Consider the following 166,043-nt stretch of genomic DNA (forward strand, 5'->3'; position numbering starts at 1 on the left):
CGGTGGTCGTCCGGTGAGTCCGGCTGCGCGGCTGGAGAGGGCGCCTGGCCCGCTTGTCCGTTTGACAGAGATGTCACAGCGGGCGGTGCGAGGGAGATCCAGGCATTCGGTGAACCACTGGTAAACGGGCTTTCCTGATCGAATTCAGTTGATCTTTTCGCCTCGCGCACATGAGGCGTCGTGAATGCCAGGAAAAGGCCGAGCCCGGCGATGGCCAGCACCCCGGTCACGCCCGCCACTGCCGTCAGGCGACCCCGGCGAGCTGGCCGAATAGATCTATGGGGGGACAAGTCGTGATTCCTTTGTGATGGGTGTGCGAGCATTCCACTGTTGCGGCTAGTGTGGTCCATCACCCGCGGAAGCCGGCGAGCTTTCCCGATACGACCGCAGGGAGCCGTACCACCATGCAGGATTCGACCGAGCCCGATCGTCAGGAGATTCTCACCGGGCCTGGCGACAGCCCGAGTCACCGCAGTGACTCCGCGGCCCGGAGGAACAACAAGAAGATCATCGCCATCGCGTCGGCGGCGCTCGTGGCGGTGCTCGCCGCGGGTGGCGTCGGGTTCGTCCTCGCCGGAGGCGACGGGGCCCAGGTCTCGCAGCCCGCCGGGCGGCCCGGCCCCACCGAGAGCGGCGCCCGGGCCACGCAGGGCGACGCGCTGGGCGACGACGAGGAGGCGTCCATGGGCGACGCCGTCACCGACGCGCCCGACGCGGGCACCCCGTCCGACGCCGTCACCGAAGGCGGCGACACCAGGGCCGACAGCGGCTCCGACACCGGCTCGGTCAGGACCGGCACGCGCGACACGGCCCAGACCGGGGCCGGCAAGAAGTCGACGTCCTCGCCCTCCAAGCCCCCGCAGGACCCCGCGGCCGACAACCTGGCCGACGGAGTGGGGGGCATGCTCGACGGCCAGTGCGCGAAGAGCGGCTGCTGAAAGCGGGCTCCCGGGACGCCGGCCGGCTCGCTTCAGCCGCCGACCGGCTGGGTTCACTCGGCCGCCGCAGGTGACGCCCCCGCTGGGTGGCACGCCTCGGGACCGCGTCCCAGGTGGTTCGCCTCGGCGGACCGAAGTGGCTTGGCGGTTCCGGGCGGTAATGGACCTGTGGCGGGTGCCACCTCGGCCCTAGGGTCGTTGCCATGACGACTGACAGAGCGGCCGTGCTGCGCGCGTTGCACGTGCCCGGCGCGCCGCTGGTGCTGCCCAACGTCTGGGACGCCGCCTCCGCGCGGGCCGTGCGGGAGGCCGGGTTCCCGGTGGTCGCCACCGGGAGCGCCGCCGTGGCCAGGGTGCTCGGGTACGACGACGGGGAGGCGACGCCCGTCGGCGAGATGATGGCCGCCGTGGCCCGCATCGCCAGGGCCGTGGACGTGCCCGTCACCGCCGACGTCGAGCGCGGGTACGGGCTCGCCCCTGCCGAGCTGGCCGAGCGGCTGGCGGCCACCGGCGCCGTCGGCTGCAACCTGGAGGACTCCGACCCGCGCACGGACGAGCTCGTCGAGCCGGAGGAGCAGGCCGCCTTCCTGGCCGAGGTGCGGGCCGCCGCCGGACCTGGGCTGGTGATCAACGCCAGGGTCGACACGTACATCCACGGCGACGGGACCCGCAAGGCCGCGCTCGAGCGGGCCCGGCTCTACCTCGACGCCGGGGCCGACTGCGTGTATCCGATCGGGCTCGGCGACGAGGACGAGATCGGGGCGCTGGTGGAGGAGGTGGGCGGGCCGGTGAACATCCTGTTCCGCCCCGGGGCGCCGTTGCCGGGCCGGCTCGCCGAGCTGGGGGTGGCCAGAGTCAGCTACGGCCACGGGTTGCACCGGGCCTCCGACGTCTACGCCAGGAGCCTGTTCCAGGCGGTCGCCGAAGGCCGCGACCCGTACGCCGTTCGGTAGCGCGCGTGGGGGCGCCTCGCGCCCCGGCGATCGTGGGCGGCATCCGTCCCGTTCGTGCTGCGGCGGTCGCAGGCGGCATCCGTCCCGTTCGTGCTGCGGTGATCGTAGAGGGCATCCGTCACGTTCGTGCCGCTGGCGGAGGGTCGTACAGTGGCCGCCATGGAGGGTCTGCCGCCGAGCCTGCTCGCGCTCAGCACGTACCTGCTGTCCCGGACCGGGAAGGCCGCCAGGGGGCGGATGGCGGCCGGGCTGGCGGCCCGCGGGTCGCGCATGCCGCACATGGCGGTGCTGGCGGCGCTCGCCGACTTCGGGCCGGACTCCCAGCGGGGCCTCTCCGCCAGGCTCGGCATCGACCCGAGCGACCTGGTCAAGGTCCTGGACGAGCTGGCGGCGCCCGGGTACGTCCAGCGTGCCCGCGATCCGTCCGACCGTCGCAGGACCAGCGTCGAACTCACCGACGCGGGCAGGACGGAGCTGGACCACCAGCTCTCCGAGGCGACGGCGGTCCAGGACGAGCTGCTCGCCCCGCTGGCCCCGCAGGAGCGGGAGCAACTGCACGCCCTGCTCCAACGCGTCCACGAAGGCCTGCAGTAGCCGCGCGCCCTGCTCCTACGCGTCCGAGGTCCGCGTCGGCCTGCGGACCCTGCTCCGGCTCGCCGCGCACACCTGCACTAGCCTGCGCGTGTGCTTGTCGCCGCTGCTGTCTGCCCGCATCCCCCGTTGCTCGTGCGCGCTCCCGAACTGGCCCCCCTCCGCGCGGCCTGCCGGGACGCCATCTCCGCGCTTCGCGCCGCTGAACCGGACGTCCTGGTCGTCGTGGGCGGCGCCGACACCACCGCCGCCTACGACGGGACGGCGGCGGGCACGCTCCAGCCGTGGGGCTTCGACCTCGGGGCCGGCGACGGCGACCCGGTGCTGCCCCTCTCTCTCACCATCGGACGGCTGCTGCTCGGCCACGCCCCCGGCGGCCTCCAGTCCGTCGCCTTCGACGCCGCGCCCGCCGACTGCCTGGCCCTCGGGCAGAGCCTCGCCGAGCGGGGCAGGCTCGCGCTGCTCGTCATGGCCGACGGCTCCGCCTGCCTGACGTCCAGCTCGCCCGGCCGCCACGAACCGGCCGCGCGGCCGTACCAGGACCTGATCGCGTCCGCGCTGGCGGAGGCCGACCCGGGAGCGCTGGCCGCGCTGGACCCCGCCGAGGCCGACCGCCTCTGGCTCTCCGGCCGTGCCGCGCTCCAGGTGCTCGCGGGCGCGGCGGGGACGTCCCGGCTCCGGGGCCGCCTGCTGGAGGACGTCGCTCCGTTCGGGGTCGGCTACTTCGCGGCGGTGTGGCGCTGACGGTTCGTCCAGGACTTCCGGCACGAGAAGCGCGTGTGACGGGCGGTGCCCCGCCCCGACGCCGCCCTGCCGGTGTCGCTCGGCGCGGCTCCGTCCGCGCGGCATGGGGGTGTGGGCCGCGAGGAACGCCGCGGGGCGTCCGCGGACGGAGCCGGCTGCCTGGCCGGGACACGCGATCGGGCAGTGGCCGGGGACGGGGGCACCGCGGGCCGGGGGATGAACCGGCCCACTCGGAAAGGAGTACGGCGGGGCGGGGTCCCAGGGTTCAACCGTCGCTCACGCGGCAGCCACAGGGGGCTGCTCCACCTCCTGACCGAGGCGTAGGTCACGGCAGCAGGTGCCGGCGGCGGGGGACGGGGACGGTCATCAGGTCGCGGGCGAGCACGATCTCGCCGTCGTAGGCGCGGCGGGCGTCGTCCAGGAAGGACTGCTCCGCGGGCAGGCCGTACCTCTCGGAGAAGTGGGTGAGGACCAGCCGCCGCACGCCCGCCTCCGCGGCCACCTGGCCCGCCTCGTACGCGGTCAGGTGCCCGTACTCCTTGGCCAGGGACGCCTCGGCCGACAGGAAGGTCGACTCGATCACCAGGAGGTCCACGCCGGAGGCCAGGTCGAAGACGGCCTCGCAGAGGCGGGTGTCCATGACGAAGGCGACGCTCTGGCCCGGCTTGGGGACGCTGACCTGGTCGAGGGTGACGCCGCGGACGGACTCGCCGCGTTGCAGCCGGCCGACCTCCGGGCCGCGGATGCCGTGCGCCGCCAGCCTGTCGGGCAGCATGCGGCGTCCGGACGGTTCCTGCAGACGGTAGCCGTAGGACTCCACGGGGTGTGACAGGCGACGCGCCAGCAGCGGGCCCACCTCGTCCCGTTCGCCGGAGACGGGGTGCTCGGTGATGACCTGGGTGTCGGCGAAGGCGGCGGCGTGGCGGAGCCTGCGCCAGTAGGTCTCGCCGGAGGCGGGGTAGAGCGCCCGCACCGGGTGCCTGACCTTGTCGCGGGCGATGCGCTGGACGACGCCGGGCACGCCCAGGCAGTGGTCGCCGTGGAAGTGGGTGAGGCAGAGCCAGTGCACGTCGTTGGCGCTCACTCCGGCGTGCACCATCTGCCGCTGAGTGCCCTCGCCCGGGTCGAAAAGGTAGCCTTGGCCATCCCAGCGCAGAAGGTACCCGTTGTGATTACGGTGTCGGGTAGGCACCGCACTGGAGGTGCCGAGCACCACGAGCTCACGTGAGGACATGATGGCCACGGTCGCGTTCGCCGAACTGCCGACGCCTGTCGGCCCGTTCGTCCTGGCCGTCACCGAGGACGGCCTGGCCGCGTCGGGCTGGGGGGCCCGGGCGCGCCTGGGCGAACGCCTCGGCCTGGCTGAGGTTCATGACCCGGATCGTACGGCTTTCGCCGTGGCCGAGTTGAACGATTATTTCGCCGGAGAGCTACGCGCCTTCGAGACGCCGGTCGACTGGCGGCTGACGTCGGGCGTGCGCCGGCGCGTCCTTCAGGCGTTGCACGCGGTTCCGTACGGCACCGCCGTCACCTACGGCGAGCTGGCCGAGCGCAGCGGCTCCGGCGTGCCCGCGCGAGGCATCGGGTCGATCATGGGGTCGAACCCGATCCCGATCGTGGTGCCCTGCCACCGCGTGGTCGCGGGCAACGGGCTGGGCGGGTTCAGCGGCGGCGAGGGCGTCGAGACCAAGCGCTGGCTGCTGACCCACGAGGGGTACCTGCAGCCAACGCTGCTCGACCTTTAGCGGTCCTCCTCCTTGCGGTCGAGGTCGTCCAGCTTCTCTCTGGCCATGTCCGCGCCCTTGTCGATCTGCTCGTCGTACTTGCCGCCTGTCGCGTTCTTGGCGGCCTGCGCCGCGCGGTCGATGCCTTCGCGGGCGGCCTCTCCGGCCTTGCCGCCGAACATCTCCTTGACCTTGTCCAGAATCGACATCGTGCTCTCCCCCGAAAGCCGTGGGTCTGGTCCCTATGCGCGTTCATACCCAGACTGTTGACACACTTATCGGTGTGCGTCAGCAGCCCGTCATCGCCGTCGTGGGTCCCACCGCGGCAGGAAAGTCCGATCTCGCCGTGGATATCGCGCTCCGGTTGGGGGGTGAGTGCGTAAACGCCGACTCCATGCAGCTTTACCGAGGAATGGACATCGGGACGGCGAAACTTTCCCCGGCCGAGCAGCGGGGGGTGCCGCACCACCTGCTCGACGTCTGGGACGTCAGGGTCACCGCCAGCGTGGCCGAGTACCAGAAGCTGGCCAGGCAGCTCATCGAGTCGCTGGACGTGCCCGTCCTCGTCGGCGGCAGCGGGCTCTACGTCCGCGCGGCCATCGACGACCTGGAGTTCCCCGGCACCGATCCCGAGATCAGGGCCAGGCTGGAGGACGAACTGGCCGAGCACGGGCCGGCGCCGCTGTACGCCAGGCTCCGCGAGCTCGACCCGGCCGCGGCGGCGGCGATCCTGCCGAGCAACGGCCGCCGCATCGTCCGTGCCCTGGAGGTGATCGAGCACTCGGGCCGGCCGTTCTCGGCCACGATGCCGTCCTACGACGCGGTCTACCCGAGCGTGCAGATCGGGCTGGAGGTGCCCAGGCCCGAGCTCGACGAGCGCATCGCGCGCAGGGTCGCGCGGATGTGGGAGGCGGGCCTGGTCGGCGAGGTGCGGCGGCTGCTCGGGCAGGGTCTGGCAGAGGGACGCACGGCCGGTCGCGCCCTCGGCTACGCCCAGGTGATCAGGTTCCTCGACGGCGAGTGGACCGAGGAGCAGGCGTACGAGGAGACCATCAGGGCGACCCGGCGCTTCGCCCGGCGGCAGGAGTCGTGGTTCCGCCGCGATCCCAGGGTGCGCTGGCTCCCGTACGACGCCCCTGACCTGCTCGAACGATCCCTGGCGCAGATCGTCGGCCCTGAATCGGCCTAAAATCGAAGAATGCGCTTCCTCAAGGGTCACGGCACACAGAACGATTTCGTCATCCTCCCCGACCTCGAAGGGGAGCTCGATGTCACCGCCGCGCTCGTGGCCGAGATCTGCGACAGGAGGTCGGGCATCGGCGCCGACGGCGTCCTCCGTGTGGTGCGCGCCAAGCTCAGCCCGGAGGTCGCCGAGCAGGCCGGGCAGGCCGAGTGGTTCATGGACTACCGCAACGCCGACGGCAGCATGGCCGAGATGTGCGGCAACGGCGCGCGGGTCTTCGCCCGTTACCTCGTCGAGGCGGGCCTGGTCACCGCGTCGGAGTTCGGGATCGCCACCAGGGGCGGCGTCAGGCGGATCCACATGGAGCACGGCGGCGACGTCACCGTGGACATGGGCAGGCCGGTCGTCCACGGGGAGAGCGTCGCCAACCTCGGCGGCCGGGAGTACGTCGGGCTCAACGTCGACATGGGCAACCCCCACCTGGCCTGTCCGATCGGCGACCCGGTCGCGCAGCTCGACCTCACCCACCAGCCCGGCTTCGACCCCGGCGTCTACCCCAACGGCGTCAACATCGAGCTGTTCAACGCGGTCGGGCCGCGCCGCGCGGTCATGCGCGTCTTCGAGCGCGGCTCGGGCGAGACCCGCTCCTGCGGCACCGGCACGGTCGCCACGGCGGTCGCGGCGGCCAACCTGGAGGGCGAGACCACCGGCGTCTGGAGCATCGAGGTGCCCGGCGGCACGCTCACCGTCACGCTGGACGACGAGACCAGCTACCTTTCCGGCCCCGCCGTCCTCGTGGCCGAGGGCGTCCTGAGGCTTGCAGAATGATGTTCTCCTGAGCGATGCTGGGTCCACTTCCCGAACCGAGAGGGGTGGGCATGGCGGACCCACGTGCCACCGCGGTGGCTGTCAAGGCGCCCATCGGTCAGTACGGCGGCGGCTTCATGGTCTCCCGGGAGGCCAAGGCGCTCTGCGAGCGGTACGGGCTGGGCCCGCGCGAGCTGTACTTCCGCGGCCGGTGCGGCGTCCTCGGCGAGTGTCACGCCGACGTCGTCACCTCCGTCGCGGTCTTCTTCCCGCCCGCGCACGTCGAGGAGAGCTGGAACGGCGGGCGCAAGCTGGCCGTCGACGAGGCGGTCACCGCCTACGCCGAGGCCTGCCGCGACTGGGGGCGCCGCAAGATCGGCGACTACGACGGCTGCGCGAGGCTCGCCGACCTGCTCGAACGCGTCGTGACGGCCGCGCCGTCTGCCGGAGCGCCGCTGTTCGCCGGGTGGCGTGCCGTCCCACTGCCCGGCGACGCGCCCGGGAGGGCCATCCAGCTCCTGCACGTGGTCCGGGAGCTGCGCGGCGGCCTGCACGCCAACGCGGTGCTCGCGGCGGGCCTCGGCCCGCTGGAGGCGACGCTCGCGACCGATCACGACGGCACCCCGTTCGGCCACGCCACGGGCGAGCTGATCGCCAAGTTCTTCACCTGGCCCGAACCGTACCCTGTGCCGGAGCCCGAGGTGATCGCGCGCAGAGCCGCAGCCGAGGACGCCACCGACGACCTGATGGCATCCGTGTTTTCCGTACTCGACCACCACGAATCGGACGAGCTGATCGAGCTTCTGCGTTTTGGGCACGGTCATTGACCTGGCAGACTGACTCCCCATGGACGTGGACATCTGGGCCTGGGTCGGCGAAACCCAGCAGCAGCTTTCTGAGGCGGGAAACGTGGGCCTCGCCATGGCGCTGGGAGACCTCCCCGCACAGGCCTACGAGGGGCGATATCCCCAGCTCGACGTGATGGCCCCGGCCATCGCCCAGCAGGCGCAGGCCCTGGAGCTGCCCTGGCTCGAGTTCTACGCCCGCTACTGGCACCTGCTCGGCCGTATCGGCGACCGGGCCCAGGGGGCCGTCGCCATCGACGACGCCGAGCAGCTGCTCTCGTTCGCCCAGCGCGAAGACGTACGCGAGTGCCCGGCCACCCCGGCGGCCGTCGAGGCCCTCGCCCTCGCCTGGGCCAACGCCGACGGCCCCGGCTACGCCCCCGAGCGGCTCGAGACTCTCGCCGCGGTCATCGAGGAGCTCGCGCCCGCCAACCCCGCCTACACCGGGCTCGTGACCCAGTACGTCGCGGCGCTCACCGACGCGGGCAGGCCGGGCGAGGCCGTCGGCTACGCCGAGTCCGCCGTCGAGCGGCTGCGCGCGGCCGAGCGCGAGGCGAGCTGGGAGCTGGGCGCCGAGAGCGCCCGCGCGCTGCTGGCGGCGGGCCGCGCCGACGACGCGCTGAACGCGCTGCAGGCCGCCACCGACTTCCAGGCCGACGACCCGGTGGCCAAGCCGTACCGCGACGGGGTGCGCAGGGCCCTGATCCTCGCCGCGCTCGGCCGCACCGCCGAGGCCGTCGACGCGCTGCCCGACCTCGACGTGATCGGCGAGCACCCGCGGGTGTTCGTCGAGTGGGCCGAGGCCGTCAGCAAGCTGGCCGGGTCCAGCCAGATCACCAACACCTGGCAGCTCGGCCGGGTGCTGCGCCAGTGGATCGACTACTTCGGCATGATGGGCGGCTACCGCGCCCGCGTCGAGCTGGCGCTGATCGCCGGCGACCTGGCCGTCGCCCGGCAGGGCGTCTGGCAGGCCGGGCTGCTCGCCGACCTGGCCGAGTCGTCCGCCGCCGAGCTGCGCGTCAGCGAGGGCGTGGCCGAGCGCGTCGCCGCGCTGCGGGCCGCCACCGACGCCACCACCGAGCCCGCCGCGCCCGGCCCCGTCGAGGAGCGCGTCGCCTACTTCGACGCCGCCGACGGCTACAACGCCGACCCTGAGCGCTGGGTCGGCTGGCTGGCCCCGCTGTCGGGTCGCGACCTTGAGGCCACCCGCCGCCACACCACCACGCTCGGCTTCCTCGGCTACCCCTCGACGGGCGCCGACATCTACTGGCAGCTGCTCGTCGACTCCGGCGATATCGCCGCCGCCGAGCCCGACGACGTGGCCTACCTGACCACGCTGCTCGTCGAGGCCCGCCAGGACGAGCGGCTGGAGCAGATGGCGGCCCTGCTGCCGCGCGACGCCCAGCACCTCGCGCTGGCCCGCCTGCACAGCGCCCGCGAGCGCTGGCAGGAAGCCCTCGAAGCCGCCGAGCACGCCGTCGCGGCGGGCGCGGGCGTGGAGGCGCGCCGCCTGCTCGCCGGTGCCGCGCAGCAGCTCGACGACCCCGCCAAGGGCGCCCAGACCCTCCTCGAGGTGCTCGACGAGCTCGCCGACGAGGACGTGTGGCGGATGGTCGTCATGGCCACCGCCGCCGAAGACTGGGCGACCGTCCGCAAGGGCGCGGCCAAGATCGGCATGCCGATCAAGTCCACCGAGGGGCCCATCGACGAGGAGATGGGCCTGATCCGGATCATCCTCCCCGGTCCCGACGGCGGTCAGCGGCAGGTGCTGTCCATCCGCACCGGCCCCGCCACCGCCAGGCTCGCGCTGCCGCAGCCGCGCGGCATGGAGTACAACGCCGGCGACCTGGTCGTGTTCGACCCGCAGCTGCTGGAGCCGGTCCCCGAAGACCCTCAGGAGCAGCAGAACTTCGTGCCGCCCTTCGCCGCGGTGCAGATCCTCCGCTCCGGCGGGTACACCAGCTTCTTCTTCGACGGCGCCGCGCCGAGCGAGGAGGACTGGGCGGAGTTCACCGAGGTCATGGCCGAGCGCGGCTGGCCGATGTGGGTCTACAGCGACGAGAACTACACCGTCACCCACCCCACTAGCGGTGAGCCGCTGCCGGGCGTGTTCGGCTGGGTCGCGGTGCCGCCGGACGTCTCGGCGGTCGAGGTCGACGCCCTGCTCGACGACGCCACCGAGCGCTGGTCGCACCCGCTGGCCTGGCTCGACCTGGCCAAGGAGGTCGACGTCGAGGTGGAGCGGCACGAGCGGATCGTCAAGGAGTACGGGCTGTAGCGATGCTCGAACGCTTCAGCCTTGTGGGGAAGGTCGCCATCGTCACCGGCGCGTCCTCGGGGCTCGGAGTGGCCTTCGCCCGCGGGCTGGCGTCCGCGGGGGCCGACATCGTGATCGGGGCGCGCCGTCGCGAGCGGCTGGAGGAGACGCGGCGGCTGGTCGAGGAGACCGGCCGCCGGTGCCTGGCCGTGCAGGCGGACGTCACCCGGGTCGAGGACTGCGACGCGCTCGTGTCCTCGGCCGTGTCCGCCTTCGGGGCCGTCGACGTACTGATCAACAACGCCGGGGTGGGCACGGCGGTGCCCGCGCTGCGGGAGCCGCCCGAGGAGTTCCGCCAGGTGGTGGAGGTCAACCTGCACGGCACGTACTGGATGGCGCAGGCGTGCGCGCGGGTGATGCGGCCGGGGTCGTCGATCGTCAACATCGGCAGCGTCCTCGGCGAGACCACGGCGGGGCTGCCGCAGGCGGCCTACAGCGCGTCGAAGGCCGCCGTGATCGGGCTGACCAGAGACCTGGCGCAGCAGTGGACCGGGAGACGCGGGATTCGCGTCAACTGTCTCGAACCCGGCTTCTTCGCCTCGGAGATGACCGAGCAGTACAAGCCGGGCTACCTGGAGCGGATGCTGGAGCAGCGGGTCCCGATGGGGCGGGCGGGTGACCCGTCGGAGCTGGTGGCGGCGGCGATCTTCCTGGCCAGCGACGCGTCGTCGTACGTCACCGGGGTCACGCTCCCCGTCGACGGCGGGATTTTGATCACTTGATAGCTTGCCTCACGGAATTTCGTGATCTGGAGGGGACATGCAGGACATCGACCGGCTTGCGGCAGTGGTGCGCGACGAGCGTCCGTGGGGGAACTTCGAGCGTTTCACGCTGAACGAGTCGTCCACCGTGAAGATCATCGAGGTGGCGGCCGGGCAGCGGCTCAGCCTCCAGCGCCACGAGCACCGCGACGAACTCTGGGTGGCGCTCGACCCGGGCTGCGTCTTCGAGGTCAACGGCGAACGGATCGAGCCCGCGGTGGGCGAGCGCGTCCTCATCCGCGCCGGCCAGACCCACCGGCTGAGCTCGTCCGGCCCGACGGCCCGCATCCTCGAGGTCGCCTTCGGCCACTTCGACGAGGACGACATCGAGCGCCTCGAAGACGCGTACGGCCGCTCGTAGCGATCACGTTCTGCTTCGCGTTCGAGGCGCGCGCCGTTTTCGCGGCTGCCCGCGCGTCCCGCCGCGTGGCGTTCTTCTCGTGCGTTCGGGGCGCGCGCTGTTTCGCGCGCGTCCCGCCGTGCGGTTCGAAACGCCTTCTGGTACGGCACGCGGTGGTTACCCGCCACCCGCCGCACGTGGCTGAGGGCCTCCAGGAATACGGCCGCTGACCGGTACGTGGTTGGCCGCCGTGACAACGCGTCCGCAGACGGAACGCCCGGCACGCCGGTCATGGGGCGTCGGCTGCTCCGAGGGTGACCCGTGATCTTGGCCTGTTCGGCGGCGAAATGGCCACTTGTCTGTGAATGATCGGCGCCTTATGTTCGTTGCGTAGTCCGGTGCTTGTTGCGTATGAGGGAACAACCGGAGGGCGCATGGTGGGCCGGCCCCGTTTGGTGATCGTTGGAGCCGGCATCGTGGGCTGTGCCCTGGCCGACGAGCTCACCGGGCGGGGGTGGACCGATGTCACCGTCGTCGACCAGGGGCCGCTCTTCGTCACCGGAGGGTCGAGCTCGCACGCTCCCGGATTGGTCTTCCAGACGAACCCGTCCAAGACGATGACCGAGTTCGCGTCCTACACCGTGCGCAAGTACACCGAGCTGGGGTGCTTTCGGCAGGTCGGCGGGTTGGAGGTGGCGACCACGCCGGAGCGCTGGGCCGACCTGGGGCGCAAGCAGGGGTGGGCCGAGTCCTGGGGCGTCGAGGGGGCTTTGGTCGACGCCGATCGGTGTGCGGAGCTCTGGCCGCTGCTCGACCCCGGCAAGGTGCTCGGCGGCTTCCACGTCCCGACGGACGGGCTGGCCGCCGCGGTGTCCTGCGGCGAGAGGCAGGCCGCTCGGGCGATCGAGCGGGGTGCCCGGTTTCTGGCGCATCACACCGTTCTGGGCGTCGAGCAGAGCGGCGGCAGGGTCACCGGCGTCGCGGTGGAGGTGCGCGGGGAGGACGTCGAGTACCGGGTCGTCCCCGCCGACGTGGTGGTGTGCGCGGCCGGGTTCTGGGGGCCGACGGTCGGCGCGATGGCGGGGCTGACCGTGCCGCTGCTCCCGCTGGCCCACCAGTACGCCAAGACGGGCCCGCTGCCAGGCCAAGGAGAGGCCGCGGCGCCGGACGGATGGCCGATCCTACGGCACCAGGACCGGGACCTGTACTTCCGCACCCACGGTGACCGTATCGGGATCGGCTCCTACGCCCACCGGCCGATGCCGGTCGCCCAGCACGAGATCGGGCCGAAGGGCACGGTCATGCCGTCGGTGCAGGCGTTCACCGAGGAGGACTTCGCCCCGTCCTGGCGGGACGCCGTCGAGCTGCTGCCCGCCCTGAAGCAGACCCACCACGAGGACGGGATCAACGGCGTCTTCTCCTTCACTCCCGACGGTTTCCCGCTGATCGGCGAGGCGCCGCAGCTCGACGGGTTCTGGGTGGCCGAGGCCGTCTGGGTGACGCACTCGGCGGGCGTGGCCAGGGCGCTGGCCGAGCTGCTCGTGGACGGCCGCTCCGGCTTCGACCTGCACGAGTGCGACCTCAACCGGTTCGAGAAGGCGCAGCTGTCGCCCGCGTTCATCGAGGAGCGCGGCATGCAGAACTTCGTCGAGGTCTATGACGTCATCCATCCGCTCCAGCCGATGGAGTCGCCGCGTCCGATGCGGACGAGCCCGTTCTACCAACGGCAGCGGGAGCTGGGCGGGTACTTCCTGGAGGCGGCGGGATGGGAGCGTCCGCAGTGGTTCGAGGCGAACGTGCCGTTGCTGGAGGACCTGGTGCGGCGGCGCCGCACCGACCTGGGCGACCTGCCGGAGGAGGCGCGGGCCATGGCCGTCGAGCCGTTCCTGGGCGCGGCCCAGCGCGACGCGTGGGCCTCCCGTCACTGGTCGCCGGTGGCCGCCGCCGAGTCGCACGCCACCCGGGAGGGCGTGGCGCTGTACGACATGACACCCCTCAAGCGGATCGAGGTCGCCGGGCCGGGCGCGGCGGCGTTCCTGCAGCACCTGACCACGAACAACGTGGACAAGAAGCCCGGTTCGGTCACCTACACGCTCCTGCTGGACGCCGGGGGCGGCGTCCGGTCGGACCTGACGGTGGCGCGGCTGGCGGAGGACAGGTTCCAGGTGGGCGCCAACGGCAACCTGGACCTCGACTGGCTGACCAGGCACGCGCCCGGCGGCGTCCAGGTGCGCGACCTCACGCCGGGCACCTGCTGTCTCGGGGTGTGGGGGCCGCGGGCCAGGGAGCTGGTCCAGCCGCTGACGGACATGGACCTGTCCCACGAAGGTTTCCGCTATTTCACCTGTAAATCGGGGTATGTCGCGCAGGTGCCCGTGCTCGCGATGCGCGTCTCGTACGTCGGCGAACTGGGCTGGGAGCTGTACACCACGGCCGACATGGGGCTCAAGCTGTGGGACACGCTCTGGGCCACCGGCCTGCCCGTCGCCGGAGGCAGGGCCGCGTTCAACAGCCTCCGGCTGGAGAAGGGCTACCGGCTCTGGGGCGTCGACATGACCCCCGAGCACAACCCGTACGAGGCCGGGCTGGGCTTCGCCGTCAGGCGCGACAAGGACTTCCTCGGCAGCGACGCCCTGTCCGCGGACATCACCCGCAAGCTGGTGCCGCTGCTCAGCACCGAGGTGGTGATGGGCAAGGAGCCGGTGCGGCATGCGGGCCGCACCGTCGGGTACGTGACCAGCGCCGCGTACGGCCATACCATCCAGCGTCCCATCGCCTACGCCTGGCTGCCGATCGAGCTGTCAGCACCCGGGACGCATGTTGACATTTCCTACTTCGGGCGTCGCGTCCCTGCCGAGGTCGCCGCCGAGCCGCTGTTCGACCCCGGGATGGAGAAGATCAAACGGTGACCCACCCCGACTTCCTCTGGCGCAACCCCGACCCCAGACCGTCCTACGACGTGATCGTCGTCGGCGGCGGCGGGCACGGCCTGGCCACCGCCTACTACCTCGCCAGGAACCACGGGATCAAGAACGTCGCCGTGCTGGAGAAGGGCTGGCTCGCCGGCGGCAACATGGCCCGCAACACCACGATCATCCGCTCCAACTACCTGTGGGACGAGAGCGCCGCCATCTACGAGCACTCCCTGAAACTGTGGGAGGGGCTGAGCGACGAGCTCGACTACGACCTGCAGTTCAGCCAGCGCGGCGTGCTCAACCTGGCGCACAGCCTCGGGGACGTCCGCGAGGGCAAGCGCAGGGTCAACGCCAACCGGCTCAACGGCGTCGACGCGGAGTGGCTCGACCCCGGCGAGGTGAGGAAGTTCTGCCCGATCATCAACGTGTCGGACCAGGCCAGGTACCCGGTCCTGGGCGCGACGTTGCAACGACGCGGCGGCATCGCCAAGCACGACCACGTCGCCTGGGCGCTGGCCCGCAAGGCCGACGCGTACGGCGTCGACCTCGTCCAGGGCTGCGAGGTCACCGGGTTCGAGCTCGCGGGGAACCGGGTGGTGGCCGTCCAGACCTCGCGGGGGAGGATCGCGGCGGGGAAGGTCGCGCTGGCGTCCGCCGGGCACACGTCGGTGCTGGCGGAGCGGGTCGGGATCCGGCTGCCGCTGCAGTCGCACCCGTTGCAGGCGCTCGTGTCGGAGCTGCTCGAACCGGTGCTCGACTGCGTGGTCATGTCGAACGCCGTGCACGTGTACGTCAGCCAGGCGCACAAGGGCGAGCTGGTCATGGGAGCGGGCATCGACGCGTACAACTCCTACGGCCAGCGCGGCGGTTTCCACGTCATCGAGGCGCAGATGGCGGCGGCGCTGGAGCTGTTCCCGATCTTCAGCAGGGTGCGGGTGCTGCGTACCTGGGCGGGCATCGTGGACGTCTCACCCGACGCCTCGCCCATCATCGGCCGGACCCCGGTGGACGGCCTGTACGTCAACGCGGGCTGGGGCACCGGCGGCTTCAAGGCCACTCCGGGCTCCGGCTGGGTGTACGCGCACACGATCGCGCACGGCGAGCCGCATCCGCTGGCCGAGCCGTTCGCGCTCGACCGGTTCAGCACGGGGGCGCTCATCGACGAGCACGGCGCGGCGGCGGTCGCACACTGAGCGGCACCCGGGGCCGCACCCCGAGTCACTGAGCACCCTGAGTCACTGAAAGGCGCACTGATGCTGCTCATCGACTGCCCGCACTGCGGGCCACGCGACGAGACCGAGTTCCGGTACGGCGGCCAGGCCGGGATCGCCTACCCCGACCGTCCAGCGGAGCTGTCCGACGAGGAGTGGGCCGGGTACGTGTTCATCCGCGACAACCCCAAGGGCTGGTTCCACGAGCGCTGGTTCCACGTGCACGGCTGCCGGACGTGGTTCGCCCTGGAACGGCACACGGTCACGCACGAGATCCGGACCGAGGTCAGGGAGGCGCGGTGACCCGTCTGCCCGAGGGCGGCCTGGTGGACCGCTCGGTCACGCTGTCGTTCCGCTTCGACGGGCGCACGCTGCACGGGCACCCCGGCGACACGCTGGCGTCCGCGCTGCTGGCCAACGGCGTGCGCGTGGTCGGGCGCGGTGTCGAGCTCGGACGGCCGCGCGGCGTCTTCTCGGCCGGACCGGAGGAGCCGAACGCGCTGGTCAGGGTCGGCGCCGACCCGATGGTGGCGGCGACCACGGTGGAACTGCGCGACGGGCTGGAGGCGTGGAGCCTGCGCGGCAAGGGGCGGGTGAGCCTGCACGCCGATGCCGACGGCGACGACCGCCGCTGCGACAAGGGCTACCTGCACTGCGACGTGCTGGTGGTCGGCGGCGGCCCGGCGGGCCTGGCCGCCGCGCTGGCGGCGGGGGAGTCGGGCGCGCGGGTGATCCTCGTGGACGACCAGCCGCGTCTCGGCGGCGACCTGCTGAACAGCCGCGTCCGGCTGGACGGGGCTTCGGCGCTCGGCTGGGTGGACGCGGTGCGGGGCCGCCTGCGGGCCCGGGTCTTCACCAGGACGACGGCGATCGGGTACTACGACCACAACTACGTGGTCGCGGTGGAGCGTCGCGAGCGCGGTGAGCGGCTGTGGCACTTCCGGGCCCGCCGGGTGGTGCTCGCGACGGGTGCGCACGAGCGCTCGCTCGCCTTCCCCGGCAACGACCGTCCGGGGGTGATGCTCGCGTCCGCCGCCCGCGCCTACGCCAACCGCTACGGGGTCCGCCCGGGACGCCGCGCGGTGGTGTTCGCCTGCGCGGACTCCGGTTACGAGGCCGCCCGCGACCTGCTGGCGGCCGGGGTGGAGATCGCCGCGATCGTCGACCCGCGCCCGGCGGGGCTGCCCGCGCAGGCCGACGTCCTCGCCGGGCGGACCGTCACCGGCACCACCGCCGACCCCGACGGCCTGCTCACCGGCGTCCAGGTGGGCGAGCGGTACGTCGAGGCGGACCTGCTGGCCGTGGCGGGCGGCTGGAACCCGGCCGTGCACCTGTTCAGCCAGTCGCAGGGCCGCGTCAGGTTCGACGAGGCCGCGCAGGCGTTCGTCCCGGACCTGTCGGCGCAGGCCGAGCGGTCGGCGGGCGCGTGCAGGGGCCTGTACGACACGACGGCCGCGATCGAGGACGGCCACGCGGCCGGAGCCGAGGCGGCCGAGCTCGCGGGCTTTTCAGCAGGCGGCGAGCCCGCCAAGCGGGAGCGCCGCGCGCCCTGCTCCGCGCCTGCCGAGCCCGGCTTCCGCGCTCCGGTCAGCAACGAGTCGGCGCTCAGGCCGCCCGCCGCGCTCTGGAAGGCGGGGCCCGGCGACCCGGAATCCGACGCGGAATCCGACGCTGTGTCCTTCGTGGACCTGCACCGGGACGTCACCGTGGCCGACCTGGCGAGGGCGGCGGGCACCGGGATGCGCTCGGTCGAGCACGTCAAGCGCTACACCACCGCGGGCACCGGCGCCGACCAGGGCAAGACCTCGGGAGCCGTCGTGGTGGGCGTGATGGCGGCGCTGCTCGGGGCCGCGCCGGGCCAGGTGGGGACGACCACGTTCCGCCCGCCGTACGCGCCGGTGTCCTTCGCCACGCTGGCGGGACGCGACCGCGGCGTCCTGTCCGACCCGGTCAGGACCACCGCCCTGCACGGCTCGCACGTCGCCAGGGGCGCGGTGTTCGAGGACGTCGGCCAGTGGAAGCGTCCGCGGTACTTCCCGCTGGACGGCGAGACGATGGAGCAGGCGGTGCGGCGCGAGTCCCGCGCGGCCCGCACCGCGGTCGCCGCCATGGACGCCTCCACCCTCGGCAAGATCGACATCAGGGGTGCGGACGCCGGAGAGTTCCTCGACCGCGTCTACACGAACCTGTACTCCACGCTGAGCGTCGGTTCGTGCAGGTACGGGGTGATGTGCACCGCCGACGGCATGGTCTTCGACGACGGCACCACCACCCGCCTCGCCGATGACCACTTCCTGACGACCACCACCACGGGCAACGCGGCGGCCGTGCTCGACTGGCTGGAGGAGTGGCGGCAGACCGAGTGGCCCGGCCTGGACGTCCAGTTCACGTCCGTGACGGACCATTGGGCCACGGTCGCCGTGGCGGGCCCGAAGGCGCGCGAGATCATCGCCGCGATCGCGCCGGGGGCGTCGGAGCTGGCGTTCATGACGTACGCCGCCACCGAGGTGCTCGGCGTCGAGGGCCGGGTGTTCAGGATCAGCTTCTCGGGCGAGCTGGCGTACGAGGTCAACGTGCCCTGGTGGTACGGCAGGTCGCTCTGGGAGACGGTGCTCGACCTGGGGGCGGTTCCGTACGGGACGGAGACCATGCACGTGCTGCGGGCCGAGAAGGGGTTCGCCATCGTCGGCCAGGAGACCGACGGAACCGTCACCCCGCAGGACCTCGGCATGTCCTGGCTGGTCTCCAAGCGCAAGCCGGACTTCGTGGGCAAGCGCTCGCACGCCCGCCCCGACACCTCGCGCGCCGGCCGCAAACACCTGGTGGGGCTGCTGCCGGACGCCCATGTGGAGGAGGGCGCGCAGCTGGTGGCGCCGGGCACCACGGGTCCGATGCTGGGCCACGTGACGTCCAGCTACCCGGGCGGGGCGCTGGGACGGCCGTTCGGCCTGGCCATGGCGCGCGACGTGGCGCCGGGAGACCGGCTGACGGCGGTGTCCGGGGCGGGGGCCGTCCAGGTGACAGTGGTGGAGCCGGTCTTCCACGACCCGGAGAACGCCCGGCGCGACGGCGACCCCGTCCGGGTCGCGTTCGCGGGGACGGTGACGGAGTGCCGTGCGGAGAGCCCGGCCGCCGCGTTCGCCGCCCGCTTCGCGGCGGCCTCCACGGAGTCGGTGAGGCTGCGTGAGGTGCCGTTCCTGCGCATGTGGGAGGTCCGCGGGACGGACCCGGGCCGCGGCCTCAGGCTGGGCCCCGAGTGGTGGCTGGTGGCAGGGGAGGGCCGCCCGGACTGGGTGGACGTCTCCGGCCAGCGAACCGTGCTGGAGCTGTCGGGCCCCGGAGCGCTCGACGTCCTGATCACCGGCTGCCCGCTCGACCTGGACCCGTCGGTGTTCACCACGCACGCCCAGACCCTGCTCGGCAAGGCCCCGGTGATCCTGGAGCGGACGGAGGCGGGGTACCGCGTGCACGTCCGGTCGTCGTTCACGTCGTACCTGGCCGAGTGGCTGCTTGACGCTCTCGCGGGATAGTTGGGCCGCTCCGGGTAGTCACTATACGTAGAATTTACGAAAAAGTGACTTGGGGGTTCTGTGGTGCAGTTACGGGCGATAGCGGCAGGTTTGACTGCTGTGACGTTGGTCGCAGGCTGTGGCGGGCTGGACGCGCGGACGTCGTCGCCCACCTCCGGCAAGGGCTCGTCCGTGGACGTCGCCGACGCCCGCAAGAAGCTCGCCAAGCTCGCCGTCAAGGGCCGCGCGCCCCGCACCGGCTTCGACCGCGACAACTTCGGCCCCGCCTGGTCCGACGTCGACCACAACGGCTGCGACACCCGCAACGACATCCTCAAGCGCGACCTGCGCGACGAGAAGTTCAAGCCGGGCACCCACGACTGCATCGTGGTCAGCGGCGTCCTCGACGACCCCTACAGCGGCAAGACGATCGACTTCAAACGCGGCCAGGACACCAGCACCGCCGTCCAGATCGACCACCTGGTGCCGCTCTCGGACGCCTGGCAGAAGGGCGCCCAGCAGTGGGCGGCGAGCAAGCGCAAGGAGTTCGCCAACGACCCCCTGAACCTGCTCGCCGTGGACGGCCCGCTCAACAACCAGAAGAGCGACAGCGACGCCGCCACCTGGCTGCCCCCGCGCAAGGACTACCGCTGCCCCTACATCGCCCGGCAGGTCGAGGTGAAGACCAAGTACGAGGTGTGGGTGACGGCAGCGGAGAAGACCGCCATGGAGGGCATCCTGTCCAGCTGCTGACCCTCACCCACGGCAGGCAGCGTCAGTCGTCGTGGTGCCCACCGTGGTCGTCTCCCCGCTCCCTTCCGTGGCCGCCGTGGTCGTCCGCGCCCACGCGGTGGGTCTGGTGGCGGAGGAGGCGGCCGGTGCCGGCGTCGATGTCCAGCTCGTGCTCCACGGCGCCCTTGACCAGCTCGACCTCCCAGACGTCCGGGCGGGCGCCGCGGTCGTCGTGGCCGACCTCCTTGACCCAGGCGCCCGGCACCTGCCGGTGCGCGATCTCGATGGCCCGCTCGGCCGTGACCTTGGGGGCGGCGGCCGTGGACGCGGCGAAGGCGGCGCCTCCACCCGCGACCAGCACGACGGCCCCTGCTCCTGCTGCGATGAGCTTCTTGGTGATTCGCATGCCCTCACTGAACCGCGATCACCGGTAACCACGCGCTAAGCGCGGGTTAAGACCACCTCGACGCTCGCGCCCCCCGACGGGGACGACCTGACCGACAGGTGGCCGCCCGAGGATTCGGCGGTCCGACGGGCGATGTCGAGCCCGAGCCCGGTCGAGCCGCCGCCGCTGCTGCCCCGCTCCAGCAGCGACGGGTCGAAGCCGGGCCCCGAGTCGCTGACGGTCAGGACGGCCCCTGAGGAATGCGGCGCGAGCCGTACAGACAGGGACGCCCCCTCGGGAGTGTGCGCGAACACGTTGCCCAGCAGCGCGTCGACGCAGGCGGCCAGTTCCTCGCCCCCCACCGCCACCGGCAGCTCGCCGGGCGGCAGCGACACCGAGACGTCCCGCCCCTGGTCCTCGGCCAGCACTGACCAGAAGCGCACCCGCTCCCGCACCACGCCGGCCGCGTCGCAGGTCTCCCGCCCGGCGGAGCGGCGGCGGGCGTCGGTGATGACGGCGCTGACCGCGCGCTCCAGGGCGTCCACCCTGGCCCCGACGCGGGCCGCCTCCTCAGGGTCGCGCAGCGCCTCCACGTCCAGCCTGAGGCCCGTCAGAGGCGTGCGGAGGCGGTGGGACAGGTCGGCCACCGACTCGCGCTCGGCCGTCAGGAGGTCGCCGATGCGGCCCGCGAGGTGGTTGAGCGCGAGCGCCACCGAACGGACCTCCGGCGGCCCGCCCGGTTCCGCGCGGGCCGCGAGGTCGCCGCCCGCCAGCCGGTGCGAGACGCCCGCCAGCCCCACGACCGGCCTGGTCACGGCGAGCGCCAGCCGATCGGCCAGGACGATGCCCAGCACCGCCAGCGCCAGCCCGAGCCCCGCCAGCGCCAGCCACGCCTCCCGCACGCCGTGCAACAGCTCGTCGTCGGGCACGAACACCCTGATCACGGCCGCGCCCTGCGGCGACTGCGCCGAGACCAGCACCTCCCTGCCTCCGGACGCGGCAGCGGTGACGCTGCGGCCCGTCGCGGCCAGCCGCACCGCGTCGCTGAGAGGGGCGGGCGCGCCGAGCGTGCGCCCGTCAGGGAGGAACACCGTCACCGGGCGCGCCACCTGCTCGACGGCGACCGGCAGCTCGGGGGTCCCGACCGCGACGGACACCGACTCGGCCGAGGCAGTCGCCCTGGCCATCGCGCCGTTCTCCGCCACGGCCCGGATCAGCAGCGCCATCGGCACCAGCAGCGCGATCAGCACGACCGACGTGGTGGCCGCCACCAGCAGCGCCAGCCACCGCCTCACGACGGCTCGACCAGCTTGACCCCGACCCCGCGCACCGTGTGCAGGTAGCGGGGCTCGGACGCGGTCTCGCCCAGCTTCCTGCGCAGCCACGACAGGTGGACGTCCACGGTCTTGTCGGCGCCGCCGTAGGGGAGCTGCCAGACCTCCGTGAGGAGCTGCCGTTTGGTGACGACCTCGCCGGGGCGGGCGGCGAGGTGGTGCAGCACGTCGAACTCGCGCGGCGTCAGGTCCAGCGCCACGCCGTCGAGCGTCGCCGTCCGGGCGCGCGGGTCCACCCGCAGCGCGCCCACCACCAGCGGCTCGGGCGCGGGCGCCCCTGCGCGCCGCAGCACCGCCCTGATCCGCGCGTCGAGTTGCGCCGCGCTGTACGGCTTGACGACGTAGTCGTCGGCGCCCGCGTCGAGCACCGGCACCATCTCGGCGTCGCCGTCGCGGGCGGTCGCCACGATCACCGGCACCCGGCTGACGGCGCGCAGCATCCGCAGCAGCTCGCCGCCGTCGAGGTCGGGCAGCCCGAGGTCGAGGACGATCAGATCCGGACGGTCCTGGACGGCCATCCGCAGGCCGTCGAGCGCCGTGGGGGAGGAGGAGACGGCATGGCCGAGCTCCCGCAGGCCACGGCCGAGCGCCGTGCGGATCGTCACGTCGTCCTCGATGAGCAGAATGTCGGCCATATACGGAAACCTAGAGGCTTCCGGGTGATGAGCCGAGCGCCCTTATCGTGGCGTTAACCTGCCTTTAGCGGTACGTGGGGGAGGCTGACCGGGTGAAGCGACTCGTGCTCGCCTGGGCCGTGACCGCCGTCGCCGCGACGGCGGCGGCCGTGGCGGTGCTCGGCCTGCTCGGCGGCGGGCTCACCGGCACGTCCAGCCGCGTCCTGAGCCAGGCGGAGATTCGCGCCGCGCTCGCCACCGCCACCACCCGGCCGCCCGCGGCCCGCCCGACGGGGACGCCCACCGCGCCGGCGACGCCCGGTGACGGCGGGCTCGTCCGCACGGAGGGCGGCACCGTGATCGCCGCCTGCGACGGCGACCAGGTGACGCTGCGCTCGTGGACCCCCGCCCAGGGCTACTCCGTCGACGCGGTCGAGCCCGGCCCCGGACGCGAGGCCAGGGTCGAGTTCGACCCCGACGAGGGCGACGACGTCAAACTCAGGATCCACTGCTCGGCGGGGCGGCCCGTCACGCTTCGGCACTGAGCGCGGCCTTCGTCAGGTCGGCCTGCCTCCTGATCTGCCCCATCACGATGGGATTGATGCCCTTCGCCGCGAACGTCGCAACCATCCGGTCCATCACCGCGTTCGCCCTGTCGAGGTCGCCCTGCCGGGCCTCGGCTCTGGCCAGACGGCGCATCACCATGTTCAGCGTGATGTTGTCGATGCTCGCGTCCCTGGACACCTCGGTGAGCTGCTCGATGCCCTGCTTCGGGTCCGGCGGCCGGATGCGCAGCCGCTTGTCCGCCGTCAGCGACTTGAACTCCCGCTCGGCGTTGAGCCCCTTCACCATCCGGGCGTAGACGGTCAGCGGGTGCCCGGCGTACCGGTCGATCAGCTCGTCGAGGGCGGCGTTCCCGGCCCGCAGGGCGGGCGAGTCGGAGCCGAGCAGCGAGAACAACCGGCCCTGCTCCTCGCCCAGCATCAGCTCGGCCACCCGGTGGTCGTCGCCGCCGACCGGGTAGCGGACTCTGACCAGGCACGCGGGGGAGACGATACGGGAGCCGTCGGCGGCCACGTACTGCGCTCGCACCTGGTACTCGCCGGGCTGCCGGAAGTAGTGCCCGTCGCGGCCGTGCCCGATGTAGGCGCTGCGGTACATGGCCGGATTGCCCGAGTCCAGCCGGATGCTGGGAGAGGTGTCGACGCAGTGCCGCATCATCGGCCGGTACAGCACGGTCCTGCCGGACGGCTGGGTGATGCAGACCTGAGTGAACTCGGTGTCGGGGTGCAGGTGGCCGTGCGTGGCGCGGGGCTCGCCAGTGGTGGACAGCTTGAGCTCGACCACCACCGGCTCACCGAAGCCGAACCCGTCCTTGGCGCGCAGTTCCAGCCTGAGCCCCGAGTGGTCCTCGACGGGCTGCTCGAAGGGGGCGACCTCGGCCGCGCCCGTGCCGAACGCGCTCGCGCCCATGGCCACGTCCCGGTAGAAGCCGTGCCGCAGGTGGATCAGCTCGGCGTCGGTGAACTGGAACGGGAAGGCCGCCCAGTACGCCGGCTCGCCGCCGGGCTGGTAGTTCTGCACGTAGTTCATCCACGACAGGTCGCCGAAGCCGCCGCTGGGGCCCAGCGGCTGCGGCGGCGTGCCGAGGTTCTTCTGCCACGAGTGCAGCAGGTTGAAGGCGTGCCCGAGCTCGTGGACGTAGGTGCGCAGCTGCGCGCGCTGCGCCTGCGGGGTGTCGCCCCTGATCGCGTCGTAGAACACGGCCGAGCCCTGCCGCTGGTGGGCGTCGTTGTAGTCGAACATGATGCCCCGGTAGCCGGCCACGTGCTTGCTGGCCACCAGCAGCCACACCCGCCACGCCGGAGCGTCGGAGAGCAGCGAGAACTGCTGCGTCATGGCGTGGTGCAGCTCGGCGTCGTCCCACGCCAGGTCGGCTCCCGACCCCTCGACGGGGATCACGCCCGGCGGGGCCGCCGTCAGGTCGACGCCCGCCTCCCTGAAGGCCCCGATCACGCTGAGCTCCCTGGCCGTCAGGCCGGTGGGGCCGGGCAGCGTGCCCGTGTCGTAGGCGACGAACGGCACCGCCCCCGCCACGGTGTCCTGCTCCAGCAGCACGCTGCGGAAGTACGGCGAGGCGAACGCCAGCCGGTACGTGCGGCCCGCGACCGTGGCCGTGCCCGTCGTGCCGGTGAGGGTGACGCTCACGTCCTTCGCAGGGGTGTCGAAGGTGAACGTGCCGCGCCCGTCGACGCGCGTCTCGTCACTCTCCGCGCGGACGGCGGGCGAGGTGACGACGAACGAGCCGGAGTAGGACGTGGTCGCCCCCGCCACCGAGAACAGGTCGCCGCTCACCCGGCCGGTGGGCCTGGCCCCGTCGACGTCGATCCGGAGCTCCAGCCGGGCGTCGCCGTCCTGGCCCTGGTACAGCCCGCTGATCATGGGAGCTCCCTGTCCGGATCGTGGTGGAGGTCACACCCGGGAGACTTTCCCCACCGACGGGGGCTGTCAACGTCCGCCGCGAACCTGCAACGCCCCCAGCAGCTCTTCAGACGCCTTGGTGATCGCCTCCACCGCGCGGTCGAACGCCTCGGCGTTGTGCGCGGCGGGCGCCCGGAATCCGGAGATCTTCCGCACGAACTGCAGGGCGGCCGCGCGCACGTCCTCTTCCGTGACGTCCTCGGTGTACGGGGGACGCAGGGTCTTGATGCTTCTGCACATGGCTCAACGGTAATAGCCGATCCGCTGGCTGATTTCCCGCGCGCCCGCGGCCAGCAGCCTGCCCACCTCGGGCAGCCGCTCAGGAGTGAGGCGGTAGGAGGGGCCCGAGGCGCTCACGGCCGCCACCACGGCCCCGTCGCCGCCCCTGATGGGCGCGGCGACCGCGTTCAGCCCCACCTCCAGCTCCTCCAGCGTGCAGGCCCAGCCGCGCTCCCTGATCTGCGCCAGGCCCAGCCCGGCGGGGTCCGTGATCGTCGCGGGCGTGTAGCGCTCCAGCTGGGCGGGCAGCGGCAGCGCGCCGAACGCCAGCAGCACCTTCCCGCTGGACGTGGCGTGCGCCGGGGTGCGCTGGCCGACCCAGTTGTGCCCGCTGATCGCGGCAGGGCCGCGCACCTGGCTGATGTTGACCGCGTGACCGTCCTGCGGCACGGCCACGTTGACGGTCTCGCCCACCTCCTCGGCCAGGCGCAGGCACACCTTGCGGCTCTCCTTCGACAGGTCGAGCTGCGCCGTGGCCGCGCCCGCCAGCCGGACCACCCCGAAACCGAGCCGGTAGCGCCCACGGTCGCCGGTCTGCTCCACCAGACCGCCCTGTTCGAGCGCCGCGAGCAGCCGGAACGCCGTGGACTTGTGCACGGACAGCTCGACGGCGAGGTCGGTCACGCGGGTGGCTCCTCTGCGCGCCAGGATCTCCAGGATCGCGATCGCCCGGTCGACGGACTGTACGGAGCTGTTGCTCATAGCGCAACAGGATAATCTGTCAAGGGCCGGGCGCCCTGTTCGGGCTCGGTCGGCGGGGCTGGGCGCCGTGTTCAGGCGCCCAGTTCGGGCTCGGTCGGAGCGGCTGGGCGCCGTGTTCAGGCTCCGCTTCGGGCTCGGTCGGAGCGGGCTGGGCGCCGTGTTCAGGCTCCGCCGGCCGCGGGGCTGAGCTCGGCGCCGAAGGCGTGCGCGATCTTCCGCATGCCCTCGGCCAGCTCGTCGCGGTCCAGCGCGTCGATCCGCTCGGCGGGCCCCGACACCGACATCGCGGCCACCACCCGGTCGCCGTCGTGCACCGGCACGGCCAGGCAGTGCACGCCGAGCTCCTCCTCACCCAGATCCATCGCGTACCCGCGCTCCCTGACCAGGGCCAGCTCGGCGAGCATGGCGCCGGTGTCGGCGATCGTGTTGGGCGTGCGGCGCGGCATGCCGGTGCGCCCGAACACGGTGGCCGCCTCCTCGGCCGTGCGGCCCGCCAGCAGCACCTTGCCCACGGCCGTGCTGTGCGGCAGCACCCGCCTGCCGACCTCGGCGAACATCCGCAGTCTGCGCGGCGAGGCCGCCTGCGCCACGTAGACGACGAAGTCGCCCTCGAGCACGGCCAGGTTCGCCGTCTCGCCCGACAGCTCCACCATCTTCGACAGGTACGGCTGCGCCCACACGCCCACCATGCTCTCGGCGACCTCGCCCAGCCGCACCAGCCCGCCGCCCAGTGCGTAGCGCCGGTCCGACTCCTGCCGGACGTAGCCGCGCGCCAGCAGCGTCTGCAGCAGCCGGTGGATCGTCCCGTACGGCAGCCCGGTCCTGGCGGCGATCTCCGACAGGCCCGCCTCGCCCCCGTGCTCGGCCAGCGCCTCCAGCACGTCCAGCGCCCGCTCGACCGACTGCACGCTCACGCGCACACCCCCGCTTCGCTCAAAGCCGCACCCCGCGCAGCGAGGCGTCGAGCACCTCGGCCGTGTGCGCCACCCTGATGTCGGCGCCGCCGCGGCGCATGGCCGAGACGATCTGCATGGTGCAGCCGGGGTTGGCCGACACCAGCAGCTCGGCGCCCGTCGAGGCGACCGCCTTGGCCTTCTGGTCGCCCAGGTCGCGGGCCGCCTCCGGCTGGAACAGGTTGTAGGTGCCCGCGGAGCCGCAGCAGATGGCCGCGTCGGGCACCTCGCGCAGCGTCAGCCCGGGGATGGCGCGCAGCAGCTCGCGCGGCTGCGCCCGGACGCCCTGGGCGTGGGCCAGGTGGCAGGCGTCGTGGTACGCGACGGTGAGCGGCAGCGGGTGCCGCTCGGCGACCGGGCCCAGCTCGACCAGGTACTCCGACAGGTCCAGCACCCGGAAGCCCGGCTCCTCGCCGAGCAGCTCGCCGTACTCCTTCATCGACGAGCCGCAGCCCGCCGCGTTCACCACGACCGTGTCGACCCCGGCCTTCCTGAACGTCCTGACCGTCCGGCGGGCCAGCCGTCTGGCCTGCTCGTCGCGTCCGGAGTGGACACTGAGCGCGCCGCAGCAGCCCTGCCCCGGCGGGATCAGCACGTCGCAGCCCTCCAGCGCGAGCACCCGCGCGGTGGCCGCGTTGACCTGGGGGAAGAACTCGCCCTGCACGCACCCGGTGAGCATGGCGACCACGGCCCTGCGCGCACCTCTGGCCCTGACCAGCCTCGGCATCCGCTGGCGGAGCCCCACACGCGGCGCCAGCGCGGCCATCGCGCCCAGGCTCGGGTTCGCCCGCCCGAGGAACGGCGCCATCCGCTCGGCCAGCCCCATCACCGGACGCAGCAGCCTGAGCCGGCGCGGGTAGGGGAACAGGCTGAACACCATGCCCCGCACCGCCCGGTCCTGCGGCTCGCGCGGGCGGGCCCGCTCCACCTCGGCCCTGGTCTGCTCGATCAGCCGGTCGTACTGGACGCCCGACGGGCAGGCGGTGACGCACGCCATGCAGCCGAGGCAGGCGTCGAAGTGCCCGGCCATCTCGGCCGTGATCGGAGTGCCCTCGACATGCTGCTTCATCAGGTGGATCCGGCCGCGCGGCGAGTCCATCTCCTCTCCCCACAGCACGTACGTGGGGCAGGTCGGCAGGCAGAAGCCGCAGTGCACGCAGTCGTTGATCAGTTCGGGGTCCATGGTCAGATGCCTCCCAGGAAACGTCCGGGGGACAGGGTGCGCCCGGGGTCGAACCGTTCCTTGACCCGCCTCATCAGCGGCAGGGCGCCGACCTCCCCCCAGCGGTCCACGTCCTCCCGCTGCGTGGCGAGCACGGTCATGCGGCCGGTCCGTTCCCTCAGCCGGGCCAGCGTCCCCGCGCCGGCGTCGCCCGCGGGCGTCAGGTGCAGGCGGCCGGACACCGGCGAGCCGCGCAGCCGGAACCCGGCCTCCCGCGCGGCGTCGAGCACCCCGTCGAGGGCGCTGGGCAGGAACCGGACCTCGACCAGCACCTCGTCCTGAGGGATCACCCCCCACCAGGACGGCGGCTCGCCCATCACCTCGCCCCCGCCGGTGATCTCGCGGAGCGCGAGCGCCCGCGGCTCTGCCGCGGTGCCCTCGACCAGGACGGCCAGCGTCACCGGCCCCTCGGGGCCGGGCCGGTCGATCTCCACCGCGCTCGGCTCCGTCTGCGAGGCCGCCAGCGCCGCCGCCACCTCGCGCAGGCGGGACGGCTCCACCTCGGCCACCACCCAGCGGCTCTCGGCCGGCAGCGGGTGGAGACGGAAGGTGGCCTCGGCGATCACGCCCAGCGTGCCGTACGAGCCGGTGAAGAGCTTGCCCAGGTCGTAGCCCGCCACGTTCTTGACGACCTTGCCCCCGGACCTGGCCACCGTCCCGTCGGCCAGCACGACCGTGATGCCGATCAGCAGGTCGCGGGCCGTGCCGTGGCGGAAGGCGCGCGGCCCGGCCGTCGCGGTGGCCAGCGTGCCGCCCACCGTGGCCTCGGGGGCGGCGTCCAGCGCCAGCTCCTGGCCCTTCTCCGCCAGGGCGGCGGCGAGGGCGCCCATCGTCACCCCGGCCTGCGTCCGGACCACCAGGTCGCCCGCCGCGTGCTCCAGGACCTCGTTCAGGCAGCACAGGTCGAGCAGCACGTCGCAGCGCTCGGGCGGGCGACCCCAGTGCAGCTTGGTGCCGCCGCCCACCGGCACCACGGCCAGGTCGTGCTCGGTGCAGGCCCGCAGCACCGACGAGACCTCCTCGACCGTCTCGGGAAGCACCACCCAGCTCGGACGCACCCCCGACACGGCGTCGCCGGGGCCGGCGTCCCGGACGGTCACGCCGGTCTTCTCCAGCTGCTCGCGCGGCATCAGAACTGCTCCGCCTGACCCGACTCGACCAGCGGATGCACACCCTTGCGCACCCCCGGCACCTCCCCGCACAGCCGCGGCGTCGGGAACACCTTGCCGGGGTTCGACAACCCCTTCGGGTCGAAGGCGCACCGCAGGAGCTGCATGGTGTCGAGGTCGTCGTCGGAGAACATCTTCGGCATGTACCTGGCCTTGTCGACACCCACCCCGTGCTCGCCGGTGATCGACCCGCCGTGCTCGATGCACAGATCCAGGATCGCCCCCGACACCACCTCGGCCCGCTCGCCCGCCCCCGGCTCGGCGTCGTCGAAGAGCACCAGCGGATGCAGGTTCCCGTCGCCCGCGTGGAACACGTTCGCCACCCTGATCCCGTGCTGCCTCGACAGCCTGTCGATCGCCGCCAGCACGCGTGGCAGCGAGGTGCGCGGCACCACGCCGTCCTGGACGATGTAGGCGGGGCTGATGCGCCCGACGGCGGCGAACGCCGACTTGCGGCCCTTCCAGATCGCCGCCCGCTCGGCCGGGTCGTCGGCCACCCGCAGCTCGAACGCCTTCGAGCAGATCTCCTGAAGCTGGGCGAACTGCCGCGCCACCTCGCCGCCGGGCCCGTCGAGCTCCACGATCAGCACCGCCCCCGCGCCCTCGGGGTAGCAGCACGCCACCGCGGCCTCGGCCGCCTCGATGGACAGCGCGTCCATCATCTCGATCGCGGCGGGCACGATGCCCGCCCCGATGATCGCCGAGACGGCCTCCCCGCCCTCCTCCAGGCTCTCGAACGCCGCCAGTACGGTGGTGACGGTCTCGGGGACGCGGCTCAGCCGCACCGTGATCCTGGTGGCGATGCCCAGCGTGCCCTCGGAGCCGATGAACGCGCCCAGCAGGTCGTAGCCGGGGTCCAGGCCGTCGAGCGTGACCAGGTCGCCGTCGGGGGTGACGATCTCGCACGCCTCGACGTGGTTGACGGTGAATCCGTGCTTGAGGCAGTGCGCGCCTCCGGAGTTCTCCGCGACGTTCCCGCCGATCGAGCAGATCTGCTGACTGGACGGGTCGGGCGCGTAGTAGTAGCCCTCGTGGCGGACGGCCTCGGTGATCGCCAGGTTGGTGACGCCCGGCTCGACCACCGCCCTGCGGTTGGGCAGGTCGATCTCCAGGATCCGCCGCATCTTGGACGTGACGATGAGCACGCCGTCCTCGCGGGGCAGCGCGCCCCCGGACAGCCCGGTGCCCGACCCGCGGGCCACGAACGGCACCCCGAAGTCATTGCAGATCCGGACGATCCGCGCTATCTGCTCAGCCGTCTCCGGCAGCACCACCACGCCGGGAGTCGCCCGATGGTAGGTGAGGCCGTCGCACTCGTAGGTGCGCAGCCGTACCGGATCGGTGATCACCTCGTCGGCGGGCAGGACGGAACGCAACGCCGCCGTCAGCGTGTCCAGCATGGTGGCCCTCCCGATCGGCTGTTCGGTTGTCCCCTCTACCAGCCTGCCTCTTTTACGGCATGCGGGCATAGGCGGGCAAGGTGAGGAACTCCGCGAAGTCGTCGTCCAGCGCCACCTCCTTGAACAGCGCGGTCGCCTGGCCGTACAGCGCCTCGTCGTAGCCCGGCTCGGCGGCGATCTTCGCCAGTTCCTCCGCGATGATCCGCTCGACCAGCTCCTTGGTCACCACCTCGCCGCTGTCGGACAGCGTGATGCCGTTGTGTATCCACTGCCAGATCTGCGAGCGCGAGATCTCGGCCGTCGCCGCGTCCTCCATCAGGTTGTGGATCGCCACCGCGCCGAGCCCGCCCATCCACGCGGCCAGGTAGCGCAGCGCCACGTCCACGTTGTTGCGCAGCCCCGCCTCGGTGATCTCGCCCGGCGTCTCGGAGACGGTCAGCAGGTCGGCGGCCGAGACGGCGACGTCCTCGCGCAGCCGGTCGAGCTGGTTGGGCCTGGACCCGAGCACGCCGTCGAACACCTCACGGCAGATCGGCACCAGGTCGGGATGGGCCACCCACGAGCCGTCGAACCCGTCGCCGGACTCGCGCGTCTTGTCGGCGCGCACCTTCTCCAGCGCCGTCGCGTTCACCTCGGGGTCGCGACGCGAGGGGACGAACGCCGCCATCCCTCCGATGGCGTGCGCGCCGCGCTTGTGGCAGCTGCGCACCAGCAGCTCGGTGTAGGCCCGCATGAAGGGCGCGGTCATCGTGACGGCGTTCCGCTCGGGCAGCAGGAACTCGCGGCCCCGGGTGCGGAACTTCTTGATCACGCTGAACAGGTAGTCCCAGCGTCCGGCGTTCAGCCCGGCCGAGTGCTCGCGCAGCTCGTACAGGATCTCCTCCATCTCGAACGCCGCCGGGTACGTCTCGATGAGGACGGTCGCCCGGATCGTCCCGGCGGGCAGGCCCAGCAGCGCCTGCGCGCGCAGGAACACCTCGTTCCACAGCCGCGCCTCCAGGTGCGACTCCATCTTCGGCAGGTAGAAGTACGGCCCGAGCCCCTTGGCGAGCTGCCGCTGGGCGCAGTGGAAGAAGTACAGGCCGAAGTCGAACAGCGAGGCGGCGACCGGACGGCCGTCGACCAGGGCGTGCTTCTCGTCCAGGTGCCAGCCGCGCGGCCGGACCACGATCGTGGCCAGCTCGCTGTCGGGGCGCAGCGCGTAGGACTTGCCGCCGGTCTCGAAGTCGATCGCGCGGTCGAGCGCGTCGCGCAGGTTGAGCTGGCCGTTGACGCAGTTCTCCCAGAGCGGCGAGTTGGCGTCCTCGAAGTCGGCCAGCCAGACCTTGGCGCCGGAGTTCAGCGCGTTGATGGTCATCTTGCGGTCGACGGGGCCGGTGATCTCGACGCGGCGGTCCTCCAGACCGGGGGCGGGCGGCGCGACGCTCCACTCGGCCTCCCTGACCTGCTTGGTCTCGGGGAGGAAGTCGAGCATGCCGCCCGCTGACAGCTCCGCCTGCCGTGTCTGGCGGGCTTCGAGCAGTTCCAGCCGCCTGGCGCCGAACTCCCGCTGGAGAGCCGCCACGAAGCCGCGTGCCTCCGGAGTGAGGATCTCGTCGAACCGGTCGAGCATCGGGCCGGTGATCTCCATATGCTCCCTCTTTCCGCTATGTGGAAAATGAGTTCTGGATTATGGAAGTGACGCTACGTCATGGCCTCACCTGGGTCAAAGGTGGGGTACCCCCGGGGAACCATCGGGGGCATCCCCGATGTGCCCCTCCGGCGCGGCCGGAATGATCGGGGGCATGAAGACGATCGTGATCGCGGGCGGGCTCCTCGCCTCGGCGGCCCTGCTGACGGGCTGCGGCCTCAAGAGCATCGGCGGCCCGACCAACCAGGACACCGTCACGTACCAGGTCACGGAGAAGGTCGCCGCGCTGCACCTCAGGAGCGGTGCGGGCGACGCCGCTGTCACGGAGTACGACGGGACGTCCGTCCGCGTCGTGGAGACCCTCCAGTGGCGCAACGACAAGCCCAAGACGTGGCACAAGGTCGACGGCGACACCCTGTCCATGTCCTACGACTGCGAAGCCTCCTGGGGCAGCTGCGGCGTCGACTACAAGATCGAGGTCCCCAAGGGGGTCCAGATCAAGGTGGACGCGGGCTCGGGCGACATCACGCTCAGGTCGCTGACGGGGCCGGTCGAGGTCGAGACCGGCTCCGGCGAGGTCGACGGGTCGGGGCTCGGCGGCACGAAGATCCTCGCCAAGAGCGGGTCGGGCAGGGTCGAGCTGAAGTGCGTGGCCGTCCCCGACAGCGCCGAGCTGAAGAGCGGCTCCGGGGACGTCGTCCTGCACGTGCCGCAGGGCACGTACGACGTGGACGCCAAGACGGGCGCCGGCGACGAGACCGTGTCCGTGAAGAGGGATTCCGCCTCCCCGCACAAGCTCACGCTCGACGCCGGTTCCGGCGACGTGAGCGTGCTCCCGGGATAACCAGGTGATGGCGCGAGGGATGTCATGTCACCATCGGGGAAGACACCGGGATGTCCGGACGTTGCCTATTAGAGATGACACGTATGCACGAATACTCCGCTCTCGACGAGTTCGAGACCGGCGAGATGGACCTCGAGGAGCGCCAGGCGCTGCGCCGCGTGGCGGGCCTCTCCACGGAACTCCAGGATGTCTCCGAGGTCGAGTACCGGCAGCTGCGGCTTGAGCGGGTCGTCCTCGTCGGCGTCTGGACCTCGGGAACGGCGATCGACGCCGAGAACTCCCTGCTGGAGTTGAAGCTGCTGGCCGAGACGGCCGGGTCGGAAGTGCTCGAAGGCCTGATCCAGCGCCGCCAGAAGCCCGACCCCGCCACCTACATCGGCTCGGGCAAGGCCCTGGAGCTGCGTGACGTGGTGGAGTCGTCCGGCGCCGACACGGTGATCTGCGACGGTGAGCTGACCCCTGGCCAGCTCCGCCAGCTGGAGGACACCGTCAAGGTCAAGGTGATCGACCGCACGGCGCTGATCCTCGACATCTTCGCCCAGCACGCCAAGAGCCGCGAGGGCAAGGCCCAGGTCGAGCTGGCGCAGCTGCAGTACCTGCTGCCGCGCCTGCGAGGCTGGGGTGGCAACCTGTCCCGGCAGGTCGGCGGTCGCGCCGCGGGCGGCGTGGGCATCGGCGGACGCGGTCCAGGTGAGACGAAGATCGAGCTGGACCGGCGCCGCATCCGCGAGCGGATGGCCAAGCTGCGCCGCCAGATCGGCGACATGTCCACCTCGCGCGACACCATGCGCCACCGGCGCAGCAAGCGCGAGGTTCCCGCCGTCGCCATCGCGGGTTACACCAACGCCGGCAAGTCGTCCCTGCTGAACCGCGTCACCGGCGCGGGCGTGCTGGTCGAGGACGCGCTGTTCGCCACCCTCGACCCGACCGTGCGCAGAGCGCGCACGGCGGAGGGCAGGCTGTTCACGATCGCCGACACCGTCGGGTTCGTCCGGCATCTGCCGCACCAGCTCGTCGAGGCGTTCCGGTCCACGCTGGAGGAGGTCGCCGACGCCGATCTGATCCTGCACGTGGTCGACGGCTCGCACCCCGACCCCGAGGGCCAGCTCACCGCCGTGCGCGAGGTCCTCGCCGACATCGACGGCGCCTCCGAGGTGCCCGAGATCGTGGTGATCAACAAGGCCGACGCGGCCGACCAGGAGGTGCTCGACCGCATCGCCAGGCGCGAGCGCGACAGCATCGTGGTCTCGGCCCGTACCGGCGCCGGGATCCCCGAGCTGATGCGGCTCATCGAGGAGCGGCTGCCCAGGCTGGACCACGAGGTGCACCTGCTGGTGCCGTACGACAGGGGCGACCTGATCTCGCGGGCGCACAAGGAGGGCGAAGTCCTCTCCGTGAACCACGTCGAGGACGGTACGATCCTGCACGCCCGCGTCCTGCCCAGTCTGTGGCAGGAATTGGAGCGGGTGGGCAAGCCGGTCGAACGCGTCTCATAACGGGACAAATGGGCAGCTCTGGTTAAAAGAAACGCAGGGCTGCCCAAAAGCGACAGTGGTCGTTCATCCTTGGGATTGCTACGATAAGCCGAGCCTTACGACACTTACGGCGCGGGTTCAGATGATGGCTGCTGCGAATCGCATCGCATGCGGGGGCCTAGGGGGAGGACCGAGGCTGGGTGGCGCATGGGATCAGTGGGCTTTCTTCCGAATAACCCTGTACAGCAAGCCGACCTGTGAAATAACGTAACTGAACTGAAATCGCCGGATCATGAGTCTGGCGATACGGTCACCGCTAAGCCTTACGCGGATGAGAGCAGGAGACCCCCCATGTCGTCCCTACCCGGAGCCGACTCAGTGGGCGCGGCGCGTGCCGTGCGCTGGGTGCTGCTCGTCCGCGGGGCGGTGATGCGGTGACCGTTCGGCTCCTGACCAACATCGGCCGCCTCTGGACCGGCAACGAGGTCCTCAGCAACGCGGCCATTCTTGTGCACAACGACCGCATCGCCTGGGTCGGCCGTGCCCCCGACCTGCCGCAGAGCGTTCCCGGCGTCGTCGACGACATCGTCGACGTCGACCACGTCGAGAACCTGGGCGGCGCGCTCGTCACGCCCGGCCTCATCGACGCGCACACCCACCCGGTCTACGCGGGCAACCGCTACGCCGAGCTGGCCATCCGCACGGGCGGGTCCAGCGCGGCGTCCATCGCCGCGGCGGGCGGCGGCGTGGGCTCGACCGTCACCGTGACCCGCGGCACCGACCCGTGGACCCTCTGCAACGGCGTGCGCGAGCGCCTTCGCGCCTGGCTGCTCAGCGGCACCACGACCGTCGAGGCCAAGACCGGCTACCACCTCACCCGCGACGGCGAGCTCGCTGACGTGCGGCTCCTGCGCGAGCTGGAGAAGGAGCCGATGATGCCGCGGGTGCACGTCACGTTCCTCGCGGCGCACGTGGTGCCGCCCGAGTACTTCGGGCGTCAGCGCGAGTACGTCGAGGCCGTGGGCGCCTGGTGCGCCGACGCCGCGGCGGCCGGTGCCGACAGCGTCGACGTGTACTGCGACGAGGGGCACTTCACCACCGAGGAGTCGCGCTGGGTGCTGGCCTCCGGCCGCAACGTCGGCCTGCTGCCGCGCATCCACTCCGGCCTGTTCAGCCGCCGCGGAGCCGTCCAGCTCGCCGCCGAGCTCGGCTGCGCCTCGGCCGACGGCCTGCACCACACGTCCGACGAGGACATCGCGATCATGTCGAGGTACGGGGTGCCCGCCGTGGTCTGCCCCGCCACCGCGCTCCAGCGCGGCAAGCTGCCGCCGGTCCGCCAGATGATCAAGCACGGCGTCCAGATCGCGCTCGGCAGCGACCACAACCCCGGTCACTGCGGCATCACCTCGATGTCCCTGGTGATCGCGATGGCCGTGTCGGCGTTCGGGATGAGCGTCAACGACGCGCTCCGGGCCGCCACGCTCGGCGGCGCCACCGTCCTCGGCGCGCCCGACCGCGGCGTCCTCGCTCCCGGCCGACTGGCCGACATCGTCCAGTGGGACGCCGACCACGAAGGCGCGTTCGCCTGGAGCTACGGGCTCAAGCCGCGCCGCGTCTGGCGAGGCGGAACCCCGGTCCAGTAGCCGGTCAGTAGTTAATCTCGGTGTATGCCGCCATCGGTCGCCGTTGTCACGGATTCCACCGCTTACCTCTCTGACCTCTCTGGGATCACGATGGTCCCCATGCAGGTGATTTCGGGGGGTGTGACGTGCGACGAGGGCGACTTCACCGGCGACCTCTCCACCGCGACCACGTCCCGTCCCGCGCCCTCACGGTTCGCCGCGTGCTACGCGGCACTCGCCACCGGCGGCGCGGCGGGCGTGGTCTCGATCCACCTGTCGGGAGAGCTCTCAGGCACGGCGGACGCGGCGACGCTGGCCGCCATGGACGCGCCCGTGCCGGTGAAGGTGATCGACAGCCGGTCCATCGCGATGGGGCTCGGCTACCCCGTGCTGGCGGCGGCCAGAGCCGCGTCCGCAGGAGCGGCGTTACCGGAGGTGGCGGCGGCGGCCCGGCGATGCGCCACCGCCACGCGGACGTTCTTCTACGTCGACACCCTGGAGTACCTGCGCAGAGGCGGACGCATCGGCGCCGCCGCGACGCTGGTGGGCTCCGCCCTGATGATCAAACCCCTGCTGCACATCGTCGACGGCCGGATCTCCCTCCTGGAGAAGGTGCGCACGTCCGGCCGGGCCATCGCCCGCCTGGAGGACCTCGCCGTGCAGGCCGCGGGCAAGGGGGCGGTAGAGGTGGCCGTGCAGCACCTGGGGGCCAGGGGACGGGCCGAGGACCTGGCGGAACGGCTCGCCGAACGGCTGCCGGGGGTGGTGCGGACGGCCGTGGTGGAGATGGGGGCGGTGATCGGCGTCCACGTGGGGCCGGGAATGCTGGGGCTCACGGTGACCTCCGCCGGCTGACCGGGCGGGGCGTCCCTCCTGTCTCCCGGAGCACGGGACGCCGTGCGGCGACTGCCCGTGCCCACCTGAGCCTCGTCTGTGGGGACGCTGTGCGGCGACTGCCCGTGCCCATCTGAACGTTGTCCGCCGCCCCAGTGCCCTGCTCGAGGGCGGCTCTCCTGGGAGTCTTGTCAAGATCCGCCGGGCGGCGCGCCCGCGGCCATGGCTTTCACGTCTGCGGTCGTCACTGGCTGACCGCCGACAGCCCAGTCACCGCTCTTGACCTCCTCGACGATGACCAAGGTCATGGAGCGCAGGTTCTTGCCTTCGATGCCGACCATCGCCTCGGTCAGTTTCTGGACGATCTCGGCCTTCTGGGACGCGGTGAACACTCCTTCGATGACCTTCACGTTGATAAGCGGCATGAATCCCCCATCCGTCCGATGCGCGGGCCATACCCGTGAGGGCTGGAACCATGCGGCACCGGTGTGCGGGTCCGTCCCTGGCGGTCATCGTGCGTGGACCACTTTCCCGTCGATCGCCCGCCCTCGCACGATGGGGCCGCCAGCCCGCACGAAGCCGCCACCCCGCGCGAACCCGCCAGCCCGTGCGAAGGAGTGCGAGACGTCGGTGTAGCCGAGCTCTGGTGGCCACCGGGGCTCTACCGCAGGCGGGCAATTCCGCGGACTGTGGAAAGCCCGATGTTGTCCACAGAACTCAGTTCGGTGGAGGGGGCGAGGGCGGGTCGCTTCTAGCTTTCTGCCGTGCGAACTCACGACGCCGTCGCGGAACGGGACATAGCCGAGTCCCGGCTGCGCTCCATCACCGCCTCGGGCCGCCGCACCCCCGCCCCGCAGCCCCCCGCCCCGCGCATCCCTGCCCCGCGCATCGCCTTCCCGCTGCCCCCAAGGGCCCTTCCAGGCCCCCATGATGCCGAGGCGAACCATCCTGGGTCCCAGTCGGCGGGCTATCTCTCAGAGGCTTCCACAGCCCGCCGAGGGCCCAGCGAGCCCCTGCTGCCCGCCACCCCTGCCCCGACAGCGGGAACGCGGCGGTCCGAGGCTCTGACAACCTCCCCAGAGGTCAACAATCCTCGACCGCAGACCGCCCAGCCTTTCCCCGTCCCCTCCGCGCCTGTCCCCTCCACGCCTGTCCTGCAGGCCGCCCAGCCTTTCCCCGTTCCCTCCGCACCCAGTTCCGAGACCGCCCAGTCCTTTCCCGTCCTTCCCGCGCCTGCGTCTGGTGTTGCGCAGCCTTCCTACGACCTCCACGAGTCTGTTCTTGGGGTTGTCCTGCCGCCCTACGACGTCCACGCGCCCGTGCCTGGGGATGCCCTGCCTTCCAGTGACGTCCACGCGCCTGTGCCTGCCGCCATGCAGCCGTCCCACGACCTCCACGAGTTTGCGCCTGGGGCCGCGCAGCCTCTTCCAGGCGGCCTCCTTGGGGCCCAATCGGAGGGCGCTCCGCCCTTCGCCGACACGTCTCAACCTCTATGGGAGACGGCGCAGCCTTCCCGGGAGCCGCGTGAGCCTGGGCCTACGGATTCTGCGCCCTTCCAGGATCCTGATTCACACTCCCGCACTTCCCTTCAGCAGGCTCGCGGACCACACGCCAGCGCCCCGTTTCGGGCGGGCCGTGAGCCCTACGCCAGCGCCTCGACCGCTGCCTCTTCAACGGGGCGACGCACTGCGCCGGCTCCCATCCCACCCTCCTTCCAAGCCTTCCGCGCGGCCCTGGACGCCAAAGTGCCCACCCTCGACCCCGGGCGGCCCGGCCTGCGCGCGCTGATCGTCGTGGGTGTGGCGGCGGCCATTGTCGCGGCCTTCATCGCCTGGCGCTCCCAGCCGTCCCCCGAACCGCTTCCGGCTCCCACCCCACTCACGACGACGACCCCAGGCCCGCCCCCGAGCCCGTCCGCCACGGCAAAGGTAACCGTCCATGTGGCCGGCAAAGTTCGCAAACCAGGCGTCTACTCCCTACCCACCGGCTCCAGAGTCATGGACGCACTGACAGCGGCCGGAGGCGCCAGCCACGGCGCGTCCACCAACTCGATCAACCTGGCCAGACGCCTGGTGGACGGCGAGCAGGTCGTCATCGGCACCCCCGCCTCCGCCTCCACCCTCACCGGCCTTCCCACCCCGGACTCCGCGGTCCTCGACCTCAACGCAGCCACCCCCGATCAACTGGAGCAACTACCGGGTGTAGGCGAAGTCCTGGCCGCCAGAATCGTCGACTTCCGAACGACTCACGGCGGCTTCACCAGCATCGAACAACTACGCGAAATTTCCGGCATAGGTCCAAGAAAGTACGACGAGATCAAGACAAAGGTCCGCGTCTGACATGCGCCAGCACGACGCCAGCCAACACACCCCACAAGCCAAGGCCGACCAGCACCCATGCGTCACGACGCGGCGTGTCAGCATCCCGTGCGCGACGACGCGGGGTGCCAGCACCACCCAAACCTCCGAGAGGCGCGCCCTCAGGACTGGTGCTGGGGTGACGTGCGTTCTGGTGATGGGCGTCTCCACAGCGGGTGGCCTCGCGATGTGCGACTTTACGGTGCGCGTCTTCACGGCGTTCCGCGACGGGGCCTCGGCCAGTACGACGTGCGTGGAGGCGCCTGACATGGACGGCATCGACCCACCTCGCAGCCATTCCTGGGCGTTGACACTTCCAGCCCTCGCCGCTTGGGCGACGGCTCTCCCTCTGATGGGCTGCTCCGCGACCACAGGCATGGCGGTCGCGTCCATCGCTGTCGTCGCCGCCTTGACGGTGGCACTGGCCACCCGCAACCGTCCGACACCCGGAGCCGGACACTGGCGCAACGTGACGATTGCCGTGCTCGGCTGTGTGGCGGCGGTGGCGGCCACGATCGCGCTGCGAGTCCACGCCGTCAGCACCGGTCCCGTCGCCGACCTGGCAGCCAACGGCGCCTCGATCACCGCCCAGATATCCCTCACCGACGACCCGAAGGTCAGACCGAACAAGAGCGGACACTTCAAGCAGGAAAGGGTCGTGGTTCCCGCCACCCTGGAGATCATCCAAGTTGGTGGCACCCGGCTCGCCCTACAGACCCCGATCGTCGTCTTCGCCGGCGGCCCTCAGTGGACCACTTTCCTGCCCAGCCAACGCCTGGAGGTCACCGGCCGCCTGGCAAGGCCCACCCCGGGCGAGCTGGCAGCCGCCGTCCTTCTGGTCCGGAGCCCGCCGAAGGTGCTGGCGCCGCCGTCCTGGCCCCAGACCGTCGCGGGCAGCCTCCGCGCCGGACTGAGGCGTGCAGCCGACGCCCTCCCTCCTGACCAGCGCGGTCTGCTCCCCGGCCTGGTCGTGGGCGACACCTCCCGCATGGATCCTCAAGTCGCCGCCGACCTCAAGGAAGCAGGGCTGAGCCACCTGAACGCCGTAAGCGGCGCAAATCTGGCGATAGTCGCAGGAGCCACTCTGGCGCTCGCCCGTCTCGCGGGCCTTCCCCTGGCCCCGAGAGCGCTCGTCGCCGCCGCCTCCATGATCGCTTTCACCGTGGTCGCCCGGCCCTCACCGAGCGTCCTGAGAGCGCTCCTGATGGGGCTGGTGGCGGCGATAGCCCTCGGCACGGGCCGGGCGAAGGACGGTGTCACGGCACTCTCGGCCTCGGTCCTCCTCCTGCTCATGTTCGACCCCGAGTTGGCCCGCTCGTACGGCTTCGCCCTTTCGGTAGCCGCAACCGCCGGCATCCTCCTCCTGGCTCCCAACTGGCGAGACCGCCTCGCCTCCACCCCGGAGGGCCAGAACACGACCCCACCCGGCAAGACAACAGCACACCGCCGTTCGAATGCTGTCCCTGTCCGCCGTGCCACCCCCGGTCGCCCCAGCACCGCCCTGGAGCACTTCTCTGCCGCCCCTCATGGTGAGCCCGGTGTGTCAGCCGCACCCCAGGGCTTGGGCTGCGCGGTTTGCGCTTCCGGTGCGTCCGCTGATGGTCCGGTGGGTGGGCCAACCCGGCCGCCTTGCCTGGTCTGCCTCTCCGGCGCCACCTCCCTTGGTCGGCGAGGCGCGCCGACTGCGTCCCAACACCCGGTCGGCTCGGATTGCTTTTCGGCCGCCGCAAACCCTGAGCACCAGTCCACCGCCTCACCCGGCGTCGGGAGGTTCTCGGCGGTACCTTCCGGTGAGACGTCCGCGGGTTCCGCACGCCTGAGCGCGTTGGGACGGCGGCGACGGGTGAGGTTGCCTCGATGGGTCGCCGAGGCCGTGGCCGTACCCGCAGCGGCTCAGGCGGCGGTAACGCCCGTGCTGCTGTTGATGTCGGGACAACTGACCCTCGTCGCGGTGCCCGCCAACCTGCTCGCCGGCCCGGCGGTGGCGCCCGCGACGCTCCTCGGTTTCCTCGCCGCCCTGGTCGCGCCCGTCTCGCCCGAGGCGGCGCAGCTGCTGGTCATACCCGCTGGATACGCCGTGGGCTGGATCATCATGGTCGCCCACTGGGCGGTGAACGTCCCGCTCGCGACCGTGCCGTGGCCGGGCGGCCTGGCCGGGGTCGGTCTGCTCGCCGTCGCGGTGGGCGTGGCGGTCCCCGTGCTGCGGCGCCGGGCCTGGAGGGCGGTGGCGCTGACGATGGCCGGTGCCGCCCTGCTGGCGGTCCTCATCGTTCGTCCGATCGCGTCGCCGTGGCCGCCCAGGGGCTGGCTGATGGTGGTCTGCGACGTCGGTCAGGGCGACGGGCTCGTGCTCGCGGCAGGCCCCGGACGAGCCGTGGTGGTGGACACCGGCCCCGATCCCGTCGCCATGGACCGCTGCCTGCGCAGACTCGCCATCCGGGACGTCCCGCTGCTGGTGCTGTCACACCCGCACGCCGACCACGTGAACGGCCTCCCCGGCGTCTTCAGGGACAGGCGTGTGGGAGCGGCCGTCGTCAGCCCCGATCACGTCGCACCCCAGGAGGCCGCCCGCGTCTCCGCCGACCTGTCGCGACGGCGCACGCCCGAATGGCAGGCGACACCTGGCACCCGCTGGCGGTTCGGCCCTTCGGAGATCACCGTGCTGGCCCCAGACCCGGCGCTCGGCGAGATCGGCGGACAAGGCGAAGGAAGCGTCGTCAACAATTCGAGCGTCGTCCTGCTCGTCCGCTGGCAGGCCGGCTCTGCCCTGCTGAGCGGCGATATCGAGACGGAGGCCCAGGACGAACTCCTGCGCAGATTCTCACCTCGCGCGGACATCTTGAAGGTTCCGCATCACGGATCGCCCCGCCAGGACCCGGCCTTCCTCGCGGCCGTGGGCGCACGTGCCGCACTGATCAGCGTCGGCGCCGGCAACGGCTATGGTCACCCCGCCCCATCCACGCTCGCGAACCTCCACCAACTCGGCGCCCGTGTCTACCGCACGGACCGGTCGGGGGACCTCGCCGTCGTCGCAAGGAACGGTGGCCTGGCCGTGCTTCCCCGAGGCCCGTAGCCGCCACTGCGTGCGGGGGAGGGTCCGGCTGTTGGACAGCCGGTCTGCCGGACAGGGCGTCAGCGGAAGCGGCCCGACTGCCTGCGGCGGCTTCCGCTGGGGTGCCCATGGGACCGCCCACCACGTCCGTGTGGCCGCCCCGGCCGCCTCGGCGGCGTGGCGTCGGTCGAGGTGGGCGTGTGAGATGTGCGCTTCGGTACGGCTCTGCGGGCGGGGGCGTCCCGCCAAGCCCCCGCTGCTGTGTCAGCGGGGGGCGAAGAGCGGCTTCCAGGAGCCCGGCTTCTGGCTGTTCTCCATGAACCCGGTGAGCGGCACCGCCTGCCTGCCGTCCGCGCCGACCAGGAGCAGGCGGCTGCGGAACTCGCTGATCTCGCAGTTGTCCACGCCCTTGAGCGCGCAGGCCCAGGTGATCACGTTGTCCTCGCCCGACCAGGCGACGGACTGCTCGATCCAGTGTCCGGCGACGGGCTTGAGCGGGGTGGTCCTGCCCGAGGCCACGTCCTTGACCGCCACGATCGCGCTCTTGTCGGGGTTGTCGATCATCAGCGACCGGCCGCTCGGCGACAGGCCTGCCTCCTGGTACGTACCGGCCACGTTCGGTGGGGCCTCCTGCGGACTTCCCTCGAGGTCGTAGAAGCGCTTGGTCAGCGGCGGTGTGCTGACGTGCTCCCACATCAGCGTCCCGTCGTCGCTCCAGCGCAGGTCGTTCCGTTCGGGGACGTCGTCGCCGGAGGGCAGCGGACGGAAGTACGCCTGGCCGCTCGCCACGTCCACGACCGAGAATCCGGTGCGGGTGACAGGCACGACATCCGACCCTCCGTGCTCGTCGACGACGCCCTGCTCGTCAGGGTTCGAGGCGTAGCTGGTCAGCAGCAGCTTCTTGCGGTCGGGAGACCATTCGACCGAGGAGGCGGGTTGCTCGAGGTCGACCCACTTCACCTGGCCATGCGGCCCCAGAATGCCGACCCTGCGGGACTGGTGATCCTCCAGCACCGCGACGTACCCCCCGGCTGCCACGGCCACGTTCGCCCACGGGGACTTCTCGTAGGTCTCCGTGTCGGGGTTGTAGAGGTACCAGGTCCTGGTGACGATCTGCCGCTTGTCGGAGATCTTCTCGGCGTTCCAGACGTAGTAGGCGTACATCGCCACCTCCGGCGTCGCCACCAGCTTGGCGGGTACGGCGGCGTCCGGGTCGGTCGACAGCTCCGGCGGTCCGGTGAGCGCGATGGCCGGACCGTCGGCGATCAAACCGTCGGCGAGGACACGGCTGGTCTCCCCGCCCCTCCCCTGAATCGCGATCGGGACGGTCAGCGCGGCTGCCACGACGGCCGCGGTGGCCCCTGCCAGCACCGCGAACGCCTTGATCCGGTTCCGCCTGCGCCTGCCGAGCGCCCGATCGGCGAGCCTGTCCGGCACGCGCGCCTCGTCCGCCCAGTTGGTGAGCGTTTCCTTGACGACATCGTCGATGGTCATGCCATCGCCTCCCCGATGATGTTGTAGGGCTCGGTCAGCTCGGGTGCCAGGGTTCGGAGCTTGGCCAGCGAACGATGGGCGGTGCTGCGCACGGTCCCCACGGAGCAGCCCAGCATCGCCGCCACCTCGGCCTCCGGGAGGTCCTCGAAGTAGCGCAGGACCAGCACGGCCCGTTGCCGGCGGGTGAGCCTGGCCAGGGCCCGCCGCACGACGATCTGCACGTCGACGGCGTGCGTGGAGTCCTGGACGGCCCGCTCCGGTGGCTGTGCGACTGCGGTCTCCCGCCGGCCCGTGGCCCGCCGCCACAGGGAGACCTGCTGGCGGTACATCACCTGCCGGACGTAGGCCTCGGGTTCCTCCACCGTGCGCCACTTGGCGACCGTCCTGGCCAGGGCGGTCTGGAGCAGGTCCTCCGCGGCGTGCTGGTCGCCCCCTGTCAGCAGGAAGGCCAGGCGCATCAGCGAGGGGGAGCGCGCCGCCACGAAGTCGCGGAAACGTCGCTGTGCTGCGGCGTCCACGATCACCTCCATAGTTCGGTTGTCGTCCTAGAGACGCGTCCGGGCGGCGGTGCTATGCCTGGCTTCAGGTCGGAGTTTCCTCTGCGTCTTCCGGCGAGTGTCCGCTGAAGGGCGTCTGTCGAGGTGCGTCTTTTGAAGGGGACGTCTGTCGAGGGGCGTCCTCGGCGGTCCGGGGAGCACGTGCGGGCCGCTGACGCGACCGGCCGGCACCCGGCGCGCGGGTACACAGGTACCAGGCCGGGGACGTTCCCGATGGCCGTCGGGGCCGGCGATCCGCCGAGTTCTCGGTTGTCGGTCGGGCATGGCATGCTGCCTGACATGGCGGGAACCGATCCAGCACCTGTGACCTTGGTCGTCGGCGACGAGGAGCTGCTGGCCGAGCGGGCGGTCGGTGCGGTCGTCGCGGCCGCGCGGGCCGGTGACGCCGGTGCCGAGGTGCACGATCTCGTCGGAGGGAAGGTGGGGGTCGGGGAGCTGACCCAGCTGACCTCGCCGTCGCTGTTCGGAGACCGGTCCGTGGTGGTGATCCGGTCCGCTCAGGATCTCGCCAAAGAGGCCATCGCGGAGGTCGTGGCGTACGCGGGTCGCCCGTCGGACGACACCGTGCTGATCCTGGCGCATCCGGGCGGGGTGAAGGGCAAGGCCCTGGTCGACGGGGTCAAGAAGGCCGGGGCGCAGGTCGTCACGGTCAGCAAGATCACCAAGCCCGGAGAGCGGCTCGACTTCATCAAGGGGGAGATCAAGCGGGCCGGGCGGAGCATCGCCGCCGACGCCGCCCAGGCGCTGCTCGACGCGGTGGGCAACGATCTGCGTGAGCTGGCGGCGGCGTGCAGCCAGCTGGCGTTCGACACGCAGGAGAAGACGATCAACGCGGCCGCCGTGGCGCGGTATCACAAGGGCCGGGCGGAGGTCACGGGGTTCAACGTCGCCGACTCCGCCATCGAGGGGCGCCTCGCCGAGGCGCTGGAGCAGCTGCGGTGGGCGCTCGGCACGGGCGTCGCACCTGTGCTGCTGGTGAGCGCGCTGGCCGGGGGGCTGCGGTCGCTGGCGAAGGTGGGGGGCGCGCCGCGGAATCTGCGCGGCGGGCAGCTGGCCAGTCACCTGGGGATGCCGCCGTGGAAGATCGACCGGGTGAAGCGGCAGCTGAACGGGTGGGGCCCGGAAGGGTTGTCGCGCGCCATCCAGGCGGTGGCCGAGGCCGACGAGCAGGTCAAGGGCGGGGGAGCCGATCCGGCGTACGCGCTGGAGCACGCGGTCCAGGTCATCGTGGCCAGCCGGACAGGCCGCTAGCCGACACTCGCGTGCCGCGCTCCAGCGCGTGCCGCCGCGTCGATCGGCACGGACGTGATGTGACGCGCCGTTCTGAGGCGTGGCGTGATCTGACGTGACGTGATGCGTCGCACGGTCGTGGGGCAGACCACGCAGCGCGTGACGCCGCGTCGATCGGCGCGGCGTGGTGTGATGCGGCCTCGTGGGGCCTGGGCGTTTGCGGTCGCCGGGGAAGGTCAGCGGGAGGATTCCACGTTGATCAGCAGGCGTTTGAGGAGCGCGTCGAGGACTTCCTGATCCTCCGGCCCCAGGACGGCGACCATGTCGGCCTCCACCACGCCCCGGATCTTCATGGCGTCCATCCAGAGGTCGTGGCCCTGAGGGGTGATCTCCACGTCCACGCGACGGCGGTCGTCGGTGGCCCGTACCCGTCTCACCAGGCCGGACCTCTCCAGGGTGTCGAGCCGCCCGGTCATCCCGGCGGGCGAGAGGAGCAGGTCGGCCGCGAGTTCGGAGGGGGTCGCCGTGCCGCTGCGGGAAACCAGGCGGTGCAGGGTCTCGAACTCGAAGTCCTGCATCCCCACCTGCGCGAGCGCCGCCTCCTTGGTGTGGCGGAGGTGCTTCACGAGGACCTGCATGCGGGTGACGATGGCCTCCACCCGCTCGTCGAACGGCGCCTTGCCGCGCCAGCGTTCCAGATGCCGGTCGACCGAGTCTGCTGCGTCCACGGCACAAATCATACGCCAGCAAGTAATTTGTTGACGAAACATTAGCTAGCGAATTAATGTCGGCCATCATGACGAACCGGCTGATGATCGGGCGTGCTCTCTCCGCCCTTGCCACGGCACTGATCCCCACCACGCTCACCCTGGCCGTCCTGCGCGCCACCGGGTCCGGCGAGGACCTCGGCCTGGTGCTGGCCGCCGAGCTGGTGCCGCTGCTGCTGTTCCTGCCGGTCGGCGGCGTGCTGGCCGATCGGATGCGGCCCGAGCGGCTGGCGTTGCTCGCCGATCTCACGCGCGGCCTGTCCCAGGCGGCCATCGGGGTGGAACTGCTCCTGGGTGCCGGACAGGTGCTGGACCTGGCCGTCCTGTCGGCCGTGGCCGGGGTGGCGATCGCGTTCGGGATGCCCGCCGTGCCCCGGTTGGTGGCCACCGTGGTCCCGGACGAGCACAGGCTGCGGGTGAACGCCCGGATCGGGGTGGCCACCAGCCTGTCGGGCGTGGCCGCTCCGGCGCTGGCTGGCGGCGTGGTGCTGGTCGCCGGGCCGGGATGGGCGGCGCTGCTCACCGCGGCGGTGTTCGCCTGCTCGGCGCTCACGCTGGGCGGGGTCCGCACGCCCAGGCCGGTGCGTCTCGCGCGGGCCGGCACGTTCGGGAGCGACCTCGCCCAGGGCTGGCGGGAGATCAGGACCCGGCCGTGGTTCCTGGCGAGCGTCCTGGGCCACGGCGTCTGGCACTTCATGGCCGGGCTGTTCCTCACCCTCGGCCCGCTGACCGCCGTCAGGGAGCTCGGCGGGGAGGCGAGCTGGGTGCTGATCGTGCAGTGCGGCACGGTGGGCCTGGTCGCGGGCGTGTTCGCGGCCCCGCGGCTGCCGATCCGCAGGCCGCTGGTCGCCGTCCAGGTGGGCGCCGCGCTCTACGTGCTGCCGATGGCGGCGCTCGCCGTCCCCGCGCCCGCCGCGGTGATCGCCGGCGCGTACCTCGTGGCCATGTTCGGGCTGGGGCTGCTCAGCCCGCTGTGGGAGACCGTGGTGGCGCGCGAGATCCCGGAGCAGGCACTGGGACGGGTACGCGCCTTCGACCAGCTCATCTCGTTCGCGTCGCGTCCCCTGGGCCTGGCCGTGGCGGTGCCGCTGGCAGGCGCGACCGGCGCCACCGGGCTGCTGCTGGCGGGCGCGGTGGCGGTGGGCCTGGCCAACCTCGCGGCGATCGTCAGGACTCCTGCGGCACGGACTCCCGAAGCACCCCGTCGCTGATCTCCAGCACCCGGTCGGCCAGCGTGATGAGGCTCGGGTCGTGCGTGGCGACCAGCGCGGTGACGCCCTCGCTGCGCACCAGGGCACGCAGCAGTTCCATGATCTGGCGTCCGGTCTGCGAGTCGAGCTGGCCGGTCGGCTCGTCGGCCAGCAGCAGCCGCGGCCGGTTCGCGAGCGAGCGGGCGATGGCGACGCGCTGCCGCTGGCCGCCCGACAGCTCGTACGGACGCTGGTTGACGTGCTGGTCCAGCCCGACGAGGGAAAGCAGCATGCGCACCCGCTTGTCCCGCTCCTCGACCGGGGTGCGGGCCAGCCGCATCGGCACGCCGACGTTCTCGGCCGCCGACAGCACCGGGATCAGGCCGAACGACTGGAACACGAACCCGATCACGTCGCGGCGCAGCGCGAGCAGGTCGTCCTCGGCCAGCGCGGTGACCTCCTGCCCGGCCACGACGACGCGTCCCGAGTCGGGCCTGTCCAGGCCGCCGACCTGGTTGAGCAGGGTGGTCTTGCCGGACCCCGACCGTCCGCGTAGCGCGATCAGCTCGCCGGGGAACGCCTCGAAGGTCACCTCGCGGAGCGCGACGACCTCCTTCGGCCCGGTGCGGTAGACCTTGCGCACCCCCTCGACCGTGACCAGGGGCGGCTCACTGCTCACTGGAGGGCTCCTCTCGCGCCGGCCAGACGCCGATGTGGTCGGACTCGAGTTCGAGGCGCACCCGGCGCTCCATCTCGAGGGCGTTCATGAAGTCGCGGGGCAGTTGCAGGCGTCCCACGCGGTCGAGCACCGCGTACTCCTCGGCGACGATCTGGCCCTCGGCGTCCTCGCGGCGCAGCGTCTCGCTGCTCGTGCGCCCGTCGCGGATGCCGATCGTGCGGTCCACCTGCTCGGACACCAAGGGGTCGTGCGTCACGATGACCACGGTCACGCCCAGCTCCCGGTTGGCCTTGCGCAGCGCGTCGAACACCTCCTCCGAGGTGTCGCTGTCGAGTTCGCCGGTCGGCTCGTCGGCCAGGATGAGCTGCGGCCCGTTGGCCAGCGCGACGGCGATGGCGACCCGCTGCTGCTCGCCGCCGGACATCTCGGGCGGCCTGCGGTCTGCGCAGTACCCGACGCCCAGCAGCTCCAGCAGCTCGGTGGCGCGCCCGCGCCGCGCGCTGCCCGCCAGCTTCATGGGCAGCTCGACGTTCTCCCGCGCCGTCAGGTAGGGCAGCAGGTTGCGCGCGGTCTGCTGCCAGATGAAGCCGACGACCTCGCGCCGGTAGCGCAGCCGGTCCTTGGCCGTCATCGACAGCAGGTCCGTGCCCGCCACCTTGGCGACGCCCGCGGTCGGCACGTCCAGCCCTGACAGCACGTTCAGCAGCGTCGACTTGCCCGAGCCGGACGCGCCCACGATCGCGACCAGCTCGCCGCGCTGGATGAGCAGGTCGAGCCCCTGCAGGGCGACCACCTCGACGCCCTCGGTCTTGTAGATGCGCACCAGGTTGTCGCACACGATGTGCGCGTCGCCGCCGAAGGCGGCCTTCTCCTGCGTCGCCTTGGCCTCGAGCTCGGAAAGGGTCGGGTTCAAGAGAGATCACCCACTCGGAGTACGGCGCCGAGGTTGCGGCGACGGCTGATGGCGGTGTGCGCGTACGCGCCGAGCAGCGCGACGGCGGCGAGCCCCGCTGCCAGCGCTGTCGGCGTGATCAGGTCGAGGTCGTAGTCGCCGACGGCCAGGTCGCCGGCGTAGGACGACAGGTCCACGCCGGGCCCGAGCGCGGCGGGCAGGCCGAGGCCGAGCGCGAGCCCGACCAGCGCGGTGACGAGGACCAAGGGGAGGATCTCCAGGATCGTCAGCCCCTGCGCCTGCCGGTCCGACAGGCCCAGCGTGCGCAGGAAGGTCAGCGCCCTGGCCCGGTCGGCCGCGCCGATCACCAGCATGACGACGACCGCGACCAGCGCGTACGCGGCCAGCGCCACCGTGGTGATGAGCAGCACGTCCCGGACGGTCCCGGTGAGCGGATCGCCGGTGATCGCGGCCAGTGCCCCGGCCTGGGTGGTCACCGTGCCCGTCCCGGCGGCCTTCACCAGGGCGGCCGGGTCCGCGTCCCCCTTGATCAGCAGCGTGTTCACCATCGGACGCTGGTTCACCCCGAACGGGACGATCAGGAACTTGCCCCGGGTGAAGAACCCCGGCAGCGCGGGCACCACGCCCCGCTCGACGACCTTGGTCCGCTGCTGCCAGCCCACGTCCAGCACCCGGCGTCCGCGCAGCTCGGGGGAGACCAGGGCGGGGACACCCGAGGACGTGTCGGGCGCGGCGGGCACGCTGATCGGCGCGCCGTCGAGCAGCCGCTGCCAGCCGGCCAGGTCCACGGCGAGGATCTCCGCGTTCTCGCCGAGATAGCCGAGCTGCACCCTGCCGGTCTGCGCGGGCACCAGCAGCTCCACGCCGGGCACCCGGCGCACCCGCTCGACGGCGTCGGCGGGCAGATCCAGGCGGGACGTCAGCTTGATCGGCGCCCCGACGCTCTGCCACGAGGCGAGCCGCTGCGTGCTGGAGATCCCGCTGGAGACCACCGCGGCGAACACGGAGACGGCCAGCGCGGGCAGCAGGATCAGCACCGGCAGCACGCTGGCGGAGCGCGCGCGGGCGGCGGTGGTCAGCCCCAGGAACGGGACGGCGGGTCGCCTGCGTGCCGCCAGCCGCGCCAGCAGCCTCAGCGGGTACGGGTAGCAGCGCATGGTGACCAGCGCGGCGGCGAGCGTCAGCGCGACCGGCACGAACAGCAGGAACGGGTCCTGCCCTTCCTCGGCCACCCGCGTCGTCAGCCCGCGGGTGCGCAGCAGGTAGGCGCCGGCCAGGGCGAGGCCGATGACCAGCACCTCCAGCGTGATCCGCCTGGCCGAGGGGCGCGCGCCCGCCACGTCGTCGCGCCGCTCGTGCAGCGGCGTGCGGTGCGTGACGGCCAGCCGCGCGGCGGCGAACCCGACCGCGGTGACCAGCACCAGCAGCGGGCCCGCGTGTACGACCGGCAGCATCGGCCCCGGTACCAGGTACGACAGCGCGTACCCGGCCAGCGCGGCGGGCCCGACCGCGAGCGCCACCAGCCGCGCCCCGCCGCCCGCCACCTGCCGCAGCGAACCGCCGCGCGCCCGGACCAGCGCCAGCGCGCCGTCCATCCGGTCCACCAGCAACTGCACGCCCAGGACGATCACGCCGAGCGCGACCACCAGCAGTCCGCCGAGCACCAGGAACATCACGGTCTGCGCGGTGGCCAGCGCGGTCAGGAAGTCCGACAGCAGCTTGGGCAGGCCGGTGTCCAGCCGGTACTGGCTGCGGGAGAACGCCGACCCCGCGCCGTTGTCGGCCGCGTGCAGCGTGACCGTCTTGGCCATGGACGCGACGGCCGCGCCCAGTTCGGGGACGTCGAACGAGCCGCCGGTGGCCGGGGCGATCGGCAGGACCCAGCTGTACGTCAGGTTCCGGTCGGCGCCGCTGAGCACGGCCAGGGCGGAGTCGGGGATGAGCGCGGTCGTGTACTTCTCACTCTCCACCTTGCCCGGCGGCACGACCGTGGTGGCGTGCAGGATCTCGCTGTGGTGGGTCCAGTAGGGGTCGGCGGGGTCCTTGGCCTGGAACACGCCGACGATCTTGACGGCCGCCGGATGGGTCTCACCGATGATCTTGGTCTGGCCCAGCTGGAGGCCCACCACGGAGCGCGCCTCGTCCACGATGCCCACCTCGTACAGCGGGATGCTCGCCCCGTTCCACCGCGTGCTCCCGGTCGTACCCGGCGCCCTGCCCGCGACCCAGGAGACCCGCCTGTCGGCGTCGGACAGCCAGCCGAGGTTGAGGTAGGTGGACCCGCCCGCCCCGTTGACGGGCGTGTCGAACGTCTCGGCGCTCATGTGGCCGGTGCCCGTCCCCGGCGGCGACACGAGCGGCTTCAGCGCGGCGGGGACGAGCCCGCGGAACTCCTTGTCCCTGGAGTCGAACTGGCCGCGCTCGCGCAGATCCTCCTCCGCGCCGTGCGACTCGAACCGCACGGTCAGATCGACCTGCTGGGCCAGCGCCGACCGCAGCGTCCGGCGCAGCGCGTCGTCGAACGAGCCCTGCATCGCCCGCGGCAGGCCCGCGACGAGCAGGCAGGCGCTCAGCGTGAGCACCGACAGCACGGCCACCACGCCCAGGTGCACCCGGGCAAGCAGCAGGGTCTTCACTGATCCTCCAGGACGCGGCCGAGCCCCTGCCTGCGCAGGTTGCGCGCGAGCACGGCGACGATGGCGAACAGGACGGCGGCCACCAGCACCAGCATCACCGCGGTCGCCGCCCACGGGATGTCGAGCACCACGTCGGGGGTGACGGCCGAGGCCTGCCCGGTGAGCACGATGTGCGGCACCACCAGCACGCCGACGACGACCGCGAGCGCGGTGCCCGCCGCCAGCGACAGCCCGATGACGAACGTCTGCTCGATCGCCAGCAGGCCGAACACCTGCCTGAAGCTCACGCCGAGGGCCCGCAGGATGGCGAACTCGCCCATCCGCTCCCTGGCCGCGACCGTGGCGTTGACCAGGAACCCGAGCGCCGCGAACACCAGCGCCGCCAGGAAGCCGAGGATCAGCGCCCCCTGCAGGCCGCTGGCCAGCGGGTCGTCCTGGAGGGTCGCGACCAGTTCGCGCTGGTCGACGGTGGTGACGTCCCATTCGGGCTTGGCCTTGAGCGCCTGGCTCGCGGCGGTGCCGGTGGTGGCGAGCCACCACTCGGTGGCGGGCCTGGGCGGCTGGCCGGCCGCCAGCCCGTGCTCCTGCAGGGCCGCCCAGTCGGCCAGGACGGCGGACTGGTCGGGCGTGGTGGTGGGCATGCGCTCGACCACGCCCGCCACCTTCACCTCGATGATCCTGCGGTCCAGGGTGACCCGGCCGACCTGGCCCGCGTCCAGCTTGAGGGTCTTCGCGAGGTCCGCGGTGAGCACCACGGGCAGCGGCGCGACCCGGGCCGGCGGGAAGGCGGCCACGACGGGGTGCGATCCGGTCGCGCGCAGCGTGGCAGGGGGCGGGGTGAACGGCCGGCCGTCGGCGCTCAGGCCGGTCAGGGAGACGTCCACGCCGCCTTCCTGCGGCGGGTTGGCGATGAGGCCGCGGACCGACAGCGGGTAGGTGATCTTCCCGCTCTGCCCGGCCAGGGCCTTCAGGTCCACGTCCAGCCGGTTGTCGCCCGCCTTCAGCATGCCCAGGGGGAGCTCGCGCCAGACGCCCAGGGCGTCCGCGAGCACCAGCCTGAGCGGGACCCGCCCGCTCGCGCGGACCTCGACCGTCAGCCGCGCGGGACTGCCCGGCACCGTAACCCCGCCGTTCTGGCCGCGCGCCGAGACCAGCGCCCGGCCCAGCTCCGGGACGGGCTGCGCCGACAGGTCGGGACGGAGCTGGAACAGCTCGCCCAGCTTGGCGGCGTCGAGGCCGAGCAGCACGGCGTCCTCGCCGCTCAGCTCGACCTGCCCGCGGAAGGCGGGGGAGGAGGCCGTCACGCCCGGCAGCGCGGCGAACGCGGTGCCGCGCCCGAACGTGCCCAGCTCGGGACCGTCGGGCGGGCCCGACAGCCGCAGGTCCGTGCCCGCCTGGTGTCGGGCCTGGTCGAGCTGCGAGGAACGCCAGGTGGACGCGGTCGCCATCGACACGATCCCGATCGCCACGGCCATGGTCAGCAGCAGCGCCGGCCCCGCGTACTTGAGCGGACGCCTGCTCACCTGCCAGGCCCCCAGCGCCGGCGCCAGCGTCGGGCGCCTGGACGTGATCCGCTCCGCCACCTTGGAGATGCGCGGCACCAGGCGCAGGCCCAGCATGCCGCCGGTCAGCAGCGCCAGCGCGGGCCCCGAGATGATGAGCGGGTCGATCCCGAGGGCGCCGCTCGCGGTGGCGGTGACCGGCGCGCCGTAGTGCTGGAGCTGCCAGATGGCCAGCCCGGCGACGACCAGCAGCGCCAGGTCCGCGCCCGCCCGCTCGACCAGACCGCGCCCGCCGCTGCGCCCGCGCGCCGCCTGCTCCTCGACGTAGGTGCGGCGGGCGCCGGCCAGCGCGGGCAGCACCAGGAGCGCGGCCGAGGCGAGGGCGACGCCGATCGAGACCAGGAACGTCCCGAGATCGGCGTCCGGCGCCAGCCGCACCCCGGACGCCCTGATCCAGGGCAGCGCGTTGACCAGGGCGAGCAGCGGCGGCCCGAGGAACGGCGCGACGACCGCGCACGGGATCGCCACCAGCAGCGCTTCGCCACCCGCCAGGACGGCCAGGCGCACCGTGCCCGCGCCCCGCGAGCGCAGCAGCGCGACCTCCATGCGCCGGTGGTCGGCGAGCAGTCGCGCGGTGAGCATGAGCGCGTACGCGGCGAGCAGCAGCAGCTGCAGCACCGGGATCAGCATCGTGGACCTGGCGACCAGCGCGGCCGTGTCGAGCTGCGACAGGATGTCCGGCAGGCGGCTCTCGGCGGTGCAGGACGGGCAGCCGTTCCGCTTCAGCTCCTCGCGCAGCTGCGCGACCCTGGCCGCGAACGGCCTGAGCTGCTCCGGCGTCAGCGCGCGCAGGTCGGGCACCGAGGTCCAGGTCGCGGTGACGTTCGTGGCGAACCGGGCGAGGAACGTCTCACGCGGCACCATCAGCGGGCCGTAGGTGGTGTAGTCACTCACCGTGACGCCCCTGCTGAGGAGCTGCTCACCGGTCCAGCGGTCGCCGAACGGGTCGTTGAGCTGGAACACGCCCGAGATGCGGACCTTGACCGCCTTGTGATCGAGACGGCCCTCGGTGCTGATCTCCTGGCCCGCCTTGAAGCCGGTGGCGGAGGCCGCCGACAGCGAGATCGCCGCCTCCACGGTGTCGCCGGACGCCTTCGGCCAAGCCCCGGAGACCAGCTTCGCGTGCTGGTCGAGGCCGTCGTAGCTGCCGAACCTGAGCAGTTCGGGGGTCTTCCGGCCCTCCTGGCCGGGCAGCGTGTAGGAGTCGGAGGCGAAGCTCGTCGTGATCGCGGCGGGGGCTCCGGCGTACGCCTTGCCCACCTGGGCGCCCACGGCCTGGTCGAGCCTGGGGAACGTCTCGGACGTGACGGGCGCGGCGATGGTCGCGGCCACCTGCCGCAGCGACGCGGTCTCCATCGTCCGGCGGACGCCGACGTCGGCGATGGACGTGGCGTACATGGTCAGCGCGACCAGCGTGGTCGTGGCCAGCAGGATGGAGCCGAACGCGGCCAGCAACAGCAAAGGCTCGCTGAACGCCCGTTTGACGACCAACGGCCCCCGCATATGACCCCCTTCACCCGTTTAGTGAACTTTTGGGGACGGAGGCGGCCCGGGGCAAGGGATCTTGGTAAGGGGTGACACACCCGAAACGGCGTGGCGATCCGGACGTGATATCGAAACTGTTACACAAACCAGACAAAAACAAGAACGCCGCACCCCGATCAACGGGAGTGCGGCGCCTGGGTGTAGCTGCTACTTGGCGGCCAGCGCGGCGACCTGCTTGGCGATCGCCGACTTGCGGTTGGCGGCCTGGTTCTTGTGGATGACGCCCTTGCTGGCAGCCTTGTCGAGCTGGCGGGCGGCGGCGCGCTGGAACGCCGTGGCCTGCTCGACGTCGCCCTGCTCGGCGGCCTCACGGAACTTGCGGACGGCCGTCTTCAGGGACGACTTGACCGCCTTGTTGCGCTGGCGGGCCTTCTCGTTCTGCTTGTTGCGCTTGATCTGGGACTTGATGTTCGCCACGAAGAAGCCTCGGTGAAAGTCTGGTGATGGATGGGGCGCGCGGGCTCGAGAGAGGGCGCGCCACACGCAGTTGAACAGGATACCAATAACCCAGGTGGCTGCTCAAATCAACGGCCTGGGTCAGGGTTTTGGATAAGCCATTGCGAAGTGTACTCCCGCCAGTCCTCCTCCGTGGCCGCGAAGTCCACGTACAGGGCCAGGCCGAAGCGCTCGCGCGGGCCGTGGTCCGACAGGGCCAGCCTGGCGCCCTGGGCCGCCACGGCGACGCTCTCGGCGTCGTCGGACCAGCTCAGGCCGTGGTCGTGGTAGGCGGGGGCGCCGACGAACAGCGACCTGTCCTGCGGGACGAGGTCCAGCGCCAGGGCGGCCTGCCGTGCGACGTAGCCGCCGTAGAGCGACTGGGAGAGGGTGCCCGAGTCGTACGTCATGATCGCCACCTGGTCGACGCGGTCCACCACCTGCCTGAAGAACCCCTGAGACCAGTACTTGTCGTGGCTGAGCAGCGCCCTGGCGACCGGGCGCATCAGGGGATAGGGCTCGATCTGCGGGGTGGACGTGGAGAGCAGCCCGGTCAGGCGCCTGGTCTGGTCGAGGAGGACGAGGAAGTCCGTGTCGCCGTCGCCGATCGGCTCGAAGTTGTAGTGGACGCCGTCGAAACCGGTGCGCATGATGTCGGCGACGCCGTCCAGGACGTTCTGGCGGGCCTTGGGGTCGTCGAGGTCGAGGCCGTTCTTGACGGCCTGGCCGAGCCAGGCGGAGAGACGGACGCCGGGCAGGTATTTCTTACCCCATTGGACGAAATTTCGGGCGTTGGGGTATTTGGCGGGATCTAGGCGGCCGTCCCACTCGAACGGGCCGGAGTGGACGTACAAGTCCCTGATGCCGGTGGTCCTGAGCCTGGCCGCCAGGCCCTGGAAGTCCTGCTCCGTGCGGCGGCCGTCCACCCACGCGTGGCCGAGCCAGAGCGCGTCGTTGCCCGTGCTCTTCGCCCAGGCCGCCGGGTCACCGGTAAACTGAAGCCGGAGCGCGCCGGCCAGGAGGCCGAGCAGCGCGACTACGACGACCAAGGCAAGCGCGAGCAGGCGCAGGCCGCGGCGGATGACGGTTCGGGCAATCACCCGGGCATGTCACCATGAAAGACGCTTGACCTCAACCCTGTCGAAACGGACTTCGGTGCGCACTCAGCCTGGCCAGACCGACCCCGCGTTGATCCGGAACTTCTGCATCATCGCGCACATCGACCACGGCAAGTCGACCCTTGCCGACCGGATGCTGCAGATCACCGGCGTCGTCGACGACCGCTCCATGCGCGCGCAGTACCTCGACCGGATGGACATCGAGCGCGAACGCGGCATCACGATCAAGTCGCAGGCCGTCCGCCTGCCGTGGGACGGTCACGTCCTCAACATGATCGACACGCCCGGCCACGTCGACTTCACCTACGAGGTGTCGCGGTCGCTGCAGGCGTGTGAGGGCGCGATCCTGCTGGTCGACGCCGCCCAGGGCATCGAGGCGCAGACCCTGGCCAACCTCTACCTGGCCATGAACGCCGACCTGCACATCATCCCGGTGCTCAACAAGATCGACCTGCCGGCCGCGCAGCCGGAGAAGTTCGCCGAGGAGCTCGCGGGGCTGATCGGCTGCGACCCGTCCGACGTCCTGCGCGTGTCGGGCAAGACCGGCGTGGGCGTGCGCGAGCTGCTCGACCACGTCGTCCAGACCGTTCCCGCGCCGGTCGGCGACGCCGACGCGGCCGCCCGCGCGCTGATCTTCGACTCGGTGTACGACACCTACCGCGGCGTCGTGACGTATGTCCGGGTGGTCGACGGCCACCTCGGCAAGCGCGAGCGCATCCTGATGATGTCCACCAACGCCACCCACGAGACCCTCGAGATCGGCGTCATCTCGCCCGAGCCCAAGCCGTCCGAGCTGGGGCTGGGGGTCGGCGAGGTGGGCTACCTGATCACCGGCGTGAAGGACGTCCGCCAGTCGCGCGTCGGCGACACCGTCACCTCGGTCGCCAAGTCCGCGACCCAGATGCTGGCGGGCTACGAGCACCCCAAGCCCATGGTGTTCTCCGGCCTGTACCCGATCGACGGCGACGAGTACCCCGAGCTCCGCGAGGCGCTCGACAAGCTCCAGCTCAACGACGCCGCCCTGGTCTACGAGCCCGAGACCTCGGCCGCGCTCGGCTTCGGCTTCCGCGTCGGCTTCCTCGGGCTGCTGCACATGGAGATCGTCCGCGAGCGGCTGGAGCGCGAGTTCGGCCTGTCGCTGATCTCCACCGCGCCCAACGTCGTCTACCGCGTCGTCATGGAGGACGGTTCCGAGCTGACCGTCACCAACCCGTCGGAATTCCCGTCCGGCGGCAAGATCGCGCAGGTCTTCGAGCCGGTCACCAAGTCCACCATCCTGGCGCCCGCCGAGTTCATCGGCGCCATCATGGAGATCTGCCAGGGGCGCCGCGGCAGCCTCCTCGGCATGGACTACCTCTCCGAAGACCGCGTCGAGATCCGCTACACGCTGCCGCTCGGCGAGATCATCTTCGACTTCTTCGACCAGCTCAAGTCCCGCACCCGCGGCTACGCCTCGCTCGACTACGAGCCCGCGGGCGAGCAGGAGGCCGACCTGGTCAAGGTCGACATCCTGCTTCAGGGCGAGGCGGTCGACGCGTTCAGCGCCATCGTGCACAAGGACAAGGCGTACGCGTACGGCGTCGAGATGGCCAAGAAGCTGCGCGAGCTGATCCCGAGGCAGCAGTTCGAGGTGCCGATCCAGGCGGCGATCGGGGCCCGGGTCATCGCCCGTGAGAACATCCGCGCCATCCGCAAGGACGTCCTGGCCAAGTGCTACGGCGGCGACATCTCGCGTAAGCGGAAGCTGCTGGAGAAGCAGAAGGAAGGCAAGAAGCGGATGAAGATGGTCGGCCGGGTGGAGGTCCCGCAGGAGGCCTTCGTCGCCGCGCTGTCCACGGAGTCGAGCACCGACAAGGCCAAGAAGTAGCTGTTCCGGACGCCCGCGGGGGCGTTCGTCGCCACCGGCCGGACGATTTCCTTTCGTCCGGCCCTTTCTCGTTCCAGCCCTCTCTCGCTCCGAGGCTTTCTGGTGAGAACCCCGATGGCGTCGGGGATTCTGTCGGTGCGGCCCTCTATCTTCGGAACCGAACGCGTGTGCGACTGGAGGGTCTCGTGATTGCTTCTGAGCGATTCGAACGTGCCGCAGTACTGGGGGTCGCGATGGCCGAGGAGACCCGGCGGCTGCTGAGGCTCCACCTGCCCCCGGCCGAGGCGTCCGACGACGGCACCGTGCTGGTCGACGTGCCGTACCCGGATGCTGCCGTCGTCAAGGCGGTGCTCGACGTCGCAGCGGAGTGTTTCGGCGAGCGGGGTGCGTCGGCGGAGGAGTCCCGCCAGGCGGCGCTCGAAGCGCTGTTGCAGCTCGCGGACTTTGACGCGGAATCACAACTGAACACCCCTGCCGCCGCGCACTCACCGCCCACAGGGCTTCGCGGAGACGGCTGAGGCGAGCTCAGGTCGCTGCCAGGCCGTGCCGGTAGGCGTAGCTGACGGCCTGGGCCCGGTCCCTCAGCCGCGCTTTGGCGAAGAGGTTGTTGATGTGTGTCTTGACGGTGGCCTCGGTGACGTAGAGCCGGGCGGCGATCTCCGCGTTCGACAGGCCTTCGGCGATGAGCCGCAGCACCTCGACCTCACGAGGCGTCAACCCGTCGGGAAACGGGCCATCGCCGCCATGGTGCCGGGCGGTCCTGGCAGAGGGGGGCGTCCCGGGGCGGGGTTCGGCGTCCAGAGGCGGGGTGCTCGGGTGGGTGATGGAGTCGAGGAGGCGTCGTTGGACGGCCGGGGCAAGCTGGGCGTCGCCGCGCATGACGGTGGCGACCGCCTTGGCGATCTCGTCGGAGTCGGCGCTCTTGGTGAGGAAGCCGCGCGCTCCCGCACTGAGCGCCGCGAACACCGACTCGTCGTCCGCGTACGTGGTGAGCACCACCACCTGGGTTCCGGGGTACTCGGCCCGGATCCGCCTGGTGGCCTCCACGCCGTCCATGCGCGGCATCCGCAGATCCATCAGCACGACGTCCGGACGCTGCTCGGACACCATCCGGAGCGCGCCTTCACCGTCGCCCGCCGACCCGACGACCTCGATCCCGGGCAGCAGCCCGAGCACCAGCACCAGCCCCTCACGGACCACCGTCTGGTCATCGACCACCACGACCCTGACGTTCGTCACGAGCACCACCGTCGGAGCGGGCGAGCGGATGAACGGGCCGTGCCCGCCTTCTGGCGGTGGGCGGGGGTCACGCCGGAACCTTGAGGTGCACGCGGAAGCCGTTCGGCGTCTCACCGGCCGTCAAGGTGCCTCCCAGGAGTTCGGCGCGTTCGCGCATGCCCATGAGGCCATATCCTCCCCCAGGGGTGCCCGGCGCCGACGCGGCCGGGTTGGTGACCTCCAGGTCGCAGGAGCGGTTGGCGAAGGCGAGGCGGACGTCGGCGGGCTGGCCGGGGGCGTGGCGGCGGACGTTGGTGAGGGCCTCCTGGGCGGTCCGGAGGAGGGTGAGTTCCGTTTCCGGCTGGAGGCGGCGGCGCGTCCCCGTGATGCGCAGCGTGCACGACTGGCCGGTGGCGGTTTCGAAGTCGTCGGCCAGGGTCCGGAGGGCCGACGGGAGCGCGGGCGGGTCCTCGCGAAGGGCCGACACCGCCCTGCGCGCCTCCTCCAGGCCGGACTTCGCCAGGTCGCGCGCCTGGACGACCCTCTCCAGGGCCTCTTCGTTCCGCTCCGCCCGCAGCAGGAGCTTGGCGCCCTCCAGGTGGACGATCTGCGCCGAGAGGGAGTGGGCGAGGATGTCGTGGATCTCCCTGGCGATCCTGGCGCGCTCCGCGAGGACGGCCTCCCGAGCCTGGACCGCCCTGGCCGCGCGGCGCTCCTTGATGGAGTACATCACCAGGAACACCACGCCGATGCTGAAGATCAGGCTGAGGTCGCGGTTCAGTTGGCCGGAGCCTGCGCCCGACGCCAGCAGGCCCGTCGCGGCGAGCACGACGATCGGCAGCGCCTGCGCCAGCCTGTACCGGGCGCCTGCCGCGGCGACGCAGAAGTACAGCACCGCGATGGCGGGGCTCCCCTCCGCCACCGAGTCCAGGACGATCGACAGGACGACGCCGAGGCCGAGGGCGATCAGCTTGACCGGCACGCCGAGCAGCGTGGCCGATGAGAACCTGTTCAGCGACGCCGCCACCCCGTCGACCCACGAGCGCCCAGGCTCCCCTGGCCTCCGTCGCGCAGATGGCCCCGGCTCCACACCACCGTCGAGCGATGGAGCGAAGTTCCCCGGGGTTCCATGAGTTGGTGGGGCGGGGGCCTGGGCGTCCTCTGCCGGGCGGGTGGTTCCGTGTGGGGTGGTGTCCGGAGGTGAGAGACCCGGGACGGGTTGGGGGGACGGGAGTACGGCGACGAGCAGCGTCAGCACCACGGACGCCGTCAGCAGGGTGACCCCGAGGCCCTCGCCCTTGAGGCTCAGCCCTGGGTGGGACCCGCTCTGCGCCACCACGAACACCACGATCGCCCCCAGCCGGAGTACGGTGGTGGCGATCTTGCTCGGTTCGGGGGTCACCTCACGAAGCTATCCTCTGGTCTGGTCTCGCGGGCCAGGGCCCGGCCCCGCCAGGCGACGAGAAGGGCCTGGACCCCCACCGTCAGCCCGATGAAGAACAGGATGCTGCTGGTCGAGGAGGCAAGGCCGAACAGTGTCCCGGCGTAGTAGAGGCCGACGCGGGCGACCACCGAGCCGGCCCACGCCAGCATGGTCCAGCCGGTGGCCTTCGACCAGGTGGCCCCCGCCGCGTCCATCCAGACGCGGACGGTCGCGGCGCGGACCGCTCCCAGGGCGACGGCGGCGACGATCTCGACGACCAGCAGCACGATGCTGATGGTCAGGTGACGGGTGTCGATGAGGGCCCCGTTCACCAGCCCGAGCACGATCATGGCTCCGGCGACGTAGACCAGGCCGTTCCTGGCCGTGGGACGGGTCATCATCTGCCGGTACACGACGAAGGCGGCGGCGAGGAGGATGAGGACGGGGGTCAGAATCGGCTCCATGCCTGAGAAGGTAGGAGCCAGGGGGGTGCCTCCGGATCGGCCCGGGGGTTGAGACGAGGATCTCCACCCTGGGGTGGAGAGCGTGGCGAATATCGGATCGCCGTCCGACGATCTCGCGGTTACCGTCGGGAGCATGCGCATCATCTCGGTCAATGTCGGAACAGCGGTCGACGCGGAGTGGGCGGGCAAACTCGGGCGTACCGCCATCAACAAGACCCCGGTCACCCACCGGGTCGAGGTGCGGGCGAACGGGCTGGCCGGTGACGAGCGCGCGGACCTGGCCAACCACGGCGCCCCCGGCCACGCCGTCTACGCCTACGCCAGGGAGGACTACGACTGGTGGGAGCGGGAACTCGGGCGTGAGGTGCTCGACGGTAGGTTCGGCGAGAACCTGACCGCCTCGGGGCTCGACGTCAACGGCGCGCTGCTCGGCGAACGATGGCGGATCGGCACCGCGCTGCTGGAGGTGAGCGGGCCACGGGTGCCGTGCGTGGTGTTCAGGAACTGGATGGACGAGCCGGGCTGGGTCAACCGGTTCACCCGTGCCGGACGTCCCGGGGCGTATCTGAAGGTCGTCGAGACCGGCGAGCTGGGAGTGGGCGACGAGGTGGAGATCGTGTCGCGTCCCGAGGGGAGCGTGACGGTGGCCCAGTCGTTCCTGGCCTTCCACGGCGACAAGGAGCTGATGCGCCGCGTCGTCGCCCTTCCCGGGCGCGAGAGCTTCTGGGACGAGGCGGCCAGGCGGGTCCTGGGCGCCGGCTCCGATCTGACGCCGACCTGACCGGCCCTGGCAGAGCGCCGGGGGGCGCCCGGGAGCGCACCGAGGGCGGTTGGTGCGAGGCGGTGGGGGGAGGGGGTGGATCGGGTAGTGGGTGGTAGCGGGCAGACTGGAAGGCGTGCCATCCACCCTGCCCGACGGCGAGGCCGCCCCTCAGTCCGGCGAGTTGCCCGAGAGCGCGTTGCGCGGTCTCGGTGAGCGCCCGTTCGGCTTCTACGTGCACGTCCCGTTCTGCGTGACGCGCTGCGGCTACTGCGACTTCAACACCTACACCGCCGCCGAGCTGGGCCCCGGCGCGTCGCAACGCGACTACGCCGACACCGCGATCGAGGAGGTGCGGCTGGCCCGCCGCGTCCTGGGCGACGTGGACCTCCCCGTGGAGACGGTCTTCTTCGGCGGCGGCACCCCGACGCTCCTGCCCGCCGCCGACCTCGGCCGCATCCTGCGCGCCATCGACACCGAGTTCGGGCTGCGCCCCGGGGCGGAGGTGACCACGGAGGCCAATCCCGAGTCGGTCGATCCCGCCTACCTCGACGGTCTGCTGGAAGCGGGGTTCAACCGGGTCAGCTTCGGCATGCAGAGCGCCCGCGAGCACGTCCTCAAGGTCCTCGACCGCCGGCACACCCCCGGACGGGCGGCGCAGGCCGTTCAGGAGGCGAAGAAGGTCGGGTTCGGGCACGTCAACCTCGACCTGATCTACAGCACGCCGGGCGAGTCCGACGACGACTGGCGGGCCACGCTGGACGCCGCGATCGCCGCCGAGCCCGACCACGTCTCCGCGTACTCGCTGATCGTGGAGGAAGGCACCCGGCTCGCCGCCAGGATCAGGCGCGGCGAGCTGCCCATGCCCGACGACGACGTGGCCGCCGACCGCTACCAGATCGCCGACTCCATGCTGGGGGCGGCCGGTTTCCGCTGGTACGAGGTGTCGAACTGGGCGACGTCCGACGAGGCCAGATGCCGGCACAACCTGCTCTACTGGACCGGCGGCGACTGGTGGGCAGCCGGGCCGGGCGCGCACAGCCACGTCGGCGGCACCCGCTGGTGGAACGTCAAGCATCCGGCCGCGTACGCGCAGCGCCTGGCCGCGGGCACCTCGCCCGCGCACGCGCGCGAGGTGCTCGCCGGCGAGGACCGCGACGTCGAGCGGTTGATGCTGGAGCTGCGGCTGGCGTCCGGCTATCCGCTCGCCGGCGTCGCCCCGGGCGCCCGGGCGGCCGTCGCCGCCGCTCTCGGCAACGGGCTGCTGGAGACGGAGCCGTTCAAGGCGGGACGGATGGTGCTCACCCTGAAGGGGCGGCTGCTCGCCGACGCGCTGGTGCGCGACCTCGTCACGTGATCAGGCGGATGGCGATCGGGTAGCGGTAGTTCTCGCCGCGGTTGGCGGCGAGCGCGGCCTGGATGTGGAAGATCAGCGACACGATCCAGACGATCGGCAGCAGGATGAGGCCGATCAGGACGATCGTCAGGACTCCGGCGATCAGGTAGCCGATGAACATCGTGATCTGGAAGTTCAGGGCCTCCGCCGCCTGGTCCCGGACGTAGGGGGACTCGTCCTTCTTCATCAGGTAGATGATCAGCGGGCCGACCCAGGAGACGACCAGGCCGAGCAGGTGGGCCAGCATCGCCATCATGGTGTCGTCGCTGCCGGGGCGCGGGCCGTACCTGCCGGGCACGTGCGGCTCCTGCCGCGGTGCCCCGTAACCGTAGCCGGGCGGCGGAGTGGGCTGCCCGTAGGCGTGATCAGCCGGGGCCCCGTAACCGGCCCCCGGACCGTAATCGGGCTGCTGGCCATAGCCGGGCTGCCCGCCGTAACCGGGCTGCCGGCCGTACTGAGGGCCGGAGGGGGGCGGATACTGCGGCCCGGACGGGGGCCCGTACTGGGGACCGGACGGGGGCCCGTACTGAGGGCCCGAGGGCGAGGCGGGCGGGATGTCCGAGGGCTTGACGCGCCGCGTGGCGTCGTCGTCGGGCGGCGGGTGCGGCTGGTCCTGGCTCATGTTGCCTCCGTGACGAAGTCGATCAGTTCCTCGACCCGCCCGAGCAGGTCGGGCTCGAGGTCGGTGTACGTCGAGACGGAGCCGAGGATGCGCCTCCACGCGTCGGCCGGCTCCACGCCCCAGCCCAGGGCGGCGATCACGCCCTCCTTCCAGGGCAGGCCGCGCGGCACGTCCGGCCAGGCCGGGATGCCCAGCACCGACGGCTTGACCGCCTGCCACACGTCCACGTACGGATGGCCGACCACGAGCACGTGCGGCGAGGTGACCTGGGCGGCGATCCGGCTCTCCTTGGACCCGGGCACCAGGTGGTCGACCAGCACGCCGAGCCGTCGCCCCGGCTCGGGTCCGAACTCGGCGACGATCGCGGGTAGGTCGTCGACGCCCTCCAGGTACTCGACCACGACCCCCTCCACCCGCAGGTCGTGGCCCCAGATCCGTTCCACCAGCGCGGCGTCGTGCACGCCTTCCACGTAGATCCGGCTCTCCCTGGCGACGCGTGCGCGCAGCCCTTCGACCGCGATCGAGCCCGACGCGCTCCGCCGTGGCGCCCTGGCCGCGGCGGCGGGCCGGACCAGCGTCACGACCTGGCCTTCGAGCAGGAAGGCGGCGGGCGCGAGCGGGAACAGGCGGCGCTTGCCGAACCGGTCCTCCAGCGTGACGGCCTCCTTGTCGCACGACACCACGGCCCCGCAGAAGCCGCTGTCGGCGTCTTCGACGACCAGGTCCAGTTCGGCGGGCACCTGCGGGATCTTCCCCTTGCCCGGTCGCCGCCAGTTCCCCGCGAGAACGTCTCCCTCGTACACACGGGGACCGTAGCAAATCACCCGCTGACCGCAAGGCGCTTGCGGTGGCTGCCGCGCCGCATGAGCACGACGACCGTCACGATGATCGCGGCCAGCACTCCCAGCCCCGGGATGAGCAGCAGCGCGGCGACCCCGCCCACCATGCCGCCCGCGGCGGAGGTCAGCTCGCGGCCCACGCCGAACTTCACGTCCGCCTGCTCCTGGGTGACGCAGAGGAGCTTGTAGTCGCCCTTGGCGGGCGCGTTGACGACCAGGATGAGCTCCCAGACGTCGCCGTCGTTCGTCACCGTCTGGTTGATCGGCGTGTTGGCCAGCTTGGCCTGCCCGGGGCCGCCGGAGATGCGGCACTCGTAGTGCACCTGGGAGGCGCTGGCGAGGTAGATCGCGGGCTTGTCGGCGGGGTCGACGGTGACGGTGACGTCCTGGCCGGCCGCGAACGTCTTGGACGGTGCGGCGCTCGTCACGGAGCCCAGGACGCCGGCGGCGAACAGGACCACGCCGACCACGCCGCAGATGACCGCGACACCCCAGCCCAGTGCGATCCACCACAGGCGCGGCCTGATCTGCTTGGGGTCCACGGGGGGCGGGAACTGATAGGGCTGGCCGTACGGGGGCGGCGGCGGGTACTGCGGCTGGCCGTAAGGAGGGCCGTATGGAGGCTGCCCGAACTGGGGAGGTTGCCCGAACTGAGGAGGTTGACCGGGGTAGGAGGGACCCTGGCCGGGCGGCGGCCCGAAGGTCGGGGGCTGGGAATTGTCGGTCATGTCCGCAAGTGTGATGCCTGTCGCTTGGAACTGACTAGCAGGACGTTGGACGCCTGTGTCATCGCGCCTGGTGACCAGGAGCCGTACACTTGGCACTCGGGAACACAGAGTGCTAGATCTGTCGTTCCCGAAGGAAGAGGCAGGGAGGTGAGCACGTGCTCGATGATCGGAAGCTGGCGGTGCTCCGCGCCATTGTCGAGGATTACGTGTCCACCAACGAACCGGTGGGCTCCAAGGCGCTGGCCGAGCGCCACAACCTCAAGGTCTCCCCGGCGACGGTCAGGAACGACATGGCCGCGCTGGAGGAGGAGGGGTACATCACCCAGCCGCACACCAGTGCGGGCCGCGTCCCGACGGACAAGGGCTACCGCCTGTTCGTCGACCGGCTGTCACAGGTGAAGCCGCTGTCCGGGGCGGAGCGCAGGGCGATCGAGACGTTCCTGGCGGGCGCGGTCGACCTCGACGACGTGGTGACCCGCACGGTGCGGCTGCTCGCGCAGCTCACCAGGCAGGTCGCGGTCGTGCAGTACCCCACCCTGACCCGTTCCACGGTACGGCACGTCGAGCTGGTCCCCCTGAACGAGCGGCGGGTCATGCTCGTTCTGATCACCAACACCGGCCGCGTCGAGCAGCGGGTGATCGAGCTGCCCGAGGTGGTGGAGGACACCCGCGTCGCGCACCTGCGCGCGGTCCTCAACGCCTGCCTCGACGGCTGCGGCCTGAGCAACGTGCCCGAGCAGATCGCCGACCTGCCCGAGCGGCTGCCCGTCGAGGACCGTCCTGTGGTGGCGACGATCCTGTCGGTGCTGCTGGAGACGCTGGTCGAACGCCACGACGAGAAGATCGTGTTCGCGGGCGCGGCGAACCTGGCCGGGGCCGACTTCACCGTCGGCCTGCGCGACGTGCTCGAAGCGCTGGAGGAGCAGGTCGTGCTCATGCGGCTGCTCGGCGAGACTTCCACAGACACACCGTCCGCGCTCACCGTGCGCATCGGGTCGGAGAACCCGTATCTACGGGGCACGTCCATCGTCGCGACCGGATACGGTTCCGGTGACAATCAACTGGCCCGGCTCGGCGTGCTGGGTCCCACGAGGATGGACTACCCCGTGACGATGGGCGCCGTGCGCGCGGTGGCACGCTACGTCAGCCAGATCCTGGCTGCATCTTAAGAGGTCGATAAGTGGCAAACAGCGACTACTACGCCACCCTCGGGGTGCGCCGTGACGCCAGTCAGGACGAGATCAAGAAGGCCTACCGCAGGCTGGCCCGCGAACTGCACCCCGACGTGAACCCCGATCCCGAGACCCAGGAACGGTTCAAGGAGATCACGCAGGCCTACGAGGTGCTGTCCGACCCGAACAAGCGCCAGATGTACGACCTGGGCGGCGACCCCTTCGGCGGCGCCGGGGCGGGCGCGGGGGCAGGCGGCTTCGGCGCCGGCTTCCCGTTCAGCGACATCATGGACGCCTTCTTCGGCACGGCCGGAGCCACCCGCGGCCCCCGCACGAGAGCCCGCAGGGGCAGGAACGCGACCATCCGCGTCGAGCTCGACCTGCGCGAGACCGCCTTCGGCACCACCCGCGAGCTGGTCGTCGACACGGCCGTGCGCTGTGAGGTCTGCCAGGGCGCGGGCGCCGCGCCCGGCACCCACCCCGACACCTGCGACATGTGCTCGGGGCGCGGCGAGATCTCCCAGGTCACCCGGTCGTTCCTGGGCCAGGTGATGACGTCGCGGCCGTGCCCCCAGTGCGGCGGTTTCGGCACCATCATCCGCCACCCCTGCCAGGAGTGCTCGGGCGACGGGCGCGTCCGCACCCGGCGTACGATCAAGGTCCGCATCCCCGCGGGCGTCGAGGACGGCACGCACATCCAGCTCGCCGGGGAGGGTGAGGTCGGCCCCGGTGGCGGCCCGCCCGGAGACCTGTTCCTCGAGATCGTCGAGCGCGCGCACGAGATCTTCGAGCGGCGCGGCGACGACCTGCACTGCACGGTGCAGATCCCGATGACGGCCGCCGCGCTCGGCACCATCCTCGCGGTCGAGACCCTCGACGGCTCGGAGGAGATCGACGTCCGGCCGGGAACCCAGGCGGGTCAGGTCATCACCATGTACGGGCGTGGCGTGCAGCGGCTCAACGAGTCGGGCCGTGGCGACCTGCTGATCCACGTCAACGTCGAGACCCCGATGCGCCTCGACCAGGCGCAGGAGGAGCTGCTGCGCGAGCTGGCCAAGCAGCGCGGCGAGGAGCGCCCGCCCGGCAAGTTCGCCCCCGGCCAGCAGGGCTTCTTCTCGCGGTTGCGCGACGCCTTCAACGGGAGGTGACCCCGTCGAGGAGCGCCGCGATGGCCTCCTTGACCGACTCCCCGTCGCGGGCGTCGCAGTCGACGAACGGCACGTCGGAGGCGACGCCCAGGGCCTCGCGCACCTCGTCCAGGTCGAACCGCGCGGCCCCGTCGAAGTTGTTGACGGCCACCGCGAACGCCATCCCGCGCTCCTCGAAGAAGTCGACGGCCGGGAAGCACTGCTCGATCCGGCGCGTGTCGACCAGCACGACCGCGCCGAGCGCGCCGTGCACCAGGTCGTCCCAGAGGAAGGCGAAGCGGGCCTGACCGGGGGTGCCGAACAGGTAGAGCACGACGCCGTTGCGGAGGGTGAGCCGGCCGAAGTCGAAGGCGACGGTCGTCGCGGCCTTCCGGTCCACGCCGAACAGGCACTCGGCGGCGGCGGTGGTGATGGCCGCCTCGGCGGTGACCGGTTCGACCTCGGAGACCGCGCCCACGAACGTGGTCTTGCCGACGCCGAAGCCGCCCGCGACCACGATCTTCGCCGACCGCGCGGCCGGCGGGTCAGCCCGCGACACCACGGACCGCCCTCTTCGCCGGTGGCCGGCTCACCATGGCAGCGTGTTCTTCAGCGACGCGACGAGCTGCGGCGTCAGCACCCCGCCGACCCGTTCGCACAGCACGGCCATCTCGTGGCCGATGCGCCCAAGGTCGCAGTTCGCGTCGGCGAGCACGCCCAGGCAGCTGCCGTCGGAGATCACCGAGACCAGCAGGAACCCCTTGTTCATCTCGACCATGACCAGCTTCAGCCCGGCCATGCTGTACCTGCGGGAAGCGCTCCTCGACAGGCTCGACAGGCCCGACACGATGGCCGCGAGCTGCTCGCCGCCCTCCCTGCCCAGCCCCTCTGACACCGCCATGAGCAGCCCGTCGGAAGAGACCGCGACAGCGTCGGTGACGCCGTCGGTGCCCTTCACGAAGTTCGCGAGCAGCCAGTTGAAGTTCTGCGCCTCCGTGCTCACGGGCATGCGGAGTCCTCCTCTTCCCTCTCGCGGGCGGCCTGCCGCTCTCCCTCGCGCACACCTGCCCTGAACGTGTTGAGCATGGTCCTGACGCGCTCGGGCGAGCGTCCCGCCGCCTGCTCCGCCGGCCCGCAGTGGGCGAACTCCTCCGCACGGCGGCGCCCGCGCCTCCTGGGTTTCCGGCGGACCAGGCCGTTCGCGGTGGTCGCCGGCGCCGCGTCCTGCTCGGCCGCCAGCAGCCCCTCGGGCAGCACGACCCGCGCGGTGACGCCGCTCAGCGGCGACTCGTGCAGCCACACCCGGACGCCGAGCCGCTCGGCCAGCCTGCCGACCACGTAGTGGCCGAGGTAACGGGTCGGAGCCACCAGGAAGCTCCGCTCGCCGCGCAGCCTGGCGTTGGCCTTGGCCAGCTCGTCCGCCGACATGCCGACGCCCTGGTCGATGATGGCGACGTGGTACTCGCCCGCGTCGGCGCGTCCCTGGATCTCCACCTGCGCGCCGGGCGGCGAGAACGCCAGCGCGTTCTCCACCAGCTCGGCCACCAGGTGCGCGACCTCCGCCACCACGGCGCCCCTGACCAGCGCGTCGTCGATCCGGCACAGCATGACCCGGCGGTAGTCCTCGACCTCCGCCACGGCCGAGCGCAGCACGTCGCCCACCGCGACGGGCTCCGACGAGCGGCGCGGCCCGTGCTCTCCCACCAGCACCAGCAGACTCTCGGCGTTCCTGCGCATCCGGGTGGCCAGGTGGTCGAGCTCGAACAGGCAGGCCAGCGCGTCGGGGTCGGACTCCTCGCGCTCCAGCGCGCTGATGAAGCCGAGCTGGCGGCGCAGCAGGGTCTGGTTGCGGTGCCCCAGGTTGGCCAGCGACTCGGCGGTGTTGCGGCGCAGCTGCGTCTGCTCGGCGGCGAGCCGCACCGCGGTCGCGTGCACGTTCCGCAGCGCGCCCGCCACCTCGGCGAACTCGTCGTCGCGGCTGTCGAGGGGGGAGTCGAAGGTGAGCTGCGCGGGCTCGGCGCCGTCGTCGGCCTGGACGCGGGCGACGGCCTCGGGCAGGCGCCGCTCGGCCACCTCGTGGGCGTCGCCGATGAGCTGGCGCAGCGGGCGCAGGATCGACCGGGACGTCGCCACGCCGAGCACCACCGCGCCCGCGAGCAGCGCCGTGACCAGCACGCCGAACGCCGCCAGGCGGTGGGTGGCGCGGTCCGTCAGGCTCGCCGCCAGGGCGCGCACGTCGTCGCCGACGGCCCGCTGCACGCCGCGCAGGCCGTCGATGTAGGCGGTGATCGCGGCATACCAGGAGCGGGAGCTCAGGTGGAGCTGCTGGCCGCGCGAGCCCGCGATGGCCTTCAGCTCCATGGTCGCCGTGGTGGTGGCGGGCACGTCCTGCTGCACGCGGCTCAGCGCGGCGATCTCCTTCTGGGTGGCCAGGCGCCGGAACCGGTCGAACGCGGCCACCTTGGCGGCGCGGGTCTCCAGGAAGCGCACGTACTCCTCGGTGCTGAACGACCCGGCGGCGAACGCGCCGGTGACGGTGGCGCGCTCCTGGCCGGTCGCCTCCTTGGCCCGGCTGAGGGCTTCCAGCGCCTGGAGGCCGCGCAGCAGAGCCGGGTCGCTGCGGCCGACGTCCACCGAGAAGGACGCGTCGATGATCGCGCCGATCGCGGCCGTGAAGTAGGCGAAGCACTCCTGGCCGGTCGCGTTCCCGGTGTCGGCGGCGGCCCGGGTGGCGGTCAGCGCCGCCAGCCGTCCGAGCGCGGCGCGCAGATCGGCCGCGCCGGGCGCGCCGCGTGCGGCGGGGGTGGACAGCAGGGCGTCGAGCGCCGTCCACGCCTTGTCGGTGACGCGCCGCTGCACCGCCAGGTCCGGTTGGAAGCGCTTCTCGCCGCCGACCAGGCCCGCCGTCAGCCCGCGCTCGCGCTGGAGGGAGTGCACCAGGTCCTGGGCGGAGAGCAGCAGGTCGACGTGGCGGGCGGCCGCGTACACGTCGGCCCTGGCCCTCAGCTGGGCCGCCGCCCCTGCCCCTGCCAGGCAGATCATCAGGACCGTGGGGACGGCGAGCAGCACCGTGAGCCGGGCCCTGATGGTGCGGGGCCAGCGCGGCCGGCGGCCGGTGCCGGCCGGGGGGCTGGCAGGGGGAACGGTCATCGGTCCGACCCCTCGTAAAGTGACGTGAGAGACGTGCGATTGCGAACGCCACCGTATGCGCTACGTGTTCGCCCTGCTACCCGTTGTGAGAATCTGAGAGGGTGATCGCCGGTGACCGTGCCGGTTTTCCTGGCCGACGACCTGGCCGACCTGGCAGCGGCCGAGCTGGTCCTCGGCGGCCCCGAGGGGCGGCACGCCGCCGCCGTGCGGCGCCTGCGGGCGGGCGAGCGGGTCGACCTGACCGACGGCGCGGGCACGGTCGCCGAGTGCGTGGTGCGCGAGGTGCTGAAGGACTCGCTCAGGCTGGACGTGCTCGCCCGCCACGAGGTGCCCGCGCCCACGCCGCGGCTGGTCGTCGTCCAGGGGCTGCCGAAGGGCGACAGAGGCGAGCTGGCGGTGGAGATGATGACCGAGGCGGGCGTGGACGTGATCGTCCCCTGGTCGGCCGCGCGCAGCATCACCCAGTGGAAGGGCGACAGGGCGGCCAAGGCGCTGGGCAGGTGGCGGTCCACGGCACGGGAGGCGGGCAAGCAGGCCCGCAGGTTCCACCTGCCCGAGGTGGCCGAGCTCGCGTCCACCGCCCGGGTGGAGGCGCTGCTGGCGGAGGCGGCGCTCGGGCTGGTGCTGCACGAGGAGGCGGAGCGGTCGCTGTCGGGGGCGGAGCTGCCGGTCAGCGGCGACATCGTGATGGTGGTGGGGCCCGAGGGCGGGGTCTCCGAGGAGGAGCTGGCCAGGTTCACGGCGGCGAAGGCGCTGCCGGTCCTGCTGGGGCCCACGGTGCTGCGGACCTCGACGGCCGGGGTGGTGGCGGCGGCCGTGCTGCTCACCAGGAGCGGGCGGTGGTGACGCCTCAGGCGGTCACGGCGTGGCCTGCGGGACGGCCTGCCGGGTGACGATCAGCGGGTTGACGACGTCGCTCGGCGTGGGCGCCGGATCGGTGGGCGGGCACTCCTCGACCGGGCAGGGGCCGGTGGGCGCGCCGGTCTCCGAGACCGACGTCGAGGGAGTCGGCGTCGCGGTGGGCGTGGGGGTGGGGGTCTGCTCCGCGGGGCAGTCGTCGGGCGGCTGCTCCTGCGTGGACGTCGGGCAGTGGGTGGGGGTCGGCTTGGGCGACGGCTTGCTGGTCGACCTGGCCGTCTCCGACGCCTCGGGCGGCGCGCTGGTGTGCGGGTCGGGCACGACCACGATCGGAGGGTCCTGGCTGGGCGGCTCCGTGGGGCGCGGCGAGCGCGGGTTGCTGGTCGAGGAGTTGGCGGGCGGCTTGGAGGTGCTGTTGACGTCCTGGATGGTGGACTGGAGGTTGGTGCGCAGTTCGGGGACGACCATCACGATCGTCCCCGCGACCAGCACCGCGCTGGCGGCGGCCGCGCCGGCCCGCCACCAGAACAGGTTGCGCGCCCCGCGCCGCTCGATGCGGGCGCGGATGATCTCCAGCCCCTCCGGCGACGGCACGACCGTGTCCGCCTCCGCGCGGAGGGCACGGCGCAGCAGATCGCCGTGCTCGTCGGGGGACTGGGTCATGACATCTTCTCCAGGACGGACCGCAGAGCGGCCATGCCGCGCGCCGTGTGGCTCTTGACCGCGCCTTTGCTGATGCCCATGGCGTGGGCGATCTCAGCCTCTGACAGATCACCGTAGTAACGAAGGACGAGTGCCTCTCTCTGGCGTGCGGGCAGGGCGCGTAACGCCTCGATGACGGCGGAGCGTTCGAGCTCGCCGATGGCGCCGTTCTCGGCGCTCGGCGCGTCGGGCAGGCCCTTGGGGGCGTACTTCTCGACGACCGCGCGGTGACGCAGCACGGAACGGGACCGGTTGACGACGGATTGACGCAGGTAGGCGAGTGCTTTGTCGGGATCACGCAGTCTACGCCACGCGCCATGGATGGCGACGAACGCGTCCTGCACGACTTCCTCCGCGGTTGCTATGTCGCGTACCAGCAACACAGCGAGACGCACCAGTGACCGAAAGTGCGCGCTGTACAGCGCGGTAACGGCCATGTCGGCGTCCCACCCGACCGGCACCGCCCCCATCGACCTGTCGGCCAGAAGGGTTTCGGTGGTCACATCTGTGGGACGCTCGGCCTTCCCAGAGGGTTTACGCTCTTCCGGTTCCTTAGGGGGCATTACCCAGTCGTGTCCTCGCCAGGTGACGACCTCTGACCGTGAATCGTCCTGTTTTGCTGAAGTCTCACTCACACCCTAACCTCGGGGATCTTCCCACGCACGACACGGCGGATTACCGATTCGCAACGGACACAGGCGATCCGGGAGCGGTCCAAGATCGGTCAGGGGGTCGGCGGGTAGGGTGCTGTCGTGACCGACTGCCTCTTCTGCAAGATCGTGGCCAAGGAGATCCCGGCCGAGATCGTCCTGGAGACCGACAGGGCACTGGCGTTCCGCGACGTCAACCCGCAGGCTCCCACGCACGTGCTGGTCGTCCCGAAGGAGCATCACGCCGACGCGGCCGCCCTGGCCGCGGCCGACGACGGGCTCGCCGACGACGTGCTCAAGGCCGCGCACGCGGTGGCCGTCCAGGAGGGCACGGCCGAGCCCGGCTACCGGGTGGTCTTCAACACCGGCCCCGCCGCCGGGCAGACGGTCTTCCACGTGCACGCGCACGTTCTGGGCGGGCGGGCCCTGGAGTGGCCGCCGGGGTGATATTGACGCGAGCGAGCAGCCTGGTGGCGGCTACGATGAGGGCGAGAAGTACACCCGAATCGAGACCGGGAGGCATCAGGCCGCTGGCCTGCCCATGTCCGAACTACATGAATCACGACGGATGGCGCCGCCTTCGCGTACCCAAGCCAAGGTGCTCATTCCGGACGAATACCCGATGGTCAGCCTCCTGGGCTCCCGTGACGAGCTGCTGCGCGTCATCGAGAGCGCCTTCAAGGCCGACATCCACGTGCGCGGCAACGAGATCACCGTCACCGGCAGCCCCGACGAGAGCGGCACCGTGGTGCGCCTGTTCGAGGAGCTGGTGGAGGTGCTGCGCAGCGGAGGCGACCTGACCCCCGACGCGGTCGAGCGGAGCATCGCCATGCTGCGCATGACCTCCGACCGCCCGGCCGAAGTGCTCTCGCTCGACATCCTCTCCTCGCGCGGACGCACGATCAGGCCCAAGACGGTCAACCAGAAGCGCTACGTCGACGCCATCGACAAGCACACGGTCGTGTTCGGCATCGGCCCCGCGGGCACCGGCAAGACCTACCTCGCGATGGCCAAGGCGGTGCGCGCGCTGCAGGAGAAGCGGGTCAACCGGATCATCCTGACCCGTCCCGCGGTCGAGGCCGGAGAGCGGCTCGGCTTCCTGCCCGGCACCCTCTACGAGAAGATCGACCCCTACCTCCGCCCCCTGTACGACGCGCTGCACGACATGGTCGACCCCGACTCGATCCCGAAGCTGATGGCGGCGGGCACGATCGAGGTCGCGCCGCTGGCGTACATGCGCGGGCGCACGCTGAACGACGCCTTCATCATCCTCGACGAGGCGCAGAACTCCTCCGCCGAGCAGATGAAGATGTTCCTCACCCGGCTCGGCTTCAACTCCAAGATCGTCGTGACGGGCGACGTCACGCAGGTCGACCTGCCGAACGGCACGGTCAGCGGCCTGCGGGTGGTGCAGGAGATCCTCGACGGCATCCCCGACATCCACTTCTCCCTGCTGTCGAGCGCCGACGTGGTCCGGCACAAGCTGGTCAGCGCGATCGTCGACGCCTACGGCCGTTACGACGCCCTACAGGAACCCAAGCAGATCCAGCACCGGGGTAAGCGGCGATGAGCATCGAGATCAACAACGAGTCGGGCGTCGAGGTCGACGAGGAGAACCTCGCTCATCTCGCCGCCCACGTGCTCGGCGAGATGGGCATCAACCCGCTCGCCGAGCTGTCCATCGTGGTCGTCGACGAGGCCGCCATGGCCGAGCTGCACGAGAAGTGGATGGGCGAGCCCGGCCCTACCGACGTGCTCGCCTTCCCGATGGACGAGCTGCGTCCAGGCGGCGGCGCGCGCGGCGACGCCGAGGCCCCCGCCGACCCGGCGCTCCTCGGCGACGTGGTGCTCTGCCCGCAGGTCGCCACCAGGCAGGCGGCGGAGGCCGGGCACAGCGCCCAGGACGAACTCGAGCTGCTCTGCACGCACGGCATCCTGCACCTGCTCGGCTACGACCACGCCGAGCCGGAGGAGCACAAGGAGATGTTCGGCCTGCAGGGCCAGCTGCTCGAGTCGTGGCAGGAGGTGCGCAACTCGCGGTGAACGCCTGGTTGCCCCTGGCCATCGTCCTCGTGGTGATAGGTGGCCTGATCGCCAGTGCGGAAACGGCGCTGACGCGAATCTCCAGGGTGCGTGCCGAGGAGTTCGTCAGGGAGGGCAGGCGGGGCGCGCAGCGCCTGCAGGCCATCGTGACCGACCCGCCGCGCTACCTCAACCTGCTCCTCCTGCTCAGGCTGAGCTGCGAGCTGGTCGCCACGGTGATCACCACGCTGCTCCTCATCGACCAGATGGGCGACCAGGGCTGGGCCTACGTGACGGCCGCCGCCGTGATGATCGTCGTCAGCTATGTGATCGTCGGCGTGTCACCGCGTACGCTCGGCCGCCAGCACGCCGAGCCCATCGCCCTGGCCGGCGCCCCCATCGTGTCCGGGCTGACCCGCATCTTCGGGCCGCTGCCCAAGCTGCTCATCCTGCTCGGCAACGCCCTCACCCCCGGCAAGGGCTTCCGTGAGGGCCCGTTCACCTCCGAGGCCGAGCTGCGCGACCTGGTGGACCTGGCGGAGGAGCGCCGGGTGATCGAGCCCGACGAGCGCGAGATGATCCACTCGGTCTTCGAGCTGGGCGACACGCTGGTGCGCGAGGTCATGGTGCCGCGCACCGACATGGTCTTCATCGAGCGGGGCAAGACCCTCAGCCAGGCGCTCTCGCTGGCGCTGCGCAGCGGCTTCTCCCGCATCCCCGTCGTGGGCGAGAACGAGGACGACGTCATCGGCATCGCCTACCTGAAGGACATCACCCGCCGGGTGCACGAGTCCGGCGAGGACGGAGGCAGGGAGAAGATCGAGTCGACCATGCGTCCGGCCGCGTACGTGCCGGAGAGCAAGCCGATCGACCAGCTCCTGCGCGAGATGCAGGCCCGGCAGATCCACATGGCGATCGTCATCGACGAGTACGGCGGCACGGCCGGGCTGGTGACGATCGAGGACGTCCTGGAGGAGATCGTCGGCGAGATCACCGACGAGTACGACCAGGAGGCGCCCCGCGTCGAGGCGATGTCCGACGGCGCGCTGCGCGTGACGGCCCGGATGCCGGTCGACGAGCTGGCCGAGCTGTTCGACACCGAGATCGAGGTCGACGACGTCGAGACGGTCGGCGGGCTGCTGGCGCACGCCCTCGGCCGGGTCCCGATCGCGGGCTCCGAGGCCGAGGTGGCCGGGCTGAAGCTGACCGCCGAGAGCCTCGCGGGGCGTCGCAACCGCATCAGCACCGTGGTGGTCCGCCACGTCAAGCAGGACGAGGACGACCAGGCCGCGTTCCCCGCCGAGCAGGAATGACGCGGTTTGTGGTGATACGCCGCAAGTGTTCTACAAGTCGGTTGCAAGCGCGGTCGGGCAGTCTCTTCCTCGACGCCCCAGTGCGGTGGGCGTCACGAGGAGGCACCCGACGCCGGGTGGGGTTCGCGGCGGAACGGTGCCCCTGGGGGGACGGCAACGTCTCGGTCAGCTAGCCGGCCGTGACGTTGTTCGGCGTAAAGGGTGCTCTCGTCCGGAAAGCCGGACGAGAGCACCCTTTAGGGTTATTGGGCTCTTCAGAGGATTGCCGTATTCGGCGCATGGGGAGGCTGCGGTCCAGGGGGAATCATGAAACGCGGACTGCGGATCATCACCATCGCCTGCGTACTCCTGGCCGGAGGGGTGGCCGGGTGCGGCGGCGGGAAGGTACGAAGCGGCACCGACGCGCAGGCGACGGCGCGGCTGCGACAGCTCCTGGCCAAGGAGCCACGGCTGCCCGACGGCTTCTCGACCCGGCCCGACCAGGCGTGGCGGATGCCGTTCAAGCCGCACGACCGCAACTGCCGGACCGTCCTGCAGGCGGCAGGAGGGGGTGCGCCCAAGCGGGCGCTGACCGCCCAGGCCGCGGCCAGCTACCAGGGCGACGGGCTCGGCGAGCAGGCCGCGGTGGGGCTGGCCCAGTACGCCGGATCGGAGGCGTCGGACCACATCGACGACCTCAGCAGGGCCCTGGACGCCTGCAGGACGGTCCGCGCGGGCGACGGCACCGACCTGACCCTGCGCGAGCTGCCGATGAAGGACGTGGGCGACGAGACGGTCGCCGCCGAGCTGCGCGGACGCCTCAACGGCTACCCGTACGCGCTGGACGTGGTGCTCGCCCGCTCGGGCGACACGCTGGTGTCGATCGTCCACACCGGCCTGTCGACGGTCGATTCGCACCGGACGCGGCAGTTGCTCAACGCGGTCGTCGGAATGGCCAGCGCCTAACCTTGGTGTCGTGAACCCTGAAGACAGCAAGCTCATCACCCTGGCCCGCTCCGCTCGGGCACGCAACGCCACCGCGGAGGGCGCGGCCGTCCGCGACGAGACCGGGCGCACCTACGCGGCGACCGACGTCGCCCTCGCCTCGCTCATGCTCTCGGCCGTCCAGGTCGCGGTGGCCATGGCGGTCTCCAGCGGCGCGCAGTCGCTGGAGGCGGCGGCGCTCGTGACGGCCGGCGAGGGGCCGTCGGCCGCGGACGAGGCGGTCGCGGCCGAGCTGGGCGTCAAGGCGCTGCTCGTGGCCGGCCCCGACGGCACGCCGCGGAACTGACGGGGCTCGCATGGCGATGTCGCCGTTCCTGGCCGAACTGCGGGCCAAGGTCGGAACCGACCTGCTGATGCTGCCGTCCGTGTGCGGCTGCGTGTTCGACGCGTCCGGGAGGCTGCTGGTGGCCCGGCACGGCGACGCCGGGGTGTGGGCGGCGCCGGGAGGCGGCGTCGACCCCGACGAGCGCCCCCAGGACGCCGTGGTCAGAGAGCTGCGGGAGGAGCTCGCCATCGACGTCGCCGTCCGCGGCCTGGTCGGCGTGTACGGCGGGCCGGACTTCCGCACCGTCTACCCCAACGGCCACCAGGTGGCCTACGTGATCGCGGTCTACGCCTGCGTGGTCGTCGCCGGCACGCCCACCCCCGACGGAGAGGAGATCAACGACTTCCGCTGGGTGACCGAGCAGGACCTCGACGGGCTGACGATGACCCCGTGGACCCCGCACGTCCTGCCCGACGTGTTCGCCTGGTGGCGTGACCAGGGCCGCTGATGGGCGAGAATGCATGGGTGACCTCGCCAGACAGCCATCGTGCCGGATTCGCCTGCTTCGTGGGGAGGCCGAACGTCGGCAAGTCCACGCTGATGAACGCCCTGGTCGGCCAGAAGGTGGCGATCACCTCGTCCAAACCGCAGACCACCAGGCGGGCCATCAGAGGCATCGTGCACCGCCCTGACGCCCAGATCGTCATCGTCGACACCCCCGGCCTGCACCGCCCCCGCACGCTGCTCGGTGAGCGGCTCGACAGCCTCGTCCTGTCGACCCTCACCGAGGTGGACGTGATCGGCTTCTGCGTCCCGGCCAACGAGCCGATCGGCAAGGGCGACCGGTTCATCGCCGACAAGCTCTCGGCCGTGAAGAAGACGCCCGTCGTGGCCGTGGTCACCAAGTGCGACCTGGCCACCAGGGAGCGGATCGCCGAGCAGCTCCTCGCCCTGTCGCAGATCGCCGAGTTCGCGGCGATCGTCCCGGTCTCCGCGCAGTCGGGGGAGCAGCTCGACGTGCTCGGCGACGTGCTGATCGAGCACCTGCCGGAGTCGCCGCCGCTGTACGAGGGCGGCCAGCTCACCGACGAGCCCGAGCAGGTGCTGGTGGGCGAGCTGATCAGGGAGGCGGCGCTGGAAGGGGTCCGCGACGAGCTGCCGCACTCGATCGCGGTGGTGGTCGACGAGATGCTGCCGCGCGAGGGCCGCGACGACCTGCTGGACATCTACGCGCACATGTTCGTGGAGCGCCCCTCGCAGAAGGCGATCGTGATCGGCCACAAGGGGGAGCGGCTGCGGGACGTGGGCACCAGGGCCCGCAAGCAGATCGAGGCCTTGCTGGGCAGCCGCGTCTACCTGGACCTGCGCATCAGCGTCGCCAAGGACTGGCAGCGCGACCCGAAGCAACTCCGCAGGCTCGGCTTCTACGACTGATCGAGGCCGTCCGCGACGAGCCGGCGTCGGGGCGTCCCTCTGCCTCGGTCGGTGTCATCCGCGGCGGACCAGTGCCAGCACCGCCAGGACGACGACCGCCAGCGAGCTGGCCAGCGCGGCCCACCAGCCGTACTGGATGACCGGTTCGATCGACAGCAGGCCGCCCAGCTCGACGGAGATCCGGTCGCCCACGCCCTTCGGGGCGCTGATGAACATCACCAGCACCACCGCGGCCAGCGCTCCCGGGACCACCGCCAGAGCGGCCAGCCGGGGCCGCGACAGTGTCCCCGCGAGGCCGAGCGCCGCCGCCGCCAGGCCCGCGAGCAGGGTGTAGATGCCGAACCTGTCGTCGGTGCCGCGCAGGGTCCGCGTCACGCCGCCGCCGATGAGGTCGCTGCTCGCCCGGATGCCCGCCCAGGGGAGGACGGCGCAGATCGCGAGCACCGTCCCGGCGACCAGGACGGCCAGCGCGTAGCCGCGACGCGTCGCGCGCCGCCGCGGCGCGGGCTGAAGGTCCACACGATCACCATAGGACGGCTTCGGCCCGCCTTCCAGGCGCAACAACGGACTCTCCCCACTCCAGCCGCCGCCGGAGCTCCACAGCGTCCCCGGCCAGGGCGGACACCAGCACAGCGGGCCCGGCCAGCGGCAGCACGGCAACCCCGTCACCCAGAATGCTCCCGTCGTTTCGGGGGTGGGCGTTGGGGCTCGGTGTGTCGTCGGGCGGGACGGTGAGGAAGGTGGTGCCGATGCAGCGGGCGTCGCCGTAGATGGCCGGGGAGCGGTCCAGGAGTGGGTCGCCGACCGTGTACTCCTGCCTGAGCAGGGGACGTCCGGCGAGGGCGGCGTCGAAGCGGGCGTGGCAGCGGCCCGGAGCTTCGCCGTACCTGCCGAAGACGAGTTCCTCGCGCCACAGGACCCGCGCGTTCTCCGCCAACGTCAGCCGGACGTGCGTGCGGTGGGCGCATCCGGCGGCGAGGACGGCCGGTTCGGGGGTGAAGCGGAGGACGGCGGACTCGCCGACGGTGGCCGTGATCCGCATGCTGGACTCGCCGTCGCCCGGCAGCACCAGCGTGGCGGCGACCGAGCCGACGTCCAGCGTGGTGCCGGGGGCCAGGTCCAGGTGCAGTTCCAGGTCGTCGCCGCCGAGGGGGCCCGCCGCCGTGGAGACCAGGCGGACCGCGTGCGGCCCTGTCTGGCGCAGCGTCAGCGGCGGCGCGGACACCAGCCGGGACAGGACGGTCCGCCCGTCCGTCGCCAGGCTGGCGGCGATCACAGCGCGAGCACGCATCACGCGCCGGGCCCGCCGGCCACCTGCCCGGCGACCCCCGAGGGGCGTTGAGCGTGCTGCCAGGACGTCACCTCGCCCGCCACCCAGGCGGCGACCGGGGCGGCGGAGCGGTCCTGCCTCAGGGAGGTGAACAGCACCGGTCTGTCGCCGCGTACCGCCGCCGCGTCGCGGGCCATCACGCCCAGGTCGGCGTCCACGAGCGGGGCCAGGTCGGTCTTGTTGACGACCAGTAGGTCGGCGGTGGTGACGCCGGGGCCGCCCTTGCGCGGCACCTTGTCGCCGCCCGACACGTCCAGGACGAAGATCTGCCTGTCGGCGAGGCCGCGGCTGAACGTGGCGGTCAGGTTGTCGCCGCCGCTCTCGACGATCACCAGGTCCAGTGGGCCGAACCGCGCTTCGAGGGTCTCCACCGCGTCGAGGTTGGCCGCGATGTCGTCCCTGATCGCGGTGTGGGGGCAGCAGCCGGTCTCGACGGCGAGGATGCGTTCCTCGGCGAGCACTCCCGCTCGGCGCAGGAAGTCGGCGTCCTCGGTGGTGTAGATGTCGTTGGTCACCACGCCGAGGTTGAGCGACGTCCCGAGGGTGCGGCAGAGCGCCGCCACGAGTGCCGTCTTGCCGCTGCCGACCGGCCCGCCGATGCCGAGCCGCAGCGCTCGGTCGCGGCCGTCCGGGGCGTGGTGGTGGTCGTGGTGATCGGCGCCCATACGGGGTCCCTCCTCAGGAGACGAACAGCCTGGTTCTGGCCCGCGCGTGCTGCTCTGCCAGCAGGTCGAGGGCGGGGGCGGAGTGCGCGGGCAACCGCCCGGGCCGGGTCGGGTCGGCGGCGAGGCCGGCCTGCGCGGCGGTGTCGGTCAGGTCGGGGCCGAGGCCGGCCAGCAGCCGGTGGACGGCCACCGGGTCGAGCCCCAGCAGCCGCACCGCCGCGGTGGCCGGGCCGGTGATCGCGTGATAGGCCGCCGCGAGGGCGGCGTCCTCGGGGGAGGCGCCGGCCGCGTGCGCCGCCGCTCCCAGGGCTATCGGGTGATGGGCGTTCGGGACGTCCCGCGCCAGGTCGTCGAGCACCGCCGACGGCCACACCCGTCGGGCCACCCGCAGCAGCAGCCTGCCCTGGGTCCTGGACGCGTCCCGCTGCGCGGGGGAGGCCGTCCTCGCGTCGGCCTCGCCGTCGAGGGCGGCCCACGGGGACGGCTCGGCGGCGGTGGTCGCTGCGCAGGCGGTGGCCGCGAGGGCTGCGGCGACCAGCCCCGAGGTGGCCAGCCGCCCCCTGAGGAAGCTCCCCAGCGACGGCACGTCGTGGACGGCCCCCGACCTGACCGCCTGCTCCATGCCGCCCGAGTGGGCGTGACCCCCGGCCGGGAGCCGGGAGTCCGTCAGGAGCAGCAGCGCGGGGTTCACGGCGGACCTCAGAACAGGAAGTAGCGCTGGGCCATCGGCAGGACGGCGGCGGGAGCCGGTTCGACCAGGTCGCCGTCGATGCGCACCTCGAAGGTGTCGGGGGCGACCTGGATGTCGGGCAGGGCGTCGTTCATGGGCATCGAGGACTTGCCCCTCGCGCGGACGTCCGACACGGCCACGAGACGGCGGCGGACCGCGAGCCGGTCGGCCAGGCCCGCGTCCAGGGACAGGGGGGAGACGAAGTGCAGTGAGGTGGCCGACGCCGTGGCCGGGGACGCGCCGAACATCGGCCGCGACAGGACCGGTTGCGGCGTCGGTATGGACGCGTTCGCGTCGCCCATCTGCGCCCAGGCGACCACGCCGCCCTTGACCACGAGGGTGGGTTTGACGCCGAAGAACGCCGGGTCCCACAGGACGAGGTCGGCGAGCTTGCCCACCTCGACGGAGCCCAGCTCGGCGTCGAGGCCGTGCGCGACCGCCGGGCAGATCGTGTACTTGGCGACGTAGCGGCGGGCGCGCAGGTTGTCGGCGGGCCCGCCCAAGGGGCCGCGGCGCTGCTTCATGACGTGGGCGGTCTGCCACGTCCGGATGATCGTCTCGCCGACGCGGCCCATCGCCTGCGAGTCGGAGCCGATCATGGAGATCGCCCCCAGGTCGTGCAGGACGTCCTCGGCCGCCATGGTGGCGGGCCTGATCCTGGACTCGGCGAAGGCCAGGTCCTCGGGGATCGACGGGTTCAGGTGGTGGCAGACCATCAGCATGTCGAGGTGCTCGTCGAGCGTGTTGACGGTGTGCGGCCTGGTCGGGTTCGTCGAGGAGGGCAGCACGTTCGGGAAGGAGGCCACCCGGATGATGTCGGGGGCGTGCCCGCCGCCGGCGCCTTCGGTGTGGTACGCGTGGATGGTGCGGTCGCCGATGGCCCGCAGGGTCGACTCGACGAACCCGGCCTCGTTGAGGGTGTCGGTGTGGATCGTCACCTGTACACCGTTCGCGTCGGCGACGCTCAGGCAGGCGTCGATCGCGGCGGGCGTGGACCCCCAGTCCTCGTGCAGCTTGAACCCCGACGCGCCCGCGGCGAGCTGCTCGCGCAGCGCCTCGGCGCTGACCGTGTTCCCCTTGCCGAGCAGCGCGAAGTTCAGCGGGTACGCGTCGAGCGCCTCCAGCATCCTGGCGACGTACCAGGCGCCGGTGACGGTCGTCGCCTTGGTGCCCTCGACGGGCCCGGTGCCGCCGCCGACGATCGTGGTGACTCCCGACCCGATGGCCTCGCCGAGCAGTTGCGGGCAGATGAGGTGGACGTGCGAGTCGACCGCCCCCGCGGTGAGGATCTTCCCGTTGCCCGCGAGCACCTCGGTGGACGGCCCGATGACCAGGTCCACGCCGTCCATCGTGTCGGGATTGCCGGCTTTGCCGATGGCGGAGATCCGGCCGTCGCGGACGCCCACGTCCGCCTTGACGACGCCCCAGTGGTCGAGGATGACCACCCCGGTGATGACGAGGTCGGCCGCCCCCTCGGCCCGGGTGGCGCGCGCCTGCCCCATGGACTCGCGGATGACCTTGCCGCCGCCGAACACCGCCTCGTCGCCCGCTCCGGCGGGACCCATCGACAGGTCGTCGGTGACCTCGACGAACAGGTCCGTGTCGGCGAGCCTGACGCGGTCGCCGGTGGTGGGGCCGTACAGGGCGGCGTAGCGGGCCCGGGAGATCTCACGCATCGAGCGGCCCCGCCCACTCCTGCCGCAGCCCCGGCACCACGCGGTTCCCCGCGATGGGGACGAGGGCGACGTCCCGCTCGACGCCGGGCTCGAACCTGACGGCGGTTCCGGCGGGGACGTCCAGCCGCATCCCCCAGGCGGCGGTCCGGTCGAACTCCAGGGCGGGGTTGGCGGCCGCGAAGTGGTAGTGGGACCCCACCTGCACCGGCCGGTCGGCCGTGTTGACCACGCGCACGGTCACCCGCTCCCGGCCCGGGTTCAGCGGGATGCCGCCGTCGGGGTGGGCGTACTCGCCGGGGATCACGGGATGGGCCTGTGGACGGTGACCAGCTTGGTGCCGTCGGGAAAGGTCGCCTCGATCTGGACGGAGTCCAGCATCTCGGGCACCCCCTCCATGACGTCGGCCCGTCCGAGCACGGACCGCCCCGCCTCCATCAGCTCGGCCACCGACCGCCCGTCACGCGCCCCCTCCATCAGGAAGGACGCGATGACCGCGGTGGCCTCCGGGTGGTTCAGCCGCAGGCCTCTGGCCCGCCGGTCGCGCGCGACCCCGGCCGCGACGTGGATGAGCAGCCGCTCCTGCTCGTGTGGGGTTAGCCGCATGGCCGGACGATAGGAACCGGCCGTTTCCACAAGATTGCAGGCCGATGTCGTGTCGGTTTCCGCCTCACCCGATCACCGGCCGAGCCTGCGCGGGACGTCGTCACCCGATCAGCGAGCGGGCCTGCGCGCCGCCGGTCTCGTCGGCCAGTTCCTCGAAGGCGGTGAGAGCCGCGGCCGCCAGGTCGCGGGCTCGCTCCTGAGCGCCTTCGGCCCGGTTCACCTGGGCCAGGGCCAGCAGGGCGTGGGCGTCGAGGAGCCGGTCGCCCAGGCGGACGGCGATGCCCCTGGCCTGCTCCGCGGCGTCTCGCGCCTCGGGGATCGCGTCCTGCGCCAGCCGCACCGAGGACAGATCGAGCAGCGTGTCGGCCTGCCTGTGCCGGTCGCCCAACTCGGCCAGGTGCTTGATGGCGGTGGAGAGGCGGTCGGCGGCCTCGTCGAGGCGTCCCGCGCGGTGCAGGACCGCGCCGAGCACGCGCAGCGCGTCGGCGGCGTCGCGCTGGTTGTCGGCCGCGTCGAGGCAGGTCAGCAGGGCGCGCTCGGCCTCGGCGAGGCGGCCGCGTTCCAGGTGGACGCGGCCGAGCCTGCGCCTGGTGTGGTCGACGTCCCTGGTGCGGCCCTCGCGCAGGAACATGCCGAGCGCGAGCCTGAGCCGGTCGTGCGCCGCGTCCCAGTCGCGCTCCGCCAGGTGCAGGTCGCCCTGGTCGCGCAGGACGAGCGCCTCCGCGCGCACGTTCCCCGCACGGCGTGCCGACTCGAGGGCCGGCCCGGTGACGCGCCGCCAGTCGTCGAGGAAGCGGTGCCGTTCGAGGTACGGCGCCAGCAGGTGCGCCAGCCGCCAGCAGCCGTCGTCGAGGCCCGCCGCGTGCAGGTCGCCGACCAGGCTGACCAGGAAGGCCCGCTCGGCCGCCAGCCACTCGACCGACTCCCTGATGTCCCTGGTCGCGACGGCCGTGGCCGGGTCGCCCGAGATCAGGGAGAAGCGGGACGCCTGGACCCTGGCCAGGACGACCCTCACCAGGTCGGGCAGGGCGCGGGGAGCGGGCTGCTCCCTGGCGAACAGCCGGGTCAGGTCGTGCAGGCGGTAGCGGAGCTGGCCCGCCACGTCCACCACGTGGGCCTCCAGGAGCCCGGCGTCGACCAGCGCCTCCGCCTGTCCGCCGCACAACTCCGCCACCCAGTCGGCGAAGTCGGGAGACGACAGCGCGCCGAGCCCGCACAGTGTCTGCTTGGCCCGCTCGGGCAGGTCGTCGTAGCCGATGGCGAACACGCTGCGCACGGCCTGGTCGCCCGCGTGCAGCCGGTCGAGCCGCTCGTGCTCGTCCTCCAGCAGCTCCACCAGGTAGTCGACGGTCCAGCCCGGCCTGGCCGCCAGCCGGGCTCCGGCGATGCGCAGCGCGATCGGCAGGCCGCCGCAGAAGCGCGCCAGCCTGCGCATGGACGCGTCGGCGTCGCGGCCCGAACTCCGCACCAGCAGGTCGAGGGCGTCGTCGGGGGAGAGCACGCCCACCGGCAGGCGGGTGGCCTCGGTCAGGCCGCCCAGCGAGGAGCGGCTGGTGATCACGGTCGGGCACGCGGTCAGCAGCGGGCGCACCTGCGCCTCGTCAGCGGCGTTGTCGAGCAGCACCAGCAGCCGCCGGTTGGCCGCGTACGCGCGCAGCAGCCGCTCCCGCTGGTCGAGCGCGGCCGGGATGGCCTGGGCGGGGCAGCCGAGCCAGCGCAGGAAGTCCTCAAGGACCGCCGAGGGCGCGGTCGTCTCGCGCAGGTCGGCGTAGAGGATGCCGTCGGGGAAGCGCTCGCGCTGCCGCCACGCGGCGTGCACGGCCAGCGCCGACTTGCCCGCCCCCGCCTGGCCGTGCACCACCACCTGGTCGCCGATCACCTGGTCGAGCAGCTCCTCGCGCCCGGTGAAGCCGGTCACGTCGTGCGGCAGCAGCACCGGCGGGCCCGCCGAGACGTGCAGCGACACGTCGTCGTGCAGCATCCGGTGGTAGAGCAGCTGCAGCTCCGAGTCGGGCTCGATGGCGTGCCCGTCGTCGAGCCGCTCACGTAGCGCCGCGTACGCGTCCAGCGCCTCCGTGCGCCGCCCGCTGCGGAAGAGCGCGAGCATGTACTGGCCGCGGAACCGCTGCCACAGCGGGTGCTCGGCGCTCAGCCCGCGCAGCTCGGCCAGCAGCTCACGGTGCCGCCCGGCGTCGAGGCCCGCCTGGACCCTGCGCTCCAGCGCCAGCAGCCGCAGCTCGCCCAGTTCCTCGCGCAGCCGCCGCGTCTCCACCCAGCGCTCGCCGTCGGGGTCGAGGTCCTCCAGCGCCGGGCCGCGCCACAGCGACAGCGCCTCCTCGTACGCCCCCCGCTGCACGAGCGACCTGAAACGGTCGACGTCGAGCTGTTCCTCGCCGATGGCCAGCGTGTACGTGCCGGACACGGTCGTGATCACGTCCTTGCCGACGAGCTGGCGCAGCTGGCCGACGTAGCCGCGCACGAGCGAGTCGGAGCGGTCGCCGCCCTCACGCGGCCACATGAGGCCGCGCAGCCGCCCCACGGTCAGCGGGCGGCGGGCGTTGAGGACGAACATCGCCAGCAGGTCGCGGTGCTTGGGCGCGGACGGGGTACGGTCGATCTCGCCGTCGCGCACCTCCAATGGACCCATGATGCGAAATTCCACAGAGCCTTCCTCGCCGAAGGAGATCTCGTCCAGAATTACACATCTGATGACTCCCCTGACTCCTTCCGATCCGCACCGGTTGGGCCGCTACTGGCTCGCGGGCCGGCTGGGCGCCGGCGGCCAGGGCGTCGTCTACGAGGCGTACGGCCCGGCGGGCGAGCGCGTCGCGGTCAAGGTGCCGAGGTTCGACGACACGCAGTCGCGGGCCAGGCTGGCCAAGGAGGCGGCGGCGGCCGAACGGGTCGCCTCGTTCTGCACGGCCAAGGTCCTCGAGGCCAGGGTCGAGGTGGCCGAGCCGTACATCGTCAGCGAGTTCGTCCCCGGGCCGAACCTGCGGCAGGTGATCACGGAGGGCGGGCCGTACGAGGGCGACACGCTGCGGCGGCTGGCCATCGGCGTCGCGACCGCGCTGACCGCCATCCACCAGGCCGGGATCGTCCACCGCGACCTGAAGCCCGACAACATCATCCTCGGCCCCGACGGGCCGCGGGTGATCGACTTCGGCGTGGCGCGGGAGGTCGGGCCGACCACGACGGGGCCGGTCATGGGCACGCCCAACTACATGGCGCCGGAGGTGTTCACCGGGCGCGGCGCGACGGGCGCGGCCGACCTGTGGGCCTGGGCGCTGGTGGTGCTGTTCGCCGCGCGCGGAGCCGACGCGATCGAGGCCGGCGAGCCGATGGCGGTGGCGACGAGCGTGCTCGGCTTCCGCCCCGACACGGCCGGGCTGCCCGAGCCGCTGGGGGCGCTGGTGGCGTCCGCGCTGGCCGGAGACCCGGCCGAGCGGCCGGTGGCCCGGGACGTGCTGCTCGGCCTGATCGGCGACGGCGGCGACCCGCTCTCGCGCGGCGGCGAGCTGGCAGGCCCGCTCACGGGCACGGCCGAGCCCGACCTGGGCGCGATCGCCGAGGAGCTGTACGGCGAGCTGTCGGAGGAGGAGCGGGCCAGCGTCCCCGAGGTGCTCCTGCGCATGATCGACGGTGACGCGTCGATCAGGCCCGTCACCCGTGACGAGCTGCCCGAGACCGAGGCCGTCGACGCGATGCTGGAGTTCTTCGCCTCCGCCGGGCTCGTCACCCGCGACGGGGAGGCGTACGAGCTGGCCAAGCCGGGGCTGATCCAGGCCTGGCCGAGGCTGCGCTCGTGGGTGGCCGACAACCGCGACGGCCTGCCCGTGCACCGGCGCCTGGCCGACGCCGCCGAGCTGTGGGACAGCAACGGGAGGAAGCCCGGCGACCTGCTGCACGGCTCCCCCCTCGACCGCACCCTCCAGTGGGCCGCCTCCGAGCGCAGGGACCTCACCCTGGCCAGGCGCGAACGCGAGTTCCTCGACGCCGCCTCCCAGCAGTCCAGGCGGCAGTCCAGGCGACGCGGGCTGCTCGCGGCGGCGCTCGCGGTGCTGCTGGTGGCGGCGCTCGGCGGAATCGGGCTGGCCGAGTACCTGCGCAGGCAGTCCAGCAAGCAACGGGACGAGGCACTGGCCAGGTCACTGGCACTACGTGCCTCCGACCTGCGCGACAGTGCCCCGGAGGCGGCCATGGTGATGAGCGCTGCGGCCTGGCGGCTGGCGGACCTGCCGGAGTCGCGCGGCGCGCTCTACGACTCCCTGTCACAGAGCACGATCGACTCGTTCACCGACCCGGACGCGAGCGCGGAGACCGTCTACTCGCTCAGCCCCGACGGCCGCACGCTGGTGGCCGTCCTGCGCGGACAGGCGACCCTCTGGGACGTGCGCGCCCGCCGGGCCCTCCGGCGCTTTCGGGTGTCCGAAGAGGTGGTCGAGGCCGCGCTCAGCCCGGACGGGCGAACGCTGGCGCTCCAGGACGCACGGCATGTCCAATTCTGGGACATCAGGTCGGGCAAAGCGACCGGCCCCGCCTTCGCCACCGGAACGGACCGGGGGCATCTCGGCGATCTCCGTTTCGACCAGGCAGGGCAGCGGCTCTACGTTCCCGGCGGTGCCCGCGGCACCTGGTGGGACCTGAAGACGGCCCGGTCGCTGCGCGCCGATGCCGTGAGCCCCGACGGCCGGTTCGGCCTGCGCTATTCCTCTGGCAGTGGCAGGGCCGAACTGTGGGACCTGACCCGGCGGCGGCGCCTGGACGCGCCCTGGCTGCCCGACGGAAAGCGGATCAAGGAGGCGGAGTTCGCCCCCGATGGCGGGACGCTGGCCGTCACCGTGTATCGACCCGAGGCCAGGGGCGTCGGCCTGGTGCTGAGGAGCGTGCCGTCAGGGCGGGCGGTCAGCGGCGACGGCGCGGGCCCCGTGAACGACGCCATCGCTTTCAGCGACCGGTTCCTCGTGCTGTGGCGCGACAAGAAGTTGCTCATCCTGCGCCGCTCCGACGGATCGGAACTGGTACACCGGGACATGCACGCCCCCGTCGTCGCCCTCAGGATCGACGGGCCCACGCTGCGCGTCGCCACCGACGGCGGCACGGTCTACTCGGTCGACGTGACGCACCTGTCAGACCGGCCCACGGCGCCGGGCACGGTCGAGGGCCTCGCCAGGTTCGCGCCAGGCGGTGGCAGGCTGGCCCTGCTCGGCGGTGGGCAGGCGCGGCTGTGGGACGGCGCCACGCAGGTGGGCAGGCCCGTAGCGGTGACCGACCCCACAGGAGAGGCCGCGACGATGGCCTTCTCCGCCGACGGCACCCGGTTGGCCGTCGGAGGAAAGATGGGTGAGTCCGCGCGGGTGAGCGTGCTCGACACCGGGACGGGCGCGGTGCTCCGCTCGTTCGCCGTGGCACGCGCGGACGCAGTGGGGGTGAGCGGCCTGGCGTTCAGTCCCGACGGTGACACGCTGGCCGTCACGCCCGCGCTCATGGGCGGGCTCGACCCGGGACTCGAGCTGTGGAACCTGCGTACTGGGTCGCTGACGCTGCCCGGAGTGCCCGGCACGTCCTGGCCGGCCTACAGCCCCGACGGGAAGGTGCTGGTGGTGGGCTTCGCCCCCGACCTCACACTGCTCGACCCCGCCAAGGGCGTGGTGGTCGGAAGGCGGGGCGGCGTGCCGCAGGGCCGCTACGCCTTCAGCCCCGACGGGAAGCTCGCGGCCATCAGCGCGGAGACCCGCCTGACGTTGTGGGACGCGGGCTTCACCCGCACCCTCGGCTCGTTCCCTGCCGTGCCGGGGTACCAGGGCGCGCCGCCCGTCTGGTCGCCTGACGGCGGCACGATCGCCACCTACGGCCAGGACGAGCGCATCAGACTCTGGGACGTCGCCCGCCGCCAGTATCTGGGCACGCTGTACGACGGGCTGGCCGAGACAGGCTCCGGCTCTCAGGCCACGCTGACCTTCGCCCGCGACGGGCGAACGCTCTACAGCGCCACCCCCGAGGGCGTGGTCAGGCGGTTCCCTCTCGACGGCGAGCGGGTGCTGTCGGCGGTGTGTGCCCGGGCGGGCGGCACGCTCGGCCAGGACGAGTGGCGGCGCTACCTGCCGGACGTGGAGTTCTTCAACCCGTGCGCGGCATAGCGACCCACTGCCTCGCCGTATCGACGATGTGGCGCAGGCGCTCGCTGTGCGCGCCGTGCCAGTAGATCTGGCCGCAGTCATGGCACCGGCCGTAGACGTCGTAGGTGCGCCGGGTGCCCGCCTCCAGCAGGGGCGCCACCTCGTGCTTGGACACCGGCGACAGCTCGCCGTTGCAGGCCGTGCATCTCGTCCAGGGGCGCAGCGGCGGGGCGAACCGGTCCAGCAGGTCGCGCAGCTGGTCGTCGGGACGCGAGCCGCGGACGTAGGCCCCCAGCCAGAGCGCGCGGCGGCGCAGGAGGCCGCGGTCCTGGGTGACCAGCACGCGGTGCTCCTCGTTCGCCTGGACCACGAGCGACGGGTCGTCCATGTCGTTGTGGTAGGCCGTGTCGATGCCCAGCAGGCGCAGGCGGCGGGCCAGGGTGCCCAGGTGCACGTCGAGCAGGAAGCGGGGTTCGGCGGGCAGCTGCTGCGGCCTGGGCACCGCCTCGACGCGCACCACGTCTCCGGGTTCCGGCAGGTAGGAGGGGCTCACGCCGCGGGAGCCGACCGTCATGGGGCCGACCTCCGTCAGCGGGATGCCGGCCGATTCCACGTGGTGGCCCAGCGTCGAGGAGCCGTCAGGGGTGATCGGCTGCGATTCCCTGCGCCGGCTCACCGGCAGGAACATGATCAACTCTGGGGCTATGCGGAGAAACGCGTCCCTTTCCGTCACATCGTCCATTCTGCTGGACCCGATAACGTGAACCTGTGCCAATGTCCCGCCGCTCGTTCCTCGCGCTCGCCGCGCTCGGGCTGGGCGGCTGCTCGGGGGCCGGCGCGGGGCGGCCACCGCTGCGGCTGGCCACCGGGCTGGCGGGCGGGCCGTACGGGGCGCTCGGCGACCGGCTCGCGGTCGAGCTGCGCCACGTCGGGTTCACCGTCCAGGTGCTGGCGACCGCGGCCAGCGTGCAGAACCTCGCCATGCTCACCGACGGGCGGGCCGACCTCGGCTTCGCGCTGGCCGACAGCGCCGACGACGCCGTCCGCGTCCGGCACCAGCCGGTCTCGGCGCTGGCCAGGGTGTACATGAACTACGTCCATCTCGTCGTACGCAGGACCTCCGGCATCCAGCACCCCAAGGACCTCGCCGGGCGGCCGCTGTCGATCGGCGTAGAGGGTTCGGGAACCGCGGTGACCGCCGTGCGGGTGCTCGCCGCCGCCGGGCTGAGCACGCCCGCCCGCGTCTCCAGGCTGGGCCTCGACGAGTCGATCAAGGCGCTCGACGACGGCGAGATCGAGGCGTTCTTCTGGTCGGGCGGCGTCCCCACACCCGCGCTCGCCTCGCTGGGCGACATCAGGCTCCTCTCGCTGGAGACGCTGGTGCCGACGATGCGCCGCACGTACGGGTCGGTCTACGAGCACGCCTCGGTGCCCGTGGGCGTGTACGGCTCGGCCAAGCCGGTCTCGACGGTCGGCACGCCCAGCTACCTGATGTGCCGCGACGGGCTGCCCGACGAGGTGGTCTACACGGTCACCGACACGCTCTTCCGCGCCCGCGACCGCCTCCAGGCGCCCTCGGCGCCCGGCGGCCGCCTCGACAAGCGCTACGCGATCGGCACCGGGGTCGTCCCGCTCCACCCCGGCGCCGCCCGCTACTACAGGTCGGTCTACGGCTGAGCCAGCCGTAGTTCGACCACCAGCCCGTGCGGCGTCGCGGGCAGCAGGCTCAGCGTCGCGCCGCAGGACTTCGCCAGCTCGGCGGCGATCGCCAGGCCGAGCCCGCTGCCCGGCACGTTGGCGTGCGCCCCCGACCTCCAGAACCGGCCGAGCGCCTCCGCCCGCTCCTCCTCGGCCAGCCCCGGCCCGTCGTCGGCGACCCGGAGCACCCCGTCGCGGAAGGAGGCCGTCACGGTGCCGTCGGCGGGGACGAACTTCTGCGCGTTGTCGAGGGCGATGTCCGCGACCCTGGCCGCCGCCTCCGGCACGACCGACATTTCGGGAATGTCGATATGAAGGGTGACGCCCTTGGCCGCGTACACCTCCCGCCACACCGCCAGCCTCGGCTCCAGCTCGGTCTCCTTCTCCTTCGCCGCGCCCGCCTCCACCCTGGCCAGCGCCAGCAGGTCCTCCACCAGCAGGGCGAGCCGGTCCAGCTCGCCCATGGCCTCCTCGAACTCGGCCGTGCCCTCCTGGCGCAGGTGCGGCTCCAGGTTCTCCAGCCGCAGCCCGAGCACCGTGAGCGGGGTGCGCAGCTCGTGCGAGGCGTCGGCGACGAACGCCCGCTGCCGCTCCATCGCGCCCGATACCGCGTCGGCCATCGCGTTGAACCGCTCCTCCAGGCGCTGCAGCTCCGTCGGGCCCACCCCGGGATGGGCCCGCGCGTCGAGATGGCCCTCGGCGATGGCCTGCGTGGTACGGTCCAGCTCGGTCACCGGACGCAGGATCCACCGGGCCAGCCGCCTGGCCGCGAGCACCGAGTAGCCGAGCGCGATCAGCGCTCCGACCGCCAGCGCCCCCCACACCAGAGTGACGTCCAGCCTGGCCTGGTCGGCGCTGGCCTCCAGCAGCACCACGCCGCTGAGCTGGGCGTCCCGGCCCGCGGGCTCCGCCAGCAGCACCCGCGACGGGCCGAACGGGCTGATCGTCGGCAGGTCCTCGGTGGTGCGGCCGGACAGCGCCAGCCGCACCGCCTCCTCCTCGTCCTCGGCGTCGAACAGGCCCGCCGTGACCACCACCGAGCCGTCGCGGTCGCGCACCCGCACCGCCGCGCCGTAGAGGTCGGAGTAGCGGCTGATCTCGGCGATCAGGGACGTGTGGTCGTCGTCACGGGCCGCCTGGTCGGCCAGCTCGGCGAAGCGGGTCGCGTCGGCGCGCCGGTCGAGCAGCAGCCGGTTCGTGCGATGGGAGGCGTAGGCGAGGCCGAGCGGGACCGCCATCGCCGCGATGACGAAGATGATCAACGTGGTGAACGTGACCACCAGCCGGGAGTTCACGCCGAGGATCCCAGGCGGTAGCCGGTGCCGCGCAGCGTCTCCACCAACCCCGGGCGGCCCGTCTTGGACCGCAGCCCCGCCACGTGCACGTCGAGCGAGCGGGAGGCCGACAGCAGCGGGTCGCCCCAGACCTCGTCCAGGATCTCCTCGCGGCTGCGCACCACGCCCGGCTCGCGGGCGAGCAGCGCCAGCACGTCGAACTCGCGCCTGGTCAGCGTCACCGCCTCGCCCGCCACGCTGACCTGCCGCGTCTCCAGGTCGATGCGGACGTCCCCGACGCTCACCACGTGGTCGCGCGCCGGCATCGGACGGGTGCCGCGCCGCATCACCGCCTCCATGCGAGCCATCAGCTCAGCCGTGCGGAACGGCTTGACCAGGTAGTCGTCGGCCCCCGAACGCAGGCCGCGCAGCACCTCGCGCTCCTCGGTGCGCGCGGTCACCACGATGACCGGCACCGCGGAGACCCGGCGCAGCCGGCGCAGCACGTCGAGGCCGTCCATGTCGGGCAGCCCCAGGTCCAGAAGGACGAAGTCGACGCCCCCCGCCAGGCGGAGGGCGTCGACCGCGAGGCCCGCGCGCGCGACCTGGTGGCCGTGGCGCGCGAGGGCCGTGGTGAGTGCGGAGGCGAGCCGATCGTCGTCTTCGACCAGAAGAACTCGCATAGGGCTCAGACTAGAGGCGGGCGGGGACCGCTTCCGCCGCCTCCCGCTCGGACCTGCTGAGGGCCACGTCGCGGGTCTCCCGCATGGTCAGGTAGACGATGAGCGACACCGCGGCGCAACCGGACACGTACCAGTAGAAGCCGGACTCGATGCCCGCGTCCTTGAACCACAGCGCCACGTACTCGGCGGTGCCGCCGAACAGCGCGTTGGCGATCGCGTACGGCAGCGCCACGCCGAGCGCCCGCACGTGCGTCGGGAACAGCTCGGCCTTCACCACCGCGTTGATCGAGGTGTAGCCGGTGATGATGATCAGGCCGATCAGCGAGAGGATCAGCGCGCCGGCGAAGCCCGAGACGCTGGAGAGCGCTGTCATGAGCGGCACCGTGCCGAGCATCGAGCCGATGCCGAACGTGATCAGCAACGGGCGGCGGCCGATCCTGTCGGACAGCCCGCCGGCCAGCGGCTGAAGCAGCATGAAGATGAACAGCGCGGTGAAGCTGACCAGCGTCGCGGTCTCCTTCGGCAGGCCCGCGGTGTTCGCCAGGTACTTGGTGAGGTAGGTCGTGTAGGTGTAGTACGCGACCGTGCCGCCCATGGTCAGGGCGATGACCAGCAGCGCTTCCTTCTTGTGGGTGAGCAGCTGCGCGATGGAGCCCCGCTTGCCGGTCTCGGTCTCGCCCTCCTCCTCGTCGTACGCCTCGGTCTCCAGGAGGTTGCGCCGCAGCCAGAACACGACCGCCGCGGCGAGCGCGCCGATGACGAACGGGATGCGCCAGCCGTAGGACTTGAGCGCCTCCTCCGCCATCGAGTTCTGCAGGATGATCTGCAGGCCGAGGCCGACGAGCTGGCCCGCCGTCATCGAGACGTACTGGAAGCTGGAGGCGAAACCGCGCTTGCCCTGCGGCGTTGCCTCCGTCAGGTAGGTGGCGCTGGCCGCGTACTCGCCGCCGACCGACAGGCCCTGAAGCAGCCGGGCCACCAGCAACACCACCGCGCCGAAGTAGCCGACGGCCTCGTATGTCGGGGCGATGGCGATCAGCAGCGCGCTGGCCGACATCAGCGTGACGGTGAGCGTGAGCGCCGCCTTGCGGCCCTTCCTGTCGGCGTAGCGGCCGAGCAGCCAGCCGCCGACAGGACGCATGAAGAAGCCCACGGCGAAGATGCCGGCCGTGTTGAGCAACTGCGCGGTGTCGTTGCCCTTGGGGAAGAAGGAGGCGGCGAAGTAAATCGCGAAGCTGCTGTAGACGAACCAGTCGTACCACTCGACAAGATTGCCGACCGAGCCGCCGATCACAGCCTTCCACGGCACGCGGGGTTTGCTCACTGGAATACCTCCTGGGGGGAGTAGGTGCAGGCCAGAGCCTCTCCGTAGAAGGTTGTTCGGACAAGAGGAGTTGGCTTATATCTAACGTCCGCTTAACATCACGGCAACGTGGGCCTGATTGGCCGACCGCTACGGTGCTTCCGGCTGGCACACCTGCATCGCGGCCGTCACCGACGCGGCCCGACCGGCAGGCGCCACTCGTTCCACTCGTCCAGCACGCGGAAGCCCAGCGCCTCGTTGATCGCCAGCATGTGGGCGTTGGACGTGGTGTTCCAGGTGATGATCCGGCCGATCCCCGGCTCCCGCTCGCGCAGCCGGAGCAGATTCGCCGGCTTGAGCAGCAGGCCGCGGTGCTCGGGCCGCACCACGAGGGGGAACAGCCGGCCCAGATGGGTGTTCTCGCTCTGGGGGAACGCCAGAACCACCTCGCCGTTCTCGGAGGCCACCCACGCCTCCGAGCGGCGGCCGGGCCGCCCGTCCGCACCAGCCAGGCGAAGGCGCGGGTGGATACGAGCGGGCCGAAGTCGTCGCCGGAGGCGGCCAGGTAGCTCGCGTGCAGGCCGGTGAGCAGGTCGCCCGGCTGGTCGAAGTCGATGCGCTGGATCTGCATGGGGCCGGCGAAGCGCATCGCCTCGCCCGTGGGTGAACGCTTTACTGCTGGTAGCCCTCGACCTCGCTGGCCGGGCGGGCGTGGGCGCCTTCGGGGTCCTCGCCCGCGTCGCGGCGGGCGCGGCGCTGGCGCAGCAGGTCCCAGCACTGGTCCAGAGCTGTCTCCAGTTCCTTGACCCGCTGGTGCTCCTCGTCGGTGGTGACCTCGCCCGAGGTGAGTCTGCGGCGCAGCTCGTGCTCTTCGGCCACCAGATCGCCGATCTTGTTCAGAATCTCGTTGTCCCGCATGCCGAAGAGAATAGTGATTGCGTGATAGAAAACGCCCTATGTCAGGTATCGCGCTGGTAAGGAAGCCGGGTCCGCGGATCGCCGCGGGGATCGTCACCAACATCCGGCGCGAACGGGTCGACGCGACGTTGGCGGCCCATCAGCACGACGCCTACGTGGCCGCACTGGAGGCGAACGGGTGGCGTCCCGTCCACGTCGAGGCCGCCGACGAGCTGCCCGACGCGCCGTTCGTGGAGGACACGGTCGTGGTCTGCGCCGGGCTGGCCGTCCTGGCCAGGCCGGGGGTGCCCGAGCGGCGTCCCGAGGTGGACTCCGTGGCGGCGCTCGTGCGGCGGCTGGGCGTCAGGTCGGTGCGCGTCACGGCGCCCGGCACCCTGGACGGCGGGGACGTCCTGCAGATCGGCGGCACCATCTACGTCGGCAGGTCGGCCCGCACCAACGATGAGGGGATCGGCCAGCTCGCCGCCCTGCTGCCTGAGCGGCGGGTCGTGCCCGTGGACCTGCGCGGCGTGCTGCACCTGAAGTCGGCGGTCACCGCGCTGCCCGACGGCACGCTCATCGGCGATCCCGCCCGCGTGGACCTGCCCGGCCTGCTGGAGCCGGTCGAGGAGGCGGGCGCGCACGTGGTACTCCTGGGGGGCGAGCGGATCCTGATGGCCGCCTCCGCCCCACAAACCGCCGCGATGCTCCAGAAGCGCGGATTTATCGTGACGACGGTGGATATTTCGGAATTTGAGAAGCTGGAGGGCTGTGTCACCTGCCTGTCGGTTCTCATCATCTGAGATCCAGGACGGTGCACGGCGAGACGTCTGGTAGCGTTCAAAACATGCTGCGTGGCCTCCTTCTTAGCCGCCGCGGCGGGGGCCACTGAGGCCGGCTCCCTCGCCGCGGAGCTAGCCATGCGCGTCGGCCGTTTCCGCCCGACCGACGAGGAGCCACAGACATGACCGCCCAGCAGCCCAGTCCGATGCCCTTTCAGCGGTACCAGCCCTTCGAACCGGTACGCCTGACCGACCGCACCTGGCCTGATCAGGTCATCACGAAGGCGCCGCGATGGTGCGCGGTAGACCTGCGCGACGGCAACCAGGCGCTGATCGACCCGATGGACTCCCACCGCAAGCTCAAGATGTTCGAGCTGCTGGTGCGGATGGGGTTCAAGGAGATCGAGGTGGGCTTCCCCGCCGCCAGCCAGACCGACTTCGACTTCATCCGTCAGATCATCGACGAGGGCCGCGTCCCCGACGACGTCGCCATCCAGGTGCTGACCCAGGCCAGGCCCGAGCTGATCGAGCGCACCTTCGAGTCGATCAGGGGCGCCAGGCAGGCCATCGTCCACCTGTACAACTCGACCTCAACGCTGCAACGCCGCGTGGTGTTCGGCCAGGACCGCGACGGCATCACGGCCATCGCCGTCGAGGGCGCCAAGCTGGTCAAGAAGCTCGCCGAGGCCAGCGACGTCGACGTCCGCTTCCAGTACTCGCCCGAGTCGTTCACCGGCACCGAGCTCGACTACGCCGTCGAGGTGTGCGACGCGGTCAACGAGGTGTGGCAGCCCACCCCCGACCGCAAGGTGATCATCAACCTGCCCGCCACGGTCGAGATGGCCACCCCGAACGTGTACGCCGACCAGATCGAGTGGATGCACCGCAACCTGAAGCACCGCGACTCGATCATCCTGTCGCTCCACCCGCACAACGACCGCGGCAGCGCCGTGGCCGCCGCCGAACTGGGCTACATGGCCGGGGCCGACCGCATCGAGGGCTGCCTGTTCGGCAACGGCGAGCGCACCGGCAACGTCTGCCTGGTCACCCTCGGCATGAACCTGTTCTCCCAGGGCGTCGACCCCGAGATCGACTTCAGCGACATCGACGAGATCCGCCGCGTCACCGAATACTGCAACCAGCTGCCCGTGCACCCGCGCCACCCGTGGGGCGGCGAGCTGGTCTACACCGCCTTCTCCGGCTCCCACCAGGACGCCATCAAGAAGGGCTTCGAACACCTCGAGGCCGACGCGGCGGCGGCCGGAGTGCCCGTCGACGAGTTCACCTGGGGAGTGCCGTACCTGCCGATCGACCCCAAGGACATCGGCCGCAGCTACGAGGCCGTGATCCGGGTCAACAGCCAGTCCGGCAAGGGCGGCGTCGCCTACATCATGAAGGCCGACCACCAGCTCGACCTGCCGCGCCGCCTGCAGATCGAGTTCTCCAAGGTCGTCCAGGCCCGCACCGACGCCGAGGGCGGCGAGATCAGCCCGGCGCAGATGTACGCCATCTTCCAGGACGAGTACCTGCCGAACCCGGCCAACCGCTGGGGCCGGCTCGGCCTCATGGCGCACCGCCACGAGTCGACGGTCGACGACAAGGACCGCATCGGCGCCGACGTCCGGCTCGACGGCGAGATCCGCGAGGTCGAGGGCGTCGGCAACGGGCCGATCTCGGCGTTCATCGACGCGATCGCGGGGCTCGGCATCAAGGTTCGGGTGCTCGACTACGTGGAGCACGCGATGAGCGCGGGCAGCGACGCCAAGGCCGCGTCCTACCTGGAGTGCGAGGTCAACGGGCAGGTCCTGTGGGGCGTGGGCGTCGACGCCAACACCACCACGGCCTCGCTCAAGGCCATCATCTCCGCGGTGAACCGCGCCTCCCGCTGACCATAACGGCTCCGCACCCGGGCCCTGCACCGACCTGCCGGGCCCGGTACCCGGCACACGCCCACAAGGCCACGTACCAGTCACTCGACCGTGCCTCCGCGATCAGGGGAGGCACGGTCGCGTCGTCTCATGGCGGGGTGCTACTTGCCCGGAGTGCAGCCGTACAGCTCGCCGTAGCGTTTCTGGGCGATGCGCATGAGCTCGATCATGTCTTTGATCGCGTCCCTGCCCTTGGCGACTTGGGCAAGGTAGATGTCGATCATTCGGTCTTTGCTGCCGCAGCGGAACTTCGCGCTCACGCGGTACGGCTGGTCGGCGAACGGCGTGTTCGGGAGGTATGCGGCCAGGCCGTCGCCGAGGTCGGTGGGGAGCGTAACTCCGTCGTGCCTGCTGTAAACCTGGCGTCTGTCGTCCATAACGAAGTCCAGATGCTCCTGACTCGTCCCGTCTCCTACCCGCAGCCAGTCCACTTCCAGAGGGTGAGGAGGCGTGTCAGGGGCCCTGCACTCGCCGCTGCTCTCGTTGCCAGTGGTCTTCTCGACGAGAGACCCGGTTGCACCGCTCACCAGACGAAGCGCCTGCTCAGGGACGAGTCTGCAAATGTAAGGCGCGGAATCCGCGATCGGTTGGCGAGGCGGAGTGGAGACGGGGGCGGCGTCGTCATTCGCGGTGCAGGCTGCGGCAAGAATCACCAGAGCGGTCATGGCGACAGAGACACCGTGGAGCCTCACTTGCCACCTCCGGGGATCTGGAGATCCAGGTAGTCGTCCACCTCGCTGGTCCTGCGGAAGGTGCTGTTGAAACGATCGATCAGATCACTGCTTGCTCCCTTGCGGCGAACCCACTCAAGGAACTGGCTGTACTCCTGAGGGCTCATCTCGGCGAAGGGCTTGATCGCAGGCGGGCTTCCGGTCGTGAAGATCTGATCCCGTATGTTCACGTCTTCGAGCAGGCCCTTGTTCAGCATGGCCGTGGCGATCATCTGTTCTCCCAGCCTCTCCACCGCCAGCCGGTTGTCTGCCAGCGTCCGGTGCGTTTCGTCCAAGCCAGGCCCGTTTTCGGACATCTGCTGGGCGACCTGACTGGCGATCTCGTCGTACGCGGCTCCAGTGAGCTTGTCGTACTGCGCGCTGATCAGTTTGCCGAACGCTCCGGTGGCCAGGTCGCCCACCTGTCGGGCTCCTGGGACCGGGAGCAGCCCTATCGCGTTGCCCACCATGGTCTTCAGCGCCTCGTCCGCTTTCTTGTCGTCCAGCCCCTGGGCGATTAGCACCTGGCGGCGGATCTCGACGATGTGGCTGAAGGGGCGCGCCTCCGCCACGGTCCGGTCCGTCAGGAACTGCTTGATGTCGGCCGTGTCGACTCGTCCATCCTGGTCGAAGTCGTACGCCTTCACGTCGGACTTGGTGAAACCGAGGCGTTCGGCGTTGGAGGCGTTGAGACCTACTGGAGGGACGGTGGCGAGGGCGGCTCGCATGTGTTCGGTCTGTGCCCCCACCAGAGCCTCGAACGCGGCGTCGTCGGAGGTGGCCAGCGCCAGCGCGTAGGACATGTCCTCGGCCGTGACCTTGTCGAAGGTCGCATGGTTCAGGAGGAGCCGGGAGAGCTCGTCGACGTTGGCGGCGATCGCGCGGCCCAGGGGGTAGCTCAGGGAGGCGAAACGATCGAACGTGTCTCTGTCCTTGATCTCCAGGTTGCCGCTGTCGGCTTTGCCGAAGGCGCCGCGCACCTCGTCGGCGATGATCTTCGTCATCTCGGCGGCCAGTTTCCGGGAGGTCTCGTCCCGGCCGGTCGTGGCGGTCACCAGCATGTCGTTGAAGGGCGCGTAGTCGTCCAGGTAGCGGGAAGCGCCCCACCGGGTCGTCAGCAGATAGTCCAGCACGGACTCCTTCCACCCGGCCGGAGTGTGGTCCAGCAGCGCGTGGGACGCCTCCCGGCTGGACTTCGCCGCGTGGAACAGGTCGTCCACCACCGATGATCCGGCCTTCGCGCGTGGTCTGCCCGCTTGCGTTTCCGGCCTCAGCGCGGTGCCGATGCCGAGCGCGCCGGCCAGGTCGAAGATGGGGATCTGAGCTCCCGCGAAGGTACGGCCCAGCAGGTCCTGGCTCGCCGCCCATGCGTCCTTTCGTTGCTCGTGCTCGTAGCCGATCACGTCGCGTCCGACGACCTCCATGAACTCCTTCGAGAACGGCGTCTTCCCGTCGTGGGCAGGCCAGATGAGCGCCTGGGCCTGGTAACCCGAGTACTTCGTGTCGCCGGCCTTGTGCTCGGCCCGGCCCTCCTTCACCAGGTCCTTGAGGAAGCCGGCGCCCATGTACGCGGGATTCTTCGGATCGGTCCCGTTGGCCAGAGCCGTGCTCAGCATGCGCAGAGCCGCCTTGCCTTGGAGCGAGAGTTGGGCCACGCGATCGGAGTCGCCGTGGTTCATGGCGTCGCGCAACCGGGCGGCGAGCGAGCCGGGGAGCCGCGTCACGCCTCCGGCGCCCAGGGTGCCCAGGAACGCCTTGACGAACTCCGCGTCTCCGGTCCGGGACGCGTACTTCTCCAGCTCCGCCAGTGCCTTGGCGTCTCCGTCCGTGGCGTTCAGCGCGGCGCGACCCGCCAGCGTCCCGTCCAGCAGCCCCTTGGCGGCCTCCAGGCCGTCAGGCATCTCCAGGAAGCTTCCGGCGGGCGTGCTCCTCCCGAAGGTGACCTTCTGCCGCTGCAACTCGTGGACCAGTTTCTGCCGCCGCCGCAGGTCCTCGGCCTGTGTGGTGATCCGTCCGGCCAGCTGCCGCAGCCGCGCGGCCGGGGACGGGTCGAGCCCGGCGCTCTGCAGCTCGGTGTGCAAAGTCTGGGCCAGCTCCTCCAGCCGCCTGGCGGCCTCGGTGTGTTTGCTGGCCATCGTGTCGAATTCGGCCTGCTTGACGCCGGTGAACTCCGTCATGGCGTGCCCTGAAGCGACGCCAGCTTCTGGTTCGCGCTGTGCACGGCCTGCGTGAGCATGTCCCGCAGCTCCCGCTGGTCGGCGTGGACCTGGGCGTCGAATCGGGCGCCTGTCGGCCCCACCCACGCGTCGTTCTCCATCAGACGGCAGGACGGATCGAGCGCCCACCAGTGCTCGTCCGACAGCCGCTGGATCCGCTCCGCCACGGCCCGCATCGCCACGTGATCGAGGTCAGCCAAGATGATCCCCTTGTACGGCTCGCTGCACCAGAACAGATCAGGAGGCGGCGTCCCCCACGTCTTTCACACGCTAATCAACATCGCATCCACAAAACAAGGTTGAACGCTGTGAAAGGCATAGCGCGTCCGAGCTTTGTTCGGGAATGGGTTGTTTTACCTGAATAGAGCCGCGCGGAGTCAACGTTACGGTCTAGTAGAGATGTGATCTTCGGCCAGTCTTGTCCAGGGGCGAAATTGACTGTGACCTGTGCGTCTCTTCCCGAAGGAGAATGAAACCCGGCGGAAGCTCGTTGAACATCAACTGAAACAGTCGGGACGGGATCGGGGCGAGCTGGTCGACGAGTACGTCATCACGGACGGAAAGATCCTGGCCGCCGGAGGCGGACCGAGGCGGGGAGCGTGACTACGGGCTCGGATACCGCCCGGCGTGCCCATCGCGGTGGGGGAGGTCCAGCGGGCCGCCTGTCACTGCCGACGACGGTATCGAGCAGGCCAAACGGTACGCCAAGAAGCTGAAGGTGCCCTTTGCCTGTACGACAGCAGGAGATCGACGGGCTAACGGAAGGCGCTGTTCGAGCAGTTGAGCGAGGATTTCTTCGATCTGGTCGTTGTCGACGAGTGCCATCCGGGAGCGCGTGGGAATGCGCACCGCATGAGTTAACTGTCTTGCCTGGCGAACATGTTGATTAGTCGAACTCGCCGTCCTTCACGCCGCCGATGAAGGCGTCCCATTCGCCGGGGGTGAAGATCAGCGTTGGCCCGGTGGGATTCTTGCTGTCGCGGACGCCTCGGCGTCTTCCAGACAGCTCAGCGACTTCGACGCAGTTGCCCCCGTTGCTACCCGAGTGGGAAGACTTGATCCACGTTGCTGCCCGTAGCTCCAGGGTCAGCTCGTCCATCGCTGCATCGTCTCCTTGATCAAAGCCATCGATTCGCGCTGGGAGAGTGCTTCGGAGCGAATCCCCTCATATCTGAATGCTAGGGTTTTGACACTTTCTGTCCAGTCGGTTACGTGGGCGTTGGACGCCGCTTCGACGTATGCCGTGTCAGGGGTTCCGTGTGCTTGGGTGATGGCGAAGCCCCCGAGAAGGCCGGTGGTGGAGTAGGCGCTGAGGGGGAGAACCTGGATGGTGATCCGGGGTGCTTGGCCGACTTCGAGAAGGTAAGCGAGCTGTGCCGCCATCACTGCGGAATTGCCGATCGGGCGATGGAGAACTCCCTCGTCGAGGACCACCCAGAGCATGGGGGGTTTAGGGCGCCGGAGGATTGACTGGCGCTCCATGCGTGCGGTCACATGTCTCTCGATCTCGTCCGGTGTCACACCGGGCTCGCCGCTCAGTATGGCTCTGGCGTAGTCCTCGGTCTGGAGCAGGCCGGGCACCACCAGCGGTTCCCAGGTTCGGATCGCCTCCGCCGTGGCCTCAACGTCGAGCCAGGGCCGGAACCACGGAGGAGCCGATGCGTGGCTGACCATCGGCCAGAGTCGCATCAGCGCCCCTTCCGCCTCCAGCGCCTCGTCGCAGTGGCGGGCGAACTCCTCCGTCGGCGACCGCCTGGCCGTCTCGATCATGCTGATCGTGCCGACGGAGTAGGACACCGCTTTCGACAGACGGATCTGGGACCAGCCTCGCGCCTTGCGGTGTCGCCGTAGCTCGAAGCCGAAGAGTGCGGTCGGCGAGTCAGCGGGGCAAAGCTCGCTTTCCTTCGGCATCTGACCTCCTGGGGGACCGCCGTTTCAACGAAGCTTTCAGCGAAACGGTTGATGGCGTATCGAAGTCAATCGACTACTAAATGTAGTCAAAGCTTGGGAGGGTTGGAAGACCGATCGCGGCCGACTTCTTCGAGTGGGTGAAGCCATGAAAGCAGCGAGCGCGGAGCCGAGGGTCATCGGTTCGATGCATCTGGCGGGCATTCGCGAGTCCGTCTCGCACGCACGCTCCGAAGTGCGCAGATGGCTCGGAGACGATCACCCTGCTGTCGATGACGCGGTGCTGGCGGCGTCCGAGCTGCTGACGAACGCGCTCCGGCACTCCGACGCCAGGCCGTACGACCTCATCGGCCTCACCGTCACCGCGACGGAGGAGCTGGTCTACGTGGCGGTGCGCGACGCCGGCTCCGCGTTTTCCGGCCCCCACGTCCGGCGGGAGCCGGAGGCGGAGGACGGCCGCGGGCTGTTGATCGTCAGTGAGATCTCGCAGGACTGGGGAGCCCGAGAGCACGGCCATGGGCTTGGCCGTACCGTCTGGTGCGCCATCCAGGTCGTCCCGTCTTGGCTTGACCCGTCCGCTGCCGAACCGGTCTCGGGGTCGGCCGGTGGGCGTGGTCCTGGCTGAACGCGCAGCCGACCAGGGTCAGGCGGTGCCGCCTTCTCGTGGAGGGGAGCCGCCGTCAGGACGTCCGGCCGGGATCTTCCCCCGTAGCGCCAGGCCGGGTACGGCCCCCGATGAGCGCGCCCATCCCACCCACCTCATCGGGGGCCATCTCTTCCAGGCGGACCTCGCGCAGCAGGTCGTACCGGCTCGGTGGATCGGGCTGGGGCCGCCGGTTCCTGCGTGCGGTGGTGCAGGCTGTCCGGGCGGACCTTGCGTGGCAGGTCGTACCGGCTCGGTGGGCCGGGCTGGGGCCGCGAGTTCCAGCGCGCGGTGGTGCAGGCTGTCCGGGCGGTGAAGGGGGGCGGTCGGGCCCTGCTTCGGGCAGCGGTGCCGACGAGCCGATGTCCGACGCGTTCATCGTCGACGAGGTCGGCGTGCCGCCGTTCACGCGCGGTCGGCGCGAGTGAAGCCCACCAGTTCGCCCGTGAGGCGCATCGAGTGCTCGAAGGCCGTGCGCCGATCCTCGATCGTGTCGTTGAACTGGCCGAACAGCTCGAAGCTGACCCAGCCGTACAGGGCGGTCCAGGTGGTCAAGGCGCGGAAGATCACGTCGTCGGGCATGTCGGGGACGTCCGGCATGACCGCGCGGATGTTGGCCGCGTCGGGGGCCAGCGAGGGCGGGGGAGTGGTGGCCTCGCCGGGCGGGGTGATCGCGCCCGCCCGCCAGGCTTCGGAGACGATCCTGCCGAACACCGTGACGTCGCGGACCCTGGCGGCGATCGTGTCCTGTGGCGCCTGGTAGCCGGGCACCGGCGAGCCGTGGAGCAGGGCGTACTCGTGCGGGTGGGCCAGCGCCCAGTCGCGGACGGCGTGGCAGGCCGTCAGCCAGCGTCCCAGGAAGTCGCCGGGCGGCGAGGCGGCGTCGGCCTGCTCGACCGCCTCGCCGAGGGCGTTGTAGCCGTCGATGATCAGCGTGGTCAGCAGGTCGTCGCGGCTCGGGAAGTAGCGGTAGACCGCCGAGGAGGCCATGCCCATCTCCCTGGCCACGGCGCGCAGTGACAGGCCGCCCGCGCCCTCGGTGGCGAGCTGGCGGCGGGCGAGGTCGGCGATTTCCCTGGTGAGTTCGGCCCTGACTCGTTCTCTCGCGGTTCGGCTTGCGGTCATGTCCTCTACGCTATCAGAGCAGTGAGAAGAATCGAGAGCACTGCTCTTGATGATTGCTGCTCTTTTGAGAGAGCATTGCTCTCGTAAGAGAACGGCAGTCACGGAGGCGGCATGCTCACCATCGCGAAAGGGGCCAACGCGGCTCTGATGTTCTTCCTGGAGCTTGGCGTGCTCGCCTCGGTGGCCTATTGGGGGTTCACCGTCAGCCCGAACTGGGCGGTCAAACTGCTCGCCGGGCTGGGCGGCCCCGCGCTGTTCGTCGCTGCCTGGGCGCTGTTCGGCGCTGGAGGCGGCGCCAACGCCACCTTCCCGCTCACCGGGCTCGCCCGCGCGGCCCTGGAAATAGTCTGGTTCGGCGGCGGGGCGCTGGCCCTCTACGCGGCCGGCGCGGCCGCCCCGGCGGCCGTCTTCGCCGCCGCCTTCGTTCTCAACGCCATCCTTCGCATCGTGTGGAAGCAGGTCTGAATATGTCCGAGCACGTCGTCGTCGGGTCCGGGCAGGTCGGCGCGCATCTGGCCCGCAAGCTCCTGGAGCGGGGCCACGAGGTCACGGTGGTGACCCGGTCCGGCAGCGGCCCCGCCGGAGCCCGCAAGGTGGCCGCCGACGTCGCCGACAAGGCGAAGCTGACCGAGATCACCAGGGGGGCCGACGTCCTCTACAACTGCGTCAACCCGAAGTATCACCGCTGGCTCACCGACTGGCCGCCGATGGCCGAGTCGTTCCTGGCCGCCGCCGAGGCGACCGGCGCGGTGCTGGTCATCCTCGGCAACCTCTACCCGTACGGACCCGTCGCCGGCCCGATGACTGAGGACCTGCCGCTCGCCTCCGACACCCCCAAGGCGCGGGTGCGGGCCAGGATCTGGGAGGACGCGCTGGCCGCGCACCGCGCCGGCCGCATCAGGACGACCGAGGTGCGCGGCTCCGACTACTTCGGCCCCGGCGCCACCGACCAGTCCTACCTCGGCGACCGTTTCCTCGTCCCGCTCAGGGCGGGCAGGACGATCAGGCTGCCCTGGCCCGCCGACGTCCCGCACAGCTGGACGTACCTGCCGGACGTCGCCGACGCGATGATCGTCGCGGGCGGCGACGAGCGAGCCTGGGGACGCCCCTGGCACGTGCCCACCGCCGAGCCGCTGACCTTCCGCCAGGTCGGCGAGCGGATGGCGGTCATCCTGGGCAGCCCCGCCCCCAGGCTGGCGCAGCTCCCGTGGCCGCTGGTCAGGGTGGCCGGCCTGGTCTCGCCCATGATCGGCGAACTGCCGCACATCCGCTACCAGTTCACCGCGCCCTACGTCCTCGACTCCTCGGCCTTCCAGGACACGTTCGGTGTCGCACCCACCCCGATCGACCAGGCGCTGAAGGTTACGCTCGACGGATGAGAACAGCCATGATCGGCCTGGGCGACATCGCGGAGAAGGCCTACCTTCCCGTACTGGCCGCCCAGCCCGGCCTCGACCTGCACCTGTGCACCCGCAACACCAAGGTCCTGGACCGGCTCGGCGACACCTACCGGATCGCCGCCCGGTCCACGTCCGTCGACGAGGTGATCAAGGCGGGGGTCGACGCGGCGTTCGTGCACGCCGCCACCGGCGCGCATCCCGAACTGGTCGAGCCGCTGCTCGAGGCCGGGGTGCACGTCTACGTCGACAAGCCGATCGCCGACAACCTCGCCGACTCCGAACGCCTGGCGCGGCTCGCCAAGGCCCGCGACAGGTCGCTCATGGTCGGCTTCAACCGCCGATACGCCCCCGGCTACGCCGACCTGGCGGCTCTGCCCCGCCATCTCATCCTGATGGAGAAGAACCGCCAGAACTATCCCGACGCGCCCCGGCGGGCGGTCTTCGACGACTTCATCCACGTGGTCGACACGCTGCGCTTCCTCGTCCCCGGCGACGTCACCGACACCAGGATCAGGACCCGCACCAGGGGCGGCATGCTGGAGCACATCGTGCTGGAACTGTCGGGCGACGGCTTCACCGCCATCGGCGTGATGAACCGGGTCAGCGGAGCCGCCGAGGAGACCTGCGAGGTGATGGGCGGCGGCGTCAAGCGCCGCGTGGTCAACCTCGGCGACGTGATCGACTACGCGGGCGGCGAGACGCTCGCCAGGCGGCCCGACTGGGTGCCGGTGTCCAGGCAGCGCGGCATCGAGCAGGTATGTCGGCAGTTCCTCGCCGCGGTCCGCGCCGGCCGGCGGATCGACGCCGACGACGCCCTGCTCACCCACGCCATCTGCGAGGACATCGTCATGCGGGCGTCCTGAGCCGCATCCACCGGTCGGCCCTGGCCAGCATGCCCCTGAACGCCCGGCCGCCCAGGCGCGAGATCACGGTGAAGCCGTTCCGGTCGCGCAGCGGGCTGGACGACGACACCACGCCCGCCACCGCCCCGCTGTACAGGGCAGGACCGCCGCTGCCCCCGGCGGGGGAGTGGCAGTTCCGCGTGACCAGCACGCCCGGCCCCCTGTCGGTCGCCTCGGCCGCGTCGCCCAGGCAGTGGTACATCCGCGTGCCTGGGTACCGCCTGCCCGCCGGGTAGCTCAGCAGCTCCAGGCCGCGCAGCGAGGTGCCGCGACGGGTGGGCAGCACGGGCAGGCCCGTGCCTGTCACGTCCTCCAGTCGCCTTCCGCGCCGCCCCACGGCGACCACGGCCACGTCGTAGGGCAGCGCCGCCGCGTACTGCCGGCCCAGCCAGCGGTGCGGCACCCACGTCCGCAGGGCGGGCCAGACGCCCAGGGGCGGATAGCCCCTGTCGAAGCCGGGCAGGAAGGCGACCTCCTTGAGCCTGCGGCCCTCGTGGTACAGACAGTGCGCGGCCGTCAGTACCAGGCTGCGGCTGGGCGAGTCGATCACCGATCCCCCGCACAGCACGTGCGTGCCGGTCACGCTGTCGCGGCCGAGCAGCGCCCCGGTCAGCCGCCGCGCCCCGGTGTACGGCCTGGGGACGAGGGCGTAGCCCAGACGGTCGCCGCCGGGCGTCAGCACCTTGTTCACCGGTACGTTGCGCAGGGACGCCTCGGAGACGCCGGTCGGGGCGAGTAGGACGAGTGACAGCGCCAACCTGAGCACCTCTCCACTCTAGAACGAAGTTGATCACGCCTCTGACCTGCGACACTGCCTTTGCCGAAGATCCACGGAAAGCTTCGGCCGCCGGTGCGCGACGAATGCGGCACATCCGGTAAAGACCGCCAACAAGAGGACAGATCGGAGCGTGCGACGAACTCGCCTCCGCGGCGGCGACGCGCGCCCGCGCTCAAGGGGCGCCGGTAGCTGCTACGCGCAGGGGCACCCCCGGGGCGTGAACAGTCCCGGTCGTACGATGAACGGGACGCTGGCAGGGGGCTCGTCACCCGACAGCGGAACGTCCACATCGCAGTGAATCGTCGTCTCCTCCCAGGCGATCACGCCGCAAGGCGCCATAGGGAGACGCTGATGGCACTCTTCGACACTGACGTCCTGATCGTCGGAGCCGGCCCCACGGGCCTGCTGCTCGCGGGCGACCTCGCCGCGAGAGGCGTCGCCTGCATGCTCGTGGAGCGGGAACCGCGCGGCTCGAAGCTCTCCCGGGCCTTCGTCGTGCACGCCAGGACGCTGGAACAGCTCGACGCCCGGGGCGTCGCCGACGAGCTGATCGAGACAGGCACGACCTTCAAGACGATGCGGCTGTTCGACAACCTGGAACTCGACATGTCCCGTCTGCGGTCGCGGTTCCCGTTCCTGCTGTGCACCCCGCAGGACAACACCGAACGCGTGCTGGAGAACCGCACCACCAGGCTCGGCGTGGAGGTTCTGCGCGGCGCCGAGGTCGTCAGTCTCCACCAGGACGCCGACGGGGTGGACGTGAACATGCGCATCGACGGCACCGTGCACACCCGGCGGGCGAAGTTCGTGGTGGGCGCCGACGGCGTGCGCAGCGTCGTACGAGACGCGCTCGGCGTTCCGTTCCTCGGGCGTTCCGCGGTGGACTCGGTCATGCTGGCCGACGTCCGGCTGGCCCAGACTCCACCCGATGAACTGGCCCTCCTCACCGGCGCGGAGGGCTTCTGCTTCATCGCCCCCTTCGGAGACGGGCGGTACCGGATCATCGCCTGGGATCGGCGACGGCCGCTTCCCAGCAGCGCGCCGGTCAGCCTCCAGGAGGTGAGCGACATCACCCGCCGCGTCATGGGCAGCGACTTCGGCATGCACGACGTGCGCTGGCTGACGAGGTTCCACAGTGACGAGCGGCAGGTGCCCGGCTACCGCGTCGGACGGGTGTTCCTGGCCGGCGACGCCGCGCACGCGCACTCCCCGGTAGGCGGACAAGGGATGAACACCGGCCTGCAGGACGCGGCCAACCTCGGCTGGAAGCTCGCCGCGGCGGTGCAGGGCTGGGCGCCGGACGGCCTGCTCGACACCTACCACGCCGAACGGCATCCGGTGGGCCGCATGGTCGTGCGGCTCAGCGGCCGCCTGCTCACCACCGCCCTGGCCCCTACCTGGCGTGACAGGCTCACCCGCGCGACGCTCCGGATCATCATGCACCGGTTCTCGCCGGTCGCCCGCCGGCTGCGGGAGGCCATATCCGGCCTCGCGATCTCCTACGCGGCACCGCGCGGATCGCACCCGCTGGCCGGCCGGCGGGTGCCGGACGTCCGCCTGACGGGCGAGCCTGCGCGGCTCTACGAGGCGCTGCGCGCCGGGCGCTTCGTGCTCCTTGCCCCTGCCGACGAGCCGGCGCTGACGGTGAGCCCGCCGCCGGCGCAGGTGATGCACGCCACGCCGCGAAGCACCCGCCTGCCCGTCATGCTGGTCCGCCCGGACGGATACATCGCCTGGGCGAGCGCCGCCAAGGACCCTGCCGCCCGCGCTTCCGGCCTGCGCGCCGCCCTGGCCGCGTGGTGCGGCTCGCCGCCGGAGCCGGCCGAGGCCCGGGTGGCCGCGGGACGACCGGCGAAACCTGCCGATCATCGGCGACGGGGCCACGGCAGCCAGTAGGTGTCGTGGCGGATGAAGAACGCCGCCTTCTCCTCCTCGCCCTTGCCCTCGAAACAGCCTTCGCGGGGAGCGCCGGGGGCGAAGTGGAGCAGCCGACGTCCGCCCGGACGAGCCCGGTGGGCCGGGAATGCCCGGCCCACCGGTTCAGGGTGTCACGGGTACAGGCCGCGCATCTGGTGGGCCTCGGCCACCCGTCCGACGCCGATGGCGTGGGCCGCCTGCCGCAGCGTGAGGCCGCGGCCGGCCGCCAGCGCCCGCACCTCTGCGTAGGCGCCTTCCATCAGGTCGCGCAGCTTCAGCTCGACCTCGCTCGCGCTCCACGAGTAGGCCTGCATGTTCTGCACCCACTCCAGGTAGGAGACGATCACGCCGCCCGCGTTGGCCAGGATGTCGGGCACCACCGTGGTGCCGTTGGCGGTGAGGATCTCGTCCGCGCCGGGTGTGGTGGGCCCGTTGGCGCCCTCCACGATGAGGCGGGCCCGCACGCGCGGGGCGTTCTCCGCGGTGATGACGCCTTCCAGCGCCGCGGGCACCAGGACGTCCACGTCCAGCTCGAACAGCTCCTCGTGGGTGAGGGCGTCGGCGTGGCGGTAGCCCCGCACGCCGCCCGACTCGGCGACCCAGGCGCGCACTCCGGCGACGTCCAGCCCGCCGGCGGCGTGCACCGCGCCGGTGACGTCGGAGACGGCGACGACCTTGCAGCCCGCGTCGGCGAGGTACTGCGCCGCGAGCGCGCCCACCTTGCCGAAGCCCTGCACGGCCACGGTCACGCCCTCGGGCGAGCGTCCGAGGGCGGCGAGGGCCGCGATCTGGACGCCGCGCGAGGTCGCGCCCGCCCGGCCGAGCGAGCCGCCCAGCGTCATCGGCTTGCCGGTGACCACGCCGGGCACCGAGTAGCCCGTGTTGACGCTGTAGGTGTCCATGATCCAGGCCATGGTCTGCTCGTCGGTGCCGACGTCGGGCGCGGGGATGTCCTTCTCCGGGCCGATCAGCGGCAGGATCTCGTTGACGTAGCGGCGGGTCAGGCGCTCCAGTTCGAGGATGGTGAGCGCGCCCGGGTCCACGGCGACGCCGCCCTTGGCGCCGCCGTACGGGATGCCGACCAGCGCGCACTTCCACGTCATCCACATCGCGAGCGCGGTGACCTCGTGGATGTCGGTGCTGGGGTGGAAGCGGATGCCGCCCTTGGCGGGGCCGCGCGAGACGTTGTGCTGGACGCGGAAGCCCTGGACGACGTCCATGCGGCCGTCCTCGCGCCGCACCGGCACCGACACGGTCAGCGAGCGGCGGGGTGTGGCGAGCATCGTGCGCAGGCCGTCGTCGAGGCCGAGGTGGTCGGCTGCCTGGGCGAGCTGGTGGAGAGCGGAGTCGAGAGCCTGGCGGCCAGGTGTGATCAGGGCCGGCGTCGTTGACGGCACCATGACGGTCATGGAAGAGAGTCCTCCTGTTATGGACGCCCGGCAACCGGATGAGGCGCCGTTGCCTCACCCATTTGGGCGTTCTTGTCGTGATCAGCCTACGGCGGGGCGTTTGATGGCGCATCGGTTTTGCGTTCCCACGCCGGAGCTGATCTGCTGTCATCAGATCCAAGCTGCTGATCGCCGAGCTGTGAACGTGCCACTCTGGCACGCCGCGGATCTCGAGTGTGCCTAACTGGCGAAAACGGGGGGTGGGATGCCCGCACTGGTGGTCGGGCCGATGCTGCGCTATGTCGACGCCGACAGCGCCACGGTCTGGGTGGAGACCGGCGAGCCCTGCACGGTCACCGTGCGGGCGGCCAGCGCCGGTGACAGTACGGGCGACAGCGCCGCCTACAGCGCGCCCACGTTCACGGTGCACGGGCACCACTACGCCCTGGTCGACCTCACCGGCCTGACGGCCGACGTCGACTCCTACGCCGTGGAGCTCGACGGCGAGCGGGTCTGGCCGCTGGAAGGCCGGCCGGCGAGCCGGATCCGGCTGCTCGGTGCCGAGGGGCCGCACACGCTGGCGTTCGGCTCGTGCCGCACCAGCGTGCCGCACGACACCGCGCACGTCCTCACCCACGGCGAGGACGTGCTGCGCTCCTACGGCGAGCACCTGATGACGGCCGGCGAGGAGGAGTGGCCCGACCTGCTGCTGCTCCTCGGCGACCAGGTGTACGCCGACAACCCGTCGCCCGAGATGCTGGAGTTCATCGGCGCCCGCAGGGACGACCCGCCGCACGGCGAGATCGCCGACTTCGAGGAGTACGCCGAGCTCTACCGCCGGGCCTGGACCGACCCGGAGATCCGCTGGCTGCTGTCCACCCTCCCCACGGCGATGATCTTCGACGACCACGACCTGCGCGACGACTGGAACACCTCCCAGACCTGGCGCGAGGAGATGGCCGCGACGAGCTGGTGGCGTCGCAGGGTGATCGCCGGGCTCGGCGCGTACTGGGTCTACCAGCACCTGGGCAACCTGTCGCCGGCGGAGCGGGCGGCCGACCCGCTGCTGCGGAGTTTGCTCAAGGGGGCGGGCGGCGACGCACTCGACGCCTTCGCCGAGCGGGCCGACGCCGAGCCGGGCAGCAGCCGCTGGAGCTACGCCCGCGAGCTCGGCGGCACCCGCCTCATCATGGTCGACTCCCGGTGCGCCAGGCAGCTCACCCCCGGCGACCGGCGGATGCTCGACCCGGCGGAGTGGGCCTGGCTGGAAGAGCAGGTCTCCAGGCCCGCCGACCGGCTGGTCATCGGCTCGTCGATCCCGTTCCTGCTGCCCGAGGGCGTCCACGCGGTGCAGAACTGGAACGAGGCGCTGTGCGACGGCGCGTGGGGCGCGATCGTGCAACGGCTGTCGGAGCGGTTCAGGCAGGCGTTCGACCTGGAGCACTGGGCGGCCTTCCGCCGCTCCTTCGAGGACCTGAGCAGGCTGCTGATGCGCGTCGGCAAGCCGGTGCTGATCCTCTCCGGCGACGTGCACTACTCGTACGTGGCCAAGGCGCGGGGCGGGCCGATCTACCAGATCGTCTGCTCGCCGATCCGCAACCCGCTCAGCCCGGTGCTGCGCTGGGCCAACGTCTTCAGCCAGTTCGGCCTCGCCACGCTGGTCGGCGCCCTGCTGGCGCGGCTGGCCCGGATCCCGAGGCCGCCGTTCCGCTGGCGGGTGGTCAAGGGGCCGTGGTTCCAGAACGCGCTGGCCACGCTTACCCTGCCCAACCAGGTAACGTGGTACGAATCAACCGGCAACGCTGTCAAGCGGATCGATTCTATACAGCTGCCATGAAAACGGTTATCGTTCATAGTTTGTGAACGCAGACCAGTACTCCGTCGCCGTCCCGTTCTACGACCTGTGGCACGAGGACGGGCACGTTCCAGAGATCCGCCGGCTGCTTCCTCCCCTCCTGAGCGGCGTGCGCCGCAGCGTCATGGAGATCGGCGCCGGCACCGGCCTGATCACCGAGCTCATCGCCTGGGAGACGCCCGCCGAGATCTACGCCGTCGAGCCGTCGCTCGGCATGCGCTCGGTCCTGGTCTCCCGCCTGGCCGAACGCCCCGGCCTGCTGTCGCGGGTGACCGTCCTGCCCTGCAGCGCCCTCGACGTGGACGTCGACGAGCCCGTCGAGGCCGTCGTGATGATCTCCGTCCTGTACGGCCTGCGCCCCGAGGACCGGCAGGCGCTCTGGCCGGTGCTGGCCAGGCAGCTCGAACCCGGCGGCCTGCTGGTGTTCAACTGGCGGCCCTGGACCCCGCCCGCCCCCGGCCCGCTCGAGGTCATGGGCTCCTACCAGGTCGGCCGCCACCTCTACGAGATCCAGGGCCAGGCGCTCGCCGTCGAGGGCGAGATGGTCCGGTACCGCTTCCTCTACCAGGTCAAGCAGCACGGCGTCGTCATCAGCGAGGACGAGGTGATCAGCGAGAGCCACCGGCCCGGCAGGCGGGCCCTCGACACCGAACTGGACGCCGCCGGGTTCGTCGAGGACACGGCGCCCGACGGCCTGCTCGCCTGGCGGCGCCAGAAATAGTGGGAACCGGGGTCCCGGGTGCGGCCAAGAACAGGGTGACCGCATGAGAGAGGACCGCGACGTGGTGGGTGTTCAGGAGAAACCTGAAACGCTGGACGACTCGACGCTGATCGGGCATTCGCTCGGCGACCCTGAGATCTTCGCCGAGCTGTTCGACCGGCATGCCGACGAGATCCACAGGTACGCCGCCAGACGGCTCGGACCCGAACTGGCCGAGGACGTGACAGGAGAGGTGTTCCTCGTCGCGTTCCGGTCCAGGGGGCGTTACGACCGGTCGTGGCCCGACGCCAGGCCCTGGCTGTACGGCATCGCCACCAAGGTCGTGGCCCAGCACCGCCGGTCGGAACGGCGGCGCAACCAGGCCATGGCCAAGGTGAGCGTCGAGCGTCCAGGCACGTTCGACGAGCGCAGCGCGGACCGGGTGACGGCCGAGCAGCTCCAGCCCAGGCTGGCCCGCGCGCTGACGAGGATCAGCGCGGGCGAGCGTGACCTGCTGCTGCTCGTGGCGTGGGCGGACCTCACCTACGAGGAGGCGGCGCTCGCGCTCGGCGTGCCCGTGGGCACGGTCCGGTCCAGGCTGCACCGGCTGCGCGTGAAGGTGCGCAGGGCGCTCGGCGGCACCGACCCTTTCGCAGAGGAGCCCCAGCATGGATGACGAGATTCGGGTGTTCGCGGAGGGCCGTCCGGCCGCTCCGAGGTTCGAGGAGGACGCGCGGGCCCGGGCCCGCGACCGGCTGGTGCGGGAGACGCGCGGCGGGCGGCGCTTTCGCCTCCCGCGGCTGGGCTGGCAGGCGGCGGCCGCATTCGGGGTGACCGTCACCCTGGTCGGGGGCGTGGCCGTGACGCTGTCAGCGCAGGGGACGGGCGCCGGCGGGCCCGGCACATCGGTGTCGGCCGCCGTCACGCCGGGCGAGCTGGACCCGAAGCCGGGCCAGTTCATCCTGGTCGAGTCCGACACCATGTGGACGTCGGAGTCCATGTCCGAGAAGGGCAGCACGCACTACCTGTACCGGACGCACAGGAAGATCTGGCAGTCGGTCGACGCGAGCGCCAACGGGCTGCTGCTGATCGAGGGCAGGGAGCCGAAGCCGTGGCCGGGCGAGCAGCTCCCCGAGGAGGCGAAGGACTGGCAGGGGGCGTCCTGGTCGCAGCTCGCGTCGTGCCCCGGCCGGATGGGCGACAACCGGCGCGACTACGCCTACCTGAGCACGCTGCCCACCGACCCGGCCGCGCTGCGCGAGCGCCTCTACCGGGACCTGCCGAAGGCCACACCGACGGCCACAGCGACCGACGCAGCGACGGACACGGCGACGGCCACAGCGAACGACACGGCGAAGGGGGAGGACGCCGACGCGCGAGCGTTCAGCGGCGTGAGCGACCTGCTCAGGGAGACCTATCTGCCCCGTCCGCAGCGTGAGGCGCTGTTCGAGACGATCAAGGCGATCCCGGGCGTGCAGGTGGCCGAAGGGGTCGAGGACTCGGCCGGACGCAAGGGCGTGGCGCTCGGCCACGTCTCGCCGTGGGGGACGCTCGAACAGCTCATCTTCACGCCCGACACGCACATGCTGCTGGGCGAGCGGTCCACGGTCGTGGACGAGAAGCTGGCCAAGGCGCCCAAGGGCAGCGTGCTCGCACTGACCGCGCAGCTGAACGTCGAGGTCGTGGACCAGCTGCCGGACGCGCCTGACGCGAGCGAGGACGGCAGCTGCTCGATGTCGACGTCCGAGCCCGCGCTGGCGACGCCGACGGCGGAGATGACGGCGGAGATGACGGCGACGGCGGAGCCGGTGCCCACCGAGTCGGCTCCCACCAAGTCGGTGCCCACCGAGTCGGTGCCCACTGTTTCGGCGCCCACTCGGACGATCACGCCGACCCCCGCCCTCCCTGACCCGGACGAGAAGGCGACGACCTCGAAACCGATCGAGTCCCCGGCAGGCAGGCCGGAACCGACGCGCTCCCGGTAACCCACGGGCAGCACGGCAGCACGGCAGCACGGCGGCACGGCGCGCGCCCGCTCGGCGCGCGAGCGCTCGGCCCCGCGGCGCGCTCGGCGCGCGCCCATCGAGCCCCGCTCAGGCACACGCGGGGTGGCACGGCTCGCACCCTCTGGGCTGCGAGCCGTGCCGTTTGCCGCCTGTGGCGTGGACTACCTGGGGGACTACCTGAACGAGGCGATCGCGTCCGCGAGCCGGTCGACGGCCCAGAGGAGGTCCTCCTCGGAGATCACGATCGGCGGCGCGAGCCGGATCGTGGAGCCGTGCGTGTCCTTGGCCAGCACGCCGCGCGCCATCAGCGCCTTGGAGACCTCGCGGCCGGTGGCCAGCGACGGGTCGATGTCGACGCCCGCCCACAGCCCGCGCCCGCGCACGGTCACCACGCCGTCGCCGATCAGCTCGCGCAGCCGCGCGTGCAGCAGCTCGCCGAGCCTGGCGGCCCGCTCCTGGTACTCGCCGGTGTTCAGGAGGTCGATCACCGCGTTGCCGACGGCGCAGGCCAGCGGGTTGCCGCCGAACGTGGAGCCGTGCTGGCCGGGCTGGATCACGCCGAGCACGTCCTTGTTCGCGGCGATCGCCGAGACGGGGACGACGCCGCCGCCCAGCGCCTTGCCCAGGACGTAGACGTCCGGTACGACGCCCTCGTGGTCGCAGGCGAACGTCCGCCCGGTGCGGCCGAGCCCCGACTGGATCTCGTCGGCGATCATCAGGACGTTCTGCTCGGTGCACAGCTCGCGCACCTGCGTCAGGTAGCCGTCCGGCGGCACCAGCACCCCGGCCTCGCCCTGGATCGGCTCGACCAGCACCGCGACCGTGTTCGCGTCGATCGCCTCGCGGATCGCCTCGACCGAGCCGTACTTCACGATCCGGAAGCCGGGGGTGTACGGGCCGAAGCCGCCGCGCGCGTCGGGGTCGGTGGAGAAGCTGACGATCGTGGTGGTGCGGCCGTGGAAGTTGTCCTCCATCACGACGATGTTGGCCTGGTCCGGCTGGACGCCCTTGACCTCGTAGCCCCACTTGCGGGCCACCTTGATCGCGGTCTCCACGGCCTCCGCGCCGGTGTTCATGGGCAGGATCATGTCCTTGCCCGTGAGGTCGCCGAGCCCGGCGCAGAACCTCGCGAACTGGTCGTGGTAGAACGCGCGGCTGGTGAGCGTCAGGTTCTTCAGCTGCTCCTGGGCCGCCTCGATGATCTTGGGGTTGCCGTGGCCGAAGTTGAGCGACGAGTAGCCGGACAGGAAGTCCAGGTACCGCACGCCGTCGACGTCGGTGACCCACGCGCCGTGCGCCTCGTGGATGACGACGGGGAGCGGGTGATAGTTGTGCGCGCTGCGGCGCTCGCTGGCCTCGATCAGCTCCGCGCTGGTGCTCATGTCAGTTGTCCCCCCTGATCTCCAGTGTGCAGCACTTCGGGCCGCCGCCCGCCTTGCGCAGCTCGGACAGCTCGACGGGGATCACCTCGTACCCACGCCGCTTCAGCTCCAGCTGGAGGTCGGAGGCTTCGGAGTTGATGATCACGTTCGTGCCGTCGCTGACCGCGTTGAGGCCGAGCACTTCGGCGTCCTCGCGGGTCGCGAGCACCGCGTCCGGGAACAGCCGGCGGAGCACCTCCTGGCTGCCCTGGGAGAAGGCGTCCGGGTAGTAGGCGACGTTCCGGCCATCGAGTGAGAACAGCGCCGTGTCGAGGTGGTAGAAACGCGGGTCCACCAGCGTCAACGAGATCACCGGCCGCCCGAGCGACTCCTGTGCCTCCTGGTGCGCGGCGAGGTCGGTGCGGAAGCCCGTCCCGGCCAGGATCACCTCGTCCAGGGTGAGGAAGTCGCCCTCGCCCTCGTTCACCTGCGTCGGCTCCGTCACCGGGTAGCCCTTGTCGGCGAACCAGCGCAGGTAGGCGGGGCCCTCCGCGGCGCGCTCCGGGAAGGTGAACCTGGCGCCGTAGACGCGTCCGCCGACCACGAGCGCGCCGTTCGCGGCGAACACCATGTCCGGCAGGCCCTCGACCGGATCGATCAGGCTGACCTTGTGCCCGAGGCTCTCGTACGCCGACTTCAGGCCCTCCCACTGCCGGATCGCCACCTCGCGGTCGGCGCCCGCCTCGGGATCCATCCACGGATTGATCGCGTACTCCACCGTGAAGTAGTCGGGGCGGCACATCAGGAAGTGCTTGGGCATGCAGGTCTCCGTCGTGGTTGTCGGGGGATGTCCCGAAGGGGGACGGAGACAGCCTAAGAAAGTACGTTTATGCAGGCCAAGCGGTCGGCATTGCGTGTTGGCGGTGTTTCGTTGCGAGTCTCACGCACTGACGCCCGATCTGTTGCGCGCGTCCGGAAGGGCCGCGCCTGTGGGCGTCTCGATCAGCCTCGACAGCACGATCGCGCTCTTCGTGCGCACCACGAAGGACTCGGCCGCCAGCCGCTCGATCACCCGCTCGACGTGCCGCACGTCCGTCGCCCTGATGTGCAGCAGCGCGTCGGCCTCGCCGGTGATGGTGGCCGCGCCGACGACCTCCGGGAACCTGGCGACGGCCAGCGCGATGTCGGACGGCTTGGTCTTGCCCTGGCAGAACAGCTCCACGTACGCCTCGGTGGTCCAGCCGAGCGCCTGCGGCGCCACCCTGGCGCTGAACCCGGTGATCGCGCCCGCCTCGCGCAGCCGGTCGACCCGCCGCTTGACGGCCGACGCGCTCAGCCCGATTTGGTGCCCGATCTCCGCGTAGGTGGCGCGGGCGTCCTCCACGAGCGCGGCGATGATGTCACGGTCCAGCCTGTCCAGTTCCACGCGCTCTGTATATCGCCTCGCCGCGGTGGCGCGCGACGCGCCAACCGGGGCAAACTTGCGATCATCGGCCCTCGGCGCAGGAGTTCTCGTCAGATGAGCACAGCAAGATTCCCGGACGGTTTCGTCTGGGGAGTGTCGGCTTCCGCGTACCAGATCGAGGGAGCCACGGCGGAGGACGGCCGCGGACCCTCCATCTGGGACACCTTCACCGGCACCGGCGACCCCGCCTGCGACCACTACCGCCGCTACCCCGAGGACGTCCGGCTGATGAAGGACCTCGGCGTGTCGGCCTACCGGTTGTCCGTCAGCTGGTCGCGGGTGCTGCCCGAGGGCTTCGACCGCGTCAACCCGTCCGGCCTGGACTTCTACGACAGGCTGCTGGACGAGCTGCTGGCCGCCGGCGTCACCCCGTACGTCACCCTCTACCACTGGGACCTGCCGCAGGCGCTGGAGGACAAGGGCGGCTGGACCGCGCGCGACACCGCGCACCGCTTCGCCGACTACGCCGGCGTCGTGCACGGCAGGCTCGGCGACCGCGTCGGCACCTGGTTCACGCTGAACGAGCCGTGGGTGCCGCGAGTTGCGGGAAGACCTTGGAGACCTTTGAGACACGGCTCCACTGGCGTCACCCCCCTGCATGCTCCCCGGCCGCCCATGTGAGACGAATGATCGTGCCGCCACCGGATGGGCTCTCCGCTGTGACCTCGGCGCCGTGGGCACGCGCGACCTGCTGCACGATCGCGAGGCCGAGCCCTGATCCCGGCAGTCCCCTGGCCGCATGGGCGCGGTAGAAGCGGTCGAAGATCCGCGGCAGGTCCTCCTGGGCGATGCCGGGGCCGTGGTCGCGTACGGACAGCCGACTCTGGCGCAGCCGCACCTCCACCCGCCCGTCGCCGAACTTCGCCGCGTTGTCGAGCAGGTTGTTGATCGCGCGTGCCAGCCTGCTGCGCACGCCGACGAGCTGTGTGGGGTCGAGTGACACGGCGAACTCGACCTGCGGCCAGTTGCGCCGGGCCCTGGCCACGCAGTCGGCCACCAGGGTGTCGAGGCGCAGCTCCTGCAGGTCGGTGGGCGCCTCCTCACCGCGTGCGAGCTCGATGAGGTCGTTGACCAGGGCCGACAGCTCGAGAGACTGCCGGCGCAGCGCACTGCTGACGCGGGAGCGCTGCTCGGGCGACAGATCGCGCTTGAGCAGCTCGATGTTGGCGCTGAGCGAGGTCAGCGGGGTGCGCAGTTCGTGTGAGGCATCGGCGATGAGCTGCCGCTGCGCGGTGAGCGAGCGGTCCAGCTCGCCGAGCATCGTGTTGAAGCTGGAGGACAGTCTGGCCACTTCGTCGACGCCGTGGACCTCGATGCGGTGGGAGGGGTCGCGGGTGGCCGCGATCGTCTCGGCGACCGAGGTGAGCCGGGTAATGGGCCGCAGCCCTGTGCGGGCGACGAAGTAGCCGGCGAGGCCCGCCGTCAGGATGCCGCCGCCGCCGAGCGCCAGCAGTGCCGCGCCGATGCGCTTCATCCCCCGCTCGGCCGCGTCCGACCGCACGGACGTCATGATGGCGCCGCCGCCGTGGAGAGGAGCAACGTAGCTGCGGATCGGCTGGCCGCCGAGCGTCCCGTCGACGAACAGCGGTCCCTTCTCACCGCGTGCCACCTGACGTGCCGGCTCTGGCACGGTGGGCGCGCCGGAAACCGGTTCCATCACCCCGCCCCCGGGCCGAAGGAGTTGGACGCATCCGGGTGAGGCCAGGTGGCCGCACTGGCTCGGCTCCCGGAGGTTGCCTGCCTTGACCTGGAGCTGGACCCGCGTGGACGTGCGTATGAGACTGAGGTCCAGCTCGCGGTTGAGTTCCCTGCCGACGATGAGGTAGGCGGCCCAGGTGAGCGCGACGACGACGACGGCCACCGCGAGCGCGGCCGTCGCGGCCAGGCGGGCGCGTATCGGCGCGTTCCTAGGCATCGCGCAGCACGTACCCGACCCCGCGAACCGTGTGGACGAGCCGGGGCTCGCCGAGCTTGCGTCGCAGGTAGCCGATGTAGACCTCGAGCGAGTTGGTCGACGGGTCGAGATCGTAGCCCCACACCCGGTCGACGATCAGCTCACGGGTGAGCACCTGTCCGGCGTTCACCATCAGCAGTTCGAGGAGCGCGAACTCGGTCCTGGTCAAGTCGATGACGCGGTCCCCGCGCCTGCCCTGTCGTGAGCGGGTGTCGACGGTCAGGTCGGCGAAGGCCAGCACGTCGGCGGACGCCGGATAGGCGCGGCGCAGCAGGGCGCGCAGCCGTGCGAGCAGTTCGCTCACGTCGAAGGGCTTGAGCAGGTAGTCGTCCGCGCCCGCGTCGAGGCCGTCGACCCTGTCGGCGACCGCGTCGCGGGCGGTGAGCATGAGGATCGGCACCCGATCGCCCACCGCGCGCAAATGACGGCAGAGAGCCAGCCCGTCGAGCACGGGCATCAGCACGTCGACGATCATCGCGTCCGGCTGCCAGCCGACGGTCAGGCCGAGCCCCTCGCTGCCGTCGGCGGCGACCGTCACCTCGTAACCCTCGAGCTCCAGGACGGTGGAAAGGGCCTCGGCCACCTCGACGTCGTCATCGACCACAAGAACCCGCATCCGACCTCCTGTGTTTCTGCGGTGCTGGTCCGTCATGTCCTGTTCTAGCGGGCGGCACACCACGTTTCCGGCCGCATGGCGTTCCTGGCGGCCGTCACGCAGCCCGGCGCGAGACCGTGGTACGGCCGCTCGCCGAAGTTCGCGGTCACCGTGAGGTCGCCGAACGTGGTCCGCTGCACGAGCCGGTCCGAGCTCAGCCAGGCGAAGCCGGTCATCGGCCGCGTCATGGTGTCCCGGTGAACGCGCGAGAACGCCTGCTGCAGCCTGGCGATCTCCGGCCCCCGCTGTTCGAGGGTGGAGCCACTCAGGACGAAGTTGAGCGGCGTGCCGTACAGCATGGACATGAGCGCCTTGGTCCGCTTGACATTGGTGATCTTGTAGTAGTCGAGGTCCCAGCGGTCCAGGTTGACGACCGCGTCGTGGAGGACCGTCCCGTAGAGGGGGACACGGTAGCGCGGATCGTACATGGCCTTGGCGGCTTCGGCGGGCAGCTCCACCGGCTTGAAGAAGAGCCCTGGGGCGTCCTGCGGCCAGTAGCCGCCCCAGTTCTGCTTGTCCCTGCGCAACGGCCAGAGGAACTGCAGCGACGGCGTGGTCGAGCCGTGGCTGAACGCCAGCACCTGGTTGGCCCAGCCGGCCGCCGCCTCCGAGCCGAGCACCAGCTTGCGGTCACTGGACAGGTAGCGCATGCGGGCGATGCGGTTGGCCCGGTCCTGCTCCTGTGTCATGCGGTGGCTGGGCGTGTGGTCGTCGAACAGTTCCCCTGCCGCGTCGACGTCGAGGAAGTAGCTGTTCGCGCCGTTGGCGGCCATCGTGTCGACCCGCTCGGCGATGACCTCACGGGGCAGCGCCTGGGAGCTGAGGTAGCAGCCGCGCCCTCCGAAGCCGTCCTTCGGCCTGCCGTCGGCGTCGTGGACGCAGCCGTCCGGCCACAGCCTGCCCGGCCATTTCGACACCGAGGTGTCCGCGGTCTTCGGATCCTGGGCGTTGGCCCAGCTGTCGTACGGGCCCACGAGGTAGCCGGCCTTCTTCGCCGCCTGTACCGCCTGCCGGGACATGCCCTTGCCGTCGGCGTCGTAGCCGAGCCACATCCGGTCGATCCCGAGCTCGTGTAGCCGCCTGATGGACCGCGGGGAACGGGCGTCTCCCCACAGGTAGGCGTGCACGGCGCCCGCCAGCTTGGCCACCTCCGGGTTGGCGCGGATCTTCTCCTTCAGCGTGGTGAGCCCGCCGTGGCTGATGACCCAGCGCCGGTAGTCGGCGGCCTGCGCCACGGGAGAGTCGCCGGTGAGCGCGACCTCGACGGTGTAGGACGGCGCCGTGGCGAAGTCGTGGGACGCGGTGGCCTGTAGCCGGCCACCGGCCGATGCGACGGCCAGGTTGGTGCCGATGTCGGTCGGGGTGATGTAGGCGGCGCCGTGTCTGCCGATCGTGGCGCCCCAGAAGGGCATGAGAAGGCCGCTGCCCAGGTCGGTTGTGCGGGCGTTCCACCAGGGATCGGCCACCGGGAGCGACAGCCCTTCACCGCTGGGCAGTTGGAGCGAGGTCGTGGCGGGGTCGGCGCCGGTCACCGGCCAGGCCAGGGTCCCCGTCCGGGAGCGGACGTCGACGACCAGGCGGCCGTCGCGCGGGCGGACACCGACGCTGAGCCCGCGCTCGGGGATCTCCCAGCTCGCCTCGCCTCGTGCGATCCTGGGACGCGATGCGGAGCCGAGGCCGTCGACGGCGGACGACAGCAGCAACTCCTGTCCGTCATCGGTTGTCGCCGTCACCTTCAACGAGGCGGGCTCGACCTTGGCCTCCCCGCCGGCGAGCGGCACGATCAGGGTGTCACCTGCCAGTCGCATCGGCCCCTCACTCGCCGTCGCGGCCTGCGGCGCGGTGCCACAGCCCACCGCCATGACCCCCGCCAAAGCGGTCCCCACGAGCTTCGTCATGTTCATGGCGACACTCTGCGCACCCGCGCTAAGAGTTTCCTAAGAGGCCCTCCACTCACCGGGTGTTCCACCAGGCGCCGCTCGACAGAACCGGCAGTCGTTCGGCGCGGCCGCTCCACGTCGAGCACCGGGCTTCGTGTCACCCGGGGAAACGCCCTGAACCAGGCCGGCTACAGCTCCCCGGCGAGCTGCGGGAAGACCTTGGAGACCTTCGCGATCAGGTACTCGCCGTAGGTGCCGGTGAAGGCGCGCAGGTCCTGGCCGTCCCAGCGGGCGCGCCCGCCCGGGGTGTACGGGAGCGGCGGGACCTCGCTGTGCCAGCCGGGGTCGAAGAAGAACGGGAAGCTCAGGCGGTCGTTGCCGCTGAGGTTGCGGACCCGGTGCGGGGTCGAGCGGTACAGGCCGCCCGTGAGCTTGTCGAGCATGTCGCCGATGTTGCAGACGAAGGTGCCCGGCAGCGGGGGCGCGTCCGTCCAGCCGGTGGAGGTGTGCACCTGGAGGCCGCCGTTGGAGTCCTGGAGCAGCAGCGTGAGCAGGCCGTAGTCGGTGTGCTCGCCGACGCCCCACGCGTCGCTGTCCGGCGGGGCGGGCGGGTAGTGAAATATCCGGAAAAGGATGGTGGGGTCGGCGGTGTAGCCCGTGCGGAAGTAGTCCGCGTCCAGGCCCAGGCTGAGGGCGATGCCGGACATCACGGTCTGCGCGACACCGGTCATCTCGTCCAGGTAGCGCAGGACGGCGTCGCGCAGCTCGGGCACCTGCTCGGGGAACAGGTTAGGGCCGTGCAGCGGCAGGTCGCCCGGCGGCTCCTCGGCGCCGAAGTAGACGCCCTCCTTGAGGTCCGGCCTGCCCGAGGTCAGCTCGCCGCCGACCGGGAAGAAGCCGCGCCAGGCCCGGCCGCCCCGGTCCATCGAGATCTCGTTCTTCGCCTCGACGGGCAGCGCGAAGAACGTCCTGCTCGCCGTGTCGAGCCGGGACAGCAGCTCTGGTGGCACGCCGTGGCCTGTGACGTAGAAGAAGCCGCTGTCACGGCAGGCGGCGCCGATCTCGTCCGCCGTTGCGTGGGCCGCGTCCCCGTCCGTGAGAAGGGGCGCGATGTCGATCACCGGCAGTTCGCTCACAACGGCATTGTTCCGCAATCGTGACGATCAGCACCGACATCCAGGGGCTGAGAACCCGAAAGACGCCGGCCACCTGGAGAGGCCGCGCCCGAGCCGGGCGCGGCCGTGTGGTCACGCGGTCGAGAAGGTGAACCAGTTGACGTTCACGAAGTCGGCCGGTTGGCCGCTGCTGAACGTCAGGTAGACCGTGTGGGTGCCCGTCACCGGGGAGATGTTCGCCGGAACCGTCCGCCAGCTCTGCCAGCCGCCTGTGTTCGCCAGCGCGAAGTCCCCGATCGGCGCGGCCGTCGGGCTGTCGAGCCGCACCTGGATCAGCCCGCTCACGCCGCCCGCCGCACCGGAGGCCACGCGGGCCTTGAACTGCCTGGCCGCCTCGCTGCCGAAGTCCACCCGGTCATAGCGCAGCCAGTCGCCGTTGGCGATGGCGCCGACGTTCTGCCCGCCGCCCGTGTCCGTGGTCGTCTCCACCATCGTGCCCGCCTGCGCCTGGTAGCCCTCGGCCTGGATGGTCGAGCGGGCGTCCACGCCGCCGCCCGGGGGCACGGTGGGCCCGCCGCTCTGCCAGACCGCCACGTAGTCGACCAGCATGGACCGCCCCGGGACGGTCGCCGCGGTCGGTGTCGGGCCGCCCAGCGCGTCCGGGAACGCCCCGCCCATGGCCAGGTTGAGCAGCAGGAAGTAGCCGCCGTGACCGGTCATGCCGTTCCAGGTGCCCGCGTCGAACTGGGCCTGGCTGACGCTGTGGAACTGCTGGCCGTCGACGTACCAGCGGAGCTGGTTCGGGCTGACGCTGCGGTCCCATTCGAAGCGGTAGGTGTGGAACGCGGACTGACAGGTGGAGCCGGGGCAGGCCCGGTTGTTGCCGAGGCCCGTGGTCTCGTTGCACGGCCCGCCGGGGTTGACGCCGCAGTGCAGCACGCCCCAGACCGCGTTGATGCCGTTGACGTTCTCCATGATGTCGAACTCGCCGATCCCCGGCCAGTTCCAGTAGTTCCCCCTGTACGGCGAGCCGAGCGCCCAGAACGCGGGCCAGTAGCCCAGCGCCTCCTGCCCGGTCACGTTCGGCATCTGGATGCGGCCCTCGATCCGCAGGACACGCCCGTCGGCGGGCTTGAAGTCGGCCTTTCTGGTCTCGATGCGCGCCGACGTCCACTCGCCCGAGCCGCTGCGCTGCGCGGTGACGCGCAGGTTCCCGCCGCCGTCGAGGCTGAGGTTCGAGGCGCTGGACGTGTAGTTCTGGATCTCGCCGGTGCCCCAGTTGGCGGGGCCGCCGGGATACGCGTGCCCGGTGTCGACGATCCAGTTCGCGGACGACGGCGCGGAGCCGGACGGGCCGTCGAAGTCGTCCGACCAGACCAGCGACCAGCCGGAGGGGGTGGGGGGCACGGCGGCGGAGGCGCTCACGGCCACGTAGACCAGCAGGCTGCTGACCATGCTCACCACTGAGCCCACCACCGAGGCGACCACGGCCAGCCGACGGCGGCGCGTGGGTTGTCGAGATGTCATCGCTACTCCTGGGGGATGCGAAGGGCGATGAGAGCGCTCTCTCACGCGACGTAAACACACCCTCAACGCCCTGTCAACAACCCGTCAGGCCCGATCAGAGAGCGCTCTCCAATCTGGCCCGGCGAGATACTCGGTTGCCGTGGCAGGAACCCCGTTGACAGGATCTCCGCCATGCCGACCTACTCCGCACATGATGGAACCCACCTCGCCTACCACGTGTACGGAGAGGGCGTCCCGGTGATCTGCCTGCCAGGCGGCCCGATGCAGGACTCCGACTACCTCGGTGAACTCGGCGGCCTGTCGGCGCATCGGCAGTTGGTCATGGTGGACTTCCGGGGCACAGGCCGGTCCGCGACACCGGAGGACGCCTCCTCCTACCGTTGCGACCGCCTCGTCGACGACGTCGAAGCCCTGCGCGTCCACCTCGGCCTCGACCGGGTGGACCTGCTCGCGCACTGCGCAGGCGCGAACGTCGCGGCCCTGTACGCGGCCCGCCACCCCGAGCGCCTCGGCAGGCTCGCGCTGATCACCCCGAGCACCGTGGCCGTCGGCATCGCGGCCACCGGGGAGGTCCGGCTCGCGACCGCGCGGCTCCGCTCGGACGAGCCCTGGTTCGCAGCCGCCTTCGCGGCTCTTGAATCGATCGTCGCCGGCAACGCCACCGACGACAGGTGGCAGGCCATACAGCCCTTCTTCTACGGCCGATGGGACGAGGCCGCACAAGCCCACCAGGCCGCCCAGGACGGCCATCGCAACGACGAAGCCGCGGCCGCCTACGGCGCGGAGGGCGCGTTCGACCCGGACGCCACCCGCGCGGCGCTCGCCGCGTTCACCGCGCCGGTGCTGCTGCTCGCCGGAGAGGTCGACCTGAACACCCCTCCGAGCGTCGTGGCCACCTTCGCCGAGCTGTTCCCGAAGGCCGAGCTCGTCGTTCAGCCAGGAGCGGGCCACTTCCCCTGGGTCGACGACGCCGACCGGTTCGCGGCGACGACCGCGACGTTCCTGAACTGAAGGTCACGGCAGACAGCGCGGGCGGGCGCCGGAGTCGGCGCCCGCCCGGGTGAGGTGCGTGTCGGGTCAGCCCTTGTCGGCCTCGCCGGTGGCCTGCTCCAGGGCGTCCTCCGGGGACGCCTCCAGGTCCTGCTCGGCGTCGGCGCCCGCCTGGGCGGACGCCTTGTCGAGGCGCACCCAGCTGGTCACGCTCTCCACCGCGAACAGCACGAACAGGTACGCCGTCAGCACCGCGAGCACCGGCGTGAGGACGTCGAAGGCGGCGGCGACGCCGATGATGAGCAGCCGCAGCTCCCAGCCGAGCCCCGCCTGGAAGACCCAGGCGGGCGGCCAGATGCTCTGCCGGGTGCGGTAGACGGTGTCGTAGGTGTGGTAACCCACCACGTACACCAGGACGAACAGCAGCCACTTGGGCGCGCCGGCCTGCAGCGCCACCACGATCATGGTGAGGAACTCGGCGCCGCGCAGCAGCGGAGGGGTGAGCCAGTCGAAGCGGCTCAGGTGGTCGCGCGGCGCGGTGGGCAGCACCAGCACCAGCATGATCAGCGGGGGCAGCAGCAGCATCGGCCCCGGCTTCAGCAGGCCGGCGGCGGCGACCACGGCGATGACGAGCAGGGCGGCGAGGGTGGCGGGGACGGGCGGCAGGCCCTTGCCGAGCTTGCCGGCCAGCGCGTGCACGAGCGGGCCGTCGTCGCGGTAGGCGAGCAGGCGGGCGGTCTGGACGCGGCGGCGTTCCTCGTCGGGGTCCGGCGTGGAGGTGGCGGCGGCCTGCGGGTGGGTGATCATGCGAGCGACCTCATGAGGCGTCCGGTGAGGGTGTAGGCGGCGGCGACGGTGCCCCAGATCACCAGCGTGAGGAAGGTGATACGGGCGTCGAAGAGGGCGGCGGTGATCGCGATGGCCGCGAACCGCTCGCCGATGGGGAAGACGATCATCTTGCGGGCCCAGTGCACGGCGCGGTACTTGCCGGCCTTGGACCACATCTTGAGCAGACCGCGGATGCCCTGGCTGCGCTCCTCCTTGCGGCGCACCAGCGCCTTGCGGAGATCGCCGTCGGACGGGGCGTCGAGCGCCAGCGTGGGGAGCTGGGCCGGCGGCTTGCGGCGGTTGGAGATGCCGAAGGAGAAGTCGAGCAGGTGACGGACTGACTGGAGGCCGATCGCGGCGAGCGCGAGGATCCAGATGTCGTCGCCGTTGCCGGAGACCACCCAGCCGACGGCCAGGCCGGCGAAGACGACGTACTCCTTGAACCGGTCGAAGGTGGCGTCGAGCCAGGCCCCGAGCACGCCGAACTTGCGGGCGTAGCGGGCGACCTGGCCGTCGACGCAGTCGAAGACGAAGGCGAAGTAGATGAGCACGCCGCCCGCGACCATCCACGGCCGGTCGCCGGTGGCGAAACAGGCCGCGGCCAGCACGCCCAGCGTGATCGAGATGAGCGTCACCTGGTTGGGCGTCAGGCCGCGCCTGGCCGCCCAGCGGGCGATGAAGCGGGAGTAGGTCGAGACGAAGTACGTGGTGAAGAAGCCGTCGGCGCCCTTGACCGCGTTGTTGAGCCTGGCGCGGTCCTCGTTCATCCCGGCCATCTCGGCGCCCGCCTCGTTGACCTCCTCCTGGGTGGTGACCCGGCGGTAGAACAGGTCGCGGCGGCCGCGCAGGCCCACCGACACGCCGTTGCGCACCAGCCCGAAGACGATGATCTGCACCAGGTCGTCGTCGGGGCCGAACCGGTCGGCCATGGCGGCCAGCTCACGGCAGGTCTCGGCCAGCATCGGGGCGTTGCGCAGGCTGATGTGGAGCGGGCCCAGCATCACCGCGTTGGGCCTGGTGACCTGGTGGTTGGCGGTGCCGACCGAGACGATGCGCGACTTGCCGGCACGGGAGCGGACGGGCAGCCCCTCGAGCCGGTTCATGCCGATCTCCGGCTCGGCCTCGTCGATGGGGACGATGTCCTCCTGCACCTCGTCACCCGCCTCGGGGCGCGGCTCCTTCGCGATGAGCGCCAGCGCGCCGCGTTTGGCCTTGGTGATCTGGTAGATCAGCTCGTCGTGGACGACGGAGTTGTCCGGGATGATGAAGAGGTTCTCCGTTGCGGACTCTGCGACGTCTGCCACGGCGCGCAGCGCGGCGGCCACGTCACCGGAGGGGATCGTGGCGGGCTGCGGATCCAGGGAAACGAGCTGGCTGCGCAGCCGCTCGGCCACGGTGGGATTGCCAGGCAGCGCGGCCAGCCTCAGGCCGGTCGGAGCGGTGTCGGGGCTGGGCGAAGAGCCCAGCAGGACCACGCGGGTCATGACTCCCTTTCGAGGCGGTAGCGGGGGGTTGAACGAGGCGGTAGCGGGGGGTTGAACAACGGGTGGTGCGGGGACTGGCGTCAAAGTCTAGTGAGGGTTGCGCAAAGTCGTGTCAACAGTGCTCGTCTGTGACCAAAGCCGTGCAGCCATAGGATGTGGTGGTGAGTCTCTACCGTGACGAGGGCGTGGTCCTGCGCACGCAGAAGCTCGGCGAGGCCGACCGCATCGTCACCGTCCTTGCCAAGCGCACCGGCAAGGTGCGCGCCGTCGCGAAGGGCGTGCGCCGCACCACCTCGCGCTTCGGAGCCAGGCTGGAGCCGTTCACGCACGTCGACCTGCAGCTCCACACCGGCCGCTCGCTCGACGTCGTCACGCAGGCCGAGACCATCAGGCCGTACGGCGAGGCGCTGGCGATCGACTATCCCCGCTACACCGCCGGAACCGCGATGCTGGAGACCGCCGACCGGCTGACGCACGGCGAGAAGGAGCCGGCGCTGCGGCAGTTCCTGCTGCTGGTGGGCGGGCTGCGCACGCTGGCCGACGGCACGCACGAGGCCAGGCTGGTGCTCGACGCCTACTTCCTGCGCTCGCTGGCGGTCGCCGGTTACGCTCCCGCGCTCGAGGCGTGCGCCAAGTGCCAGGCGCCCGCCGTCAGGGCCTTCGCCATCGTCGCGGGCGGCGTGGTGTGCGGGGCGTGCAGGCCGGCCGGCTCGGCCGTCCCGGCCGGGGAGACGATCGGGCTCATGACGGCGCTGCTGCGCGGCGACTGGGCCACCGCCGACTCCTCGGAGCCGCGCCACCGCACCGAGTGCAGCGGTCTGGTCGCCGCGTATCTGCAGTGGCACCTGGAACACGGAATACGCTCTCTCCGACACGTCGAAAGGGAGCCAGTGTGAGCGTTCGTCCTCCGTCCCCGCATCCGTCAGGCGCGACCCCGCCGCCGATCCCGCGCGAGCTGGTACCCCGGCATGTGGCCGTCATCATGGACGGCAACGGCCGCTGGGCCAAGCAGCGGAACCTGCCCCGCACCGAAGGGCACAAGGCGGGCGAGGCGTCGCTGTTCGACGTCATCGAGGGAGCGCTGGAGATCGGCGTCCCGTATCTCAGCGCGTTCGCGTTCTCGACCGAGAACTGGCGGCGCTCGCCTGACGAGGTGCGGTTCCTGATGGGGTTCAACCGCGACGTGATCAGGCGCCGCCGCGACGAGCTGAACGCCATGGGCGTGCGGGTCCGGTGGGCGGGCAGGCCGGGGCGGCTGTGGAAGAGCGTGATCTCCGAGCTGCAGACCGCCGAGGCGATGACCGAGCGCAACAGCAAGCTGACCCTGCAGTTCTGCGTGAACTACGGGGGCCAGGCCGAGATCGTCGACGCGGCCGTGAAGCTGGCCGAGGACATCGCGGCGGGCCGGGTCAAACCGTCGAAGGTGACGGAGAAGGTGTTCGCGCGCTATCTCGACGAGCCGGAGATCCCGCCGGTCGACCTGTTCGTGCGCTCGTCGGGGGAGCAGCGCTTCTCGAACTTCCTGCTGTGGCAGTCGGCCTACGCGGAGATGGTGTTCCTGAACCGGCTCTGGCCCGACTTCGACCGCCGCGACCTGTGGGAGGCGTGCGAGATCTTCGCCAAGCGCGACAGGCGGTACGGCGGGGCGATCCCGAACCAGGTCTAGAGTCCTGGATCATGGACTGGACACCACAGATCACCACGCTCTGCGCGCAACGGGTCTTCCCCGAGGTGGGAGCGGAGATCTCCCGCGACCGGGCCGCTGAGGCCCGCCACGCGCCGACCGGTCTCTGAGCGGCGATGGAACGCGTCCTCGTCGCCGGCGTCTCCGGAGCCGGCAAGACCACGCTCGCCAGGAAGATGGCCGCCGTCACCGGGGCACCCCACCATGAGCTGGACGCCCTCCGCCACGGGCCGGGCTGGCAGAAGCGCGGGGAGTTCGAGCAGGACGTGCACCGGTTCAGCGCCCAGCCGCGCTGGGTCACCGAGGACCAGTACCACCGCAGCCTCGGCGACCTGCTGTGGGAGCGCGCCGACACGGTCGTCTGGCTCGACCTGCCCCGCCGCACCGTGATGTGGCGGGTGGTGCGCCGCTCCTTCGCGCGGGCGCTGACCCGCCGTGAGCTGTGGAACGGCAACAGGGAGAGCTGGCGCGACTGGCTCGCCCCCGATCACCCGATCCGGTGGGCCTGGTCGCAGCACGGCCGGCGCCGCCGGGAGACCGCGGCCCGCGCCGTCCGCCACCCGGAGGTGACGGTGATCCGCCTGCGGACGGCCCGCGACGCCAGGCGCTGGCTCGCGCGCCTCTGAGCCCGCCCGTGAGCCGGCTCGTGGGGCCGCCCTGCGGTCAGGCGCGGCGGCGGGCCCGGTAGGCGGCCACGTGCATGCGGTTGCCGCAGGTGCGGCTGTCGCAGTAGACACGGGACCTGTTGCGCGACTCGTCCACGAAGACCTTGTCGCAGTCGGGGGCCGAGCAGGTGCGCAGGCGTTCCCACTCGCCGTCGACCAGCAGGTGCGACAGGGCCACCCCGCAGTCGGCGGCCAGGTGCTCCGCGAGCGTGGCGTCGGGAGCGAAGTAGTGCACGTGCAGGGGGTGCCCGTCGTGCTCGGTCAGCCTGGGCGTGATGCGCGTCTCCGACAGGAGCGCGTTGAGCAGGCGCACGGCCGTGGGCAGGTCGGGGGCGGTGAACACGCGGTGGAACGCCTCCCGCACCATGCGGACCTGGCCCAGGTCGCGCGGGGTGAGCGTGCCAATGCCACTGACCTGACGCGACTCGACGAAGGATTGCAACTCGGCGAGGTCCGCCAGGCCGTCGTCGCCACCCGTCGAGGGCGAGGTGTTCACCAGCTCAACAACAGTGGCCAGCGAATACACCATGTCATGGCCAAACGGCATGTTGACTCCTGTACGGGACCGGTTCTAGCGTGGTCGCAGCGTATCTCTCCATTCCAGTGTCAGGGGTCTCTGTGAGTGCACATCGCCGTATCTTGCTGATCGCGGTGGCCGGAGCCCTCATCATCTCCACATCCGCGCCCCTGGTGCGGTTGTCGGGCGTCTCACCGGCGACCTCAGCCCTGTTCCGGTGCGCGTACGCGGTGCCGCCGCTGCTGGTGATGGCCTGGCTGGAGCGGCGCCGGTTCGGGCCGCTGTCTGCCAGGAGCCGCTACCTGGCCTGGGCCGCGGGTCTGCTGTTCGCGTTCGACCTGCTGTTCTGGCACCACGCGATCGACTACGTGGGCGCGGGCCTCGCCACCGTCCTGGGCAATCTTCAGGTGTTCATCGTGGCGTTCGCCGCCTGGGCGGTGTTCCGCGAGCGGCCGTCCAACCGGCTCATGGTCGCCACGCCCGTGGTGTTCGCGGGGGTCGCGCTGATCTCCGGACTGTTCGACAGCGCGGCCTACGGTGCGAACCCGCTGCTCGGAGTGGTGTTCGGCGTGGCGACCTCGCTCGCGTACGCCGGGTTCCTGCTGCTGATGAAGGCCGGTTCCGACCGCACGGTCGGGCCGCTCGCGCACGCCACCACGGTGGCGACCCTCGCCATCGCGGCGCTCAGCCCGGTGTTCGGCGGCGCCGACTTCACGCCGAGCTGGCCGGCGCACGGCTGGCTGCTGCTGCTCGCGCTCGGGCCGCAGTTGCTCGGCTGGTCGCTCATCACGTACTCGCTGCCCAAGCAGCCCGCCGCGCTCACCGCGCTGCTCCTGCTGGTGCAGCCGATGACGACGGTCGCGCTGTCGGCGGTCGCGCTCGGCGAGCACCCGTCGCCGCTCCAGCTCGCCGGGTGCGTGGTGATCGTGCTGGGCGTGCTGTACGGCTCGCGCCGGGCTCAGCCCGCCCGCACCGTCGCCGAGCAGGACGCGCAGGTGCCGAAGACCTCGATCGTGTGAGTGATCTCGGTGAACCCGTGCTCGGTGCCGACCGCCTCGGCCCACCGTTCGACCGCGGGCCCCGCCACCTCGACGGTGCGCCCGCAGCGGCGGCAGACCAGGTGGTGGTGGTGATCGTCGCTGGTGCAGGCCCGGTAGACGGACTCGCCGTCATCGGTGCGCAGCACGTCGACGTGGCCGCCGTCGGCCAGCGCCTGGAGTGCCCGGTAGACCGTGGTCAGGCCGATCTTCGCGCCGTGCTGGCGCATCTCCGCGTAGACGTCCTGCGCGCTGCGGAAGCCCTCGCTCTGACGGAGGGTGTCGTGGACGGCATCGCGCCTCGTGGTCATGCGACCTCCTTGACACGCATGCTGGGACGCTCGCTCACTGTCGACTCCTGGGGTCTGCCTCGCCGTACGAATCTACCCACACCGAGCGCCAGGACGAAGCCGGCGAGGGCGAGAAGAACGATCGCGGCGCCGGGCGGCACCCGAGGCGACAGCGACGAGCCGAGCAGCCCGCCCACCGCGGCGAGCACGCCGAACAGCATGGCCAGCGCCATGGTCGAGCGGAAGCCCCTGGTGAGCTGCTGACTGGTGGCCACCGGGATCACCATCAGCGCGCTGACCAGCAGCAGGCCGACCACCCGCATGGCGATGACCACGGTGAGCGCGGCGGTGATCGCGATGAGCAGGCTGAGGAAGCGCACCGGCAGGCCGCTCGCCCTGGCCATCTCCTCGTCCTGGCAGAGCACGAACAGCTCCCTGCCGAAGACCGCCACCACGGTGATCACCGCGACGGCCAGCGCGCCGATGACCCAGATGTCCTGGGAGGAGACGCTCGCGATGGCGCCGAACAGGTAGGAGTTGAGCTTGGCGTTGCTGCCTCCGGGCGCGATGCCCATCAGCATGACGCCGCCCGCGATGCCGCCGTAGAACAGCAGCGCCAGGGCCACGTCCCCGCTGGTGCGCCCGCGCGCCCTGACCAGCTCGATGGCCACCGCGCCCGCCACTGACACCAGCACGGCGGTCAGGACGGGAGCGGTGCCGGTCAGGAACCCCAGCGCGACCCCGGTCAGCGCCACGTGCCCGATGCCGTCGCCGAGCAGGGAGAGCCTGCGCTGCACGATGAACGTGCCGACGGCGGGCGCGCAGAGACCCACCAGCAGCGCCGCGACCAGCGCCAGCCGGAAGAACTCGGTCTGCAACAGCTCGATCATCATTCTCCCTGCCAACCGGTCAGCGGGCCCGCGGCGGTCTCGGCGGCGTGCGGGTGCACGTGCTGGTGTCCGGGCCTGGCGCAGTCGCCCTCGGGACGCGGCGGCCTGCCGTCGTGTTCCACCCGCCCGGCGCGTACCACGACGCCGCGGGTGATGAGCGGTTCGAGCGGGCCGAGCTCGTGCGCGACCAGCACGATGGTCTTGCCGTCGAGCACCAGCGTGGCCAGCGTGTCGGCGAGCAGCTGCTGGGTGTCGGCGTCGACCCCGGCGGTGGGCTCGTCCATCACGTACGTGTCGGGCTCGCCCGCCAGCGCGCGGGCGATCAGCACCCGCTGCTGCTGCCCCCCGGACAGCGCCTGCACCGGGTCGCCCGCCCGGCCCGCCAGGCCGACGGACTCCAGCGCGGTCGCCACCGCCGCCCTGTCGGCCGGGCTGGTACGGCGCAGCCTGCTCTGCCGGGCGATCCGGCCGGAGGCGACGACCTCGTGGACCGTGGCGGGCACACCGCCGCCGACCTGGAGCCGCTGCGGGACGTAGCCGATGCGCCACCAGTCGCGGAACCTGGCCGGTTGCCTGCCGTACACGAGGGTCTGCCCGCCGGACAGCGGTGTGAGGCCGAGCAGGGCGCGCACCAGCGTGGACTTGCCCGAGCCGTTCGCGCCCATGACGGCGACGACCTCGCCGGGGCAGACCGTCAGGTCGATGCCGCGCAGGATCTCGCGCCCGTCGAGCGTCACCCGCCCACCGGTCATCGCGAAGGCCGTTTCGCTCATGCCGTACACCTCAGTGCGGTTTGAAGGGTCCTGAGATTCTGCCGCATGGCCGACAGGTAGTCGCCGGAGGGCTTGCTCTCCAGCGGGTCGAGCGTCTGGGTCTGCGCGCCGACCTCCTTGGCGAGCACCTCGGCGACCTTGGGGCTGACCAGGGACTCGGTGAAGATCGTGGTCACCTTCTCGGCCTTGGCGAGCTGGGCGACCTCGGCGATGCGGGCGGGGGAGGGCTCGGCCTCGGGGTCGAGCGTGATGCCGATCTGCTTGAGGTGGTAGCGGTCGGCCAGGTAGCCGAACGCCTCGTGGCCGGTGACCAGGGTCCTGGTCGCGCAGGTGGTCAGGCCCTTGGTGAACTCCTGGTCGAGCGCGCCCAGGGCGGCTGCGGTCTTGGCGGCGCGGTCGCGGTAGCCCTTCGCGTGCTCCGGGTCGGTCTGCGCCAGCCGCTCGCCGAGCTTGGTGACGACGGTGGCCAGCCGCGACGGGTCGAGCCACAGGTGCGGGTCGTAGGAGACGGCGTGCTCCTCGCCGCCCTCCTGGTGCTCGCCCGCGGGGAGGGTCCGCACCGCGGTGGCGGCGTCGAAGGCCTTGTCGGCGGCGTGCTGCTCGACGGCGTCGTCCACGGCGGGCTGTACGCCCCTGATGTAGACGGTGAGTCCGGCGTCGCCCAACTGGGCCACCTGCTGCGCGCCCAGCTCCAGGTCGTGCGGCTCGACGCCGGGCGCCGTCAGCACCGTGACCCGCACGTCGGAGCCGCCCACCTGCTCGGAGAGCCACTGGAGGGGGTAGAAGGCGGCGACGACGTCGGGCTTGCCGTCCGCGGTCTCCGCGGAGCCTGCTCCGCAGGCCGCGGTGGCGAGCAGGGCGGTTCCCGCCAACAGCAACGATGCGGTGCGCATTCGGGGCGTTCTGGACATCACGCCATCGATTATGGAGGAAAATGAAAATGATTGTCAAAATCCAACGCGCCGTCTTCGGCCGGGCGGCCGCGGGCGGCTGCGAGGGAGGGGGCCGACCCGTCGGCCCCCGGGGGCGCCATGGGCGGGCGCCGACCTGCCGCTCCCAGGGGGCTGCCATGGGCGGGCGCCGACCTGCCGCTCTCAGCGGATGGGGCCCGCCGCGTCCAGTGGCGACGGGGGGTGCGGGTGTGACGCCTGTGCGGGGCCTTGGTGGACGGGCTAGAAGGCTCCGAAGCGGTCGGCGGCCAGCACCACGAGGAAGGCGAGCATGACGAGCCGCAGCAGCCGCCCGCCGAGCCCGAGCGACGGCCACGACAGGTACGCCAGCCAGCCCACGAACCCCAGCACCGGCAGCACCGCCACGCCGCCCGGCCAGTTCGGCACGGCGAAGCCGGTCAGCAGCAGGATCACCAGCACGGCGGGCGCCACCCACCGCGGAACCTGCGTGAACAGGAACGTCATCGGGGTCGCGCTGCGCGCCTCGACGGCCTTGCGCAGGCCGGTCGCGCCCGGCGTGAAGAACTGCTCACCGGCCGGAAGCGGGCGCCGCTGCCTGGGACGGTTGTCTCTGGAGGCCACGGCCCGAGCCTAGCGCCGCGGGAAACGCCCGTCGGTGTGAGATCGTCTGACATCCTGGTGTGCGTGCTCGCCGTCATCCGCTACACCGTCCCAGAAGCCCAGTCCCACGACTTCGTCAAGCAGAGCCACGCCGTCCTTGACCTGCTGGCCGAACAGCCCGGCTACCTGCGCGGCAGGCTGGCCCGCTCGGTCGACGAGCCCAACCTGTGGGCGCTGGTCACCGAGTGGGAGGGCGCGGGCTTCTATCGGCGCGCGCTGTCAGCCGCCAGGATGGCGATGTACCCGCTGATGACCCTCATGGTCAACGAGCCCAGCGCCTTCGAGGATGTGCACATCCGAGACCGGGCGTAGGGATACTCGCGCGCGAGAGCGGCCCGACGTCCCCTAAGCTGGGATCTCATCAACCAACCCCTCGCCGACCTCCAGCCGGAAAGAGACCCAACCACATGGCACGCCGTACAGACGTCATGGACACCATCGTCAGCCTCGCCAAGCGCCGCGGGCTCGTATACCCGTCGAGCGAGATCTACGGCGGTCTGCGCGCGTCGTGGGACTATGGACCGCTGGGAGTAGAGCTCAAGAGCAACGTCAAGCGGCAGTGGTGGCAGTCGGTGGTCCAGGCCCGCGACGACGTGGTGGGCCTCGACTCGTCCGTGATCCTGGCCCGCGAGGTCTGGCAGGCCAGCGGCCACGTCGAGACCTTCACCGACCCGCTGACCGAGTGCCAGTCGTGTCACAAGCGTTTCCGCGCCGATCACCTGATCGAGGCGTACGAGGAGAAGAACGGCCGGGCGCCCGAGCACGGCCTGGCCGACATCACCTGCCCCAACTGCGGCAACAAGGGCGCCTTCACCGACCCGCGGCAGTTCAGCGGCCTGCTGAAGACCTACCTCGGCCCGGTCGAGGATGAATCGGGCCTGGCCTACCTGCGTCCCGAGACCGCGCAGGGCATCTTCATCAACTACCTCAACGTGCAGCAGTCGGCGCGCAAGAAGATCCCGTTCGGCATCGGCCAGATCGGCAAGTCGTTCCGCAACGAGATCACGCCGGGCAACTTCATCTTCCGCACCCGCGAGTTCGAGCAGATGGAGATGGAGTTCTTCGTCAAGCCCGGCACCGACGAGGAGTGGCACCAGTACTGGATCGACGAGCGCTACCGCTGGTACTCCGACCTGGGCATCGACAAGGACAACCTGCGCCTGTTCGAGCACCCCAAGGACAAGCTGTCGCACTACGCCAAGCGCACCGTCGACATCGAGTACCGGTTCAACTTCGCCGGTTCGGAGTGGGGCGAGCTGGAGGGCATCGCCAACCGCACCGACTTCGACCTGAGCGCCCACTCCAAGGCGTCCGGCGTCGACCTGAGCTTCTTCGAGCAGGACACCGGTGAGCGTTACGTCCCGTACGTCATCGAGCCCGCCGCCGGTGTCGACCGGGCCACGCTGACGTTCCTCCTCGACGCCTACACCGAGGACGAAGCGCCGAACGCCAAGGGCGTCATGGAGAAGCGCACGGTCATGCGGCTCGACCACCGGCTCGCCCCGGTCAAGGCCGCGGTGCTGCCGCTGTCGCGCAACGCCGACCTGTCGCCGAAGGCCCGCGACCTGGCCGCCCAGCTCCGCAGGCGGTGGAACGTCGAGTTCGACGACGCCGGGGCGATCGGCCGCCGCTACCGCCGCCAGGACGAGATCGGCACGCCGTTCTGCATCACCGTCGACTTCGACACCCTCGAGGACCAGGCGGTGACCATCCGCGAGCGCGACTCGATGGCCCAGGAGCGCATCTCCCTCGACCAGGTCGACGGCTACCTGCGCCAGCACCTGAACGACTGACCCGCGTTCGCCTGAGTACGCCCTGCTCAGGCCGTGCCGATCGGCCGCGCCGCCAGCGCGCCGCCAGCGCGCCGCACCGATCGGAAGCACACGGCCGGAGCAGGGCGTTCCGCTTTCTACTTGACCACCCGCCCGGCCAGCTTCCTGCCGTCGTACGGGGCGGCGAAGCAGTACACGGTCCTGCTCCGTGGCCAGGAGGCCTCGTCCGGCCCCAGCCACGTCACGCCGATCCTGTCGCGTTTCGACTCCTTGATCCGCATCCTGGGCCAGCAGCCGTTCTCCGCGAGCCGCCGCATCTCGTTGACCGCCGGATAGTCCCCCTGGGGAAGGACGTAGACGGTGGCGAACTCCGCGCTGTGCGGCGTGCCGCAGGGGACGACCGTCACGATCGCCTCCTGCGGCATGGGCTCGATGCAGTCGCCGGGCCGCAGCTCGCTGACGTCGTAAAGCTCCACGCCGGGGCTCGCCGCCGGGTCGGTAGAAGCGGTGCTCGCCGCCGGGGCGGGAGGGGCGGCGCTCGCCGTGGGGGCGGGAGGGGCGGACGTGCCGGCGCAGCCGGAGAGCAGCAGGGCCAGGCAGGCCGTCGCCGCCCGCGATAAGGGGACCATGGGCCTGACGATCTCAGGCGAAGATCACTCCGAGGTCGCGAAACGGCCCCTCGTGCGAGGTCGGTGACTTCTGCGAATCGGGCCGTTCACGTGGTCGTGATGCCCTGGCGTGGCGGGAGTGGCCAGAGGTGCATTTTTGCTGGATATCTCTGATTCCAGGCAGTCCTCGCCTTTCTCCAAAATTGGTGTAAACCACTGGTATAAACCAATTTACGATCAACAGAATATTAATTGGATTAGACCGGTGGTAGGCCATCTACCAGGGGAAACAACGACTTAACCGATGAGTGCAGTTTCATCATCATTGGCGCCGGTAGAGTCCGGGGCAGAGGCGTTGATTGGAGCTGTGGTGGCCAAGTACGTTTACGACTTCACCGAGGGCAACAAGGATCTCAAGGACCTGCTCGGCGGCAAGGGAGCAAACCTTGCCGAAATGACCAACCTCGGGCTGCCCGTCCCTCCCGGATTCACGATCACGACCGAGACGTGCCGCCACTACCTGGCGGAGGGCGCGGTCCCCGACGGCCTGGAGGAGGAGGTCGCCGAGCACCTGAGCGCGCTGGAACGGCAGATGGGCAGGAAACTCGGCCAGGCCGACGACCCGCTGCTGGTCAGCGTCCGCTCGGGGGCGAAGTTCTCCATGCCCGGCATGATGGAGACCGTCCTGAACATCGGGCTCAACGACGAGTCCGTGCACGGCCTGGCCAAGCAGTCGGGCGGCAACGAGCGCTTCGCCTGGGACTCCTACCGCCGGCTCATCCAGATGTTCGGCAAGACCGTCCTCGGCATCGACGGCGAGCTGTTCGAGCACGCCCTCGACGGGCTCAAGGGCACCCGGCAGGACACCGACCTCGACGCCCTGGAGCTGCAGGGCCTGGTCAAGACGTTCAAGGGCATCGTCCGCGAGCAGACCGGCAGGGACTTCCCCACCGACCCGCGCGAGCAGATGCGGCTGGCCGTCATGGCCGTCTTCGACTCGTGGAACGCCCCCCGCGCGATCCTCTACCGCCGCCAGGAGCGCATCCCGGCCGATCTCGGCACCGCGGTCAACGTCGTCGCCATGGTCTTCGGCAACTGCGACGAGACCTCGGGCACGGGCGTCGCCTTCACCCGCGACCCCGGCACCGGCCAGCAGGGCGTCTACGGCGACTACTTGCAGAACGCCCAGGGCGAGGACGTCGTCGCGGGCATCCGCAACACGCTCCCCCTCCAGGAGCTCGAGCGCATCGACAGGCGCGCGTACGACGAGCTGCTGCAGATCATGGAGAAGCTCGAGAACCACTACCGGGACCTGTGCGACATCGAGTTCACGATCGAGCGCGGCAAGCTCTGGATGCTGCAGACCCGGGTCGGCAAGCGCACCGCCGGAGCCGCGTTCCGCATCGCCACCCAGCTCGTCGACCAGGGCCTCATCACCATGGACGAGGCCGTCACGCGAGTCACGGGCGACCAGCTCGCCCAGCTGATGTTCCCCCGCTTCGACGCCGGAGCCGCCAAGAAGCGCATCGCCAGGGGCATGAACGCCTCGCCTGGCGCGGCCGTCGGCAAGGCCGTCTTCTCCTCGGAGCGCGCCGTCGAGCTCGCGGGCCGGGGCGAGGACGTCATCCTGGTGCGCCGCGAGACCAACCCCGACGACCTGTCGGGCATGATCGCCGCCCGCGGCATCCTCACCAGCCGCGGCGGCAAGACCTCGCACGCCGCCGTCGTCGCCCGCGGCATGGGCAAGACCTGCGTGTGCGGCGCCGAGGAGCTCGAGGTGTCCGTCCGCGAGCGCCGTTTCATCGCGCCGGGCGGTGTGGAGGTCACGGAGGGCGACGTGATCTCCATCGACGGCAGCACCGGCGAGGTGTTCCTGGGCGAGGTCCCGGTCGTGGACTCCGCCGTGGTGGAGTACTTCGAGGGTGACAGCGAGGAGCACGGCGGTCACGCGGTCGCGGACGGCGAGCTCGTCGCGGCCGTGGACCGGATCATGCGGCACGCCGACGAGGTGCGCGCGCTCGGCGTCCGGGCCAACGCCGACACGCCGGAGGACGCGGCCAGAGCCCGCCGCTTCGGCGCCGAGGGGATCGGGCTCTGCCGGACCGAGCACATGTTCCTGGGCGAGCGCAGGCAGCTCGTCGAGGACCTGGTGCTGGCGTCCGGGGACGAGGAGCGCCAGGCGGCGCTGGACGCCCTGGAACCCTTCCAGAAGTCCGACTTCATCGGCATATTTCGGGCGATGGGGGAGAACCCGGTTACCGTCCGCCTCCTCGACCCGCCGCTGCACGAGTTCCTGCCCGACATCGTGGACCTCTCGGTCAAGGTGGCCACCGGCGACGCCACGGACAAGGACCGCCGCCTGCTCGACGCCGTCAAGCGGCTGCACGAGCAGAACCCCATGCTGGGCTTGCGCGGGGTCCGGCTCGGCCTGGTGATCCCCGGTCTGTTCGCCATGCAGGTGCGGGCCATCGCGCAGGCGGCCAAGGAGGTCCCCGGCGCCAGGCCGGAGATCATGATCCCGCTCGTCGCGGCCGTCCAGGAGCTGGAGTCGGTACGCGAGGAGGCCGCCAAGATCCTCGCGGAGGCCGGCGTGGACGCCCTGGTCGGCACCATGATCGAGACGCCCAGAGCCGCGCTCACCGCCGGTCAGGTCGCCGAGGCCGCCCAGTTCTTCTCCTTCGGCACCAACGACCTGACCCAGATGACGTGGGGCTTCTCCCGGGACGACGTGGAGGCGTCGTTCTTCTCCCGCTACCTGGAACTCGGCATCTTCGGCGTCTCACCCTTCGAGAGCCTCGACCGCGACGGCGTCGGCCGCCTGGTCAGGATCGCCGCCGAGGAGGGCAGGAACGCCCGTCCGGACCTCAAGCTGGGCATCTGCGGCGAGCACGGCGGAGACCCCGACTCGGTGCACTTCTGCCACGAGACCGGCCTCGACTACGTGTCCTGCTCGCCGTTCCGCATCCCGGTCGCCCGGCTGGAGGCGGCACGCGCCGCCCTCACGCAGAACGACTCAGACAGCCGCTGAGGCCTCCTCCGGCACGTAGTCGTGCCGGACGCCCAGGTCGCCCAGCCACTCCCGCAGCCCCGCCACGGCTGACGGGTTGGCCGCGACCTGGGCCGCGTACTCCGACAGCGCGACCTCCTCGCCGTCGTCGAACAGCAGCCGGGCCGGGCCCGCCCAGGACAGGGTCCAGCGGGCCTGCCCGTGCCTGATCAGCACCGCCTCCAGCGCCTGCCCGAGGACGCCCGACAGCAGCGTCTCCGACGGGTTCCAGCCGTGCTCGCGCAGCCGGTCCTCCAGCGCGGCCTGCTGCCCGCGGGCGATCGCCTCGAACGCCGCGTCCAGGTACGGCCTGGTCGCGCCCATCACCTGCTGGCCCGCCACCGCCAGGTCGTGCAGCGCCTCGGCGTTGCGCGCCGCGTACATGCCCTGGGCCACCAGCTCCTCCCACGACACCGCACGCAGCCCCGTCAGCGCCTCCGGAGTCCACATCGACTGCTCGACCGCCTGCACGGCCACGTTCGGGTCCCGCAGCAGCATCAGCGCGGAGCGCGGGTCCGGGACGTGCTGCGGCTCGGGCAGCAGCTCGATCGCCGCCAGCCGCTCGGCCAGGCTCGGGTGCGAGTCGTACGGGGAGCTCTCCTCCGGCTGCTCGCTCAGCCTGGACACCTCCGCCTGCCTGGTGTCGTCGCTCATCAGCGCGTGGAAGCCGCCGAACACCGACGCGGGACGGTAGCCGCCCGCCCCGGTCATCGACAGGTAGCCGGAGGCGTACAGGTCCCAGGCGAGCGCGGTGTTGTGGATCTTGCGGAGCGCCTCGGCCATCGCCTTGCGCCCGCCGATGGCCACCGCGAACTGGTCGGCCTCCAGCTCCTGCCTGCGCGAGACGGCCTGCGAGACCCGCATGTAGAGCTTGGCGTACAGGGTGAACAGCCGCTGGAAGAACGGATGGTTGCCGAGGCCCTGCACGGTCGCGATCAGCGACACCCTGCCCCGGTAGACCGGCGCGCCCAGGCGGGTGTGCGCGCCGCTGTAGTGGCCGAGCTCGTGGCCGAGCACCGCGCGCATCTCGTCCACGGTCAGCGTCTGCAGCAGCGGCAGGCCGATGTACATGCGCCGCCTGGTGGCCTTCAGGCCGAGGAACCGGGTGTCCTCCGAGACGGCCGCGTTGACCTCGGGGACGAGCCGGATCTCGTCCGGCGGCGCCGTGCGCACGCGCTGGGCCAGGTCCTCGACGGCCTGCCAGAGCGCGGGCTCGTGCTCCCGGGTGACCGGCACGCCCGGCTGCTCGCCGCCGCCACGGCGGCTGACCATGATCAGAGCGCGCACCAGCGCGCCCGCCGCCAGGGTGAGCACGATCGCGGCTTTCAGCGCGTTGGCGTGGAAGTCCACGATCAGTAACACGTCGAAGAAGACGGCCGCGGCCACGATCAGGCCGACCAGGACGTAGAAGCCGGCGAGCAGCGCGAAGGCCAGCGCGGCGCGGAACGCTGTGGTCATGGAGGAGGGCTCCCGGGGCAGGGGGTTCTCGCGAGGCTTGACCCTACCGAAGACCGAATAGCGGATAAAATCGCAGCACTTATGGCCCGATACGACGAGCACGACCAGGCGCGCTGGGTGCCGGAACCTCCCGGCAACCCGGAACGCAGCGCATTCGAACGCGACCGCGCCCGCGTCCTGCACAGCGCCGCGCTGCGCCGGCTGGCCGCCAAGACACAGGTGGTCGGGCCGGGAGAGACCCTCGGCGGCGGCGCGCACATCCCGCGCACCCGGCTCACCCACTCGCTGGAGTGCGCCCAGGTCGGCAGGGAGATGGGCGCCACCCTCGGCGTCGACCCCGACCTGGTGGAGACCGCCTGCCTGGCGCACGACCTGGGCCACCCGCCGTTCGGGCACAACGGCGAGGTCGCGCTCAACGAGCTGGCGGGCTCGTGCGGCGGCTTCGAGGGCAACGCGCAGAGCCTGCGCCTGCTGACCAGGCTGGAGGCCAAGGTCCTCACCGAGGACGGCCGCAGCGCCGGGCTGAACCTGACCAGGGCCGCCCTCGACGCGTCCACCAAGTACCCGTGGACCCGCGGCGAGTCACCGAAGTTCGGTGTCTACGACGACGACCTGCCCGTCTTCGAGTGGATCAGGGACGGCGCGCCCGACGGGCGGGTCAGCTTCGAGGCGCAGATCATGGACTGGGCCGACGACGTCGCCTACTCCGTGCACGACCTGGAGGACGCCCTGCACTCCGGCCACGTCACGCCCGAGGCGCTCCAGTCGCCCGCGGAGCGCCGGCAGGTCTGCGAGGTCACCCGCGTCTGGTACGCCCCCGACGCCGACCCCGCCGAGCTGGAGGGGGTCTTCTCGCGGCTGATCGCCGACCCGCTGTGGCCGCGCAGCTTCGCGGCCACGCTCGCCGACCTGGCCGGGCTCAAGGCGCTCACCAGCGGCCTCATCGGCCGGTTCTGCCGTTCCGCGCAGACCGCCACCAAGGACGCCTACGGCCCCCGGCACCGCGACCAGCTCGTCGTGCCGCGCACCACCAGGCTGGAGTGCGCGTTGCTCAAAGGGGTCACCGCGCACTACGTCATGACCACCGACGACCACCACGCCAACCAGGCCAGGCAGCGCGACCTCATCACCGAGCTGGCGTCGCTGATCACGCTCGGCGCGCCCGGCACGCTCGAACCCGCCTTCAGGCCCTCCTATCTGGCCGCCGCCTCCGACGCCGGGCGCGTCAGGGTCGTCATCGACCAGATCGCCTCCCTGACCGACACGTCCGCGGTCGCCTGGCACAAGCGCCTTTCCCGATGACCCCGTCGGGCGCATACTGCCCGCATGACCACACATGTGATCGTCGGCGCGGGCCTGGCGGGGGCCAAGGCCGCGCAGACGTTGCGCGAGGAAGGCTTCGACGGCGAGATCGTCCTCATAGGCGCGGAGAGCGACCGGCCCTACGAGCGGCCGCCGCTGTCCAAGGGGTACCTCCAGGGCAAGAGCGAGCGCGAGAAGATCTTCGTGCATCCGTCCGGCTGGTACGCCGAGCACGACGTGCGGCTCAGGCTCGGCCTGCGGGCCACCGGCGTCGACCTCGACCAGCACGTCGTCAGACTGGACGACGGCTCCAGCCAGCCGTACAACAAGCTGCTCATCGCGACGGGAGCGACACCGCGCCGCCTGCCGGGGCCCGCGCACTACCTGCGTACCGTCGGTGACAGCGAGGCCATCAGGGAGCGGTTCGCGGCCGGCGGCAGGGTGATCGTCGTCGGCGCCGGCTGGATCGGCCTGGAGAGCGCCGCTGCGGCCCGCCAGGCGGGCTGCGAGGTCACCATCCTGGAGCCGGAGCCCACGCCGCTGCACCGGGCGCTCGGGCCCGAACTCGGCGACGTCTTCGCGGCGCTGCACCGCAGGCACGGCGTCGAGTTGCGGCTCGGCACCGGCGTCGCGGACATCACCGAGACCGGCGTGCGGCTCAGCACGGGCGAGCGCCTCGGCGCCGACGTGGTCGTCGCCGGCGTCGGCGCGGTGCCCGAGACCGGCCTGGCCCGCGAGGCGGGCCTGGAGGTCGGCGAGGGCATCCTCACCGACGCCTCGCTGCGCACCTCGCACCCGGACGTGTTCGCCGCGGGCGACGTCGCCGAGGCGTTCCACCCCCTGTACGGCAGGCGGATCCGGGTCGAGCACTGGGCCAACGCGCTCAACGGCGGCCCCGTCGCGGCCAGGGCCATGCTCGGTCAGGACGCCGTCTACGACAAGATCCCGTACTTCTATACCGACCAGTACGAGCTGGGCATGGAGTTCTCCGGCGACATCACCGGCTACGACGAGGTGGTCTACCGCGGCTCGGTCGAGGACCTGGACTTCATCGCCTACTGGCTGCGCGACCGCAGGGTGATCGCTGGGATGAACGTGAACAGATGGGACGTCGTCCGCGAGATCCAGGACCTGATCCGCTCGGGCGCCGCTATCGACCCCAAGGAGTTGTCGTCGGACTGATGGTGCTCGGGTCGCTGGGCTGGTCTGTCGTCGTCTTCGTGGACTGCGGCGCCTTCTTGGGCTTGCACTGGACGGCGCAGGCCGGCTCCTCGCCCAGCTTGCGGCGCAGCGCCAGCGTCTCGTCCCTGGGGGAGAAGGTGCGGTTGCCCGTCAGCCAGGCGTCGAGGTAGTCCCACGGCTCGACCATGCCGCGGCGCACCCACCAGGCGCGAGGGGCGGCCTTCCACGAGATCGCGAAGTACAGGTTCGAGCCGGTGTCGCGGGCGTTGCCCGAGGTGCCGACCGAGCCGAGCAGCTGGCCGGCGCTGACCCGCATGCCCGGCTTGATGGCGTCGGAGACCGCGTCCAGGTGCCCGCCCAGGTAGCGGACGCCGTCGTCGCCGATGATCGTGACGAACCTGCCCTCGCGGTCGGCGCCCACGTCCGTGGAGGGCCGCCACTTGTTCCTGGTGTTCACCTCGTCCACCACGCCCCCGACGGGGGCCACGAACGCGCACCCCTTGCCCGCCCAGATCGTCGTCTTGGGCAGCACCAGCAGCTTGCGCTGGTAGGTCGTCGTGCAGCCCTTGACGGGGAAGACGTAGGTGAACTTCGACAGCTTCGGCGGTGGCACCCTGACGGGCGCGTCGCCCTTCGGCGGCTTCACGTCGGACGGCTTCTGGTCGGTCTGTGACGGTTGCGGGGTCGTCGCGGTGGCGGACGGGGAGGTGGTGGGCGAGTGAGCGCTGATGCCCGCCACGGCGTTCGCCTGCCCGCAGGCGCCGGTCAGCAGCACGGCGCCGGCCACGGCCGCCCAACGCCCAAGGTTCCCCGATCGCATGATCTCCACCCGTGTCACCGTATCCAACGACAACCTTTACCTTTGTAGCCGAGAGTGGTCACAGCCATGACACGAATCCCGCTTCTGGCTCCCTGAGGTGACACCCGTCTCGCCGCGACGGAAACGGTGACGAGGGTCGGTGTTGTCGGTGGGCGGGAATAGACTCACCGGCGTGGCTGGCCGGATCCGTGACGTCGACATCGCGCTCGTTCGCGAGCGATCTCCCATCGCTGAGGTGATCGGCGAGCACATCCAGTTGCGCAACGCGGGCGGGGGCAACCTCAAGGGGCTCTGCCCGTTCCACGACGAGAAGAGCCCCTCGTTCAACGTCACCCCCGAGCGGGGCATGTACTTCTGCTTCGGCTGCAGCGAGGGCGGCGACGTCATCACGTTCGTCGAGAAGATCGAGCACCTGTCGTTCGGCGAGGCCGTCGAACGGCTCGCGCAGCGGGCCGGCATCCAGCTCCAGTACGAGCAGGGCGGCTACGTGCCCAAACGCGACCAGGGCGAGCGCGCCCGGCTGGTCGAGGCGCACCGGGCCGCCGCCGAGTTCTACGCGGAGAAGCTGCTCAGCCCCGACGCCGCGCCCGGGCGCAGGTTCCTGTCGGAGCGCGGGTTCGAACGGGCCGACGCCGAGACGTTCGGGGTCGGCTACGCCCCCGCCGAGTGGGAGGCGCTGGCCCGGCACCTCATGGGGCGCGGGTTCACCGCCGCGGAACTGGTCAAGGGCGGGCTGGCCAAGGAGGGGCGGCGCGGCCCCATCGACCGGTTCAGAGGGCGGCTCGTCTGGCCGATCCGCGACGCCACGGGCGACGTGATCGGGTTCGGAGCGCGCAAGCTGCTCGACTCCGACGACGGCCCCAAGTACCTCAACACGCCCGACTCGCCGCTGTACAAGAAGAGTCAGGTGCTCTACGGCATCGACCTCGCCAAGCGTGAGATCTCCAAGCGGTCGCAGGCGGTCATCGTCGAGGGCTACACCGACGTGATGGCCTGCCACCTGGCCGGAGTGCCCACCGCCGTCGCCACGTGCGGCACGTCCTTCGGCGAGGAGCACATCAAGATCCTGCGGCGGTTCCTGCTCGACCAAGCCGAGTTCCGCGGCGAGGTGATCTTCACCTTCGACGGCGACGCGGCGGGGCAGAAGGCCGCGCTGCGCGCCTTCGCCGACGAGCAGAAGTTCGTCACCCAGACCTACGTGGCCGTCCAGCCCGACGGGCTCGACCCCTGCGACCTGCGGGTCAAGCAGGGCGACGCGGCCGTGCGCGACCTCATCGCCAGCCGTGAGCCGCTCTTCCAGTTCGCCATCCGCAGCACGATCAGCCGCTACGACCTGCGCAGCAACGAAGGCAAGATCGCCGCCCTCGACGCGGCCGCGCCGATCGTGGCCGGCATCAAGGACGTCGGCCTGCGCAAGCGGTACGCGATCGACCTCGACCGCTGGCTCGGCTTCATGGACGAGCGGTTCGTCTCGCAGCGCATCGCCGAGGTCGGCGGGGCCCAGCAGCAGGGGCGTCCCCGGCGGGCGCCCCAGGCCGCGCCCGTCGATCCGAACGTCCGGGTCGAGGCCGAGCTGCTCAAGCTGGCCGTGCAGCGTCCCGCCCTGCTCGGGCCGCGCTTCGACGCGCTCGACCCGCAGGCGTTCACCGCGCCCGACCACGTGATCCTGCACAAGCTGATCTCCGCCGCAGGCGGGGCCGCGGCGGCGGCCCACGGCGGGCGCGAGTGGGTCGACCGGCTGCTGGAGCACGCCCACGACGAGGCCGCCCGGGCGCTGGTCACCCGGTTCGCCGTGGAGGCGATCCAGGCCGACGCGCACGTCGAGGAGCGTTACGGCGTGGCGATGCTGGCGGCCATCGAGGCCATCGCGGTCGACCGGGCCATCGCGCAGGTCAAGTCCCGGATCCAGCGGCTGAACCCGGTGGAGGAGCAGCAGGAGTACAACAGGTTGTTCGGCGAGCTGGTGGCGCTCGAACAGCAGCGCAGAGTCCTCCGCGACCGAGCCGCAGGCAGCTGACCGCCCGCTCACGTTACGCCCAGCCGGGTGGGTGGCGGGGTTTCTGTGGTTGGAGTGCCAGGTGTGATCTGTTCGTGATTCAACCTTCCGGCTGGGCGGGCTGTCTAACCCGGGTGTGAAAGCCAAGAGCACGCTCGGCGTCCTTGTGACGGCGATCCTGGCGGGAGGTCCGGCCGTTCCAGCCGACGCGGCCGGAACCGCGTGGGCCGGAGCGGCGGCAGCCGCGCCCCACACGACCGCGTCCCGCGCCGCCGTGGCTCACCGGGGCGGCACTCGTACGGCCGGGGCGGTTGTCAGGGACGTCCACCTGCCGAACTGCGGCGGCGACTACTTCAAGCCCTGCGAGGGCAGGCCGTGGTACCTGTTCCTGCGCGACGGACGCTGGGTCGCCTTCCCCGACGCGGCCCGCTACGCCACCGAGGCAGGCGGGCGGCGGGCCGACGAGGTCGAGGACGACCCGGCGCCGTTCGCGGTCAGCGGCGACGGGCGGACGATCGGCTACGTCCGGGCCCGCGACGGCCGGGTCGTCCTACGCCGGTGGCCCGGAGGGAAGGCCACCGTGCTGCCCGCGTACGGCAAGGGGGTCGGCACCAAGTACGTCGGCCTGGAACTGTCGGCCGACGGGCGCCGTGCGCTGGTGGACTTCAGCGCCGCCAGGAAGAGGCGTCCCGGGTTGGTGATCGACGTCGCCAGCGGGCGGACGCTGCGCACGCTGCCGGAGGGCGACGTCCCCAGAGGCTTCAGCGCCGACGGCGACGAGGTGCTCGTCACCAGGACGCACTCCGACAACACCGTCGAGGTGGTCGCGCACGGGCTCGACGGCTCGTCGGTCGCCGACACGCCGCCGCAGGTCGTGGTGGGCGCCGGCACCTCGCTGGCGCTGGAGACCGACGGCCGCACCGTGGTGGCCCTGCTGGAGGCGGACGCCGACAGGAAGCAGCCCGAGCAGGTCCGGCGGTACGACCTGCGGGCCCACGCCTGGACGGGGCCCGCCCGGCCGGTCAAGCCCGGTCGCGGAGCCTCGGACCTCTCCTGGAGGCCGGGCGGGCGGCTGGAGCTGACCCGCCGGGAAGAGGACGCCGATCGGGGCTTCTCCGACACCTGGGTGCACTCCCTGGACGTCTCGACGGGCGCGCTCAGGAAGCTCGACAGATACCGGATCACCGACGATGGGCCGAAGCGTTGAAACGATGGATCGTGGCGGCAGCGGCACTCACGCTGCCGGTCGTGGCGGGCCCGGCAGGCCCGGCAGGATCAGGTGGCCTGGCGGCTCCGACAGGCCCGGTGGGTTCGGGGGATAGGGCGGCTCAGACAGGGCCGATGGGGCCGGCCGGTTCGGTGGGTTCCGGTGAGGGTGGGGGGATTCGTTACGCCGTGCAGAAGTTCTGCAAGGGACGGCCGTGCGGGAAGCTGGCCGTCGTCCTGCGCGACGGGCGCAAGCGCGCGCTGCCCGACGTCGCGCGCGGCGTCGGGGCCGCTCCGGTCGCCGTCAGCGGCGACGGGACGCGGGTGGCGTACGTCAGGGCCAGGGACCGGGCCGTGGTGGCCTACCGGCTGGGCGGCGGCGTCCGGGTGATGAAGGGGGTGAAGCAGCCGAAGGAGGTCGTCGGGGCGGACGCGACGCGGCTCGTCCTGTCGCGGGACGGCCGGCTGCTCGCGTACGTGACCGAGGACCTCGACACGCGCGTGGACGTCTTCGACACCGGCACCGGCCGAAGGGTCGGCTCGTCCCGGTCCGGGAACGAGGAGAAGTTCTTCGCCGGGTTCGGCGACGACGAGGCGCTGGTGGTGCAGAGGGCCGGCGACACCTTCGACGTGCTCGTCACGGACCTGCGCGGCCGGGTGCTGCGGCGGGACACCCCGCCGCAGGTGGTGGGCTTCAACCTGCCCGATACGGAACCGTCGGACAAGGTGGCCGCGCTGTCGCCGGACGGACGAACCCTCGCGACGTACGTTCCAGGAGAAGAGCCAGGTCTCGCGATATATGACGTTATATCCAAGCAAATCGCGCGGCGGATCCCGTTGCAGCGTGGATACCGCCCGGCGGCCATGACATGGACGGGCCCCGGCGAGGTCATGCTGCGGATCGGCAGCGACCGGATGGCGGGGCGCGTCCGGGTCGATGTGGCCTCCGGATCCACCGAGATCGCCGACACGTACGCGATTCCGCGAGGAGTCCATCCCTACCACGCGGGCGGCTGACGTCCTGGACAAACGCCACTGATCGGGCAGGCAAAGTAAGACACCCGGCCGAGGCGGTCGCTGGGCGCGGCTATCCGGTTCGCGTAATTGACTTTACTTTCCTGATCAATCTGCGGCTAAACCTTAAATGGATCTCAATTCGGTAAGCGCCGCCGCCTTACCTTCAGTGCCAAAAATGGGTCTGCCATTTTATGGAACCAATACTGCAGACTGTGTCCCGTGGGTGCATCGGTGCTGCCGAGTGGACCGCCAACTGTTGATCAGGTGGCGGATCTCGTCGCGAAGGGAAGAGAGCGCGGAAGCGTAACCGTCGATGACGTCGCAGCCGCGCTTGACCGATCCGAGTTGCCGTCCGACGCGCTGGAGCGCGTCGTGCGGATGCTCGCCGAGAACGGTGTGGAGGTCCTCGAGCCCCAGGGCGACGAGGAGACCACCCGCGCCGATGAGGAGGATGTCGGCAAGAGGGCGCCGACCAGCGATCTGGTCCGCATCTATCTGCGGGAGATCGGCCGGGTGCCGCTGCTGACAGCCGAAGAGGAGGTGGAGCTCGCCAAGTCGATCGAGGCCGGTCTGTTCGCCGAGGACAAGCTGGCCAGCGGGGTCTCACGGCTGGCCTTCCCGGAGTTCAGGGAACTCGTCTGGCAGGGCACGCGGGCCAAACAGCGCCTCATCGAGGCCAACCTCCGGCTCGTGGTGTCGATCGCGAAGCGGTACGTCGGCAGGGGCATGCTCTTCCTCGACCTGATCCAGGAAGGCAACCTCGGGCTCATCCGCGCGGTCGAGAAGTTCGACTACACCAAGGGCTACAAGTTCTCCACGTACGCCACCTGGTGGATCCGGCAGGCGATCACCCGGGCGATAGCCGACCAGGCTCGCACCATCCGCATTCCCGTGCACATGGTGGAGACCATCAACAAGCTGGTCAGGGTGCAACGCCAGCTTCACCAGGACCTCGGACGCGAACCCATCCCCGAGGAGATCGCCAAGGAGATGGACCTCCCCGTCGACCGCGTCGTGGAGATCCAGCGCATCGCCCAGGAGCCCGTCTCGCTGCAGTCGCCGATCGGCGAGGAGGACTCCGACCTCGGCGACTTCATCGAGGACGCAGACGCGGTCGTGCCCATGGAGGCCGCGGCCTTCATCATGCTCCAGGACCAGCTCGACGACATCCTGGCGACGCTGTCGGACCGGGAGCAGCGCATCATCCAGCTCCGCTTCGGCCTGGCCGACGGGCATCCGCGCACGCTGGAGGAGGTGGGCAGGGAGTTCGGGGTCACCAGGGAGCGGATCAGGCAGATCGAGTCCAAGACCCTGGCCAAGCTCCGCCACCCCACCCGCGCGCAGATGCTGCGCGACTACCTGGATTAGACGACCGCGCACGACGGCGGGCTCGGAGCGATCCCGGGCCCGCCGTCGCGTTTCCCCCACGGAGACGTTTTCCCGCGGAGACGTTTCCCCCGCGGAGACGCTGTCAGGAACAGCCCTCGAACTGGGGGACCGCGATGGTGCTCAGGTCGAGCCCCGAGGTGCCGAACCAGTGGTGCAGGAGCTTGCCGGCCGTTCCGTCCTGGTACATGTCGGTGATGGCGCGGTTGACCGCCTCACAGCCCTCGACGTCGCCCTTGCGCAGGCCGACGCCCGTCCGCTGCTCGTTGAACTGGGCGTTCACCAAGCGCAGCCCGGAGCCGTCGCGCTTGGCGAGCCCCGCGAGGATCACGTCGTTCGTGGTGATGGCGTCCACCACTTTGGACTTGAGCGCCGCCAGGCAGGCCGCGTAGTCGCGTACCGGCACCACCTGGGCGGCCACCTTGCGCTCCTCCACGACCCGCTGCGCCGCGTTCGACCCCTGGACCTCGCAGATCCTGCGCCCCTTGAGGTCCCGCACGTTGTGGACGCCGCCCTCGTCGGGCCTGACCAGGATGTCCTGGTAGGAGATGTGGTACGGCCCCGCGAAGAGCACCTTCGCCTTGCGGTCCTCGCTGATCGTGTACGTGGCCAGCACCATGTCGGCCTGCCCGTTCACCAGGACCTTCTCCCGGTCCGCGGCCAGCACCTGGCGGAACTGGACGCCCTTGTCCAGTTTCTTGGCGATGTACTTGGCCACGTCGACGTCGAACCCCTCGAAGTCCCCCTTGGCGTTGCGGAACCCCACGGACGGCAGGTCCGGACGGACCCCGATGACGATCGTGTCCTTGTCCATGATCGTGACCGGGCTCGAGGTCCCGCAGGCCGCCGCCAGCAGCACGGCGGCCAGGAGCGTCACCGGCAGGAGGCGCCTCATCTGTACTCCCTGAGTCGTGGCCAAACTCCCGCGATGACCAGGAGACCGATGCCGGCGATCGCGAACGGGAGCAGGCGCCACAGGTTGTCCAGTGCCGACCCGCCCGAGGTGATGGCCTTGTCGAACACGGCCTCGTGCTGGTCCTCCAGCGCCATCAGCGCCTTGTCGTAGCCGTCGAAGGCGCCGCGGACGGCCCCCAGCCTGGCCGCCACCGCCTCGGTGGGCTTGCCCCGCGCCGCCAGGCCGCGGAAGGTGGTGTCGGCGTCCTGGAAGCGGGTGAAGGCGTCCAGGGCGCGCCTGCCGTCGGGGCCTGACAGTTCGGTGCCGAGCAGGCCCAGGTAGTCCTTCGAGCCCTGCGCGACCTTGGTGTGGTAGGTCTCCAGGTTGCCCGCCTCCAGGTAGATCACCCTCTGTGACTTGTCGAGGAAGGTGTGCTCGTAGGTGTCGGCGTGGCCGGTGTCGAGCAGGTAGCGGCTCTGGTCGCCCTGCATGCTGTTGCTGATCGCGCGGGCCTTGGCCAGCGTCAGCACCGAGTCGAAGCCGCTGCGCTTGGCCGTGCGCAGGTCGCTCTCGTCCTGGTTGAGCACCTTGACGCCGGCGATCAGCGCCACCGCCGTGATCACGGTCGCCGCCAGCAGGGCGAGCGAGAAGACCCGGCGGAAGCGGCGGGCCAGGTAGAACTGCAGCCAGATCAGGCAGGCGAGCGCCAGCAGGCCCGCCACTGTGACCGCCGCTCTCAGGGCGGGCACCATGGTCTGCTTCTCGTCGTAGGTGCGGCGCACGATGGTGCCGCTCTCCAGGGTCAGGTTGTAGGCCTGTGGCAGCAGCACCAGCCGCATCAGGTCGGTGGCCTGCCGGTAGACGTCCACCACCTTCTGCGGCGGCGGCCCGGCCGGGTGGTTGGCCTGGGTGTCGAGCAGCAGCGCCTGCCCGGCCAGCCGCTCGTAGCGGCCGAGGCCGTCGAGTACCGACTGGACGGTCTGGCGGTCCGCCGGGTCGTCGCCGGCCAGCTCGAACGCCTTCATCAGCGCCTGGTTGGCCTCCGAGCGGCGCCGTTCGTACTGGGCGATGGCGGCCTGGCGCTGCTGGCCGTAGTCCCTGCCCATCAGCAGCGCGTCGGCGACCTGCGCGTCCATGTCGCTCAGGCCCAGGTAGAGCCCGGTGGTGGCGACGACCTGCGGGCCGGCGTCACGGCCGATCACCTGCAGGCCGTCGCGGGCGGTGCCGCTGCCCACCGCGAGCGCGGCGAAGAACAGGGCCAGCGCGGCGACCGTGACGCCCGAGACGACCCGGATGCGGCCGGGCACGTTCCGCTGTGTCGACCCGGTGACCGGCGCGTGCGCGGGGCGGGTCGCGACGGCGGTCACGGGGTGCCCTCGCGGATCGTGATGACCGTCCACGCGCCCAGGTGGACGCGGTCGCCGGCGCCGACGGGCACCGGCACGTTGACGGCGAGGGTCTTGCCGTTGACCCGCGTCCCGTTGGCGGAGCCCGGGTCGACCAGCGCCCACGAACCGTCCTGCTGCGCGAGCAGGACGGCGTGCAGGTGCGACACCCCGGGATCCTCGGGCGGCCCGGTCAGGTCGATCTCCGGCTGGACGCCGCGCGCCCGGCTGCGCCGCCCGATGCGCACCTGGTCGCCGGTGAGCGCGAAGGACCGCTGCGGGCAGTACGGCGGGAACGCCACCGCGCTCGCGTCGGGACCGCCTTCGGCGATCACCTCGTCGTAGTAGGCCCGGTCGGCGGCGGTGACCGCCTCCCACCGGGCGCCCGCCACGGACGCGATGACGGGCCCGCTGGCGCCGGTGTAGTCGTGGCCGCACACCTCGCAGAACTGCCCGGCGCGCGGTGTCTGGCAGATGGGGCAGCTCTCCACCGCCGGTGTGGCCTCGGCCGGAGCGGCGGAGGCGGCCGGGGCGCCCGCCATCTGGGCGCCGCAGGTGTCGCAGTACTCGTCGTCGCCCGACGTGTGGCCCTGAGGGCAGGTCGCCATCAGCTGTCCTCCTCGCTCTTGCGGAGCCTGCTGGTACGGACCGAGCCGGTGTCGAGCTCGATCTCGTCGGCCTTGTCGACGTTGCTGCGCAGCCGGGCCGTGCCGCTGCCGGGGTCCACCTCGACGACCTTGTCGAGCAGCCTGGCCGTGTCGGAGCGTCCGGACTCGACGGCCAGCTCCCTGGCCTTGGCCAGGCGGGCGGTGGCGACGTGGACGTCGCCGGCCGCCCTGGCGCTCAGGCCGTCCTGGATCAGCTCGTGCAGCTCGGCCTGCCCGGTGTAGTGGGCGACCTTCCTGTTGATCTGGGTGGACTGGGCCAGGTCGTCGGTCCACTGGACGAGCACGTTGCCGCTGGCGAACACCTCCTGGGTGTCGGGACGCAGCAGCTTGACCCAGCCCGCCCGGATCTCCTGGCCGACCTGGCCCGGCGGCACCTCCACGCACAGGTGGTATTCGCGGTCCTCCGCCCCCCACGAGCCGGTCGGGTAGTCGCCGGTCAGCGGGTTGACGTCGGTGCGCTTGCCGGTGAGGTCGAGCAGCGTGGGCGAGACCTGCTTGACGAACTTGAGCGTGGCGGTCTGCGGCACCCACACGCGCATGGCCAGCTCCGCCACGGTCTTGCTCATCGACGTCTGGGTGAGCTGGCGGAAGTACTCGGCCAGGTCGCCCTGGTTCCTGACGAAGTCGAAGGTGCCGAGCAGCGCCTCGGCGACCTTGCGCAGCTCGGCGGGGACCCAGTCGTCGCCGACGCCGAGGCTGTCGCAGACGAAGGAGCCCTCGCAGGAGGCCAGCGCGGACGCGAACACGTGTTCCCGCTCGCCGTTCTGCCCGTCGGTCATCAGGATGGCGTGCCTGATCGCCTCGGGGTGCGCCGACAGCAGGCGGCTCGCGAGCTGCAGCCACCGGCCGATCGCGGTGCCGCCTCCGGCGCTGAGCCGCTTGATGGCCTGCTGGGCCTCCGCGCGGGTGGCGGGCGTGGCCTGGATGAGCTGGTCGCCGCGCGGGTAGATGACCTTGGCGGTCTCGGTCCCGGCGATGACCGCGAAGTTCACGCCGTCGCGCAGCGTCTGGACGGCGGTGGCGGCGGCCTGCCTCGCGTCGCGGATCTTGGAACCGCTCATCGAGCCGGACGTGTCGATGATGATCACCTCGGCGGCCTGCGAGCTGGGCGCGGCGGCCCCGGTGACCGTCCCGGTGGACGTGATCGTGAGGATGGCGTGCACCTCGCGGCCGTCGAGCGGCAGGTACTTGTTCTGGTCGATGCGCAAGGTGAAGGTGGGCTGGTCACCCATGTGTGCCTCCAAGAGGGATCAGGACGATGGTCACGTTGTCGTGGCCGCCCGAGTCGAGCGCGTGGCGCAGCATCTCGCGGGCCATGTCGAGGGGGGTCCCGGACCGGGGGAAGGTGTAGCCGTCCAGGTAGCGCCAGAGGCCGTCGCTGCACACGAGCAGGTGGCCGGGCGCCGGCGGGGTGATGACGCGGACCCGCGGCCTGACGTCGCCCGCGTCGGCGCCGAGCCAGGACGTGATCTCGCCGGTCGGGGCGGCGTCGTCCTCGGTGAGGAGCACGCCGTCGGGCAGCCAGTAGGCGCGGCTGTCGCCGGCCCAGCCGAGCGTGATCCGCCCCCGCTCGACCACGGCCGAGACGTACGTGCAGGCGGGGGAGTCGTCGACGGCGGTGGCCAGCTTGGCGACCGCCTGACGGGCCAGCTCGAACGCCTCCTCCGAGGTGGCGCCGCGCACCAGGGCGGAGCACGCGGTCTCCGTCGCCGCGGCCGCGGCCTCGTCGGCGCGCGGCGAGCTGCCGACGCCGTCGCAGACCACGGCCACCGTGCCCGCCGCGGTGGACAGCAACGCCATCGCGTCCTCGTTGCGGACGCGGCGCAGGCCCCTGTCGGTCACTCCGGCCGCGCCGCCGTCCAGTTCGAGCTCGTGGTGGTCCCTGCCGGTGGGCTGGCGCAGGCCGCAGCGCTCGCAGTAGCCCTCGGCGTCCACGGCCGCCGCTCCGCAGGACGCGCAGGTGGGGGAGCTGAGCGAGTGCCCGCACGCCTCGCAGAAGAAGTCTCCGAACAGGACGGGCGCCTGGCAGACGGGGCAGTTCACAGCCACGTCCTGGGGCGGACGGCGTTGGCCTGGTCGACGAGGGCGTGGCGCTCCTGCCGGGTGTCGGCGGCGACGGCGAGCCTGCGGAAGAGCGTCTCGAGCCGCTTGCGCACGCCCCGCTCGGTGAACTCGGTTCCGGCCAGATCGAGGTCCGGGGGCGCGCTGCCGTGCTCCTCCAGCCAGCTCAGGGCGGTCTCCAGCAGCTCGGCGGTCAGGTGCTCGCGGCGGCGCGCGTCGAGGTCGGTCAGGTCCGCGAGCCGGTCGGCGGAGGCTGTCAGCTCGCCGTGCGTGAGCGTCTGCAGCTGCGACTGCCTGGCGACGGCGGCCACCATCGCCTGCTGGGCGGCCAACCGGTGGCTGGACGAGGTCGGCACCTCGTCCAGCACCCCCAATCGGCCCGCCCTGGCCAGGCCGAACGCGGCGCTGACGTAGGAGTGGTCGGTGCGCCACACGCTCTCGTACCAGCTGGTCGCGTCCTGGCCGGCGCACTCCAGGGCGAAGGCCAGGGCCAGCTTGGGCGCGCACTCGCCGGGCAGCAGCGAGAAGGACGCGTCGAACAGCGGCACCGCCGTGTCCACGTCCCCGCAGGCCAGCGCGTACACCCCGCGGTACCAGGTGACCCGCCAGTCGCCGGGCAGCGCCGCGTCGGCCTCGTCGAGGGCGGCGGCCGCGTCGGGCGAGCCCTGCTCGGCGAGCAGCCTGGCCAGGGTCAGCCGGGTCTCGGGGGTCTGCGGCATCGCCGCGACCTCCGTGACGAGCTGCTGCGGCCTGCGCCCGACCAGGCCGGCCAGCGCCCCCGCCGCCGGGTCCTCCGGGTCGGCCAGCGGCACGGGCAGCGCGGTGACCGCCGCCTGCGGGTTCAGCGGGTCGAACACCCGGCTGCGGTCGTCCGACAGGGACGCGCCGGCCGCCAGCCGCTCGGGCCCGAACTGGGGCGACGGCGCCGGGTAGGGCACGCCGTCGGCGATCGCGCTGACCTCGCGCAGCACGCCGACGAGCTGCTCCTCCATCTCCAGCGCGCTCTGGAACCTGTCGGCCGGGTTGAGCGCGGTGGCCCGGCGCAGCAACCTGGCGAACGACTCGTTCCCGCAGTCCTGCGGCAGCGGGGCGGCCACGCCGCCCTTGGCCGGGCTGAACGACGGGATGGCCAGCACGGCCAGCGTCCTGGCGACGGTGAACAGGTCCGAGGCGACGGACGAGGGCCGGGTGTCGAGCTCGGGCGCGTGGTAGCCGACCGTGGCCCAGGACGTGCCCGGCGGGGAGCCGATCCGCTGCACCGCGCCCAGGTCGATGAGCTTGAGCTGCTTGCCGACCCTGATCACGTTGGCCGGTTTCAGGTCGCAGTAGACCAGCCCCTGCTCGTGCAGGTAGCCGAACGCGCGCAGGATCTCCCGCCCGTAGATCAGCGTGTCCCGCAACGGCAGCGGGCCCTGCCGGCGCAGCTCGTGCAGCGACTGGCCGCCGACGTACTCCATGACGATGTAGCCGAGCCCGGCGGACTGCTGGAAGTTGAAGATCTTGACGATGTTGGCGTGGTCGACCGTGGTGAGGAATCTCCGCTCGGCCTCCGCCGCCGCCAGCGCCTCCGGGTCGGCCGTGTTGAGCAGGCCCTTCAGCACCACCCAGCGGCCGTCCAGGTTCTCGTCGGAGGCCAGGTAGATCCAGCCGAGCCCGCCGTGCGCCAGGCAGCCGAGCACCTTGTACTGCCCGGCCACCAGGTCTTCCTTGGCGAGTTTCGGGGTGAAGGAGAACTGGGTGCGGCAGTGCGGGCAGAAGCCGTCGGGCAGGCCGGGCCGCCCCTGCCTGGAGCGGCCCACCGGCTGGCCGCACGCCGGGTTCGCGCAGAACCGCTTCTCCTCGGAGACCTCCGGGTTGGCCAGCACCGCGCTGGCCGGATCGCGGTACGGCACCGACGGCAGGTCGGCCAGGTCGCGGAGCACGCCCGCGCGGGACCTGCCGCTGCTCATCGGGCCCGTCAGCGGCCTGCTCACGGGGTGCGTGGCGGGCGCGCCGCCGGGGTCCTGCGGTGTGGGGACGCCCTGCGGCGTCGGCGGGGCGGCGGTCGCGGCGTGGCCGCAGAGGTCGCAGTAGCCGTCCTCGATCGTCCCGGTGCAGCCGGGCTGCGCGCAGCGGGTCATCGCTTACCTCCGTGGATCGCACGCTGGTAGAGGTCGACGGCCTGGGCCGCCTTCGTCAGGTCGCAAGGGGCGGTCCAGAGCAGCAGCCGCGCCTGCTCGTACAGCCGGACGGCGTCCGGGTCCTCCGCCATCCCCTTGCGCGCGGCCATCGCCTCGACGGCTCCGAGCCGCCCCCGCAGCTCGTCACGTCTGCCGAGCAGCCCGTACAGCGCCTTGGCGGTGGCCCGCGCCTGCCCGGCGGCCTCCTGCGTGGACTGTTCGAGCGTCGCCAGCCGTCCCGCTCTGGTCACCCAGCCGTCGACGGAGACGTCGAGCGCGTCCAGGTCGGCGGCGAGTGACTCGGCCCGGCTTCGCGGCTGCGCCTGCGGCGGCAGCGCGATCTTCACCACGACGGCGCCGTGCGCCAGCCTGGCCTCGCTCTCGGCGGCCCGCACGCGGTCGAGCGCGGCGGACAGCTCCTCGCGCCGCCTGGCGTAGTCGTTCTTGACCTGGACGGCACGCTCCAGGTCCGCGCGGGCGGACGCCAGGAGCCGGGCGACGCGGTCCAACTCGGGACCCGGGGGTGAGCCGAGCGGGTCGGCCAGCACGGCGGCGCGCAGCCGCTTGAGGTCGTCCTCGGCCTGTGACAGATCCTGGGCCTCGCCGAGCTCCTGTTGAAGGTCGCGCGCCTGGCGCAGCTCCGCGTCGGCTCCGTCGAGGCGGGGGAGGGCGGCGGTCCAGGCGGCGTCGATCTCGGTGAGGGCCGCGGTGACCTCGCGGAAGTGCGCGTCCATCCTGGTCACGGTCTCGTCCAGGGTGAGGCGCTGGTCGGCGTCGGGGAGGAGGGAGCGTTGTTCGATCGGTTTGGCGGCGGCCCTGAGGACCACGGAGGAGCCGGCGAGCAGTTCGGTCAGCTGCGCCAGCTCGCCGGCGTCCAGCCTGCCGTGGGCGGTCTTGAACTGCTCGGCGTCGCGCAGCACGGTCCGGTAGGCGTCGTACAGCGTCCAGACCGTGGCCAGGGCGGTCTGAGCCGCCGCCCATCGCTGCTGGGTGGGCCCGCGTAAGGCGGCGCCCTTGAGTAACTGGTAGGTGGTGTGCGATTCCAGATCGAGCAGGTCGCCGGAGATGCGGTCGCGTTCGTCGGCGCGTGCGCGTAGCGCGTGTTCGGCGCCTTCCCTGCTCATCGGTGGTCCCGAACTCATCACGCTCCCCGTGAAATGGGCCCCCGTTGCCCCCGTTTTATACCGGCTCAACGGCGGGGTTCGCAGCTTGGTTCCGGCGGCTAGGGGGGACCCTGACTTGTCCCTGATTCAACCCTGTATCACCTGCAATTCGCTTAAAGGATCTCCTAGTGTCGAGGACATGGGACGAATTCTTCTGATCATCGCAGCGATCATCGCCGCACTCATCCTCGTCGGCCCGCTCGTGGGCTTCGCCTTCACCTTGCTCAAGTGGGGCCTCATCATCGGCGCCGTGGTGTTCGGCGTCATGCTCGTGTCGAAGTGGGCAAGCCGGACATAGTTCCCAAAGGCGAGGTGGCGCTTATAGTGGACTGATGGAGGCGCGGCCAGCGGTCGACGATGCCGCGCTCGGGCGCGAGGCACTGTCCGTGCTCGAGGCGAACTGGACGGGGACCGCCACCGTGCCCGCGCCCGGCCTCTACCCCCACCAGTGGAGCTGGGACTCCGCGTTCGTCGTGATCGGCCTGGCCAGGCACCGGCCCGACCGGGCCCGCGCAGAGCTGCTCAGCCTGCTCAACGGGCAGTGGGCGACCGGCATGGTGCCGCACATCGTCTTCCACACGCCGGAGGCGTACTTTCCGGGGCCGTCCGTCTGGCGCTCCCAGGATCACGAGGCCGCGCCGCGCGTCCTCACCTCGGGGCTGACCGCGCCACCGCTGCACGCGGTGGCGCTGTGGTGGCTCTGGCGGCACACCGGTGACACCGAGTTCGTCAGGCGCGTCTTCCCGGCGCTCGCCGCCCAGCACGCCTACCTCGCCACCGCCCGCGACCTGGGCGGCTCGGGGCTCGCCGCGATCGTCCACCCCTGGGAGTCCGGCATGGACGACAGCCCGGCCTGGGACGAGGCGCTCGCCGCGCTCCCCGAGATCCGGTACGGCTACCGCAACGTCGAGCTGTCCGAACGCCACCTCGACAGCGACCACGACCGCTACGTCTGGCTCGCGATGCGCTACCGCAACGCCGGATACCGCCCCGAGTACCTGCGCGACGAGCACCCGTTCGCCATCGAGGACCCGATGTTCAACGGCATCTGGCTCGCCGCCTGCCAGGCCATGGCCGAACTGGCGCCGATCGCCGGAGCCGACCCCGTCCCGCACGCCGAGCAGGCCGACCGCATCAGGCGCGCCCTGCTCGAGCGCCTCTGGGACGGCGGCTGCTTCTACGCCCGCGATCTGCGGGCCGGCAAGCTCATCCGGGTCTGCACGGTCGGCGGGTTCGGCCCGCTGCTCGACCCGGGGCTGCCGGAAGGCCACGTCAGCCAGGCCGTCGAGCTGCTGGAGTCGGCCAGGTTCATGGGCGCGACCGGGTACCCCGTGCCGAGCTGCGAGATCCGCGCCGCCCAGTTCGACCGCACCCGCTACTGGCGCGGGCCGTCCTGGGTGAACACCAACTGGCTGCTGCGCAGGGCCGCCGCCGTGCACGGTCTGTCGCAGCTCGGCCAGCAGCTCACCAACGGCACCCTCCGCCTGGTGCGGCAGGCGGGCTTCCGCGAGTGCTTCGACCCGTTCGACGGCAGCGGGCGCGGCTGCCGCGACTTCTCCTGGAGCGCCGCGCTCACCCTCGACCTGCTCGCCGATACCGTTGAGGCATGAACGTTTTCCGCCGTCTGCCCGCTGACGTCCGCAAATCCCTGGCGACCACGCCGGGGGAGCGGGTGCTGACGTTCGCCGCGTCCGGCGACGGTTACCTGGTGGCCACCAACCTCGCGCTGTACCTCAGCGACGGGGAGCGGGTGCCCTACGAGACGATCGACAAGGCGTTCTGGGACGAGGAAGGGCTGAACGTCCTCACCATGGACGGCGAGACACGGCGCGCGCAGGTGCCGGAGCCGCGGCTGCTGCCGGAGACCGTGCGGGAGCGCGTCAGCGCCACGATCGTGGTCAACAAGCACGTCAGCCTGCCGGGGCGGGGCGGTGTCCGGCTGGTGGCCCGGCGCCCGCCGGGTGGGGAGGTGGTCGGCTGGACCCTCGTCTTCGACGACGGCCTCGACCCCACGGACCCCGGCCTCCGCGCCCAGGCCGAACAGGCCCTGGAGGGCGTACGGCGCAGCATGGGCGTCTGACCCGCCCGGCACTCCGAGGGCTGGCTGGACAGGCGTACGGCGGGGCATTGGGTGTCTGACCCGCCCGGAACTCCGGGAGCTGGCTGGACAAGCGGGCGGCGCGGCATGGGCGTCTGATTTGCCCGTGCCGCGCCGCGAACCGCCGGTGTCAGTAGGGGATGCCCGTCTTGTCGGTCTTCTTCTCGTGGGTTTCCTCTTCGGGCCAGCCCGTACCGCTGTCGTGCTCCTTGCTGAGGAAGGGGATGCGCTGCTGCAGCGTGTCGCCGACCCGGGTCCTGGCCGCCCCGGCCGCCTTCGACACCTGCGCGCCCACCACGCCCGCGGCCTCCTGGACCCTCGGGCTGTCGGCCACCCGCTGGGCCATCCTCTTGATCTGCTCATACCGTTCGCGACCCGCCCGGCTGCCCAGCACGTAGCCGACCGCCAGCCCGACGGCGAACGTCATCCGATAACGCATCTTGCACCTCCGCTGTCACCCGGCCTACCCCGATGACGATGCGACACGCACTCCAGGAGTGCGCTAATCTATTCCTGCGCCGAACGGAAGGGGCCGGAAAAGCCCGCCGATCAGCGCAGATGTTCGATCCCGCGTAGCTCAACGGCAGAGCAGCCGGCTGTTAACCGGCAGGTTATAGGTTCGAGTCCTATCGCGGGAGCTTCGGTAGAGCTGAGAAACATGCGACTCAGGCCCCCTTCCTAGATCAAGGATAGGGGGCCTGAGTCGTTCCGGGAGCTACCACCCGATGTGGTCGCCGGTTCCGAAGACAATGCCCAGGCTCTCAGCTCCATGGACGATGACCGGCCTGATCTGGTGTCGGCGCGGAGAACCGAGATCGACGGTGGGACAGGCGGTTCCGCGTTCGGCCTTCGAGAAGTGGACGGCTCGGGTGGAGATCAAGGCCGTGTTCCTGGTGAGTGGGTCGCGTCGTAGCGGCGTCGGTGGTTGTTGATCTCTTGTCGGTGTGCGGTGGCCCCTTCGACGAGGGCGGTGACGGAGTCCAGGAGTGTCGCACCCAGTGGGGTGAGCGCGTAGCCGACGCGTGAGGGAGCGATGGGGTGCACGGTCCAGGTGAGGAGGCCGTCGTGCTCAAGTTGCCGCAGGGGCAGGGTGAGCATGCTCTGCGAGATTCCCTTGATTGCGCGGTGCAGTTCGCCGAAACGCAGTGGTCGGTCGCGGAGCAGGATGCTCCACTCGTCGCCGATCAGGGTGAGGATCTGCAGCACCTGTCGGCGTACCACGTCATCAATAACGCGTGGCGGCCCCCGAGCGCCTGGCGTTATTTTCTCTATGGGTGCGGAGGACGCGCCCTGTCTGCGGTTTTGAATCAACAGATCGGAGGTGCGGAGCGGAATGACTTGTCACCTCCACGCGCTCTGCTTCGATGCGCACGACCCGCTCCCTCTCGCGCGCTTCTGGGCCGGCGTCCTGGGCTGGGAGATGGCCGACGACCCCCAAGACGGCATTGTGCTTCTGCCGAGCGATGACACCGGGTTCCGGATCCGATTTCTTCCAACTCAGGAGCAGAAAATCGGCCAGAACCAGATGCACTTCGATCTGACGAGCACGTCCCTCGAGGATCAGCAGCAGACGGTGGCGAGGTCGCTCGCGCTCGGCGCCCGGCACATCGAGATCGGTCAACGCCCGGAGGAGGGGCATGTGGTGCTCGCAGACCCCGAAGGCAACGAGTTCTGCGTCATCGGACCGGGCAACAACTTCCTCGCCGACTGCGGATTCGTCGGAGCGCTTGCGTGCGACGGTTCGCAGGAGGTCGGGTACTTCTGGAGCAAAGCGCTGGGCTGGCCGTTGGTCTGGGATCAGGACCAAGAGACCGCGATCCGCTCGCCGCACGGCGGTCCGAAGATCACCTGGGGCGGTCCGCCACTGATGCCGAAGACCGGGAAGAACCGGCTGCATTTCGACCTCGCTCCACCCGCCGACGGTGATCAGCAAGCGGAGGTCGACCGTCTCATCTCTCTCGGGGCAACGCGCGTCGACATCGGTCAGGGCGAGGTCAGCTGGGTGGTCATGGCCGATCCCGATGGCCATGAGTTCTGTGTTCTGACCCCGCGATAGCGAGAACACTGTGGCAGGCCCAGCTCTCGTGTGTGCGTGAAGCACGTCCCCCTTCCTCTGTAGTCTCTAGAGGACAAGGAAGGGAGCGGGCATGACCGCACAACCGCAGGACCTCGTCTCCGTCGGCTCGCCTCTGCCTGAGAAGAACCTGCGGGCCATCCGTGCCGCACTGGTCGTCCCGGCAGATCGCGAGGCTTTCGATGCCGGGCTCAAGGCTGTGCTCGACGAGGTCAGGGTGAGCCTGGATCTTGGAGCGCTGAACGCTTTCGTGCACCGCTGGTGGATCTCCGCGTGTGACACCGCAAAGGATCCCGAAGGACGCCGTCAGATGCACGTCCGCGCCCAGCAGGCCCTGGCCGGCGAACCCGTTCCTCAGGGGAGGCCGTGGCGGGAGATCCTTGCTGCTCGTGGGATCGATGTCTAGGTGTTCAAGCTCATCGTCGATCCCGTAGCCGAGGAACAGATCGCCGCGCTACCCGATCACGCACTGCATCCGCTCGCGGATCTGTTCGCGCTGCTGGAGACCGCTCCTTGGAGTGGAGACCCGTACGACTCCAAGAACCCCAGGGCGAACATGCTTACGCACCCGTTTGGAGAACGTGGTCTCGCCACCTACGTGGTTCTGGATCGGCAGCGCGAGGTCTACCTTGTTCGCATCGAATGGCCATAGGTTCGTGCCCGCAACACGAAGCCCCTTCCCGTCCGCGCGGATTCGAGGGGTCGTCGCAACACAGTGATCAATTACTGGCTGCGAGCAGCATAGTGAGACGCTCGGCTGGGGTATCCCAGTCGAGCGTCTT

The 166,043-nt window shown here is 71.3% G+C and carries 158 protein-coding genes, 1 tRNA gene and 1 pseudogene; 75 read left to right on the plus strand and 85 right to left on the minus strand.

From position 1 onward, the window contains the following. Window positions 1-404 precede the first annotated feature (404 nt). The 4 genes from ABT294_RS12565 to ABT294_RS12580 all read left to right on the plus strand — a co-directional run bounded on the left by ABT294_RS12565 (window position 405) and on the right by ABT294_RS12580 (window position 3,226). Window positions 405-938, plus strand: coding sequence for a hypothetical protein (locus ABT294_RS12565; RefSeq protein WP_350805496.1), 534 nt, complete (start codon window positions 405-407; stop codon window positions 936-938). 203 nt (window positions 939-1,141) lie between these two features. Continuing rightward, on the plus strand, window positions 1,142-1,891 hold the full coding sequence (locus tag ABT294_RS12570; protein ID WP_350805497.1) for an isocitrate lyase/PEP mutase family protein: 750 nt from the start codon (window positions 1,142-1,144) through the stop codon (window positions 1,889-1,891). Between the two features lie 159 nt (window positions 1,892-2,050). Continuing rightward, on the plus strand, window positions 2,051-2,485 hold the full coding sequence (locus ABT294_RS12575) for a MarR family winged helix-turn-helix transcriptional regulator (RefSeq protein WP_350805499.1): 435 nt from the start codon (window positions 2,051-2,053) through the stop codon (window positions 2,483-2,485). A gap of 90 nt (window positions 2,486-2,575) precedes the next feature. Further along, the gene (locus ABT294_RS12580) at window positions 2,576-3,226 is read left to right on the plus strand and encodes a class III extradiol ring-cleavage dioxygenase family protein (RefSeq protein ID WP_350805500.1); all 651 of its coding nucleotides are present in this window, start codon (window positions 2,576-2,578) and stop codon (window positions 3,224-3,226) included. A gap of 325 nt (window positions 3,227-3,551) precedes the next feature. Here ABT294_RS12580 and ABT294_RS12585 read toward each other — a convergent pair whose 3' ends face one another. Next, window positions 3,552-4,460, minus strand: coding sequence for a ribonuclease Z (locus ABT294_RS12585; protein ID WP_350805501.1), 909 nt, complete (start codon window positions 4,458-4,460; stop codon window positions 3,552-3,554). Here ABT294_RS12585 and ABT294_RS12590 point away from each other — a divergent pair. Then, on the plus strand, window positions 4,459-4,971 hold the full coding sequence (locus ABT294_RS12590) for a methylated-DNA--[protein]-cysteine S-methyltransferase (protein WP_350805502.1): 513 nt from the start codon (window positions 4,459-4,461) through the stop codon (window positions 4,969-4,971). The two genes, ABT294_RS12585 and ABT294_RS12590, sit on opposite strands and share 2 nt — an antisense overlap. On the opposite strand, the gene ABT294_RS12595 is transcribed toward ABT294_RS12590, so the two are convergent. Continuing rightward, window positions 4,968-5,159 (minus strand): antitoxin, encoded by a 192-nt coding sequence (locus ABT294_RS12595; RefSeq protein ID WP_350805503.1) that lies wholly within the window; start codon window positions 5,157-5,159, stop codon window positions 4,968-4,970. The genes ABT294_RS12590 and ABT294_RS12595 overlap by 4 nt on opposite strands. Window positions 5,160-5,194: 35 nt before the next feature. Between ABT294_RS12595 and miaA the strand changes: the two genes are divergently transcribed. From miaA to ABT294_RS12650, 11 genes are all read left to right on the plus strand, one after another. After that, window positions 5,195-6,139, plus strand: coding sequence for a tRNA (adenosine(37)-N6)-dimethylallyltransferase MiaA (miaA, locus tag ABT294_RS12600; RefSeq protein WP_350805505.1), 945 nt, complete (start codon window positions 5,195-5,197; stop codon window positions 6,137-6,139). Between the two features lie 9 nt (window positions 6,140-6,148). After that, window positions 6,149-6,961: a diaminopimelate epimerase gene (gene dapF, locus ABT294_RS12605; protein ID WP_350805506.1), complete on the plus strand. Its 813-nt coding sequence runs from the start codon at window positions 6,149-6,151 to the stop codon at window positions 6,959-6,961. 50 nt (window positions 6,962-7,011) lie between these two features. After that, window positions 7,012-7,767, plus strand: a complete 756-nt coding sequence (locus tag ABT294_RS12610) for an SCO6745 family protein (RefSeq protein WP_350805507.1) — start codon at window positions 7,012-7,014, stop codon at window positions 7,765-7,767. Between the two features lie 19 nt (window positions 7,768-7,786). Then, the gene (locus tag ABT294_RS12615) at window positions 7,787-10,063 is read left to right on the plus strand and encodes a tetratricopeptide repeat protein (protein ID WP_350805508.1); all 2,277 of its coding nucleotides are present in this window, start codon (window positions 7,787-7,789) and stop codon (window positions 10,061-10,063) included. A gap of 2 nt (window positions 10,064-10,065) precedes the next feature. After that, window positions 10,066-10,824, plus strand: a complete 759-nt coding sequence (locus ABT294_RS12620; RefSeq protein WP_350805509.1) for an SDR family NAD(P)-dependent oxidoreductase — start codon at window positions 10,066-10,068, stop codon at window positions 10,822-10,824. 37 nt (window positions 10,825-10,861) lie between these two features. Then, window positions 10,862-11,224 carry a phosphomannose isomerase type II C-terminal cupin domain gene (locus ABT294_RS12625; RefSeq protein ID WP_350805510.1) on the plus strand — a complete coding sequence of 121 codons (363 nt, stop codon included), beginning with the start codon at window positions 10,862-10,864 and terminating at the stop codon, window positions 11,222-11,224. Between the two features lie 413 nt (window positions 11,225-11,637). Then, on the plus strand, window positions 11,638-14,112 hold the full coding sequence (locus ABT294_RS12630) for a GcvT family protein (protein ID WP_350805511.1): 2,475 nt from the start codon (window positions 11,638-11,640) through the stop codon (window positions 14,110-14,112). Continuing rightward, a complete protein-coding gene (locus ABT294_RS12635; RefSeq protein WP_350805512.1) occupies window positions 14,109-15,311 on the plus strand; it encodes a sarcosine oxidase subunit beta family protein in 1,203 nt (400 codons plus the stop codon). The genes ABT294_RS12630 and ABT294_RS12635 overlap by 4 nt, the downstream gene beginning before the upstream one ends. A gap of 60 nt (window positions 15,312-15,371) precedes the next feature. Then, window positions 15,372-15,632: a sarcosine oxidase subunit delta gene (locus ABT294_RS12640; protein WP_350805513.1), complete on the plus strand. Its 261-nt coding sequence runs from the start codon at window positions 15,372-15,374 to the stop codon at window positions 15,630-15,632. Continuing rightward, window positions 15,629-18,859: a 2Fe-2S iron-sulfur cluster-binding protein gene (locus ABT294_RS12645; RefSeq protein WP_350805514.1), complete on the plus strand. Its 3,231-nt coding sequence runs from the start codon at window positions 15,629-15,631 to the stop codon at window positions 18,857-18,859. The genes ABT294_RS12640 and ABT294_RS12645 overlap by 4 nt, the downstream gene beginning before the upstream one ends. Before the next feature lie 99 nt (window positions 18,860-18,958). Next, window positions 18,959-19,591 carry an HNH endonuclease family protein gene (locus ABT294_RS12650; protein ID WP_350805516.1) on the plus strand — a complete coding sequence of 211 codons (633 nt, stop codon included), beginning with the start codon at window positions 18,959-18,961 and terminating at the stop codon, window positions 19,589-19,591. Window positions 19,592-19,613: 22 nt separating this feature from the next. On the opposite strand, the gene ABT294_RS12655 is transcribed toward ABT294_RS12650, so the two are convergent. Genes ABT294_RS12655 through ABT294_RS12665 form a run of 3 tightly spaced genes read right to left on the minus strand, consistent with a single transcriptional unit; the run spans window position 19,614 to window position 21,924 of the window. Beyond that, entirely contained in the window at window positions 19,614-19,976 is a 363-nt protein-coding gene (locus ABT294_RS12655) for a PepSY domain-containing protein (protein ID WP_350805517.1), read from the minus strand. Window positions 19,977-20,011: 35 nt separating this feature from the next. Next, on the minus strand, window positions 20,012-21,250 hold the full coding sequence (locus ABT294_RS12660; protein WP_350805518.1) for a sensor histidine kinase: 1,239 nt from the start codon (window positions 21,248-21,250) through the stop codon (window positions 20,012-20,014). Continuing rightward, a complete protein-coding gene (locus tag ABT294_RS12665; protein WP_350805519.1) occupies window positions 21,247-21,924 on the minus strand; it encodes a response regulator transcription factor in 678 nt (225 codons plus the stop codon). The genes ABT294_RS12660 and ABT294_RS12665 overlap by 4 nt, the downstream gene beginning before the upstream one ends. Before the next feature lie 92 nt (window positions 21,925-22,016). Here ABT294_RS12665 and ABT294_RS12670 point away from each other — a divergent pair, with 92 nt between their 5' ends. Then, entirely contained in the window at window positions 22,017-22,448 is a 432-nt protein-coding gene (locus tag ABT294_RS12670) for a hypothetical protein (RefSeq protein WP_350805520.1), read from the plus strand. Here the strand turns inward: ABT294_RS12670 and ABT294_RS12675 are convergent. The 8 genes from ABT294_RS12675 to aceB form a co-directional block, all read right to left on the minus strand. Then, window positions 22,432-24,345, minus strand: a complete 1,914-nt coding sequence (locus ABT294_RS12675) for a hypothetical protein (protein ID WP_350805522.1) — start codon at window positions 24,343-24,345, stop codon at window positions 22,432-22,434. The genes ABT294_RS12670 and ABT294_RS12675 overlap by 17 nt on opposite strands. Window positions 24,346-24,411: 66 nt before the next feature. Further along, on the minus strand, window positions 24,412-24,624 hold the full coding sequence (locus ABT294_RS12680) for a DUF2277 domain-containing protein (RefSeq protein WP_350805523.1): 213 nt from the start codon (window positions 24,622-24,624) through the stop codon (window positions 24,412-24,414). Window positions 24,625-24,627: 3 nt separating this feature from the next. Continuing rightward, window positions 24,628-25,365, minus strand: coding sequence for an IclR family transcriptional regulator (locus ABT294_RS12685; protein WP_350805524.1), 738 nt, complete (start codon window positions 25,363-25,365; stop codon window positions 24,628-24,630). A gap of 161 nt (window positions 25,366-25,526) precedes the next feature. Further along, window positions 25,527-26,273 carry an IclR family transcriptional regulator gene (locus ABT294_RS12690; protein WP_502912030.1) on the minus strand — a complete coding sequence of 249 codons (747 nt, stop codon included), beginning with the start codon at window positions 26,271-26,273 and terminating at the stop codon, window positions 25,527-25,529. 25 nt (window positions 26,274-26,298) lie between these two features. Further along, the gene (locus ABT294_RS12695) at window positions 26,299-27,501 is read right to left on the minus strand and encodes a (Fe-S)-binding protein (protein ID WP_350805526.1); all 1,203 of its coding nucleotides are present in this window, start codon (window positions 27,499-27,501) and stop codon (window positions 26,299-26,301) included. A gap of 2 nt (window positions 27,502-27,503) precedes the next feature. After that, the gene (locus ABT294_RS12700; protein WP_350805527.1) at window positions 27,504-28,670 is read right to left on the minus strand and encodes an FAD-binding oxidoreductase; all 1,167 of its coding nucleotides are present in this window, start codon (window positions 28,668-28,670) and stop codon (window positions 27,504-27,506) included. After that, window positions 28,670-30,109, minus strand: coding sequence for an FAD-linked oxidase C-terminal domain-containing protein (locus ABT294_RS12705; protein WP_350805528.1), 1,440 nt, complete (start codon window positions 30,107-30,109; stop codon window positions 28,670-28,672). Before ABT294_RS12705 ends, ABT294_RS12700 begins: the two co-directional genes overlap by 1 nt. Window positions 30,110-30,161: 52 nt before the next feature. Then, entirely contained in the window at window positions 30,162-31,739 is a 1,578-nt protein-coding gene (gene aceB, locus ABT294_RS12710) for a malate synthase A (protein ID WP_350805529.1), read from the minus strand. A 154-nt stretch (window positions 31,740-31,893) separates the two neighbouring features. Here aceB and ABT294_RS12715 point away from each other — a divergent pair, with 154 nt between their 5' ends. The 4 genes from ABT294_RS12715 to ABT294_RS12730 all read left to right on the plus strand — a co-directional run bounded on the left by ABT294_RS12715 (window position 31,894) and on the right by ABT294_RS12730 (window position 36,535). After that, entirely contained in the window at window positions 31,894-32,583 is a 690-nt protein-coding gene (locus tag ABT294_RS12715; RefSeq protein ID WP_350805531.1) for a DUF4097 family beta strand repeat-containing protein, read from the plus strand. Between the two features lie 83 nt (window positions 32,584-32,666). Then, window positions 32,667-34,079, plus strand: coding sequence for a GTPase HflX (hflX, locus tag ABT294_RS12720; protein ID WP_350805532.1), 1,413 nt, complete (start codon window positions 32,667-32,669; stop codon window positions 34,077-34,079). A 413-nt stretch (window positions 34,080-34,492) separates the two neighbouring features. Further along, complete coding sequence (gene hutI, locus ABT294_RS12725) at window positions 34,493-35,701, plus strand: imidazolonepropionase (RefSeq protein WP_350805533.1); 1,209 nt, start codon at window positions 34,493-34,495, stop codon at window positions 35,699-35,701. A gap of 24 nt (window positions 35,702-35,725) precedes the next feature. After that, complete coding sequence (locus ABT294_RS12730) at window positions 35,726-36,535, plus strand: DegV family protein (protein ID WP_350805534.1); 810 nt, start codon at window positions 35,726-35,728, stop codon at window positions 36,533-36,535. A gap of 170 nt (window positions 36,536-36,705) precedes the next feature. On the opposite strand, the gene ABT294_RS12735 is transcribed toward ABT294_RS12730, so the two are convergent. Continuing rightward, complete coding sequence (locus ABT294_RS12735; protein ID WP_350805535.1) at window positions 36,706-36,924, minus strand: tautomerase family protein; 219 nt, start codon at window positions 36,922-36,924, stop codon at window positions 36,706-36,708. 963 nt (window positions 36,925-37,887) lie between these two features. Here ABT294_RS12735 and ABT294_RS12740 point away from each other — a divergent pair. Beyond that, complete coding sequence (locus tag ABT294_RS12740; protein WP_350805702.1) at window positions 37,888-38,853, plus strand: ComEA family DNA-binding protein; 966 nt, start codon at window positions 37,888-37,890, stop codon at window positions 38,851-38,853. Between the two features lie 157 nt (window positions 38,854-39,010). Then, window positions 39,011-41,944 (plus strand): ComEC/Rec2 family competence protein, encoded by a 2,934-nt coding sequence (locus ABT294_RS12745; protein ID WP_350805536.1) that lies wholly within the window; start codon window positions 39,011-39,013, stop codon window positions 41,942-41,944. Between the two features lie 243 nt (window positions 41,945-42,187). Here ABT294_RS12745 and ABT294_RS12750 read toward each other — a convergent pair whose 3' ends face one another. Both ABT294_RS12750 and ABT294_RS12755 read right to left on the minus strand, forming a co-directional pair. Beyond that, on the minus strand, window positions 42,188-43,417 hold the full coding sequence (locus ABT294_RS12750; RefSeq protein ID WP_350805538.1) for a hypothetical protein: 1,230 nt from the start codon (window positions 43,415-43,417) through the stop codon (window positions 42,188-42,190). Next, window positions 43,414-43,935 (minus strand): SigE family RNA polymerase sigma factor, encoded by a 522-nt coding sequence (locus ABT294_RS12755; protein ID WP_350805539.1) that lies wholly within the window; start codon window positions 43,933-43,935, stop codon window positions 43,414-43,416. The genes ABT294_RS12750 and ABT294_RS12755 overlap by 4 nt, the downstream gene beginning before the upstream one ends. A 318-nt stretch (window positions 43,936-44,253) precedes the next feature. Here ABT294_RS12755 and holA point away from each other — a divergent pair, with 318 nt between their 5' ends. Next, window positions 44,254-45,225: a DNA polymerase III subunit delta gene (gene holA / locus ABT294_RS12760; RefSeq protein WP_350805541.1), complete on the plus strand. Its 972-nt coding sequence runs from the start codon at window positions 44,254-44,256 to the stop codon at window positions 45,223-45,225. Window positions 45,226-45,440: 215 nt separating this feature from the next. Here the strand turns inward: holA and ABT294_RS12765 are convergent, their stop codons facing one another. After that, window positions 45,441-45,932, minus strand: a complete 492-nt coding sequence (locus ABT294_RS12765; protein ID WP_350805542.1) for a MarR family winged helix-turn-helix transcriptional regulator — start codon at window positions 45,930-45,932, stop codon at window positions 45,441-45,443. Between the two features lie 68 nt (window positions 45,933-46,000). Between ABT294_RS12765 and ABT294_RS12770 the strand changes: the two genes are divergently transcribed. Next, window positions 46,001-47,182, plus strand: coding sequence for an MFS transporter (locus ABT294_RS12770; RefSeq protein ID WP_350805543.1), 1,182 nt, complete (start codon window positions 46,001-46,003; stop codon window positions 47,180-47,182). Here the strand turns inward: ABT294_RS12770 and ABT294_RS12775 are convergent. From ABT294_RS12775 to ABT294_RS12800, 6 genes are all read right to left on the minus strand, one after another. Further along, window positions 47,139-47,840: an ABC transporter ATP-binding protein gene (locus tag ABT294_RS12775; protein WP_350805545.1), complete on the minus strand. Its 702-nt coding sequence runs from the start codon at window positions 47,838-47,840 to the stop codon at window positions 47,139-47,141. The genes ABT294_RS12770 and ABT294_RS12775 overlap by 44 nt on opposite strands. Beyond that, the gene (locus ABT294_RS12780; protein ID WP_350805546.1) at window positions 47,830-48,753 is read right to left on the minus strand and encodes an ABC transporter ATP-binding protein; all 924 of its coding nucleotides are present in this window, start codon (window positions 48,751-48,753) and stop codon (window positions 47,830-47,832) included. Before ABT294_RS12780 ends, ABT294_RS12775 begins: the two co-directional genes overlap by 11 nt. Then, a complete protein-coding gene (locus tag ABT294_RS12785) occupies window positions 48,750-51,389 on the minus strand; it encodes an FtsX-like permease family protein (RefSeq protein ID WP_350805549.1) in 2,640 nt (879 codons plus the stop codon). The genes ABT294_RS12780 and ABT294_RS12785 overlap by 4 nt, the downstream gene beginning before the upstream one ends. After that, the gene (locus ABT294_RS12790; RefSeq protein ID WP_350805550.1) at window positions 51,386-54,454 is read right to left on the minus strand and encodes an ABC transporter permease; all 3,069 of its coding nucleotides are present in this window, start codon (window positions 54,452-54,454) and stop codon (window positions 51,386-51,388) included. Before ABT294_RS12790 ends, ABT294_RS12785 begins: the two co-directional genes overlap by 4 nt. Before the next feature lie 189 nt (window positions 54,455-54,643). Then, window positions 54,644-54,913, minus strand: coding sequence for a 30S ribosomal protein S20 (rpsT, locus tag ABT294_RS12795; protein ID WP_350805551.1), 270 nt, complete (start codon window positions 54,911-54,913; stop codon window positions 54,644-54,646). Between the two features lie 107 nt (window positions 54,914-55,020). Beyond that, entirely contained in the window at window positions 55,021-56,031 is a 1,011-nt protein-coding gene (locus ABT294_RS12800) for a glycoside hydrolase family 18 protein (RefSeq protein WP_350805554.1), read from the minus strand. Window positions 56,032-56,086: 55 nt separating this feature from the next. Between ABT294_RS12800 and lepA the strand changes: the two genes are divergently transcribed. After that, complete coding sequence (gene lepA, locus ABT294_RS12805) at window positions 56,087-57,916, plus strand: translation elongation factor 4 (RefSeq protein ID WP_350805555.1); 1,830 nt, start codon at window positions 56,087-56,089, stop codon at window positions 57,914-57,916. A gap of 185 nt (window positions 57,917-58,101) precedes the next feature. Continuing rightward, the gene (locus tag ABT294_RS12810) at window positions 58,102-58,434 is read left to right on the plus strand and encodes a hypothetical protein (RefSeq protein WP_350805557.1); all 333 of its coding nucleotides are present in this window, start codon (window positions 58,102-58,104) and stop codon (window positions 58,432-58,434) included. Between the two features lie 7 nt (window positions 58,435-58,441). Here ABT294_RS12810 and ABT294_RS12815 read toward each other — a convergent pair whose 3' ends face one another. From ABT294_RS12815 to ABT294_RS12825, 3 genes are all read right to left on the minus strand, one after another. Further along, entirely contained in the window at window positions 58,442-59,155 is a 714-nt protein-coding gene (locus ABT294_RS12815) for a response regulator (protein WP_350805558.1), read from the minus strand. 67 nt (window positions 59,156-59,222) lie between these two features. Continuing rightward, on the minus strand, window positions 59,223-60,536 hold the full coding sequence (locus ABT294_RS12820) for a sensor histidine kinase (RefSeq protein ID WP_350805560.1): 1,314 nt from the start codon (window positions 60,534-60,536) through the stop codon (window positions 59,223-59,225). Next, window positions 60,533-61,021 carry a hypothetical protein gene (locus tag ABT294_RS12825; RefSeq protein WP_350805561.1) on the minus strand — a complete coding sequence of 163 codons (489 nt, stop codon included), beginning with the start codon at window positions 61,019-61,021 and terminating at the stop codon, window positions 60,533-60,535. The genes ABT294_RS12820 and ABT294_RS12825 overlap by 4 nt, the downstream gene beginning before the upstream one ends. A gap of 133 nt (window positions 61,022-61,154) precedes the next feature. Between ABT294_RS12825 and ABT294_RS12830 the strand changes: the two genes are divergently transcribed. Together ABT294_RS12830 and hemW are read left to right on the plus strand one after the other, a co-directional pair. Further along, the gene (locus ABT294_RS12830; RefSeq protein ID WP_350805562.1) at window positions 61,155-61,802 is read left to right on the plus strand and encodes an MOSC domain-containing protein; all 648 of its coding nucleotides are present in this window, start codon (window positions 61,155-61,157) and stop codon (window positions 61,800-61,802) included. Between the two features lie 115 nt (window positions 61,803-61,917). Further along, window positions 61,918-63,138: a radical SAM family heme chaperone HemW gene (hemW, locus tag ABT294_RS12835; RefSeq protein WP_350805563.1), complete on the plus strand. Its 1,221-nt coding sequence runs from the start codon at window positions 61,918-61,920 to the stop codon at window positions 63,136-63,138. Here the strand turns inward: hemW and ABT294_RS12840 are convergent. Genes ABT294_RS12840 through ABT294_RS12850 form a run of 3 tightly spaced genes read right to left on the minus strand, consistent with a single transcriptional unit; the run spans window position 63,131 to window position 65,366 of the window. Continuing rightward, a complete protein-coding gene (locus tag ABT294_RS12840) occupies window positions 63,131-63,799 on the minus strand; it encodes a DUF4870 domain-containing protein (protein WP_350805564.1) in 669 nt (222 codons plus the stop codon). The genes hemW and ABT294_RS12840 overlap by 8 nt on opposite strands. Next, complete coding sequence (locus ABT294_RS12845; RefSeq protein ID WP_350805565.1) at window positions 63,796-64,602, minus strand: DUF3097 domain-containing protein; 807 nt, start codon at window positions 64,600-64,602, stop codon at window positions 63,796-63,798. Before ABT294_RS12845 ends, ABT294_RS12840 begins: the two co-directional genes overlap by 4 nt. 17 nt (window positions 64,603-64,619) lie before the next feature. Beyond that, window positions 64,620-65,366 (minus strand): hypothetical protein, encoded by a 747-nt coding sequence (locus ABT294_RS12850; protein ID WP_350805566.1) that lies wholly within the window; start codon window positions 65,364-65,366, stop codon window positions 64,620-64,622. Window positions 65,367-65,521: 155 nt separating this feature from the next. Here ABT294_RS12850 and hrcA point away from each other — a divergent pair, with 155 nt between their 5' ends. After that, entirely contained in the window at window positions 65,522-66,535 is a 1,014-nt protein-coding gene (hrcA, locus tag ABT294_RS12855; RefSeq protein WP_350805567.1) for a heat-inducible transcriptional repressor HrcA, read from the plus strand. An 11-nt stretch (window positions 66,536-66,546) separates the two neighbouring features. After that, entirely contained in the window at window positions 66,547-67,686 is a 1,140-nt protein-coding gene (dnaJ, locus tag ABT294_RS12860) for a molecular chaperone DnaJ (RefSeq protein ID WP_350805568.1), read from the plus strand. Here dnaJ and ABT294_RS12865 read toward each other — a convergent pair. From ABT294_RS12865 to ABT294_RS12875, 3 genes are read right to left on the minus strand one after another with little or no spacing between them, the layout of a single operon-like run. After that, window positions 67,673-68,227: a GTP-binding protein gene (locus ABT294_RS12865; protein WP_350805570.1), complete on the minus strand. Its 555-nt coding sequence runs from the start codon at window positions 68,225-68,227 to the stop codon at window positions 67,673-67,675. The genes dnaJ and ABT294_RS12865 overlap by 14 nt on opposite strands. A gap of 27 nt (window positions 68,228-68,254) precedes the next feature. Continuing rightward, window positions 68,255-68,674 (minus strand): roadblock/LC7 domain-containing protein, encoded by a 420-nt coding sequence (locus tag ABT294_RS12870; RefSeq protein ID WP_502912021.1) that lies wholly within the window; start codon window positions 68,672-68,674, stop codon window positions 68,255-68,257. Then, the gene (locus ABT294_RS12875; RefSeq protein WP_350805571.1) at window positions 68,665-70,815 is read right to left on the minus strand and encodes a sensor histidine kinase; all 2,151 of its coding nucleotides are present in this window, start codon (window positions 70,813-70,815) and stop codon (window positions 68,665-68,667) included. The genes ABT294_RS12870 and ABT294_RS12875 overlap by 10 nt, the downstream gene beginning before the upstream one ends. A gap of 111 nt (window positions 70,816-70,926) precedes the next feature. Between ABT294_RS12875 and ABT294_RS12880 the strand changes: the two genes are divergently transcribed. After that, window positions 70,927-71,661, plus strand: a complete 735-nt coding sequence (locus ABT294_RS12880; RefSeq protein ID WP_350805573.1) for a 16S rRNA (uracil(1498)-N(3))-methyltransferase — start codon at window positions 70,927-70,929, stop codon at window positions 71,659-71,661. Between the two features lie 12 nt (window positions 71,662-71,673). On the opposite strand, the gene ABT294_RS12885 is transcribed toward ABT294_RS12880, so the two are convergent. Both ABT294_RS12885 and ABT294_RS12890 read right to left on the minus strand, forming a co-directional pair. Continuing rightward, window positions 71,674-72,336 (minus strand): hypothetical protein, encoded by a 663-nt coding sequence (locus ABT294_RS12885; RefSeq protein ID WP_350805574.1) that lies wholly within the window; start codon window positions 72,334-72,336, stop codon window positions 71,674-71,676. Continuing rightward, a complete protein-coding gene (locus ABT294_RS12890; RefSeq protein ID WP_350805704.1) occupies window positions 72,333-72,845 on the minus strand; it encodes a SigE family RNA polymerase sigma factor in 513 nt (170 codons plus the stop codon). Before ABT294_RS12890 ends, ABT294_RS12885 begins: the two co-directional genes overlap by 4 nt. Before the next feature lie 282 nt (window positions 72,846-73,127). Here ABT294_RS12890 and ABT294_RS12895 point away from each other — a divergent pair, with 282 nt between their 5' ends. The 8 genes from ABT294_RS12895 to era all read left to right on the plus strand — a co-directional run bounded on the left by ABT294_RS12895 (window position 73,128) and on the right by era (window position 79,043). Next, window positions 73,128-73,472, plus strand: a complete 345-nt coding sequence (locus ABT294_RS12895) for a histidine triad nucleotide-binding protein (protein WP_350805575.1) — start codon at window positions 73,128-73,130, stop codon at window positions 73,470-73,472. Window positions 73,473-73,593: 121 nt separating this feature from the next. Continuing rightward, window positions 73,594-74,595, plus strand: a complete 1,002-nt coding sequence (locus ABT294_RS12900; RefSeq protein ID WP_350805578.1) for a PhoH family protein — start codon at window positions 73,594-73,596, stop codon at window positions 74,593-74,595. Then, entirely contained in the window at window positions 74,592-75,068 is a 477-nt protein-coding gene (ybeY, locus tag ABT294_RS12905; protein ID WP_350805579.1) for an rRNA maturation RNase YbeY, read from the plus strand. The genes ABT294_RS12900 and ybeY overlap by 4 nt, the downstream gene beginning before the upstream one ends. Continuing rightward, on the plus strand, window positions 75,065-76,360 hold the full coding sequence (locus ABT294_RS12910; protein WP_350805581.1) for a hemolysin family protein: 1,296 nt from the start codon (window positions 75,065-75,067) through the stop codon (window positions 76,358-76,360). The genes ybeY and ABT294_RS12910 overlap by 4 nt, the downstream gene beginning before the upstream one ends. A gap of 306 nt (window positions 76,361-76,666) precedes the next feature. Beyond that, on the plus strand, window positions 76,667-77,305 hold the full coding sequence (locus ABT294_RS12915; protein WP_350805582.1) for a hypothetical protein: 639 nt from the start codon (window positions 76,667-76,669) through the stop codon (window positions 77,303-77,305). A 10-nt stretch (window positions 77,306-77,315) separates the two neighbouring features. Next, on the plus strand, window positions 77,316-77,630 hold the full coding sequence (locus ABT294_RS12920) for a cytidine deaminase-like protein (protein ID WP_350805584.1): 315 nt from the start codon (window positions 77,316-77,318) through the stop codon (window positions 77,628-77,630). Between the two features lie 10 nt (window positions 77,631-77,640). Then, a complete protein-coding gene (locus ABT294_RS12925) occupies window positions 77,641-78,117 on the plus strand; it encodes an NUDIX domain-containing protein (protein WP_350805585.1) in 477 nt (158 codons plus the stop codon). Between the two features lie 17 nt (window positions 78,118-78,134). After that, window positions 78,135-79,043, plus strand: a complete 909-nt coding sequence (era, locus tag ABT294_RS12930) for a GTPase Era (RefSeq protein WP_502912022.1) — start codon at window positions 78,135-78,137, stop codon at window positions 79,041-79,043. A gap of 54 nt (window positions 79,044-79,097) precedes the next feature. Here era and ABT294_RS12935 read toward each other — a convergent pair whose 3' ends face one another. From ABT294_RS12935 to ABT294_RS12970, 8 genes are all read right to left on the minus strand, one after another. Then, window positions 79,098-79,562, minus strand: a complete 465-nt coding sequence (locus tag ABT294_RS12935) for a hypothetical protein (protein WP_350805587.1) — start codon at window positions 79,560-79,562, stop codon at window positions 79,098-79,100. A 4-nt stretch (window positions 79,563-79,566) separates the two neighbouring features. Continuing rightward, window positions 79,567-80,319, minus strand: coding sequence for an urease accessory protein UreD (locus ABT294_RS12940; protein WP_350805588.1), 753 nt, complete (start codon window positions 80,317-80,319; stop codon window positions 79,567-79,569). A 14-nt stretch (window positions 80,320-80,333) separates the two neighbouring features. Then, window positions 80,334-81,038 (minus strand): urease accessory protein UreG, encoded by a 705-nt coding sequence (ureG, locus tag ABT294_RS12945; RefSeq protein WP_350805589.1) that lies wholly within the window; start codon window positions 81,036-81,038, stop codon window positions 80,334-80,336. Window positions 81,039-81,051: 13 nt separating this feature from the next. Then, window positions 81,052-81,729 carry an urease accessory protein UreF gene (locus ABT294_RS12950; RefSeq protein WP_350805590.1) on the minus strand — a complete coding sequence of 226 codons (678 nt, stop codon included), beginning with the start codon at window positions 81,727-81,729 and terminating at the stop codon, window positions 81,052-81,054. 8 nt (window positions 81,730-81,737) lie between these two features. Continuing rightward, a complete protein-coding gene (locus tag ABT294_RS12955; protein ID WP_350805591.1) occupies window positions 81,738-83,444 on the minus strand; it encodes an urease subunit alpha in 1,707 nt (568 codons plus the stop codon). After that, window positions 83,437-83,748, minus strand: coding sequence for an urease subunit beta (locus tag ABT294_RS12960; RefSeq protein WP_350805592.1), 312 nt, complete (start codon window positions 83,746-83,748; stop codon window positions 83,437-83,439). Before ABT294_RS12960 ends, ABT294_RS12955 begins: the two co-directional genes overlap by 8 nt. Next, window positions 83,745-84,047, minus strand: coding sequence for an urease subunit gamma (locus ABT294_RS12965; protein ID WP_350805593.1), 303 nt, complete (start codon window positions 84,045-84,047; stop codon window positions 83,745-83,747). Before ABT294_RS12965 ends, ABT294_RS12960 begins: the two co-directional genes overlap by 4 nt. A gap of 100 nt (window positions 84,048-84,147) precedes the next feature. Beyond that, window positions 84,148-86,709: an AfsR/SARP family transcriptional regulator gene (locus tag ABT294_RS12970; protein WP_350805594.1), complete on the minus strand. Its 2,562-nt coding sequence runs from the start codon at window positions 86,707-86,709 to the stop codon at window positions 84,148-84,150. Between the two features lie 46 nt (window positions 86,710-86,755). On the opposite strand from ABT294_RS12970, the gene ABT294_RS12975 reads away from it, so the two are divergent. After that, entirely contained in the window at window positions 86,756-90,187 is a 3,432-nt protein-coding gene (locus ABT294_RS12975; RefSeq protein ID WP_350805595.1) for a WD40 repeat domain-containing serine/threonine protein kinase, read from the plus strand. On the opposite strand, the gene ABT294_RS12980 is transcribed toward ABT294_RS12975, so the two are convergent. Continuing rightward, a complete protein-coding gene (locus ABT294_RS12980) occupies window positions 90,168-90,908 on the minus strand; it encodes a Mut7-C RNAse domain-containing protein (protein WP_350805596.1) in 741 nt (246 codons plus the stop codon). The two genes, ABT294_RS12975 and ABT294_RS12980, sit on opposite strands and share 20 nt — an antisense overlap. Window positions 90,909-90,940: 32 nt before the next feature. Between ABT294_RS12980 and ABT294_RS12985 the strand changes: the two genes are divergently transcribed. Continuing rightward, window positions 90,941-91,843, plus strand: coding sequence for a TAXI family TRAP transporter solute-binding subunit (locus tag ABT294_RS12985; protein WP_350805705.1), 903 nt, complete (start codon window positions 90,941-90,943; stop codon window positions 91,841-91,843). On the opposite strand, the gene ABT294_RS12990 is transcribed toward ABT294_RS12985, so the two are convergent. The 5 genes from ABT294_RS12990 to ABT294_RS13010 all read right to left on the minus strand — a co-directional run bounded on the left by ABT294_RS12990 (window position 91,834) and on the right by ABT294_RS13010 (window position 96,042). Beyond that, a complete protein-coding gene (locus ABT294_RS12990; RefSeq protein ID WP_350805597.1) occupies window positions 91,834-93,159 on the minus strand; it encodes a sensor histidine kinase in 1,326 nt (441 codons plus the stop codon). The two genes, ABT294_RS12985 and ABT294_RS12990, sit on opposite strands and share 10 nt — an antisense overlap. After that, complete coding sequence (locus ABT294_RS12995) at window positions 93,156-93,821, minus strand: response regulator transcription factor (protein WP_350805598.1); 666 nt, start codon at window positions 93,819-93,821, stop codon at window positions 93,156-93,158. Before ABT294_RS12995 ends, ABT294_RS12990 begins: the two co-directional genes overlap by 4 nt. A 10-nt stretch (window positions 93,822-93,831) precedes the next feature. Further along, entirely contained in the window at window positions 93,832-95,145 is a 1,314-nt protein-coding gene (locus ABT294_RS13000; RefSeq protein ID WP_350805599.1) for an MFS transporter, read from the minus strand. 167 nt (window positions 95,146-95,312) lie between these two features. After that, on the minus strand, window positions 95,313-95,591 hold the full coding sequence (locus ABT294_RS13005; RefSeq protein ID WP_350805600.1) for a GNAT family N-acetyltransferase: 279 nt from the start codon (window positions 95,589-95,591) through the stop codon (window positions 95,313-95,315). 205 nt (window positions 95,592-95,796) lie between these two features. After that, window positions 95,797-96,042, minus strand: coding sequence for a DUF2630 family protein (locus ABT294_RS13010; protein ID WP_350805602.1), 246 nt, complete (start codon window positions 96,040-96,042; stop codon window positions 95,797-95,799). Between the two features lie 38 nt (window positions 96,043-96,080). Between ABT294_RS13010 and ddaH (ABT294_RS13015) the strand changes: the two genes are divergently transcribed. Then, window positions 96,081-96,824 carry a dimethylargininase gene (ddaH, locus tag ABT294_RS13015; RefSeq protein WP_350805603.1) on the plus strand — a complete coding sequence of 248 codons (744 nt, stop codon included), beginning with the start codon at window positions 96,081-96,083 and terminating at the stop codon, window positions 96,822-96,824. Window positions 96,825-96,985: 161 nt separating this feature from the next. After that, a complete protein-coding gene (gene leuA, locus ABT294_RS13020; protein WP_350805604.1) occupies window positions 96,986-98,692 on the plus strand; it encodes a 2-isopropylmalate synthase in 1,707 nt (568 codons plus the stop codon). A 140-nt stretch (window positions 98,693-98,832) separates the two neighbouring features. Here leuA and ABT294_RS13025 read toward each other — a convergent pair whose 3' ends face one another. The 5 genes from ABT294_RS13025 to ABT294_RS13045 all read right to left on the minus strand — a co-directional run bounded on the left by ABT294_RS13025 (window position 98,833) and on the right by ABT294_RS13045 (window position 103,568). Continuing rightward, a complete protein-coding gene (locus ABT294_RS13025) occupies window positions 98,833-99,396 on the minus strand; it encodes a hypothetical protein (protein WP_350805605.1) in 564 nt (187 codons plus the stop codon). A 23-nt stretch (window positions 99,397-99,419) separates the two neighbouring features. Next, window positions 99,420-101,618 carry a hypothetical protein gene (locus ABT294_RS13030; RefSeq protein ID WP_350805606.1) on the minus strand — a complete coding sequence of 733 codons (2,199 nt, stop codon included), beginning with the start codon at window positions 101,616-101,618 and terminating at the stop codon, window positions 99,420-99,422. Continuing rightward, window positions 101,615-101,857 (minus strand): hypothetical protein, encoded by a 243-nt coding sequence (locus tag ABT294_RS13035; RefSeq protein WP_350805607.1) that lies wholly within the window; start codon window positions 101,855-101,857, stop codon window positions 101,615-101,617. Before ABT294_RS13035 ends, ABT294_RS13030 begins: the two co-directional genes overlap by 4 nt. A 686-nt stretch (window positions 101,858-102,543) precedes the next feature. After that, window positions 102,544-102,756: a DUF397 domain-containing protein gene (locus tag ABT294_RS13040; protein WP_350805608.1), complete on the minus strand. Its 213-nt coding sequence runs from the start codon at window positions 102,754-102,756 to the stop codon at window positions 102,544-102,546. Further along, window positions 102,744-103,568, minus strand: a complete 825-nt coding sequence (locus tag ABT294_RS13045) for a helix-turn-helix domain-containing protein (protein WP_350805609.1) — start codon at window positions 103,566-103,568, stop codon at window positions 102,744-102,746. The genes ABT294_RS13040 and ABT294_RS13045 overlap by 13 nt, the downstream gene beginning before the upstream one ends. A gap of 145 nt (window positions 103,569-103,713) precedes the next feature. Here ABT294_RS13045 and ABT294_RS13050 point away from each other — a divergent pair, with 145 nt between their 5' ends. Beyond that, entirely contained in the window at window positions 103,714-104,190 is a 477-nt protein-coding gene (locus ABT294_RS13050) for an ATP-binding protein (RefSeq protein WP_350805610.1), read from the plus strand. Window positions 104,191-104,613: 423 nt separating this feature from the next. Here the strand turns inward: ABT294_RS13050 and ABT294_RS13055 are convergent, their stop codons facing one another. Continuing rightward, complete coding sequence (locus tag ABT294_RS13055) at window positions 104,614-105,333, minus strand: TetR/AcrR family transcriptional regulator (RefSeq protein WP_350805611.1); 720 nt, start codon at window positions 105,331-105,333, stop codon at window positions 104,614-104,616. Between the two features lie 111 nt (window positions 105,334-105,444). Between ABT294_RS13055 and ABT294_RS13060 the strand changes: the two genes are divergently transcribed. Genes ABT294_RS13060 through ABT294_RS13070 form a run of 3 tightly spaced genes read left to right on the plus strand, consistent with a single transcriptional unit; the run spans window position 105,445 to window position 107,596 of the window. After that, window positions 105,445-105,798: a YrdB family protein gene (locus ABT294_RS13060; protein ID WP_350805612.1), complete on the plus strand. Its 354-nt coding sequence runs from the start codon at window positions 105,445-105,447 to the stop codon at window positions 105,796-105,798. A gap of 2 nt (window positions 105,799-105,800) precedes the next feature. Next, window positions 105,801-106,712 carry an NAD-dependent epimerase/dehydratase family protein gene (locus tag ABT294_RS13065; RefSeq protein WP_350805613.1) on the plus strand — a complete coding sequence of 304 codons (912 nt, stop codon included), beginning with the start codon at window positions 105,801-105,803 and terminating at the stop codon, window positions 106,710-106,712. Continuing rightward, a complete protein-coding gene (locus ABT294_RS13070) occupies window positions 106,709-107,596 on the plus strand; it encodes a Gfo/Idh/MocA family protein (RefSeq protein ID WP_350805614.1) in 888 nt (295 codons plus the stop codon). The genes ABT294_RS13065 and ABT294_RS13070 overlap by 4 nt, the downstream gene beginning before the upstream one ends. Here ABT294_RS13070 and ABT294_RS13075 read toward each other — a convergent pair. After that, a complete protein-coding gene (locus tag ABT294_RS13075; RefSeq protein ID WP_350805616.1) occupies window positions 107,580-108,401 on the minus strand; it encodes a trypsin-like serine peptidase in 822 nt (273 codons plus the stop codon). The two genes, ABT294_RS13070 and ABT294_RS13075, sit on opposite strands and share 17 nt — an antisense overlap. 363 nt (window positions 108,402-108,764) lie before the next feature. On the opposite strand from ABT294_RS13075, the gene ABT294_RS13080 reads away from it, so the two are divergent. Then, entirely contained in the window at window positions 108,765-110,309 is a 1,545-nt protein-coding gene (locus tag ABT294_RS13080) for an FAD-dependent monooxygenase (protein ID WP_350805617.1), read from the plus strand. Here the strand turns inward: ABT294_RS13080 and ABT294_RS13085 are convergent. Together ABT294_RS13085 and ABT294_RS13090 are read right to left on the minus strand one after the other, a co-directional pair. Continuing rightward, window positions 110,279-110,449 (minus strand): hypothetical protein, encoded by a 171-nt coding sequence (locus ABT294_RS13085; RefSeq protein ID WP_350805619.1) that lies wholly within the window; start codon window positions 110,447-110,449, stop codon window positions 110,279-110,281. The two genes, ABT294_RS13080 and ABT294_RS13085, sit on opposite strands and share 31 nt — an antisense overlap. A gap of 12 nt (window positions 110,450-110,461) precedes the next feature. Beyond that, on the minus strand, window positions 110,462-111,739 hold the full coding sequence (locus ABT294_RS13090; RefSeq protein WP_350805620.1) for a Glu/Leu/Phe/Val family dehydrogenase: 1,278 nt from the start codon (window positions 111,737-111,739) through the stop codon (window positions 110,462-110,464). Between the two features lie 244 nt (window positions 111,740-111,983). On the opposite strand from ABT294_RS13090, the gene ABT294_RS13095 reads away from it, so the two are divergent. From ABT294_RS13095 to ABT294_RS13110, 4 genes are read left to right on the plus strand one after another with little or no spacing between them, the layout of a single operon-like run. Then, the gene (locus tag ABT294_RS13095) at window positions 111,984-113,555 is read left to right on the plus strand and encodes an alkaline phosphatase D family protein (protein WP_350805621.1); all 1,572 of its coding nucleotides are present in this window, start codon (window positions 111,984-111,986) and stop codon (window positions 113,553-113,555) included. 22 nt (window positions 113,556-113,577) lie between these two features. Then, a complete protein-coding gene (locus ABT294_RS13100) occupies window positions 113,578-114,294 on the plus strand; it encodes a class I SAM-dependent methyltransferase (protein WP_350805624.1) in 717 nt (238 codons plus the stop codon). Between the two features lie 43 nt (window positions 114,295-114,337). Beyond that, on the plus strand, window positions 114,338-114,949 hold the full coding sequence (locus tag ABT294_RS13105; protein WP_350805625.1) for an RNA polymerase sigma factor: 612 nt from the start codon (window positions 114,338-114,340) through the stop codon (window positions 114,947-114,949). Further along, window positions 114,942-116,258, plus strand: a complete 1,317-nt coding sequence (locus ABT294_RS13110) for a CU044_5270 family protein (RefSeq protein ID WP_350805628.1) — start codon at window positions 114,942-114,944, stop codon at window positions 116,256-116,258. The genes ABT294_RS13105 and ABT294_RS13110 overlap by 8 nt, the downstream gene beginning before the upstream one ends. A 194-nt stretch (window positions 116,259-116,452) precedes the next feature. Here ABT294_RS13110 and rocD read toward each other — a convergent pair whose 3' ends face one another. Genes rocD through ABT294_RS13125 form a run of 3 tightly spaced genes read right to left on the minus strand, consistent with a single transcriptional unit; the run spans window position 116,453 to window position 119,066 of the window. Next, window positions 116,453-117,661 (minus strand): ornithine--oxo-acid transaminase, encoded by a 1,209-nt coding sequence (gene rocD, locus ABT294_RS13115; protein WP_350805629.1) that lies wholly within the window; start codon window positions 117,659-117,661, stop codon window positions 116,453-116,455. 1 nt (window position 117,662) lies between these two features. Beyond that, entirely contained in the window at window positions 117,663-118,535 is an 873-nt protein-coding gene (ddaH, locus tag ABT294_RS13120; protein WP_350805706.1) for a dimethylargininase, read from the minus strand. Window positions 118,536-118,580: 45 nt separating this feature from the next. Further along, on the minus strand, window positions 118,581-119,066 hold the full coding sequence (locus ABT294_RS13125; RefSeq protein ID WP_350805630.1) for an Lrp/AsnC family transcriptional regulator: 486 nt from the start codon (window positions 119,064-119,066) through the stop codon (window positions 118,581-118,583). Between the two features lie 93 nt (window positions 119,067-119,159). On the opposite strand from ABT294_RS13125, the pseudogene ABT294_RS13130 reads away from it, so the two are divergent. Next, window positions 119,160-119,654, plus strand: a pseudogene (locus ABT294_RS13130) (glycoside hydrolase family 1 protein); the annotation flags it as partial. A 37-nt stretch (window positions 119,655-119,691) separates the two neighbouring features. Here the strand turns inward: ABT294_RS13130 and ABT294_RS13135 are convergent. From ABT294_RS13135 to ABT294_RS13155, 5 genes are all read right to left on the minus strand, one after another. Then, window positions 119,692-121,020 (minus strand): sensor histidine kinase, encoded by a 1,329-nt coding sequence (locus tag ABT294_RS13135; protein ID WP_350805632.1) that lies wholly within the window; start codon window positions 121,018-121,020, stop codon window positions 119,692-119,694. Next, window positions 121,013-121,675 carry a response regulator transcription factor gene (locus tag ABT294_RS13140; protein WP_350805633.1) on the minus strand — a complete coding sequence of 221 codons (663 nt, stop codon included), beginning with the start codon at window positions 121,673-121,675 and terminating at the stop codon, window positions 121,013-121,015. Before ABT294_RS13140 ends, ABT294_RS13135 begins: the two co-directional genes overlap by 8 nt. 44 nt (window positions 121,676-121,719) lie before the next feature. After that, entirely contained in the window at window positions 121,720-123,618 is a 1,899-nt protein-coding gene (locus ABT294_RS13145) for a glycoside hydrolase (protein WP_350805634.1), read from the minus strand. A gap of 164 nt (window positions 123,619-123,782) precedes the next feature. Further along, window positions 123,783-124,730 carry an isopenicillin N synthase family dioxygenase gene (locus tag ABT294_RS13150; RefSeq protein ID WP_350805635.1) on the minus strand — a complete coding sequence of 316 codons (948 nt, stop codon included), beginning with the start codon at window positions 124,728-124,730 and terminating at the stop codon, window positions 123,783-123,785. Window positions 124,731-124,841: 111 nt separating this feature from the next. Continuing rightward, window positions 124,842-126,236: a glycoside hydrolase family 16 protein gene (locus ABT294_RS13155; protein ID WP_350805638.1), complete on the minus strand. Its 1,395-nt coding sequence runs from the start codon at window positions 126,234-126,236 to the stop codon at window positions 124,842-124,844. Between the two features lie 171 nt (window positions 126,237-126,407). On the opposite strand from ABT294_RS13155, the gene ABT294_RS13160 reads away from it, so the two are divergent. Then, entirely contained in the window at window positions 126,408-127,247 is an 840-nt protein-coding gene (locus ABT294_RS13160) for an alpha/beta fold hydrolase (RefSeq protein WP_350805640.1), read from the plus strand. Window positions 127,248-127,313: 66 nt separating this feature from the next. On the opposite strand, the gene ABT294_RS13165 is transcribed toward ABT294_RS13160, so the two are convergent. Continuing rightward, window positions 127,314-128,033: a DUF5941 domain-containing protein gene (locus tag ABT294_RS13165; RefSeq protein ID WP_350805641.1), complete on the minus strand. Its 720-nt coding sequence runs from the start codon at window positions 128,031-128,033 to the stop codon at window positions 127,314-127,316. Beyond that, window positions 128,030-129,538 carry a CDP-alcohol phosphatidyltransferase family protein gene (locus ABT294_RS13170; RefSeq protein WP_350805644.1) on the minus strand — a complete coding sequence of 503 codons (1,509 nt, stop codon included), beginning with the start codon at window positions 129,536-129,538 and terminating at the stop codon, window positions 128,030-128,032. The genes ABT294_RS13165 and ABT294_RS13170 overlap by 4 nt, the downstream gene beginning before the upstream one ends. A gap of 161 nt (window positions 129,539-129,699) precedes the next feature. Here ABT294_RS13170 and recO point away from each other — a divergent pair, with 161 nt between their 5' ends. From recO to ABT294_RS13185, 3 genes are all read left to right on the plus strand, one after another. Continuing rightward, window positions 129,700-130,434 (plus strand): DNA repair protein RecO, encoded by a 735-nt coding sequence (gene recO / locus ABT294_RS13175; protein ID WP_350805646.1) that lies wholly within the window; start codon window positions 129,700-129,702, stop codon window positions 130,432-130,434. Beyond that, on the plus strand, window positions 130,431-131,204 hold the full coding sequence (locus ABT294_RS13180) for an isoprenyl transferase (protein WP_350805647.1): 774 nt from the start codon (window positions 130,431-130,433) through the stop codon (window positions 131,202-131,204). Before recO ends, ABT294_RS13180 begins: the two co-directional genes overlap by 4 nt. A 134-nt stretch (window positions 131,205-131,338) precedes the next feature. Continuing rightward, a complete protein-coding gene (locus ABT294_RS13185; protein WP_350805649.1) occupies window positions 131,339-131,848 on the plus strand; it encodes a P-loop NTPase family protein in 510 nt (169 codons plus the stop codon). Between the two features lie 37 nt (window positions 131,849-131,885). Here the strand turns inward: ABT294_RS13185 and ABT294_RS13190 are convergent, their stop codons facing one another. Continuing rightward, the gene (locus ABT294_RS13190; protein WP_350805650.1) at window positions 131,886-132,434 is read right to left on the minus strand and encodes a CGNR zinc finger domain-containing protein; all 549 of its coding nucleotides are present in this window, start codon (window positions 132,432-132,434) and stop codon (window positions 131,886-131,888) included. Between the two features lie 71 nt (window positions 132,435-132,505). Here ABT294_RS13190 and ABT294_RS13195 point away from each other — a divergent pair, with 71 nt between their 5' ends. Then, on the plus strand, window positions 132,506-133,423 hold the full coding sequence (locus tag ABT294_RS13195; protein WP_350805651.1) for a DMT family transporter: 918 nt from the start codon (window positions 132,506-132,508) through the stop codon (window positions 133,421-133,423). Here the strand turns inward: ABT294_RS13195 and ABT294_RS13200 are convergent. The 5 genes from ABT294_RS13200 to ABT294_RS13220 all read right to left on the minus strand — a co-directional run bounded on the left by ABT294_RS13200 (window position 133,363) and on the right by ABT294_RS13220 (window position 136,926). Further along, window positions 133,363-133,752 carry a Fur family transcriptional regulator gene (locus tag ABT294_RS13200; RefSeq protein ID WP_350805652.1) on the minus strand — a complete coding sequence of 130 codons (390 nt, stop codon included), beginning with the start codon at window positions 133,750-133,752 and terminating at the stop codon, window positions 133,363-133,365. The two genes, ABT294_RS13195 and ABT294_RS13200, sit on opposite strands and share 61 nt — an antisense overlap. Continuing rightward, entirely contained in the window at window positions 133,749-134,621 is an 873-nt protein-coding gene (locus ABT294_RS13205; protein WP_350805707.1) for a metal ABC transporter permease, read from the minus strand. The genes ABT294_RS13200 and ABT294_RS13205 overlap by 4 nt, the downstream gene beginning before the upstream one ends. Next, a complete protein-coding gene (locus ABT294_RS13210) occupies window positions 134,621-135,394 on the minus strand; it encodes a metal ABC transporter ATP-binding protein (RefSeq protein ID WP_350805653.1) in 774 nt (257 codons plus the stop codon). Before ABT294_RS13210 ends, ABT294_RS13205 begins: the two co-directional genes overlap by 1 nt. After that, window positions 135,391-136,287, minus strand: a complete 897-nt coding sequence (locus ABT294_RS13215; protein ID WP_350805655.1) for a metal ABC transporter substrate-binding protein — start codon at window positions 136,285-136,287, stop codon at window positions 135,391-135,393. The genes ABT294_RS13210 and ABT294_RS13215 overlap by 4 nt, the downstream gene beginning before the upstream one ends. A gap of 279 nt (window positions 136,288-136,566) precedes the next feature. Beyond that, window positions 136,567-136,926: a DUF6703 family protein gene (locus ABT294_RS13220; protein WP_350805657.1), complete on the minus strand. Its 360-nt coding sequence runs from the start codon at window positions 136,924-136,926 to the stop codon at window positions 136,567-136,569. A gap of 36 nt (window positions 136,927-136,962) precedes the next feature. Between ABT294_RS13220 and ABT294_RS13225 the strand changes: the two genes are divergently transcribed. Both ABT294_RS13225 and ABT294_RS13230 read left to right on the plus strand, forming a co-directional pair. Further along, window positions 136,963-137,277, plus strand: a complete 315-nt coding sequence (locus tag ABT294_RS13225; RefSeq protein ID WP_350805658.1) for an antibiotic biosynthesis monooxygenase family protein — start codon at window positions 136,963-136,965, stop codon at window positions 137,275-137,277. A 95-nt stretch (window positions 137,278-137,372) separates the two neighbouring features. Beyond that, on the plus strand, window positions 137,373-138,758 hold the full coding sequence (locus ABT294_RS13230) for a glycine--tRNA ligase (RefSeq protein WP_350805659.1): 1,386 nt from the start codon (window positions 137,373-137,375) through the stop codon (window positions 138,756-138,758). Window positions 138,759-138,874: 116 nt separating this feature from the next. Here ABT294_RS13230 and ABT294_RS13235 read toward each other — a convergent pair whose 3' ends face one another. After that, window positions 138,875-139,366 carry a hypothetical protein gene (locus tag ABT294_RS13235; protein ID WP_350805661.1) on the minus strand — a complete coding sequence of 164 codons (492 nt, stop codon included), beginning with the start codon at window positions 139,364-139,366 and terminating at the stop codon, window positions 138,875-138,877. A 349-nt stretch (window positions 139,367-139,715) separates the two neighbouring features. Between ABT294_RS13235 and ppdK the strand changes: the two genes are divergently transcribed. Then, entirely contained in the window at window positions 139,716-142,373 is a 2,658-nt protein-coding gene (ppdK, locus tag ABT294_RS13240; RefSeq protein WP_350805662.1) for a pyruvate, phosphate dikinase, read from the plus strand. Here the strand turns inward: ppdK and ABT294_RS13245 are convergent. Next, window positions 142,359-143,849, minus strand: coding sequence for a M48 family metallopeptidase (locus ABT294_RS13245; protein ID WP_350805663.1), 1,491 nt, complete (start codon window positions 143,847-143,849; stop codon window positions 142,359-142,361). The two genes, ppdK and ABT294_RS13245, sit on opposite strands and share 15 nt — an antisense overlap. A gap of 81 nt (window positions 143,850-143,930) precedes the next feature. Here ABT294_RS13245 and ABT294_RS13250 point away from each other — a divergent pair, with 81 nt between their 5' ends. Both ABT294_RS13250 and ABT294_RS13255 read left to right on the plus strand, forming a co-directional pair. Further along, the gene (locus ABT294_RS13250; protein ID WP_350805664.1) at window positions 143,931-145,151 is read left to right on the plus strand and encodes a deoxyguanosinetriphosphate triphosphohydrolase; all 1,221 of its coding nucleotides are present in this window, start codon (window positions 143,931-143,933) and stop codon (window positions 145,149-145,151) included. Between the two features lie 24 nt (window positions 145,152-145,175). After that, on the plus strand, window positions 145,176-146,333 hold the full coding sequence (locus ABT294_RS13255; protein ID WP_350805666.1) for an NAD(P)/FAD-dependent oxidoreductase: 1,158 nt from the start codon (window positions 145,176-145,178) through the stop codon (window positions 146,331-146,333). On the opposite strand, the gene ABT294_RS13260 is transcribed toward ABT294_RS13255, so the two are convergent. After that, a complete protein-coding gene (locus tag ABT294_RS13260; protein ID WP_350805708.1) occupies window positions 146,302-147,153 on the minus strand; it encodes a M23 family metallopeptidase in 852 nt (283 codons plus the stop codon). The two genes, ABT294_RS13255 and ABT294_RS13260, sit on opposite strands and share 32 nt — an antisense overlap. A 172-nt stretch (window positions 147,154-147,325) precedes the next feature. Here ABT294_RS13260 and dnaG point away from each other — a divergent pair, with 172 nt between their 5' ends. The 4 genes from dnaG to rpoD all read left to right on the plus strand — a co-directional run bounded on the left by dnaG (window position 147,326) and on the right by rpoD (window position 152,740). Further along, a complete protein-coding gene (dnaG, locus tag ABT294_RS13265; protein ID WP_350805667.1) occupies window positions 147,326-149,170 on the plus strand; it encodes a DNA primase in 1,845 nt (614 codons plus the stop codon). Between the two features lie 115 nt (window positions 149,171-149,285). Further along, window positions 149,286-150,356 (plus strand): YncE family protein, encoded by a 1,071-nt coding sequence (locus ABT294_RS13270; protein ID WP_350805668.1) that lies wholly within the window; start codon window positions 149,286-149,288, stop codon window positions 150,354-150,356. A 188-nt stretch (window positions 150,357-150,544) separates the two neighbouring features. Continuing rightward, window positions 150,545-151,372, plus strand: a complete 828-nt coding sequence (locus ABT294_RS13275; RefSeq protein WP_350805669.1) for a beta-propeller fold lactonase family protein — start codon at window positions 150,545-150,547, stop codon at window positions 151,370-151,372. A gap of 264 nt (window positions 151,373-151,636) precedes the next feature. Then, window positions 151,637-152,740 (plus strand): RNA polymerase sigma factor RpoD, encoded by a 1,104-nt coding sequence (gene rpoD, locus ABT294_RS13280; RefSeq protein ID WP_355347813.1) that lies wholly within the window; start codon window positions 151,637-151,639, stop codon window positions 152,738-152,740. Window positions 152,741-152,843: 103 nt separating this feature from the next. Here rpoD and ABT294_RS13285 read toward each other — a convergent pair whose 3' ends face one another. The 7 genes from ABT294_RS13285 to ABT294_RS13315 are packed head-to-tail and all read right to left on the minus strand — an operon-like array spanning window position 152,844 to window position 161,050. Further along, on the minus strand, window positions 152,844-153,653 hold the full coding sequence (locus ABT294_RS13285; RefSeq protein WP_350805671.1) for a glutamate ABC transporter substrate-binding protein: 810 nt from the start codon (window positions 153,651-153,653) through the stop codon (window positions 152,844-152,846). Continuing rightward, window positions 153,650-155,020: a GlnX family signal transduction membrane protein gene (locus ABT294_RS13290; protein WP_350805672.1), complete on the minus strand. Its 1,371-nt coding sequence runs from the start codon at window positions 155,018-155,020 to the stop codon at window positions 153,650-153,652. Before ABT294_RS13290 ends, ABT294_RS13285 begins: the two co-directional genes overlap by 4 nt. Continuing rightward, window positions 155,017-155,646, minus strand: coding sequence for an FHA domain-containing protein (locus tag ABT294_RS13295; protein WP_350805673.1), 630 nt, complete (start codon window positions 155,644-155,646; stop codon window positions 155,017-155,019). The genes ABT294_RS13290 and ABT294_RS13295 overlap by 4 nt, the downstream gene beginning before the upstream one ends. Continuing rightward, the gene (locus tag ABT294_RS13300) at window positions 155,646-156,938 is read right to left on the minus strand and encodes a vWA domain-containing protein (RefSeq protein WP_350805675.1); all 1,293 of its coding nucleotides are present in this window, start codon (window positions 156,936-156,938) and stop codon (window positions 155,646-155,648) included. Before ABT294_RS13300 ends, ABT294_RS13295 begins: the two co-directional genes overlap by 1 nt. Then, window positions 156,931-157,749 (minus strand): PP2C family protein-serine/threonine phosphatase, encoded by an 819-nt coding sequence (locus ABT294_RS13305; protein WP_350805676.1) that lies wholly within the window; start codon window positions 157,747-157,749, stop codon window positions 156,931-156,933. Before ABT294_RS13305 ends, ABT294_RS13300 begins: the two co-directional genes overlap by 8 nt. Further along, a complete protein-coding gene (locus ABT294_RS13310) occupies window positions 157,746-159,887 on the minus strand; it encodes a tetratricopeptide repeat protein (RefSeq protein ID WP_350805678.1) in 2,142 nt (713 codons plus the stop codon). Before ABT294_RS13310 ends, ABT294_RS13305 begins: the two co-directional genes overlap by 4 nt. Then, window positions 159,884-161,050, minus strand: a complete 1,167-nt coding sequence (locus ABT294_RS13315; protein WP_350805679.1) for a coiled-coil domain-containing protein — start codon at window positions 161,048-161,050, stop codon at window positions 159,884-159,886. The genes ABT294_RS13310 and ABT294_RS13315 overlap by 4 nt, the downstream gene beginning before the upstream one ends. A 178-nt stretch (window positions 161,051-161,228) precedes the next feature. Here ABT294_RS13315 and ABT294_RS13320 point away from each other — a divergent pair, with 178 nt between their 5' ends. From ABT294_RS13320 to ABT294_RS13330, 3 genes are read left to right on the plus strand one after another with little or no spacing between them, the layout of a single operon-like run. Then, window positions 161,229-161,387 (plus strand): hypothetical protein, encoded by a 159-nt coding sequence (locus ABT294_RS13320; RefSeq protein ID WP_350805681.1) that lies wholly within the window; start codon window positions 161,229-161,231, stop codon window positions 161,385-161,387. A gap of 34 nt (window positions 161,388-161,421) precedes the next feature. After that, on the plus strand, window positions 161,422-162,699 hold the full coding sequence (locus ABT294_RS13325; protein WP_350805682.1) for an amylo-alpha-1,6-glucosidase: 1,278 nt from the start codon (window positions 161,422-161,424) through the stop codon (window positions 162,697-162,699). Beyond that, a complete protein-coding gene (locus ABT294_RS13330) occupies window positions 162,696-163,169 on the plus strand; it encodes a hypothetical protein (RefSeq protein WP_350805683.1) in 474 nt (157 codons plus the stop codon). Before ABT294_RS13325 ends, ABT294_RS13330 begins: the two co-directional genes overlap by 4 nt. A gap of 148 nt (window positions 163,170-163,317) precedes the next feature. On the opposite strand, the gene ABT294_RS13335 is transcribed toward ABT294_RS13330, so the two are convergent. After that, window positions 163,318-163,626, minus strand: coding sequence for a YtxH domain-containing protein (locus tag ABT294_RS13335; protein ID WP_350805685.1), 309 nt, complete (start codon window positions 163,624-163,626; stop codon window positions 163,318-163,320). A gap of 127 nt (window positions 163,627-163,753) precedes the next feature. On the opposite strand from ABT294_RS13335, the gene ABT294_RS13340 reads away from it, so the two are divergent. After that, window positions 163,754-163,825 (plus strand) — tRNA-Asn (locus ABT294_RS13340). Between the two features lie 238 nt (window positions 163,826-164,063). Here ABT294_RS13340 and ABT294_RS13345 read toward each other — a convergent pair. Next, window positions 164,064-164,408, minus strand: a complete 345-nt coding sequence (locus ABT294_RS13345) for a winged helix-turn-helix transcriptional regulator (RefSeq protein WP_350805686.1) — start codon at window positions 164,406-164,408, stop codon at window positions 164,064-164,066. A gap of 112 nt (window positions 164,409-164,520) precedes the next feature. Here ABT294_RS13345 and ABT294_RS13350 point away from each other — a divergent pair, with 112 nt between their 5' ends. The 3 genes from ABT294_RS13350 to ABT294_RS13360 all read left to right on the plus strand — a co-directional run bounded on the left by ABT294_RS13350 (window position 164,521) and on the right by ABT294_RS13360 (window position 165,913). Then, entirely contained in the window at window positions 164,521-165,243 is a 723-nt protein-coding gene (locus tag ABT294_RS13350; RefSeq protein WP_350805688.1) for a VOC family protein, read from the plus strand. A gap of 91 nt (window positions 165,244-165,334) precedes the next feature. After that, window positions 165,335-165,667: a DUF6247 family protein gene (locus ABT294_RS13355; RefSeq protein ID WP_350805689.1), complete on the plus strand. Its 333-nt coding sequence runs from the start codon at window positions 165,335-165,337 to the stop codon at window positions 165,665-165,667. Continuing rightward, window positions 165,668-165,913: a hypothetical protein gene (locus ABT294_RS13360; RefSeq protein WP_350805690.1), complete on the plus strand. Its 246-nt coding sequence runs from the start codon at window positions 165,668-165,670 to the stop codon at window positions 165,911-165,913. The last annotated feature ends 130 nt before the right edge of the window (window positions 165,914-166,043 follow it).

It is taken from the genome of Nonomuraea sp. NPDC000554 (genome assembly GCF_040300065.1).
Lineage (GTDB): Bacteria > Actinomycetota > Actinomycetes > Streptosporangiales > Streptosporangiaceae > Nonomuraea.

Bases quoted from the DNA above. Each gene is read 5' to 3' on its own strand.
- ABT294_RS12565 (WP_350805496.1), top strand. From the start codon at position 405: ATGCAGGATTCGACCGAGCCCGATCGTCAGGAGATTCTCACCGGGCCT.
- ABT294_RS12570 (WP_350805497.1), top strand. From the start codon at position 1,142: ATGACGACTGACAGAGCGGCCGTGCTGCGCGCGTTGCACGTGCCCGGC.
- ABT294_RS12575 (WP_350805499.1), top strand. From the start codon at position 2,051: ATGGAGGGTCTGCCGCCGAGCCTGCTCGCGCTCAGCACGTACCTGCTG.
- ABT294_RS12590 (WP_350805502.1), top strand. From the start codon at position 4,459: ATGATGGCCACGGTCGCGTTCGCCGAACTGCCGACGCCTGTCGGCCCG.
- ABT294_RS12585 (WP_350805501.1), bottom strand. From the start codon at position 4,460: ATGTCCTCACGTGAGCTCGTGGTGCTCGGCACCTCCAGTGCGGTGCCT.
- ABT294_RS12595 (WP_350805503.1), bottom strand. From the start codon at position 5,159: ATGTCGATTCTGGACAAGGTCAAGGAGATGTTCGGCGGCAAGGCCGGA.
- miaA (WP_350805505.1), top strand. From the start codon at position 5,195: ATGCGCGTTCATACCCAGACTGTTGACACACTTATCGGTGTGCGTCAG.
- dapF (WP_350805506.1), top strand. From the start codon at position 6,149: ATGCGCTTCCTCAAGGGTCACGGCACACAGAACGATTTCGTCATCCTC.
- ABT294_RS12610 (WP_350805507.1), top strand. From the start codon at position 7,012: ATGGCGGACCCACGTGCCACCGCGGTGGCTGTCAAGGCGCCCATCGGT.
- ABT294_RS12615 (WP_350805508.1), top strand. From the start codon at position 7,787: ATGGACGTGGACATCTGGGCCTGGGTCGGCGAAACCCAGCAGCAGCTT.
- ABT294_RS12620 (WP_350805509.1), top strand. From the start codon at position 10,066: ATGCTCGAACGCTTCAGCCTTGTGGGGAAGGTCGCCATCGTCACCGGC.
- ABT294_RS12625 (WP_350805510.1), top strand. From the start codon at position 10,862: ATGCAGGACATCGACCGGCTTGCGGCAGTGGTGCGCGACGAGCGTCCG.
- ABT294_RS12630 (WP_350805511.1), top strand. From the start codon at position 11,638: ATGGTGGGCCGGCCCCGTTTGGTGATCGTTGGAGCCGGCATCGTGGGC.
- ABT294_RS12640 (WP_350805513.1), top strand. From the start codon at position 15,372: ATGCTGCTCATCGACTGCCCGCACTGCGGGCCACGCGACGAGACCGAG.
- ABT294_RS12655 (WP_350805517.1), bottom strand. From the start codon at position 19,976: ATGCGAATCACCAAGAAGCTCATCGCAGCAGGAGCAGGGGCCGTCGTG.
- ABT294_RS12665 (WP_350805519.1), bottom strand. From the start codon at position 21,924: ATGGCCGACATTCTGCTCATCGAGGACGACGTGACGATCCGCACGGCG.
- ABT294_RS12675 (WP_350805522.1), bottom strand. From the start codon at position 24,345: ATGATCAGCGGGCTGTACCAGGGCCAGGACGGCGACGCCCGGCTGGAG.
- ABT294_RS12680 (WP_350805523.1), bottom strand. From the start codon at position 24,624: ATGTGCAGAAGCATCAAGACCCTGCGTCCCCCGTACACCGAGGACGTC.
- ABT294_RS12685 (WP_350805524.1), bottom strand. From the start codon at position 25,365: ATGAGCAACAGCTCCGTACAGTCCGTCGACCGGGCGATCGCGATCCTG.
- ABT294_RS12695 (WP_350805526.1), bottom strand. From the start codon at position 27,501: ATGGACCCCGAACTGATCAACGACTGCGTGCACTGCGGCTTCTGCCTG.
- ABT294_RS12700 (WP_350805527.1), bottom strand. From the start codon at position 28,670: ATGCCGCGCGAGCAGCTGGAGAAGACCGGCGTGACCGTCCGGGACGCC.
- ABT294_RS12705 (WP_350805528.1), bottom strand. From the start codon at position 30,109: ATGCTGGACACGCTGACGGCGGCGTTGCGTTCCGTCCTGCCCGCCGAC.
- aceB (WP_350805529.1), bottom strand. From the start codon at position 31,739: ATGGAGATCACCGGCCCGATGCTCGACCGGTTCGACGAGATCCTCACT.
- ABT294_RS12715 (WP_350805531.1), top strand. From the start codon at position 31,894: ATGAAGACGATCGTGATCGCGGGCGGGCTCCTCGCCTCGGCGGCCCTG.
- hflX (WP_350805532.1), top strand. From the start codon at position 32,667: ATGCACGAATACTCCGCTCTCGACGAGTTCGAGACCGGCGAGATGGAC.
- ABT294_RS12730 (WP_350805534.1), top strand. From the start codon at position 35,726: ATGCCGCCATCGGTCGCCGTTGTCACGGATTCCACCGCTTACCTCTCT.
- ABT294_RS12740 (WP_350805702.1), top strand. From the start codon at position 37,888: ATGCAGCCGTCCCACGACCTCCACGAGTTTGCGCCTGGGGCCGCGCAG.
- ABT294_RS12750 (WP_350805538.1), bottom strand. From the start codon at position 43,417: ATGACCATCGACGATGTCGTCAAGGAAACGCTCACCAACTGGGCGGAC.
- holA (WP_350805541.1), top strand. From the start codon at position 44,254: ATGGCGGGAACCGATCCAGCACCTGTGACCTTGGTCGTCGGCGACGAG.
- ABT294_RS12770 (WP_350805543.1), top strand. From the start codon at position 46,001: ATGACGAACCGGCTGATGATCGGGCGTGCTCTCTCCGCCCTTGCCACG.
- ABT294_RS12790 (WP_350805550.1), bottom strand. From the start codon at position 54,454: ATGCGGGGGCCGTTGGTCGTCAAACGGGCGTTCAGCGAGCCTTTGCTG.
- ABT294_RS12825 (WP_350805561.1), bottom strand. From the start codon at position 61,021: ATGGAGCCGATTCTGACCCCCGTCCTCATCCTCCTCGCCGCCGCCTTC.
- ABT294_RS12830 (WP_350805562.1), top strand. From the start codon at position 61,155: ATGCGCATCATCTCGGTCAATGTCGGAACAGCGGTCGACGCGGAGTGG.
- ABT294_RS12840 (WP_350805564.1), bottom strand. From the start codon at position 63,799: ATGAGCCAGGACCAGCCGCACCCGCCGCCCGACGACGACGCCACGCGG.
- ABT294_RS12850 (WP_350805566.1), bottom strand. From the start codon at position 65,366: ATGACCGACAATTCCCAGCCCCCGACCTTCGGGCCGCCGCCCGGCCAG.
- ABT294_RS12870 (WP_502912021.1), bottom strand. From the start codon at position 68,674: ATGCCCGTGAGCACGGAGGCGCAGAACTTCAACTGGCTGCTCGCGAAC.
- ABT294_RS12875 (WP_350805571.1), bottom strand. From the start codon at position 70,815: ATGACCGTTCCCCCTGCCAGCCCCCCGGCCGGCACCGGCCGCCGGCCG.
- ABT294_RS12885 (WP_350805574.1), bottom strand. From the start codon at position 72,336: ATGACCCAGTCCCCCGACGAGCACGGCGATCTGCTGCGCCGTGCCCTC.
- ABT294_RS12890 (WP_350805704.1), bottom strand. From the start codon at position 72,845: ATGGGGGCGGTGCCGGTCGGGTGGGACGCCGACATGGCCGTTACCGCG.
- ABT294_RS12900 (WP_350805578.1), top strand. From the start codon at position 73,594: ATGGCGCCGCCTTCGCGTACCCAAGCCAAGGTGCTCATTCCGGACGAA.
- ybeY (WP_350805579.1), top strand. From the start codon at position 74,592: ATGAGCATCGAGATCAACAACGAGTCGGGCGTCGAGGTCGACGAGGAG.
- ABT294_RS12915 (WP_350805582.1), top strand. From the start codon at position 76,667: ATGAAACGCGGACTGCGGATCATCACCATCGCCTGCGTACTCCTGGCC.
- ABT294_RS12925 (WP_350805585.1), top strand. From the start codon at position 77,641: ATGGCGATGTCGCCGTTCCTGGCCGAACTGCGGGCCAAGGTCGGAACC.
- ureG (WP_350805589.1), bottom strand. From the start codon at position 81,038: ATGGGCGCCGATCACCACGACCACCACCACGCCCCGGACGGCCGCGAC.
- ABT294_RS12955 (WP_350805591.1), bottom strand. From the start codon at position 83,444: ATGCGTGAGATCTCCCGGGCCCGCTACGCCGCCCTGTACGGCCCCACC.
- ABT294_RS12965 (WP_350805593.1), bottom strand. From the start codon at position 84,047: ATGCGGCTAACCCCACACGAGCAGGAGCGGCTGCTCATCCACGTCGCG.
- ABT294_RS12975 (WP_350805595.1), top strand. From the start codon at position 86,756: ATGACTCCCCTGACTCCTTCCGATCCGCACCGGTTGGGCCGCTACTGG.
- ABT294_RS12980 (WP_350805596.1), bottom strand. From the start codon at position 90,908: ATGGACGATGTGACGGAAAGGGACGCGTTTCTCCGCATAGCCCCAGAG.
- ABT294_RS12985 (WP_350805705.1), top strand. From the start codon at position 90,941: ATGTCCCGCCGCTCGTTCCTCGCGCTCGCCGCGCTCGGGCTGGGCGGC.
- ABT294_RS12995 (WP_350805598.1), bottom strand. From the start codon at position 93,821: ATGCGAGTTCTTCTGGTCGAAGACGACGATCGGCTCGCCTCCGCACTC.
- ABT294_RS13010 (WP_350805602.1), bottom strand. From the start codon at position 96,042: ATGCGGGACAACGAGATTCTGAACAAGATCGGCGATCTGGTGGCCGAA.
- ddaH (WP_350805603.1), top strand. From the start codon at position 96,081: ATGTCAGGTATCGCGCTGGTAAGGAAGCCGGGTCCGCGGATCGCCGCG.
- leuA (WP_350805604.1), top strand. From the start codon at position 96,986: ATGACCGCCCAGCAGCCCAGTCCGATGCCCTTTCAGCGGTACCAGCCC.
- ABT294_RS13025 (WP_350805605.1), bottom strand. From the start codon at position 99,396: ATGACCGCTCTGGTGATTCTTGCCGCAGCCTGCACCGCGAATGACGAC.
- ABT294_RS13030 (WP_350805606.1), bottom strand. From the start codon at position 101,618: ATGACGGAGTTCACCGGCGTCAAGCAGGCCGAATTCGACACGATGGCC.
- ABT294_RS13040 (WP_350805608.1), bottom strand. From the start codon at position 102,756: ATGGACGAGCTGACCCTGGAGCTACGGGCAGCAACGTGGATCAAGTCT.
- ABT294_RS13045 (WP_350805609.1), bottom strand. From the start codon at position 103,568: ATGCCGAAGGAAAGCGAGCTTTGCCCCGCTGACTCGCCGACCGCACTC.
- ABT294_RS13050 (WP_350805610.1), top strand. From the start codon at position 103,714: ATGAAAGCAGCGAGCGCGGAGCCGAGGGTCATCGGTTCGATGCATCTG.
- ABT294_RS13055 (WP_350805611.1), bottom strand. From the start codon at position 105,333: ATGACCGCAAGCCGAACCGCGAGAGAACGAGTCAGGGCCGAACTCACC.
- ABT294_RS13060 (WP_350805612.1), top strand. From the start codon at position 105,445: ATGCTCACCATCGCGAAAGGGGCCAACGCGGCTCTGATGTTCTTCCTG.
- ABT294_RS13065 (WP_350805613.1), top strand. From the start codon at position 105,801: ATGTCCGAGCACGTCGTCGTCGGGTCCGGGCAGGTCGGCGCGCATCTG.
- ABT294_RS13070 (WP_350805614.1), top strand. From the start codon at position 106,709: ATGAGAACAGCCATGATCGGCCTGGGCGACATCGCGGAGAAGGCCTAC.
- ABT294_RS13080 (WP_350805617.1), top strand. From the start codon at position 108,765: ATGGCACTCTTCGACACTGACGTCCTGATCGTCGGAGCCGGCCCCACG.
- ABT294_RS13090 (WP_350805620.1), bottom strand. From the start codon at position 111,739: ATGACCGTCATGGTGCCGTCAACGACGCCGGCCCTGATCACACCTGGC.
- ABT294_RS13095 (WP_350805621.1), top strand. From the start codon at position 111,984: ATGCCCGCACTGGTGGTCGGGCCGATGCTGCGCTATGTCGACGCCGAC.
- ABT294_RS13105 (WP_350805625.1), top strand. From the start codon at position 114,338: ATGAGAGAGGACCGCGACGTGGTGGGTGTTCAGGAGAAACCTGAAACG.
- ABT294_RS13110 (WP_350805628.1), top strand. From the start codon at position 114,942: ATGGATGACGAGATTCGGGTGTTCGCGGAGGGCCGTCCGGCCGCTCCG.
- rocD (WP_350805629.1), bottom strand. From the start codon at position 117,661: ATGAGCACCAGCGCGGAGCTGATCGAGGCCAGCGAGCGCCGCAGCGCG.
- ABT294_RS13135 (WP_350805632.1), bottom strand. From the start codon at position 121,020: ATGCCTAGGAACGCGCCGATACGCGCCCGCCTGGCCGCGACGGCCGCG.
- ABT294_RS13140 (WP_350805633.1), bottom strand. From the start codon at position 121,675: ATGCGGGTTCTTGTGGTCGATGACGACGTCGAGGTGGCCGAGGCCCTT.
- ABT294_RS13145 (WP_350805634.1), bottom strand. From the start codon at position 123,618: ATGAACATGACGAAGCTCGTGGGGACCGCTTTGGCGGGGGTCATGGCG.
- ABT294_RS13155 (WP_350805638.1), bottom strand. From the start codon at position 126,236: ATGACATCTCGACAACCCACGCGCCGCCGTCGGCTGGCCGTGGTCGCC.
- ABT294_RS13160 (WP_350805640.1), top strand. From the start codon at position 126,408: ATGCCGACCTACTCCGCACATGATGGAACCCACCTCGCCTACCACGTG.
- ABT294_RS13165 (WP_350805641.1), bottom strand. From the start codon at position 128,033: ATGATCACCCACCCGCAGGCCGCCGCCACCTCCACGCCGGACCCCGAC.
- ABT294_RS13170 (WP_350805644.1), bottom strand. From the start codon at position 129,538: ATGACCCGCGTGGTCCTGCTGGGCTCTTCGCCCAGCCCCGACACCGCT.
- ABT294_RS13185 (WP_350805649.1), top strand. From the start codon at position 131,339: ATGGAACGCGTCCTCGTCGCCGGCGTCTCCGGAGCCGGCAAGACCACG.
- ABT294_RS13190 (WP_350805650.1), bottom strand. From the start codon at position 132,434: ATGCCGTTTGGCCATGACATGGTGTATTCGCTGGCCACTGTTGTTGAG.
- ABT294_RS13200 (WP_350805652.1), bottom strand. From the start codon at position 133,752: ATGACCACGAGGCGCGATGCCGTCCACGACACCCTCCGTCAGAGCGAG.
- ABT294_RS13205 (WP_350805707.1), bottom strand. From the start codon at position 134,621: ATGATCGAGCTGTTGCAGACCGAGTTCTTCCGGCTGGCGCTGGTCGCG.
- ABT294_RS13210 (WP_350805653.1), bottom strand. From the start codon at position 135,394: ATGAGCGAAACGGCCTTCGCGATGACCGGTGGGCGGGTGACGCTCGAC.
- ABT294_RS13215 (WP_350805655.1), bottom strand. From the start codon at position 136,287: ATGCGCACCGCATCGTTGCTGTTGGCGGGAACCGCCCTGCTCGCCACC.
- ABT294_RS13230 (WP_350805659.1), top strand. From the start codon at position 137,373: ATGGCACGCCGTACAGACGTCATGGACACCATCGTCAGCCTCGCCAAG.
- ABT294_RS13235 (WP_350805661.1), bottom strand. From the start codon at position 139,366: ATGGTCCCCTTATCGCGGGCGGCGACGGCCTGCCTGGCCCTGCTGCTC.
- ABT294_RS13245 (WP_350805663.1), bottom strand. From the start codon at position 143,849: ATGACCACAGCGTTCCGCGCCGCGCTGGCCTTCGCGCTGCTCGCCGGC.
- ABT294_RS13250 (WP_350805664.1), top strand. From the start codon at position 143,931: ATGGCCCGATACGACGAGCACGACCAGGCGCGCTGGGTGCCGGAACCT.
- ABT294_RS13255 (WP_350805666.1), top strand. From the start codon at position 145,176: ATGACCACACATGTGATCGTCGGCGCGGGCCTGGCGGGGGCCAAGGCC.
- ABT294_RS13260 (WP_350805708.1), bottom strand. From the start codon at position 147,153: ATGCGATCGGGGAACCTTGGGCGTTGGGCGGCCGTGGCCGGCGCCGTG.
- ABT294_RS13285 (WP_350805671.1), bottom strand. From the start codon at position 153,653: ATGAGGCGCCTCCTGCCGGTGACGCTCCTGGCCGCCGTGCTGCTGGCG.
- ABT294_RS13295 (WP_350805673.1), bottom strand. From the start codon at position 155,646: ATGGCGACCTGCCCTCAGGGCCACACGTCGGGCGACGACGAGTACTGC.
- ABT294_RS13300 (WP_350805675.1), bottom strand. From the start codon at position 156,938: ATGGGTGACCAGCCCACCTTCACCTTGCGCATCGACCAGAACAAGTAC.
- ABT294_RS13310 (WP_350805678.1), bottom strand. From the start codon at position 159,887: ATGACCCGCTGCGCGCAGCCCGGCTGCACCGGGACGATCGAGGACGGC.
- ABT294_RS13315 (WP_350805679.1), bottom strand. From the start codon at position 161,050: ATGAGCAGGGAAGGCGCCGAACACGCGCTACGCGCACGCGCCGACGAA.
- ABT294_RS13320 (WP_350805681.1), top strand. From the start codon at position 161,229: ATGGGACGAATTCTTCTGATCATCGCAGCGATCATCGCCGCACTCATC.
- ABT294_RS13325 (WP_350805682.1), top strand. From the start codon at position 161,422: ATGGAGGCGCGGCCAGCGGTCGACGATGCCGCGCTCGGGCGCGAGGCA.
- ABT294_RS13330 (WP_350805683.1), top strand. From the start codon at position 162,696: ATGAACGTTTTCCGCCGTCTGCCCGCTGACGTCCGCAAATCCCTGGCG.
- ABT294_RS13335 (WP_350805685.1), bottom strand. From the start codon at position 163,626: ATGCGTTATCGGATGACGTTCGCCGTCGGGCTGGCGGTCGGCTACGTG.
- ABT294_RS13350 (WP_350805688.1), top strand. From the start codon at position 164,521: ATGACTTGTCACCTCCACGCGCTCTGCTTCGATGCGCACGACCCGCTC.
- ABT294_RS13355 (WP_350805689.1), top strand. From the start codon at position 165,335: ATGACCGCACAACCGCAGGACCTCGTCTCCGTCGGCTCGCCTCTGCCT.